The following is a 230686-nucleotide window of genomic DNA, read 5'->3' as shown; positions in this document are numbered from 1 at the left end:
GCCCGAGCCCGGCGATCGCGTACCCGACGCCCTGGACCATCCCCGAGAGCGCCACGGCGACCGCCGGCGTCGCCGACCGGAGGCCGATCAGCGCGAGCAGCACGGGGAACGTGCCGTTGCCGATGCCGAGCAGCACGCACCACAGCGCCGTGCCGTGCGCGGGCGCCACGAGCAGGCCGACGTAGCCCGCGGCCCACAGGGTCACGAAGCCGACCACGAGCGGGAACGGGTTCCGCATCCGGGCGGTCGCGACGGGCGCGAGCAGCGACGCCGGCAGACCGAGGATCGCGAACAGCGCCAGCCACCGTCCGCCCACCTCGTCGCCCAGCCCCGCGTCGCTCAGCACCTGCGGCAGCCACGCGAACAGCACGTACGTGCCGAGCGAGTTCATCGCGAACGTGATGGCGAGCGCCCACGCGGTCGGCGACCGCCACACGAGCCGGGCGACTCCCGGCGCGGGCGCGGTCGTCAGCTCCGACTGCCCGGCGCGGGGCGCCCGGCGCAGCAGCTCGCGCAGGTGCGCGCGGGCTGTCATCGACCGCGCGACGACCACGACCCACGGCACGGCGGCCGCGACGCCGACGAACGCCCACACACCGATCGCGACGCGCCACCCGTGGGCCTCGGCGAGCGGGTGCGCGAGCAGCGGGGGCACCGCGGTGCTGATCGAGAGCGCCACCGAGTACGACGCCGTGACGGGCCCGATCCGGTCCGGGAAGTAGCGCTTGACGAGCGGCGGCAGCAGCACGTTCCCCATGCCCATGCCCGCGAGCGCGATGACCGACCACGCGAGGAACGCGGGGGCGGTGTGCGCCGCGGCGCGCGCGAGCTCGCCGACGGCCGAGAGGAGGAGCGCGCCGATCATCGTCGGCTCGAGTCCGACCTTGCGGCCGATCGGCGGGGCGAGCGAGCCGAAGATCGCGAACGAGACGACGGGGATCGTGCCGAGCAGCCCGGTCTGGGCGGACGACAGCGCGACGTCCTCGCGCACGAGGTCGAGGATCGGCGAGACGGCGGCGACCGCGATGCGCAGGTTGAGGCCCACGAGGACGACGCCGGCCAGCACCACCAGGCGCCCGCGCCAGGGCGCCAGGACGGGGTCGGTCACTCGTTCGGTCTCCTCGTGGGGGCTCTCGGCCGGCGGCCGCGCCGCCGGAGCGTTCACACGATCCGGGGTCTGGCGGCGCCTCGACCCGCGGTGTTGACTGCTCCGCATGCCTGGAACGCGAGCCTAGATGACGCGTCGTACCGGTCTCATCGACAACGCGGTCGACGAGCTGCGCAGCCGCATCGCCTCGGGCGAGTGGCCCGTCGGCAGCCGCATCCCCCCCGAACCCGCCCTCGTCGACCTGCTCGGCGTCGGGCGGAACACCGTCCGCGAGGCGGTCCAGTCCCTCGTCCACGCCGGCCTCCTGGCACGGCGGCAGGGCTCGGGCACCTACGTGCTCTCGACGTCCGAGCTCGCGGTGACGATGGGCCGGCAGATCGCGGACGCGCGGCAGCGCGACGTCGTCGAGGTGCGCCGCGCGCTCGAGGTCGAGGCCGCCCGGCTCGCGGCCCGCCGCCGCACCGCGACCGACGCGTCCGCGCTGATCGACGTGCGCGACGAGCGCGCCGAGGCCTACGCGGCGGGCGACCTCGACCGCATGGTGGCGACCGACCTGGCGCTGCACCGCACGATCGTCCGCACCGCCGGCAACCCCGTGCTCGTGACGCTGTACGAGAACCTGATCGACGCCGTCGGCGAGAACATCCGGTTCAACTTCGTCACCGACACGCAGGCGCACGACACGCACGACGGGCTCGTCGAGGCGATCGTCGCGGGTGACGAGGACCGCGCCGTCGCGGAGACCGCCGACTACCTCGCGGGCGTGCTCCGCGAGTGAGCGCCCGGGCAGAGGTCCGGTCCGACCGGCCGCGTCATGGCTGGTAGTCTCGGGGACCGCGCCCGCGTAGCTCAGTGGATAGAGCGTCTGCCTCCGGAGCAGAAGGTCGAAGGTTCGAGTCCTTTCGCGGGCACCAGCAGGACCCCTCACGCGACCCCGTCCCACCCGGCGCGGCGATGGACGGACGCCGGGCCTCGGGCCAGAGTGTGAGCCATGACGATCCGTGGAGCTCTGCGCAAGGCCGTCGGTTCGCTGACCCGGCGTGGGCTCGTCCTCGACGACGAGGAGAGCCGCCGTCAGCGCGAGAAGCAGGCGCATGCCGCGCGGGCGGTCGCCGAGCAGGAGCGGCGCTCCGAAGGCGTGAAGAACGAGACCCGGATTCGCATGGGCATGCAGGGCGGCGGTCCCGGCGGTTTCCTGGGCTGACGAGCCGGCGCCGACGGACCCCGTCCGTCGGCTCGAGTACGTTCCGCTCGGCCTCTAGCGGCGGCTGACCCCCGCGCGCCGCACGTGCACCTGCCGGCGGCGCTCGGGCCGCACCTGCGCGGCACGGGCGAGCCGGGTGCGACGGTGCTCCAGCCGCGCCTCGAGCAGTCGCTCCTGCGAGCGGTAGACGGCGACGACGATGTCGGGGTCCATGGGGGGTCTCCTCATTGAGTCCGTGGTCGCGGCTCGTGGCCGCACCGGCGACTCTGCTCGCCGCCGACGACGCCCGGCAACGACCTTGGTCCCGGGTTCCCCCGTCCGGCCCTCAGGCCGTGAACGACAGGACGTAGAAGATGAGCCCGATCGCGGAGAACGCGAGGCCGATCAGCGCGCGCGTCATGCCCACGGCCTGCGGGTAGCCGCTGCGCTTGATCTCGTTGGCGCGCTTGATCGCGCGGACGCTGAGGAAGATGGCGAGCGCCGAGGCGATCGCGAAGCCGAACCACGCGAGGATGACGACGACCGCGATGCCGGCGACGAGCGCCCCCGTCGCAAGCCCGTTCTTCGGCTTCTCGCCCAGGAACGGCTGCGCTCCGGGAGCGTAGGCGCCGGGCTGCGGGTACGCGGGGTATTGGCCCGGCTGCGGGTACGCGGGGTACTGGCCCGGCTGCGGGTAGGCGGCGACCTCGCCCGGCTGCGCGTACCCGACCGGCGCCCCGGTCTGCGGGTAGCCCGCGTACGGCGCCGGTGCCGCGGAGAAGCCCTCGCCCGGCCCGGGCTGGCCCGGGTTGGCCGGGTAGCCGGGGGTCGCCGGGTACTCCGGCGCCGAGGGGGCCCCCGGGCCGGCCGCGGGCGGCCAGCCCGGGGTCGTCGCGGGCTGGTTCTGCTGGCCGTAGGCGTCGCTCATCGTTCGCTCCCTGTCACCGTGTGGTGCCGACTGCGCACCGGCGGGTGACCGGGCACCCGGATGGTAGTGGCTGCGCGGCTGCCCCGGGAGCGGTTCGCTCAGCTGCGGACGACCTGTGCGCTGAGCACCCGGTCGAGCGCCGCGGTGAAGGCCGGCAGGTCGCCGGGGTTGCGCGACGTGACCAGCGGGAACCCGCCGGCGTCGTCCGTCACGACCTCGGCGTCGCGCCACTCGGCGGCGCCGGCGTTGCGGATGTCGGTCTGGAGCGACGGGTACGACGTGAGCGTCACGCCGCCCAGCACGCCCGCCTCGACGAGCAGCCACGGCCCGTGGCAGATCGCGGCCACCGGCCGGCCCGCCGCGGCGAAGGCGCGCGCGATCGCGACGGCGTTCTCGTCGCGCCGCAGCGTGTCGGCGTTGATCGTGCCGCCGGGGACGAGCAGCGCGTCGAACTCGGCGGCTGCGACCTCGGCGAGGGTCCGGTCGGGCCGGACCGTGCGGCCCGGATCCTTGTCGCCGACGAGCGTCTGGACGGGCGCGGCCTCGACGGCCGCGATCGTCACGTCGACGCCCTCGTCGCGCAGGTGCTCGACCGGGACGACGAGCTCGTCCTGCTCGACGCCGTAGTTCGTCACGACCGCGAGAACGCGGCGACCGGTGAGGGGTGCGTCAGCCATGGTTGCCTCCGTGCGCGGCGACGGCCGCGCTCCGTCGGGTCGCGCCGGGTGCCTCAGCGCCCGACCACCGTAGGCACGACACCCGCGAGACCGCGCGGGCACCCGGTGTTGCGGCAGGTGCCCGCGGTCCTTACGTTGCGAGCGAGGCACCGCAGCGGTCGTACCGGGAGGCCCGTGCACCAGGTCGAGATCTTCGTGCTCGTGGCCGGCGCGGTACTCGTCGCGGCGGTCTGCCGGCAGCGCGGGTGGTCGTCGCCGCTCGTCGTCACGGGCGTGGCGCTCGCCGTCTCGTTCCTGCCGTTCGTGCCGCGCTACGAGATCGACTCCGAGCTGCTGCTCGAGCTCGTGCTGCCACCGCTGCTGTACTCGGCCGCGCTGCAGAGCTCCTACCGCGACTTCCGCGCGTCGCTGAACTCGATCACGCGGCTCGGCGTCGGGCTCGTGCTCGTCAGCGCCACCGCCGTCGCGCTCGTGTTCTGGTGGCTCGAGCCGAAGGCGCCGTTCGCGGTCGCGCTCGTGCTCGGCGCGGTCGTGGCCCCCCCGGACGCGGTCGCCGCGACCGCGGTGGGCCGTCGTCTGGGGCTGCCTCGCCGCGTGATGACCGTGCTCTCGGGCGAGAGCCTCATCAACGACGCGACATCGCTGACGCTGTACAAGGTCGCGCTCGCGGGCGCCGCGACGGGGGGCTGGGCGCTCGGCGAGGGGCTGACGACGTTCGGGCTCGCGGTGGTGGTCGGCGTCGCGGTCGGGCTCGTGCTCGGCTGGGTCGTGCACGCCGGGCGCATGCGGGTCGACGACCCGGTGGTCGCGTCGGCGATCGGGCTGCTGACGCCGTTCGCGGCGTACTGGGTCGCGGAGCACGTGCGCGGCTCCGGGGTGCTCGCGGTCGTCACGGCCGGGCTCTACCTCGGCCACACCGCGCCGCGCGCCGGCTACGCCACGCGGCTGTTCGAGGAGCCGATCTGGTCGACGCTCGACCTGCTGCTCGAGTCGTTCACGTTCGCGCTGATCGGCGTCCAGCTGCCGTGGGTCGTGCGCGACGTCATCGACTCGCACGAGGGGCTGCGGCACGGTGTCGAGCTGTCGCTCGTGGTGCTCCTCGTCGCGCTGCTGGTGCGCCCGCTCTACGTGTTCGGCACGAGCTGGTACGACAACCTGCGCCTGCGCGGCAGCCACCGGAGCGTCGCGGACCGGCTGTCGGCCCGCGAGCAGGCCGTCGTCTCGTGGGCGGGCATGCGCGGCGTCGTCACGCTCGCGGCGGCCGCGGCGATCCCGGCGACAGCGAACGGCGCACCGTTCCCGGAGCGCGCGACGCTGCAGCTCGTGGCGTACACGGTCGCGATCGGCACGCTGCTGCTGCAGGGGCTGTCGCTGCCGTGGGTCATCACGCGCCTCGGGGTCGGCTCGGGCCAGGAGGAGGCGGCCGACGCGGCGCAGGAGGCGGCGATGCGCGTCGCGACTGCCGACGCGGTGCAGCGCGTGCTCGAGAAGCAGCGCCCCGAGTGGACGCGGCTCATGGGCTCCGAACGCGCCGACTCGACCATCGAGCGGCTGTCCGCCATGTGGCGCGGCCGCGCCGCCGCGGCGGCCGTCATCCTCGCGCCCGAGCAGGCCGAGGACATCCTGCCGGACCACGTCGACGTCGCCGAGAGCCACCGCGGGCTCGGCGTCGAGGGCCGCCCGGCGACCGGCTCGCTCCCGACGGTCGAGGAGGGCCGGCGCCGGCTGCGGCTGCGCCGCGAGATCGTGGCCGCGCAGCGCGAGGTGCTCATGCAGCACCGCGACGCGGGCGACCTCGACGAGGCCGTGATGCGGCGCATGATGCGCGAGCTCGACCTCGAGGACGAGTCGCTCTCGTCGTCCTGGCTCCAGCGCGCCGCGGACTGACGCGAGGGGCCGAAGGTCCCTCGGCCGGAGCGCCGGAACGCGCCCGCGAGCGGTGTTCCCGCAAGTCAGGACCTTGGCCCCAATCATCCCAGGACCCGGCTCAATAGCGTCTTTCCCAGCGGACCGATGGCGCTCCAGCCGACCCGGTCCGTTCACCTCGCAACCCTGGGAGACACACGGTGACCACCACCGAGAGCACGCCCCGCAAGACCCGCAAGCCCGCCGCCGACGCCGCGGCCGCCGTCGCCGTCGCGCCCGCGAAGGCCCCCGCGCAGACCGAGGCCGAGATCGCCACCGCCGTCGACCAGCTCGTCGAGAACGCCTCGAAGGCGCTCGCCGAGTACCAGTCGATGACGCAGGAGGACGTCGACCGCTTCGTCAAGAAGGGCGCCGTCGCGGCGCTCGACCAGCACGGCGTGCTCGCCAAGCTGGCCGTCGAGGAGACCGGCCGCGGCGTCTTCGAGGACAAGGCCGTCAAGAACATCTTCGCGTGCGAGCACGTGACGAACTCGATGGCGGACCTCAAGACGGTCGGCGTCATCGGGGTCGACGAGATCCGCGGCATCACCGAGATCGCCGAGCCCGTCGGCGTCGTCGCGGGCATCACGCCGGTGACGAACCCGACGTCGACCGCGATCTTCAAGAGCCTCATCGCGCTCAAGACGCGCAACCCGATCGTCTTCGCGTTCCACCCGAACGCTCAGAAGTCGTCGGTCGCCGCGGCCAAGGTCGTGCGTGACGCGGCCGTCGCGGCGGGTGCGCCCGAGCACTGCATCCAGTGGATCGAGGTGCCCTCGATCGGCGCGACGAACGCGCTGATGAACCACCCGGGCGTCGCCACGATCCTCGCGACCGGCGGCAACGGCATGGTCCGCGCGGCCTACTCGTGCGGCAAGCCGGCGCTCGGCGTCGGTGCCGGCAACGTCCCGGCCTACATCGAGAAGAGCGCCAAGCTGAAGCGCGCAGTCAACGACGTCGTGCTCTCGAAGGCGTTCGACAACGGCATGATCTGCGCGTCGGAGCAGGCCGTCATCATCGACGACGTCATCTACGACGAGGCCCTCGCCGAGTTCACGCACCTGCACGCCTACCTCGCCTCGCCGGCGGAGAAGGCGATGCTCGAGCAGTTCATCTTCGGCGTCGACGCGCAGGGCTCGAACTGCGCCGACGCGAAGCTCAACCCGACCGTCGTCGGCCAGAGCCCGCAGTGGATCGCCGAGAAGGCCGGCTTCACGGTCCCGGCGGACACGTCGATCATCCTCGCCGAGGTGTCGGGCGTCGGCCCGCACGAGCCGCTGACGCGCGAGAAGCTCGCGCCGGTGCTCGCGGTGCTGCACGCCGCGACGACCGAGCAGGGCATCGCGCTCGCCGATCAGATGGTCGAGTTCGACGGCCTGGGCCACAGCGCCGCGATCCACACGCGCGACCACGCGCTGACCCAGGAGTTCGGCAGCCGCGTCAAGGCCGTCCGGATCATCGAGAACGCCCCGAGCTCGCTCGGCGGGATCGGCGACATCTACAACGCGTTCATCCCGTCGCTGACGCTCGGCTGCGGGTCGTACGGGCACAACTCGGTGTCCAACAACGTCTCGGCGGTGAACCTCATCAACGTCAAGCGCGTCGGTCGACGCAACAACAACCTGCAGTGGTTCAAGGTCCCGGCGAAGACGTACTTCGAGCCGAACGCGATCCGCTACCTGTCCGACATGGCGGACGTCGAGCGCGTCACGATCGTCACGGACGCGACCATGACGACCCTCGGCTTCGTCGACAAGGTCATCGACGTCCTGCGCCGCCGCTCGAACAACGTGGCGCTGCAGATCATCGACCAGGTCGAGCCCGAGCCGTCGGTCCGCACGGTCCAGGCCGGCGCCGCGCAGATGCGCCACTTCCGGCCCGACACGATCATCGCGCTCGGCGGTGGCTCGCCGATGGACGCCGCGAAGGTCATGTGGCTCCTGTACGAGCACCCCGAGATCAACTTCTCGGACCTCAAGCAGAAGTTCTTCGACGTGCGCAAGCGTGCGTTCAAGTTCCCGGTGCTCGGCGAGCTCGCGCAGCTCGTCTGCATCCCGACCACGTCGGGCACGGGCGCCGAGGTCACGCCGTTCGCCGTCATCAGCGACCCGGACGCGGGCAAGAAGTACCCGCTGGCCGACTACGCGCTGACCCCGAGCGTCGCGATCATCGACCCCGTCCTGACGTCCAAGATGCCGGCCTCGCTGGCCGCGGACTCGGGCTTCGACGCGCTGACGCACGCGACCGAGGCGTTCGTCTCGGTGTACGCCAACGACTTCACCGACGGCATGGCGCTGCAGGCGATCCGCCTGATCTTCGACAACCTCGCGCAGTCGGTGAACGGCGACCCGAACGACCCGGCGACCAAGGACGCGCGGGAGAAGATGCACAACGCCGGGACGATCGCGGGGATGAGCTTCGGCAACGCGTTCCTCGGCATCGTGCACGCGATGGCGCACGTCGTCGGCTCGACGTACCACCTGGTGCACGGCCGGACGAACGCCACGCTGCTCCCGCACGTGATCCGCTACAACGGCACCGTCCCGACCAAGCTCACGAGCTGGCCGAAGTACGAGCACTACGTCGCCCCCGAGCGGTTCCAGCAGATCGCGCAGATGCTCGGCCTGCCGGCCTCGACCCCGCAGGAGGGCGTCGAGTCGTACGCGCTCGCCGTCGAGGCGCTGCGCTCGAAGGTCGGCATCCCGTCGTCGTTCCAGGCGCAGGGCGTGTCGGAGCAGGAGTTCATCGCGCGCCTCGACGAGGTCGCGATGGGCGCCTACGAGGACCAGTGCGCGCCTGCGAACCCGCGCATGCCGATGATCGACGACATGAAGGACCTGATGACCGCGGCCTACTACGGCACGTCGCTGGAGGACGTCCGTTCCCGCCGCAGCGAGCAGCCGGAGGACTGACCGCCTCCTGAGGCGGTGCGGTCCGGGCCCTCCCCCACGAGGCCGCCGCCGCTGCTCGCAACCGACGCCCCGTCCTGGCCTGGTGCTCAGCCGGACGGGGCGTCGGCCTGTCCGGGCCCGGTCGCCGGGTCGCCCGGGTCCGCCTCGTCCGCGACGATGGGGGGCATGGTCCAGACGCGCGCCTCCTTCCGTCGCCCCTCCCGTCGCGTGCTCGCGCTCGGCGCCCTCGCGGTCGCCGGCGGCCTGGCGCTCACCGGCTGCTCGTCGTCCGACGTGCAGGACGCCAAGTCGAAGGCGAGCTCCGTGGCCGCGGCGGCGAGCTCGGCGGCGGCGAACGCCAAGGCCGCGCTCGACGAGGCGAAGGCGAAGCTCTCGGACGTCCAGAGCAAGGCGGACGACGCGCAGAACCAGCTCTCGTCGCTGTCCGCGAGCGCGCAGGCGAACGCGGCGCAGGCCGTGAGCGACGCGAAGGCCGCGGCGACGCAGGCGCAGTCCGCGCTGGACGAGGCGAAGTCGAACGCGCAGGGCGCGAAGGACGACCTGGCGGCAGCGCGCGCGAAGGTCGACACCGCCAAGCAGAAGGTCAGCGACGCGGCGACCACCGCGTCGGGTGCCGCGGCCTCAGCGCTCGACAAGCTCGCGCAGGGGCTGCAGCAGCTCAGCGACGACCTGCAGTCCGCGCAGTCCTGACGCGCGGGCCGTCCCGGCGGCCGTGCGGCACGGTTCGCCCGCAAGGGTGAATTCCCGGGTGTTCGGCGCGGCTCGTTGTCCGTGCGCCGTGCGCTGCCGATCTTCTAGGTATGGCCGATCGTCAGGCGAACCGCGAGCTGCGGCGCCACCACACCGAGTGGTGGGTCGTGTGCGCGTGGGCGTCGATCGCCGTCCTGGTGGCCGTCGGGCTGATGGCCGCCTCGGGCTTCGGCGCCTGACGCGCAGCGCCCCCGGGCGCGCGTCGGCGCGCGCCTATCCTCGCGGCATGACGGCCCGCCACCTGCCCGAGCACTCCCCCGCCGAGCCGCGCTGGCGCGAGGTCGCCGCGGCCACCGGGCTGCTGGCCGGCGACGGCACGGTGCGCGCCACCATCTTCGCGGAGATGTCCGCGCTCGCGACGCGGACCGGCGCCGTCAACCTCGGCCAGGGCTTCCCCGACGTCGACGGGCCGGCGTCGGTGCTCGCGGCCGCCGCCCACGCGCTCGCCTCGGGCGCCAACCAGTACCCGCCGGGGCCCGGGATCCCGGAGCTCCGCGCGGCGGTGGCGGCCCATCAGGCGCGCCACTACGGGCTCGACGTCGACGCCGACACCGAGGTGCTCGTCACCGCGGGAGCGACCGAGGCGATCGCGGCCGCGGTGCTCGCGCTGGCCGGCCCGGGCGACGAGGTGCTGACGCTCGAGCCGTTCTACGACTCGTACGCCGCGGTGATCGCCATGGCCGGCGCGCGGCACACGACCGCGCCGCTGGTCGCGACGTCCGACGGGTTCCGGCTGGACCTCGACGCGCTCGAGTCGGCGTTCACCGACCGGACGCGCGTCGTGCTCGTCAACACGCCGCACAACCCGACGGGCGCGGTGCTGACCCGCTCCGAGCTCGAGGCGATCGCGCGGCTCGCCGTCCGGCACGACGCCGTCGTCGTCACCGACGAGGTCTACGAGCACCTGACGCTCGCGCGCGCCGACGGGTCCCGACCGGAGCACGTGCCCGTCGCGACGCTCCCCGGGATGGCGGGGCGCACGCTGACGATCTCGTCGGCGGGCAAGACGTTCTCGTTCACGGGGTGGAAGGTCGGCTGGGTCACCGGTCCCGCGGAGCTCGTCGTCGCCGTGCGGACCGTCAAGCAGTTCCTCACGTACGTGTCGGCGGCGCCGCTGCAGCCCGCGGTCGCGTTCGCGCTGACCGACCCGGGCGTCGCGGCGTGGGTCGACGAGCTCGCGGCGTCCCTCGCCGAGCGGCGCGACCTGCTCTGCGCCGGGCTCGCGGACGCGGGGTTCGCCGTCGCGCGGCCCGACGGCACCTACTTCGTGCTCGCGGACGCCGCACCGCTCGGGTTCGCGGACGGGGCGGAGCTGTGCCACGCGCTGCCCGGGCTCGCGGGCGTCGTCGGGGTTCCCGTGTCGGCGTTCACGCGGCCGGGCTCGGACGTCGACGGCGCGCTGCGGTCGTGGGTGCGGTTCACGTTCGTCAAGCGCGAGGACGTGCTCGTCGAGGCCGTCGACCGGCTGCACGCCTGGGCCGCACGGCGCTGAGGCCCGGCGTCAGGCCGCGACCCAGGCCCCGCGGCGGCGGAACGCGGGCGTCGCGAGCGCCAGCACCAGCAGTGCCGCGACCTGCGCGCCCACCATGACGCCGGCCATCGCGACGGCGTCACCGCCGAGCAGGCTCGACAGCGGGCTGATCAGCGCCGAGACGCCGATCTGGATCGCACCGATGAGCGCCGCCGCGGTCCCGGCGATCTCGCCGTGGCGCGACAGCGCGAGCGCCGACGCGTTCGGCGGCACGAGGTTGACCATCGCGAGCACGAGCCACAGGCCGATCAGCAGCACCGGCAGCCCGCCCGCGCCGGTCAGCGCGATCGTGAGCAGGCCGAGGCACGCCGTGAGCGACAGCGGCAGCGCGACCCGCACGATGCGGATCGGCGCGAACCGGCGCACGAGCGCCGCGTTGACCTGGGCGCCGCCGACCAGGCCGATGCCGTTGAGCGCGAACAGCAGCGCGAACTGGTGCGCGCTGAGCCCGTAGCCCTCCTGCAGCACGAACGGCGAGCCGACGACGTAGCTCATCAGCACCGCGTTGCCGAGGCCCGGCAGCATCGCGAGCGCGACGAAGTGCCGGTCGGCGGCGAGGCGGCGGTAGCCCGACATCGCCGTGCGCAGCCCGCCCTCGCGGCGCCGACGGCGCGGCAGCGTCTCCGGGAGCTTGCGCCAGACGACCACCCAGAGGCCGACGCCGAACAGCGCGAGCGCGCCGAAGGTGCCGCGCCAGCCGACCTCGCCGGCGATCATCCCGCCGATGGACGGCGCGAACAGCGGCGCGACGCCGATGACGAGCATGAGCCGCGACATCAGCCGCGACGCGTCGCTCCCGACGAACCGGTCGCGGATCACCGCCATCGCCACGACGGACGCCGACGCGTTGAAGAACCCCTGCACGACGCGCAGCGCGATGAGCGCCGAGATGCCCGGCGTGAGCGCGCAGAGGATCGACGTCACCACGTGCAGCGCGACGCCGACCATCACGGGCCGCCGGCGACCGAACCGGTCGGACACGGGCCCGATGACGAGCTGGCCCGCCGCGCCGCCGACCATGAGCGCCGTCATCGTGAGCTGAGCCGCCGTCGCCGACGTCCCCAGGTCGCGCGCGACGTCCGGCAGCGACGGGAGGTAGATGTCGTTGCTGATGGCCGGCAGCGCGCACATCGAGCCGAGCAGCAGGACGTACTTGGCGTTGGGGCGGAACGTGCGGGCGGGCGCCGAGGCGGCGGCGTCGGCCGGGGCGCCGGTACCGGCGTCGGTCGCGCTGGCGTTCGCGCCTCCGGGGGCGGGAGCCGCGACGCCCGACGGAACGCTCGCGACGGCGTCGGCCGAGAGGGACGTCGACGGCAGCGTCTCGGTCGCCGCACCCGCCGACGCGGCGAGGTGGGCGGACCCGCGGGCGCCCGACCCGTAGCCGCCGGCGGGCGCGTGCGCGACGGTGCGGGCCTGCGGGATGGCGGAGGTGTGCGCGGGCATGCGCACGGGCTCGTGGCAGTTGGCCGGTGGGTCGGCTGTGGGAGCGGTCATCGCGTCCCATGGTGGCACCGGGACCGCCCGTCGCGCGAATCGATTCGACCGCCTTTGACCAGGGAGGGCGTCGCCCGACAAAGCCACAACGAAACCCCTGCCGAAACCCGGGCCTGCCGTTGCCGACGCTTGACGCTCGCGCTCGCGGGGCGCCGCGGCGGCATGTCGGCTCCGGCTGGCAGGCTGGCCCCATGTGCGGGAGGTATGCGTCGTTCCGGGAGGACCAGGCGCTCGCGGACGAGTTCGCCATCGCGACGGTCGCCGACGACGTCCGGCTGCTCGGGCCCTCGTGGAACGTCGCGCCCACGGACGGCGTCCGGATCGTCGTCGAGCGCGCCGACCGGGAGACCGGCGAGATCACGCGGCAGCTCCGCGTCGCGCGCTGGGGTCTCGTGCCGAGCTGGGCGAAGGACCCGTCGATCGGCAACCGCATGATCAACGCGCGCTCGGAGACGATCGGGACGTCGAGCGCGTACGCCAAGCCGTTCGCCGCCCGCCGTGCGCTGCTCCCGGCCGACGGCTACTACGAGTGGCAGAAGCTCGAGGCGCCGGGCACCAAGCGTCCCCGCAAGCAGCCGTTCTACATCCACCCCGAGGACGGCGCCGTGGTCGCCCTCGCGGGCCTGTACGAGTTCTGGCGCGACCGCACCAAGTCCGACGACGACCCCGACCGGTGGCTCGTCACGGCCACGGTGGTGACGACGCCGGCGAGCGACGAGCTGGCGCACATCCATGACCGCCAGCCGCTCATGCTCCGCCGCGCGGACTGGGAACGCTGGCTCGACCCCGCCGTCGGCGCCGACGGCGCTGCCGATCTGCTCGGCCACCAGCCACCGGCCCTGGTCGCGACGCCGGTCTCGACATCGGTCAACGCCGTCGCGAACAACGGCCCCGCCCTGATCGACCCGGTCGACGAGCCTCGCGCCGAAGCCACGTAGGGACGTCCCGCGGTTGCCGCCACTACGGCGGGCCGCGCTCACACCTGGGCGTCGGCGCCCCGGTGGCCGTCGACGAGCGCCTGGAACGTCGCGTCCACCGGCGACGGCCCGGCGACCATCTCGGCGAAGGCGCGCCGCCTGACCGCCTCGCGACGACGCGAGCGGGCGCGGTGCACCGACGATCCCGCCGACCGCCGACGAACCGCCTGAGGGCGGCGCGGCGAAGCGGCGCCGAACCCGTCGCTCCCCAGCACGCCGCCCGTGAAGGGCGCACCGGGGCTCGAGCCGTCGTCGGCACGCGGGCCGCTCGGTCGGCTCGGGTGCTCGAGCGGAGACGGTGGCGGCGGCGCCGTCGAGCGGTACGTGTGGCCGGTCGGCGTCGTCGTCAGCACCGTGTGCCGCCCGACGCCGTCACGCGTCGCCGGGTCGGGCCGTTGCCGCCAGCCCCGCGCCTGCTTGGCACGGTTGCAGGCGACGCAGAGACCCTGCGCGTTCTCGAGGTCGGTCGCGCCGCCGTCGGCCGCCGGCACCACATGGTCGAGCTCGCGTGCCGGCGCGTCGCAGTAGGGAGTGCGGCACAGCCCTTGGTCGCGGACGCGGAGCAGCGCCGCGAGGCCCGGCGCATGGAAGCGAGCGGACGAGGTGGTCGCCAGCAGATCGCCCGCGGGACCGGCGTACAGCCGCCGCAGCCATGCGGCTCCGGCGTCGAGACCGTGAGCCACGAGGTTGCGCGCCACCTGCGCCGGGACCGAGCCGTGACCGTCGACGACCGCGCCGTCGTGGGCCGCGCCGAGCAGCGCCGCGTCGGACATCACGAGGTTCACGGTGACCGGCACGGAATCGGCCGCCCGCTGGCCGGTCACCCGTTCGACGAGCGTGTCGGCCATCACTTGGCCACGGGAACGGGGGTCGCCCGCGGCACGGGCCGAGTCCGCGGCGCGACGGAGCGCGGCGAGCACGGCAACTCCCTGCGCCACGGGAAGCAGCGCGGTCAGGTACGTCATGGTGTCGGGCGCCGGCCGCAGCGTGACCGAGCGCTCGGTCTCGGCGCGCCGGGCACGGGCCGCGAGGGACGCCGGGTCGAGCCGCGCGGCATGCGACCGCGCCAGGGCGACGAGCCGCTTGGTGCCGATGCCGGCCAAGGCGCTGACGTCTCCGCAGACGAGTCGGTCGACCTCGGCTCGGACCTCCACGGGCAGGCATGCCGTCTCGCGGACCAGCAGGAGCGCCCGATGCTCCGAGAGGTGACCGGTCTCGAGCGCAGCGAACGTGTGCGGCATCTCGGTGAGCCATGCCTTGGACGCACCGACCAGGGCGCGTGCTCGGTGCGGCGACTCGGCCCGCGCGAGCCCGATCTCGACGGCGACACCGCGTCCCCGCCGATCGAGCGGAACGCCCTCGCGCGCCTCGGCGGCACGACGCTCGGCGTCAACTCGGACGGCAAGCCTCGCCTGCGCGGCGCATGCCGCCGCCTTCAGCTCTTCGAGTGCGGCGAGGAGCTCGACCGCGGCCGATCCGCCGTCGGCGCCTTCGATCAGTCCGCCCAGCTGGTCCCGCCACCCTCGCGCAACGTCCGCCGGGCGCGGAGCGGGGACCGAACGCGAGGGGTGCAGGGACACGGGTGCATCCGACCGCGCCGCCGGGTTGGTCCCAGCGGCGTTCGGCGCTCCAGGGAGCGGCGACGGCGCCTTGGCCGGGGCGTCAGACGGGGACGGGGACGCGGACGACAGCAGACTCGCGTCGGCGCAAGCAGCGCCCACGACACTCGAGCGCGCTGCCGGGTTCATGCGGCCAGTATATCGAACAAATGTTCGATGCGTCCGGCTTCGTCCACATCCCCAGCGACGCCCGGCCGGCTGCTCCCCGCACGACGCGTGGCTCCGCCGGCGAGCCCGCCAGGAGCCATGCCGCCCTGCGCTGAACCCCGCGTTCGCCGCCGCGCTGATCCCCGCGCCGGCTGCCGCACTGCCCCCCCGCGCCGATCCCCGGCGGCGGCTCCAGCGCCTGATCCCGGCGCCTACTCCACCGCGCCCTCGGCGGCCCGGAGCAGCACCGGCTCGATCGCCCCGATCCCCTGGAGCCGCCGCGGCGACCGCCGCTCGAGCACGAACCGCGTGTCGGACGCCAGCACGTCCGCGGTCGCGGGGTCGGTGAGCACCGTGCTCGGCTCGGCGATGTCCGTCAGCCGCGCGGCGAGGTTCACGTGCGGCCCGAACACGTCGCCGAACCGCGACAGGACGCGCCCCCACACGAACCCCACCCGCACGGGCGTGACGCCGCGAGCGCCCTCGGCGATGCCGCCGGCCCGCCGCGCGGAGTCGACGTCGAGCTCGTGCCCGAGGGCGTCCGCGAGGCCCAGCGCCACGAGCGCGCCGGTCGCCGCGTCGTCGGCGACGAACAGCACGGCGTCGCCGATCGTCTTCACGACGCGCCCGCCGGCGGCGGTGACCACGTCCCGCGCGGCCGTCTCGAACCGCTGCACGAACTGCGACAGGTCCGTCGAGCCCAGGCCCGCCGTCCGGCGCGTGAACGACACCATGTCGGCGAACCCGACCGCGCGCGCGAGCGGCAGCGCCATCCGGTCCGGACCGGGGTCGCGCAGCTCGCCGAACTCCGCCGCGTACCGCCCCGCGATCGCGGACAGCTGCCGCCGGTACGAGTGCACGAGCTGCGCCTCGAGCAGCGGGGCGAGGCCCTCGAGCCGGTCGAGCACGAGCAGGCGCGCCGTGGCGTCGTCGAGCTCGTACCGGTTGCCCATGTCCTCGACGAGCGCCTCGACCTGCCAGAGCGCGAGCCGGTCCGACGTGTGGCCGAGCGCGCGCGTCACGGTGACGACGGTCGCGAGGTCGAGCCCGTGGTCGCGGATCAGCGCCGCGGCGCGGTCAACGGCCTCCGCGTCGCGCTCGGTGTAGACGGCGTCGTCTGCGTCGGCGTGCGGCAGGCCCATGGTCCGCCAGAACACGCGGACCATCTCGAGGTCGATGCCGGCGCGCTGCGCGAGGTCGCGCGCCGTGAGCGTGCGGGGTCCGCCGAGGAGCTCCTCGTCGAGCGCCCCGATCGTCGACTCGACGACCTCCAGCTCGTCACGCGATCCGTCCTCGGGCACGCGACGAGGGTATGTCACCGACCCGTGCGGACGTGACGCACGTCACCGGCGAGCACGACGTGCGCCTGCCCCGCCTCGTCGACGACGACCAGCGACCCGTCGGTCCCGAGCCGCTCGGCGAGACCCTGCACCCGCGTCCCGCCGGGGAGCTCGACGCAGACCCGCGACCCGATCGTCGCGCACGCCGCCGCGACCTCCGCGGGCAGCGCCGACGCGAGCGGGTCGTTGCCCGCGGCCCGCCACTCGGCGAGCACGCTCGCGAGCCCGTCGACCAGCGCCGCCAGCACGTCCTCGCGCGCGATCTCGCGCCCCGTCGCCTCGAGCAGGGACGTCGCGCTCGGCACCGGCAGCTCGTCGGCCGTCTGGAGCACGTTGATGCCGATCCCGATCAGCACCGCGCTCCCGACCGGCGGCGGCGTGTCCGTCCCGCTCAGCCCGAAGCCGAGCCCGGCGCCGACCGACACGACCTCCGAGAGGATCCCCCCGACCTTGCGCCACGCGCCCCAGCCGTCGAGCTCGTCGTGCGCCGGCAGCAGCACGTCGTTGGGCCACTTCAGCGCCGCGGGCACGCCGGACACGGCGCGCAGCGCGCGCACCGCGCCGAGCCCCGCCAGCAGCGGGTACCACCCGAAGTGCACGGGCGTCTGCTGCGCGCGCATCGAGAACGTGCCCGTCACCGCGGTGCGCGCGGGCGTCGTCCAGGTGCGCCCCGCCCGGCCCCGGCCGCCCGTCTGGTGGTCCGCGACCAGCAGCGACACGTCCGGCCACGCGTCCGGGTCGGCGCGGACGAGCACGGCGAGGTCCTCGTTCGTCGACCCCGTCTCGTCGACCACGTCGAGCCGTGCGAGCGGTCCGGCGGGCGCGACGAGCCGCTCCTCGAGCTCGGTGGCACGCAGCCCACGTCGGGAGGTGGGCGGCAGCGGCGTGGCGGGAGCGGTCATGGGCACATCATGCGGGTCGCCGGTCGATCCGCGGGGGGTGCACCTACCCACGGGACGGCCGCGCGGCGCCGCGACGACTCCCACGACGGGCCGTCCGACTCCCGTCGACCGTCGACCGCGCGTCTTTGTGGGATCCCGACACGCGGGGCGCACGCTCGTCGTGATCGCCCTGCACGAACCTGGAGGGCTTCGACAACTAGCCTCGGACGGGTGACGCAGACCGACCAGACCGCGAACCCGGCTCCCGCGCCCGGCGCGCCTCGCACGACGGCGGGCCGGCTGGCCGAGCTCGACACCCGTCGCGAGCGCATCGAGGCCGCCGAGCAGGCCGCCGCCGAGAAGCAGCACGCGCGTAGCAAGAAGACCGCCCGCGAGCGCATCGACGCGCTGCTCGACCCGGGCTCGTTCACCGAGATCGACGCGCTCGTGCGCCACCGGTCGACGAACTTCGGCCTCGACCAGCGCCGCGTCGAGGGCGACGGCGTCGTCGTCGGACACGGCACCGTCGACGGCCGGCCGGTCGCCGTCTACTCGCAGGACTTCACGGTGTTCGGCGGCAGCCTCGGCGAGGTGCACGGCCAGAAGATCGCCAAGGTCATGGACCTCGCTCTCCGCACGGGCGTCCCGCTCGTGGGCATCAGCGACGGCGGCGGCGCGCGCATCCAGGAGGGCGTCGCGGGCCTGACGCAGTTCGCGGAGATCTTCCGCCGCAACGTCGCCGCGAGCGGCGTGGTCCCGCAGATCAGCCTCATCCTCGGGCCGAGCGCGGGCGGTGCGGTGTACTCCCCGGCGCTCACGGACTTCATCGTCATGGCCGACGGCACGTCCAACATGTTCATCACCGGCCCGGACGTCATCCGTGCGGTGACGGGCGAGGACGTCGGCTTCGAGGAGCTGGGCGGCGCGACGACGCACAACACGCGCTCGGGCGTCGCCCACTACCTCGCCTCCGACGAGGACGACGCGATCGACTACGCCCGGTCGCTGCTCGCCTACCTGCCGCAGAACAACCTCACCGACCCGCCGACCTACCCGCACGAGGCGGACCTCGAGCCGACGGCCGAGGATGAGGCGCTCGACTCGCTCGTGCCGGACAGCGACACGCAGCCGTACGACATGCGGACCGTGGTCGAGGCGGTGCTGGACGACGGCGTGCTGCTCGAGGTCCAGGCGCTCTACGCGGGCAACGTGATCGTCGGCTTCGGCCACGTCGAGGGCCACCCGGTCGGCGTCATCGCCAACCAGCCGCAGCAGATGGCGGGCACGCTCGACATCAACGCCGCCGAGAAGGCCGCGCGCTTCGTGCGCACGTGCGACGCGTTCAACCTCCCGGTGCTGACCTTCGTCGACGTGCCCGGCTTCCTGCCCGGCACCGACCAGGAGTGGAACGGCATCATCCGGCGCGGCGCGAAGCTGATCTACGCGTACGCCGAGGCGACCGTGCCGCTCGTCACCGTCATCACGCGCAAGGCGTACGGCGGCGCCTACATCGTCATGGGCAGCAAGCAGCTCGGCGCCGACGTCAACCTCGCGTGGCCGACCGCGCAGATCGCGGTGATGGGCGCGGGCGGAGCGGTGAACATCCTCCAGCGCGGCGCGCTCAAGAAGGTCGGCGACGAGGGCGGTGACGTCGAGGCCGAGCGCCGGCGGCTCACGGCCGAGTACGAGGACGCGATCGTCAACCCGTGGGATGCGGCGGACCGTGGTTACGTTGACGCCGTGATCGCCCCCTCGCAGACCCGCGCCGAGATCACCAAGGCGCTCCGCCTGCTGCGCACCAAGCGCGCGAGCCTGCCGCCCAAGAAGCACGGGAACATCCCGCTGTGAGGAAGCCCCTGTGAGCGAGTCCCACTTCCACGAGCACGACGACGACGCGCACGGCGCGCACAGCGCCGAGCCGCTCTCGGGCGTCGACCCCGGCCCGCTGCACGACGCGGTCGCGATGCTCGCCGCGGCGCTGCACACGTACGTCGACACGGCGGTGGGCGTGCGCGCCGAGTTCGGCTCCGAGGAGGCCGACGAGGACCCGCGGATCCTGGCGGTCGAAGGCGAGATCGGCGCGCTCAACGCGCGGCTCTACGACACGCTCCACGAGACGCTCGGCCTCCACGCCGACCTCACGGGCATGTCGTGGGACGACGGCGAGGAGGGCGACGCCGACGCGCCGCCGAGCGCGATCCAGGCGGACACGTTCCATCTCGGGTTCGTCGTCGGCCCGCCGACCGGCACGAGCGACCTGTCGCTCGACGGGGTCCTCGACCAGATCGACGCGAGCGGCGCCGAGATCGCCCAGCAGCTCGTCGACGCGGGCTACGAGGTCGCCGAGTGGGGCGTCTCGCGCGGCGGCCCGGTGCTCTTCGGCGACGAGGACGACGAGGACGACGAGCTCGGCGACGACACGGACGACGAGCCGGAGGGCGGACGATGAGCGACCCGGCGCACGTGCAGGTCGTCCGCGGCGAGCCCGACGACGTCGAGCTCGCGGCGCTCGTGGCGGGGCTCGTCGCGGCGTCGTCCGCGGCGGGTGACGAGTGGGTCGAGCGCCCCGCCGAGCGCTCCGCGTGGGTCGCGCGCCGCCACGGCGTCCGCCCCGCAGGCTGGCGCACCGGCCCCGACGCGTGGCGCTGGAGCCTGCGCGGCTGAGCCCGCGACCCCGCCACCGCTCAGCCCCCGGACCCCAGCGGGATCGTCACCGTGCCGATCTCCGACACGCTCCGCACCGTCCCGGCCGAGCCCCAGGGGTCCGCGTCGACGACGTCGAGAACGCGGTACGTCCCGGGTGGCACCACCGCGTCTGCGCAGCTGTGGGGGAAGACGGCGGTCGCGTAGGTCACCGGCTGCTCGCCGCGCACGACCCGCAGGCCCGGCACACCGGCCTGGACCGCGATCACCCGGCCTGACGCGTCCGTGAGCACGACCCGCGGCGACGCGGCGAACCCGTCCGGGAGCGCGGGCTCCGGCACGCCGAGCGTGCGCGTCAACGGGATCCCGTGCTGCGCCCACCGCATCGTCGAGCGCTCCTCCGTCGCGTTCACGGTGAGCGGGCCCGCGTCGCAGAGCGTCGCCGGACGGCCGCCCGTCACCGTCACGACCTCGCCTCCCGCGAGCACGGTCCGGACCGCGTCGCCGGCGCGCACGGGCTGGACCACGGCGAGGACGTAGTCCCCGTCCGGCAGCGCCGCGCCCGCGGCGCACGACACGACCGGCAGGTCGGCGCGGGCGAGGAACGACGGCGCGGTGGCGTCGCCGTCGCCCCCGGGCTCTTCCGGGGTCGTGGCGGCGCGCGCGACGACCGTCCCGCCCCGCAGCAGGACGGCCGTGCCGGGGCCCGCCGCGGTCGTCGCGTGCGACCCGCTCACGGAGGCGCCCGCGACGACGACATCGACGGTGGTGGCCCCCGGTGCGGCGACCCCGGCGACGGCGCCGACCGCCGCGTCGCCGGCCCGGCCCGTGAGCGCGTGCGCGTCCACGCGCGCACCGCACGCACCGTCCCCGGCCGGCGGCACGGATGGGGAGGGCGAGGACCCCGTCGGGGTCACCGGGTGCGTCGCGGTGCCCGGGCCCACCAGCGGGGGCCCGGATCGTGCGTGCGGCCCGAGGCCGACAGCGGTCCCCAGCACGCCCACGGCCGCGACCGCCACGGCGGCGGTCGTCGCCGACCGGACGCGCCGACCCCGGCGCACGCGCCGCTTGAGGTCCGACGTGTCCCACGTCGTGCGCGCCGCCGCACGGTCGGCGGCCCGCGCCAGGAGGTCGTGAAGCTCGTCGCTCATGGCTTGCTCACCTCGATCACCCATCGCGTGTCCCCGGGGTCCGCGTCCGTGCCGAGCTGCACGTGGAGCGCGCGCAGCCCGTCGCTCAGGTATCTCTTGACGGCACCCGGCGAGAGCCCGAGCCGTGCGGCGACCTCCGGCACGGTGAGGTCCTCGTAGAACCGCAGCACGACGCACGCGCGGACCCGGGGCGCGAGCGTCCGCAGCGCGGCCAGCACGTCCGCGCGGCCACCCGCGTGCTCCTCGATGCCCGGGTGCTCCTCGGGCCGAGCGAGCAGGTGGTGCAGGCCACGCCAGCGCCGGTCCCGCCGGTAGCCGTCGACGAACCGGGTGAGGATCACCCGCCGGACGTAGGCCTCGGCCGCCGCCGCGTCACGGACGGACGCGCGTCGGACGAACGTCGCGACGACCGCGTCCTGGACGAGGTCCTCGGCCGCCGCGACGTCGCCCGTCAGCAGGACGGCGTAGCGGAGGAGCGAGGCGCCGCGGTCGCGGACGAGCTCGTCCACGCGGCGTTCCCAGTCCTGCGCCATGCCCGTCCCTTCGCGTCGGTCTCCACGACGCCCCCTGCGCGCCCTGGACGATCGTCGTGGTGAAGACGCACGAGCGGGGCCGAAACGTTGGGGTCGTCCTGGTCAGGTGCGTGATTGCTACTGCCCGGTAAGGTCTCCCGGGTGACGACGACGCACGAGTCCTCCCCCGCTCCGCGCACCCCGACGGCGATCGACGCGATCGCCGAGGCCCACATCGACAGGTACGCGACCCTCGACCCCGTCTCCGCCACGGGCGTGGGCATCGCCGGCCACGACCACGAGATGACGGACTTCTCGCCGGCGGGGCACGCCGCCCGGGCCGACCTGTCCCGCGCGACGCTCCGGGAGCTCGACGGCGTCACCCCCGTCGACGACATCGACCGCGTCACGCTCGCCGCGATGCGCGAGCGCCTCGGCCTCGAGGTCGAGCTCGAGGAGGCCGGCGAGCCGCAGCGCGAGCTCAACAACATCGCGTCGGTGGTGCAGCTCCGCGACGTCTTCGACGTCATGCCGACGGGCACCCCCGAGCACTGGTCGAACATCGCCGCGCGGCTGAACGCGATGCCCGACGCGCTGGGCGGCTACGTCGAGTCGCTGCGCCACTCGGCGTCGCAGGGCCGCGTCGCCGCGATCCGCCAGGTCGAGGAGGCGATCCGCCAGGCCGACGAGCTCGCTGACCCGCAGACCTCGTTCTTCACGTCGTTCGTCGCGGGGCCGGAGGCCGACGCCGCGCTCGACGACTCGTCGTCGTGCTCGATCGTGCGTGCCGAGCTCGAGCGCGGCGCGACCGCCGCGCGCCAGGCGTACGCGAACCTCGCGAGCTACCTGCGCGACGAGCTCGCGCCCCAGGCGCCGGCCGCCGACGGCGTGGGCCGCGAGCGCTACGGCCTGCTGTCGCGGACGTTCCTCGGCGCGACCGTCGACCTCGACGAGACGTACCGGTGGGGGCTCGAGGAGCTCGCGCGCGTGGTCGCCGAGCAGGAGGCCGTCGCCGCGCAGATCGCAGGTCCGGGCGCGACCGTCGAGCAGGCGGTGGCCGTGCTCGACCAGGACCCCACCCGCCGCCTCGAGGGCACCGACGCGCTGCGCCGCTGGATGCAGGAGACGTCCGACGCGGCGATCGACGCGCTCGACGGCGTGCACTTCGCGATCGCCGAGCCGCTGCGCACGCTCGAGTGCCGCATCGCGCCGACGCAGAACGGCGGCATCTACTACACCGGTCCGAGCGACGACTTCAGCCGCCCGGGCCGCATGTGGTGGTCCGTGCCGCCCGAGGTGACGACGTTCAACACGTGGCGGGAGAAGACGACCGTCTACCACGAGGGCGTGCCGGGGCATCACCTGCAGATCGGCCAGGCCGTGTTCGAGCGCGCGACGCTCAACACCTGGCGGCGCCTCGCCTGCTGGATCTCGGGCCACGGCGAGGGCTGGGCGCTGTACGCCGAGCGCCTCATGGCGGACCTCGGCTTCCTCGACGACGCGGGCGACCGGCTCGGCATGCTCGACGGGCAGCGGATGCGCGCCGCGCGCGTCGTGTTCGACATCGGCGTGCACCTCGGCCTGCCGGCCCCCGCCGAGTACGGCGGCGGCACGTGGGACGCCGACAAGGGCTGGGAGCTGCTGCGCTCCAACATCAACATGCCGGAGGCGTTCATCCGCTTCGAGTGGAACCGCTACCTGGGCTGGCCCGGGCAGGCGCCGTCGTACAAGGTCGGCCAGCGGCTCTGGGAGGAGACGCGCGACGGTGCGGCCGCCGCGGCCCGCGCCCGCGGCGAGGAGTTCTCGCTGCGCGACTTCCACGCCCGCGCGCTCGCGCTGGGCGGCGTGCCGCTCGACGTGCTCAAGGGCACGTTCGTCGGCTGAGCAGTACCCGGCGCCGCAGACGACGAGGGCGCGCCCGCTCACCGGCGGGCGCGCCCTCGTGGCGTGAGCGGGTGCTCAGAAGAGCGAGTAGCCGTACTTGAACATCACCATCGCGGCGAGGACCACGATGAGCGCGATCGTCACGAACCAGTCGTTGCCGGCCGCGACGAACCGCCGCATGCCCGCGCCGCGCGGACCGGGGAAGAGGTTGCCGTCGCGCACGTTGATGCGCGTCAGGCCCGCCCACACGAGCGTCGTCGTCACGGTGATCAGCAGGCACCACGGGCACAGCGCGTGGATGCGGAAGAACGACTCGTAGAACAGCCACCATGCGAAGAGGAACCCGACCGTGTAGATGGCCTGCGCGGTCAGCATGAACCAGCGCGGGAAGACGACGCCGCCGATGATCGCGACCGCGACGGTGATGACGACGGCCTCGGCGGCGATGCCCAGGAAGGCGTTCGGGAAGTAGTCGCCCAGCAGGTGCGCGGCCCAGTCCTTGGCGACCGTCGCGCAGTTGATCTTGTCGTTGATGCTGCAGCTCAACGAGGCCTTGGGGTTCGCGGCGAGCTTGACGAAGTCGATCGACAGCACGAACGAGGCGATGAGCCCGATCGCGCCCGAGATCGCCATCTCGATCGCGGTCCTGCGGCGCCACTCGGGCGTCGCGGGGCGGTCGAGGTCCGGGTCGTCGTCGAGCTCGTCGAGCAGCTCGTCCGGGTCGACGTCGTCCGGGCCGACGTCGTCGACCTGCCGTGCGGACGCCTTCGTCATGTCGCTCACTCCTGCTCCTCCGCCTGGGGGACCCCGTCATTGTGCCGTGGCCGCGAGCGCGTGATGACGCCGAACGTCCTGTGAATCCTCGGGCCGGCCCGACGGGTCCGGCCGGATCTGCCGACGTAGGCTCGCGGCTCGTGACCCGCCTGCTGCTCGCCTCCGCCTCGCCCGCCCGCCGCGCCACGCTCCGCGCCGCGGGCATCGACCCGCTCGTGGCGGTCTCGTCGGTCGACGAGGACGCCGTGCTGGCCGCCGCCCGCGAGCGCTTCGGTGCGCTCGACCCCGCGGACGCCGTGCTCGTGCTCGCGCAGGCCAAGGCCGAGGACGTCGCCCGCGCGCTCGACGACGGCGCGCGCGAGCTCGTGGTGCGCGACGCGGACGGCGAGCCCGCGACGGACGACGACGACCTCGACGACGTGCTGCTGCTCGGCTGCGACTCGATGCTCGAGCTCGACGGCGAGGTGCTCGGCAAGCCGACGGACGCCGACGACGCGGTGCGCCGCTGGCGCGCGATGCGAGGTCGCACCGGCGTGCTGCACACGGGCCACTGGCTCGTCGACCTCCGCCCCACCGGCGCCGACGGCACCGGCACCGGCACGGGCGCGACGTTCGGTGCGACCGCGTCGACGACCGTCCACTTCGCCGACGTCTCCGACGCCGAGGTCGCCGCGTACGTCGCGACGGGCGAGCCGCTCCTCGTCGCGGGCGCGTTCACCGTCGACGGGCTCGGCGGGCCGTTCGTCGAGAGCATCGAGGGCGACCACCACAACGTCGTCGGCCTGTCGCTGCCCCTGCTGCGCGAGCTCCTCGGCGAGCTCGACGTGACGGTCACGGACCTCTGGCGGAGCTGACCGCGTTGGCGGATCGGGACAAGGCGGGACGCCGCGTACCGCCCGCGCCTCCCGCGTCGTCGTAGGGTCTCTACAAATCCACGTGCCGGGACGTTGGTCGGTCCTCCAATCTTGCGCGGCGCCTCCGCCCCGACACGGGCCGCTCGCGCCCCGGGCGTTACGGTGAGCCGTGCCCAGCTCCGCCGCCCAGGCCATCACCAAGGTCCTCATCGCCAACCGCGGCGAGATCGCCGTGCGCGTCGCGCGTGCGTGCCGCGACGCGCGGATCGCCTCGGTCGCCGTCTACGCGGACCAGGACCGCGAGGCGCTGCACGTGAAGGTCGCCGACGAGGCGTTCGCGCTCGACGGCGCGCGGGCCGCGGACACCTACCTCGACGTCACCAAGCTGCTCGACGTCGCGAAGCGCGCGGGCGCCGACGCCGTTCACCCCGGGTACGGGTTCCTGTCCGAGAACGCGGGCTTCGCGCAGGCCGTCATCGACGCGGGCCTCGTCTGGATCGGGCCGCCGCCCGCGGCGATCGAGTCGCTGGGCGACAAGGTGAGCGCCCGCCACATCGCGCAGCGCGCGGGCGCGCCGCTCGTCGCCGGCACGCCCGACCCGGTGTCGGGCGTCGACGAGATCCACGCGTTCGTCGCCGAGCACGGCCTGCCGGTCGCGATCAAGGCCGCCTTCGGCGGCGGCGGCCGCGGGCTCAAGGTCGTGCGCACGGCCGACGAGATCGACGAGCTCTACGAGTCCGCGGTGCGCGAGGCCGTCGCCGCGTTCGGCCGCGGCGAGTGCTTCGTCGAGCGGTACCTCGACAAGCCGCGCCACGTCGAGACGCAGTGCCTCGCGGACGGCCACGGCACCGTCGTCGTCGTCAGCACGCGCGACTGCTCGCTGCAGCGCCGCCACCAGAAGCTCGTCGAGGAGGCGCCGGCGCCGTTCCTCACCGAGGCGCAGCGCGCGCAGCTCGTCGAGTCGAGCAAGGCGATCCTCCGCGAGGCGGGCTACGTCGGTGCGGGCACGTGCGAGTTCCTCGTCGGGGTCGACGGCACCGTCAGCTTCCTCGAGGTCAACACCCGCCTCCAGGTCGAGCACCCGGTGACGGAGGAGATCAGCGGCATCGACCTCGTGCGCGAGCAGCTGCGGATCGCGGCGGGTGAGCCGCTCGGCTACGACGAGGTCGCGACGCGCGGCCACTCGCTCGAGTTCCGCATCAACGGCGAGGACCCCGCGGCCGGGTTCCTGCCCGCACCCGGCAAGATCTCGACGCTGCGCTTCCCGTCCGGTCCGGGCGTCCGCGTCGACTCCGGCGTGGTCGAGGGCGACACGGTCTCGGGCGCGTTCGACTCGATGATCGCCAAGCTGATCGTCACCGGCGCGACGCGCACGCAGGCGATCGAGCGGGCTCGTCGCGCGCTCGCCGAGCTCGAGGTCGTCGGCATCCCCACGGTCGTGCCGTTCCACCGCGCGGTGCTCGACGAGCCCGCGTTCGCGCCGGCCGACCCCGCGCAGCCGTTCTCGGTGCACACCCGCTGGATCGAGACGGAGTTCGCGGACAGGCTGCCGTCGCTCACCGGTCCGACCACCGCACCGGCCGACTCGGAGGACGACGAGGCCGGCGCGCTCGAGCGCGTCGTGGTCGAGGTCGGCGGCAAGCGGCTCGAGGTCGTGCTCCCCGCGGCTCTCGCCCTGGCCCGCCCGGGCGCGGGACGTCCGGGAGCGCCCGCCCGCCGGCCCGCGCGCCGCCCCGCGCAGCGCGCCGGCGGCGGCAACGGGACGACGCTCGCGTCGCCGATGCAGGGCACGATCGTCAAGGTCGCGGTCGAGGACGGCTCGACCGTCGCCGAGGGCGACCTCGTCGTCGTGCTCGAGGCGATGAAGATGGAGCAGCCGCTGGTCGCGCACCGCGCGGGCACCGTGAGCGGGCTGACGGCGTCCGTGGGCGCGAGCGTCACCGCGGGCGGCGCCATCTGCGACATCCTCGGCTGACGCGACCGGCTCGCCCGTGCGACCCGCGCAGCCACCGGACCTCCCGTCCGTCCCCGCCCCGCCGCAGCACCCGCACCACCGCCAGCCCGGCGACGGCTGGGTCGAGTGCGCGTGCGGGCGCCGGCACTGGGGCCTGTTCGGCGCCGCCGGGCTGCTGCTGGCCCGCTACCCGGACGGGAGGACGGGCGGCGCGCCCGACGCGATCGTGCTCCAGCACCGGGCGCCGTGGAGCGACCAGGGCGGCACCTGGGGCGTCCCGGGCGGCGCGCGCAACCCCGACGAGCCCGCCGTGGACGCGGCGCTGCGCGAGGCGGCCGAGGAGGCCGGCATCGACCCGGCCGACGTCGTCGTGCTCGGCACGTCCGTGCTGCACCACCCCGACTGGTCGTACACGACCGTGCTCGCCCGCGAGCGCGTGCCCGGCGCCGTGGAGCCCGCGGTCACCGACCCGGAGAGCGTCGAGATCCGGTGGGTGCGGGTCGGCGACGTGGAGGCGCTGCCGCTGCTGCCCGCGTTCGCGGAGGCCTGGCCGGACCTGCTCGGGCGGCTGACGGCGGGCGCCTGAGCCGCTCCGACCGCTCGCGCGGCGCCCGCGGTGTGCGTCGTCTCACATCCTCGGACCGGGGTTCAGCCGAGGGCGAAGTGAGGTTAGTCTTACCTTCGCTCGGGCGACGCTGCGATCAGCCGGCGCCCCGGTCCACACCCATCCACGAGGGAGACGTCGGTGCTCGCGACGCTGGTGATCGGCCTGCGCGAAGGCCTCGAGGCCGCGCTGATCGTCGGCATCCTCGCCGCCTTCCTCAAGCGCAACGGGTCGTCGCTGCGACCCATGTGGCTCGGCGTCGCCGCGGCCCTGCTGCTGAGCGTGACGATCGGCGTCGGCCTCGAGCTCGTCTCGATGAGCCTGCCGCAGCGTGCCCAGGAGGGCATGGAGACGGTCGTGGGCGCCGTCGCGCTCGTGTTCGTCACCGGCATGGTCGTGTGGATGAGCACGCACGCCCGCGGCCTGAAGAAGGACCTCGAGGCGCACGCGGGCGCGGCGCTCAAGGACGGCACGACGTGGGCGGTCGCCGGCATGGCGTTCCTCGCGATCGTCAAGGAAGGCTTCGAGACCTCGGTCTTCCTGCTCGCGACGTTCCAGAACTCGACGAGCGTCGGCGCCGCCGCGCTCGGTGCGGTGCTCGGCATCGGCATCTCCGTCGTCATCGGCATCGGCCTCTACCAGGGCGGGATCCGGTTCAACCTCGGCCGGTTCTTCCAGGTGACGAGCGTCTTCCTCGTGCTCGTCGCGGCCGGGCTCGTCATGGGCGTGCTGCGCACCGCGCACGAGTCCGGCTGGCTCACGATCGGCCAGACGAAGGTCGCCGACCTGTCGTGGCTCGCGCCCTACGGGAGCGTGCAGGCCGCCCTGATCACCGGCGTGCTCGGCATCCGCGCCGACCCGCGTGCCGTCGAGGTGCTCGGGTGGACGCTCTACCTCGTGCCGCTGCTGGCGTACGTGCTGTGGCCGCCGAAGCGTCGCGCGCAGGGCGCGCAGGTGCCGCGCCTGCAGCTGTCGCTCGCCGCGGGGCTCGCCGTCGTCGGCCTCGTGCTGGTGGTCGCCGTGCCGGCCGCCGCACCCGCGCGCGCGGGTGGGCCGGTCGACGTGGTCGCCGGCTCGGACCGCGTCGGCACCGCCGACGTCGAGCGCGGCGCCCTCGTGCTGACGACCGCCGACGGCAGCACGCGCACCGCGCTGTCGCACCCCGTCGCCGCCGTCCGCTCGGGTGTCGACGCGACGCGGTGGACGTGGACCGGCCAGGACGCAGCGGACCTCCCGGCCACGCTGACGCTCACCGAGCTGGTCGCCCTCGCGGGCGGCCGCCTGCCGGTCGGCGTCGACCCGCAGGCCGCCACCGGACCGTACGACGCGGCGTGGACCGTGACGACCACGGGCACCGCGTGGACCGCGCACGGCTCGCTGCTCGACGCGACGCAGACGGGCAAGGCCGTCGTCACGCTGTCGGGCGGCGGGCTGCAGATGCCGCGTGCGATGACCGTCGCGACGCTCCCCGGATCGGCCGGGCCCGCGCAGTGGCAGGTCGACCCGGCCACGGTCGCGGCGACCGCCGACCGCCTGGCCGACGCTCAGAGCGCCGCCGCGGACCGCACGCTGTGGAACCGCTGGCTGCCGCTCGTCCTGCTCGTCGCCGCCGCCGCGCTCGCCGCGGCCGGGCTGCGCCACCGCCGCGCTTTGCGCGCCGCGGTCCCCTCGACCCCCACGCCCGTGGCGGCCCCCGCGGCTGCCCTCCCCGTCGACGCCTGAGGAGCTCCTCACCGTGCAGAACCCGACCTCGTCGCGCCCGCGCACCGCAGCGGCCGCAGCCACGGTGGCCGCGCTGGCCGCGCTCGCCCTGGCCGCGTGCAGCTCCGGCGGCGGCGAGCCCGCCGCGCAGCCGTCCGGTTCCGCCACGTCCGGCGGCGCCGCCAAGGTCGCCGTCACCCTGACCAGCGCCGGTGGCGCCGACGCGTGCGAGGTCGACACGACGTCGGTCCCCGCGGGTCCCGTGACGTTCACGGTCACGAACAAGGACTCGGCCGTCATCTCCGAGATCGAGCTGCTCGCGGGCCAGCGCATCGTGGGCGAGAAGGAGAACCTCGCGCCCGGGCTCGCGCCCGTCAGCTTCACGGTCACGCTCGACGGCGGCTCGTACGCGGTCTACTGCCCCGGCGCCGCGACGGACACCGTGCCCTTCACCGTCACCGGCCAGGCGGCGACCCCGACCGGCGGCGCGTCGGCGATCCTCGAGGCCGGCACGACGACGTACGCGACCTACGTCGCCGGCGTGGTCGCGTCGATGGTGACGTCGGTCGACGCGCTCAAGGCCGCGGTCGACGCGGGCGACCTCCCCGCCGCCCAGAAGGCGTACGCCGCGGCGCGCCCGTTCTACGAGCGCATCGAGTCCGACGTCGCCGGCTTCGTCCTGCCGGGCGCCGATCCGACCGACAACAGCGGCAACCTCGACTACCTCGTCGACATGCGCGCGTCGAACCTCGACGACGCCGTCGGCTGGCACGGGTTCCACGCGGTCGAGAAGGACCTCTTCGAGGCGAAGACGATCACCGCCGGCACGAAGACGCTCGCCGCGGAGCTCGACGCCAACGTCCGCAAGCTCGCCGAGCTGTCCCGGTCGCTCACCTACAGGCCCGAGGACCTCGCCAACGGCGCGGCCGGCCTGCTCGAGGAGGTGCAGGCGAACAAGATCAAGGGCGAGGAGGAGCGGTACTCGCACATCGACCTCGTCGACTTCGCCGCCAACGTCGAGGGCGCCGAGCAGGCGTTCGCGAACCTCGAGCCCGGGCTCGAGCAGATCGACCCCGACCTCACGGCGACCGTCGAGCAGCGGTTCGACGACGTCAGGGCGCTGCTGAAGACCTACGAGGACCCGACCGCGCTCGGCGGCTACAGGCCGTACACCGCGGCGCTCAAGGCGAGCGACTCGGCCAAGCTCAGCCAGGCGATCCAGGCCCTGCAGGAGCCGCTCTCGTCGATCGCCGAGAAGGTGGCGACCGCCCGGTGAGCAGGCACGACGGGGGCGTCTCGCGGCGCGCCTTCCTGGGCGGCACCCTCGGCGGCATCGCCGCGGGCGCGCTCGTGGGCTTCGTCGGCGCCGACTCCGCGCAGGGCTCGGCACCGGTCGCGGGCGGCACCGACCCCACGCTGCAGTACCCCTTCTACGGGCAGGCGCACCCCGCCGGGGTCGCGACGCCGCCGCAGCGGCACTGCCTGTTCATGACGTTCGACCTGACGACCACCGACGCGTCCGCGCTCCAGTCGCTGCTCGCCCGGTGGTCCGCGGCGTTCGACGTGCTGATGGCCGGCCACGAGCTCGGCACCGCGGACCCGGACCGCCCGCACGCCGTGCCGACCGACACCGGCGAGGCGACCGACCTCGGACCGAACGGGCTGACGCTGACGCTCGGCCTGGGCCCGGGCGTGTTCGACGACCGGTTCGGCCTCGCGGCGCGCAAGCCGGCGAAGTTCGACCACCTGCCGGCGCTGCCGTCGGACCAGCTCCAGGACGCGCTGACCGGCGGCGACCTGTCGATCCAGGCGTGCGCCGACGACCCGCAGGTGGCGTTCCACGCGGTGCGCGACCTCTCGCGGCTCGCCCGCGGCGTCGCCGTCACGCGGTGGACCGTCATGGGCTTCGGGCGCGCGTCCGCCGGCCAGGGGCAGACCACGCCGCGCAACCTGCTCGGCTTCAAGGACGGCACGCGCAACATCCGCAGCGACGCGGACCTCGGCCAGTTCGTCTGGCACGACGGCCAGGACCAGGCGTGGATGAAGGGCGGCACCTACCAGGTCGCGCGCAAGATCCACATGCACGTCGAGAACTGGGACACCGACCGCATCGAGGACCAGGAGCGCGTCTTCGGCCGCGACAAGCGGTCCGGCGCTCCGCTCACCGGGACCGGCGAGTTCGACACGCCCGACTTCGCGAAGACCGACGCGAGCGGCGCGCGCGTGATCGACCCGCAGGCGCACGTCGCGCTCGCCGCGCACGAGAACAACGGCGGCCTCAAGATCCTGCGCCGCTCGTACAACTTCACCGACGGCATGGACGAGACGGGCCAGATCGACGCGGGGCTGCTGTTCCTCGCGTACATGAAGGACCCCGCGCAGTTCGTCACGCTGCAGACGCGCCTCGGCTCGTCCGACGCGCTCAACGAGTACATCTCGCACGTCGGCTCCGGGGTGTTCGCCGTGCCGCCCACGCCCGAGCGCGGTCACTTCATCGGCGAGGCGCTGTTCCAGTGACGCGCCGTGCGGCCCCGGCGACCATCGGGCCGGTCGTCCGCCCGGCAGGTGTCGGCCGGCGGGTGGCGCGAGTACCGTCGCGCGCGTGACGAGCGACGACGCGACCGAGCCGCCGCCGTCCCCGCGCCCGTCCGGGGCCCTCCCCGCGCCGTTCCCGCCGCCGGCCGGCCGGTCCGCCGCACGGCCCGATCCCGCCGCGCTCGCCGTCCCGCCCGACGCGGGAGTGCCCACGCGGGTCGCGCTCCTCGCCGTCCTGACCGCAGCGTGCCTCGAGCTCGTGCGCGCCTCCGGCCCGCTGCTCGACCGGTGGTTCACGGTCGGCACGGTCGACGCCGCGGTGGCCGCCGTGGTCACGTTCGCCGGCGCGGGCGTCGTGGCGGGGCTGCTGCTGCTCGTCACGGGCAGGGCCGACGGCGCGCCCGACGGACGGACCGTGCTCGTCGGCGCGGTGCTGCTCTCGGTGCTGCGCCTCGTGGTGCAGTGGCTGACGCCCACACCGGCCGACGGCACCGAGCACCTCGGGCTCGCGTTCGACGTGCTCGGGCTCGCGACCGTGACGACCGCCCTGGCCGTGCTGACGCTCGTGGTCGCCCACGTCGCGGCGACCCCGGGCACCGTCGTCAGCCGCCGGGAGACCGCGCAGACCGTCACCGTGCTCCGGGCGCTCGTGCCCGGGGGCTGGCCCGGCGGTGCTCGGCAGGCCGCGTTGGGGCTGCTGCTCGGGTGCAGCCTCGCGGTGTCCGTGCAGATGGTCCTCGCCACCTGGGACGCCGTGTGGCGCACCGGCTGGGTCGGCTGGGAGGTGACCGTCGTCCTCGTCGTCGTGCTGATGCTCGCGGCGCGCGGGCTCGTCGCCGGGCCGGCGGGCCCCGCCCTGCCCGTCGGGCGACCGCGCCGGCTCTGGGCCGTCGGCCCGTTCGTCGGCCTCGCGACGATCGTCGCGGCCAACCCCGCGTTCGCGGCCTCCCAGTCGGGGGTCGCGCTCGGCGTCGCGGGGTTCGTCCTCGTCGGAGCGCTGACCGCCGGCGCGTGGCTGCTGCTGCGACCGGACGCGTGGCACGGCTCGGTGCGCGTCGCGGCCGCGGTGCTGCTCGTGGGCGCGACCGTCGGCGCGATGTGGCTCGACGACTGGGGCGCGCTCGTCGCGCTCGCGGTGTTCGACGTCGCGGTGGGCATCGTCCTGACGGGCGCGCTGAGCTCGCGGCGCACGGCTCCTCCGGGCATCCCGCGGGCCACGGGCGCGGTCGCGGTCGCGGGCCTGGGTGCCGGCGCGCCGCTGCTGCTCTACTACCTCGACTACGACGTGCCGCTCCCGGTCGACAACGCGTGGGTCGTCGTCGCCGGGGCGGTCGTGCTCGCGCTCACCGGGCTGCGCCGGCGCACGCCGCGCGGCGCGAACGGCACCGGTCCGTCGGCGACGGCGGGTTCCGAGCCGCGCGAGCCGGTGCCGGCGCGCGTCAACGCCGTGCGCCTGCTGCTGCTGCCGCCGCTCGTGCTGGCGCTCGTCGGCCTCGCGCCGAGCGGCACGACGACCCACGGCGCCGACGTCCCCGCGCGATCGGCGTCCGACGAGCTGACGCTCGTCGACTGGAACCTGCACTACGAGGTGTCCCCGTTCACGGCGGTCGACCTCGAGGGGATCGCGGCCCGGATCGAGGCGGAGCACCCGGACGTCGTGACGCTGCAGGAGGTCGAGCGCGGCTGGGTGCTCGGCGGCGGCGTGGACGCCGCGACCTGGCTCGCGCACCGGCTCGGCATGACCGTCGAGTTCGCACCCGCCGCGGACCGCCAGTTCGGCAACGCGATCCTGGCGCGCTCCGCGCTCACCGACGTCGCCGTCCACCCGCTCCCCTACGGCGCCGGGCCGCAGCACCGCTCGGCCCTGTCGGCGACGCTGACGACCGCCGGCGGCACCCGCGTGCGCGTCACCTCCGTCCACCTCCAGCACCGGGACACGAACACCCCGACGCGGCTGGCCGAGGTCCGCGCGCTGCTCGCCGCCGAGCCACCGCGCGGCCCCGCGCTGCTCGCGGGTGACCTCAACGCGACGCCCGGCTCGCCCGAGGTCGCGCTGCTCGAGGGCGCCGGGTGGCGGTCCGCGGTGGACGCCGTCGGCGACGAGGGCGCGCTCACCTCGACCAGCACGGATCCGACCGAGCGGATCGACTGGGTGTTCGGTCACGGCGTCACGTTCGTCGCCGCCCAGGTGCCGACCGGGCCGCGCCAGTCGGACCACCTGCCGGTGGTGGTGCGCCTCAGGACGGGTGGCTAGCGCACGTCCTCGCTCGAGTCCGTGGGTTCCCGCCGCCCCTCGGACCACGAGACGGCGATCGTCGTCGCGGCGCAGCCGACCAGGATCACCGCGGCGCCGACGACGAACGCGACCCGGCTGCCCAGCGACCTGACCGACCACAGCACGAACGCGGCCGCGAGGCCGCCGTAGAGCGCGCGCACGGCGCTGCGGCGGTTCATGCCAGGTGCCAGAGGCCGACGACGTTGCCGAGCGCGAGCGAGACGGCCACGGGCAGCCCGTAGACGAGCCCGAGCGCCCCGCCCATCGTCACGTGCTCACCGACGGTCGGTGGCCCGAGCGTCGCATCGGGCGGCGCGACCGCGAGAGCCCAGCCCAGCCGCGCGAGCGACCCGACAGACGCGCACCCGCCGAGCACGCTCATGAGCAGCAGAGCCGCTTTGAGCACGGCGTCCACGACGTCCGTCGGCATGGCGCCGATGCTCGTCCGCGGATGTCGAGGCCGTCAAGACGCCCCGTCTGTGCCGGCTGGTCAGCCCTCGCGCAGGACCTCGGCGACGAAGCGCGCCGACCGCTCCTGCAATCCGGCGACCCGTCGCGCGACGACCTCGGCCCGCGCCTCCGCCGAGTCGCTGCCCGCCTCGATCCGGGTCGGGCGCCGGCGCACGTTCCGCGAGCAGCCGAACTCGGTGCAGATCAGCGTCCCGATCGTGTTGCCCTTGCGACCGGCGGCGCCGGCCCGCCGCGCGACGTACAGCGTGACGTCCTCGGTCTCGACCACGTCCTCGCACCACGCGCAGACCGCGCTGGTCCGGCGCTGCCCACGGTCCGACGACCGCAGCAGCACCCCGACCGGCGTGCCGTCCAGCGGGACGACCGCGTACGCCGACAGCGGCGCCTTGCGGTCGCGCCACCCGAGGTAGTCGAGCCGGTCCCAGTCGAGCTCGGCCAGCACGGGCAGCGTCGCGTCGGCCGCCTCGCGTCGCGAGGCGTTCACGAACGACGCGCGGATCTGCTTCTCGGTGAGGGGTTCCATCCGTCAGTCCCTGTTCTTGTGGTCGGCCTGCCGCTGCGCTTCGCTCCGGGCGAGTGCCGCGCTGCGCGCGAGCCGCACCCTGCGCTGGGAGGCGTCAGTCCCTGTTCTGGTGGTCGGACTGCCGCTCCGCTTCGCTCCGGGCGAGTGCCGCGCTGCGCGCGACCCTCACCCTGCGCTGCGCTCCGCGTCAGTCCTCCGGTGCGACGTGGAGCATGCGGGCCACCTCGCCGATCGTGCCCGACAGCGACGGGTACACCGTCGGGACGCTCGCGAGCTGGTCGACCGTCAGGCGCTGGGCGACCGCGATCGTCAGCGGGAAGATCAGCTCGCTGGCGCGCGGGCCGACCAGCACCGCCCCGAGCACCGTCCCGCTCCCGGCGTGCGCGAACAGCTTGACGAAGCCCTCCCGGATGCCCTGCATCTTGGCCCGCGGGTTGCGCGCGAGCGGCAGCATGCTCGTCCGGTACGTGACGCCCTGCTCGACGAGCCGCGCCTCGCTGAACCCGACCGTCGCGATCTCGGGCGCCGTGAAGATGTTCGCCGAGACGCCGCGCAGCGAGAGCGGGGCGACCGCGTCACCGAGCGCGTGCGACATCGCCGTGCGGCCCTGCGTCGCCGCGACCGACGCGAGCGGCAGGACGCCCGTCACGTCGCCGGCCGCGTAGACGCCGCGGACGTTGGTGCGCGACACCTTGTCGACCTCGATGTGGCCGCTGGGCCGCAGCCGCACGCCGGCCTCCTCGAGGCCGAGCCCGGCGGTCGTCGGGATCGAGCCGACCGCGAACAGCACGTGCGAGCCCTCGACGACGCGGCCGTCGGCGAGCGCCACCTCGACGCCGTCCCCGACCCGGCGCGCACCCGCCGCGCGCGACTGCGACAGCACGTTCATGCCGCGCGCCTTGAACACGTCCTCGAGCAGCTGGGCGGCGTCGGCGTCCTCGCCGGGGAGCACGCGGTCGCGCGACGAGACGAGCGTGACGTCCGCGCCCAGGGCCGTGTACGCGCCGGCGAACTCGGCGCCCGTGACGCCGGACCCGACGACCACGAGGTGCTCGGGCAGCGCCGTGAGGTCGTAGAGCTCGGTCCACGTGAGGATCCGCTCGCCGTCCGGCACGGCCTCGGGCAGCACGCGCGGCGTCGCGCCCGTCGCGACGAGCACGACGTCGGCGTCGAGCACCTCGTCGGTGCCTCCGGCGCCCGCATCGACGCGCACGCGCGACGCCCCCTCGAGGCGCCCGGTACCCGCGACGAGCCGGACGCCCTCGCGGTCGAGGCGAGTGCGGATGTCGGCGGACTGCGCGGCCGCGAGCGCCCGTACGCGCATGTTCACCGCGGCGAGGTCGATCGTGTGGCGCATCGCCGCCGACGCGCCCGCGGGAGACGACGCGTCGCGGATGCCGAGCTCGGGCGCGGTGTCGGCGAGCGTCATCCACTCGGCCGTCGCGATCAGCGTCTTCGACGGCACGACGTCCGTCAGCACCGCCGCGCCGCCGAGGCCCTGCCGCTCGACGACCGTGACGTCCGCGCCGAGGCGCCGCGCGACGAGCGCCGCCTCGTACCCGCCGGGACCGCCGCCGATGACGACGACGCGCTGACCGTGCTGCTCCGAGGTGCCCACGGGCGTCCATTGTGCCTGCCGCCGCGCTGGCCGTCGTGCCGCGGCCGAGCGGGTGCGGTGCGCGCGTGGCAGGGATCACGCCGCCGGGCCGCCCCGGCGTGGGCGCCGGATACGCTCGCCGGGTGAGCCTCGACCTGGACGACCCGACCACCGACCCGTTCGACGTCGCGCGCGAGGCCGCCGCGTTCCTCGCGAGCGCGACGGGCGTCGAGCGGCACGACGTCGCGCTCGTGCTCGGCTCGGGCTGGGGCGGCGCCGCCGACCTGCTCGGCGAGACCGTCGCGACCGTGCCGAGCTCGGACGTGCCCGGCTTCTCGGCGCCCGCCGTGGTCGGGCACGTCGGCACGATCCGCTCGGTCCGGATCGCGGGTGACGACGCCCGGCCGGACCGCCACGCGCTCGTGCTGGGCTCGCGGACGCACCTGTACGAGGGCCGCGGCGTGCGCCGGGTCGTGCACGGCGTCCGGACCGCGGCGGCGGCGGGCTGCGCCACCATCGTGCTGACCAACGGCTGCGGCGGTCTCAACCCCGCGTGGGGACCCGGCACCCCCGTGCTCATCCGGGACCACCTGAACCTCACGGCGACGTCGCCGCTCGAGGGCGCGACGTTCGTCGACCTGACCGATCTCTACTCGTCACGGCTGCGCGCCGTCGCGCGCGAGGTCGACCCGGGCCTCGACGAGGGCGTGTACGTGCAGTTCCGCGGACCGCACTACGAGACACCTGCGGAGGTCGCGATGGCGGGCCGGCTCGGCGGCGACCTGGTCGGCATGTCGACGACGCTCGAGGCGATCGCGGCTCGGCACGCGGGCCTCGAGGTGCTGGGTGTCTCGCTCGTGACGAACCTCGCCGCCGGGATCTCGCCGGTGCCGCTGTCGCACGAGGAGGTGCTCGAGGCGGGCATCGCCGCGGGGCCGCGGATCAGCGCGCTGCTCGCGAGCATCGTCCGCCTCGTCTGAATCGGGACCTCCGGCGAGCCGCCGTCCCTGGCCGCCGCTACCTTGGCCCCATGACCGGCACGAGGGCGTCCACGACCTTCGACCCGGCGGACGAGACCGCCTGGTCCGACCTCGAGACCGCCGTCCGGGACTGGGTCGCGGACGACCCGGACCCGCAGACGGCCGACGAGCTGCGCCGCCTGCTCGGCCTCGCCGACGGCGAGGTCCCGCGGCACCCGGGCGACCCGTCACCCGAGGAGCGGCAGCGCATCGACGCGCGGCGCGCGGCCCGCGAGGAGCTGGCCGACCGGTTCGGCGCGACGCTGCAGTTCGGCACGGCGGGCCTGCGTGGCGCGCTCGGCGGCGGCCCGAACCGGATGAACCGCGCGGTCGTGATCCGCGCGGCCGCCGGGCTCGCGGCGTACCTCGGGCGCGAGCTCGACGGGGTGTCACCCGCGCCCCGCGTCGTCATCGGGTACGACGCGCGGCACCGGTCGGTCGACTTCGCGCGCGACACCGCGGCCGTGCTCACCGCGGTCGGCATCGAGGCGCTCGTGCTCCCGGGCGCGCAGCCCACCCCGGTCCTCGCGTTCGCGCTGCGCCACCTCGACGCCGACGCGGCCGTGCAGGTCACGGCGTCGCACAACCCGGCCCGCGACAACGGCTACAAGGTCTACCTCGGCGGCCGCGTCGTCACCGACGCCGGTCGCGGGGCGCAGATCGTGCCGCCGTACGACGCGGCGATCGCGGCCGAGATCGCGCACGTGCGGTCCGTCGCGTCGGTGCCGCGCGCCACCGAGGGCTGGACCGTGCTCGGCCGCGAGGTCATCGACGCGTACGCCGCCGCGGTCGCGTCCGCACCGGCGCGCGTGGCGGGGCTGACCGTCGACCCGCTGCTCGCGCGCGAGGTCAAGATCGTGCTGACACCGCTGCACGGCGTCGGCGGCGACCTCGCCGCACGCGTGCTCAACGCGGCGGGCTTCACCGACGTGCTCGTCGTGCCGGAGCAGGCCGACCCGCACCCCGACTTCCCGTCGATCGCATTCCCCAACCCCGAGGAGGCGGGCGCGATCGACCTCGCGCTCGGCCTCGCGTGGGACGAGCGCGCGGACCTCGTGCTCGCGCTCGACCCCGACGCGGACCGGTGCGCGGTCGCGGTGCAGGACCCGCGGGCGCGCGGCCACCTCGGCCCCGACACGGCGCGCGCCGACGGCTGGCGCATGCTCCACGGAGACGAGACGGGTGCGCTGCTCGGTGCCACGATCGCCGACCACTGGCGTTCGACGCCCGACGGTCGCGTCCTCGCGAGCTCGATCGTGTCGTCGCGACTCCTCGAGCGGATCGCCGACGACGCGGGGCTGGGCTACGCACCGACGCTGACGGGCTTCAAGTGGCTGTCGCGCGTCGACGGGCTCGTCTTCGGCTACGAGGAGGCGCTCGGCTACTGCGTCGACCCGGACAACGTGCACGACAAGGACGGGATCTCGGCGGCGCTGCTCCTCGCCACGCTCGCGGCGCGGCTGCGCTCCGAGGGCCGCACGTTCGTCGACGCGCTCGACGACCTCGCCCGCCGGCACGGCCTCCACCTGTCCGGGCAGGTGTCGGGCCGGTTCGACGACGCCGCCCAGATCGTGGAGCGCGTCGAGCGGCTCCGCCAGCACCCGCCGGCGACGCTCGGCGGCTCGCGCGTCGAGATCGTCGTCGACCTCGCGACCGGCAGCGACGCGGACCGGCGCGGGCTGCCGCCCACCGAGGGCGTGCGCCTGACGGCGGCCGACGGGACGCGCGTGGTCGTTCGACCCAGCGGCACCGAGCCGAAGGTGAAGTGCTACCTCGAGGTCGTCGAGCCGGTGGCGCCAGAGGCCGACGTGCACGCGGTGGGCGCGGCCCGCCGCGCCGCGGCCGACCGGCTGCACGCGGTCGAGGCGGACGTCCGGGCGGCGCTCCACCTCTAGCGACCGCCGCGCGGCGGGTCACCGGCCGGGTGTGCAGGTGATCGACGGGACCCGTTTGCCGACGTCCTCGCTCGGCACGGTGCCCTGGAAGTTGAACACCACGTCCTGCCCCGGCCTGACCGTGCCGTTGTACGACTCGTTCTCGGCCGTGACCGCGCGGCCGACCGTGCCGAGCTGGGCGTTCCACACCGACGTGATCTGCTCGCCCTCGGGCATCGTCCAGGCGACCGACCAGCTCGTGACGCCCGCACCCGTCCCGGTGACGCGGACCTGCGCCTGGAACCAGTGCTCGCCCGAGCCGTCGGTCCACGTGGTGTTCGGCGTGTACGTCGCCTGGCACGGACCGGCCGCGACCGGGTCGGGCGGCGCGACCTTGGGCGGTGACGACGTGCCGCCCGTCGGTCCGGTGCCGCCGTGGGCGGGACCGCCGGGCCCACCCCCTCCGCCAGGTCCCGGGCCGGCGCCCGGGCCGGCGTGCGAGCCGCCACCGGTACCGCCGGCGGGGCCGCCGTTCGACCCGCCGGCCGAGCCGTTGCCGGTGCCGTTGCCGGTCCCGTTGCCGGTCCCGCCCGCGCCGGAACCGCCCCCGTGGCCGGCCGGGTGCGTCGCACCGTGCGAGGGCGACGCCGGAGCGGACGGCGTCGCGGGCGCGGTCGGCACGCGCTCGAACGCGAGGTCGGCCGCCGCGAACGGCGTCGCCGGCACGTTCACGTCGGGCAGGTCGTTCGCGCCGTCGCACGTGCGGACCGGCGCGTACCGGGTGTAGACGCCCGCGGCGCACGCGAACGCGACGGTCGCGTCCCCGCCGACGACGACCGAGCCTGCGAGCACGGCCGACGACCGGACCACGGCGACGTCACGGACCACGGCGTCGCCGCGCACCGTCGCGCCGGACTCGACCCACGCCCGGCCCTCGATGCGCGCGTGGTCGAGCACGCGCGCCGTGCCCCGGACCACGGCGTCAGGACCGACGTACGCCGTCCGGGCGACGGTCGCCACGTCGTCGACGAGGCCGCCGCCGTTGGGGTGGCGGTGCATGCCGGGCGGCACGACGTCGGCGCCGTCGTCGACAGTCGCGCCCGTGAGCCGGAACTCGAACGGGTACCGCTCCACGTCGCCCACGCCGTCGGCGGCGCGGTGCGTCGCCCTGGCGCCCGGCGTCCCGACGACCACGAGGTACACGGTCGACTCGCCGGCGTGGAGGGGGAACTGCACCTCGGAGTCGGCCCCGGTCGTCACCGGGCTGTACCGCGCGCTGCCGTCGTCGCGCACCGCGACGAACCCGAAGCTGACGCCGCCCGAGCCGGCCCCGACGTGGGCGCGCAGCCGCATGCGGATCGTCGCGTCCGGCGCGTCCGGTGCGAGCCGGACCAGGTCGTAGCCGTAGTCGGCGGGAGCGAACGCGTCGAGCACGCGGAAGTGGCCCGGGTCCTCGACGTCGGGGACGACCGGCGTCGACCGGTCCGCGAGCAGCGCGGGGTCCATCCGCGCGAGCACCTGGGCGAGGCCCGACGCATCCGAGAAGTCCCACGTCACCGTGCGCATCGCGTACTCGGTGACGTGCCGTGCGAGGTCGCCCTCGGTGAGGCCCGCGATCCGCTGGTAGGCCGACAGCGGGTCCTCCGTGGCGCGCGCCCCGCGCCAGAGCTGGCCCGCGAGCTGCTCGCCGTCCCGGTCGGCGAGGTACCGCAGCAGCAGCCAGCCGCCGTCCCCGAGCCGCGCGCTGCCCCAGTGCAGCTGCGGCGCGCGGATCAGGTCGGACAGGTCCCCGACGCGGCCGGGTGACGCGAGCGACGCGAGGTACGCCGCCGTGACGGGCCAGAACGTGGTCGCCGAGTCGGACGCGAACCCGGCACCCGGCCCGTCGAGCACCGAGAAGTGCTCGACCACCTCGGCGAACCCGCGCGCGAGCTCCCACGACGGGTCGAGGTCCGTGCCGACCGACGTGGTTCCCGCGGAGCCGCCCTCGCCGCGCAGCACCGACGCCTGCACGTGCAGCACCCCGACGCCGTCGCGGACGCCGCCGCGCGCCAGGCGGTCGTGCGCGGCCAGCCCGCCGGTGATCGGCTCGGGCGCGACCGTCGGCGGACCGTCGGACCGCCACGAGCCGTCCACCACGACGAGGACCTTGTGCTTGGCGACCGGGCCGTCGGGCCGCACGACGCGCAGGTCGCCGACGTCGAACGCGTACAGCGCGTCGAGCTGCGCGACCGCGCGCTGCGGGTCGAACCGGAGGTCGCTCGGCGCGTGCGTCGGGTCGATGGCGAGCGCGTCGCCCCACGCGAGCGCGACGTGCTCCCCCTCGAGTACGTGCGCGCGGGACCACGCGTCGCGCAGGGCGGCCGGGACCGACAGCGTCGGCCGCGCGTCGTCGCGGCTCGCGACCGCGAGCCCCGTACCGGCGCCCACGACGAGGACGAGCACGGCCGCGACCAGCGCAGCGAGGCCTCGCCGTCCCACCACGTGTCTCCTCCGACCGTTCGGACGCCGCGCCCGGTTCGCGGGCGACAGAAACTATCGTCACCGCCCCGGGAGGCGCGTCGCGACGTCTACGGGTGAGAAGGCGATGAGAACCGTCAGTAGCCGGCGGCTCCGGCGTCCGCGGGCGCGGGCGCGTCGGACGTCAGGCCGGCCAGCACCGACGCCGTCCCGGACAGCCCGAGGCGGGTCGCGCCGGCCTGGATCATCGCGAGCGCGTCGGCCGCCGTGCGGATGCCGCCCGACGCCTTCACGCCGAGCTGGCCGCCGACGGTGTCGGCCATGGCGCGGACCGCGTGGACGGTCGCGCCGCCCGCGGGGTGGAAGCCGGTCGACGTCTTGACGTAGTCGGCGCCCGCGTCGCGCGCGGCGCGGCACGCCTCGACGAGCTCGTGGTCGCTCAGCGCCGCGGACTCGACGATGACCTTGAGCACCGTCGGGTGCGGCGCGGCGGCGCGGACGGCGGCGATGTCGGCCCGCACCGCGTCGAACTGCCGCGCCTTGGCGGCACCGACGTCGATCACCATGTCGACCTCGTCGGCGCCGTTCGCGACCGCCTGCGCGGCCTCGGCCGCCTTGACCTCGCTGTGGTGCTTGCCGGACGGGAAGCCGCACACCGTGGCGATCTTGAGGGCCTCCGGGACGTCGAGCGGCAGGAACGACGGCGACACGCAGATCGAGTAGACGCCCAGGCGGGCGGCCTCCTCGACGAGCGCGGCCACGTCGGCGGCGGTCGCCTCGGGCTTCAGCAGCGTGTGGTCGACGAACCGCGCCAGCGCGGCCGCGTCGAAGGTGTGGTCGTCGTTCGTCATGCCCGGTGCCTTCCTCCCACGGCCGACGCGTAGGCCGGCCGGATCACGGTGTCGATGAGCGTGGCGCGCTCGTCGGCGTGCAGGAACGCGTTGCCGGCGGCGGTGACCGTCACGTCCCGCAGGTCCTCCAACGTCCAGCCGGCCTCGTCGACGAGCAGCGTGAGCTCGCGCGTCAGGCTCGTCCCGGACTGGAGGCGGTTGTCGGTGTTGATCGTCACGGCGAAGCCGAGCTGCTTGAGCCGGGTCGCCGGGTGCTCCGCCACGGACGGCGCGGCGCCCGTCTGCACGTTCGACGACGGGCACAGCTCGAGCGGCACCCGCCGGTCCCGCACCCAGTGCGCGAGCGGGCCGAGCCGCGTGCCGAGGTCGTCCTCGCCGACGTCGTCGGCGATCCGCACGCCGTGCCCGAGCCGGACGGCGTGCGCGACCTGGAGCGCCTCGGCGATCGACTCGATCCCCGCGCCCTCGCCCGCGTGCACGGTCGCGGGGACGAGCGCGCGGCCCAGCACGGTGAACGCGTCCGCGTGGCGCGAGGGCGGGAAGCCGTCCTCCGGCCCGGCGAGGTCGAAGCCCACGACGCCACGGTCCCGGTGCTCGATCGCGAGGCGGGCGACCTCGTCCCAGCGGTCGGCCTGGCGCATCGCGGTGAGCAGCGTGCCGACGCGGATCGAGCGCTCGTCCTCGGCGGCCGCCGCGACGCCCTGCGCGAGCCCCTCCTGCACGGCGAGCACCACCTCGTCGAGCGACAGGCCGCCCTCGACGTGCTGCTCGGGCGCGTACCGCAGCTCGGCGTAGACGACCCCGTCGGCCGCGAGGTCGAGCACCGCCTCCCGCGCCACCCGGCTCAGGTTCTCGGCCGTCTGCATCACGGCGACGGTGTGCGCGAACGTCTCGAGGTAGCGCTCGAGCGAGCCCGACGACGCCGCGTCGACGAACCAGCGGGCGAGCTCGTCGGGATCGGTCGCGGGGAGCTCGTGGCCCGCGGCGGCGGCGAGCTCGACGATCGTCGCGGGCCGCAGACCGCCGTCGAGGTGGTCGTGCAGGAGCACCTTCGGCAGCCGCGCGACGAGGTCGGGGTCGAGCCCGGACGCCGCGGCGTCGGCCGGCTCCTGCTCGTCGGCGTCAGGCACGTGCGTCGTCGCCGTCGTCCTCGGGCACCTCGGTGTCCTGCTCGACGACGTCGGCCTCGGCGGCCGCGCCGTCGCGGTCGGCGCGCGGGAAGCCCGGGGTGTACTCCTCGGGGTCGCGCGCCTCGTCGTCCTCGTCGTCCGTCAGTCGTGCCGGGGCGTCCGGCGGCGTGGGCTCGAGGCCCGCGTCCCGCCAGGCGTCGTGGCCCGGGACCGTGCTCATGGTTCCTCCTCCGGTGAGCCGGACGACGTGCTGCCGTCGCTGCTCATGCTGCCCCGCGGCGTGACGGGCTGCCAGCCCGCCGAGCACCGGTCGACGCGGCTCGGCCGTCAGGCGCTCACGCGTCCCAGGACGAGCGGGCGGTCGGTCCGTGCCGCGTCCGCGGCGCCGATCGTCACGGCGTCCGCGAGCGCCTCGCGGGCGCGCGCGAACCGGTCGGGGGTGTCGGTGTGCAGCGTCATCAGCGGCTGGCCCGCGCGTACCGCGTCGCCCGGCTTGGCGTGCAGCTCGACGCCCGCGCCCGCCTGGACGGGGTCCTCCTTGCGCGCGCGCCCGGCACCGAGCCGCCACGCCGCGATGCCCACCGCGTACGCATCGAGCTCGGTCAGCACGCCGTCGCTCCCGGCGGTGACGACCTCGGTGTGCCGCGCCACGGGCAGCGGCGCGTCCGCGTCGCCGCCCTGCGCCTCGATCATCGCGCGCCACGCGTCCATGGCCCGGCCGTCCGCGAGGGCGGCCGCAGGGTCGGCGTCGGGCCGGCCGGCGGCGTCGAGCATCTCGCGGGCGAGCGCGAGCGTGAGGTCGACGACGTCGCGCGGGCCGCCGCCCGCGAGCACCTCGATCGACTCGCGGACCTCCAGCGCGTTCCCGGCCGTCAGGCCCAGTGGGGTCGACATGTCGGTGAGCAGCGCGACCGTCGTCACGCCCGCGTCGGTGCCGAGGTCGACCATCGTGCGCGCGAGCTCGGTCGCGCGGTCGAGGTCCTTCATGAAGGCGCCCGAGCCGACCTTCACGTCGAGCACGAGCGCGCCCGTGCCCTCCGCGATCTTCTTGCTCATGATCGAGCTCGCGATCAGCGGGATCGCCTCGACCGTGCCGGTGACGTCGCGCAGCGCGTAGAGCTTGCGGTCGGCGGGCGCGAGGCCCGAGCCGGCCTGGCAGATCACGGCGCCGACGTCCGCGAGCTGCGTCATCAGCTCCTCGTTGCTGAGCGCGGCCCGCCAGCCCGGGATCGACTCGAGCTTGTCGAGCGTGCCGCCCGTGTGGCCCAGCCCGCGGCCCGACAGCTGCGGGACCGCGACGCCGAACACCGCGACGAGCGGCGCGAGCGGGAGCGTGATCTTGTCGCCGACGCCGCCGGTCGAGTGCTTGTCGGCGGTCGGCCGGCCGAGGTCCGCGAACGACATCCGCTCGCCGCTCGCGATCATCGCGGCCGTCCAGCGCGCGATCTCGGCGCGGTCCATGCCGTTGAGCAGGATCGCCATGGCGAGCGCCGACATCTGCTCGTCGGCCACCACGCCGCGCGTGTACGCGTCGAGCACCCAGTCGATCTGCGGGTCCGTCAGCCTGCGGCCGTCGCGCTTCGCGACGATGACGTCGACCGCGTCGAACGGCTCGGTCATGCGCGCGCCTCGCCCGCGCGCTCGACGAGGTCCTCGGGCCCGAACGCGTCCGGCAGCACGTCGGCCATCATCCGCACGCCGCGCACCGTCTCGACGAGCAGGTGCGACCCGCCGTGCTCGTGCAGCAGCTGGCGGCAGCGGCCGCACGGCATCAGCACGTTGCCGGCGCCGTCGACGCACGTGAAGGCGACCAGACGCCCTCCGCCGCCCACCACGAGAGCCGAGACGAGCGAGCACTCGGCGCACAGCGTCACGCCGTACGACGCGTTCTCGACGTTGCACCCGACGACCACGCGGCCGTCGTCGACCAGCGCCGCGGCGCCGACCGGGAACTTCGAGTACGGCACGTAGGCGCGTGCCATCACCTCGGTGGCCGCGGCGCGCAGGGCGTCCCAGTCGAGCTGCGGCGAACCGACGGACTCGTCCGACATGGCGTCACTCCTTGACGTACGGCTCCCCCGCCGCCGCCGGGCCGCGCACGCGGCCGACGAGCCCGGCGACCGCGACGATCGTCACGAGGTACGGGAGCATGAGCATGAGCTGGTTGGGCACGGGCACGTCGAGCACGCTGAGCACCAGCTGCAGCGCGTTCGCGAAGCCGAACAGGAGCGCCGCGCCCAGCGACCCGATCGGCGTCCACCGGCCGAGGATCATCGCGGCGAGCGCGATGTAGCCCTTGCCGGCTGTCATCTCCTGCGCGAACTTGCCGACCGAGCCGAGCGTGAAGAACGCCCCGCCGAGGCCGGCGACCATCGAGCCGAGCAGCACGTTGCGCCAGCGCGTCGCCTGCACGTTGATGCCGACGGTGTCGGCCGCGAGCGGGTGCTCGCCGACCGCGCGGACGCGCAGCCCCCAGCGCGTGCGGAACAGCGAGATCGTCAGCACGACGACCGCGACGTAGAGCAGGTACACGAGGATCGTCTGCCGGAACAGCACCGGGCCGACGACCGGGATGTTCGCGAGCACCGGGATGCTCACGGCCTGCAGCCGGGGCGGGCTGTTCAGCGTCGCCTCGTTCGGCTTGAGCACCGACGCGTACAGGAAGCTCGTCAGGCCGACCGCGAGCACGTTGAGCACGACGCCGACGATGATCTGGTTGACCCGGTACTTGACGGTGAACAGCGCGAGCAGCGACCCGATGAGCAGCCCCGCGACCGGCGCCGCGATCAGGCCCGCGTACACCGAGTGCGTCACGGACGCGACGAGCGCGGCACCGAACGCGCCCGTGAGCAGCTGGCCCTCGATCGCGATGTTGACGACGCCCGCGCGCTCGCCGAGCAGACCGCCCATGGCGCCGAACGCGAGCGGCACGGCCAGCACGAGCGAGCTCTGCAGCAGGCTGACGATCGACACCGACTTGCCGGCGACGGCCCACGTCAGGAACGCGAGCACCCACGCGACGCCGAACACCGCGCCGACCCACCGGCCGGGCTTGTGACCGTCGCGCACGCGCCACGCCGCGTACCCCGCGAGCGCGAGGCAGATCAGGCTGAGCACGATCGCGCCCGCCTTCGACGGGATCGTGAAGTCGGTCAGGTGGAACCACGTCCCGGACGCGCCGATCGCGAACGTCGTCTCCTTGCCGCCCGAGGGCAGCAGGCCGAACAGCACGAGCGCCGCGAGGCCGAGCACGCCGAACGTGATGGGCGCCTTCCACGACCGACGCGCGAGCGGCGAGGGGACCCGCGCGGCGGGCGCCGGCGCGGCGGGACGGGTGTCGACGGCGGCGCTCATGCCGACGCTCCCTTCACGACGGGCTCGGGTCGGACCTTCGCGCGGCGCGGCGCGGTCGGATCGGGCAGGTGGAAGATCGCGCGGACGAGCGGCGGGGCGGCGATGAAGAGCACGACGAGCGCCTGGATGACGAGCACGATGTCGATCGGGGTGCCGGTCGCCGCCTCCATGACGCGGCCGCCGACGTCGAGCCCGCCGTACAGCAGGCCCGCGAGGAAGATGCCGAGCGGCCGCGACCGGCCGAGCAGCGCGACCGTGATCGCGTCGAACCCGAGCGAGCCCGCGATGCCCGCGGAGAGCTGCTTCTCGGTGCCGAGGATCTGCACCGCGCCCGCGAGGCCGGCCAGCGCACCGGACGTGACCATGACGAGCACGATCGTCGTCGAGATGCTCACGCCCGCGGTGCGCGACGCGTGCGGGTTCGAGCCGACGGCCCGGAACCGGAAGCCGATGACGGACCGCGTCATGAGCCACCACACGAAGACCGCCGCGAGGATCGCGACGATGAAGCCCGCGTTGAGCCGCGACCAGTCGCCGAGCAGCAGCGGCAGCTGCGCAGACTCGTCGACGCCGGGGCTCGTCGGCTGGTTCGACCCCGGGATCGTGAACGCGTCGGTCGTCAGCAGGTACGAGAGCAGGTAGAGCGCGACGTAGTTGAGCATGATCGTGACGATCACCTCGTGCGCGCCCGTCCTGGCCCGCAGGAAGCCCGCGATGCCGGCCCAGATCGCGCCGCCGAGGATGCCGCCGACGAGCGCGACCAGCAGGTGGAGCCCGACCGGCAGGTGCCACGCGAACCCGACGTACCCGCCGAGCGTCGCACCGAGGATGACCTGCCCCTGGGCGCCGATGTTGAACAGGCCGGCCCGGAAGCCCACGGCGACGCCGAGCGCGGCGATGATCAGCGGCGTCGCGACCGTCATGGTCTCGGTGAGCGGCCGGATCGCCTGCTGGAACGTCGCGGCGTCGGGGTTGAACACGGCGCCCTTGAACATCGCCGAGTACGCCTGCGTGACCGAGTCCCAGGCCGCGGTGAGCAGGTCGCTCGGCCGGCTGAAGAAGTAGCCCGCGGCCTTCGTGACGTCGGGGTCGACGGCCGCGATGAGGATCCCGCCGATGACGAGCGCGAGCACGAACGCCAGCACGCTGACGCCGATCTCACCCGTCGCGATGCGGCGCAGCATCGAGGCCGCGCGGTCCTCGGACGTCGCCCCGCCGGCGGGCGCGCCGGGCGTCGGCGCCTCGGGCTGCGGCATCCCGATGGTGGGGCTGGTCGCCCCGGGGAGGATCTCGTCGCTCACGGCTGAACCTTCCTCGCCGTCACAGGCCGGCGGTCGGGTGCTCGGCGGCCTGCTGCTCCGCCTCGGACTGCGGGACGCCGGCCATCATCAGGCCGAGCACGTCGCGCGGCGTGTCCGCCGGGACGATGCCGACGATGCGTCCGCGGTACATCACCGCAATCCGGTCGGCGAGCTCGACGACCTCGTCGAGCTCGGTCGAGACGATGAGCACCGGCGTGCCGTTGTCGCGCTCCGCGACGATCCGGCGGTGCAGGAACTCGATCGAGCCGACGTCGACGCCGCGCGTCGGCTGGCTCGCGACGAAGAGCTTGAGCGGCCGGGACAGCTCGCGCGCGAGCACGACCTTCTGCTGGTTGCCGCCCGACAGCCGGCCCGCGGCCTGCGCCGGTCCCTGCGTGCGGATGTCGAACTCGTCGATGCGGTGCTCGGCGTTGCGCCGGATCGCGCCGAGGTTGAGCGCGCCGCCGCGCGAGTACGCGGGCGTGTGCACCAGGTCGAGCACGAGGTTCTCCTCGACCGTGAAGTCGCCGACGAGCCCGTCGACCGAGCGGTCCTCCGGCACGAAGCCGACGCCCGCGTCGAGCACCTCGCGCGGCGACAGGCCGACGAGGTCGCGACCCTCGAGCCGGACGGATCCCGCGATCGGCGGCGTCAGCCCGAGCAGCGCCTCCGCGAGCTCGGTCTGGCCGTTGCCCTGGACGCCCGCGACCGTGAGGATCTCGCCGCGCGCCAGGTCGAACGAGACGTCGTCGAGCACCACGCTCCCCGCGGCGTCGAGCACCGTCAGGTTGCGGACCTCGAAGGTCGTGTCACCCGGCTGCGCGGGCGCCTTGCCGAGCGACAGCGAGACCGCGCGCCCGACCATCATCGAGGCGAGCTCGGTCTCCGCCGCGTCGGGGGACGCCGAGCCGACGACGCGCCCGCGCCGGATCACCGTGATGACGTCGGCGACTGCGCGGACCTCGCGGAGCTTGTGGGTGATGAAGACGATCGACGTCCCCGCGTCGCGCAGCTGGCGCATGATGCCGATGAGCTCGTCGGTCTCCTGCGGCGTCAGCACGGCCGTCGGCTCGTCGAGGATCAGGACCTTCGCGTCACGCGCGAGCGCCTTGACGATCTCGACGCGCTGCTGGACGCCGACCGGCAGGTCCTCGACGACGGCGTCGGGGTCGAGCTCGAAGCCGAACCGGGCGGCGAGCTCGCGGACGCGCGTCCGCGCCGCCTCGAGGTCGAGCAGCCCGGCCGACTTCGTGGCCTCGTGGCCGAGCATGACGTTCTCGGCGACGGTGAAGACCGGGACGAGCATGAAGTGCTGGTGCACCATGCCGATGCCGGCCGCGAGCGCGTCGCCCGGACCCTCGAAGGTCCGTTCCTCGTCGTCGAGGAGGATCTCGCCCTCGTCGGCGGAGTAGAGGCCGAACAGGACGTTCATCAGCGTCGACTTGCCGGCGCCGTTCTCTCCGAGCAGCGCGTGGATCTGACCGGGCTCGACCACGAGGTCGATGTGGTCGTTCGCCACGAGCGGACCGAAGGACTTCGTGATGCCGCGGAGCTCGAGCTTCACGGGGGGCGCCTCCTTCGTGCGACCGGCACCAGCGACGATATCCGCACCCAGGTCAGGGCGCGTAGGGGAACGCGACGACGCCGGCCCGGTTCGACCGGGCCGGCGTCGTGCGTGGACTACTTGGGCGAGCTCGGGGACGTGACGGTGATCTTGCCGTCGATGATGTCCTGCTGGAGCTGCTTCACCTCGTCCTTGAGGTCCTGCGGGACCTTCGAGTCGAAGTTGTGGAACGGCGCGATGCCGACGCCCTCGTTCTTCAGCGTGCCGACGTACGGCTCGTTGCTGAAGTTGCCGCCGGACGAGGCCTTCACGACGTCCTGGACCGCCTGGCCGATCTGCTTCATGACCGAGGTCAGGATGATGTCGGCCGAGTCGGGGTTGGTCTCGACACCGTCGGAGTCGACCCAGATCACCGAGATCGCCTTGCCCGCCGTGTTGGCGTCGTGCGCCGCGGCGAGGGTGCCGCCGCCGACCGGGCCGGCCACCGGCAGGATGATGTCGGCACCCTGGTCGATGAACGTGTTGGTGAGCTGCTGGCCCTTGCTCTGGTCCTCGAAGTCACCCGTGAACGAGCCCTGCTTCGGCTTCGCCGGGTCCCAGCCGAGCACCTTGACGCTCTTCGAGTGGACCTCGTTGTACTTCTGGACGCCGTCGTAGAAGCCGTCCATGAAGATCGTGACCGTCGGGATGTTGATGCCACCGAAGGTCGCGACCGTGCCGGTCTTCGTCATGCCCGCGGCGACGTAGCCCGCGAGGTAGGCGGCCTGGACCGTGTCGAAGCTGATCGGCTTGACGTTGTCGAGCGCGATCGTGTTGCCCTTGGCGTCCTGCGCCGTCGAGTCGACGATCGCGAAGTCGACGTTCGGGTTCGCCTTCCCCGCGTCACCGGTGGCGGTCGCCAGCAGGAAGCCGACGGTGACCACCAGGTTGCAGTTCTGGCCGATCATGTTCTGGATGTTCGGAGCGAAGTCCGACGCCTGCTTGGACTCGGCCGTCGCGGTCTGGATGCCGAGGTCCTTCGACGCCTGCATCAGGCCGTTGTAGCCCGACTCGTTGAACGACTTGTCGTTGAAGCCGCCCGAGTCCGAGACCATGCAGGCCTTGAAGTTCGACGTCGTCGCCGTCGAGCCCGGGGTCGTGCCGGCCGTGCCGGTGGACTCCGAGGACGGGGCGCTGCCACAGGCCGCCAGAACCAGGGCGACCGCCCCGCTCAGTGCGGCCACACCGAGGATCTTCTTCACGCGAGGCTCTCCTGCTTCTCGTCTGGGAGCATCCGGCCCGGGCACAGCACTGTCCAGGGTCTCGGATGGCGATGCCTCGGACGTTAGCCCTCGGGCTGTGAACCGCATGTTACTGAGCCGTATCCCCGGAGGTTCCGTTATCGATTCGGAACATGTGCCCAGGTGACGGACCCGGGGTCTCACGATCCGGACCGGCGCGCGTCCGGGACCGGCGTGCCGGCGCTCTACACCCCGCCGGCCAGCCACGCCGCGCGCGCGAGGAGCAGCGCCCCTGCCTCGACCGCGCGCTCGTCGATCCGCAGGTCGCCCTGGTGGATGTCGAACGAGTGCCCGCCGGGCGTGCGGGTTCCGAGCCGCGCGAGCGCGCCGGGGACACGCGTCAGGTACCAGGCGAAGTCCTCGCCGCCCAGCGACTGCTCGGTCAGCTGCACGGAGTCGGGCCCGAGCACGTCCCGCGCCGCCGCCTCGAGCACGCCGGTCGCGCGCTCGTCGTTGTCGACCGGCGGCACGCCACGCTGGTGACGCACCTCGACCTCGACGCCGAGCGCCGTCGTCGCCTGGACGACCGCCTCGTGGAACACGGCCGACGCCTTCTCCCACGCCCGCACGTCGAGGCACCGCAGCGTGCCCTTGACGACGCCCGAGGTCGGCACCGCGTTGGGCGCCGTGCCCGCCGAGATCGCGCCCCACGTGAGGTTCACACCGCTCCGCGGGTCGAGCCGCCGGCCCAGGACGGCGGGCACCTGCGTCACGACCTGGCCGAGCGCGAACACGACGTCCGCCGTCAGGTGCGGCCGGGACGTGTGGCCGCCCGGTCCCGTGACGACCACGGTGACCTCGTCGCTGGCCGAGGTGATCGGGCCGATGCGCGTGCCGACCTTGCCGACGTCGACCTTCGGGTCCGTGTGCACGGCATAGATCTGGCCGACGCCGTCGAGCGCCCCCGCGGCGACGACGTCGAGCGCGCCGCCGGGCTGCACCTCCTCGGCGGGCTGGAAGATCAGGCGCACGCCGGTCCGGAGCTGCCCTGCGGTCGCGAGCTCGGCGAGCAGCAGCCCCGCGCCGAGCACCGCCGTGGTGTGCAGGTCGTGCCCGCAGGCGTGCGCGATCCCGCGGTTCCGCGACGCCCACGGCACGCCCGACGTGTCGGGCAGCGGCAGCGCGTCGAGGTCCGCGCGCACGCCGATCCGCTTCCGGCCGGTGACCGTCGGGCCCGGGCCGATGTCGCAGATGAGCCCGGCTCCCGGCAGCAGCACGGGCTCGAGCCCCGCGACGCGGAGCCGGTCGGCGACGACCTTGGTCGTGCGCTCCTCGGTCCGCGCGAGCTCCGGGTGGGCGTGCAGGTCGCGGCGGATCTCGACGAGCTCGTCCCGCAACGTCGCCACGGTCTCCGCCAGACGGCGTACCGCCGGCTCGGTCGGCGCGGGCCGCAGGTCCTCGAGCGGTCCGACGGCATGGTGGGAGGAGGTCGACACCCTGTCGAGCCTAGCCGTGGCAGGCGCCGACCCCGTGGGCCGTTCGCGCCCGGCATCGGCAGCGCGCGCCGACCCGCCGAGCCGTGCCGGCCGGCCCGCGGGATGCTCGAGCATCGGATCACGACGACGTGGGAGGCAGGTCATGGAGTTCCGCATCGAGCTGGTGTTCGTCCCGGTCAGCGACGTCGACCGCGCCAAGGCGTTCTACGCCCAGCAGGTGGGGTTCCACGTCGACCACGACCAGACCGTCAGCCCCGAGCTGCGGTTCGTGCAGCTCACACCTGACGGCTCGGCGTGCTCGATCGCGATCGGGACCGGCCTGGTCGACACGGCGCCCGGGTCGCTCAAAGGCGTCCAGATGGTCGTCGACGACGCCGACGCGGCGCGCGCGCACCTCGTCGGCAACGGGGTCGACGCGACGCCGGTGCAGGACCTGGCGTGGGGCCGGTTCACGACGTTCAAGGACCCCGACGGCAACGAGTGGACCCTCCAGGAGCTGCCGGAGCGGATGCGGCAGTGAGCCGGCGGCGGCGTCAGGTCGAGCCACCGTTCGCGCCCGCACCGTGACCGCTCGGGCTCGTGACCGCTCGGGCTGCCGCAGGTCGTTGAGCCCGGGCGTCCCTGCGCGAGCCGCCTCCGTCATTCCACCGCGTGCGGCTCGAACCGGTGCGGCGGGGTCGGTGGTCGCGCCGGGCGCCAGGCGCGAGCGGCGTCCAGCCACGCGGGTGGGCTGATCCACGGCAGACCGCCAGCCATCCGGACCCGCCACCCCGAGCGGTCGATCGTCCGGTGGTGGTGCCAGCACAGGAGCACCCCGTTGTCGGTGTGCGTGCCCTGAGGGTCGTCCGCGTGCGGCACGACGTGGTGCACCTCGCACCACGCCGGCGGCACGGAGCACCCCGGGATGACGCAGCCGCCGTCGCGGACGGCGATCGCGCGACGCTGCGCGCCCGTGAAGCACCGATCCGGCGACCACAGACCGACGATCCGCCCCGCGCCGTCCACGCTCACGCGCTGGATCGCGCCCGCGCAACCGAGGTGCCGCGCGACGTCGATGCGGACCGCCCCGCCGTCCTCGGAGTGCGCGACGCCCGAGCTCGACTGAAGGTCGTCTGCTCGGGCGACGACCACCAGCGTCGGAGCGTTTCCGGCGACGGAGGGCGCGTCGACGACGCGCGTCGCCACGGTGATCGCCGTGGCGAGGACGTCGTGGAGGATCTGGGCGCGGCTGCGCGTCTCGGCCGCGGCCGCCGGCTCGGCCACAGACGCCTCTTCGGCCCGAGGCGGAGGCGACCCCTTGCCCGCCGGCGATGACGCCGCGTCCTCCTGGGCAGCCAGCGACGACGCCTGGTCGCAGCCGCGCGCCCGCTCGCCTGCGCACGTGGTCGGGTCGGGGACCGGCGCGGTGCGCGGGCTCGTCCACGCTTCGGCGTACCGCCGCAGGGTCGCGGCGACCTCCGGCAGCAGCAGGCCGCTGACCGGCACGAGGCCGCGGCGCGCGGCGTGGAGGGTGAGGAACCGCCGTTCGTCGTCACGCTCGTCGGGTGCCGCGCCGTCGGGGTCCAGGTACTCCGCCCAGACCCTGGCCTGCAGACGGATCGCGTCAGCGTCGAGCACCGGGACGGTGCGCGTCAGTCGGGGACTCGTGCCGTCCGGGGCGTCGTCGCGCGGGTCGTCAGCCGTGTCGGTGTCGAGGACGGTGTCGAGGTCGGTCCCGGTGTCGGGCGCTCCCGTGGCGTCGCCCTCGGCTTCGCCTCCGCTCCCCCACCGCTCGACCGCCGAAGCGACGAGCTCGCGCTCCGCTGCGGCGACGTGCTCGGCGGGCGCGACCCGCAGCGTCGGCTCGAGGGCCGCGACGATCGCCCGAGCGCCGTCGACGCCGAGCGAGCCGGCACGGAGCGCGGCGCCCACCGCGTCGAACCGCGCCGGCAGGCGACCCCCGGTCAGTGCGCGGTCCTCCCGCGTCGCCAGTCCGAGCCTGATGCGCTGCCCCGCAGTAGCACCGGCGACGCCGGTGAGCCGTTGCACCGCCTCGCTCGCGGTCCGGCAGCCCAGCCGCGCCGACAACCGCTCGCCGCCGAGATCGCGTCGCGACCGGTGCGCCACCTCGGCCGCCACCCGCACCCGGGCAGTGTCCAGACGGCGGCCCGCGGCCTCGAGGTCGGCGACCGCGCGGACCAGCTCGGCATCGTCGAGCGACCCGGCACGCTCGGCGGCGCGGAGCGCCGCGTCGCCTGCGCTCGCACTCGCCGCCGATTCGTACATACGTGCGATTCTACGCGCCACTCATCGCGGAAACAAGCCCTGACCTGCGGAAATACATCCACAGGCTGGCACCTGTGGGCGGCTCGACGCGCGGCTCGCGGCGCTAGAGCAGGTCGTCGCGCCCGCGATCGCGCCAGGCGTCGACCGCCGCCTTCACGTCCTGCGCGTGCGCGCGCGTCGTCACGAGCACCGCATCCGGCGTGTCGACGACCACCGCGTCCGGGACTCCGACCACCGACACCGTGCGACCGTCGGCCGTCACCACGAACGCGCCCGGCGACCCGCTGCGGAGCACCGCGGCCGCGTCCCCCAGCGTGGGCCCGTCGCCGTCGCCGGCGTCCGATGCGAAGCCGGGGGGCACGAGCCCCGCGAGCGACGCGAAGTCGCCCACGTCGTCCCAGTCGAAGTCGCCCGGCACCACGGCCACGCCGCCCGCGGCCGCCACCGGCTCGGCGATCGCATGGTCGATCGCGATGCGCGTCAGGCCGGGCCAGACCCGGGCGAGCACCTCGTCACGCGCCGGCGCGTCCCACGCCGCAGCGATCTCGCGGAGCCCGTCGTGCAGCGCCGGGAGCTGGGCGCGCAGGTGGTCGAGCAGGACGGCAGCGCGCACGACGAACATGCCCGCGTTCCACCGGTACTCCCCCGTCGCGAGGTAGGCGGCGGCGGTCTCGGCGTCCGGCTTCTCCGTGAAGCCCGCCGCGAGCCGTACCGACGGGGCGTCCGCCAGGTCGAGCCCGGCGCCGGCGCGCACGTAGCCGAACGCCGTCGACGGCCCCGTCGCCGCGATCCCGATCGTCACGACGTACCCCGCGCGAGCGGCGACGACCGCCTCGCGGACCGCGCGCTGGAACGCCTCGGCCCCGGCGATCACGTGGTCGGCCGCGAACGAGCCGAGCACGACGTCGTCCCCGTGGCGCTCGAGCAGCACGGCAGCCGCCAGTCCGATCGCCGCCATCGAGTCCCGCGGCGACGGCTCGGCCAGCACGTTCGCGCCCCCGAGCCCGGGCAGCTGCTCGGCGACCGCCTCGGCGTGGCGCTCGCCGGTGACGACCAGCACGTTGCCGTCCCCCGTGAGCGGCGCGAGACGGTCGACCGTCGCCTGCAGCAGGGTCCGCCCGGAGCCCGTCAGGTCGAGGAGGAACTTCGGACGACCAGCGCGCGAGAGCGGCCACAGCCGCGTTCCCGCGCCGCCGGCCGGGATGACCGCGTGGAAACCGTCGATGGGGTCGGGCGTCGCGCCCGGCTCCGCCGTCGCCACGCTCGAGGACTCGTCAGGCTGGCTCGGCATGACGGAAAGGCTAGCCATCCGCGCAGCGCGTCCCACGATGTGGGATGGGTCACAACCCGGGACCTTGGGCCCGCGCGGGGCAGGCGTGACGGTTCGGTGTCATTACAGTGAGTGCGACAAGGACGCCGACGTCCGACGCAGTGACTTCCCGGGAGGCTCCCCCATGCCCACGGTGCCCGCGAAGGCGCCCGACAAAGCGCCCGCCGGAACGCTCTACCGAGGGCGCGAAGGCATGTGGTCGTGGGTCGCGCACCGCGTGACCGGCGTCGTCATCTTCTTCTTCCTGCTGGTGCACGTGCTGGACACGGCGCTCGTGCGGGTGTCACCGGGCGACTACAACGCCGTGATCGGCACGTACAAGAACCCGATCATGGGCCTCGGCGAGGCCGGCCTGGTCGCCGCCATCGTGTTCCACGCGTTCAACGGCATCCGCATCATCCTGGTCGACTTCTGGGCCAAGGGTCCGAAGCACCAGCGCCGGATGCTGTGGATCGTCGTCGCCCTCTGGGTCGTCACGATGGCCGGCTTCCTGCCCCGTCACCTCATGCACGTCTTCGGGGGCAACTGATGACGCTGATCGCCGATCCCAAGGCCCCGCGCCCGCCGAAGGCAGGCCCCGGTCGTCGCACCACCCGCGGCAACGTCGAGCTCTACGGCTGGGTGTTCATGCGCGTCTCGGGCGTGCTGCTCCTCGTGCTGATCTTCGGCCACCTGTTCGTCAACCTCGTCACGGGCGAGGGCGTCAAGGCGATCGACTTCGCGTTCGTCGCCGGCAAGTGGGCGTCGCCGTTCTGGCAGGTCTGGGACCTGCTGATGCTGTGGCTCGCCATGATCCACGGCACGAACGGCGTGCGGACGATCATCAACGACTACGCCGAGAAGGACACGACGCGCCTCGTCCTGAAGTCGCTCGTCGGGCTCGCGTTCCTCGTCGTGGTCGTGCTCGGGACGCTCGTGATCTTCACGTTCAACCCGTGCCCGCACGGCGTCGCCGCTGACCTGCTGCCCTCGTTCTGCACCGCCGGCTGATCGCTCGACCCCACGAGCCGCAGACCAGCCACCCCAGTCGCACCAGTAAGGAACCCCATGCAGACGCATCAGTACGACGTCGTGATCGTCGGCGCTGGCGGCGCGGGCATGCGTGCGGCGCTCGAGTCCTCGACCCGGGTGCGCACGGCCGTCATCTCCAAGCTCTACCCCACGCGTTCCCACACGGGCGCCGCGCAGGGCGGCATGTGCGCCGCGCTGGCGAACGTCGAGGAGGACAACTGGGAGTGGCACACGTTCGACACCGTCAAGGGCGGTGACTACCTGGTCGACCAGGACGCCGCCGAGGTGATGGCCAAAGAGGCCATCGACGCGGTGCTCGACCTGGAGAAGATGGGCCTGCCGTTCAACCGCACGCCCGAGGGCAAGATCGACCAGCGCCGGTTCGGCGGCCACACGCGCAACCACGGCGAGGCAGCCGTCCGCCGGTCCTGCTACGCCGCGGACCGCACGGGCCACATGATCCTGCAGACGCTGTACCAGCAGTGCGTCAAGAACGAGGTCGAGTTCTACAACGAGTTCTACGTGCTCGACCTCCTCGTCGACCACGACCTCGCGGCGGGCCACGTGCCCGAGGGCGAGGAGGTCAACGTCAGCGGCGTCGTGGCCTACGAGCTCGCCACGGGCGAGATCCACGTCTTCCAGGCCAAGTCCGTCGTCATCGCGACGGGTGGCGCCGGCAAGATCTTCAAGACGACCTCCAACGCGCACACCCTGACCGGTGACGGCATGGCGCTCGCCTACCGCCGCGGCATCCCGCTCGAGGACATGGAGTTCTTCCAGTTCCACCCGACGGGCCTCGCGGGGCTCGGCATCCTGCTCTCGGAGGCCGCGCGCGGCGAGGGCGGCATCCTCCGCAACGCCGACGGCGAGCGGTTCATGGAGCGGTACGCGCCGACCATCAAGGACCTGGCGCCGCGCGACATCGTCGCCCGCTCGATGGCGAACGAGGTCCGCGAGGGCCGCGGCGCGGGCCCGAACAAGGACTACGTCCTGCTCGACCTCACGCATCTCGAGCCCGCGCACATCGACGCGAAGCTGCCGGACATCACCGAGTTCGCGCGCACCTACCTCGGCATCGAGCCGTACACCGAGCCGGTGCCCGTCTACCCGACCGCGCACTACGCGATGGGCGGCATCCCGACGAACATCGAGGGCGAGGTCCTGCGCAACTCGAACGACGTGATCCGCGGCCTGTACGCCGCGGGCGAGGTCGCGTGCGTGTCCGTGCACGGCTCGAACCGTCTCGGCACCAACTCGCTGCTCGACATCAACGTGTTCGGCAAGCGCGCCGGCATCTCGGCGGCGCACTACGCCGTCGGTGCGTCGTTCGTCGACCTGCCCGAGAGCCCGGCGGTCGACGTCGTGGCGGAGCTCGAGCAGATCCGCGTGCGCCCCGACGGCGAGCGCGTGGCGGACCTCCGCAAGGCGCTGCAGGAGACGATGGACGCGAACGCGCAGGTGTTCCGCACCCGGGAGTCCCTGCAGCAGGCGCTCGCCGACATCAAGGCGCTGCACAAGCGGTTCCGCGCCGTCTCGGTGCAGGACAAGTCGAAGACGTTCAACACCGACCTCCTCGAGGCCGTCGAGCTGGGCTTCCTGCTCGACATCGCCGAGACCGTCGTGGTCGGCGCGCTCAACCGTGACGAGTCGCGCGGCGGGCACTTCCGCGAGGACTTCCCGAAGCGCGACGACGAGAACTACATGCGCCACACGATGGCCTACCGGCGCCCGCTGCCCGCCAAGGGCGGCCGCCAGTGGCAGTCGGGCGCCGACGGCGACCACGACGGCGCGTTCGCGTACACCGAGGTCTTCGACGACTACCAGCTCGTGCTGGGCTCCAAGCCCGTCACCGTGACCCGCTACCAGCCGATGGAGCGTAAGTACTGATGACCGCTGTTGCTGAGGCACCCTCGAAGATCGGCGAGGTTCCGTCGTTCACCGTCACCCTGCGCGTGCTGCGGCACCTGCCGGCTGACGACGGCGAGCTCGCCGAGCGCTGGGACGAGTTCCAGGTGCAGGCGCACGGCACCGACCGCGTGCTCGACGCGCTGCACCAGGTCAAGTGGGAGCAGGACGGCTCGCTGACGTTCCGCCGCTCGTGCGCGCACGGCGTGTGCGGGTCGGACGCGATGCGCATCAACGGCCGCAACCGGCTCGCGTGCAAGACGCTGCTCAAGGACCTCGACCCGAGCAAGCCGATCACCGTCGAGCCCATCAAGGGCCTGCCGGTGATCAAGGACCTCGTCGTCGACATGGAGCCGTTCTTCGCCAGCTACCGCGAGATCATGCCGTTCCTCATCACGACGGGGAACGAGCCGACGCGTGAGCGCCTGCAGTCGGCCGAGCAGCGCGAGCGGTTCGACGACACGACCAAGTGCATCCTCTGCGCCGCGTGCACCTCGAGCTGCCCGGTGTTCTGGACCGACGGCCAGTACTTCGGCCCCGCCGCGATCGTGAACGCGCACCGGTTCATCTTCGACTCGCGTGACGAGGGCGGCGCGCAGCGCCTGGAGATCCTCAACGACAAGGAGGGCGTGTGGCGCTGCCGCACGACCTTCAACTGCACCGAGGCGTGCCCGCGGGGGATCCAGGTGACGAAGGCGATCCAAGAAGTGAAGCGCGCGATGATCACGCGCGCGTTCTGACCCAGCCGCACGGAAGGCCGCGGAGAGGCGAGTGAAGCGGGCGATGATCACGCGCGCCTTCTGACCCAGCCGCGCGGAAGGCCGCGGAGAGGCGAGCGAAGCGCGCGATGATCACGCGCGCGTTCTGAGCCGTTCGGCCCTGGTCAGGCCGCGGCACCGGGTGTGGGCTGGGCGCATGACGCTGAACCGGGAGTGGCACGACGCGCACGAGCTCGGCCAGGGTGCACCGATGGACGCGCGCGTCGCGTGGCACCTCGAGCACGCGCAGGAGTGCGGGTGCCGCGAGATCCCGCGGACGGTGCGCGAGGAGCTCGCGCGGCGGGGGATCGACGAGCCAGAGCGACGCCGGGACTGACGCCGACCGGGCTGGACCGGGCCGGACCGGGCCGGCGCGGGCAAGACCGAGCCGGGTGTCGGTGGCCTCCCCTAGCCTGGCGCGCGTGATCGACCGAGCGACGCTGCCCCTGATCCTGTCGGGCTACGACGACGCGTGGACGCGCCTCGACGCGCGGCTCGACGGGCTGACCCAGGACGAGTACCTGTGGGAGCCCGTCGCGGGCATGTGGTCGGTGCGGCCGGTTCCCGGCGGCGGCTGGCGCGTCGACCACGTCCGCCCCGAGCCCGAGCCGCCGCCCGTGACGACGATCGCCTGGCGGCTCTGGCACCTCGCGTCGGACTGCCTCGCCGACTACCTGCGCGCGAGCGACGTTCCGCGCCCGATCCAGCCCTCCGGCGCTGCGTGGTACGGCGAGGTCGGACCTGCGCTGACCGATCTGCGCGCGTCCGCCGCGGCCTTCCGCTCGACGATGGAAGGCCTCGGCGAGGACGGCATCTGGGAGCAGATGGGACCGCGCTGGGGCCCGTTCGCGGAGTCGCCGTGGGCGGCGCTCGTGGTGCACGCGACCGACGAGCTCGCGCACCACGGCGCCGAGCTGGCGCTGCTGCGCGACCTGTACCGGTCGTGGGGAGCATGACGGACCCATCCGACGGACCGCTCGCACCGAACTCAGGGTGACAGCGCGACGGTGAGCCCACGGGCGCCGCCGCCTCACCCGAGGAATCGAGGTCCCGACATGGGTCAGTCCCCGAACCGCATCATCGGCACCGCCTTCGGCGCGGTCTACCTCCTGGTCGGCATCGCGGGCTTCTTCGTCACGCCCGGCGTCGACTTCGCCGCCACGAGCGGCAAGACGCTGATCGTGTTCGCGGTCAACCCGCTGCACAACGTGGTCCACCTGCTGATCGGCGCAGCACTGCTGGCCGCCGCCCTCGCCTCGGCGTCGGCCGCGCGCGCGGTGAACACGACCGTCGGCGCGGTGTACCTGCTGGTCGGCATCGTCGGCCTGTTCCTCGTCGGGTCGTCGGCGAACATCCTGGCGCTCAACGGCGCCGACAACGTGCTCCACTTCGCGAGCGCGGTGCTCCTGCTGGGCGTCGGACTCGCCGCCGACCGCGCGGCCACGTCGGAGCGCCTGGCTCGCGCGTGACGGAGGTCGCGATGCTGACCACCGGCCACCCGGGCGCCCACCGGGGCGGCTTCGCCGACGGCGAGCCGCTTGCCGCGTTCGTCCGACGCACCTGGCTCGGCTACGGCGTTCTCGCCGCGGCGCTGGTCCGGCTCGCCGTGGCATCCGAGCATCTCAGCGATCACGCGCTGATCGGCGTGACCGCCGCGGTGTGGGGCGCGGCCGAGCTGGGCTGGGCCGGTACCGCGCTCCGCGGACCGCTGCGCGCACGCCGGACGGCGTTCTTCGGGCTCGCCCTGGGCGCGGTCGGCTGGGTGCTCGTCCTGCCCACCGCGGGAGTGGTGGGTGTGGCAGACGCCGTGGTGGTCGGGCTCGAGCTCGTCTGCGCCCTGGTCCTCGCCGTGGACCTGCGGCTCGGGCCGCGCGCCCGGGCCCGGCCCGTGCGGGCGGGTGTCTGGGGCCGCCTCGGCCTCCTGGCGCTGGGCGCGCTGGTCGCGGCGCTCATCACCGTCCCGACGCTCGCGACGACCGAGGCGGGGGCGCACGCGACGATGCCCGGGATGGGCGGGATGCCGGGGATGAGCGGCACCGGCCACCACTGAGCCCGCCTCGTGTGGGCGTCGGGTCGGCACTCGGGCGCAACGGCGCCTGCGAGCGCGCGGGCGACGGGCTACGGTCGACGGTCGTGGACGCGGGTGAGGAGATCGTGCTGCCGGGCGGCAACGTGGGCGGCGCCGTCCGCGTGGGCGACACCGTGCGGCGTCCGACCGGCGCGTGGACGCCCGCGGTGCACGAGCTGCTGGACTTCCTCGCGGCGGCCGGACTCGACTGCATCCCGCGCGTGCTCGGCGTCGACGACCAGGGCCGCGAGGTCCTCACCTACCTCGACGGCCGGGTGGTCCCGATCGGGGTCGAGGAGCTGACCGACGCGCAGCTCGGTGCCGCTGCGCGCTGGCTCCGGCGGTTCCACGGCGCCGTCGCCGGCTTCCCGCGGGGCACGAGACGGTGGCGGTTCGTCGAGCGTGCGCTGGAGCCGGGCGAGATCGTCTGCCATCACGACAGCGCGATGTACAACATGGCGTTCGACGGCGACACGCTCGCGGGCGTCTTCGACTGGGACACGGCCGGGCCGGGTGTGCCGCTCGACGACCTCGCCATGCTCGCGTGGAACTCACCGCTGCTTCGACTCGGCGAGGACCCGGCCACGGCGGCCCGCGGCCTTCGCGTGATCGCAGACGCGTACCGTTCCGGAGCGAACGAGGGCGCCGCGTCGGACCCGCCGTCTGCAGCCGTGATCCTCGACCACGTCACCACGCGCGTGACGATGGCAACCGACCGGATCGAGGCGGGTCAGCGCGCGGGCGACCCGGGCATGCTCCGGCTCGGCGAGCGCGGCGAGCCCGCGAGCACCCGCGCGCGGCTCGCCGTCCTCGCGGGCCGGATCGACGCGGTGCGGGCGCTTCTCTAGCCCCGGATCCGCGAGCACGAACCGGCCGCGATCAGCTCAGCGCAGCGCGCGCGTCGCCCTCGCGCGACACGTCGCGTGCCTGCTCCTGCGGCGGCGCCGGAGGCTGCACGCGGAGCGGCGGGTTTGCCGTCCACGCCGAGGCGAGCAGCACGATCCGCGCGATCAGGTTGACCCAGACGAGCAGCGTGACGATCACGGCGAACGACGCGAGCGCCGGGTTGTGCTTCGCCGCCGAACCCGCGACGACCGACGTGCCGAGCCAGCGCACGACGCCGATCCCGAACGCCGCGATCCCCGCGCCCCACAGCTGGTCACGCCACGGCGGCCGCTGGCCAGCGAGGAACCGCACCACGAGCACGAACATGCCGGCGTCGACGGCGAACGCGACCAGAGCGCCGACCAGCCGCAGCGCGATCGTCGTGCCGCCGCTCCAGTCGAGCCGCCCGAGGACCCACTGCGTGACGCTGGCCATCGCGGTCGTCAGGATGGCCGAGAGCAGGATCGCGACCGCGAACGCGGCGAAGCCGCCGAGCTGGCGCACCTTCCCCATCGCCGCGTTGCCGCCGCCCTCGTCCGTGAACATCGCCCTGACCGCCGTCTGCAGCGCCGCGGTGGCCGAGATCGCGCTCAGCACGAGCACGACGAACGCCACGATGCCCGCGGCCGTCAGACCCCCGCTGAGGTGCAGCGAGCTCGGGTCGATGAGGCCCTGGGTGTCCCCCGCGGACGTCTTGATGATCCCCGGCAGCGCGTCCGAGATCGCGGTGATCACCGACTGGCGCAGGTGCTCGTTCTTGCCGAGCACCGCCATGAACACCGCGTAGCCGATGGTCAGGCCGGCGAACACCGAGAACAGCGTGGCGTAGGCGATGCCTCCCGTCAGGAGCCCGCCGCCCTTGGCCCCGAACCGGGCGTTGGCGCGGGCCGCCCGGGTGCGCTGGAGCCGGTCGAGCAGCGCCTTGGCCCGCTGGACGAGGCTCGGCCGGTCCGCGCCGGGGTCGGGTGCGGCAGCGGCCGCGGCGACGTGCGCGCGACCGGCGCCGGCGGGCGGCGCAGCGGCGTCACCGTCGTGCGCGGCACCGCGACGACGGTTCCGGATCACGGGTCGACGCTAGGCGGTCCGTCGCCGTCGCGCTCGGGAACCGCGGCGGCGGCTCAGGACGAGACGCTCGCCTCGCGCTCGTCGGCGTCGTCACGAGCCCCGCCGCCCAGCACGAAATCCCGCGCCGGACGCCAGACGCCGTCGTCGCCGTGCTCGTAGCCGTGGAAGTGGTCGACGACGAACGACGCGTCGAAGCCCGCCATGCCGTCGAACGCGGCGTCGAGCCGCTCGTCGTCGACCTCGTGCGCGATCGTCACGTGCGGGTGGTACGGGAACTGGAGCTCCTGCGCGAGCGGACCGGTACGCACGTCGCGCTCGAGCAGCTCGCAGCCGGAGATGCCCTCGACCACCTGGACGAACACGACCGGCGAGACCGGCCGGAACGTCGCGGTGCCACGCAGGCGGACGACGAACGGCTCGTGCCGCGCGGCGACGCCGTCGAGATACCTGCCGATCACTGGCAGCTCGTCGGGCTCGTGCACGGTCGGCGGCATGAGCGTGATGTGCGGTGGGATGAACTCGGCCCACGGGTCGCCGTACCGGGCGCGGGCGTCCTGGAGCTGCGTCGCGTACGGCTCGGGCACCGTGATGGCGATGCCGATCCGGACCTGGTCGCCGGATCGCTCCGGCAACCTCATGCGCGCGCCCCGGCGACGGCGGCCCGCGCCGGGAGGAGCCCCGACCGGTCGTACACGCGCGCGAGCACGGGCGCCGCGATCTCGCGGGCGCGCTCCGCGCCGTCGGCGAGCACGGCGTCGAGCTGCGCCGGGTCGTCGAGGAACTCGTGGAACCGCGCCTGGAACGGCTCGAGGAACGCGACGACGACGTCGGCGAGGTCCTTCTTGAGGTCGCCGTAGCCCTTGCCCTCGTACGACCCCTCGAGGTCCGTGATCGTGCGGCCGGACAGGGCCGAGTAGATCGACAGGAGGTTCGAGACGCCGGGCTTGGCCGCCGTGTCGAAGCGGATCTCGCGCTCGGTGTCCGTCACGGCCGAGCGGATCCGCTTCGCGACGACCTTCGGGTCGTCGAGCAGCTCGACGAGCCCGTTCGGGCTCGACGCCGTCTTGCTCATCTTCGCGGTCGGCTCCTGGAGGTCGTAGATCTTGGCCGTCGCCTTCACGATGTACGGCTCAGGGACCACCACGGTGTCGGCGCCGAAGCGGGCGTTCAGTCGCTGAGCGAGGTCGCGCGTCAGCTCGAGGTGCTGGCGCTGGTCCTCGCCGACCGGCACGAGCGCCGTGTCGTACAGCAGGATGTCCGCCGCCATGAGGATCGGGTACGTGAAGAGCCCGACGTTGGTGCCCTCGTTGCCGTGCTTCGCGGACTTGTCCTTGAACTGCGTCATGCGGCTCGCCTCGCCGTAGCCGGTGAGGCAGGAGAGGATCCACGTCAGCTGCGCGTGCTCCGGCACGTGCGACTGCACGAACAGCAGCGACCGCGACGGGTCGACACCCGCGGCGAGGTACTGGGCGGCGGTGCGGCGCGTCCGCTCGCGCAGCACCGCGGGCTCCGGGTTCACCGTCAGGGCGTGGAGGTCGACCACGCAGTAGATCGGGTCGTACCCGTCCTGCAGGGCGACCCACTGCGTCAGCGCACCGAGGTAGTTGCCGAGGTGGAGCGAGTCCGAGGTGGGCTGCATCCCGGAGAAGATGCGCTGCGGCGCCACGAGCATTCCGCCATTCTGTCAGGCCGCGCGGGCCGCCTGGCGGGCGGTCCACGAACGGTTCGGAGGGCAAGCGCCGGACGACCCCGGCCGTGCAGGTCGCCCGGCCGGACGGGGTCGGGTCAGGTCAGGTGGCCTCGTCGTCGAACGGCGTGCCGGGCGCACCGACGGGAGCGGGTGAGCGACGCCAGTCGCCGGTCGCGGGCGACGGGTCCCGCACCGCCGCTCCCGCGCCGGCCATCGCCGACACGGGCTTCGTCACGTCGTCGAGGAGCGCCTCGCGCACGATCCGGCGCGGGTCGTACTTGCGCGGGTCGAGCGACGCCCAGTCGACCGAGCGCGCCTCCTCGCCCAGCTCCTCGTCCACGCGCTGCTTGGTGTCCTGCACGAACTGGCGCGCGCGGCGCACCCACTGGCCGAGCTGCTCGGCGTACCCAGGAAGGCGTTCGGGGCCGATGACGACCGCGGCCACGACGAGGAGCACGAGGAGCTCTCCGCCGTTGATCCCGAACACCGGCTCAGGGTACCCCGCGGTCCTGAGCCGACCGGCAGCAGAACCGGTTCAGTCCGACTGCGACTCGTCGAGCTTCACGCGCACGTCGCGCGCGTCGGCGGTGCCGGTGCGGACGCGCAGGACGACCGTGTCGCCCGGCGTGCGCGCGCGGATCGCGACGATGAGCTCGTCGGGCTCCGTCACCGGCCGACCGTCGATCGCGAGGATCACGTCGCCCGTCTTGATGCCCGCCCGGTCGGCCGGTCCGCCCGCGGTGATGGGCGACTGGCCGTTCTGCGGCGCCGTCGCGACCCGCACGCCCTCGCCGGTGTAGCGCTGGTCGAGCAGCACGCCGATCACGGGGTACGTCGCGTGGCCCTTCTCGATGAGCTGCTCGGCGGTGCGCCGCGCCTGGTTCGACGGGATCGCGAAGCCGAGGCCGATGCTGCCGCCCGAGCCCTCGGACGTGCCCGGCGGCTGCGCGATCGCCGAGTTGATGCCGATGACCTGGCCGTGCGCGTCGACGAGCGGGCCGCCCGAGTTCCCGGGGTTGATCGCCGCGTCGGTCTGGATCGCGTTGATGAACGCCGTCCCGGTGCTCTGCGCGCCGCCCGCCGACACCGGCCGGTTCAGCGCGCTGACGATGCCCGTCGTCACCGTGCCGGCGAGGCCGAGCGGAGCGCCGACCGCGACGACCGGGTCGCCGACGACGACCTTGTCGGAGTCGCCGAGCGCGAGCGGCGTCAGCCCCTTGACGCCCACCTTGACGACCGCCAGGTCGTAGTCCGCCGTGCGCCCGACGACCCGTGCCTTCTTCTGGCTCCCGTCGGCGAACGTCACGACGATCGACGACGCCGTGCGGTCGCTGCCCTCCGTCACGACGTGGTTGTTCGTCAGGATGTAGCCGTCCTGGCGCAGCACGAAGCCCGAGCCCGTCGCCTGGCCCGCGCTGCCGCTGACCTGGATCGACACGACGCTCGGCAGCACCTCCGCGGCGATGCCCGCGACCGAGTCGGACGCCCGCGGCGTCGGCGCGGAGCCGACCGGGACCGCGGGCAGGCCGGCGTCCGCGAGCCTGTCGTCGCGGGTCAGGCTCGAGCCCAGCACGCCGCCGACGAGCCCGGCGACGAGCGCGAGGACGAGCAGCGGGACGACCCACACGACCGAGAGCGAGCGGCGGCGCCGCGGCTCGGGCTCGAGGTCCGGGTACGGCAGGCGCGGCGCGGGGCCGTACGGGGTCCGGTAGGGCGGGAACGCCGGCTGCCCCTGCGCCGCGTGCGACGTCGGGAAGCCGGGCCGGTCGTGGGCCGCCGCGGACGGCTGCGCGTAGCCCGCGGGGCCGTGGTGCGCCGAGGTCCCGGCGTAGGCGCGCGCCGACGCGGCGGCGGGCGGGGCGAAGCCTGCAGGGGCGGGCGCGGCGCTCGGGGACGCCTCGGGAGCTGCGGCAGCGACCGCAGGCGCGGGCGGCGTCGCCGGAGTCATCTGCGCGGGCGTCCCCGGACTTGCCTGCGCGGGCGGCGTCGCCGGACCCGCCTGCGCCGCCGCGGGCGCGCCGGACGACGACGGGTAGCCCGAGGCGTACGCGCGCGCCGCGGGCGCCGGGTGCGGGGGCACGGCGTCGGTGGTGGGCACGCGTCCGTCGTCGTGGCCGTCGGCGTCCGCGGCCGGCGCAGAGCCGGAGTCGCGGTCGCCCGCGTGGGCGGTCGGCGCAGAGCCGGAGTCGCGGCCGCCCGCGTCGGCGGTCGGCTGCGGCGGCTCGGAGGCCGGGACGACCGGGCCGGCGGCGTACGCCGAGCGCGGCGGGGCGAACGGGTCACGTGCGGGCTCGCGCGGCTCGGCACCCTCGGCGGGCGGGTTCGTCATGGCCGCTGCATCGCTCCCGTCACGGTGTCCCACCCGCGCACGATGCGCGCGGGGACGCCGTCGTCGTAGGCGCCGACGGGAAAGGCTGCCACAAGCGCCTCGACGTCGTCGCTCGGGGCCGACGCGACGACCTGCACGACGGTCCCGTTCGCCTGCCACACGACGTGCCACGGCTCGTTGGACAGCACCAGCACGTCGCGCCCGGCGACCTGCTCGCGATCGGCGTGCGCGACCGCTTCCGGGTCGAGCCGGCCCGGCTGCTCCGCGACGACGACCGACTCGCGCGGCCCGACGAGGTCGAGCTCGAGCAGGCGGCCGTGCGGCGCCGCGGAGCTCGCCTGCGCGGCGCCGGCGGACCAGTCGTCGCACCAGCGCACCGCGCCGACCGACCAGCCGGCGGGCAGCGCGGACGGGAACGCCCAGTGGTGCGCGCGCAGCCAGCCGGTCACGTCGCCGCGGGTGTCGACGGGCACGTCGCCGTCCGCGTCCGCGCTCAGCGCCGCGAGCCGCACCGAGTCCGCCGGACCCGTCGACGCCCCCAGCAGCCCGAGGTCCGTGCCCGGGTGGCTCACGGGCGCGACCTCGGGCCGGTCGCCGAGCGCGAAGAGCATCGCGGCGACGGCGCCGAGCCCGGCCACCGAGCCGGCCGCGATGCGCACGGGCGAGCGCCTCGGGCGCACCCGCCCCCGCAGCGGTGCGCCGCGCAGCGCCTCGAGGCGCCCGGAGGCGAGCCCGTAGGACGCGAAGGCGGCGGTCGCGGCCGGCGGCGCGAACGGGTCGACCGGCGGGACGGCACGCCTCGGCTCCCCGGGCGCGAGCGACAGCAGCCGGGCCGTCAGGTCGGGCGTCGGGTCCATGTCGGGCGCGGCCGCGAGCGCGCGCCTCGTCGCGCGGGCGGCCGCGAGCTCCTCGGCGCAGGCGCGGCACTGCGCGACGTGCGCGGTCGCGCGCTCGGCCTCCTCGGGCGACAGCTGGCCGTCGAGGTACGCGCTGATCCACGGACCGCGGTGGCTCACGGCACCACCTCGTCGACCGTGGGCGCGACGACCGGCGCCTCGGGCGCACCCGCCGACGCGCCGGCGCCGCCGTCCGCCGACCACCCGGTCGGAGCCCGGTGCTCGAGCGCGACGCGCAGCCGCGCGCGGGCCCGGTGGATGCGCGAGCGGACGGTGCCGAGCTTGATGCCGAGCGTCGCGGCGATCTCCTCGTACGAGAGGCCCTCGACGTCGCACAGCACGACGGCCGCGCGGTACTCGGGCGGCAGCTCGTCGAGCGCGCGCTGCACGTCGTGGTCGAGGTGCGCGTGCTCGAACGCGCGCTCGGGCCCCGCGAGCTCGTCGGCGGACTCGAACCGGTCGTCGTCGTCGCCCATCGCGTCCATCCGGATGCGCTGGCGGCGGCGGGCCTGGTCGAGGAACAGGTTGGTGGTGATGCGGTGCAGCCAGCCCTCGAACGTGCCGGGCGTGAACGTGTGCAGCGAGCGGAAGACGCGCACGAACGTCTCCTGCGTCAGGTCCTCGGCGTCGTGCTGGTTGCCCGTCAGGCGGTACGCGAGGCGGTAGACGCGGGCCGAGTGGTCGCGCACGATCTGCTCCCACGACGGCGGCTGCCACGGCGTCGTGGCGGTGCCGTTCGGTGCTGTCATGCGGCGCGGTCCTCTCGGGCGGTGCGCGGAGGTCCATCCTCCCAGGTGTCGCGGCAGGCGTCGCCCGCACGCCCCGACCTCCGACTGCAACGTCCACGACGTGCGAACAGTTCCGCCGCACGTCCGCCGCGTCCGCGCACGGTCTGCGTGCGCGCCCCGCGGGCCTCCCCGACCGGGCGGTCGCCCGCGGCTACGCTGGCCGCGTCACCACGCACCCCCTCGGAGGCGGTCATCTCCACCGACAAGGCCAACAGCTGGGTCTACGCCGAGGAGTTCCTCGGCGAGGACGAAGTGCTGCTCCGCGCGCGCGAGCGCGCCGCGCAGCTCGGCTGCGCACCCGTCCAGCCCGGCGAGGGCGCGGCGTTGTCCGTCCTCGCGGCGGCGGTCGGCGCCAAGGCCGCGGTCGAGATCGGCACCGGCACGGGCGTCTCGTCGCTGTACCTGCTGCGCGGCATGCCGGCCGACGGCGTGCTGACGACGATCGACCTCGAGGTCGAGCACCACCGCGCCGCCAAGGAGGCGTTCGCGGACGAGGGTGTCCGGCCCACCCGCACCCGCACCATCTCGGGCCGCGCGCTCGACGTGCTCCCCCGCCTGACGGACGGCGCGTACGACCTCGTGCTGGTCGACGCGGACAAGGAGAACGCCCCCGCCTATGTCGAGCAGGCCGTCCGCCTGCTCCGCGCCGGCGGCGTGCTCGCCGTGGCCGGGGCGCTCTGGCACGACCGCGTCGCCGACCCGGCGCGGCGCGACGAGACGACGACGACCGTGCGGGAGATCGGCCGCAAGGTCCGCGACGACGACCGGCTGCTGCCGGCCCTGCTCCCGGCCGGCGACGGCCTGCTGGTGGCCGTCAAGCGCTGACGGGCTCGCGCCGGCCCGGTCCACCCGCGTCGGCCAGGTTCGGTCAGACCAGGCCGACCAAGTTCGGTCAGACCAGGCCGACCAGGTTCGAGTCAGACCAGGTCGACCAGGTACCGCAGCAGCAGGCGCGCGCCGAACCCCGTCGCGCCTTCGGTGACCTCGTGCTTGTCCGCGCCCGCGCGGGCCGGCCCGGCGATGTCGAGGTGCGCCCACGGCCGACTGCCCGCGAAGTGCCGCAGGAAGAGCGCGGCGACGATCGAGCCGGCACCGAGGGAGCCGTCCTGCGCGACGTGGCGGAGGTCGGCGACGTCGGACCGCACCCCCTCCTCGTACTCGTCGACGAGCGGCATCGGCCAGACGAGCTCCCCGCTGGCGTCGCCCGCTGCGGCGAGCGCCGCCACGAGCGCGTCGTCGGTGCCGTACAGGGCGCCGATCTGCGGGCCGAGCGCGACCTTCGCCGCGCCCGTCAGCGTCGCGACGTCGATGACGACGTCCGGGTCGAGCTCCGCGTCGGCGTACGCGAGCGCGTCGGCGAGCAGCAGCCGGCCCTCGGCGTCCGTGTTCGCGATCTCGACGGTCGTGCCGCCGTAGATGGTCAGCACGTCGCCCGGCCGGTAGGACGCGCCACCGACGTGGTTCTCGGCGAGCGGCAGCACCGCGGTGACGCGGTGCGCGACGCCCTCGTTCGCCGCAGCCAGGACGGTGGCCAGCGCGACCGCGGCACCCGTCATGTCGGTCTTCATGGGCACCATCGCCTCGCGCGGCTTGATGCTGAGGCCGCCGGTGTCGTACGTCACGCCCTTGCCGACGAGGACCACGTGGCGCGCGTCGGCGCCGCTCGGCGTGGCCGGCGTGTACGAGACGGTGACGAGCCGGGGCGTGGACGCCGAGCCCGCGCCCACCGCGAGGATGCCGCCGAAGCCCTGCGTCGCGAGCTCCCGCGGGCCGAGCACGCGCACCGCGAGCCCCTGGCGGCCACCGAGGCGCCGGGCCCGGTCCGCGATCCACGCCGGGTCCTTCTTGTTCGACGGGGTGGTCGCGAGGTCGCGGACCAGCCACGTCGCCGACGCCGCGACGCGCGCCGACTCGAGCGCCGCGGCGACCCGCGTGCCGTCCCGCTCGAGGAGCACGAGGTCGGGCGCGCCCTCGGCCGGCTTGGCGGCCGCCGACGGCGGGTTGTACGCCGCGAGCAGGTAGCCCTCGGCGATGGCGCGTGCCGCGTCGGCGGACCAGGACGCGCTGCGTCCGCGGTCGACGCCGATGGTCGTGGCGACCGTGGTCAGGCCGCGCGTCGCTCGGGCGAGCGCAGCACCGGCCCGGCGGAGCTCCGCCGGGCTCGCGTCGCCGACGCCCACGAGCACCACACGCGGCGGGAGCTGGCTCCACGGCAGCTCGACCGCCGAGCCGACGGAGCGCGGCAACTGGAGCACGTACGCCTCGCCGGCGGCGCCCGTCAGGGCGACGCGCTCGCCGATCTCGGCGAGGTCGATGCCGTACCGCGCCGCCGCCTGCGCGGCGCCGGGGCGCGGCTGCAGCCCGTGGTCGTCACCCGGCACCCCGGGCGCGACCGGCACGGCGACCGCGTCGAGAGAGCCCGCCGCGATCAGCGGGCTCGTGATGAGGTCGTCGCCCGACGCGCTGACCGTCGGGAGCGTGCGGGGTGCGCGGTCCGGCGCCATACGGTCGACGGGTCAGCTGACGACGGACGTCAGCGCCTCGCCCAGCTCCGCGGCCTCGGTCGCGTTGAGCTCGACCACGAGCCGACCACCGCCCTCGAGCGGGACGCGCATGACGATGCCGCGACCCTCCTTCGTCACCTCGAGCGGGCCGTCGCCGGTCCTCGGCTTCATCGCGGCCATGCGGGCCTCTCCTTCGCCTCGTTCGTCCCGACGGGACCTCCCACCCGCGTGCGTGCACGTCGGGAGGGGGCCGAGCTGCCGGATGTCCGTCGGACAGTCTAGTTCACCGCGGCGCCGCGACCTCGACCGATGCGCACGACCCACCCGTCCGGCGGACGACGGGCGCACCGGGCGCGCGCACCCGCCCCCGGGGAGCGCGCGCACGCGCGGGCCCGTCACGGCGGCCAGCTGGTCGGCGGGTCGAACCGCCAGATGTTCCAGATCCAGACGAGCTGCAGCGCGAGCATGAGCACGACGACGCCTGCCAGCCACCAGCGGCGCGCGCTCGCCGGGCGCGTCACCACCCCGGCCGTCACGGCGCCGAGCGGGAACGCGAGCAGCAGGAAGCGGGCGAGGCTCGAGCCGGGCTCGACCGCCGCCGCGATGTAGAGCAGGTACGCCGCGGCCCAGGTGTGGAGCTCGTTGCCCAGCCGCCACGCCGCGGGGACCACGAGGACGGCGATGACGAGCGCAAAGCTCGCGACCAGCACGAGCGACGCGCGGTCGCCGAACCAGAACCGCGAGACGTAGCCCCAGCCCTCGAACGGCGCCGTCGACCGGACCCCGCGCCACGCCTGCTGCGTCAGCAGGTACGCGTCCGACCGCCCCGTCGCCCAGCCCGCGACGAGCGGCCATGCGACGCCCGAGACGACGGCGGCCGCCGCGAGTCCGGCGATGCCGGCGACGTCGTGCGCGACCAGCCGGTCCGTGCCGCGCCGGGCGTCGCGCCACCGCACGAGCGCGTGCACCACGACGACGGCGGCCATGGGCAGCGCGACCGCGCGCGAGAACCCGAGCAGCACGATGACGAGCGCCGCGTACCCGTACCGTCGCTGCACGACCATCAGGAGCGCGATCGCGATCAGCATCAGCGCGAGCGCCTCCGTGTACCCCACCTGCAGCACGACCGAGGTCGGGAACACGCTGACGAGCGCGACCGTCGCGAGCGGCAGACCCGGCCGGGCCGCGACCGCCTGCGGAGCGCCGTGCACCACGAGCCGGTGGATGACGAGCATCGCGACCGCGCCGAGCAGCACCGCGACGCACGGCGCCGCGACGTCCCACGGCAGCCCCGTGACCGTCATGACGCCGCGAGTGAAGAAGGGGAACAGCGGGAAGAACGCCCAGGCGTTCTGCTGCACGAGCCCGTCCGCGCCCACGGGCAGCTGCGCCGGGTACCCGTTCTCGGCGATCTGCCGGTACCAGTCCGCGTCCCAGAACAGACCGGTGAACTGCCAGAACGAGCCGGGCGCCGTCGGCATCCAGTAGTTCGGCACGACCTGGCCGCGCAGCGTGACGAGCAGCGCCACCGTCGTGAACGCGCGCGCCGCCGCGTAGACCGCGAGCACCTGGACCCACCAGCGCCAGCCGCGCGGGTCCCACCACGTGCGCGCCGCGTCGGCGGTGGCCGCGCCTGCGTGGTCCTCGGGGAGCGTCGCCGTGCCCGTCATGCCAGCCCCCGCACGGCGCGGGCCGGCGCGCGGTCGCCGCGGATCGTCGCGACCATGTCGAGCGTGCGGCGTGTCGCGGCGACGTCGTGCGCCCGGAACACGCGGGCGCCCAGCCACGCCGCGACAGCCGTGGCCGCGAGCGTGCCCTCGAGCCGGTCCGCGGCGGGCAGGTCGAGCGACTCCCCCACGAAGTCCTTGCGCGAGAACGCCATCAGCACGGGATGGCCGAGCACCACGAGCGCCTGCGTGCGCCGCACGAGGTGGAGCGAGTGCCACGTGTTCTTGCCGAAGTCGTGCGTCGGGTCGACGAGCACGCTCGCCGGGTCGACGCCGAGGTCGACCGCGCGGCGCGCCGCGGCCCGCACCGTCGCGACCACGTCGCGGAGCACGGCGTCGAGCGGGTCACGGGACGCCACGGCGAGCGGGTCGACGTCGGCGCCGTCGGCGCCGTCCGGATCGGCGGGCTCGTCGCCGACGCCGTACGCCACTCGGAAGGGGTCCGTGCGGGGCAGCGCGCCCCCGGTGTGCGAGCACACGACGCCGAGCCCGCGTTCCGCCGCGACCTCGACGAGCTGCGGGTCGTGCCCGGCCCACGTGTCGTTGACGAGGTCGACCCCCTCGTCCGCGACGACGCGCGCGACGTCCGCACGCCACGTGTCGACGCTGACGAGAAGGTCGGGGTGCCGCGTCCGGACGCGGCGCAGCAGCGGGACGATCCGGTCGAGCTCCTCCTGGACCGACACGCGCGGGCCGCGGCCGGCGCGCACGCCGCCGATGTCGAGGATGTCGGCGCCCTCCTCCTCGGCGCGGGCCACCGCGGCGTCGGCCGACGCGTCGTCGAAGCGCGCGGGCGCGTAGAACGAGTCGGGCGTCCGGTTGACGACGGCCATCACGACGGTGCGCTCGGGCCCGAGCTCGCGGCCGCGCAGGCGCAGGACGGCGCCGGGCGCGGGGACGCCCGGCAGCGGCGGGAGCGTCACCGGCGGCTCACCGGCTGGAGTCCTCGGCGGCCGCGCGGTCCGCGGCCGCGGCGCGGACCGCCGCCTCCTCCTCCGCGCGGAGCTCGGCGCCGCGCTCGCGCACGATCTGGACGGCCTCCTCGGCCGTGTCGACGATCTGCAGGAGCTCGACGTCCGCCGCCGAGATCATGCCGCGCGACAGCACCGGCCCCGAGATCCAGTCGACGAGGCCCTGCCAGTAGTCGCGGCCGACGAGCACGATCGGGAACTCGATGACCTTGTGCGTCTGGACGAGGGTGAGCGCCTCGAACAGCTCGTCGAGGGTGCCGAAGCCGCCCGGCAGCACGACGAAGCCCTCGGAGTACTTGACGAACATCGTCTTGCGGGCGAAGAAGTACCGGAAGTTGACGCCGAGGTCGACGTACTCGTTCATGCCCTGCTCGAACGGCAGCTCGATGCCGAGGCCGACCGACAGCCCGCCCGCCTTCTTGGCACCGCGGTTCGCCGCCTCCATGATCCCGGGCCCGCCGCCGGTGATGACGCCGTACCCCGCCTCGACCAGCAGGCGGCCGACCTCGACCGCGACCTCGTAGACGGGGTCGTCGGCGGGCGTGCGCGCCGAGCCGAAGACGCTGACCGCCGGCCCGATCTCCGCGAGCGCGCCGAACCCCTCGACGAACTCGCTCTGGATGCGCATGACGCGCCACGGGTCGTCGTGCAGCCAGCTCGACGGGTCCGTGCGGCTCAGCAGCCGCTGGTCGGAGGTCGTCGCGGGGATCTGCTCGCCGCGCAGGAGCACGGGCCCCTTGCGGTAGCCGTGGCCCGGTGCGGGCTGGCCGTCGTCACTCATGTGTCGACTCTAGGCGCGCGGGTCGGGCGGAACCGGTTCGTTCGCACGACGGGTCGCCGAACAGTTCGGGCGCGGTTCGGCCTCGGTTCGGGTGCGGTTCGCACGCGGTTCGTCAGGCGAGCCACGCGCGCAACGCGTCACGGCACAGCCGCAGCTGGTCGACCGGGCACCGCTCGTCGACCTTGTGCGCCAGCAGCGGGTCGCCCGGCCCGAAGTTGACCGCGGGGACGCCGAGCGACGAGAACCGCGCGACGTCCGTCCAGCCGTACTTGGCCGACGGCGCGCCGCCCGTGACGGCGAGCACCGCGGCGGCGAACTCCTGCGCGATCGGGTCGTCGAGCCCGGGCCGCGCGCCGTCGGCGCCGTCGGTGCGGTTCACCTCGAAGCCGTCGAGCAGCGCGCGCACGTGCGCCTCTGCCTCGTCGAGCGACTTGTCGGGCGCGAAGCGGTAGTTGACGGTGACGACGCAGCGGTCGGGGATGACGTTCGGCGCCGTGCCGCCGCTGATGAGCGTCGCGTTGAGGCTCTCCCGGTACGCGAGCCCGTCGACCTCGACCGTCGCGGGCTCGTACGCCTCCAGCCGGCGGAGCACCTCGCCGGCCGCGTGCACGGCGTTCTTCCCGGCCCACGCGCGCGCCGAGTGCGCCGCGACGCCGTGCAGCACGACGTCGACGCGCAGCGTGCCGTTGCAGCCGCCCTCGAGCCCGCCGGCCGTCGGCTCGCACAGCACCGCGAAGTCGCCGCGGACCCAGTCGGGGTGCGTACGGACGAGCCGGCCGAGACCGTTCAGGTCGGCGGCGACCTCCTCGTGGTCGTAGAAGACCCACGTCAGGTCGTGCGCGGGCGAGGTCAGCTCGGCCGCGAGCGCGAGCTGCACGGCGACGCCGCCCTTCATGTCGACCGTGCCGCGGCCCCACAGCACGCCGTCCTCGAGCCGCGTCGGCAGGTTGTCCGCGATCGGCACGGTGTCGAGGTGGCCCGCGACCACCACGCGGCGCGCGCGGCCGAGGTTGGTCCGGGCGACGACGGCGTCCCCGTCGCGGTCGACGCGCAGGTGCCGCAGGCCCCGCAGCGCGTCCTCGACGAGGTCGGCGAGCGCGCGCTCGTCGCCGCTCTCGGACGGCACGTCGCACAGGGCACGGGCCAGGTCGACGACGTCGGCGTGGAGGTCGAGGGCGCGGTCCATGCGGACACCGTAACGACGGACGAGGCTGCCGGTGGCCGGTCGGCCCGCGCTCCGGCCCGGGTCGGCGCGCGGGCCCGCGCCGGTGCCCTGACGCGGCCGCCGGGAGCAGCCCGTCCGGGCGAAACGGTTACTGGTCGGTAACCCTTTCTGACCCCGGAACGGCCCTGCTCGTGACCTAGGGTTGGCGCCATGACTCGGACAGCCTGGGGTTTCGGACTGGCCACCGTGACCGACGCCGGAGCGCCCCTCGACACGTGGTACCCCGCCCCCGCGCTCGGCGAACCCACGTCTGACGCGCCGCCCGCCGACCTCGTCGACGCCGAGCGGACCGACGAGGCGCGCCGGGTCAGCGTCCGTGTCGTGCGCACCGTCATCGACCTCGACGAGGCGCCCAGCGGCGCGTCGGACGCGTACCTGCGGCTGCACCTGCTCTCGCACCGCCTCGTCGCGCCGAGATCCATCAACCTCGACGGCATCTTCGCGGCGCTCCCCAACGTCGTCTGGACGGACCGCGGTCCGTGCGCGGTCGAGGGCTTCGAGCTCACGCGCGCCCGGCTGCGCGCCGCGACCGGCGTCGCGCCCACGGTGCTCGGCGTCGACAAGTTCCCGCGCATGGTCGACTACGTGCTGCCCTCGGGGGTGCGGATCGCCGACGCCGACCGCGTGCGCCTCGGGGCGCACCTCGCGCCCGGGACGACCGTGATGCACGAGGGCTTCGTCAACTACAACGCCGGCACGTTCGGCACGTCGATGGTCGAGGGGCGGATCTCGGCCGGCGTCGTCGTCGGCGACGGCTCGGACATCGGCGGCGGCGCCTCGATCATGGGCACGCTGTCCGGAGGCGGCCGCGAGGTCGTGTCGATCGGTCGCCGCACGCTGCTCGGCGCCAACGCCGGGCTCGGCATCTCGCTCGGCGACGACTGCGTCGTCGAGGCCGGCCTGTACGTCACCGCCGGCACCAAGGTCACGGTCGTCGGCCTCGCCGGCGGCGAGACGCGCGTGGTCAAGGCGCGGGACCTCTCGGGCGCCGACGGCATCCTGTTCCGCCGGAACTCGCTGACGGGCGGGGTCGAGGCCGTGGCGCGCGGCGAGCGCGCGGGCGTCGAGCTCAACGCCGCGCTGCACGCGCACCAGTGATCCGCACGGCCGGCCCGACGAGCGCGGCGGGATGAGCGCTCGTCGGCGTCCGCGGCGCTCCCGCGGCGCGCGCGCCGGCCGGTTCGGCTGTGCCGTGGCGGGGCTCGCGGTGCTGCTGGTGCTCGCGACGGCCGGCGTCATCGCGTGGCTCGACCACACGCACCACGGTCCGCCGCCGCCCGAGGCCTGCTACGCCACGAGCGACGGCTCGCGGTGGCAGCTCGACCCCGGCCAGGCCGACAACGCGGCCCTCGTCGCCGCCGTCGCGCTCCGTCGCGGGCTGCCGGCGCGCGCCGTGACGATCGCGCTCGCGACCTCGATCCAGGAGTCCAAGCTGCGCAACCTGCCCGAGGGCGACCGCGACTCGCTCGGCCTGTTCCAGCAGCGGCCGTCGCAGGGCTGGGGCACCGAGGAGCAGATCCTCGACCCCGTGTACTCGACGGGACGGTTCTACTCGGCGCTCGTGAAGGTCAAGGGCTACGCGACGATGCCGATCACCGAGGCCGCGCAGGCCGTGCAGCGGTCCGGCTTCCCCGACGCCTACGCGCAGCACGAGGCGGCCGCACGCGCCTACGCCTCGGCGCTGACCGGCAACTCCGCCGCGGCGCTCACGTGCACGCTGCACCCGGTCGACGACGATGCCGACGCCGGCTCGGGCCCGTCGAGCACCGTGCCCGCCACGGTCGTCGACCGCGTGCACCGCGACCTCGGCCCGCTCGCGACGAGCGTCGCGCCCGCGGCGAAGGGCGCGGGGCCGGCGGTCGTCGTCGACACGGCCCGCCTGGGCGACGACGCCGCGCGGCTCGCCTGGGCCGTCGGGCAGTGGGGCGTCGCGACGGCGCGGCCGCTCGGGCTCGTCGGGGTCCAGGTCGGGGACCAGCGGTGGGACCGCGACGCCGGCGCCTGGGGACCGGCGAAGGGGCCGGCCGTCCCCGCCGGTCAGGTGCGCCTCGAGCTCCCGCCCGACTGACGTCGGGGGTTGTCGGTGGTCGCCCCTAGGGTCGCGCCATGACGCTCACCTTCCGCGGCGCCCTCGCTCCGGACGAGGTCCTGCTCGCCGCTCTCGACACCATCCCGGGGCTCGTCGGCTCGGCGCGCGTCGCCGAGCGGTGGGCCGACGAGTCCGCGCTCCCCGGCATGACGGTCGGCGGGCTCACCCGACACCTCGTCAGCCAGGCGGAGACGGCCGTCGAGTTCCTCGGTTTCGGCGGCGTCCCACCCCACGCCGTCCAGGTGGACCTGACGGGCCTCTACGCACGCACCGACTGGCTGCTCGCCGGCCGCGACGCGCCCGAGAACACGTCGATCCGCGACGAGTTCAACGCGATGGCCGCGATCGGCCCGGACGCGTGCCGCGAGGTGCTCGCCCAGACCCGCGCCGCGCTCCCGAGCCTGCTCGCCGGCGCGGGGCCGGCGGTGTACGTGCCGTGGCAGGACTGCGTCCTCGCGACCGCGGACTTCGCCGTCTGCCGGGCGCTCGAGGTCGTCGTGCACGCCGACGACCTCGCGGCCAGCGTCGACCTCCCGGCCCTGGAGTTCCCGACCGTCGTCGTGGACCCGGTGGTCGCCACGCTCGCCGTGCTCGGGGCGCGGCGACACGGGACGACCGGGATGCTCCGCGCGCTCGCCCGCAGCGAGCGGGCGCTGGCGACGGACGGGCTGTCGGCGTTCGGCTGAGCCCGGGCCGGGCCGGGCCGGGCCGGGGTCAGGGTCAGCGGCGGTCGGCCGGGACGTACTCGCGCTCGACCTCGCCCGTGTAGATCTGCCGCGGGCGACCGATCTTGGTCTGCGGGTCGTTCATCATCTCGCGCCACTGCGCGATCCAGCCGGGCATGCGGCCGAGCGCGAACAGCGGCGTGAACATCGACGGGTGGAAGCCCATCGCCTTGTAGATGAGCCCCGTGTAGAAGTCGACGTTCGGGTACAGCTTGCGGCTGACGAAGTAGTCGTCCGACAGCGCGATCTCCTCGAGCCCCAGCGCGAGGTCCAGCAGCTCGTCGTCCTTGCCGAGCGCCTGGAGCACCGCGTGCGCGCTCTTCTTCACGATCGCGGCGCGCGGGTCGTAGTTCTTGTAGACCCGGTGGCCGAAGCCCATGAGCCGGACGCCCTGTTCCTTGTTCTTGACCCGGCGCATGAACTCCGACGCGTCGCCGCCGTTCGCCTGGATCTCGTCGAGCATGGTGAGCACGGCCTCGTTCGCACCGCCGTGCAGCGGCCCGGACAGCGCGTTCACACCGGCCGCGACCGACGCGTACAGGTTGGCGTGGCTCGACCCGACGATGCGGACGGTCGACGTCGAGCAGTTCTGCTCGTGGTCGGCGTGCAGGATCAGCAGCTTGTCGAGCGCCTCGACGACCACCGGGTCGGCGGTGTACTGCTCGTACGGCACGGCGAACGTCATGCGCAGGAAGTCCTCGACGTACCCGCGGCTGTAGTCCGGGTAGAGCAGCGGCTCGCCGCGGCTCGTCCGATGGACGTACGACGTGATGGTGCGCGTCTTGGCGAGGAGCAGCACCGTCGCGAGCTCGACCGTCTCGGGGTCGAACGGGTCGAGCGACTCGGGGTAGAACGTCGACAGTGCGTTGATCGCCGACGACATGACGGCCATCGGGTGCGCGCCGCGCGGGAACGTCCCCATGAACGTCCGGAAGTCCTCGTGGACCAGCGTGTGCCGGTTGACGCGGTCCTCGAACGCCGACAGCTCGTCCGCCGACGGCAGCTCGCCGTGGATCAGCAGGTACGCGACCTCGAGGAACGAGGACGACTCCGCGAGCTGGTCGATCGGGTAGCCGCGGTAGCGCAGGATGCCGGCGTCGCCGTCGATGTAGGTGATCCTCGACTCGCACGACGCGGTGTTCATGAAGCCCGGGTCGACGGTGACCAGGCCGGTGTCGCGCAGCAGGGACGAGACGACGATGCCGTCGTTGCCCTCGGTCGCCGTGACGATCGGCAGGTCCCGGCTCTCGCCGTGGGCGACCAGCTGGACCGGAGCCTGGGGGATCGAGGTGATGACCTCGGACATGTGTGGTTCCTTCCTGCGACGTGCGGCGCGGGGTTGACCCGGGCGTCCGGCGCGGGCGACGGCGGCCTTCTCGGCCTGCGCTCGTGGCCGTCGTTGGCCACCTTGACGGTACCTGCGGCTAGCGTGCCCTGACGAATCGTCCGCGGGACCGTCGTCCCGTTGTGATGGGTGTCACATCCAGTCCCGGAGGTGTCGGTCCCACTCCTCCCGGAACGCCGCGTCGAACGCGACGAAGAAGTCGCGCACGATCGCCCGCTCCCGCTCGCGCCGCTCGGGCGTCACGTCACCCGAGACGAAGGCCTCGTGCTGGTCGGCCCAGCTGATGAGGTACGACACCACGTCGCCGACGTCGACGCCGGGCCACGGCGACCGCACGAGCACCACCTCGTCGGAGTCGGCGTACCGAAGGTGGTCCTCGCGCGTCTCCGGAACGCGCCGCACGTGCTCGGCCGGCCACGCGTTCGCGAGGTCGAGCCAGCCGGTCAGCTCGCCGAGCTCGACGAAGCCGTCGGGCACCGCAGCGACGACGCCGGGCGGCAGCCAGTCGGCGACGGCGACTGCCGACACGAAGGCGGCGCACAGCGCGGCGGCCGCGGGCGTGCGGTCGCCGTCGTCGCCGTCGCGCGCGGCGAGGCGCGCCACGACCGCCTCGACGTCACCTGCTTCGACCAGCGCGCGGCACTCGTCGCACAGGTCGACCCGCGTGCCCCACGACCGGCGGTCGCCAGGGACGCCGAACCAGCTCCGGTCCGCGTCGAGGTGCGCGAGCCACGCCGTGGGCGCAGCGCCGCAGACGGAGCACCGGCGCCGCGTCAGCAGCTGGGGCGGGGCCACCGTGTCACGCGCCGCGCAGGCGCGCGGCAGCCTCGGCGATGCGCTCGTCGGACGCCGTCAGCGCGATGCGCACGTGGACCGGGTCGCCGTAGAAGGCGCCGGGCGCTGCGAGGATGCCGAGACCCGCCAGGTCCGCGACGGTGGTCCACGAGTCCTGACCGCCCGCTTCGGGGCGCGTCCAGAGGTACAGGCCCGCGTACGAGCGGTCGACCACGTAGCCCGCGTCCTCGAGCGCACCGCGCAGCAGCGCGCGCCGCCGGCGGTAGCGCTCGCGCTGCTCGGCGACGTGCGCGTCGTCCGCGAGCGCCGCGGCGGTCGCCGCCTGCACCGGGCCGGGCACGATCATGCCCGCGTGCTTGCGCACCTCGAGCAGCGGCCGGATCAGCGCGGGGTCGCCCGCCACGAACGCCGCGCGGTAGCCCGCGAGGTTCGACTGCTTCGAGAGCGAGTACACCGCGAGGAGCCCGTCGTGCGAGCCGCCCGTGACGCGCGGGTCGAGCACCGAGGGCACGCCCTCGGTCGCCCACGGCGCGTCCCACGCGAGCTCGGCGTAGCACTCGTCCGACGCGACCACGACAGGGCGCCCGTCGCGCGCGGCCGCGGCCCGCGCCGCCTCGACCACGGCCCGGAGCTCGTCGACCGCAAGCACGCGCCCGTCCGGGTTGCCCGGCGAGTTGAGCCAGACGAGCCGCACGTCGCCGCTGCCCTCGGAGAGCCGTGCGGCGGGGTCGTCGCACCGCTCCGGAGTCGCACCCGCGAGGCGCGCGCCCACGTCGTACGTCGGGTAGGCCGCCGCGGGGTGGAGCACGACGTCGCCCGCGCCGAGGCCGAGCATCGACGGCAGGAACGCGACGAGCTCCTTCGACCCGACGGTCGGCAGCACGGCCGCCGGGTCCAGCCCAGGAACACCCCGCCGGCGCGCGAACCATGCGACGACGGCCTCCCGCAGCTCGCGCGTGCCGTGCGTCGTCGGGTAGCCCGGCGAGTCCGCGGCGGCAGCGAGAGCGTCACGCACCACGGCCGGCGTCGGGTCGACCGGCGTACCGACCGAGAGGTCCACGATCCCCCGCGGGTGCGCGCGCGCCTTCTCCGCGTACGGGACGAGTGTGTCCCAGGGGAAGTCGGGCAGCGACCCGCCGAGCAGGCCCATCAGTCCTCGTGGATGCGCAGCGGGAGGGTCGCGATGATCGGGTGGTCCTTCTCGATGAGACCCATCTTCGCGGCGCCGCCCGGCGAACCGAGGTCGTCGAAGAACTCGACGTTCGCCTTGTAGTACTCGCTCCACTGCTCGGGGACGTCGTCCTCGTAGTAGATCGCCTCGACCGGGCAGACCGGCTCGCAGGCGCCGCAGTCCACGCACTCGTCGGGGTGGATGTAGAGCGAGCGCTTGCCCTCGTAGATGCAGTCGACCGGACACTCCTCGATGCACGCCTTGTCCTTGACGTCCACGCAGGGTTCGGCGATCACATACGTCACGGTGGTGTCCTCCAGGGGACCGCGATGGTCGGAAGCGCACCTAGTATCCCCCACATGCTCCGACGTCCGACGACGCGTCCACGCCTCGTGCGCGGACGAGGCGGCGGCGTCCGATGACGAGCGGTGCGGTGCGATGACGACCGACGCGTGGCGCGCATGGACGCCCGGCGTGCGCGTGGTCGTCCGGCGCGTGCGTGACGACTCGCCCGAGCCGGGCGAGCCCCCTTACACCGACGTGCTCGGTGAGGTGCTCGACGTCGACGACGACGGGCTGACGGTCCGGACGCGCCGCGGCGACGTGCGCGTGCCGGCCACCGACGTCGTGCTCGCGAAGACCGTGCCGCCGCCACCCACGCCGCGCGCGCGGCGCGACCGGGGCTGACAGGTCCTCGCGGACTCCGTCGCGCGCCGTCAGCCCGCGGAGCTCTTCGCGGACGTCGGCGCCTTGCCGCACACGACCTTGTCCTGCGGCTTGTACCGCGTCGTGTAGCTGCTCGTGTCCTTGAGCTGGCCGCCGAGGGACGTCCGGCGCGTCACCGTCACGGTGAACCCGGGGTTCCCGGCTGCGGCGGGCTCGCACGTCTTGCTCTGGCTGTAGCGCGTGGTCGGCTGCACGACGCCGCTGCGCGGGCCGGTCGTCGACTGCACGGTCCAGTACTTGGTGCCCCAGATCCGCACGTAGGTGCGGTTGTTCGCGACCCAGGCCTGCACGAGGGCGCCGGTCGGGGTGTTGTTCTTCCAGCGCATGTCCATCGACGGCAGGAAGAGCGTCGACTCGCGGCCCTCGGGGTAGCGCGCGAACCACTCGGAGTGGGGGTGGTGCTCGAGGATCTGGAAGCCCGCGAAGTACGCCGCGTTGTAGGTCGTCGTCGAGAGCTGTGACAGGCCACCGCCCATGGCGTCGGTGTGCTCGCCGTCGACGATCGCGCCCGCGTCGACGAAGCCGTGCGCGGCGTCGACCTCGCCGAGCGCCTTGCCGAGGCTGAACGTCTCGCCCGGCTTGATGAGCGTGCCGGTGATGTTCTTGGCGCCCTGCTTGATGTTGATGTCACGGATCTTCTCCGCCGTCAGCGGCGTCGAGAACTCCGAGACGATCTCCGTGATGCCGAGCTTCTGCAGCGCGTCGGTCGAGTCCTCGGGCTGGGTCGGCGTCAGCGCGACGTCGACCGTGCGGTTGTCGGCCACCGCAGCACCCGCCACGGCGGTCGCGAGCGTCGCGGGGTCGAGCTGTGTGCCGGCCTTGCCCGGCACGAGCACCGGCTTGTCGTCCTTGAACGCGAACGACGCGTCGGCGGGCTGCGTCAGGAGGTCCGGGAGCTGCGTGAGGACCGCGGCCCGGAGCTTGGCGCCGTCCATCGTCAGCTGCAGCGAGCCGTCCTTCGGGGCGATCGTCGCGGCGGCCGCGAGCTGCAGCGGCTGGAGCACCGCCAGCTTGCCGTCGACCTGCACCGACACGGGCGCCCCCGTGAGCGGCTCGGCGATCTCCGACATCGCGCGGTCCGTCTCGTCGCCCGTGACGGTGGGCGCGACCGTCTTCGACGGCAGGTCGAGCGGACGCGCGCCCGAGAGCCAGGACGTGCGGACGACGTCCCGCGCCGCGTCCTCGTCGAGCGCCCAGCCGTCCTTCGCCGCGGTCTCGTGCGCCGAGCCGTCGACGAACACGATGGAGCCGTCCACCGCCTTCTTGCCGGTCGACCTGCCGAGCGCCTGGACCGCGGCGCTCAGCTTCGCCTCGTCGACCGCCGCGACCGCCGGCTGGTCGCCGACGCCCACGAGGTGGTCCCAGAGGCGGATCGGGGCGGAGAGGTCCACGCCGGTCAGGCGTGCGACGGTGGCGTCGGCGTCGAACGTGAGGCCGGCCTTCGCGGGGTCGAGGCTCGACGACGTGCCGTGCACCGTCACCGGGATCGCCTTGCCCGTCGCACCGTCGAGCTGCGCGTCGAGCGCCGCCACGGCCTGCGCCGACGAGAGGCCGCCGATCTCGACGCCCGCGACCGTCGCGCCGCGCGGCACCTTGTCGCCGAGCGCGTAGCTCGCGCCGACGTACGCGCCGCCGAGCACCACGAGCACGCCTGCGGCGACGCCGAGGCGGCGTGGCCAGCGGCGCTCGTGCCGCTGCGGCTCGAACACGTCGAGCGGGGACGACGGGCGCTCGGCCTGCGGGACGTGCTCGAACGTGCGCGCGCCGGGCAGCGCCGGGCCGGCCGAGGTGGGCGGGAGCGTCGCCGTGGCGGCCGCCGCGTGCGCAGCCTCGGCTCGGGGCGCCGCGCTCTGGGCCGTCGGGGTGGCCGACGACGCGGCTGCGGCGGTCGCGGCGGTCGCGCCGAGCCCGGCCGCGGGTGCCGCCGCGGCGTCGCGACCGCCGAACGCGGACGTCCGGACCGGCGCCGCGGCGGGCGCCTTGTCCGGCGCCTGGGCGGCGATCGAGCCGTACGGGGTCATGACCTCGGTACGCGGGCCGGTCGAGCCGGTCGTTCCGGTCGGTCCGGTCGGCTCGGGCGCGTGCGGCGGGGACACCACGGTCGGGGCGTCGCCGAGAGGGGGCATGACGACCGTCGCGGCGGCCGCGCGGGCCGGCGGGTCGTCCGGCTCCGCGTCGGACTGGGTGTCGTCGGGGGCTGCCGGGTGCGACTCGTCCGTCGGTTCCGCGAGCTCGCCCCCGTCAGCGGTGCCGCCGGGTCCGGGCGACTCGGCGACGGGCGCGCCAGAGACGACCGGCTCGACGACCGGCTCGACGGCCGGCGCGGGCGACTCCGCGGTGGGCTCGTCGGTCTCGCTCGCCTCCGCTGTCGGGGCGTCGGCCGGCTCGGCGAGCGGTTCGGCCGAGCCCTCCTGATGCGTGGCCCGGTCCCCCGACTCGGTCGGCGCTGCAGCCGCCTCGTGGGTCTCGCTCGGCTCGTCGGAGTCAGTTGGCTCGACGGGGCCTCCGGCGGACTCCGACGACCCGCCGACGTCCTCGCCGGGCTCCGCCGGCCCGCCGACGTCCCCGTCGGACCCCGCCGACACCGCGGCCGGGTCGTCGGCCTCGGCCGGGTCGTCGTCGCCCTCGGTCGGCCCGGCTTCAGCCGTCGCGTCGGCCGGGTCGTCGTCGCCCTCGGTCGGCCCGGCTTCGGCCGTCGCGTCGGCCGGGTCGTCGCCCTCGGTCGGCCCGGCGTCAGCCGTCGCGTCGGCCGGGTCGTCGCGCTCGGTCGGCTCGGCTTCGGCCGTCGCGTCGGCGGGGTCGTCGTCGCCCTCGGCAGGCTCGGCTTCAGCCGTCGCGTCGCGCGCGTCGTCGCCGCGCTCGTCGGTCGTCACGTCGGCGGCGTCCTCGCCGTCCGGCTCGCCGGCCCCGTCATCGCTCGCCTGGGGCTCGGGCTCGTCCGCGGCAGCCACGTCGACACCCGCGCCGGGCTCCTCGGCCTCGACGGCGGGATCGGCCTCGGCGCCGTCCGCCGAGCCGGCGTCGGCCTCGGCGTCCGCGCGTGTCTCGGCGGGAGGCTCCGCGGTCTCGGCCGCGGGCTCGTCGATCGCCGTCGGCTCGGCCTCGGGCGCGGGGCGCTCAGGGGTCGAGTCGTCGCGATCGATGCCGTCGGCCATGCTGCTCCCCCGCCGTTCCCGCGCGGCTGCCGCGCCCGGCGAAGTCTACGTGGCGGATCTGCGCCGACCGGTGTATGGCGCGTCGGCGACGAGGGGTTTCACGCCCGTTCCACAGGATCCGCGCCACCCCGCACGACGGGCCGTCACCGCACCGGGCGCGTGCGGCTCCGCAGGTGCACGAGCCCGCCGGCGGTCGACCGCCCCTGCTCGACGGCGAGCACCGTCCCGACGACGACGTCGTGATCCCCGGCGCTGTGGATCGACGCGGTGCGGCAGTCGAACCAGGCGGCTGCGCCGTCGACCCACGCGGCGCCGGACACGGGCGCCGACCGGTGCGGCACGCGCGCGAGCTGGTCGACCGCCGGCCGGCCGGGCGAAGCCAGCCAGTCGGCGACGTGCGCCTGGTCGTCGGCGAGCACCGAGACGGCCCAACCGTCGGTCTCGTCGAGCGCCTCGCGGAACCGTGCGTCCGCGTGCACGCAGAACAGGAGGAGCGGCGGTGCGAGCGAGACCGACGCGACCGCGCTCGCCGTCATGGCGTGGTCGAGCCCGCGCAGCCGCAGCGTGACCACGGCGACGCCCGCGGGCAGCCGGCCGACCGCCGACCGGAACGCGTCCTCGTCGACCAGCGCGTCGGTCACGCCGACGGTCCCCCGGCCGACGGTCCCCCGGCCGACGGACCGGCGCCCGGTTCCGCCGTCCCGCTCGGACGCGTCGGCGGCCAGCCCGGGTCGACCGGTCGCTGCTGCGACCAGGCCCCGTCCGACGACGCCGGCCGCGAGCCTCCCGGCTCGGCGGACGCCGGGTGGGGCCAGCCCGACGTCGGCTGCGGCCAACCCGGCTCCGTCGCCGTCGGCTGCGGCCAGCCCGCCGACGGGAGCGGCCCGCCGGGCCCGACCGCGCCACCCGACGCGCCGCCGCGCACGGGCCGGAGCCGGTCGTCGAACACCGCCGCGGGCAGCAGCGCGACTATCACGGCGACGACCGGCGCACCGATCATCCAGACCCACCCGATGTTCTGGCCCGACGGCACGAGCACGTCCCCACCGGGCCCCTCGGTCGAGAGCACCCACACCGTCGCCGTCAGCGCGGCGGCGTACCCGGTCCACGCCCGCCGCCCGCCCCACGCGCGGACCGCGACCGCGGAGGTCAGCACGAGCACCAGGCAGATGACGAGACCCCACGGCCGCATCGACCGGTGCATCACGGTGCCGACCGCGCCGACGACGATGCCGAGCGCGAACGCGCCGAGGAAGCTGCCCCAGGACGCCGGCGGCGGCGTCGGGCGCGAGTCGAGCTGCACGCGGCCAGGCTACCTGCGGGACCTCGGGGCGATCGGCCGGCGGGTCGCATCGACCCCGGCGGCGCGGCTCAGCGCGCCCGCGCCACCAGCGGCCAGCCCTCGAGCGCGGCGAGCGCCGCGCGGTCGGCGGGTCGGGCGAGCCGGTAGCCCTCGGACGGCAGGAGCGGCTGCAGCTCGAGGTTGCTGAGCGCGAAGCACCCGACGAGCGCCGCCTCGCCGTCGACCGCTCGGACTGCCTGGACCTGCGTCGCGTGCGCCCGCAGCGCCTCGAGCACGGCGGCGCGCACGGGCGTCACGTCGACCTCGGCGTCGACGCGCACGCCGTCGACCGCGACGGACGGCAGCGGCGCGTCTGCGGGAGGCACGGTGAGCGGGCCCGCGCGGTGGCCGGTCCGCGGCTCGTCCCCGAGCGTCAGCGCGGCGCGACCCGCCCGCAGCGCGGCCGCGTCCTGCGCGGCCCACAGCAGCACGGGCACCGTGTACCCCCGGCGCTGATCGTCACCGGCCCGGGCCGCGAGCTGCACCGCGCGCGTGGTCACGAGGTGCGCGCGGACGTGGTCGGGGTGCCCGTACCCGCCGTCCGGCTCGTACGTGACGACGACCGCCGGTCGCCGGTCGCGCAGCACGCGCGCGAGCCGCGCGGCCGCCTCGTCCAGCGGCGCGGCCACGAACGCCCCGGGCGGGAGCTCCTCCGCGGCGCCCGCCCGGCCGTCCGCGAGCCACGCCATGCCGGAGTCCTCGTAGCGCTCGCCCGCGGGCGGCACCTGGTCCAGGAAGACGTGGTCCGTGACGCCGAGGGCGGCGAGCGCCGCCGCGAGCTCGCGCTCCCGGCGGGCGGCCAGCGCCGGGCCGTCGCCCTCGAGCTCCGCGAGCTCGTCGCCGATCACCTCGCCGCGCTCACCGCGCGTGCAGGTCACCACCGTCACCGGAAGGTCGGCGGCGGCGCACGCCGCGAGGAGTGCGCCGCTCGCCAGGGTCTCGTCGTCGGGGTGCGCGTGGACGGCGACGACGCCGCCCACTCCCCGGTCGCGTGCCCCCACGGAGCTCCGGTCTAGGCCTTCTTGGTGCGGGCCCAGATGCGGGCGCGCTCCGACTGGTCGAGCACCACCTTGCGGATGCGGACGATCTCGGGCGTCACCTCGACGCACTCGTCCTCGCGGGCGAACTCCAGCGACTCCTCGAGCGTCAGCTTGCGCGGCGGCACGAGGTTCTCGAAGTTGTCCGCGGTCGACGACCGCATGTTGGTGAGCTTCTTCTCCTTGGTGATGTTGACGTCCATGTCGTCCGCGCGGGAGTTCTCGCCGACGATCATGCCCTCGTAGACCTCCTGCGTCGGGTCGACGAAGAACGTCCCCCGCTCCTGCAGGTTGATCATCGCGAACGGCGTCACGACACCCGCGCGGTCCGCGACGAGAGAGCCGTTGAGGCGCGTCTCGATCGGGCCCGCCCACGGCTCGTAGCCCTCGGCGATCGACGACGCGATGCCGGTGCCGCGCGTGTCGGTGAGGAAGCGCGTGCGGAAGCCGATCAGGCCGCGCGCCGGCACGAGGAACTCCATGCGGACCCAGCCGGTGCCGTGGTTCGACATCGTCTCCATGCGGCCCTTGCGCTGCGCGAGCAGCTGCGTCACCGCGCCGAGGTACTCCTCGGGGACGTCGATCGTCATGCGCTCGACCGGCTCGTGGACGTGGCCGTCGACCTTCTTCGTGACGACCTGCGGCTTGCCGACGGTCAGCTCGAAGCCCTCGCGGCGCATCTGCTCGACGAGGATCGCGAGCGCGAGCTCGCCGCGGCCCTGGACCTCCCACGCGTCGGGGCGGTCGGTCGGCACGACCCGGAGCGAGACGTTGCCGACGAGCTCCTTGTCGAGGCGGTCCTTGACCTGGCGCGCGGTGACCTTGTGGCCCTTGCCGCCCTTGCCGGCGATCGGGCTCGTGTTGATGCCGATCGTCATCGAGATCGCCGGGTCGTCGACCGTGATGAGCGGCAGCGGGCGCGGGTCGTCGGGGTCGGTGAGCGTCTCGCCGATGGTGATGTCGGCGATGCCGGCGACGGCGACGATGTCGCCCGGACCGGCCTGCTCGGTGGGGACGCGCTCGAGCGCCTTCGTCTCCAGCAGCTCGGTGATGCGCACGTTCTGCAGCGAGCCGTCGTGCCGCGCCCACGCGACGGTCTGGCCCTTGGTGAGCGTGCCGTTGAAGATGCGGAGCAGCGCCAGGCGGCCGAGGAACGGCGACGCGTCGAGGTTCGTGACGTGGGCCTGCAGCGGAGCGCCCTCGTCGTACGTCGGCGCCGGGATCTTCTCGAGGATCGTCGCGAACAGCGGCTCGAGGCTCGTCTCCTCCGGCAGGCCGCCGTCGGCGGGCTGCGTCAGCGACGCGCGGCCGGCCTTCGCGGCGGCGTACACGACCGGGACGTCCAGGATCGCGTCGAGGTCGAGGTCCGGCACGTCCTCGTGCAGGTCGGACGCGAGCCCGAGCAGCAGGTCGGTCGCCTCGTGCACGACCTCGGTGATGCGCGCGTCGGGCCGGTCCACCTTGTTGACCACGAGGATCACGGGCAGCTTCGCCGCGAGCGCCTTGCGGAGCACGAAGCGCGTCTGCGGCAGCGGACCCTCGGACGCGTCGACCAGCAGCACGACGCCGTCGACCATCGACAGACCGCGCTCGACCTCGCCGCCGAAGTCGGCGTGGCCCGGGGTGTCGATCACGTTGATCGTGATGCCGCCGGGCTGCCCCACCGCAGCCGCCGCGGGCCCGGCGTACCGGACCGCGGTGTTCTTCGCGAGGATCGTGATGCCCTTCTCGCGCTCGAGGTCGCCCGAGTCCATCGCGCGCTCGTCGACGTGCGCGTGCTCGCCGAAGGCGCCGGACTGCCACAGCATCGCGTCGACGAGGGTCGTCTTGCCGTGGTCGACGTGCGCCACGATCGCGACGTTCCGCAGGTCGGGGCGCGTGGCCGTGCTCGCGGGGGCGGACGAGGGCATGCGAACTCTTCTCGAGTGAAGGGTGAGGGGGCCGCGCCGACAGCGGCGCACGACGATCTTACCTGCTCGACGAAGCCCGCCCTGCCCGCGGGTCGGTGGCGTACGACGCATCCGGCGCCGCCCGCGGGCGCCGCGCGTGCGAGCATGGCGCGTGCCCAGCCACCGGTTCCGCCCCCGCACCGCCGCCGTCGCCCTCGTGATCTGGGGCGTCGTCTGCGTCGGCTGGCTGTGGCTCGCGCTGCGCGACGGTGGTGGCGAGGCCGGCGTGCGGGCGGTGCCGCAGATGCTGTTCGTCACAGCGCTCGTGTGGGCGATCCTCGTGCGCCCGGCGGTCGACGTCGACGGCGACGGCGTCCGGCTGCTGAACGTCGTGCACGACGTCGAGGTGCCGTGGACGCGGCTCGAGGCCGTCGAGACGCGCTTCGCGCTGACGCTCGTCGCGGACGACGGCCGCCGGTTCGCCGCCTGGGCGGCACCCGCCTCGGGTCGCTACGCCGACATCCGCATGTCGCGGCGCGAGGCCTCGACGCTCTCGATGGGCGAGGACCCGCAGCCGACGGCCAGCGCCGCATGGGGGTCGCACTCGGGCGCAGCGGCGGCGTGGGTCCGCCGCGAGTGGTCGCGCTCGACCACGCACGAGCTCGCCGACGGTCCGGTCGTCGTCCGCCTGGCCACGCCGGTGCTCGCGGTCGTGGGCGGCGCGTTCGTGCTGCTCGTCGTGAGCCTGCTGGTCTGAGCGCCGGGTCCGCGCGCCTCGTGGGGCGCGCGGACCCGGCCGCGTCAGGCCTCGGGGCCGGCGCCGGCGGCGAGCAGCCGCGAGCGCTCCTCGCGCCGCGAGCCCTGCTCGTCCGGGTCCGGCACGGGCGCGGCCGCGATGAGCCGCTTGGTGTACGGGTCCTGCGGGTTGAGCAGCACGTCCTCGCGCGAGCCGATCTCGACGAGCCGCCCGTTGCGCATCACGGCGATGCGGCTCGACAGGATCTCGACGACGGCGAGGTCGTGGCTGATGAACAGGCACGCGAACCCCTGCTCGCGCTGGAGCTCCTGGAACAGCTCGAGCACGTGCGCCTGCACCGAGACGTCGAGCGCCGACGTGGGCTCGTCGGCCACCAGCAGCTGCGGCTTGAGCGAGAGCGCCCGGGCGATGCCGACGCGCTGGCGCTGGCCGCCGGAGAGCTCGTGCGGGTACCGGTTGCGGTAGGCGTGCGGCAGCTTGACCTGGTCGAGCAGCTCCTCGACCTTGCGGTCGAGCGCCGACTTGCGCAGCTTCTCGTGCAGGAAGAGCGGCTCGCCGATGGACTCGCCGATGGTCATGCGCGGGTTGAGCGACGAGCCCGGGTCCTGGAAGACGATCGCCGATCGGCGGCGCAGCGGGAGCAGCTCCTTGCGCGAGAGCCCCGCGATGTCGGTGCCGCCGACGCGCACGTGCCCCTCGACGACCGGCAGCAGCGACACGACCGCGCGACCCACCGTCGTCTTGCCCGAGCCCGACTCGCCGACGAGGCCGACGACCTCGCCGGGCGCGATCGACAGGGACACGCCCTCGACGGCCCGGAACGCGGGCGTGCGGCCGCGGCCCGGGTACTCGATCGCGACGTCCTCGAGCTCGAGCGCGGGCACGGCCTCGGTCTCGACCTCGACCGCGGGCTCCTTGATCGACAGCTTGCCGGACGCGATCTCCGCGCCGAGGTGCGGCACCGACGCGAGCAGGTCGCGCGTGTAGTCCGCCTTCGGCGCCGCGAACAGCTGCCGGATCGGCCCGGACTCGACGACGTGCCCGTTGCGCATGACGACGACGTCGTCCGCGAGGTCCGCGACCACGCCCATGTCGTGCGTGATCAGCAGGATCGCCGAGTCGAGGCGCGTGTGCAGGTCGCGCAGCAGGTCGAGGATCTCGGCCTGGACGGTGACGTCGAGCGCCGTCGTCGGCTCGTCCGCGATCAGCAGGACCGGGTCGCACGCGATCGCCATGGCGATCATGACGCGCTGCCGCTGACCGCCCGAGAGCTGGTGCGGGTACGCGTCGAACTTCGCCTCGGGAGTCGGCAGGTCGACGAGCCGGAACAGCTCGATCGTCCGCTCGCGGGCCTCGTGCGGCGTCACGTTCTGGTGGCTGAGGATGATCTCGGACACCTGGAACCCGACGGTCAGCACCGGGTTCAGGGCCGTCATCGGCTCCTGGAAGATCAGGCCGATGTCGTTGCCGCGGGCGGCGCGCAGCTGCGGCGCGGAAGCGCCGATCAGCTCCTTGCCGAGCAGCCGCGCGGACCCCTTCACGCGGGCGTTCTTCGGGAGAAGACCCAGGATCGCCATCGACGAGACCGACTTGCCCGAGCCGGACTCGCCGACCAGGGCGAGCACCTCGCCGGGACGGATGCGCAGGTCGACGCCCTCGGACGCCATGACCCACTGGCCCTCGACCTGGAAGTCCACGCCGAGTCCCTCGACCTCGAGGATCGGCTCCACGTACTTGTCCTGCCAGCCCTCGACGGGCCCGGTGGTCGCGCTGTTCATGGGTTCCTCTCAGGCCTTCTGCCGGTTCTGGCGCGGGTCGAACGCGTCCCGCAGGCCGTCACCGATGAAGTTGATCGCGAGCGCGATCGCGACGATGAACAGACCGGGCCACCAGAACAGCCACGGGCGCGGACCCATCGCGGCGCGGTACGACTCGATCAGCTGGCCGAGCGACGTGTTGGGCGGCTGCACGCCGAACCCGAGGAACGACAGCGCGGACTCGAGCAGGATCGCGGCGGACATCGCGAGCGTCGCCGAGACGATGATGACGCCGACCGTGTTCGGCAGGATGTGCCGGAAGATGATGCGCCCGCTGGGCACGCCGATCGACCGCGCGGCGTCCACGAACTCCTTCTCGCGCAGCGACAGGAACTCACCGCGGACGATGCGCGCGAGGCCCGTCCACGTGACGAGCCCGATGAACAGGCCGAGCGCCCACACCCCGCCCCAGTCCTGGGCGATCTTCGCGACCACCGCGGCGATCGCGACGAGCGGGATCGTGATCACGACGTCGGTGAGGCGCATGAGCACGGACTCGGTCCAGCCGCGGAAGTATCCCGCGACCGCCCCGATGATCGTGCCGATCGCCGAGCCGACGAAGCCGACGAGGAACGCGATGATGATCGACTGCTGCGCGCCGGTCATCACGAGCGCGAAGTAGTCGCGGCCGATGTCGTCCTGCCCGAACGGGTGCTTGCCCAGGCTGAACGGCCAGAGCTGGAGCGTCGGGTGCCCGCCGTTGTAGAGCGGCTGCGGGACGCGGTAGTCCTGGTGCCACCAGCCGGGGATCGGGCCGATGCCCACCGAGCTGAACACGAGGATCACGATGAAGGCGAGGACGATCAGGCCGCCCATGGCCGCCTTGTGGCGGAAGAAACGCATCATGACCGTCCGGGCGGACGACCGGGCCGCGACGGGGATGTCCGCCGAGGCCGTCTCGACGCCGAGGACGTCGGTGTCGGCGGAGATGAGGCGGTGCATCTGCGCCTCGATGCGCTCCGACTCCACCGGGAGAGGGGTCTCTTCGCTCACTGATTCACTCCGCAGGCCGTCGTCGGTGCTCATGACAGCCTGATCCGGGGGTCGAGGTAGGCGTACGCGATGTCCGCCAGGAGGTTGAACACGACGGTCGCGATCGCCGTGACGAGGAAGAACGCCATCACCGGGTTCGGGTCGACGTTCTTGAGGCCCGTCTGGAAGAGCAGGCCCATACCGCTCCAGCCGAAGACGGTCTCCGTCACGACCGCGCCTCCGAGGACGCCGGCGAAGTCGAACGCGACGAGCGTGGCGAGCGGGATCAGGGCGTTGCGGAACGAGTGCCGGACGAGGACGGTCCGCTCGTTGAGGCCCTTCGCCCGCGCCGTGCGCACGTAGTCCTGGTTGAGGACGTCGAGCATGCTTGCCCGGGTGTACCGCGTGTAGCTCGCGAACGAGATCAGCATGATCGCGAGGGTCGGCAGCACGAGGTGCAGCGCGACGTCGGTGTTCGTCTGCCAGAAGTTGCCGTCGAGGTTCGGCGTCGACGCCCCGGTCGTGGGGATCGGACGGCCGCCGGTCTGCTGGTACACGAACGGGTACGCGGCGAGCATCTGGTCGATGGCCATCAGGACCGTCATCGTCACGCCGGTGACGGCGCCGACCTGCGCGGCCAGGCGCTTCACGTAGCCGCCGCCGACGAGGCCGGTCGCGACACCGATGCCGATCAGCACCAGGGCCACGAGGAAGAACGTCAGCCAGTTCATGCCGTCCATCAGAGGCTGCGCCAGCACGATCGCGATCGTGCCGAGGACCGCGGCAGCGATGCTCGTCCAGAGCACGCGGCGCGTGCGCGGGCGCAGGCCGGCGAAGAGCGCGGCCCACAGGAACGCCATGACGACGCCGATCACCAGGATGCCGACGACGCCGATCGAGGGCGACGTGAACCAGTCGGTCGTCAGGAGCACGAAGAGCGTCGTGAACGTGGCGAGCGCGGCGACGCCGAAGACGATCCAGCGCGTGCGCCACTGACCGCCGATGACGACCGCCCAGAGCACGCCGGCTATCAGCGCTATCGCGAACAGGGCTGCGTAGCTCATCGTCGGATTCGCGAGCCAGTTGTTCAGGTCGATCGCGATGTACTGCTTGAGCAGCGTCGAGACCCAGAACACCGGGAGCGAGAAGCAGAGGAACGCCACGAACGTGATGCCGTAGTCGAACGTCGAGTACTGGCGCAGCGCGGTGACGATGCCGGTGACGATGCCGATCAGGAGCGCGAGCACGGTCGCGGCGACGACCAGGCGCAGCGTCGAGCCGATGGCCGTCTGCAGCTGAGGGAGCACGGGGCGCGACGAGCGGTCGAGACCCAGGGTGCAGTCGTGCCCGCCCGGGACGACGCACCGGCCGACGTCCTGCAACCAGAGCACGTAGCGGCCCGGGATCGGCACGTCGAGGTGGAGCGCACGCGTGCGCGCGGCGATGCGGTCGGCACGACCCGGCCCGTTGTACTCAAGGAGGTCCTTGAGCGGGTTGTCCGACACTGCGACCAGCACGTACATCAGTGCCGTCGATGCCAGGACGATGAAGAACGAGACGATCAGGCGTCTCGTCACGAACACGGTCATCGGTGGATCTTCCTACTCGTGGAACCGCACGGCCCCCCGCCGCGCATCATGTCCCAGTTCGGGACCGTCAGCGCGACGGGGGGACGTGTTTCGGTCAGCGGACGTGCGTCAGAGCGACTTCGTCCACGTGGCGGCGTTCCACGTGCTGCCGTACTGCGTCGGGTTGTAGACCGGGCCCGTCAGCTTGGAGCTGTAGGCCGTGACACCCGGGTTGGCGTACAGCGTGATGTTGTAGAGGTCGCTCCAGAGCTGCTCCTCCATCTGCGCCTTCAGCGGCACCGCGTCGTCCGGGTTCGTGACCTGGACGATCTGGTCCCACAGCTGGTCGACCTTCGTGTTCGAGTAGCGCCCGTAGTTCTGCGCACCCTTGGTCACGTAGATCGACTGGCCCGAGGCGATGAGGCCCGAGCCCGACCAGCCGAAGACGGCCGCGTCCCACTTGCCGGGCTGCGTCAGCGTCGTGAACACGTCGTCGTCAGGCGCGGACACGATGTTGAAGCCGGCCTGGTCGCACGAGGCCTTGATCAGCGCGACCTGGTTGGCACGCAGCTGCGACTGGCCCGCGAACTTGAACGTGACCTTGTACGGCGTCTTGACGCCGGCCTGCTGCAGGAGCTGCTTCGCACCGGCGATGTCGACCGTGTCGTAGAGCTTGGCCGACGGGACCTGGGCGAGAACCGTCTCGTAGTCCTTCTGCGACGGCAGGTACTCGTGCAGGCGCAGGATCTGCGCACCGTCGAAGATCGGCTTCGCGAACTTGTCGACGAGGTCCTGACGCGGGATGCACTTGGCGAAGGCCTGGCGCACGCGCTGGTCCTCGAACTTGCCGCCCTTGCCCGTGTCGATGTCGACGTGGCTGAAGCTGAGCGACTCGCCCTTCTCGACCTTCACCGAGGCACCGAGGGCCGAGAGCTGCGAGACCATGTCGCTCGTCGGGTTCGACGGGTCGAACTGGTCGATCTCGCCGTTCTGGAGGGCCTGGACCATCTCGTCCGCGTTGACCGTCTTGAAGACGATCTTCTGCGTCTTGCCCGCCGTGCCCCAGTACTTGTCGTTCTTGACGAGCGTCAGCGTGCCGTTCGACGCGTTGTCGTACTTGTACGGGCCGGCGGCCGGGAGCAGCGCGACGTCGGGGAGCGACGGCAGGTTGGCCTGGTACTTCCAGCCGGAGTTCCAGAAGTCCGCGACCTTCTTGAGCGTCGCGGTGTCGTTGTTCTGGATGGCCGTGACCAGGGCCTCGTCGTTGTTGTCCGTCGAGAGACCGGCCTGCTTCGCGGCGATGTGCGCCGGGACGAAGCCACCGCTCAGGAGGCTCTCCCAGTCGGCGTAGGGCTTGGTGTAGACGAGGGTGAACGACTTGTCGCCGGCCTTGCCCTCGGGCATCTTGATCTGGTTCCAGCCGTTGGTGCTCGCGGCGTTGAACAGATCGGCCTCGGAGCCGTCCTCGGCCTTCTGGCCCGACGGGTGCGTGCCCGAGTAGGCCGCCCACGCGAGGAGCGCGTCGTCGAAGTCGATCGGCGTGCCGTCCGACCAGACCGCCTTGTCGGAGAAGGTGTACTTCACCGTCAGCGGGTTGTCGGACACCTTCTCGTACGTGCCGTAGTCGGTGTTCGCCTTGATCGAGCCGTCGGGCTGGATCTTGACGAAGCCGTTCTGCGTCAGGTTGTCGACGTAGGCGTTGTAGACGCTGTTGGCGTCCGCCGTGTTCGAGTTGTACGTGTCGGGCGTCTGCTCGATGCCGATGTTGATCGTGTCGGCGAAGTTGTTGCTAGGCGACGCGCTGGAATTCGTCTTGCCCCCTGCGGTGCCGCAGCCAGCGAGCACGAGCGCGCCCGCCGCGAGCGCGGCCACCGTGAGGCCCTTACGCCTGATGGTCACTCTGCCTCCAGTAACACTCAACCGCCGGCCGACGGCCGGCGGGAACCGATCGTGCTGACGCGCGGAGCCACCAGCACGAACGAATGGATGCATGGACGGTAGTCCGACATCTGGGACCCGCCGAATCGGACGGCCCCCTTTGCCACACATCGTTATGCGAACGGTACCCACCAGTAGCAAGCAGGCGCCCGATACGTCGGATTGTGGCCGGTTTGGACCGGTCGCGCAGGTCGGAGCTCGTCCCGGCCGGTCTCCTGGGCGCTCGAGGGCCGGGGCGCTCGCGCCAAGCTGCGCCGCGCCGGCCGCCGCCCAGAGGTCCTGTCGCCGTGCGGCATGATGCGCCGATGGGCTTCGAGACGGCGGTGCGCCGCCTGGGCAGGACGCGCTGGTTCGCGCGCGTCGGTCGCGCCGCGTCGGGCCTCGACCGGCGCCTGCAGCAGCGCACCCGCGGGCGCTGGAGCGTGCTCGGACGGCCGACGCTGCCGCAGCTGATCCTGACGACGACCGGCCGGGTGTCCGGCGAGCCGCGCGCCGCGACGCTGCTGTACGTCCGTGACGGCGAGCGGTTCGTCGTGCTCGGCTCGAACTGGGGCCAGGAGCACCACCCGGCGTGGTCGGGCAACCTCCTCGCCGAGCCGCAGGCCACGGTGACGCTGGCCGGCACGACGACCCCCGTCGTGGCGACGATCGCGTCGGACGAGGACCGCGCCCGGCTGATGCCCGCGTTGCTGGAGGTCTGGCCCGGGTACGCGGCCTACGCCGAGCGGTCGGGGCGCGAGCTGCGGATGTTCGTGCTCTCCCCCGCCGGCTGAGCACGCCCGCAGGGCGTCTCGTCTCTGTTCGCCCGGCGTCTGTTCGTCCGGCGCCAGTTCGCCCGGTGTCAGCGGGCGCGCAGCCAGCGGCGCCGCGGCGACGACGGGCCGAGCGTCGAGAGCATCCGCTCGCCGTCGGCGATCGCGTCGTGGTCGCCGGCCGGCCCGTGCGTCGACCCGAGCACGGTGAACCGGCCGTGGCAGAGGACGGCCGCGACCCAGTCCTCGGCCGCCGCGGTGAACCACGCGAACGCGCGCGCACCGTCCTCGTCCTGGGGCGTGACGACCGTGACGTCGCCGCTCGCTCCCTTGAGCCGGGCGAACGCCAGGACCGTGGCGCGCGCGTCGTCCGGTGGGCCGTCGGTGCGGCGCAACGAGACGTCGACCTCGCGCTCGTCGTCGCTGACCTTGTAGCGCGAACCCGGGATGCCCGTCAGCGTCCAGCCCGGGGCGACCCGCATCCGGAACACGCCCTCGAGCTCGAGCAGGCCGTCGGCGGGGATGGCGTCGTTCGGCACGGCGACAGCGTAGGCGGCGCGCCGCAGACTGGCCCCGCCCGGCCGCGCCGGGAGACTGGTCAGGATCTGAGAAGCCCTCGCGACCTGCGGATTCCTAGCATCGAGGCATGAGCACCGACCGAGGAGACGACACCATGAACGCACCGCAGCAGGGTTCCGACGAGGGCTTCACCGCCGCAGAGCGCGCCGCGATGAAGGAGCGCGCCAAGGAGGTGCGCGCCGCCCGCACGCGCAAGGGCGCCGTCAGCCCGCAGGAGGCGGCGGCGGAGGTCGAGGCGAAGATCGCGGAACTGACGGGCACCGACCGCGCGATCGCCGACCGGCTGCACGAGCTCGTCGCCGAGCACGCGCCGGTGCTCGCACCGAAGACGTACTACGGCATGCCCGCGTACGCGAAGGACGGCAAGGTCGTCTGCTTCTTCCAGCCCGCCGCCAAGTTCAAGTCCCGCTACGCCATGCTCGGGTTCGGCGACGCCGCGGCGCTCGACGACGGCGCCATGTGGCCGACGTACTACGCGATCACCGAGCTCACGGCCGAGGTCGAGAAGCGGATCGCGGAGCTCGTCACGCGCGCGGCGGGCTGACGCGGCTACGCACGGGGGGCCGCCCTGGCGGCGCCCCCTGTAACGCGGGCGGCGCGCTCGGGCTGCAGCCGGACGGTGACGACGTCACCCGGCTCGATGCCCTCGGCGCGCCGCACCGCGACCCGCAGCGGCACCAGGTACCGCCCGTCCTTCGGGAAGAGGGCGGTCGCGAACTCGGTGCGTCCGATCCGGACGCGCACCGGGACCTGGCCCCAGTAGATGAGCTCGCGCGCCTCCTCCTTGAGCTCCGCGCTGGCCGGCTCGGGCATCTCGACGAAGACGTACGGCGTCGGGCCGCGCCACACCACGACCTCGCCGTCGAACCTCCACTCCACGGGCGTCAGTACTCGCCCTTGACGACGAAGAACGACCCGCGGATCGTCCCGGCCAGCTTCGACTTCTGGCGCGCGAACTTGAACCGGTCCGCGAGCTCGGCCGGGACCTCCATGCCGTCCGAGAGCTTGAACCCGACCGCGCGCTTGCCGGCGTCGGCGAGCGTGTAGAGCACGTTGACCGACAGGCCCGACTCGTAGAACACGTACGTCCAGCGGATGCCGTCGACCTCGAGCTGCGTCACCTCGAGCGGCGTCGAGGCGATGGCGAGATCCTTCTCCGCGCGCAGGATGCGGTCGACGTACGCGACGAGGTCCGGCTGCTCCGACGCCGGCTCGACCGTGAACACGTGGTCGTACTTGTTCCTGAAGTACCGCGCCTCGTTCGCGCGCAGGCCGGCGAGCGCCTGCGCGACGGGCGACGACTCCAGCCCGGTGGTGGAGACGTTCTCGAAATCGACGACGTACGACACGTGCGCTCCCTCTTCCACGGCGTCAGGACTCGTCGCAACTCCACCACGTCAGCGGTCGGGACGACAGCTCGCGTGCGGTGCGGACGCCAGCGGTGTGCGCGACGGCGCACGCGCTCCGGCTCAGCAGAGATGGGGCTTCGCGCCGTCCGCGTCCACGCACAGGTCGACGCCCGGCCCGCCGTCGAGGTGGTCCACCCCGGGGCCGCCGAGCAGCAGGTCCTTGCCCGCGCCGCCGTCCAGCTGGTCGTTCCCCGGGCCACCGACCAGCAGGTCCGCGCCGTCCCCGCCGATGAGGTGGTCGTTGCCGCGCCCGCCGATGAGCACGTCGGCACCGCCCAGGCCGCAGAGCACGTCGTCACCCGGGCCGCCGATCAGCACGTCCTTGCCGGGGGTTCCCGTCTGGGTGCAGACCACGGCGACCGGTTCCGCGATCTCGACGGAGCCCGCCTCGCAGTTGGTCCCGGCCGGCCGGGTCACCCCGCGCTGGTCGACCGTGAAGACGGTGCACGAGGCGGCGGGCACAGCGCCTGCGGCGGGGCTCGTGCCGAGCGGCAGCCTCGTCGGGGTCGGGCCGCCGTTGTCGGCCAGCGGCCCGAGCTGCGGGTCTCCGACGTTCGTCTTGTCGCCGGGGCCGCCGACGAAGGCGCACGAGGTGTCGCCGCCGACGTTGAACCCGGACGAGATCGTGGTGCCCGCGATCGCGCAGTCGGTGCCACCGCCCGCCGCGGAGGCGACGATCGAGCCGAAGCTCTCGAGGTCTTCTCCCGTGCCGACGTTCGCGCCGGTCGGTGCGCTGTTCCCCACCACGGTCGCGTGCCGCAGGAACACGTCGCCCGTGGCGGTGTCGACGCCTCCACCCGTCACCGCGGCGGTGTTGCCCGAGAACGTCGCGTTGTCGACGTGCACCTCGCCCGTGGCAGCGAAGAGGCCGCCGCCACGCCCGTCGACGCCTGTCGCCGAGTTGCCGCTGAAGGTCGAGCGGACGACGTCGATCTGTGCCGGAGGCGGTCCGTCGGTGAGCTCGATGATGGAGACGACCATCCCGCCGCCCGGGCCGTTGCGGGTGTTGCCGGCGATGGTCGAGTCCGTGATCGTGGCGGTCCGCGCGTCCGTCGGCGAGTCCTGGTCGACGCTCCACTGGATGCCACCGCCCACGGTCGCGCCGGACGGGACGTTCCCGGTGATCGTCGACGCCGTGACGACCAGGTCGCCGCACGCCGAGCAGACGACGCCCGGTCCCCCGTTGTCGACGGCCGAGGAATTGACGAAGCTGAGCTCCCCGTCGCCCTGGCCGGTCGTCGAGACGCCACCCTGGCCGTTGTCGCTGATCGTCGAGTCGACGACGCCGAGCGCGCCGTCGATCGCACCGATCCCGCGGCCGGTGTTCTGCGTGATGGTCGACCCGTCGACCGAGATGCTGCCGAACGACACCCGGACGCCGGTCCCGGTGTTCGGCCCCACCGTCGAGTCGACGAGCCCGATGCTCGACGTGTGGGACTCGCCGCTGTTCAGGACGGGCCCGGTCGCGGCGTCGTTGCCCGACACGGTCACGCCCGTCAGCACGATGTCGCCGTTGAACCGCACCGCGGCACCGTCCGTGCTGTCGCCGCCGGTGATCGTCAACGCGCCGAGTGCGACCTGCGCGGTTCCGTCGAGCTGGTCGAGCACGCGTTCGTCCGGACACGTCTGGTCGATCGTGGCGCCGTGCCCGTTGATCGTGAGCCCCAGCAGACCCGTGTAGTCGAGGTCCCCCGTGACGTTGGCGTCCTCGTCGCCGCCGCACGACGTCAAGGTGTAGGTGCTCGACGCGGCGAGCTCGATGACCGTCGGATCGGCGGCCGCGTTCGCAGAGTCCACCGCCTCGCGCAGCGAGATGAGCCCGTCGCCGCCGTCGACGACGTCCGTCGTGGTGGTCACGGTGACCGTCGCGGCCGCCGCGGGGGTCGCGATGATCGCGACCGACGCCGATGCCGCGACCAGGGCGGAGATGCTGACGAGTGCGATGCGCTTGACCATGAGCGGTCCCCCCGAGCCGGTCGCGCCGGCACCTTCGCCGGGGCTCGTCCGATCACGGCTCCTGGCGACGAGGGTCCTCTCCTGGCGCCGTGTGCGCCATACCCGTCAGTCGTCGAATGGGACATCTCGGGTGCTGACGGACGCCACGCGAGGCCTCTGCTGACGCCGCCGCTCGCGCCCCGGCGCGGCACGTGACCGGGGATCACAGCGTCTGGGCGCCCTCGATGTGCTGCGCCACCTGGTCGCACGCCACCAGCGACGCCTCGTTCTCCGTCGCGGCGACGACCATGACGTGGATCTGGTTGCCGTCGCCGATCGGCATCGCCTGCGCCAGCACGAGACCCCCGTCGATCTCGCCGAGCACCCAGCCCTCGCCCTCGGCGAGAACCCGGTGTCCGAAGACCGCGAGCGCCTGCTTGGCCCCACCCGCGCCCAGGCTCTGGTTGAAGTGGTCCTTGAACTGCCAATGGTGTCGCATCCACATGGCTCGGCTCCTCCCTCGCGGGGCGCGTTTCACGCCCTCATCGCAAGGAGCCGCACGCGGCGCGGCGCGTACGTCGAGCCGACTAGCCCTCGCCGAGCTCGACGCGGCGGCCGACGCCGAGCTCGGGCGCCACGGTGTCGGTGACAACCGCGTACACCCCCACGGGGACGTCGGGCAGCAACGCGACGCGCCTCGCCAGCTCCAGGAGCGCCGCCTCGGGAGCGCCGGCGACGAAGAAGAGGTACTCGTCCCCGTACTCCTCGCCGTCGTCGTACTCCGCTCCGTCGCTGCCGTCGAGGCCCGCGAGATAGTCCTCGACGGTGTCGATCCACGGGAACGGGTAAGCGCCTGGCGTGGCGTCCGGGTCGGGCGCGAGAGGGACGTGGATCTCCACGACGAGCTCGGCCGTCGAGGTGCTCGCGGGATTCGTCGGCGCCGTAGCGACCGCCGACCCGTCGGCGTGGGGCTCGGTCTTGGCACACGATGCGATCGGGATCATGACGGCGATCGCCAGGGCGACCGTGATCGCAGTGCGGCGCCGACGCTCGCGGCTGGTTCGTGGCACGGGGGCATCCTCGCGCAGGTCTACGCCCAGCCCGCGCGATCCGCGGGCATGTCCGACGCTCGGTCGCCGACGTCACACGCTGCAAGATCCCGGGAACCCTCCCCGACGCCGAAGCCGTCGGCTCGACCAGCGACGAGTGGCCGATCACGCTCGAAGCGCTGGCGAGGTCCGGCGGGACATGGCCGCGGGAACGCCATCGACATCGGCGGTCCGTCCTGCGCCCACAGGTGCGTGACCTTCTTCGCCAACCGGGGCTATGTGGCGTTCGCCTTCGACCTTCGCGAGCTCGTCGACCAGGCTTCGCTCGACGCGGCGTGCTCGGTGATCGGATCGTCGGCCACGCACCGCGGCCCCCTCCGACTCGACGACGTGGGGCTCAGCCCAGCGCGTGGCCCGGCAAAGGTGCTCCGTTCAGGAACTCCTCGTATGCCTCGCGAGCATCGTCATCGACGACCGTCGTCCGAGGGCCGTACCGCGTATCGGTCCGATCTCGCTTCGGACCCGAGAGCCAGAACCACTCGTCGGATTCGACGTCGTAGAAGTTGGCATCCGGGCCCGGGGAGTGAGAGCGCCGGAGCTCCCGACCGTGAAACCTCGCGGTCTTCCACGACTTGTTGAACTCGACCCACCCGATCCACGACGGTCCGCGGTCGACGTCGAAACCCGTCTTCAGCTGGACGAACATGAGCCTTCGCGGCACGGCGCACCCCCGTCGTCACACGTTGAAGCGGAACTCCACGACGTCGCCGTCGGCCATCACGTAGTCCTTGCCCTCGATGCGGGCCTTGCCGGCGGCGCGGGCCGCGGCGACGGAGCCGGCGTCGACGAGGTCGGCGAACGAGATGACCTCGGCCTTGATGAAGCCCTTCTGGAAGTCCGTGTGGATGACGCCGGCCGCCTGCGGGGCGGTCCAGCCGCGGTGGATCGTCCAGGCGCGGGCCTCCTTCGGGCCGGCCGTCAGGTACGTCTGCAGGCCGAGCGTGTGGAAGCCGACCCGCGCGAGCTGGTCGAGGCCGGCCTCCGTCTGGCCGTTGGCCTCGAGCATCTCGCGGGCCTCGTCGGGCTCGAGCTCGACGAGCTCCGACTCGAACTTCGCGTCGAGGAAGATCGCGTCCGCCGGGGCCACGATCGCGCGGAGCTGCTCCTGCATCGTGGTGTCCGCCAGGCCTGCGTCGTCGGTGTTGAAGACGTAGATGAAGGGCTTGCTCGTCATCAGCTGGAGTGCGCGGACGTGCTCGTCGTCGGCGAGCCCGGCGGCGAACAGCGTGCGGCCGGTCTCGAGCACGGCCTTGGCGCGCTGCGCCGCGTCGAGCACCTCGGGTGCCGTCTTCTTGCCCTTGACCTCCTTCTCGAGGCGCGGGATCGCGTTCTCGAGGGTCTGGAGGTCGGCGAGGATCAGCTCGGTCGAGATGATCTCGATGTCGCCGATCGGGTCGACCTTGCCCGAGACGTGCACGACGTCGGGGTCGGCGAAGATGCGCGTGACCTGGCAGATCGCGTCGGCCTCGCGGATGTTCGCGAGGAACTTGTTGCCGAGGCCCTCACCCTCGCTCGCGCCCTTGACGATGCCCGCGATGTCGACGAACGAGACCGTCGCCGGGAGGATCCGCTCGCTGTGGAACAGGTCCGCGAGCACCTGCAGCCGCGGGTCGGGGAGCGGCACGACGCCGACGTTGGGCTCGATCGTCGCGAACGGGTAGTTCGCCGCGAGCACCTGGGCGCGGGTCAGTGCGTTGAAGAGGGTGGACTTGCCGACGTTGGGCAGGCCGACGATGCCGATGGTGAGAGCCACGGGCGGCAAGTCTACGGGCGGCCTCGGACCCGCCCGCGGCCGAGGCTCCGGGCGACTACTCGTACGACAGCAGCTTGACGAACAGCGCGGGCCCGCGAGCGTCGAGCACGCGCCCGCCGAGGCGGACGCCGAACGCGAGCGCCGCCCCGCCGATGCCGAGCGCGACGACCACCAGCGCCGCCAGCAGCCACCCCGATCGATGCTGCACGGTCAGCCAGGCGAGCACGAGCGTCGGCAGCGAGACCACGACGACCGCGGACCAGCCGAGGAACTGCGAGGTGATCGCCGCGAGCGAGGCGCCCTGCCGGCTCTGGAACGGGTTCTCGCCCGGCTGCTGCACGGGGTAGACCACGAGCGCGGACGCGATGCTGGCGCCGCCGTAGGCGACGAGCAGCAGCCCGAGCGTCGCCGCGCCCACCGCCGCGATGTCCTCCGGGCGCCCCGCGAGCAGCGCACCCGCGACGGTCACGAAGGCCAGGAGCGGCACCGCGACGCACGCGGCGGCGATCACGCGGCCGAGCCGGTCGGTCAGCCCGCGCAGCGGTGCCGCGAGGTGCGTCCAGTGCGCGGTCCCGTCGTACGCGACCTCCGCGGAGATGCCCCAGCCGGTGAGCAGCGCCGCGGCGGGGCCGGATACCAGTGCGAGCGCTCCACCGCGCCCGATGAACCACAGGAGCAGCGGCAGGACGGGGACGATGACCAGCGCGAGCGCGTAGCGCGGGTCGCGCGCCCAGTAGGTCAGGCACCGCGCCACCACGGCGCCGAGCTGCGATGCGGGCACGCGGCCGAACCAGCCCAGGCCACGCGACCGTCCGGCGCTCTCGTGGCGGGGTGCCTCGACCGTCCGCGAGATCGCCGCGCTCCACACGGCGACGGAGACGACGACCGTCGCCACCGCGATGGCGAGGTGCGCGAGCGCCGTCAGCCAGTCGTGCCGCGCGACGTCCGCCGCGACGGCCCACGGCGCCCCGAACGGAGTCCAGCCCACGACGCGAGCCAGTCCCTCGAAGGTGTGCCGGTCGACGTGCACCGCGATCGACGACGCGCGGCTCGCTCCGAACACGACCCCGAGCGACACGACCACGATCAGCACCGCGATCAGCTCGCGGCCGCGGCGGCCCGCCAGCGCGCGCGACGCCGCCGTGACCAGCGCCCGTCCGCCCACCACCGCCACCGCGAGCCCGAGCACGCTGCCCACGAGCCCGGCGGCGAGCGCGACGGGGTCCTTCCACCACGTCGCGCCGAGCGACAGCGCCGCGAGCGCGGACAGCACGCCAGGAACCCCGACCAGCGCCGCGAGCGTCAGACCCACGAGCAGGTCGCGGCGCCCGATCGTCGACGTCGCGAACCGCACCGGGTCGAGCGTCGCGTCCGCGCCGAACGCGACCAGCGGCACGAACCACCAGCCGAGGACGAGCGCCGCGCCGAGGATCGTCGCGACCTGCGCGCGGATCTCGAGGTCCTGGGTGCTCACGCCGATCGCCGCGCCCACCACGGCCCACGCGATGCCGAGGCCGTACAGCGTCGCGACGAGCAGCCCGACGACCTGCCACGGGCTGCGCCGGAGGCTGTTGGCGAGGATGGTCAGCTTGAGGCGGACGACGTGCGCAACCACGCGAGCCCCTCCCCCGTCGCCCGCCCGCCGACCAGGTCGACGAACACGTCCTCGAGGTCGCGGCCGCCGCGGACCTCGTCGAGCGTGCCCGCCGCGAGGACGTGGCCGGCAGCGACGATCGCGACGTGGTCGCACATGCGCTGCACCAGGTCCATGACGTGCGACGACACGATGACGGTGCCTCCGGAGCGGACGTAGTCCGCGAGCAGCGCGCGGATGTTCGCTGCGGACACCGGGTCGACCGCCTCGAACGGCTCGTCGAGCACGAGCAGCCGCGGCGCGTGGACCAGCGCGCACGCGAGCGCGATCTTCTTCGTCATGCCCGCCGAGTAGTCGACGACGAGGGTGCGCGCGTCGGCGACGAGGTCGAGCGCCGCGAGCAGGTCGTGCGCGCGCGCGACCACGGTGTCGCGGTCGAGGCCGTGCAGGAGGCCCGCGTAGACGATGAGCTGCTCGCCGGTCAGCCGATCGAACAGCTTCGGCCCGTCGGGCAGCACGCCCAGCATCGCCTTGGCGACGAGCGGCTGCGCCCAGAGGTCGACGCCGTGCACGAGCACCTGTCCCGCGTCGGGGCGCAGCAGGCCGGTTGCCATCGACAGAGTCGTCGTCTTGCCTGCTCCGTTGGGTCCGACGAGCCCGTAGAACGAGCCGGCCGGCACGGTGAGGTCGACGCCTGCGACCGCGATCTTCGTGTCGAACCGGCGCCACAGGCCGCGCAGCGCGAGCGCGGGCACCGACGGCGCGGAGGGCGGCGCTCCGGGGCGGTCGCCGTGCTGGTCGCCGGCGTCGTCGTGCTGGCGGCCGGGCGCGACGTCGCGCGGGTCGACCGGGGCCTCGGCGGGAGCGCCGACGGGCCCTTCCGTCGGCTGCCGCGCGGAGGGGTCCTCGGGGAGCATCGCGCCAGCATAGGAGTGTCGTCCGACATCACGGCACCGCCCGCGTCGGGCGCGTTCCGTCCAGGTCACGGCCGTGTCAGTGCGTTCTGCGACAGTGCGGGCATGGACGCAGGACAGGTGCTGGCCGCGGTGGTGACGGGGCTGCTCGGGCTCGTGGCGGGCGTCGCCACGGGCTTCGCGTGGGCCGCGCGGCGCGCCGACGAGCGCGTCCGGCGCGCCGAGCTCGCGGCCGCCCGCGCGGGCGCGCTGCTCGAGGCGGAGCGCGCCAGGGCGGCTGCCGGCGACGGGCTCGGCGACCGGTTCCGCACGCTGGCCGCGGACGCGCTGGCGGCGAGCACCGACCAGTTCCTCGCACTCGCGTCTCAGCGGTTCGCCGCCGACCGCCAGGCCCAGGTGGGCGAGCTCGCGCAGCGCGAGCAGGCGGTGCGGGAGCTGGTCGAGCCGCTCGGCCGGACGCTCGCGGACGTACGGGCCCAGCTCGCGACGGCCGAGCGCGAGCGGAACGAGGCGCAGGTCGCGCTGCGCGAGCAGGTGGGCGCGATGCGCGTCGCGTCCGAGCAGGTGCGCTCCGAGACGGCGCAGCTCGTCACGGCGCTGCGCGCGTCCCAGGTGCGCGGCCGGTGGGGCGAGATCCAGCTGCGTCGCGTCGTCGAGGCCGCCGGCATGCTCGCGCACGTCGACTTCGTCGAGCAGGACCAGGTGCGCACCGACGACGGCCTGCAGCGCCCGGACCTGGTCGTGCGGCTGGCCGGCGGCAAGCACGTGGTCGTCGACGCCAAGGTCGCGTTCCTGGGCTTCCTCGAGGCGGCGCAAGCGTCCGACGAGCACGTCCGCGCCGACCGGCTCTCGGCACACGCGCGCCACGTGCGCACGCACGTCGACGCGCTCGCCGCGAAGCGGTACTGGGAGCAGTTCACGCCCGCGCCCGAGTTCGTCGTCATGTTCGTGCCGGCGGAGTCGTTCCTCAGTGCGGCGCTCGAGCAGGACGGCGCGCTCCTCGAGTACGCCGCCGAGCGGAACGTCATCGTCGCGACGCCGACCACGCTCCTCGCCCTGCTGCGCACCGTCGCCTACGCGTGGCGGCAGGACGCGCTGGCGGGCAACGCGCAGGCGGTGCTGGACCTCGGCAAGGAGCTCCACGGGCGGCTCGCGACGCTCGGCGGCCACCTCACCCGGCTGGGTCGCGCGCTCGACGGAGCGGCCGGCGCGTACAACGCGACGGTCTCGTCGCTGGAGACCCGGGTCCTCGTGAGCGCCCGGCGGTTCGCCGACCTGCACGTGGTGGACGAGCGACTGGAGACGCCGCCGGCCGCCAACCCGCGGCTCTCGGCGGTCAGCGCCCCGGAGCTCGTGGCGTCGGCGGAGGACCAGCTGGTGGCGTTCGACGGCGTCGCGGCACGCGACGCGCGGGCGCTCGACCCGGAGCGAGCCGGAGGTGATCGCACGGGCGAGAGCACGCCGGGAGGCGGAGTGGCGGCAGGCTGAGCGGCACCGCCCCTCGACCCCGCGCTGATCGTCAGGCTCTGTCGGGTCGGTGACCCGGCGAGACCGGCGGGCTCAGACGGGCCGGACGTCGAGTGCGGCGCGACCCTCGCGGCGCGGCCGCGGCGCGGGCGTGCCGGCGGCCTTCAGGTCGGCGCGCAGCTCGCGCGGCAGCGAGAACATCAGGTCCTCGGTCGCGGTCCGCACCTCTTCGACGTCCCCGAAGCCGTGGGCCGCGAGCACGTCGAGCACGTCGCGGACGAGGATCTCGGGCACCGACGCGCCCGACGTGACACCGACCGTCGCGGCTCCCTCGAGCCACGCCGGGTCGATCTCGGCGGCGTGGTCGATCCGGTACGAGGCACGCGCACCGGCGTCGAGCGCGACCTCCACGAGCCGCACCGAGTTGGACGAGTTCGCCGAGCCGACCGTGATCACGACGTCGCAGTGCGGCGCGAGCTTCTTGACCGCGACCTGGCGGTTCTGCGTGGCGTAGCAGATGTCGTCGCTCGGGGGGTCCTGCAGGTTGGGGAACCGCTCGCGCAGGCGGCGGACGGTCTCCATCGTCTCGTCCACGGACAGCGTCGTCTGCGAGATCCACACGACCCGATCAGGGTCGCGCACCACGACGTTCGCCACGTCGGCGGGCGAGTTGACGACCTGGATGTGCTCCGGCGCCTCGCCCTGCGTGCCCTCGACCTCCTCGTGGCCCGCATGGCCGATGAGCAGGATGTCGAAGTCGTCGTCGGCGAACCGGACGGCCTCCTTGTGCACCTTCGTGACGAGCGGGCACGTCGCATCGATCGTCTGGAGCGACCGCGCCTCGGCCGCCGCGCGCACGGCCGGGGAGACGCCGTGCGCGGAGAACACGACCCGCGCGCCTTCCGGGACGGCGTCGGTCTCGTCGACGAACACCGCGCCGCGCGCCGAGAGGGTCTCGACCACGTACTTGTTGTGGACGATCTCCTTGCGCACGTAGACCGGGGCGCCGTAGTGCTCGAGCGCCTTCTCGACGGCGACGACCGCGCGGTCGACGCCCGCGCAGTACCCGCGCGGAGCTGCGAGGAGGACGCGCTTGCGGGCCGGCGCGTCGGGCCCCTCGGTCGTGGCGGCAGGAACGGCCGCGATCCCGGCGGCCTCCGCCGAGGCAGCGTCCACGGCGCTCGCGGGCGCAGCGGACGAGGGGAACGGGGAGGTCACGCCTCGAGTCTAGGTGGCGCCGGGCGGAGACCGGCGGCCCGCGGGGCGGCCCGGGGCCGCGTCCACGCGACCTCCACGGGACGGGCACCGACCGGCGGCGCGACGTGCGCGTCGGCGTCCGTGTCGGACCGGTGCGGCAGGCTGGTCCTCGTGAGCACCGCACACGAGGACGCGTCCCTGACCGACCCCTCGACCGCCACGCCGGCGCGGGGGCCGCTGCCGCTCAAGGCGGGCGAGACGTCGCCGGACCGGCCCTGGCCCGTCCGGCACCTGGCGCCCAAGATCGCCGACTACATCGCGCGCATGCCCCCGGTGTGGATCGAAGGTCAGGTGCTCAACCTCAAGCGGTGGAACCAGCGCTTCTTCCTCACCCTGCGCGACACCGACGTCGACATGTCCCTCTCCGTCTCCGTCCCGGCCTCGACGCTCGCGGGCGTCGCCGACCGGCTCACCGACGGGTCGCACCTCGTGGTGCACGCGCGGCCGGAGTACTGGGCCAAGCGCGGGTCGCTCAGCTTCGCGGCCGACGACGTCCGTCTGGTCGGCCTCGGCGAGCTGCTCGCGCGGATCGAGCACCTCAAGGGCGTCCTCGGCGCGGAGGGCCTGTTCGACGAGGCCCGCAAGCAGCCGCTGCCGTTCCTGCCGCAGCGCGTCGGGCTCGTCTGCGCCCAGCAGGGCGACGCCGAGCACGACGTCGTGTCCAACGCGCGCACGCGGTGGCCGGCGGTCGAGTTCGAGATCCGTCGCGTCACGGTCCAGGGCCCGCGCGCGGTGCCCGAGGTGCGCGCCGCGATCGCGGAGCTCGACGCCGACCCGCGCGTCGACGTGATCGTGGTCGCGCGCGGCGGCGGTTCCTTCGAGGACCTGCTGCCGTTCAGCAACGAGGCGCTCGTGCGAGCCGCCGCGGCGTGCCGTACCCCGCTCGTCAGCGCCATCGGGCACCACCTGGACACCCCGCTGCTCGACCTCGTCGCAGACCTCCGCGCCTCGACCCCGACCGACGCCGCGAAGCGGATCGTGCCGGACGTCACCGAGGAGCGCGCGCGGCTGACGCAGGCACGACTGCGCGCCCGAGCGGCGCTCCACCATCGGCTGACGCACGAGCAGACGGCGCTCGACCACCTGCGCACGCGCCCGGCGCTGGCGCGGCCGGAGTCGCTCGTCGAGCAGCACGAGGCGCGGGTCGCGACGCTGCTCGGGGCGGCGCGGCGGGCGCTGCACCACGCGCTGGCGCACGGCTCCGCCGAGATCGCCGGGCTCGCGGCGCAGGTTCGGGCCCTGTCCCCGGCGGCGACGCTCGAGCGCGGCTACGCGGTCGTGCAGCGCGCGGACGGGCTGGTGGTCCGGGCGCCCGCGGACGTCGTGGACGGTGACGCGCTGCGCATCCGCGTCGCCGAGGGTGAGGTCGCGGCTACCGTCACGGGCTGACCGACGCGCAAGGCGGCGGACCAGCGCCGGGTGATCGCGCCCGTGGCCGGCAGGTCGCGCTCGTCGTTCGCGGCCTGGCCGCCCGGTGACCGGGTGGCGCGTGGCGGTCGCCTCCGAGCGCCTCGGACGTCCGGCCGTGCAGCGGGACCGTGTGGGCGGCGGCTGGTTGACTGTGGCCGTGCCGAAGCAGCCCTCGCCCGCGACCCCGCCCACCGCCGGAGGCGCAGCCCCGTCAGCCGCCGACTCGGGCGTCGCCGCGCTGACCTACGAGCAGGCGCGCGACGAGCTCGTCTCGGTCGTCGGGCGCCTCGAGAGCGGCGCCGCGACGCTTGAGGAGTCGCTGGCGCTCTGGGAGCGTGGTGAGGCCCTCGCCGCGCGGTGCCAGCAGTGGCTCGACGGTGCTCGCGACCGGCTCGCGGCGGCCCGTGGCGCCTCGGGCGACGCGGCCGGCGCCGGGCCGTCCGGTGACGTGGTCGCCTCGAGGGGCGACGCCGGCGACGAGCCGGACGGGTTCGACGGGCAGGACGACCGGTGACGAGCGACGCCGACGTCCGCGGCACGGGATCCCCCCGGAGCAGCACGACGCCCGGCGGCACGAGCACGACCGCGGCCACCGCCAGCGGCCCGCGGCGCACCGGCGGCACGGCGCTCGTCGTGGGCGAGGCCCTGATCGACGTCGTCGAGCGCGCCGACGGCCTGCGCGAGGCGCACCCGGGCGGCAGCCCCGCCAACGTGGCCCTCGGCCTCGGACGGCTCGGCCGCTCGGTCGCGCTGGCGACGTGGCTGGCCGACGACGCCGACGGCGAGATCGTGCGCCGGCACCTCGCGGAGTCCGGGGTGCGCGTGCTCGACGGCAACCGCGGGGCCGTCACCACCCCGATCGCCACGGCGCACCTCGACGCACAGGGCACCGCGACGTACGAGTTCGACCTCGAGTGGGACCTCGCGGACTCGTGGACGGACGAGCCTGCCGACCCGCTCGTCGTGCACACCGGGTCGATCGCGGCGGTGCTCGAGCCCGGCGCACCGAAGGTCCGCCACCTCGTGCGGCGCCACCGCGACCGCGCCACGGTCACGTACGACCCCAACCTGCGGCCCGCTCTGATGGGCTCCCGCGAGCTGGCGCGTCCGCACGTCGACGCGATCGTGCGACTCGCGGACGTCGTGAAGGTGTCGGACGAGGACCTCGCCTGGCTCGAACCCGGGGTCGCCCCGGCGGAGATCGCCGAGGAGTGGTGCCGCGTCGGCCCGGCGGCCGTCGTCGTCACGCACGGCGGTGAGGGCGCGTTCGCGGCGACCTCCGCCGGCGCGCGGCTCCACGTCGCCGCACCCGCGGTCCCGGTCGCCGACACGGTGGGCGCCGGCGACTCGTTCATGGGCGGCCTGATCGACGGACTGTGGTCCGCCGGCCTCCTCGGTGGCGACCGGCGCGCCGCGCTGCACGACGCGGACCAGAGCGTGCTCGAGGCGGTGCTGGCGCGGTGCGTGCGGATCGCCGCGATCACGGTGTCGCGCGCAGGCGCGAACCCGCCGTGGAGTCGCGAGCTCGACTGACCCGTCAGGCCGGCTGACCCGGCAGCGACTGGCCCGTCAGGACGACTGACCCGCTAGGGCGACTGACGCGTCACCGGCTGCCCGCGGCCGCCTTCTCCCGCGCGTGCGCACGCTCGAGCGACGCACGGCGATCGGCCTCGTTCTGCTCGTCGATCGACTTCGCCGCCTCGGGGTCGAACATCAGGTTGTCCTGCGTCTCGGGGTCGAAGACGAGCATCCGCGCGGGGTCGAACCACAGGGTCGCGGTGTCGCCGTCGCGGATGCGGGACTCGTCGTCGAGCGCCACGACGAGCTGGGTCCGCATGCCCTCGCCGTCGAGGTCGCGGTCCAGCTCGGCGAGCGTGCCGGCGACCTCGGCGCTCGTCTCGAACGGGATGTACGCGTACAGGTCGGCGCCGAGCCACTCGGTGACGTCCACCTCGGTGTCGAACGAGACGCCCTCGGAGCGCTTGGAGTCCTCGAGCAGCCCGGCATCCGAGAAGTGCTCGGGCCGGATGCCGACGATCACGATCTTCCGGTCGCCGATCCGCTCGCGCAGCCGCGCGTCGATCGGCACGTCGACGAATGGCAGCCGGAGCACGTCGCCCTCGATCTCGCCGGGCATGAAGTTCATGGGCGGCGACCCGATGAAGCCCGCGACGAACAGGTTGACCGGCTGCTCGTAGAGGCCGCGCGGCGACGCGACCTGCTGGAGCTCGCCCTTGCTCAGCACCGCGACGCGGTCACCGAGCGTCATGGCCTCGGTCTGGTCGTGCGTCACGTAGACGGTGGTGGTGCCGAGCCGGCGCTGCATGCGCGCGATCTCGGTGCGCATCTGGCCGCGGAGCTTCGCGTCGAGGTTCGACAGCGGCTCGTCGAAGAGGAACGCGTTGGCGTCGCGGACGATGGCGCGGCCCATCGCGACGCGCTGCCGCTGGCCACCGGACAGGTTCGCGGGCTTGCGCTGGAGGTGGTCCTGGAGCTCGAGGGTCTTGGCGGCCCGCTCGACCTTCGCCGTGATCTCGTCCTCGCTGAACTGACCGCGCTGCAGCCGGAGTGGGAACGCGATGTTCTCGAAGACGGTCAGGTGCGGGTACAGCGCGTAGTTCTGGAACACCATCGCGAGGTGCCGGTCGCGCGGCGCCTTGTCGTTGACGACCGCGTCGCCGATGCGCAGCTCGCCGTCGCTGATGTCCTCGAGCCCGACGATCATGCGGAGCAGCGTCGACTTCCCGCAGCCGGACGGCCCGACGAGGATCACGAACTCCCCGTCCCGGATGTCCAGGCTCACGCCCTTCACGGCGAGGAAGCCGTCGGGGTACCGCTTGACGATGTCCTTGAGGTTGATGGCAGCCATCGCAGTCTCCTTGGTCAGCCCTTGACGGCGCCTTGAGTCAGGCCGGACACGATCTGGCGCTGGAACAGCAGCACCAGGATGACGACGGGGACGGTGACGACCACCGCGGCGGCGGAGATCGCACCGGTCGGCTCCTCGAACTGCGAGGCGCCGGTGAAGAACGCGAGCGCCGCGGGCACCGGGCGTGCGCGGCTCGTCGAGGTGAGCGAGATGCCGTAGACGAAGTCGTTCCACGCGATGAAGAAGGCGATCAGCGCGGTCGTGAACACGCCGGGCGCGGCGAGCGGGACGATCGCCTTGCGGAACGCCTGCCACGTCGTGGCGCCGTCGACCTGCGCGGCCTGCTCGAGCTCCCACGGGATCTGCCGGAAGAACGCGGCGAGCGTCCAGATCGAGATCGGCAGCGTGAGCGACAGGTACGGGATGATCAGGCCGAGCCAGGTGTCGTACAGGCCGATGTTGCGCCACAGGTTGAACAGCGGCGTGACCAGCGAGATCACCGGGAAGATCGAGACCCCGAGCGCGGTCGTCAGGATCAGCCGCTTGCCCGGGAAGTCGAGCCGCGCGATCGCGTAGGCGGCGAAGGTCGCCAGCACGACCGCGATCGCCGTCGCGATCAGCGAGATGCCGATCGAGTTCCTCAGCGCAGGCAGGAAGAGGTCCTTCGCGGAGCCCGCGAAGATCTGCTCGTAGTTGGTCGTCGACCACGTCTTGGGCCAGAAGCTGCCGAGGTTGAGCTGGCTCGGCAGCTTGAACGACGTCGCGAAGATCGACAGGACGGGCAGCAGCGACCACACGAGCACGAGGATCGTGATGACGATCCACCAGACCTTCATCTTGGTCGACAGCGCTTTCATCACCGCTCCCCTCTCGCGGCGGCGAGATCGACCTTGAACAGCTTGATCGCGATGAAGCAGATCCCGATGACGCACAGGAACAGCAGCACCGAGATCGCGGAACCGAGGCCGATCTCGAGCCGACCGATCGAGGTGCGGTACGCGAGGAGCGACAGGACCGTCGTGCCGTTCGCGCCGTTCGTCATGATGAAGACGTTGTCGAAGATGCGGAACGCGTCGAGGGCCCGGAAGAGGACGGCGACCATGATCGCGGCCTTCATGTTCGGCAGCACGACGCGCTGCATGCGCTGCCACCACGTCGCGCCGTCGACCTGGGCGGCCTCCTCGAGGTCACCCGGCACCTGGGCGAGGCCCGCGAGCAGGAGCAACGAGATGAACGGCGTGGTCTTCCAGATCTCCGACGCCATGATCACGAAGAGGCTCGTGCCCTGGTGCGCGAACCAGTTGAGGCTCGGGCTGATGCCCGGCACCCAGTCGAACCAGTGGTTGATGTACCCGGAGTTGATGTCGAACGCGTAGAACCACGCGAACGCCGAGACCACGGTGATGATCCCGTAGGGCACGAGGATCACGGTGCGCAGGATGCCCCGGAACGACTTGATCGCCCGGTGCATGACGAGCGCGAGGGCGAAACCGAGGATCACCTCGACGAGCACCGTCACGAGCGTGATGAAGGTCGTCACGCCGAACGCCTTCCACCACACCGAGTCCGTCAGCACGACCTGGTAGTTGTGCAGCCCGACGAAGTGCTTGTCGGCCGGCGCGGTGAGCCGGTACGAGTACAGCGAGTCGAAGAACGCCTGGATGATCGGGTACACCGTCACGGCGACCATCACCAGGAACGCGGGCCCCGCGAGCAGCCAGCCGAGGCGGACCTCGGAACGTGCGCGGTCGGACCGCCGCACCTTCGCCGGCTTCTCGTCGACCACCTGGTGCGACACGTCCGCAGTCGCAGATGTCACAGCAGCGCCTCCCCTCGCAGGACCGCGGTGATGAAGTCCGTCGACCGCTTCGGCGTGGTGTCGGGGTTGACCGACGACGGCGGGTGCCAGGTCTCCTGGAGACCGGTGGACACCTCGTTGTAGTACGGCGTCTGCGGCCGGGGAGCCGCCTGCTCGAGCGACTGGCGGATGACGTCCGCCATCGGGAACGCCTTCTTCACGGCCGGGTCGTCGTAGGCCTTGGTCGACGCGGGCGGGTTGCCGTTGGTCGCGAAGTAGTACGCCTGGTTCTCGGGTGTGACGATGCACTGCGCCGCGTCGAGCGCGAGGTCGACGTGGTTGCTGAAGGCGCCGATGCCGAGGTTGATGCCGCCGTAGGGAGGCCGCGTCTTCTGGCCCTGGTCGACCTGCGGGTAGAGCGCCCAGCCGATGTCGTCGAGCAGCGACTTCGGCAGCGTGCCGTCGGACACCGCGGCCTGCGTCGCCGACCAGACGAACGGCCAGTTGACCATGAACGAGCCCTTGTCGCCCTGGAACACGGTCAGCGTCGCGTTCTCGTCGGCGGTCGGCAGACCCGGACCGCCGAGGCCCTCGCGCCCGATCCGGCCCATGATGCTCGCCGCGGCTCGTCCGGCGTCGCTCTCGAGGCCGAGCTGGAGGTCGTCGGCCGACGCCTCCGGGTTCTTGATGATCTGGCCGCCGGCCGACTCGATCAGCGCGTTGATCCACACCGTCAGCGACTCGGCCTTGGCCCCCTGGACGCCCAGGTACTTGTTCTCCTTCTTGGCCGCGTCCATGAGCTGCTGCCAGGTGACGGGGTCCTTCGACGGGTCCAGCCCCGCCTGCTGCGCGACCGACTTGCGGTACCAGAGCAGCTGCGTGTTCGCCCAGAACGGGATGGTGACCAGCTTGTTCTTCCAGGTGGCACCGTCGATCGCGCCTTGCACGACGTCCGTCGTGACCTTCGTGGCGACGTCGTCGGGGATCGGCGCCAGGAAGCCGGGTTCGGCCAGCTCCGGGATGAACGGCGGGTCGAGGCTCATGATGTCGATCGACGAGTCCTTCGCCGCGAGCCGGCGGGCGAGCTGCTCCCGCTGCGACGCCGCATCACGCGGCAGGACCTCGGTCGCGATCGTGTACTTGCCGTTCGCCGCCTCGGTGCACCGTTTCGCGATCTCGACCTGACCGCCGTTGTCCGGGTTGATGTACCACGTGAGCTTCGGCGGCCCCGACGCGCTCGCGCAGGCGGCGAGCGGGAGAGCCACCGCGACCGCGGTGGTGACCGCGAGAAGCCTGGTGCGTCGTCGCACGTCGTCCCCCGTCCGGTTCATGGCGATCCGTCCTGGGACCTGAGTACACCGGTCGGGGTCGCGCCGCACCCCGAAAGGGCCGTCCGACGTGCGAACCCGCTCGAGCCGCACGCGGGTTCGTGCTGCACCATGGGGGCGTGACGACGCCCCTCACCCCCGCACAGGCCTGGACGTCCCTCAAGTCCGGCAACGACCGCTTCGTCCGAGGCGAGATGCAGCACCCGTCGCAGAGCATCGAGCGGCGCGCCGAGCTCTCCGCCGAGCAGCACCCGTTCGCCGTGCTGCTCGGCTGCTCCGACTCGCGCGTCGCGGCGGAGATCATCTTCGACCAGGGGCTCGGCGACCTGTTCGTGGTCCGGACGGCGGGCCATGTGCTGGACACGACGGTGATCGGCTCGATCGAGTACGGCGTCGAGGTGCTCGGTGCGCCGCTCGTCGTGGTGCTCGGCCACGACTCGTGCGGCGCGGTGGCGGCCGCGACGGCGGCGCTCAACGACGGCGTGGTGCAGCGTGGGTTCGTGCGTGCGGTCGTCGACCGCGTCATCCCGAGCATCATCGGGCTCGGCGACGCCGACGGGCCGACCGATGCGGCGACGCTCGGCCACGAGCACGTGCGGAACACCGTGCAGATGCTGCAGGCGTACTCCGTCTCGCTCGCCGAGGCGATCGAGGCCGGGCGGTGCGCGATCGTCGGGCTCGAGTACACGCTCGCGGACGGGACGGTGCACGTCGTGGAGACCGCCGGAGAGGTCTGAGCACCGGCGCGGTCGGACGCCCGCCGCGTTCCGGCCGCCGCTCGCCGCCCCTCGGCCGCCGCGAGCTGCCCGCGCCGTGGGGCAGGATTGACGGCATGACTTCCGCACCCTCGGGCGCCGCCGACGCCGCACCGCAGCCCCCGGTCGAGTACCGCATCGAGCACGACACGATGGGCGAGGTCCGCGTGCCCGCCGCCGCGCTCTACCGCGCCCAGACGCAGCGCGCCGTCGAGAACTTCCCGATCTCCGGCACGCGGCTCGAGCGCGGCCACATCGAGGCGCTCGCGCGGATCAAGAAGGCGGCGGCCCGCGCCAACGCCGAGCTCGGCGTGCTGCCGCAGGACGTTGCCGACGCGATCGTGGCCGCGGCGGACGCGGTGGCCTCGGGGGCGCACGACGCGGACTTCCCGATCGACGTCTACCAGACGGGCTCGGGCACGAGCTCGAACATGAACACCAACGAGGTGGTCGCGACCCTCGCGACGCGCGCGCTCGGCGCGGCCGTGCACCCCAACGACCACGTCAACGCGTCGCAGTCCTCGAACGACGTGTTCCCGACGTCGGTGCACGTCGCCGCGACGGCCGGCGTGGTCCGCGACCTCGTGCCCGCCCTCGAGCACCTCGCGGGCGCCCTCGAGGAGAAGGCCGCGGCGTGGGCCGGCGTCGTGAAGTCGGGTCGCACGCACCTGATGGACGCGACGCCCGTGACCCTGGGCCAGGAGTTCGGCGGGTACGCCGCGGCGATCCGGTACGGCGTCGAGCGCCTGCAGGCCGCGCTCCCCCGCGCCGCCGAGGTTCCGCTCGGTGGGACCGCCGTCGGCACGGGCATCAACACCCCGGCGGGTTTCCCGCAGCGCGTCATCGCCCTGCTCGTCGAGGACACGGGCCTGCCCCTGACCGAGGCGCGCGACCACTTCGAGGCGCAGGGCGCGCGCGACGGCCTCGTCGAGCTCTCGGGCGCGCTGCGGACCATCGCCGTGAGCCTGACGAAGATCTGCAACGACCTGCGGTGGATGGGGTCGGGCCCGAACACCGGGCTGTCCGAGATCGCGATCCCGGACCTGCAGCCGGGCTCGTCGATCATGCCGGGCAAGGTGAACCCGGTGATCCCCGAGGCGGTGCTGATGGTCGCCGCGCGGGTCGTCGGCAACGACGCCACCGTCGCGTGGGCCGGCGCGTCCGGGTCCTTCGAGCTCAACGTGCAGATCCCCGTGATCGCGTCGGCCGTGCTCGAGTCGATCCGGCTGCTCGCCAACGCGAGCCGCCTGCTGGCGGACAAGACCGTGGCCGGGCTCGTCGCCGACGAGGAGCGCGCGCGGGCGTACGCCGAGTCGTCGCCGTCGATCGTGACGCCGCTCAACCGCGTGATCGGCTACGAGGCCGCGGCGAAGATCGCCAAGCATGCCGTGAAGAACGGGCTGACGATCCGCCAGGCGGTCGTGGACCTGGGCTACGTCGAGCGGGGCGAGGTCACCGACGAGCAGCTCGACGCGGCGCTCGACGTGCTGAGCATGACGCGACCGCCGCAGGCCTGAGCGCGCCGGCACCACGGACGACGGCCCGGCCCCCGCGAGGGGTGCCGGGCCGTCGTGCGTCCGAGGTGTGTCCGGTCGCGGCCGTCAGGCGGGCGCCTGCACCTTGGCGGCCTCGGCCTCGGCCGGCGGGGCCGTCGGCTCGTGGTGGTGCGGCACGAACGCCTTCATGGCCAGCGCCGAGACGAGCCCGAGCGCGAGGACGGCGACCGTCAGCAGCAGCGTCTCGGACACCGACTTCGAGAGCCCGGTGTCGATGGCCTTGAGCGCCGCGGCCTGGATCTGCGCCGCGACGTCGTCCGGCACCGAGCTGGGCAGCGAGAACCCCTTGACGCCGCCTGCGGCGAACGCCGTGAAGTCGAGGTTCTGGAACGCGTGGAGGAACGGCTCGCGCGCCTGCTCGGGGAGGGTGGCCGCCTGCTGCTGCGCCGCGGCCGGGATCTGCACGCCCAGCCGCGAGGTCAGCGTCGCGATGACCGCCGCCGAGCCGATGACGCCGCCGATCTGGCGGTTCGTGTTGAACGCGCCCGCGCCGGCGCCGGCGTTGCGGCGGTCGAGCCCCGACGTCGCGACGTTGGCAAGGGGCGAGAACAGGAAGCCGGTGCCGATGCCGAAGAACGCCATCGGGACGACGAGGTGCCAGACCGGCGTGTCCGGGCCGATCACCGCGGACAGCCAGAACACGACGCCCGTGAGGATCGCGAACCCCGTCGCGACGATCCACTTCGCCGGCACGCGGTCCGACAGGCGGCCCGCGAACGGCGCGACGATGCCCGACAGCAGCGAGCCGGGCAGGCCGACCAAGGCCGCGTGCAGCGGCGACATGCCGAGCGCGACCTGCAGGAAGATCGTGAACGGGAAGAAGATCCCGGTCATCGCGAAGGTCACGGCCGCGCCGGAGAAGTTGGCGAGCGAGAAGTTGCGCGTGTGGAACAGGTTCAGCGGCATGAGCGCGTCGTCGCCCAGGTGGCGCTGCCAGAGCACGAACGCGACCAGCACGACGACGCCCACCCCGATGAGCTCCCAGACGGTGACGGCGCCCCAGATCTGACCCCAGTGGTACTTCGAGCCCTCCTGCAGGCCGAACACGACCAGGAACATGCCGACGACCGACAGCGCGACGCCGATCCCGTCGAACGTGCGGGCGTGGGTCGGCAGCGACGGCAGCGTGCGCAGCGCGAGCACGAGCGCGACGACGCCGATCGGCACGTTGACGTAGAAGATCCAGCCCCAGCCGAGCGGCACGAGCAGGCCGCCGAGCACCGGGCCGGTGATGGTGGCGACGCCCGCGACCGCGCCCCAGATGCCCATGGCCGCGCCCCGCTTGGCCGGCGGGAACACGCGCGTGATCACCGACATCGTCTGCGGCGTCATGAGCGCCGAGCCGACGCCCTGCACGGCTCGCGCCGCGATCAGGAGGCCGACCGTGCCCGACAGGCCGCACGCGAGCGACGCGAGCGTGAAGATGACCAGGCCGACGAGGAACACCGGGCGCGGGCCGAACCGGTCGCCGAGGCGCCCGGTGACGAGCAGCAGCACGGCGAACGTCAGCAGGTACGCGCTGTTCACCCAGCCGACCGACGCGACGTCGGCGCCCAGCTCCTTGATCAGCGTGGGCACGGCGATGTTCACGATCGTGGTGTCGAGCATGATCATGAAGAAGCCGAGGCAGAGCGGCGGCAGCACGCTCCAGGGGCTGCGGCCGTGCAGGTCGACGAGCGACGCCGTACGCGGCGCGCCCTGGGGCTGGGGGGTGCTCATGGCGTTCCTCCGGGAACGGTCGTGCGGGGATGGTCCGAGGGACGGCTCGAGGGTTGGTCCGAGGGCTGGTCCGAGGAGCGGGTCCGAGGAACGGTCCGAGCGATGGGTTCGACGCTAACGCCGGGGTCCGACACGTGCTCAGCGGGTCCCGGCGGTGGTGGGGGCGCCCGCGGTGCGGAGCGCCTGACGGGCGTGGACGAAGTCGGCGGGGACGGGCTCGCCCCAGTCGAGGTGGTGGCCGCGCAGCTCGCCGATCGTCCGCTCGAGCCACTCGACCTCGTGGCGCAGCCGCGCCTCGTCGTACTCGACGTCGAGCAGGAACCGGCGGGGAAGGCCGAGCTCGCGCAGCTGCTCGTACGCGGCCGCGAGGTGCTCGAGGCGACCCCGCTCACGCGCGAGCCGCCGCTCGAGCTGGTCGGCCACGGCCCCGGCGGGCAGCTCGTTCGCCTCGGCGAGGCCGACGGTGAAGAGCGGGTAGGCGGGGTGGTCGTCGCCGAGCAGGCTCGTGAGCCGCCGGGCGAAGGCCTCGCGGCCCGCGTCCGTCAGCCGGTACGTCGTGCGCTCGGGGCGCCTGCCCGCGCGATCGGTGCCGACGGCCTCGACCAGCCCGTCCCGCTCGAGCCGCTCGACGCCGTGGTAGACGGAGCCCGCGTTGATGCGGACGAGCCGCGCGTCGCCCCGCTCGAGCAGCGTCTGGTGGAGCTGGTACGGGTGCATCGGCTGCTCGTGCAGCAGCGCGAGCAGCAGGACGGCCACGGCCGAGAGCTCCGCGGGCATCGCCGCCACCTCCTCCGGATCAATTGTTCCGCGTGGAATATATCTCCCGGAGCAGGTGAGGGCAAGGCCGCGTCGCGGCGCGGGTTCGATAACGTTGTCCAGTGGGCAAAACGATCCGTCCCACCTGCGACGACGCGCGCTAGCATCGCCAAGCCGTTGCCCCGCGCACCCGTTCACCGGGCCGGGCGACGCACCCCGACGACGAGGTGAGAGAGCGAGACGCGTGGGCTGGACGTGGCAGGTGCTCTGGCGGCGGTCGGGCGCGCAGCGCGGGCTGCTGTTCCCTGTGCTGGCCGTCGCGGTCGTGGGTGCCGCGCTGCTCGGGACCTTCCAGCTGCTGCTCGTCACCAGCGAGAACCGCGCGGTCGACGTCGCGCTCGAGCGCGAGCCGGCGCAGACCCGCGAGGTCGACTCGCGGATCGCGCTCGTCGACCCCACGCTCGGACGGCAGGCCATCGCGCACGCGTCCGCCGCGTTCGACCAGACGATCGGCTCGGTGCCCGCGGACCGCTCGACCTGGTACGCGTCCGCGATGTACACCGTCGACGGCACGTCGGACCCGATCGCCCCGTACGTGTACGCCGCGTCGTACCCGCCGCTCGCCGCCAACAGCCGGGTCGTGACCGGCGCGTTCCCCACGACGGCCGAGGACTCGCACGGCCGGATCCAGGTCGCCGTCCCGACGGCCGCGGCGAAGGCCTACGGCTGGCGCGTCGGGTCGGTGCTGCACGTCGCGCAGGCGAGCACGAACCGCGACCGGTTGTTCGTCGTCACCGGCACGTACGACCTCCGGGGTGCGAAGCAGCTGTGGACGCGCGACGTGCTCGGCGGCGCGACGCACACGAGCGGCTACCCGGTGATCGGCTCGGGCGGGCGGCTGATGACGCAGGCGTGGGGGCCTCTCGTCGTGGCGCCCGCGGCGTTCACGGCGGGCCAGGTGACGCTCAACGAGGCGCACTTCGTCGCGCAGCCGCACGTCGGCGGCCTGACACCCGGCGAGCTCTCGGCCTTCCGCGCGCGGCTGGGTGACGCGTCCGGCGTCCTCGCGGCCGCGACGAAGGACGACCTGCTCGGCGGGTTCGTCCGCAGCGACCTGCCCGCCGCGATCGACTCCGCCGCCGCCGACCTCCAGGTGACGCGCGTCGGGCTCGTGATCGTCGAGCTGATGCTCGTCGCGGTCGCCGTCACGGTGCTCCTGCTCGCGGCGCGGCTGCTGGCCGAGCGGCGCGCCGCCGAGCAGACGCTGATGGCGTCGCGCGGCGCGTCCGGGCGGCAGATCCTCGGGCTCGCGGTGCTCGAGTCGTTCGTCGTCGCGGCGCTGACGACGCTCGCCGCACCCTTCCTCGCGTCGTGGGCGTACCGGGCGATCACGTCGAGCGGGCCGATGACGGCCGCGGGCCTGCACGACGACCCCGGCCTGCCGCTGTCGCTGTGGCTCGCGTGCGGCGTCGCGGCGCTCGTCCTGGCCGCGGTGCTGCTCGGGCCCGTGCTGCGCCGGCGCGGCAGCGTCGTGGACGCCGAGCAGCAGCTCATCCGGCAGGACTCCCGTGGCGGCGTCGCGCGGACCGGTGCGGACCTCGCGCTCGTCGTGCTCGCGGCCGTCGCGCTGCGGCAGCTGCAGCAGTACCGCTCTCCCGTGCTCTCGGGCGTCGGCGGGTTCGGCTCGGTCGACCCCGTGCTCGTGCTCGCGCCCGCGCTCGTGCTGCTCGCCGGCGCGGTGATCGCGCTGCGCGTCATGCCCCTGCTCGCCCGCGTCGGCGAGCGCGTCGCCGCCCGCAGCCGCGCCCTGGTGGGCTCGCTCGCCGCGTGGGAGGTCGGCCGGCGACCCGGACCCGCCGCCGGCGCCGTGCTGCTGCTGACGCTCGTGGTGGGCGTCGGGTCGTTCGCGCAGACGTTCCTCGCAACATGGCGCGCGTCGCAGCAGGACCAGGCGGACCTCGCCGTCGGCACGGACCTCCGGGTGGTGTCCGAGCTCGACACGCCGCTCGAGGCCGGGGACGTGCTCCAGGACCTCAGCCGCGTCCGGCTCGCGTCGCCGGTCGTCGACCGGACCGTCACGGTCGGCTCGTCGTCCGAGTCGCAGGTGGCGAGCACCACGCTGCTCGGCGTCGACACGACGCACGCGGACGACCTGCTGCGCGGCCGCGTCGGCGGCGGCTGGGGCGCCCGGACGGCCGCGCTGCACCCGACCGCCCACCTCCAGGGCGCCCCCGTCCCGGGCGCACCGACGGCGCTCGCCCTCGACCTGCGCTCGGACGTCACACCGAAGCTCGCCGGCGTCCTGTACTCGTCGCTCGTGGTGCAGGACCGGCTGGGTGCCCGCACGACGTTCGACCTGCCGGCGGTCCCCGCGGACGGCGGCCAGCGCGACGTCGTCGTCCGGCTGCCCGTGGCGGTGCGCGGGCTGCAGATCGTCGGCCTGCGGGCGTACATCGCTCCCGCAGCGGAGGACACCGACGTGCTCGAAGCGACCGCGGGGAACGTGGCGCTCAACGTCTCGCTCGGCAACGTGCGGGCCATCACGGCGGACGCCGCCGACCTCGCAGGCCACGACGGCTCGTCGCTCGCCGACGTCGACCCGGCCGACATCACGCCCGTGCCGCTCACCGACGTCCGCTGGACCGCGCTCGGCCACGAGACCGAGGGCAGCGCGCCGTCGCTCGTGTCGCTCGAGACGCAGGACGGCGCGATCCGGGTCAACGACCAGATCGAGCCGTTCCAGGTCGCGGCCGGCGGTCAGGGCTTCGTCGCGGTCGCCGCGACCGACACCCCGAGCGGGTTCCACGGCGTCCCCGCGCTCGCGACGCCCGGCGTCCTGACCGACCTCGGCGCGGCCGTCGACGACGAGCTGACGGTCGATCTCGGCGGCGCGCCGGTCCGGCTGACGATCGTCGGCACCGTGCCCTACCTGCCCGGCGACCCGCACTCGAACGGGCTCCTCGTCGACTCGACGTCGCTGGCCCGCCAGGCGCTCATCGGCTCGTCGGTCGACCCGCTCGTCGACGAGTGGTGGCTCCAGGTGCCCGACGCCGACGCGGCGCGCGCCGCCACCGCCATCAAGGACCACCACGTGGGCCGGGTGAGCTCGCGCGCCGAGACGCGCGCGGACGCCACCGACGGGCCGCTGCACACCGGCATCCAGGCAGCGCTCTGGATCGTGACTCTCGCTGCGCTCGCGCTCGCCGTCGCGGGCTTCGCGATGAGCACGACGGTCGCGGTGCGCACCCGGCGGCTGGAGCTCGCGCGGCTGCAGGCCGTCGGCGTGCCCCGCGGCGGGCTCGTGCGTTCCGTGCTCCTCGAGTACGCGATGCTCGGCGTCCTCGGGCTCGTCGCCGGCCTGGTGCTCGGCACCTTCCTCGGTGCGCGCGTCGCGCCGCTCGTCACCGTGTCGTCCGCGGGCAGGCCGCCCGTGCCCGGCGTGGTCATCCACTGGGCATTGCCCGCGCAGGCCACGCTCCTCGGGCTGCTGGTGGTGCTGGTCGCCGTGGTGATCGCGGTGACGACGAACGCGGCGCTGCGCCGGGCGTCCGGTGAGCTCCTGCGACTGGGGGACGAACGATGACCGCGACCCGGCCCGACACCCGACCCGGCCTCCGCCGGCGCCTGGCGACCGGGAGCCGCGCGGCGACGGCGGACGCATGGCTCGTCTCGCGCCGTCGCAGCGGGGCCGACCTCGGTCTGCTCGCGCTCTCGGCGGCGCTGCTCGCCGTGACGGTCTTCCTCGCGCTGCTCGTGCCGCGGCTCGTGCTGCGGTCGGCGGACCACGCGGTGCACGAGGCCGTCCGGAGCGCCGGCATCGGCGCGGACGTGCTCGTCCAGGTGCCCGGCCAGACGTCGATCTCGACGACGCGCGACCCGAACATCGCGTCCGAGGCGGCGGGCAACGCCGAGGAGATGTCGACGAACCTGCCGCCGACGCTGCGCTCGGTGCTCGGTGCGCCGCTGACCAGCATCGTGACGCGCCCCAGCGTCGCGAGCGGCCGCGACAAGGACGGCACGAGCCACGCCGTGTCCACCCGCCTGGTCTACGTGCCGGGTCAGGAGTCGCAGGTCCGCTGGGTCCAGGGCGTCGCGCCGGCCTCTCCCCCGCCGCCTGCTGACGACGCGGCCACCGACGGCGACGGCGTCAGCCTCGACGACCCGACCGTGGAGGGCAGCGCCGTCGACGCGCCGGACCACGTCATCGAGGTCGGCGTCGAGCAGCGCGCCGCCGCACACCTCGGGCTGAAGCCCGGCACCGAGCTGTGGCTGCAGCTGCCCTCGCGCGGCCAGGTGGACGTCCGGATCACGGGCCTGTACACCGCGGTCGACCCATCGGCGCCCGCGTGGAGCGACCTGTCCGACCTGCTCGCGGCGGGCCCCGCACCCGACAAGGGGCTGCAGGGCCGGATCGCGATGCTGCTGACGGACGAGTCGCTGCCCGACATGGAGCTCTGGATCGACGGGCGCTCGTTCACCGAGCAGCAGCGGTTCCCCGTCGTCGCCGATGCGATCGACTCGTCGGAGACGCACGCCGTCGAGCACGACGTCCGGCGCGTCGTCGCGGCGCCCGCCCTGGTGCTGCCCGGGCAGGTGTCCCCGCCGTTGGTGTCCACGTCGCTGGGCGACGTGCTCGCGGCGCAGGACGTGCGGCAGGCCGCGGCGAACGCGCAGCAGTCCGTGCTCGAGGTGGGCCTGGCAGCCGCGGGTGCGCTCGCGCTCGTGCTCGCGGCACGCCTGCTCGTGACGCGCCGGCAGACGTACCTGCTCGCGGAGCGGGCGCGCGGCGCGTCGACGGTCTCGGTCGCGGTGCGCGCGCTCGTCGAGAGCGTGCCGCTCGTGGTCGTCGCCGCCGGCGTCGGTGCGGGGGCCGCGTGGCTCGTGCTTCCGGACGCGCGGGGCTCGTGGTCGATCGCGGCACTCGTCGCCGTGGTGGCGGTGCTCGCGCCGGCCGTCCTCGCCGTGCTCCAGGTCCGCACCGCGTGGTCGGGCCGACGGCTGCCGGCGAACCGTGCGGACCGGCAGCGCGTGCTCGGGCGTCAACGGGCCCGGCGCATCACCGCCGAGGCCACGCTCGTCCTCCTCGCGCTCGGCGCGCTCGTCTCGGTGCAGCGCCGCGGCCTGCTCGAGGCCCAGACGAACGGTGTCGACCTGCTGCTCGCGGCGACGCCGGTGCTGCTCGCGGGCGCCGCGACGGTCGTCGTGCTCCACGTGATGCCGCCCGTGCTCCGCACGCTCTCGCGCTGGGCCGCCGGCGCGCGCGGCGTGGTCCCGGTCGTCTCGACCGCGCGGGCCAGCCGCGCCGCGGGCACCGCGGTCCCGATCATGACGCTGACCGTCGCCGTCGCGCTCATGGTGTTCTGCGGCACCACGGTCGTCAGCGTGCGGCACGGCCAGGAGGTCGCGTCGCAGGCGGTCGTGGTCGCGGACGTCCGCGTCGACGGCACGATCGACCCCACGGCCGTCGAGCGGCTCCGGGCGCAGCCCGACGTCACGATCGCCGCCGCGGGGCGCCTGTGGGCCCGCTCGCTGGGCAGCGGCTCGGCACTCACGGCCGACGTGGACGCGGTCGACGCGGCGCCGCTCGCCGCGATCCTGCGCGCGCACGGGCGACCGGTCGACGCGCGCCTCGAGTCGCTCGCACGCCCCGCCGCCGGCAACCACGTGCCGACGCTCATCTCCCCGTCGCTCGCGACGTCCGCGGCGCGCGTCGCGCCCGAGCTCTCGAGCGGGGGCGGGACCGTGCACCTCGACGTGCTCGGCACCACGCGTGCGTTCCCTCGCCTCGACTCCGTGCGCCCGGTCGGCGGCGCGCAGCCGGCGAACGGTGAGGTGCTGGTCGACCGCGCCACGATCGACCGCGCGTCCGCGAACCCGGCGGACCGGTCGAAGTGGGTCGCCGACACGCCGCCGAGCGCCACGACGATCACCACGGTCTGGGTCGACGGCCCGGGCGCGGCGGCCGCCGTGCACGCCGCCGGCCTGGACCACGCGGAGGGTGTCACCGTGACGACGCGCACCACCTGGCTCGCCGCCGTCCGCGACCAGCCCCTGTCGGCCGCGCTCGTCTGGCTGCTGCTCGGCACGGCGCTGGTGCTCGCCGCCTACGCCGCGATGGCGCTGGTGCTGACGGTCGTCGCGACCTCCGGCGAGCGCGGCCGGACGCTGTCGGCGCTGCGCACGCTCGGGCTGGACGCCCGCACCGCGCGGGCGATGACGTTCGGCGAGCTCGCGCCGCTCGCCGTCGCTGCGCTGGTCGCCGGCTCGGTGATCGGCATCGGCGTGCCGTGGCAGCTGACGCGCTCGCTGGGCCTCGACGTCGCCACCGGCCTGGCGGGGACGACGACGTTCACGGTGACGTGGCTGCCGATCGCCGCCGCCGTGGTCGTCGTGCTCGTCTCGCTGGCCGTGGCCGTCGCCGTCGAGTCGGCGGTGCGCCGGCGCGACCGGCTCGGCGAGGTGCTGCGGGTGGGCGAACGATGACGGCGGAACGACGCACGGGACGGAAGATCAGGCTGACGAGGGAGACGAGGCCATGACGGCGACGGTCGACGAGCCGACGCTCACGACGCTCGAGGAGCGCGCGCGAGCCGGGACCGGCACCTTCGGCGAGGACCACCTCATCGTGTGCGACTCGCTCGTGCGCATCTACCAGTCCGAGGGCGTCGAGGTGCAGGCGCTCCAGGGCCTCGACCTGCTCGTCGAGCAGGGCGAGCTCGTCGCGATCGTCGGCGCCTCGGGCTCCGGCAAGTCGACGCTGCTGTCGGTGCTCTCGGGCCTCGACGTGCCGACGGCGGGCCGCGTGCGCGTCGGCGACTGGGACCTGATGGCGATGTCGGCGCGGCAGCGCGTCGACTACCGCCGCTCGATGGTCGGCTTCGTCTGGCAGCAGACCGCGCGCAACCTCGTGCCGTACCTGACGTCGACCGAGAACGTCGCGTTCCCGCTCGCGCTCGCCGGCATCCGTCGGCGCGACCGCGCGCGCCGCGCGGCCGAGCTCCTCGACGTGCTCGGCGTCGGCTACTGCGCCGACCGCCGCCCCGGCCAGATGTCCGGCGGCGAGCAGCAACGGGTCGCGATCGCGGTCGGGCTCGCGAACGCGCCGCAGGTGCTGTTCGCCGACGAGCCGACGGGCGAGCTCGACACCGCGACGTCGCACGACGTGCTCGAGGGACTGCGGACCGTGAACCGCGAGCTCGGCACCACGGTCGTCGTCGTGACGCACGACCCCGGCGTCTCCGAGCACGTGCAGCGCACGGTCGCGATCCGCGACGGGCGCACGTCGTCGGAGGTCGTGCGCCGGACGCAGACGCACGACGACGGCACCGAGCACGTGGTCGCCGAGGAGTTCGCGGTGCTCGACCGCGCGGGCCGCGTGCAGCTGCCGCAGGAGTACCGCGAGACGCTCGAGCTGGCCGGCCGCGTGCGGCTCGCGCTCGAGGAGTCGCACGTGTCGGTGTGGCCGGACCGGCCGCGGCCGGCGGCCGCCCCGGCACCGGCCGCCCCTGCACCGACCGCCCCGGCGGCCGTTGCCCCAGCCGAGGACCCCGGCGCGGCGCCCACGCCGGCCGCCCCGCGCGCCCCTCGGCAGGCGGCCCCCACCGCCGGCCCCGACGACGCCGAGGAGACCCGATGACGACCACCGCCGCCGTGCCGGCCCAGGCCGCGACGACCGACGCGATGGTCCGCGTCGAGGGCGTCTCGCGCACCTACGGCTCGGGCGAGAACGCCGTCCACGCGCTGCGCGACGTGTCGTTCACGATCGCGCCGGGCGAGCTCGTCGCGCTCGTCGGCCGGTCCGGCTCGGGCAAGACGACGCTGCTCAACTGCGTCGGCGGGCTCGACCGGCCCGACGCGGGCCGCGTGGTCGTCGACGGGCGCGAGGTCTCGTCGCTCGGCGAGAGCGGCCTGGTCGAGCTCCGCCGCGACGTCGTCTCGTACGTGTTCCAGACGTTCGGGCTCGTGCCGGTCCTCTCGGCGGCGGAGAACGTCGGCGTCCCGCTGCGGCTGCGCAAGCTGCCCGCGCCGGTCCGCGAGGAGCGCGTGCGGCTGCTGCTCGACCTCGTCGGCCTGGGCGACCACACCAACCAGCGCCCGGGCGAGATGTCCGGCGGGCAGCAGCAGCGCGTCGCGATCGCGCGCGCGCTCGCCAACTCGCCGCGGCTGCTCATCGCGGACGAGCCGACGGGCCAGCTCGACACCGCGACCGGCCAGGCCGTCATGGCGCTGCTCCGCGCGGTCGTCGAGGCCGAGGGGATGACCGCGATCATCTCGACGCACGACCCGCTGATGATGTCGCTCTCCGACCGCGTCCTGCACCTCGCGGACGGCCGGCTCGTCGACGCCTGACGAGGCCCGGGGGCGCCGGTGGGACCCCGGGCAACGCGCAAGGGCCGGTGCGGACACCGCACCGGCCCTTCGTCACGCCCGGGTCACTGCCACTTGAGCGGCAGGCCCTCCTTGTCCTTGAAGACGCCGCACACCAGCAGGATGAAGTCGACGAGCGTCCAGATCCCGAACGCGCCGAGGGTCACGATCATGAGGATGGCGGTCCCGATCTTCCCGGTGTAGAACCGGTGCGCCCCGAGGGTGCCGAGGAAGAAGGCGAGCAAGGTCGCGACGAGCAGGTTCTTCGGGCTCGCCTGCGTGGCGACGGGCGCCGGGGCGTACGTCTCGGACATGGATCCTCCGCGGGGACGGTCGGCGCGACACTGCGTCGGCCTGGGTGGCGCCGAAGGTAGCGGCTGCCGAGCGTCCCCGCGGATGGGTTCGGGGGTGAAGTCGTCAGACCTCGATACCCTCCAGCAGCTCGGTGACCAGTGCCGCGACGGGCGACCGCTCCGACCGGGTCAGCGTCACGTGCGCGAACAGCGGGTGGCCCTTGAGCGCCTCGATCACGGCCGCGACGCCGTCGTGCCGCCCGACCCGGAGGTTGTCGCGCTGCGCCACGTCGTGCGTGAGCACCACGCGCGACGACTGGCCGATCCGCGAGAGCACCGTCAGCAGCACGTTCCGCTCGAGCGACTGCGCCTCGTCGACGATCACGAACGCGTCGTGCAGCGACCGGCCGCGGATGTGCGTCAGCGGGAGCACCTCGAGGATGTCCCGGTCGAGCACCTCCTCGACGACCTCCTTGCTCACGAGCGCGCCGAGCGTGTCGAACACCGCCTGCGCCCACGGGTTCATCTTCTCGGCCTCGGATCCCGGCAGGTAGCCGAGGTCCTGGCCGCCGACCGCGTACAGCGGCCGGAACACCATCACCTTGCGGTGCTGGCGCCGCTCGAGGACGGCCTCGAGGCCCGCGCACAGCGCGAGCGCCGACTTGCCGGTCCCGGCGCGGCCGCCGAGCGAGACGATGCCGACCTCCTCGTCGAGGAGCAGGTCGATCGCGATGCGCTGCTCGGCGCTGCGGCCGTGCACGCCGAACACGTCCTGGTCGCCGCGCACGAGCTGGATGTGCTTGTCCGCCGTGACGCGGCCGAGCGCCGAGCCGCGCGGGCTGTGCAGCACGAGTCCCGTGTGGCACGGCAGGTCGCGCGCCGACGCATTCCCGTCGATGCCCGGCCCCGCCGACGTCTCGGCGACGTCCGCGAGCGCGACCGACTCGTGCTCCCACAGGTCGCTCATCTGCTGCTCGGTGAGGTCGAGCGCGTCCATGCCCGTCCAGCCCGAGTCGACCGCCAGCTCGTGCCGGTACTCCTCGGCGCGGAGCCCGACGGCGCTGGCCTTGACGCGCATCGGCAGGTCCTTGCTGACGACCGTGACGTCGTGGCCCTCGGCCGCGAGGTTGGCCGCGACCGCGAGGATCCGGGTGTCGTTGTCGCCGAGCCGGAAGCCCGCCGGCAAGACCTCGGGGTTCGTGTGGTTGAGCTCGACGCGCAGCGTGCCGCCGTCGCCGCCCAGCGGGATCGGCGCGTCGAGGCGTCCGTGCTTGATGCGCAGGTCGTCGAGCAGCCGGAGCGCGGCCCGGGCGAAGTAGCCCAGCTCGGCGTGGTGGCGCTTGCCCTCGAGCTCCGTGATCACCACGACGGGGATCACCACGTCGTGCTCGGCGAACCGGTGGATCGCTCTCGGGTCGGACAGCAGGACGGAGGTGTCGAGCACGTGCGTGCGCCGACCCTCGGGCTCGGACGTGGCGTCGAGGTCCGGGGCGGGCTGAGCGGGCTTGCTGACCACGGCAGGCTCCCTCCGGCGCTGTCTAGCGCCGCTGCTGGCGCCTCACGACGACCCCCGCGAGCGCGGGCTGCCGACGATCGGCGACGGGTGGGGGCGGCCGGCCGTGGAGCGCCGGGACCGGCCCTCCTCCCGGAGCGGATGCTCCATGGGCTGGCCTCCCGGGACGGCGGTCGCCGTCCTCTACGCGGGAAGGTAAACCCGCCCACCGACAGCCGCGGGCACGGACACGCAGGACGTCATCGACCGTTCACACGGGTGCCGGACGACCCTGGCGGAGGCCCAGGTCAGCGCCGCGCGCCCGGGGGCGAGAACACCGGGTGAACGTGCGTCGCGGCGTGTCGCGCGGCGGCCGGCGCGTGCGGAAGGTGCGGCCGAACGGGCGACGCTCGGCGCGTCGCGGGAGTCCCGGGGCGCGACGAGGCGTTCGGCCGCACCTTCGGTCCACGCCCCGGTTCGACCGGCCCCGGGGCCGGCGTCAGCGGCCGAGCCGGCGCTCGCGCGCCCCGTACGCGCGCACGGCGCGCAGGAAGTCGACCCGCCGGAAGTCCGGCCAGTACGCCTCGCAGAAGTAGAACTCCGAGTGCGCGCTCTGCCAGAGCAGGAACCCGCCGAGCCGCTGCTCGCCCGACGTGCGGATCACCAGGTCGGGGTCGGGCTGCCCCTTGGTGTAGAGGCGCTCGGCGATGTGCTCCATGTCGAACGCCTCCGCGAGCTCGTCGAGGCTCGAGCCGGCCTCGGCGTTCTCGCGCAGGAAGGCCCGCACCGCGTCCGCGATCTCGCGCCGGCCGCCGTACCCGACCGCGACGTTGACGTGCAGCCCCACCACGTCGGCCGTCGCCTTCTCGGCGGCGCGCAGCGCGTCGGACGTCCGGACCGGCAGCAGCTCGAGCGAGCCCACCGCCTGGAGCCGCCACCGACGCGTCTCGGCGAGCTCGGTCACGGCGTCCTCGATGATCCGCAGCAGGGGCTCGAGCTCGTCCGCCGACCGCGACAGGTTGTCGGTCGAGAGCATCCACAGCGTCACGACCTCGACGCCGACGTCCTCGCTCCACCCGAGCAGGTCCGCGATCTTGTCGGCCCCCGCGCGGTGCCCGGTCGCGGCCGACTCCCCCACCGCCCGCGCCCAGCGGCGGTTGCCGTCGAGGATCACGCCCACGTGCCGCGGCATCCGGTCCGCGGGCAGCGACGCGGCCAGCCGGCGCTCGTACAGCCCGTAGAGCGGATGGGGCAGGCGCACGCGCACTCCTTCGGGCGGTGAGGCCGTTCGGGCGGGCGCCGGGGCGGCGGCGCGGACCCGATCAGCGGCGGGACGTCTCACCGTACCGGTCGCCGGCGGCCCCGAGGGCGGTGCGCCCGTGCGCGCGCTGCGTGCATCCTGTGAGTTCCGGACGGCGGTCGACACCCCTACCTACGGTCGCGTAACCTACGGCAACGTAGGTTTCCTGACGAGAGACGAGCGCCACCCGTGACCGCGAGCCCCACCCACGCAGCCGGAGCCCACGAGCACATGGCCGACCAGCCCGAGACACCCGCCACCGACGACGCCTCGACAGGCCCGCTCGCGCGCGCGGCCGACACCGTCGGGCAGACCGTCAAGCCCCTGCTGCGCGGCTGGATCCACGCCGGCATCTCGCCGTTCGTGCTCGCCGCGTCGATCGTCCTCGTCGTGCTCTCGCCCACGCCCGCCGCGAAGTGGTCGACCGCCGTGTTCGGCCTGTCCGCCGTGATGCTGTTCGGGACGAGCGCCGTCTACCACCGCGGCCGCTGGTCGCCGCGCGTCTTCGGCGTCCTGCGCCGCCTCGACCACACGAACATCTTCCTGATCATCGCCGGCACCTACACGCCGCTCGCCGTGATCCTGCTGCCGACGCACACCGCGAAGCTCCTGCTGACGATCGTCTGGTCGGGCGCGATCGTGGGGCTGCTCGCGCGCGTGTTCTGGCTCGGCGCGCCGCGCTGGGTCTACGTGCCGGTGTACGTGGCGCTCGGTTGGGTCGCGCTCGCCTTCCTGCCGCAGTTCTGGCACTACGGCAGCCCGACGATCGTGTGGCTCGTCGCGGCGGGCGGCCTCTGCTACACGCTCGGCGCGGTGGTCTACGGCACCAAGAGGCCGAACCCCAGCCCGCGGTACTTCGGGTTCCACGAGATCTTCCACGCGCTGACGGTGGGCGGCTTCGTGTGCCACTACGTCGCCGTGTCGATCGCGTCGTACACGATCGCCTGACGCCCCGGGCGCGGCCCGCTCGCGACGTCAGACGCGCGGCACCACGCGGTAGCGCCGGTTGGCGAGCGACGGGTTCGTCTCGCGCACGCGCGCGATCGCGGCGGGCAGCAGGTCCACCGAGTCGATGGCGGGCTGCTCGTCGAGCTCGAGCAGCACCACGCCGTCGGCGCCCACGACGACCGAGTGCCCCGTGACGCCCGGCCCGGCCTGCCCGACGGCGACCACCGCGGCGGTGCTCTCGACGGCCCGTGCGACAGCGAGCGCGCGCCAGTGCATCGCCTTGAGCGGCCCGGCGGCCCACGCCGCCGGCACGACGAGCACGTCGGCGTCCGCGTCGACGAGCCGCCGCGCGGACTCGGGGAACCGCAGGTCGTAGCACGTCAGCACGCCGAACCGCAGGTCGCCGACCTGGAGCACGAGCGGCGGCGCGTCGGCCGGGCCGGGCTCGAGCCGGTCGGACTCGCGGTGGCCGAACGCGTCGTACAGGTGGACCTTGCGGTAGACGCCCGCCAGGTCGCCGTCGCCGTCGACCGCCACGACCGCGTTGACCGCGAGGTCCCGCTCACCCGGCAGCGTCGTGCCGGCGATCACCGCGACGCCCGACTCGGTGGCGCGCTCGCACAGCAGGGCGACGAACGGGCCGTCGAGCGGCTCGGCGTGCTCGCGGCCGACGCCGTGCGGGTCGAAGCCCGACGCGTACTCGGGCAGCACCAGCAGGTCCGCGCCCGCGCGGGACGCGACGTCGAACGCGTGCCAGACCGCGTCGCGCGCCGCGCCGTGGTCCGCGCCGACGCGCAGCTGGGCGAGCGTCACGCGCACCGGCGGGTGCGCGCCCGGCGCGCTCGTCATCCCCGCGGCCCGTCGCCGTCCGCCGGCTCGCGTCCAGCGCCGCCCGTCGGTCCGGTGCCGTCGTCGGGCGCGGCGTCCTCGCCCTCGAGCTGCTCGGCCCGCCGCGACACCTTGCGCAGGTGGCGCGTCAGCGACAGGAACAGCAGCACCGCGGCGACCGCGAGCAGGAACGTGAACACGAACCCGAGGAACCCCGGCGAGCCGTTCCCGACGGCCTGCGCGGTGGGCGACGGGCTCGGCGTCGGCGTCGCCGCGAGCAGCCAGGCGGCGCTCATCGGGCCAGCTCCGTGCCGCGCACGCCGGCGAACAGGTCGTCCTCGGGAAGCGTCGTCGGCACGCGCGACTCGGCGAGCTCGTACTCCTCGGTCCGCCAGACCTCGAGCTCGACGTCGCGCGGCACCGCGAAGAAGAAGCCGTCGGGGTCGATCTGCGTCGCGTGGGCGCGGAGCGCGTCGTCGCGCGCGGCGAAGAACTCGGAGCACGGGATACGCGTCGTCACGGGTCGCTCGGGGATCTCCATCGCACCGCGCGAGTCGATCCAGTCGCCGAACGGCGACTCGCCGTGCGCCGCCACGATCGCGTCGTGCAGCGTGCGGAACCGCGCGAGCGAGAAGGAGTGGTTGTAGTAGAGCTTGAGCGGCGCCCACGGCTCGCCGCGCCCGACGTACCGGTCGGGGTCGCCCGCGGCGGCGAACGCCTCGAACGCGACGCGGTGGCACATCACGTGGTCCGGGTGCGGGTAGCCGCCCGTCGGGTCGTACGTCGTGACGACGTGCGGCCGGAACTCGCGCATCAGCTCGACGAGCGGCGCCGACGCCTCCTCGAGGGGCACGAGCGCGAAGCACCCCTCGGGCAGCGGCGGCAGCGGGTCGCCCTCCGGCAACCCCGAGTCGACGAAGCCGAGCCAGTGCTGCCGGATGCCCAGCGCGGCGGCCGCGGCCGCCATCTCCTCGCGGCGGACGGCACGCATGCCCTCGACACCGCCGGCGACCTCGCCGTACTTCGTGTTGAGCACGTCGCCGCGCTCGCCGCCGGTGCACGTGACGACCAGCACGTCGACGCCCTGCGCGGCGTACATCGCCGTGGTCGCGGCGCCCTTGCTCGACTCGTCGTCGGGATGGGCGTGCACCGCCATCAGGCGCAGCCGCTCTGCGGACACCTCGGACCTCCTGGGGCTGGGGACGAGAGACAATGATCGCGCACGTCCGGCGCCACGATGCGCGCCGGGCCGAGCGCCCGCCCCACCGTCCCACGCCCGCCGGAGCCCCGTTGTCCCAGCCCACCGCGACCACGCCACCCGCCGGTCGGTACGAGCCCCTGCCCGACGCGCGCCGCACCACGCGGCGCCGGGTGTGGATCGCCGTCGGCGTCGTCGTCGCGCTCGGTCTGCTCGCGTTCGTCACGCGCGGCGTGCTCGCGAACCCGGTGCACTGGCAGGACTACGGCTACAAGGTGGTCGACGACGGCCACGTCACCGTCACGTTCGACGTCACGAAGCCCCGCTCGTCGACCGTGCGGTGCACCGTGCAGGCGCTCTCGGAGTCGTTCGCGCAGGTCGGCGTCCGCACCGTGACGGTCGGGCCGGCGCACACCTCGACGGTGCGCATGACCGTCGACGTCCAGACCGCCGAGACCGCCGTGTCGGGCCTCGTCAAGACCTGCGCCAAGGTCGGCTGACCAGGCCTGTCGCGCGCCGCCCACCTGCGTCGCCCGTTCGGAGGACCGGCGTCGGGCGGCGCCGGTTGCTAGTCTTGACGTTTCGACGCCGCCCCGGTCGGGCGTGACGAGCGTCCGGCGCGACCGCGAGAGCGGCACACCCCCGTCTCGTTGCGCGGACGATCGTTCGCGGCTGCTGGAGGGCGGGATCCCCCGGTCCCGCCCGGCACGACGACTGCATGGAAGGAGCGATCGTGACCGACACGACTGCGGCCACGTGGCTGACCCAGGAGGCCTACGACCGCCTCACCGCCGAGCTCGAGCACCTCAAGGGCGCCCACCGCGACGAGATCACGGCCCGCATCGCCGCGGCTCGAGACGAGGGCGACCTCAAGGAGAACGGCGGCTACCACGCCGCCCGCGAGGAGCAGGCGAAGAACGAGGCCCGCATCCGGGAGCTCGAGGCCAAGCTGCGCAACGTCCAGATCGGCACGCCCAAGGACGACGGCGTCGTCGAGCCGGGCATGGTCGTCACGGCCGACGTGGCGGGCGACGAGATGGTCTTCCTGCTGGGCTCGCGCGAGATCGCCGGCAGCGAGGACATCGAGGTGTTCTCGCCGACGTCGCCGCTCGGCGCCGCGATCAACGGCCGCACGGTCGGCGACAAGGTGTCGTACACCGCGCCGAACGGCCGCGAGATCCCGGTGGCGATCAAGGCCGCCAAGCCCTTCGCGGGCTGACCCCCCGCACGACGCGGCGCCGGTCCCGTCGGGGGCCGGCGCCGTTCGTCATGCGGTACGCGTCGTGCTGGTGACGCGGTAGCCGCATGCGCGGAGCGTCTCGTGCACCGCGGCGCAGTGCTCGAGGCCCTTGGTCTCGACCTGCACGTCGATCGCGACCTCGTCGACCCCGAGGTCGACGCCGGTGCGTGCGTGCGAGATGTCGAGGACGTTCGCGCCCGTCCCGGCGACGTCGCGCAGCAGCTCGGCGAGCGTGCCGGGCGAGTCCGAGAGTCGCACGTGCAGCTGGAGGAAGCGTCCCGCCGACGCGAGGCCGTGCCGCACGACACGCATTAGGACGAGCGGGTCGATGTTGCCGCCCGACAGCACCGCGACCACCGGACCGGTGGTGAACAGCTCGGGTTCGGCCATCAGCGCGGCGACCGCGGCCGCGCCGGCCGGCTCGACCAGCAGCTTGGCGCGCTCCGCGACGAGCAGGAGCGCGCGCGAGAGGTCCTCCTCGGAGACCGTGACGATCTCGGTGCCGTGCGCCGCGAGGATCTCGAACGGCACGCTGCCCGGCAGGCCGACCGCGATCCCGTCGGCCATCGTGCGCATGTCGCGCGCCGCGACCGGGCGGCCCGCGCGCAGCGAGGCCGGGTACGCCGCGGCCGACGCCGCCTGCACGCCGACCACGCGCACCGACGGGCGGGCCTCGGCGAGCGCGGCCACGATCCCCGCCGCGAGCCCGCCGCCGCCCACGGGCACGACGACGGTCGCGAGGTCGGGCACCTGGTCGAGCAGCTCGAGGCCGAGCGTCCCCTGGCCCGCGACGACGTCCGGGTGGTCGAACGGGTGGATCAGCTCCGCGCCGGCGCGCTCGGCGTACGCCAGTGCGTGCGTCAGCGCCTCGTCGACCGACGTCCCGGCGAGCTCGACCTGGGCGCCGTAGTCGCGCGTCGCGGCGATCTTGGGCAGCGCGGCGTCGACCGGCATGAAGACCTTGGCGGCGATGCCGAGCTCGCGCGCGGCGAGCGCGACGCCCTGCGCGTGGTTGCCCGCGCTCGCCGCGACGACGCCACGGGCGCGCTGCTCGGGGGTCAGGCCGGAGAGCCGGGTGTACGCGCCGCGGATCTTGAACGAGCCGGCGCGCTGGAGGTTCTCGCACTTGAGGTGGACGGCCGTGCCGACCAGCTCCGAGAGCGCGCGCGAGTGCTCGACGGGCGTGTGCTCGATGACGCCGTCGAGCAGTGCCGCCGCCGCGCGGACGTCGGCGAGCGTCGTGGGCGTCACGCACGCTCCTCGGGCGAGGGGCCGACCGCGGGGTCCGGGGTGTTCGCGAACTGCTCGATCGACCGGTCGAGAATCGGGTGCCCGCGTTCGCGGATCGTCACGTGGTCCGCGTGGCCGAGCTGCGGGAACTTGTCGTGCCCGTGCAGGTACAGGATCACCGTGTTCAGCACGGCGCACAGAGGCACGGCGAACAGCGCGCCGACGATGCCCGCGACGAACGAGCCCGCGGCGACGGCGAGCAGGACCGCGACGGGGTGCAGCGACACCGCGTGCCCCATCAGGAACGGCTGCAGCAGGTGCCCCTCGATCTGCTGCACGAGCAGGACGACCGCCAGCATGAACAGCGCGGCCCACGGCCCCTGGGCCACGAGCGCGACGAGCACCGCGACCGCGCCCGTCACGACCGCACCCACGACGGGGATGAACGAGCCGACGAACACCAGCGTCGCGAGCGGCAGCGCGAGCGGCACGTGCAGGATCAGCGCGCCGAGCCCGATGCCGACCGCGTCGACCGCCGCCACCAGGATCTGCGTGCGCGTGTAGGCGCCGAGCGTGACGAGGCCGCGGCGCCCGGCCTGGTGCACGCGCTCGCGCGAGCCGCGCGGCAGCAGACCGACGACCCAGGCCCAGATGCCGCGGCCGTCGAGCAGGAAGAAGAACGTGCAGAAGAGCGTGATCAGCGTGCCGGCACCCACGTGCGCGACCGTCGTGCCCGCGTGCAGGACCCCGGTGACCAGCGACGACGAGCCGCCGCTGCCGGAGAACAGGTCCTTGATCCGGTCGGCCCAGCTCTGCACGTCCTGGTCCGAGAGGTGCAGCGGTCCGGTCGCGAGCCAGTCGCGCACCTTCTCGACGCCCTGCGCGGCCTGCGACCACAGGTCGCCGATGCCGTGCACGAGCGACGTCCCGGCCAGGGTCAGCAGCCCGACCACGAGCGCGACGAGGCCGATCACGGTGAGCGCGACGGCCGCCGCCCGGGGCAGGCGCGCCCGCCGGTGCAGGAACGTGACGACCGGCCCGAGCAGCACCGCGAGCAGGAGCGCGATGGCGACCGGGATCACGACGACCTTGACCTGCACCACGAGCCAGGCGAGCACCGCGAGCGCGAGTCCGATCAGCAGCACCCGCCAGGACCAGTCGGCCGCCGCGCGCACCGACGCGGGCACCGGCCCGGCACTCGTCGACGCGACCGGCGCCGCGGTCACGGAGGGGGTCGCGGCGGGGCCCGTCTCGGCGCGTCTGCCGGGGGTCGCGGTGCCGTCGAGGTCGTCGCTCGTCACCAGGCCCAGGCTAGGTGACGGTCCGCACACGCGCGGGAACAGGCTCGCCCGTCACCCGGTTGCACGTGCCGGGAGACCCGCGACCCGGGAACCCCGACCAATCTTGAGAGGACGAACCCATGAGCTGGCTGTTCGGATCCGCCCTGCGCTCGACGATGGTCGAGCCCGACCGCGCCCTGGCCGGCCGCGACGACTACGCCTACACGATCCCCGAGACGCACACCGTGCTCGGCACCCCGCTGCAGGGCCCCTGGCCCACCGGCACCGCGGTGCTGTACCTCGCGATGGGCTGTTTCTGGGGCGCCGAGAAGGAGATGTGGCAGACGCCCGGCGTCGTCACGACCGCCGCGGGCTACCAGGGCGGCTTCACGCCGTTCCCGACGTACGACGAGGTGTGCACCGGCCTGACCGGCCACACCGAGACCGTGCTCGTCGCGTACGACCCGGAGAAGCTGCCGCACGACGAGCTGCTGCGCCGGTTCTGGGAGCTGCACGACCCGACCCAGGGCTACCGCCAGGGCAACGACGTGGGCACCCAGTACCGCTCGGCGATCTTCACGACCACCGACGAGCAGGCCGAGGCCGCCGTCGCGACGCGCGACATGTTCCAGCCGCGCCTCGCTCGCTCCGGCTTCGGCACCATCACGACCGAGATCCGGCCGGCGACGGAGGCCGGACGGTTCTACTACGCCGAGGGCTACCACCAGCAGTACCTGCAGAAGAACCCGAACGGGTACTGCCCGGTGCACTCCACCGGCGTCGCGTGCCCGCTGCCGTCGGGCGCCTGACACACCGGCCGGGCGCGACCCGGCGCGACACGACGAGGGCTCGTCACGCACGGCGTGGCGGGCCCTCGCCCGTCCCCGCGGTCAGGTGCGCCAGGTCGTGGTGCGGGCCGTGAGGTCCGCGTCGCCGATGCGGCCGAGCGGCGACAGCGTGACGACGCGGTTGGCGCTCGGGCGCAGGCGTGCGTCCGTCGCCCAGCGCGCGTCGAGCTCGGCGTCGGCCGCGGCGTCACCCGCGTCGGCCGCGACGAGCAGCGTGGCGATCTCGTCGGCGAGCGCGGGTGCGTCGTCGTGCGGCATCGGGTCCGGTGACGCCCCGGCAGGCAGCGCGAACGGCGGGATGCCCGGCCCCCACACGTCCCACAGCAGGATCTCGTCCAGCTCGCGGTGCGCGAGCTCGAGGAAGACCTCGCCCAGCAGGAACGGCATGCCGGTGAGCTCGGGCATCGTGGGGTCGACGCCGTACCGCGCGGGGTCGACCTTGCCGGCGCGCGCCGCGAGCCAGACCTCGGCGGCCGTCTCGAACGGCGCGCCGAACCCGGCCGGGAGGTCGTGCACGTCGAAGTCGAACCCCTCCTGCGCCAGCTCCGAGTCCGAGCGGACCCACCGGTCGCCGTCCCAGCGCTCGACGACCGCGTGGTCCACGTGGAAGTCGGGCCGGAAGTACCGCGCGAACCCGATGCGGCAGCGCGCGGGGACGCCGTGCTCGCGCAGGATCGCGACCGACAGGAGCGTGTGGTCGCGGCAGCAGCCTGCGAGGCACTGCGCGTCGGTGCGCGGCGCGCCGAGCGGCACCGGGTTGCGGGCCTGCGCGGTGTCGAGCTGGGCGGAGACCCAGCGGAGGTCCACGTCCGGCAGCTGCTCGGGCGTCACGCGGTCCGCCTCGCCGCGGTAGTGCAGCAGCGTGCCCGTCGCGGCGCGGTGGAGGTCCTCCGGGCCGGTCCCGGCAGCCGCGAGCAGCGGCGCGTGCCGGCCCGGGTCGGTGAACGGCGTGTGGGTCGCGTACTGCTCGAGGGTGGGCACCGGTCGACCGTGCCGACGACCCGCGAGCGCTGTCAAGGGCGACCGCGCCCCGGGTCGTACGGTGGTCCTCCACCTGCACGAGGAGCGATGCGATGACCACCACGTGGTCCGGCAGCCACACGTTCGGCGCGGCGACGGTCCACCGGCCGCGCACGCTCGAGGAGCTCCAAGAGCTCGTCGCCGTGTCCCGGCGGGTGCGCGCGCTCGGCTCGCGACACTCGTTCAACGACCTCGCGGACTCGCCCGGCGACCTCGTCGTGCTCGACGCGCTCGCCGCGACCGACGGCGTCGCCGTCGACCCGGTGGCCCGGACGGCGACCGCACCCGCCGGCATGCGGTACGGCGAGCTGGCGCGCGAGCTGCACGCGCGCGGCTGGGCGCTGCACGCGATGGCGTCGCTGCCGCACATCGGGCTCGCGGGCGCGGTCGCGACCGCCACGCACGGCTCGGGCGACCACGCGCGGAACCTCGCGGCGGGCGTCGCAGGGCTCGAGCTCGTCGGCGCCGACGGCACGCTGCGCGTCCTCGACCGCGGGGACGACGAGCTCGCGGGCTCGGTCGTGGCGCTCGGCGCGCTCGGCGTCGTCACCCGCGTCACGTTCGACGTCGAGCCGACGTACGACGTCGCGCAGACCGTGGACCTCGACCTGCCGTGGGACGCGGCGCTCGAGCACTTCGACGAGATCACCGCGAGCGCCGACTCCGTCAGCCTGTTCACCGACTGGTCCGGGCCCGCCGTGCAGCAGGTGTGGCGCAAGGCGCGGGTGCGCGCCGGCGACGAGCGCGCGGAGGTCGAGCGCTACGGAGCGCGTCCCGCGACCGCCAAGAAGCACCCGATCGCCGGGATCGACCCGGTCGCGTGCACACCTCAGCTCGGCGAGCCGGGACCGTGGCACGAGCGCCTGCCGCACTTCCGCCTGGACTTCACCCCGAGCAGCGGCGACGAGCTGCAGTCGGAGTACCTGCTCCCCCGGCGGCACGCGGCCGCGGCGCTGGCCGCCGTGCGGGCGCTGAGCTCCGTCGTCACGCCGCTGCTGCTGGTCAGCGAGGTGCGGACCGTCGCGGCCGACGACCTCTGGCTGTCGACGGCACACGGGGTGGACACGGTCGCGCTGCACTTCACGTGGAAGCAGGTGCCCGAGGTCGCGCACGTGCTGCCCACGATCGAGGACGCGCTCGCGCCGTTCGACGCGCGGCCGCACTGGGGCAAGCTCTTCGCGGACCGCGAGCGCGACCTGGCGCGGCTCTACCCGCGGTGGGACGACTTCCGCGCGCTCGTCGCCCGGCGCGATCCCGGTGGCGTCTTCACGAACGACTTCCTGGCGCGGCACGTGCTCTGACCGCTGCGCCGTGCCGGCCCGGAGCGGCACGCCGACGGCCCGCGCGACGCCTGCGCGAGCCGTCGGGCGGTCCGACAGGGCTCCGGCGTCAGCGGCCGGTGCCCACGATGTCGACGACGAACACCAGCGTGTCGCCGCCGCGGATACCGGCCTGCGGCACCCCGCGGTCGCCGTACCCGAGGTGAGACGGGATCGACAGCAGCACGCGCGAGCCGACCTGCTGGCCCACGAGGCCCTCGTCCCAGCCGGCGATCACGGCGCCGACGCCGATCGGGAAGCTGATCGACGAGCCGCGGTCGTACGAGTTGTCGAAGACGTTGCCGCCCCACGACTGGCCCAGGTAGTGGACCTCGAGGTCGTCGCCGGCCTCGACGAGCGGGCCGTCGCCGCGGCTGAGCACCGTGACCTGCAGGTCGTCGGGCGCGCCGGACGCGGGGAACGTGAGGACCGGCTTCTCGCCGAACGAACCCGAGGCCTGCGGCAGGGCTGCGGACATGAGTGCTCCTTCGATGGATGACTGTGCCCGTCCATCGTGCCGCACGTCGCCGACACCGGCCTCGACGAGCACGCCGCCCCTCTTGCGGAGTTTGGCTAATGCCATTAGCTTTCTTGTCATGACCCAGTACCTGCAGCGTCCCGAGGGGCGCATCGCGTACGACCTGACCGGACCCGCCGACGCCCCGCTCGTCGTGCTCGTCCCCGGCATGGGCGACCTGCGCGGCACCTGGCGCGACATCGCCGAGCCGCTCGCGGCCGCCGGCCATCGCGTCGCGGCCATGGACCTGCGCGGCCACGGCGACTCGGACACGACGTTCACGACGCACGGCGACGTCGTCACCGGGCAGGACGTGCTCGCGCTCGTCGACGAGCTCGGCGGCCCGGCGGTGCTGGTCGGCAGCTCGATGGGCGCGGGCTCGGTCGCCTGGGCCGCCGCCGAGCGGCCGTCGGCCGTCGCCGGCCTCGTGCTGACCGGCCCGTTCCTGCGCAACCCGCCGACGGGCGGCCTGACCGTCGCGCTCACGAAGCTGCTGTACCGCGCGCTGTTCGCGCGACCGTGGGGCGCCGGCGCATGGACCGGGTACTACCGCAAGACCCTCAGCCGCGGGGCGAAGGCGCCGTGGTTCGACGAGCACGTCGCGGCGGTCCACGCCTCGATGTCACGGCCCGCGAACCTGCGCTCGTTCCGGCACCTCTGCGTCCAGCTGACGCACGCGCCGGTCGAGAAGCGGCTCGGGGAGGTGCAGGCGCCGGCGATCGCGTTCCTGGGCGAGCGCGACCCCGACTTCGCGGACCCGGCAGCCGAGGGTGCGTGGATCGGGAGGCGGCTGGGCGCCGAGGTCGTCATGCTGTCGGACGTGGCGCACTACCCGCAGCACCAGGCAGGCGAGCAGGTCGCCGAGCGGACGCTCGCGTTCCTCGCGGCCCTCCCCCGCGACGCACGCGGGTTCGCCGTCGCCGAGCGCCGGGGCCCCTCGGTGGCCGGTGCCTAGGGCAGGGCTCGACCGGCCGACGGTCGGCGCGCTCGCGCTCGAGGTGGTGGACGAGGGGGGCCCTACGGGGTTCACCGACCTGACGCTGTCGGCCGTCGCGGCGCGCGCCGGAGTGGCCGTCCCGAGCCTCTACAAGCACGTCGGCGGCCTGCACGAGCTGCGGCTCGACGTCGCGGCGACCTGCGTCGCGGACTTCGCGCACGCTCTGGCCGCGGCGCGCGACACCGCCGCCCGGAACGGCACCGACCCGGCGCACGCGCTGCGCGCGATGGCGCACGCCACGCGGTCCTACGCGCTCACCCGCCCTGGGCGGTACCAGGCGGTGCAGGGCGCCGGCTGGCCCTCGGACCCCGGCGCGCAGGCCGTGCGGGACGCCGCGCTGCGAGCGGTCGACGCGCTGGCCGGCGCCGTCGCAGCCGTCGGGGTGCCGCCCGAGCGGCAGATCGACGCGGTCCGCGCGTTCCGCGCGGGGCTGCACGGCTTCGTGGCGCTCGAGCTGGGCGGCGGCTTCGGCATGCCGCAGGACGTCGACGCGAGCTTCCACTACCTCGTCGACCTGCTCATCGCGGGCCTCACCGCCCAGCGTTGAGGCGGCCCGAGCCGCACCAACGTGCGCCACGCGCGCGCGAGCCGGCCCGCGTGCGCTCCCCGCCCGCGGCTCCCGACTCAGAGCCCCAGGCGGGCGTTCAGCCAGCGGTGCTGCCGGTCCGTCTGGTAGGCCGAACCCGCCTCGTGCATGTTGAACTCGTACACCGCCATCTCGCGCTCGGGGTCGCCGCCGAGCGAGCCGTAGTGGTTGTACGCGGCGTACACGGTGGACGGCGGGCAGATGTCGTCGCGCAGCGCGACCGAGAACAGCGCGGGCGCGCTCGCTCGGCGGCCGAGGTGCACGCCGTCGAAGTACGAGAGCGTGTGGAACACCTGCTCGGCGCGGCCGCGGTGCACCGCGAGGAAGCGCACGATCTCGTGGTACGGGTCGGTGTCGACCAGCGCGACCGCGCGGCGGAAGTGGCAGAGGAACGGCACGTCCGACATCACGCCGACGAGCCCGTCCGACAGGCCTGCCGCCGCGAGCGCGAGGCCTCCACCCTGGCTGCCGCCGGCCACCGCGACGCGCGCCGGGTCGACGCCGGGCAGCGCGCGGGCCGCGTCGACCGCGCGCACGGCGTCCGTCATCGTGCGCCGGTAGTAGTACTCCGCGGGGTCGAGGATGCCGCGCGTCATCACGCCGGGGATCGCCGGACCCGAGCCGACGGGGTCGGGCGTCGCGCCGCCTGCGCTCCAGATCGACCCCTGGCCGCGGGTGTCCATCAGCACGTGGACGTACCCGGCGGCGGCCCAGTGCAGGTTCTCGTGGGGCAGCCCGCGACCGCCGCCGTAGCCGAGGAACTCGACGACCGCGGGCAGCGCCTCGCCGCGCGTCCCCGCCGGGCGCGTCACCCACGCGCGGATCGGCTGGCCGTCGAACCCGGCGAACGTCAGGTCCTCGACGTCCACGAGCCTCAGCCCGGCGTCGACCGGCCGCAGGTCGACCAGCACGTCGTGACGGCGCGCGTCCGCGATCGTCGACGCCCAGAAGTCGTCGAGGTCCGCAGGCTCGTCGAGCTCGGGCCGGTACGCGCGCAGCTCGGCGAGGGGGAGGTCGTACAGCGCCATCTCGCTCCTTGGTGCGATGGGGCCCGCGTCGTCGCGACCCCCGAAGGACGAATCGATCCGACCCGGACCCTACCGCCGTCGGACGCCCGTCCCGTCCCCCGGAGCACGCCCTCGACCCCGAGGGGCCACGGGGGGCACCCTGACTACAAATGGGGGGCGCACCTGAGGGACAGCCTCCCGACCGGCCCCCTAGGGTCGGGGCTGGCCGGCATTCACAGGGGGCGGCCGGTGACACCCGAGACGAGGACAGGACCGATGATCGAGGCGCAAGCACTCACGAAGAGATACGGCGACAAGACCGCCGTCGACGGCATCACGTTCACCGTGCAGCCGGGCAAGGTGACGGGCTTCCTGGGCCCCAACGGCGCCGGCAAGTCGACGACGATGCGCATGATCATGGGCCTCGACCGGCCCACCCAGGGCTCGGTGACCGTCAACGGTCGCCCGTACGACAAGTTTGCCTCCCCGCTGACCGAGGTCGGCGCGCTGCTCGAGGCGAAGGCGGTCCACACCGGTCGCAGCGCACGGAACCACCTGCGCGCCCTGGCCGCGACGCACGGCATCCCCGACAAGCGGGTCAACGAGGTCATCGAGATGACCGGCCTGCAGCAGGTCGCCAAGCGCCGCGTCGGCGGGTTCTCGCTCGGCATGGGCCAGCGGCTGGGCATCGCGGTCGCGCTGCTCGGCGACCCGCGCACGCTGATCCTCGACGAGCCCGTCAACGGCCTCGACCCCGAGGGCGTGCTCTGGGTGCGCAACCTGGTCAAGTACCTCGCCGGCGAGGGGCGCACGATCTTCCTGTCGTCGCACCTGATGAGCGAGATGGCGCTGACGGCCGACCACCTCATCGTCATCGGCAAGGGCCGCATCATCACGGACGGCCCGGTCGACGAGGTCATCGCGCAGGCGACGACCACCACCGTGCTGGTCCGCTCGCCGCAGGCTGGGCGGATCGCCGAGCTCGTGGCCGGCCCCGGCGTGACGGTCAGCTCGCCCGAGCCCGGCGTGCTCCAGCTCCACGGCGTGGACGCGCCGTCGGTCGGCGAGGCCGCGGCCCGCGAGGGCCTCGTCCTGCACGAGCTCACCCCCGTGCGCGGCTCGCTCGAGGACGCGTACATGAGCCTGACGAGCGACGCGGTCGAGTACCACTCCGCAGCGCTTCCCGACGCCACGACGCACGACCCCGAGGTGACCCGATGACCACGCTCACCACGACCGACGCCGCACCGGCCGGCGTCACGACCCAGCGCACGGAGCGGGTGACGGTCGGCGGCCTCCTGCGGTCCGAGTGGATCAAGTTCTGGACCGTGAAGTCGACGATCTGGACGCTGTCGGTGTCCTCGGTCGTGATCATCGGCCTCGCGCTGCTCGCGAGCCTCGCGATCGTCAACTCGGACGACACGAACCCCAACCCGCTCGACGCCTTCGGTGGCACGGCGTTCCTCGGACCGCTGGCCGTCGCCGTGCTGGGCGCGCTCAGCATCACCGCCGAGTACTCGACGGGCATGATCCGCTCGAGCTTCGCCGCCGAGCCGCGCCGGCTGCCGGTCATCTGGGCGAAGGCGGCGATCCTCGCGCTCGTCGTGCTCGTCGCGACGGCGCTCGCGGTCGCGATCGCCGCGGTGCTGCAGTGGGCGATCTTCCACGGCAAGGACTTCTACGTCGACGCGACCGACCCGCAGGTGATCCGGGCGCTGTTCGGCCAGGCGCTCTACGTGACGGCGATCGCGCTGTTCGCGTTCGCGCTCGGCACGCTGATGCGTCAGTCTGCCGCCGCGATCGCGACGGTCCTCGGTGTGCTGCTGGTGCTACCGATCCTGTTCCAGATCATCCCGTGGAGCGTCCTGCACGACCTCATGCCGTTCCTGCCGAACGTCGCCGGCTCGCAGATCACGCAGACCGACGCGCAGATCCAGTCCCAGGCCGACCCGAGCTACACGACCCTGAGCGCGTGGCAGGGCTTCGGCGTGCTGCTGGCCTACGTCGTCGTGGTGATGATCCCCGGCGCGTGGCGCGTGAAGACCCGCGACGCCTGATCCCGCCCGGCACGACGAAGGCCCCGGCCTCCCTCGCGGAGACCGGGGCCTTCGTGCCGGCATGGCCGACCGGCTCAGAGCAGCTCGAGCGCCTCCTCGGGCGTGCCCTCGACCGCCTGCGCGTCGGCGTTCCAGCGCGACCACAGCACGCGCTCGCCGATCGACCGGGCCATGAAGTGCCCGGTCGCGAAGAACACCAGGACGCCGACGCCGATCACGGCGACGCCGACCCAGAACGGCGCGTCGACGCCCACGTGCTCGGCGAGCAGCCCGGCGACCACCGGCGCGGGGGCCGCGAAGCCCCACCGGACGAGGTTGAACGCGCCGGTCGTGACACGACGGTCGGGCGAGCCCATCGCGAGCGCGAGGTCGGTGAGGTTCGCGTTCGCGATGCCCATCGCGATGCCGGCGACCACGAGCGTGACGACCTTGGCCCACGTCGGGTCGAGCACCGCGAGGCCGACGAGGGTCAGCATCACGACGATCACCGCGAAGCCCACGGCCTGCACGCCACCGAACTTGTGCGCGAGCTTGTGGCCGACCACCAGGATGCCGAACGCGAGGCCGACGCCCCAGGCGGTGAACACGAGGCCGAGCGGCACGACGTCGAGGCCGAGCGCGACCGGGGTGTAGCCCAGCACGATGAAGAACACGAAGTTGTACGTCGCGGTCAGCACGGACAGCGCGACGAAGGCGGGCTTGCGGAACGGCGTGAACACCTCGCCGAGCCGGAGCGGCGCGGGTGCGACCTCGGGGTCCTTGAGCCGCGTGAGCGCGATGATCAGCGCACCGATCATGAAGATGCCGCAGACGAAGAACGGCACGCGCCACGAGATCTTGCCGAGCAGGCCGCCGATGAGCGGGCCGACCGCGAAGCCCAGGCCGACGCACGTCTCGAAGAGCCCGACGACCCACTCGCGGTCGTTGGCGAGCGAGACGAGCAGCACCATCGCGGTCGCGAAGAACATCGCGTTGCCGAGGCCCCAGAGGCCGCGGAACGCGGCGAGCCCGCCGATGCCGTTGCTGAAGGACGCGCAGATCGCGGCGACCGCCACGACCGAGACGCCCGCGGCGAGGATCTTCTTGTAGCCGAACCTCCCGGTCGCCATGACGGCGGGGATCATGCCGATCGCCATGACCGCGATGTAGGCGGTGAACAGCAGCTCGATCTGCCACGTCGTGGCGCCCAGGTCCTGGCCGATGATGGGCAGGATGGGGTCGACGATCGCGATGCCGGCGATGGCGAAGAACGCCGTGAGGGCGGTCGAGTAGATCGCCGTCTTGTGGGGTTCGTTCCTGGCGGGTGCCACTGACGCTCCTGATATATCTGTAGGTGGCAGGTAATTACCTGTATGCTACACCCAGACGGACGGAGGATGGATCGTGGACCCTGACGTGCGCACCATCGAGGAGCAGGTGGCACTGCTGCTGCGCCTGGCGGACCGGAACCGCCGCCGAGCGACGCGGCTCGACGGCACGCTCGAGCGGTCGGCCTACCTGGCGCTCGGCCGGCTCGCGGCGGACGGACCGCTGGGCATCAACGAGATCGCCGACCACCTGCGACTCGACGCGTCGACCGTGACGCGGCAGGTGCTCGCCATGGAGACCGCGGGCCACGTGACCCGCGAGCGCGACGAGAACGACGGCCGGCGCGCCGTGATCAGCATGACGCCCGCCGGCGCCGAGGCGCTCGCCGCGACCCGCTCCGCACGGCACGACGTCTACCGCGACGTCCTCGCGGGCTGGGAGCAGGACGACCGCCACCAGCTCGCCGCGCTGCTGACCCGCCTCAACGCCGAGCTCGACGCGGGCACCGGCCTCCGGTGACCATCGCGGGCCGCCGTCGCGGCGTTCGCGGGTTCGCCACCTAGGCTGTCCGGGCTCGCCCCGGACGCGCCCGGCGAGCCCACCCCAGCCGGAGGTCCCGTGCCCGACGCCGCCCCTCGCCGCCGCCCCGCGCCGCACGTCGGCGTCGTCGTCCGCACCGAACGGCTCTCGCCGTCGTTCGTGCGCGTCCTCGTCGGCGGCCTCGCGACGTTCGAGCCGTCGCCGCACGCCGACTCGTACGTCAAGCTCGTCATGCTGCCGAGCGGCGCCCCCCGGCCGATCGACCCCGAGGGTCGGCTCGACCTCGACGCGGTGCGCACCGCGCTCCCCGCCGACGACCAGCCCCGCCAGCGCGCGTACACCGTGCGCGCGTACGACGCCGCCCGCCGCGAGCTCGCGCTGGACGTCGTGGTGCACGGCGACCAGGGGGTCGCGGCGCCGTGGGCGGCGAAGGCGCAGCCGGGTGACCCGGTCGCGCTCACCGGTCCGGGCGGCGCGTGGTCCCCCGACCGCGACGCCGCGTCGCACCTGCTGATCGGCGATGCGAGCGCGCTGCCCGCCGTCGCGGTCGCGCTCGAGCGCCTGCCCGCCAGCGCGGTCGGCCACGCGCTGCTCGAGGTGCCGCACGCCGACGACGAGCTGCCGCTCGCCGCGCCGCCGGGCGTCGAGCTCCGGTACGTGCACACCGACGAGCGCGCCCCCGGCGCCGCCCTGGTCGAGGCTGCGCTCGCCCTCCCGTCGCTGCCCCCGCCGACGAGCGCGTTCCTGCACGGCGAGGCGGGCATGGTCCGTGAGCTGCGTCGCCACCTGCGCGCCGACCGCGGCATCGCGAACACGCAGCTGTCCGTCTCGGGGTACTGGCGCCTGGGCGTCACGGACGAGGGCTGGCGGGCCGGCAAGCGTGCGTGGCTCGCCGACATCGAGAGCGCCGAGGCCGCCGCGGGGCTGCGCTGACGCGCACGACGCGTCCGTCGTCGGACTCCGCGCCGTAGCGCCGTCAGCGCACCGCCGGCAGCGACTGCAGGTGCGCCAGCTCCTTCGGGTCCTGCGCCTGCATCCAGGCGACGACGTCGGAGTAGGTGGCGCAGACGGTACCCGGGTCGTCGCAGACCTCGAGCATGAAGTCCTTCACCGCCGGGTTGAACGCGTTGCCGCTCCAGCCGTTGAAGTGGTTGCCGATCACCAGGGGCGCCCGGTTGCCGAGCCGCGCCACGTCGTACATGTGCTCGTAGGTGGCGAGGACCTTCGCGCGGATGGCGGGCGCGGCCGCCGGGTCGTTCTTCGCGCCGTTGAACTTGAACCAGAAGTTGTAGTCCATCGCCGTCACGTTCCCGAACGCCGGTGACGCGACGTACTGCATCGGGAACTCCCAGATGCCGTGCACCTTCCGGGGCCACGCGATCGAGCCCGACCCCGACGTGTCGTACGTCATGTGGTGCGCACGCCACGCCGGCAGCACGGCCGAGAACCGACCCTCGAGGCACGGCAGCCGCCCGCCCACGATGGAGTCGGACGGGACCTGCAGGTCGGGCGCGCCGGGCAGGTCGTCGATCGACTTCCAGCTCTGGACGACGGTGAAGTACTGGTCGAGCTCGCTGCGCCACTGCGCCGCGGTCCACTGCCCACCGCCGGGGCGCGCCTCGTCGCAGAAGTGGCCGTTGTAGTGCGTGCCGATCTCGTCGCCCGCCGCGTACGCCTGGTTGAGGTCGCGGACCTCTTGCTCGACCTGCGCGGCGCTGCCACCGAACCCGACCTCCGAGACGCCGCGTGCGTGCCCCGGACCCCGGTAGGCGTCGCGGTGCGCGTCGGTGAGCAGGTAGGTGCCCGAGAGGAATCCGGTGAAGCGCGCGTCGACCCGGTCGGCGGCCGCCAGGAACTCCTGCCAGCGCTCGTGCCACCCCGCGCCGTCGAACGAGAACAGCACGAACTGCGGCGGCGTCTCTCCGGGCCGCAGCGGACGCACGTCGACGTTGGAGGCGGCGCGGTGCGCCACCTCGGCCGGGGTCGGGCCCGGGTTCGGGGGCGAGGTCGAGGGCGGCGCAGCGATGGGCACGGCCGGCGCCGGTGGCGGCTCCGTCGAGGCCGGGGTCGACGAGTGCGCACCAGGACCCGACGGGCTCGACTCCGTGCCGGCGTGCTCGTCCGGCGTCCCGACCGTGCACGCCGCCGCCGACAGCCCGACGGCGGCGACCAGCGCGGCGGTGCGCCATCGCGACGTCCTCGTCCGCATCACCGCCGCCTCTCGCCCGCGCGTCGTCCTACTGTCACACCGACCGCCGCGGGGACCGCGTCGACGCACCGCCACGGTCGGGTGGCGCGGCGGACGCGCTGCCGAGGGAGACGTCGGAGACGACCGGCGGGCGCGCGTCGGGGCGACGGGTGAAGCCGCCGGCCCGGCGGGTGAACTCCCGTGCCGCCGCGCTGCCATCCGACCGACACCTGCGTGCCCCCGCCCGGGCTCGAACCGGGACTGGGCCGGGTTTAAGCCGGCTGCCTCTGCCGATTGGGCTACGGGGGCGCGGTCGTCATCCTGCCAGGCCCGCCGCGCGCAGCCACGGCGTGCTGCGTCCGGGGAAGCGACGAGCCCCGGCCGGCGGACCGGTCGGGGCTCGGCGGCAGGAGCGTGTCAGCTCGCCGTCTTCGACGCCTTCTCGGCGGGCGAGCCCGCCTCGGCCTTGATCGAGGGCAGCGAGGCCGCCTTCTGCTCGGCCTCGACGACGCGCGGCTTCGCCGGCACGGACGCCGCGCGGAACTCCGCCCGCGGGTCGTGCAGCGCACCGAGCGAGACGACCTCGCGGCGCAGCAGCACCGAGCCCGTCCAGCCCGCCATGATGCGCAGCTTGCGGTTGACGGTCGGCATCGCGAACACGTGGTAGGTCCGGTGCAGCACCCACGCGAGGAAGCCGCGCACCTTGATCTTGCCGAACATCTGCGCGACGCCCTTGTACATGCCGAGCGAGGCGACCGCACCGATGTTCTTGTGCTTGTAGTCGGTGAGCTCCGCGCTGCGCAGCACGCGCGCGAGGTTGTCGCCGAGGTGGTTGCCCTCGCGGAGCGCGTGCTGGGCGTTCGGCGGGCAGAACTTGCCGGGGTTGTAGAGGTCCGGCACCGCGGCGCAGTCGCCCGCGGCGTACGCGTCCGGCACGACGTGACCCTCGGCGTCGACCACCTGGAGCTTGGCGTTGACCGTGACGCGACCGAGCTGGTCGAGCGGCAGGTCCGACTTCTGCAGCACCGGGTTCGCCTTGACGCCCGCCGTCCACACGATCGTCTCGGCGTCGAACTCCATCTTGTTCGACAGCACGACGTGACCGTCGACGCACGAGTTGAGGAACGTCGAGAGGTGGATCTCGATGTTGCGCTTGCGCAGCTGCTCGAGCGTGTAGCCGCCGAGCTCCTCGCTGACCTCGGGGAGGATGCGCGGGCTGCCCTCGACGAGCACGAAACGGAGCTCGCTCTGCTCGATCTGCTTGTAGTGGCGGACCGTGTAGCGCGCGATGTCCTCGATCTCCGCGAGCGCCTCGATGCCGGCGAAGCCGCCGCCGACGAAGACGAACGTCAGCATGCGCTGGCGCAGCTCGGGGTCCCACGTCGACGACGCGACGTCGATCCGGTTGAGGATGTGGTTGCGGACCGCGATGGCCTCTTCGACCGTCTTGAAGCCGATGCCCTGCTCCGCGAGGCCGGGGATGGGCAGCGTGCGGGCGACCGAGCCGAGGCCGACCACCAGGTGGTCGTACGTGACCCAGTACGGCTCGCCCTCCTCGGGCGTGATCTGCACGGTGCGCTCGCTGTGGTTGATCTGCGAGACCTTGCCCTGCAGCACGTCGACGCCCTTGAGCGCGCGGCGGTGCGGCGCCACGACGTTGCGCGCGTCGATCGAGCCGGCGGCCGCCTCGGGAAGGAACGGCGCGTACGTCATGTACGGGTTCGGGTCCACGACGACGATCGCGGCCTCGCGGCGCCCCAGGCGCTTGCGCAGCCGGCGCGCGGTGTACAGGCCCACCGTCCCGCCGCCGAGGATGACGATGCGCGGCACCTTGCGCGACTTGCCGGCCCTCGCCGATGCGGGGGCAGCGTCAACCGGGGTCGAGACAGACTGAGGCATACCTTTACGGTATCCGCCCGGCACCTCTCAGTCCCGTCGAGAGACCCGTGATACTGCGCACACGCGCGCGCAACACGGCCCAAGGTCCCCTCACCCGGGTGAGACCGCGTTGGCCCGGATGACGCCCGAGTACCACTGCGCGCTGCTCTTCGGCGTGCGCCGCTGCGTGTCGAAGTCGACGCGGACGATGCCCCAGCGCTGGGTGTACCCCTGCGCCCACTCGAAGTTGTCGAGCAGCGACCAGACGTAGTACTGCCGCAGGTCGACGCCCTCGCCGATGGCGCGCGCCGCCTGCTGGAGGTGCCGGCGCAGGAAGTCGAGGCGCTGGCCGTCGTCCGTCGTGCCCTGCGCGTCCGGGTCGGGGATGCCGTTCTCGGTGATGACCAGCGGCGGCGCGTCCGGGTAGTCCGCCGTGATGCGCGTCAGGAGGTCGTACAGGCCCTCGGGGCGGACCTGCTGCCACGAGGCGAGCGACGTCGGCGCGACCTGCTGGTACTGGCCCGACGCGTCGACGCCCGAGACGCCGTAGTACTGGACCGCGAGCACGTCGATCGGCGCAGAGATCGTCGCGAGGTCCCCGTCGTGCACGAGCGCGTCGAACGCCGGGCGCGACGCCGGGATCTGCCCCGCGAGGTCGCCGATCGCGTCGTCCGGGTACGTGCCGCGCAGGACCGGGTCGAGGTACAGCCGGTTCTCGACGCCGTCGACCCGGCGCGTGGCGGCGGCCGCGTCGTCCGTCGTCGGGTAGACCGGCATGAGGTTGAGCGCGATGCCGATGTCGCCGGTCGCCCCCGACGCGCGGAACGCCTGGACGGCGAGGCCGTGCGCGAGCAGCTGGTGGTGAACGGCGGCGGCGTACTGCTCGACGTCGTCCGCGCCCGGCGCGTGCGCCGACGTGCCGTAGCCGACCGACGCGGTGGTCTTCGGCTCGTTGATCGTCAGCCACCTGGCGCCCGAGTCGTGCAGCGCGTCGAAGACGATCGACGCGTAGTCGGCGAACCGCTGCGCCGTCGCGCGCACCGGCCAGCCGCCCGCGTCCTGCAGCGGCTGCGGGAGGTCCCAGTGGTAGAGCGTGATCGCGGGGTGGATGCCGCGCGAGACGAGCCCGTCGACGAGTCGCCTGTAGAAGTCGACTCCCTTCGGGTTCGCCTTGCCGCTCCCGGTGGGCTGGACGCGCGGCCACGCGACCGAGAACCGGTAGGCGCCCAGGCCGAGCGCCTTCATGAGGTCGAGGTCGGCGGCCCAGCGCCGGTAGTGGTCGGCCGCGGGGTCGCCCGTCGAGCCGTCGGCGATGCGGCCGGGCTGGGCCGCGAAGGTGTCCCAGATCGACGGGCCGCGCCCGTCGGCCTTCGTGGAGCCCTCGACCTGGTACGCCGACGTCGCCGCGCCCCAGACGAAGCCGTCGGGGAACGCCATCGGGTCCGCGGGCGGCTCCCACGGGCCGGAGGCCGTCGGGCGCGGCGACGCCGTGGTGGTAGGAGCGCTCCCATCGGTGCACGCAGCGAGGGTGCCGAGCGCGACGAGGCCCCCGCCGAGGCGCAGCACGGTGCGCCGGTCGAGGGCCAGGTCGAGCGGCGCGGGACCGTCGGGGCGCGGCGCCGTGGTGCGTGCGGTCATCGGGGCTCCTCGTCGAGCGGTCGTCCCGGCCGACGCTAGGGGACCGCGGCCCCGCGCGACCAGGCGTTTCGTCGCGCGGGGTGCGCCGGCCGCTCGGCGACGCACCCCGCGCGGCGTCCGCGCTACCGCGTGGGAGCCGGGCTCGCCGCCGGCGTGGGAGCCGGCGTCGGAGCCGGCGCGGGACCGCCCTCGGCCGGGGCGACCGCGGGCGCCTTCTCGAACGGCAGCGGCGCGACCTGCAGCGAGTGACCCGGCGTGAGCGAGAGCTGACCCTCGCCGTCGTACTCCCACCACGGCGCGGGCGCGCCGAGGAGCGGGTACACGTTCCACATCGTCCGGCCGTCGGCGGCGGTGCGCGGCGCGTAGGTCCACGGCTCGCCGGACTGGCTGTCGACGGTCGAGCCGTCGCCGCTCGTGCGGACCGGCCGCCCGCGGTCGTCGAACACCTGCACGTCGTGCAGCGGGTTGCCCTGCGCGTCGTAGACGAACAGGTTCCCGGCCTGGATGCCGTCCACGACGACCCCGTCCTGCGCGGGCGCCGCGACACCCGAGCTCGCGGCGTCGGCCTGCCACGCCTGGTCCCGGCTGACCGCCGGTGCGACGACAAGCAGGCCGAGGGCGAGCGCGACGTTCAGCGCGAGAACGAGCCGCCGACCGCGCCGGACCCGCGACTGACCGAGCCAGATGCTCGCGATCATCAGCGCCACGAGAGCGAGCCGGCCCGTGCCGCCGCTCGGGAACCACTGCGAGCCCCCCGCGCCGAACCAGCGGTCCAGCAGCATGAACGCGACCCAGCCGCGCACGACCCACCACAGCGGGCGGGCGGCGGTGCCGAGCCGGGCGACTCCCGGCCACCACGGCTGCGTGCGCAGGCCGGCGCGCTGCTCACGCAGCAGGCCGCCGAGCCGCCGCCACGGGCCGCCCGCGTGCGCCCCGGCTGCGCTGCCGAGCCCGGCCGCCGCGCGCAGCTCGGCCGCGTAGTCGTCGGGACTGCCGAACTGGGCGACGAGGTCTCCCCCGTGGCGCGCGTGGTCGGCGTCGGCGAGCGCGTCCGCGAGGTCGGCCTCGAGGCCGTCCGTCAGGTCGTCCGCCTGCTCCCTGCCCAGGTCGGCGAGGCTGCGGCGCACTGCGGCCGCGTACCCGGTGACGTCGAGGACGTCCGGGGTGGACTCGAGCGTGCTCATCGGACGACCTCCGCCTTGTCGTTCAGCAGGCCGGACATCACTCCGGCGAACTCGTGCCAGTCCTTGCGCTGCGCCTCGAGCGTCGAGCGGCCCTGCGCATTGATCCCGTAGTACTTGCGGTGCGGACCCTCGTCGCTCGGCACCACGTACGAGGTCAGCGCGCCCGACGAGTACAGCCGGCGGAGCGTGCCGTACACGGACGCGTCACCGACCTCCTCGAGGCCCGCGGCGCGCAGGCGGCGCACCACGTCGTAGCCGTACCCGTCCTCGTCCGCGACGACGGCGAGCACCGCCAGGTCCAGCACGCCCTTGAGGAGCTGCGTCGTGTCCATCCGGCCTCCCTGTGTCGCGCCGCCACCGGCGCCCGTTCGATCGCGTCGAGCACCGGTCCGGCGGACCGTCGTGGTGCGGCACCGCCCTCCCGGTGCCGCACGGCCGAGAGTATTACGCGATGCGCACTAGTGTCCAGCGTGAGACACCGGGCGTGTCGCTTCGGGGGCGTCAGGGGCCGAGGGGGCCGGAGGGTCGGGGTCCAGGTGCGGCGATGACCCGGAGCGCCCCGACCGGCGTCACACGCGCTCGGCGACGCTCCAGGCGATGCCGTCCAGGATGTCGTGCTCCGACGTCACGACCTCGGTGAGCGCGCGACCCGCGGCGGCCACCTCGTCGCGCACGCGCGTCACGACGTCGTGCCACACCAGGGCGCCCGCGCCGATCACGTCCACGCGGCCGGGGTGCATGAAGCCGAGCGCCGCGCGCTCGTCGCGCGAGCGCAGCATCAGGTCGTCGCACGCGGCGAGGACCTCGTCGACGGCCAGCACCGAGCCGTCGATGGCCGTCGGGTCGTAGGCCGGCAGGCGCAGCGCGTGCGCGGTGACGGTCGTGACCGTGCCGGCGAGCCCGACGAGCGTCACGGTCCTGCCGAGCGGCACGACGGCGGCGGCCGCGTCGAGCGCCGCGGCGACGTCGGCGTGCGCCGCGACCAGCTCCGCCGGCGCGGGCGGGTCGCCGAGCAGGTGGCGCTCCGTCATGCGGACGCAGCCGACGTCCATCGAGTAGGCCGCCTCGGGCGCCGTCGTGCCGAGCACGAGCTCGGTCGAGCCGCCACCGAGGTCGACGACGAGGAACGGGCCCTCGTGCCGGCCGGCGAGCACACCGGTCGCGCCGCGGAACGACAGGCGCGCCTCCTCCTGGCCGTCGACGACCTCCGGCTCGACGCCGAGCGCGTCGAGCACGCCGTCGACGAAGTCCTGGCGGTTCTCGGCGTCGCGCGACGCGCTCGTCGCGACGAACCGGGTGGCCTCGACGCCGAGCTCGCGGCTCTCGTCGGCGTAGCGGCGCGCGGCGTCGAGCGTGCGCGCAAGGGCCTCGGGCGCGAGGCGACCGGTGCGATCGACGCCCTGCCCGAGCCGGACGACCTCCATGCGGCGCGTCACGTCGACGAGCGTGCCCGCCTCGAGGTCCACGTCGGCGACGAGGAGTCGGATCGAGTTGGTCCCGCAGTCGATGGCAGCCACGCGCGTCACGCGCGCCATCCTCGCATCCGACGGACGCCCGTCCGACGCCGGCGTCCGGCCACCGAACGGCCTCGCCGTCAGCAGGTGCAGCGGTCGGGACGCCAGGTGTCGCGCATGAGCCCGAGGACCTCGTCGCCGATCGGGTTCACGCCGGGGCCGGCCGCGAGCGCGTGGCCGACGTGCACGTGCAGGCACTTGACGCGGGTGGGCATGCCGCCGGCCGAGACGCCGGCGATCTCCTCGACGTGCCCGAGCTCGTCGCGGTCCGCGAGGTACGCCTCGTGCGCGCGCCGGTAGGCCGCGGCGAGCTCCTCGTCGTGCTCGAGCCGCGCGGTCAGGTCCTTCATGAGGCCGGTCGCCTCCAGCGTGCTCACCGCCGCGACCGCCGGCGGGCACGTCAGGTAGTACGTCGTGGGGAAGGGCGTGCCGTCGTCGAGGCGCGGGGCCGTGCGGACGACGAGCGGGCGGCCGCACACGCAGCGGGCGGCGACGCCGACGACGCCGCGCGGCGGGCGGCCGAGCTGCTCGCGCAGCACGTCGAGGTCGCGCTCGGTGACGGCGGAGGACATGACGGATCCGTTCGTGGGGCGGCGGGGTGCGTCCATTGTCGCCCGTCCGACGACGTGCGACGGGTCACCGCCCAGGCGACCTGGGCCGGCGCCGCGTCAGGGTGCCGTGGTCGCCGGCGGTGTGGCGGGGTCCGTGGTCGCGTCCGACGGCGTGTCCGACGCGTCCGTCTGTCCGGCCGGCGGGACGGGCTGGGCGCCCGCGGCCTCGACCGACGACCAGACCGCCTGGTACCAGGGGCCGGTGCCCGTGTCGTCCAGCGCCGACGACGGGCCGGACTTCTCCGCGGGCTCGACGTCCGGCACGGTCTGCGGGTCGGCCACGCGGAACGCCTTCTCCCCCGGCATGACGAATGACAGCCGCTGGCGCGCCTGCGCCTGCACGTACGCCGGGTCGTCCCACCGCGAGAGGTCCGACTGCAGATCGTCGTTGCGCGCCTGCGCCGCAGCGACCTGCGAGCGCAGCTGGGCGAGCTGCTGACGCTGCTGCACGTACGAGTGCAGCGTGGGCGAGACGAGGATGAACGCGAGCAGCACCACGCAGCCGAACACCATGACGCGGACCGTGAAGAGTCGGGGCAGCCGCGTCTGCACGTGCTGCGACGGTGCGGCCGCCCGCGGGTTCGAGCGGGCCGACGGGCGCGGCGCGGGCCGGGACGAGCCGGGTCGCGAGGCGGCCGAGGGTGGCGGCGCGCCGACCCGCGGCACGGCGCCGGTCGCAGGGATCGGGGAGCCGGACGTGGTGGCGCGCGGCGACGCCGCGCCGTCGGCGCGGGCGGTGCTCGTCCCGGTCGCCCCGCTCCCGCCGGAGCCGCGGGCGGCGGCCGCCCCGGAGCCGCGCGCCGCACCCGAGGACGCGGGCCGGCCGGCTGTCGAGCCCCCGGGGGTCGAGCCGTGCCGCGCGCCCGGACGCGCCGCGGCCCGGCCGGGCGCGGCCGGCGAGGCGGGACGGCGGGGGGCAGGCACGACGCCCATCCTGCCTCGCGACCCGCGCCGCCTCCGGGACCCTCGGCCGGGCGGGCGCGCCGCCCCGCTCGCGGCGGCGATTGACCGCGTCGGGCGAGGCGGGCCGGACCGCGTGGGTGTGTCCCTACGCCCGCGGGAACGGCGGGCAGCACAGCGACGGGGGCGCCCTCCCGTCGGCAGCGCCGCTCGTCCCTCGCCGGACCGAGGCCTCGTCGCGCGGGAACGCCGGAGGGCCGGCACCCCACGACGGGGATGCCGGCCCTCCGGTGCGCGCTGTGTCAGCCCTGCTTGAAGCGCGGGAAGGCGGAGCGGCCGGCGTAGCGACCGGCGTCGTCCAGCTCCTCCTCGATGCGCAGCAGCTGGTTGTACTTGTTGATGCGCTCGCCGCGGGCGGGCGCACCCGTCTTGATCTGGCCGGCGTTCGTCGCGACCGACAGGTCGGCGATCGTCGTGTCCTCGGTCTCGCCCGAGCGGTGCGAGGTCATCGTCGTGAAGCCGTTGCGCTGGGCGAGCGTCACCGCGTCGAGCGTCTCGGTGAGCGTGCCGATCTGGTTGAGCTTCACCAGCAGCGAGTTCGCCGCCTTGGTCTCGATGCCGCGGGCGAGGCGCGTCGGGTTCGTGACGAACAGGTCGTCGCCGACGATCTGCACGCGGTCGCCGACCTCCGAGACGAGCTGGCTCCACGAGTCCCACTCGTCCTCCGACAGCGGGTCCTCGATCGAGACCAGCGGGTAGTCGCGGATGAGCTGCTCGTAGTACGAGATCATGAACTCGGGCGTCTGAGCCTTGCCCTCGAACTGGTAGGCCCCGTCCTTGAAGAACTCCGTCGACGCGACGTCGAGCGCAAGACCCAGGTCCGTGCCCGGCACGAAGCCGGCCTTCTCGATCGCCTCGAGGATGAGGTCGAGCGCGGCGCGGTTGCTCTCGAGGTTCGGCGCGAAGCCGCCCTCGTCGCCGAGGCCCGTCGCGAGGCCCTTGGCCTTCAGCACCGACTTCAGCGAGTGGTAGACCTCGGCACCCGTGCGGAGCGCCTCGCGGAACGTCGTCGCACCGATCGGCGCGACCATGAACTCCTGGATGTCCACGTTCGAGTCGGCGTGCGAGCCGCCGTTGAGGATGTTCATCATCGGGACCGGCAGCACGTGCGCGTTGGGGCCGCCGATGTAGCGGAACAGCGGCAGGTCGGCCGAGTCGGCCGCGGCCTTCGCCACAGCGAGCGAGACGCCGAGGATCGCGTTCGCGCCGAGCTTGCCCTTGTTGGGCGTGCCGTCCAGGTCGATGAGCGCCTGGTCGACGAGGCGCTGCTCGGTCGCCTCGAAGCCGATCAGCTCGGGCGCGATGTCGTCGATGACCGCGTTGACGGCCTGCTCGACGCCCTTGCCCAGGTAGCGGCCCTTGTCGCCGTCGCGGCGCTCGACGGCCTCGAACGCACCGGTCGACGCGCCCGACGGGACGGCGGCGCGGGCGATGGTGCCGTCGTCGAGTGCCACCTCGACCTCGACGGTGGGGTTGCCGCGGGAGTCAAGGATCTCGCGGGCGCCGACGGCCTCGATGCTGGCCATGGGGTGTCCTTCCGGCGTGCGGGTGGGTTTGCGATCTCACCCTAGTGCGGGCATGGAGATTCGGTGACGGGACCTTTGCCAGGCGGACACCGCCACCCGCGGTGGCAGGATGTCCGCCCCGGCCGGGCTCAGCCCGCCGCACGCGCTGGCGCGGGGGCGACGTGCGTGAGGATCGCCTCGACCTGCTCCTTGGCGTCGCCGAACAGCATCGCGGTGTTCTCGCGGAAGAACAGCGGGTTCTGCACACCCGCGTAGCCGGTGGCCATCGAGCGCTTGAAGACCACGACCTGCCGCGCGTGCCACACCTCGAGCACCGGCATGCCCGCGATCGGCGAGCCCGGGTCCTCGAGCGCCGCAGGGTTGACCGTGTCGTTCGCGCCGATCACCAGCACGACGTCGGTGTCCGCGAGGTCCGGGTTGATCTCGTCCATCTCGAGCACGATGTCGTACGGCACGCGCGCCTCCGCGAGCAGCACGTTCATGTGGCCCGGCAGGCGGCCGGCCACGGGGTGCACGCCGAACCGGACCTGCACGCCGTGCGCGCGCAGGCGTTCGACGAGCTCGGCGACGGGGTACTGCGCCTTGGCGACGGCCATGCCGTACCCGGGCGTGACGACGACCGACCGCGCGCCCGTCAGGAGGTCGGCGACGTCCGAGGCCGAGACCTCGCGATGCTCGCCCTGCTCCCCCGCGGCGCTCGCGACCGTGCCCTCGGCCGTGCCGAACCCGCCGAGGATCACGCTGACGAACGACCGGTTCATCGCACGGCACATGAGGTAGGACAGGATCGCGCCGGACGAGCCGACCAGGGCGCCCGTGACGATGAGCAGGTCGTTGTCGAGCATGAAGCCGGCGGCCGCGGCGGCCCAGCCGGAGTACGAGTTCAGCATCGACACGACGACGGGCATGTCGCCGCCGCCGATGCTCGCCACCAGGTGCCAGCCCAGCGCCAGCGCGACCACCGTCATGAGCGCGAGCGGCACGACCGAGCCCGAGCCGAGGAACCACGCCATCAGTCCGGCGGACGCCACGAGCGCACCGAGGTTGAGCCAGTTGCGCCCCGGCAGCGTCAGCGGCGCCGACGACACGCGCGCGGAGAGCTTGAGGTACGCGACGACCGAGCCCGTGAACGTCACCGCGCCGATCAGCACGCCGAGGAAGACCTCCACCCTGTGCACCGCGTCGGCGTGCGGCTCGGTGAGGAACGAGTTGTACCCGACGAGCACCGCCGCGGCCCCCACGAAGCTGTGCAGCATCGCGATGAGCTCGGGCATCTGCGTCATCTCGACGCGGCGCGCCTGCCACGTGCCGATGACGGCGCCGACGAGCAGCACGAGCGCGATGAGGCCCGCGGTCGCGGCTCGCGGACGCGCGGACTGGTCGATCGCGAGCGCGATCGTCGCCGCCAGGGCGAGCACCATGCCCGCCATGCCGAGCGCGTTGCCGCGCCTGGCCGACTCCTGGTGCGACAGCCCGGCGAGCGACAGGACGAACAGCACGGCGGCCAGCAGGTACGTCGCCTGCGCGAGCGAGGTGAGCGTCATCGGGCGTCCTCCCGCCGGAACATGCGGATCATCCTGTTGGCGACGAGGAACCCGCCGAAGATGTTGATGCTCGCGATCGCGGCGGCGACGCAGGCCAGCAGGCTGACGCGCCAGTCGTCCGAGCCGATCTGGAGCAGCGCGCCGACCAGGATGATCCCGGAGATCGCGTTCGTCTGGGCCATCAGCGGCGTGTGCAGCGCGTGCGTCACGTTCGAGATGACGTAGTACCCGACGAAGACCGCGAGCACGAACACCGTGACGTGGCCGAGGAACGCCGCGGGCGCGAAGGAGATGGCGAGCGTCAGCAGGACGGCGCCGAGCGCGGCGCCGATCGTCAGTCGCTGGCGGCGCCGGGCGCGCGCCTCCGCGAGCTCCTCGGCGGTCGGGGCGGGCGCCGCGACGGCCTGGACGGGCGGCGGCGGCGCGGCAGACACGGTGACCGGCGGTGGCGGCCACAGGACCTCGCCGCCCTTCGTCACGGTCATTCCGCGCTGCACCGGGTCGTCGAGGTCGAGCACGAGCGTGCCGTCGTCCTTGCCGGGCGTCAGCAGGCGCAGGAGGTTGACGACGTTGGTGCCGAACAGCTGCGACGTGTGCCGCGGGAGGCGGGCCGCGAGGTCCGTCCAGCCGAGCACCACGACGCCGTTGTCGGTGACGACGCGCTCCCCCGGCACGGTGGCCTCGCAGTTGCCGCCGCCGGACGCGGCGAGATCGACGACCACGGAGCCGGGGCGCATCGCCGCGACGGCCGCCGCGGTGATCGTGGTCGGAGCCTGCCCACGGACGAGCGCGGTCGTGACGACGACGTCGGCGCGCGCGCACTCGGCCGCGTAGAGGTCGAGCGCCGCGGCGAGCTGCTCGGGCGTCAGCGGGCTCGCGTAGCCGTCGGCGCTCACCTGCTGCTGCGCGGCGGGCTCGCGGACGAAGGTCGCGCCCATCGACTCGATCTGCTCGCCCACCTCTGGGCGGACGTCGAACGCCCGGACCTGGGCACCCAGGCTGGCGGCAGCACCGATCGCCGCGAGGCCGGCCACGCCGGCGCCGATGACGAACACCGTGGCGGGCGGCGTCTTGCCCGCGGCCGTCACCTGGCCGCCGAACATGCCGCCGTACTCGGCAGCCGCCTCCACGACCGCGCGGTAGCCCGCGACGTTCGACAGCGTGCTCAGCACGTCGAGGCTCTGCGCGCGCGAGATGCGCGGGACCGCGTCGAGCGCGAGGGCCGTGACGCCGCGCGCCGCGAGCGCGTCGACCAGGTCGGGCCGCGCGGCGGGTGTCAGCATCGAGGCGAGCACCGCACCGGGCCGCAACGCCGCCACGTGCTCGGCGTCGGGTGCGTCGACCGTCACGACGACGTCGGAGCCCCAGGCGGTCGCCGCGTCGACCACGCGGGCGCCCGCGGCCGCGTACTCCTCGTCGGAGGCGAGCGAGCCCGTGCCTGCGCCGCTCTCGACCGCGACCCCGTACCCGAGCGCGACGAGGCGCTGGACCGTCGCGGGCGTCGCCGCCACGAGCGGCTGGCCGTCGTGCTCGCGCGGCACACCGATGGTCGTCGTCACGTCGCCGCCCACACGCACACCTCCGCCGGATGTCCACCGCCGGGTGCGGCGCCTCGGTCCGAGGCTAGCCAGGGGGTCCGACGCGTGACGGGACCTTGGCCTCGGCGACCGGCGCAGCCGGTGTGCCGTGCCCGTTGCGCGAGCCGGGACGTCTCAGTGCGCGGACGCCTCGCGATCGCGCAGCTCGCGTTCCCACGCCGCCGACGCGCGGCGCAGCTCGCCCTCCGCGTCGAGACCCGCCTGCTGCGCCTCGCGCACGGTCGCCAGCAGGCGCGCCCCGAGGTCCGTCGCGTCGGTCGCGTCCGCCGGCGGAGCACCCGCGAGCCCGGCGCGACCCGCGCGGCCCGCGACCTTCTGCGCCCGCGCGAGCGCCCCGAGCGTCGCGGGGATCCCGTCGAACACCGACTCCCGCGCCTTCTCGGCCTTCTTGATCCGGTCCCACGCCGCGTGCTGGCCCGCCTCGTCGCCGGGCGCGGCGGCGTCGGCGAACACGTGGGGGTGGCGCCGCACGAGCTTGGCCACGAGGTCGCGCGCGACGTCGTCCACGTCGAACGGGTCGTCGACGTCCTCCGCCGCGACGCGCGCGTGGAACACGACCTGCAGCAGCACGTCGCCGAGCTCCTCGCGCAGCCCGGCCCGGTCGCCGGCCTCGATCGCCTCGACGAGCTCGTGCGCCTCCTCGAGGGCGTACGGCGCGAGGCTCTCGTGCGTCTGCACCGCGTCCCACGGGCACCCGCCGGGCGAGCGCAGCCGGTCCATGACCGCGACGAGCTCGCGCAGCGGGTCGCGTCCGGCGGCGTCGGTCATCGCGTCAGGGCGTCGACGTCGGCGCCGGCGTCACGGAGTCGTCGGTCGGCGCGGGGCTCGGCGCAGGCGAGGACCCCGCCGGGCGGCTCGAGACGAACCACGGGCGGGCGAGCGCGGGCTCGATCGCGTTGCCCTTGCCGAGCGAGCCGAACCTCGGGTTGACCGTCACGTCCTGCGCGGCGATGCGCTTGGTCAGCTCGGCCATCGCGGCGTCGGAGTCGGACAGGTTCTGCAGGTTGCTCAGCGACGCGGACGCGCGCGCGACCTCGACGCTCGCGGGCGAGAACGTCGGCGTCCCGGGCGTCCCCGCCTGCTTCGCGACCTGGTCCAGCAGCTTCTGCGCGTCCTCGTCGGACGCGCCTACGCCCTTCTCGGCCGCGAGGTCGATCATCGGCCGCTCCTCGACCATCGCCTCGAGGACGCCGTTCGTCGAGCCGTCCTGGAAGTACGGGCCGAGCTCCGTGATGACCGTGTGCAGCTCCGAGGTCGAGATCGTCCGGCCGTCGACCACGGCGGCCGCGCCGGGGCGGCCCGAGCACGCGCCGAGCGCACCGAGCGCCACGACGCCCACCAGACCGGCACCGACGACCCGCGTCGTCGAACGCCCACGCCACTGCACCGCCACCACGGACCTCCTGCGTCGTCGCACCAGAGAGCGGGGCCATCGTAGGGCCACCACCCGTGGACGCCGTCCAGGTCGGCCGCGGCAGCCTCCGGGTCAGGCGTGGGTCCCCACCGTCGCGGCCGCCGAGACGTCGCCGACCACCACCGCGTCGATGAGCTGCCGCGCCCACGCGAGCAGCTCCGAGCCGTGCAACGGCCGGCCGCCGATGCGCGCGGTCGTCGGGAACGGCACGAGCACCGTACGCACGGCGGGCTTGAGCACGGCCCCCGGGTACAGCCTCTTGAGCCGCAGCTGCGCGGACTCCGGCAGCTCGAGCGGTGCGAACCGCACGAACTTGCCCTGCGCGGTGACGTCGGTGAGGCCGGCGGCGCGGACGTGCTGACGGAACTCCGCGACCTCGAACAGGTTGTCCACCGCGGGCGGCACGGGCCCGTACCGGTCGACGAGCTCGGCCCGCACGTCGCCGAGCGCCGCCTTGTCGCCGGCCGCGGCGATCTTGCGGTACGCCTCGAGGCGCAGGCGCTCGTGCGCGATGTAGTCGTGCGGCAGGTGCGCGTCGACCGGCAGCTCGATCGTGACGTCGGGCAGCTCCTCGGGCACGTCGCCGCGGAAGCTCGCGACGGCCTCGCCGACCATGCGCACGTAGAGGTCGAAGCCGACGCCCTCGATGTGCCCCGACTGCTCGCCGCCGAGCAGGTTGCCGGCGCCGCGGATCTCGAGGTCCTTCATCGCGACCGCCATGCCGGCGCCGAGGTCGGTGTTCGCGGCGATCGTCTGCAGCCGGTCGTGCGCCGTCTCGGTCAGCGGCTTCTCGGGCGGGTACAGGAAGTACGCGTACGCGCGCTCACGCCCGCGGCCCACGCGGCCGCGCAGCTGGTGGAGCTGCGAGAGGCCCAGCAGGTCCGCCCGCTCGAGGATCAGCGTGTTGGCGTTGGAGATGTCCAGGCCCGTCTCGACGATCGTCGTGCAGACCAGCACGTCGAACCGCTTCTCCCAGAAGTCGACGATGACGCGCTCGAGCTGGTGCTCGTTCATCTTGCCGTGCGCCACCGCGATGCGGGCCTCGGGCACGAGCTCGCTGAGCCGCGCCGCCGTCCGCTCGATCGAGTCGACCTTGTTGTGGACGTAGAACACCTGGCCCTCGCGCAGCAGCTCGCGCCGGATCGCCGCCGAGATCTGCTTCTCCTCGTACGCGCCGACGAACGTCAGCACCGGGTGGCGCTCCTCGGGCGGGGTCGCGAGGGTCGACATCTCGCGGATGCCGGTGACGGCCATCTCGAGCGTGCGCGGGATCGGTGTCGCGCTCATCGCGAGCACGTCGACGTTGGTGCGCAGCGCCTTGAGCATCTCCTTGTGCTCGACGCCGAACCGCTGCTCCTCGTCGATCACGACGAGACCGAGCTCCTTGAACCGCACCTGACCCGTGATGAGCCGGTGCGTGCCGATCACGACGTCGACCGAGCCGTCCGCGAGCCCGTCGACGACCTCCTTCGCCTCCTTGTCGGTCTGGAACCGCGACAGCGCCTTCACGGTGACCGGGAACGCCGAGTACCGCTCGGCGAACGTGTCGAGGTGCTGCTGGACGAGGAGCGTCGTCGGCACGAGCACGGCCACCTGCTTGCCGTCCTGCACCGCCTTGAACGCCGCGCGGACCGCGATCTCCGTCTTGCCGTAGCCGACGTCTCCGCAGACGAGGCGGTCCATCGGCACGGACTTCTCCATGTCGGCCTTGACCTCGTCGATCGTGGCGAGCTGGTCGGGCGTCTCGACATAGGCGAACGCGTCCTCGAGCTCGCGCTGCCACGGGGTGTCGGGCGCGAACGCGTGCCCCGGCGTCGCCATGCGGGCGCTGTACAGGCGGATGAGCTCAGCGGCGATCTCCTTGACCGCCTTGCGCGCCTTGCCCTTGGTCTTGGCCCAGTCCGAGCCACCCATCCTGTTGAGCGACGGCGCCTCGCCGCCCACGTACTTCGTCACCTGGTCGAGCTGGTCGCTCGGCACGAAGAGCCGGTCGCCCGGCTGGCCGCGCTTGCTGCTCGCGTACTCGATGACGAGGTACTCGCGCGTCGCGGCGTTCGCGCCCGTGCCGATGGTCCGCTGGACGAGCTCGACGAACCGGCCGACGCCGTGCTGCTCGTGCACCACGAAGTCGCCGGGCCGCAGCGCGAGCGGGTCGACGACGTTGCGGCGCCGGCTGGGCATGCGCCGCATGTCGCGCGTCGACGTGCCTCCCCGGCCCGTCAGGTCGGACTCGGAGAACACCGCGAGGCGCAGCGGCTCGGCGACGAACCCCGGCCCGACCGGTGCGGGGACCACGAGCACGACGCCGCCCTCGGGCTCGTCGGGCAGCGCCGGGACGAGCCGCGCCGGCACGTCGGACGCCTTGAGCTGCTCGACCATGCGCTGCGCGGGGCCGTGACCCTCGGTCGCGAGCACCAGCCGCCAGCCCGACTGCTGCAGCGTCCGCACGTCGGCCACGGCCCGCGCGACCTCGCCGCGGTAGCGCTCGACGTCGCGCGCGCCGACGAGCAGGGTCGTGACGTCCCCGTCGTGACCGAGCCCCTCGGCCACGTCGTGGGCCGCGTCGACCGCGTCGGCGTCGAGCGTGAAGCCGGAGAGCGTCCACCAGCCGAGCCCGCGCACGGCCGCGAGCGCGCGGACCTCGGCGAAGCTCGCGAACGACGCGGCGGACAGGTCGAGCGGCGTCGCGGCACCCGCCGCGGCGCTCGTCCACGCGGCCGCGAGGAACTCCTCGGTCGTGGCCACGAGGTCGTGCGCGCGGCGCCGCACGCGCTCGGGGTCGACCACGACGAGCAGCGCGTCGTCGGGCACGAGATCGAGCACCGGGACCATGCGGTCGACGAGGACGGGAGCGAGCGACTCCATGCCCTCGACCGCGATGCCCGCGGCGAGCTTGTCGAGCATGTCGACCGCCCCCGGCAGGCGCTCGACGAGAGCGGAAGCGCGCTCGCGCACCTCGTCCGTCAGCAGGATCTCGCGGCACGGCGGCGCCCAGACCCCGTGGTCCGCGATCTCGAGGCTGCGCTGGTCGGCGACCGAGAACCAACGGATCTCCTCGACGTCCTCGCCCCACAGCTCGACGCGCAGCGGGTGGTCCTCCGTCGGCGGGAACACGTCGAGGATCCCGCCGCGCACCGCGAACTCGCCGCGTTTCTCGACCATGTCGACGCGGCTGTACGCCGCGTTCACCAGCCGGGTCGCGACGTCGTCGAGGTCCACGCGGTCGCCCGTCGCGATCGAGACCGGCTCGAGCTCGCCGAGCCCTTCGACGACCGGCTGCAGCAGCGCTCGCACCGGGACGACGAGGACGCGCACCGCGCCGGTCGGGCCGCCCGCGGGCTCCGGGTGCGCGAGGCGGCGGAACACCGCAAGACGCCGCGCGACGGTGTCGGCCCGCGGGCTCAGGCGCTCGTGCGGCAACGTCTCCCAGCTCGGGAGGACCGCGACGTCGTCGTCCGGCAGGTAGCAGCGCAGCGCGGCGGCCAGCTCGTCGCCGTCGCGGCCCGTCGCGGTGACGACGACGAGGGGACGGCCCGGCTCGCGGGTGCCGGTGCGGTCCGCCGACGACGTCGCGCCGGCGAGCGCCGCCAGCAGCGGCGGCCGGACGCCCGCGGGGCCGACGACGTCGAGCTCGCCGCGCGCGCGGACCTGGCCCAGCGCGCTCGCGACGGCCGGGTCGGACAGCAGCGCAGGCAGAAGTCCGGTGAGGTCCATGGGTGATCTGCTCCTCGTCCGGGCACGACAAGAACTCCCGATCCGCGGAGCGGGGGGATGCTCCCAGTCTACGAAGCGCGTCCGACAGGCACGCTCGAGCGCCGGCCACCGACGCGTCGGCGCACGCTCTGGACCGGCGCGCGCCGTGGACGCGCCCCGCGCTCCGGACTCCCGCCGGGCGGCTCGCCCGCTCTACTGCGCGGCGACGACCGCCGCGCCGGTGCCGCCCGTCAGCACGTCGAGCGCGTGCCGCAGCTGGGTGCTCGACGTGTGCAGCGTGTACGGGAAGTAGACGACCTCGACGCCGACGTCGGCGAACCGGCGCTCGAGGTCGAGGCCCTTGGGCGTCCCGCGCCAGTCGTCACCCTTGAAGAACAGGTCGAAGCCGACGTCGCGCCACGTGTCGAGCTTGTCGAGGTGGATCTCGGCGTGCACGCGGTCGACGAACGATATGTGGCTGACGATCTCCATGCGCTCCGCCAGCGGCACGACCGGCCGCCGGCCCTTGGTGATCTCGAGGACCTCGTCGGCGACGACCCCCGCGATGAGGACGTCGCAGTGCTGGCGTGCCTGCCGGAGGATGTTGAGGTGCCCGACGTGGAACAGGTCGAACGCCCCCGCGGCGTAACCGATGCGCTGTGCCATCTGCCTTGCTCCTTCGATGCGTGACGACGCCGGCACCGATGACGACGGGGACACCGACGAGGTTAGGTCGTGCCGGACATATCGGACAGCAGGCGAACGGATGAAATGCGCAAAGAACACCAATGGGGTACGGGTGATAACGCGCGCAGAACGTGTCGAACCGGTCGGAGCGCGGCCTAGCATCCGGGAGTGACGTCCACCACAGCACGCGTGTCGGCCGACCCGGAGGGTGGACCGGGACCGAGCCAACGCGCCACCATCGGCGGCTCGTTCGACGCCCGGCACAACGGGCTGAACCTGCTGCGGCTGGTCCTCGCGGTGGGCGTCATCGGGTGGCACTCGTTCCCGCTGACCGGCTCGACGCTCGGCTGGCGGCCCGCGAGCCAGCTCCTCGGGAACGTCTTCGTCGACGGCTTCTTCGCGATCTCCGGCTTCCTGATCGTGCGCTCGTGGATCAGCCGTCCGCACCTCTGGCCGTTCCTGAAGGCGCGCTTCCTGCGCCTGCTCCCCGGCCTGTGGGTGTGCCTGGCGGTGACGGCGTTCGTGATCGCGCCGGTCGCGGCCGCCGTGTCGGGCGCGCACGTCTCGGTCGGCGGCATGGCGCACTACGTCGTCGTGAACGCCGGGGTGAAGGTCCGCGAGTGGGGCATCGACGGCACGCCGAGCGCGGTCCCCTACCCCGGCGTGTGGGACGGCTCGCTCTGGACGCTGATCTGGGAGCTGTACTGCTACCTCGGCGTCGCCGCGCTCGGGGTCGCGGGCGCGTTGCGGTACCCCCGCCAGACGGTCACGGCGCTCTTCGTCGGCTCGCTCGCGGCTGCGGCCGCGGTGGACGCGCACGTCGTCCACAACGGCTACGTGGTGCAGGGCGCCCGGTTCGCCCTCATGTTCTCGGCGGGCGCCCTCGTGCTCGTCTGGCAGGACCGCGTCCGGCTGACGCGCGCGCTGCTCGCGCTGGCCGCAGGCGTGCTCGTCGCGGCGACGCTGCTGCCGGACTACCGCCTGCTCGCCGCGCCCGCGCTCGCCTACCTCGCGATCGGCACGGGGACGCTCCTGCGCGCGCCTCGGTGGAACCTCCGGCACGACCTGTCGTACGGCACGTACGTCTACGCGTTCCCCGCCCAGCAGCTCCTCGCGACGCTCGGGCTCGCGGCCCTGCCCGTCCCGGTCTTCGCGGTGGCGTCCGTCGTGGCGACCGCGCCGCTCGCCGCCGCGTCCTGGTTCGGCGTCGAGCGGCAGGCGCTGCGGCTGAAGGGGACGCGACGCATGGCCGCTCCGGCCGCAGCCGCACCCGTGGCGGCAGCTCCCGCCGCCGTCGAGGCGACGCCCGCCGCCTGACGACCGCCCGGGCACGGCCCGCGCTGCACCGTGCCGTCCGGCGCCCGCTGCACCGCGCCCTCCATCGCACCGTGCCGTCCGGCGCCCGCTCCACCACGGCCACCGGGTCAGCGCTGCACAGGCGCCGCAGGGTCCGCGCCGGCGAGCTCCGTCGCGGCCGGACGGACCGCGTCCGCGTCGGCCGGCCGGGGGGCGTCGGTCCGATCCGGTGCGGGCTCGACCGTCCCGCCACTGCCCGGAGCCCCGTCCCGCTGGCCGGACACCAGGTCGGCCGCTCCGGACGCGGTGGGCACGCCGTCACGTCGGTCGGAAGGAGGTCCGGCGGGTCCGGCGGGTCCGGCGGCGTCGGAGCGGTCCGTCGACTCGGCGGCCGACGCCGGGGCGGCGACCCGCGCAGGCGTGCCGTGCGGGTCGACCGGCGCCGAGACCGCAGACGGCAGCCGGACCGGCGCGTCCGGCGACGGCGCGCCGCTGCTCACGACCTCGCGACCCCCGACGGCCGGAGCCGCGTCCGCCGCGTCGCGCGCCTCCGCGGGACGCTCGGCGGGCACCGCCGCGGCAGCGCGCGGTTCGCCTGTGGCGCCCTCGTCGCGGCGGGCCGCCACGGGAGCCGCGGCGGCCGGCTCCGACGACGCCTTCGCCGCGACCTCGGGCGCGGCGAGCGCAGCGGGCCAGAGCGGGGCGACGGACTCGGGCGCCCCGACCGGGACGTCGGGCGCCTCCTTCTTGCGCCGCGACCGCGACGTGGGCGGCTGCGGGGACGGCCCCGGGACCACGTGACCGCGGGCACGGCTCCGCCGGCGACGACGTCGCTTGTCGTCGTGCACGTAGGCGTAGCTCTCCTCGGAGCCGCCCTTGACCTTGTTCAGCACCACGCCCGAGACGCGGCCGCCGCCGACGCGCACGGACTCGACCGCACGACGGACCTGGGCGCGCCGGGTGCGCGAGGCGTCGACGACCAGGATGAGGCCTGTCGTGAGCCGCGAGATCAGCACGCCGTCCGACACGGGCAGCAGCGGCGGCGCGTCGATCACGACGGTGTCGTAGTCGGCCCGCACGGCCTCGAGCAGGTCCTCGAACTCGCGCGACGACAGCAGCTCGCTCGCGTTCGGCGGGATCGCGCCCGACGCGAGCACCGTGAGCCGGTCGCCGAGCGGCTGGACGACCTCGGCCAGCGACGACCGCCCGACGAGGCACTCCGTGAGCCCGACGCTCCCCTCGAGCCCGAGCTCGTCGGCGACCGCCGGGCGCCGCAGGTCGGCGTCGATCAGCAGGGTGCGGTCTCCCGCCGCGGCGAACGCGGCGGCCACGCGCACCGAGACGTGGGTCTTGCCCTCGGCCGCGATGGCGGACGAGATGACGAACGACTTGAACCGGCCGACCTTGCCGATCATCTGCAGGTTCGTCCGCACCCGGCGGAAGTCCTCGGACTGCCCACCCCCGGGCGCCATCGCGAGCGGGGACGCGTCCTGGACGCGGCGGAGCGAGCGGACGGACCCGACGATCGGCACGTCGATCGCCGCTGCCACGTCCTCCGGGCGGCGGACCCGGGTGTCGAGCGCCTCGCGCAGGAACGCGAGCAGCAGCCCGAGCACGAGGCCGGCGAACACCGCGCCGATCACGTTGCGCTTCGTGTTGGGCGCGATCGGGTAGCTCGGGGGGGTCGCCTCGTCGACGACCGTCGCCTGGATGGTGCTGCGCCCGTCGGTGCCGGTGGGCGCGAGGCTCTCGACGACCTTCACGAGCTGCGCCGCGACGGCGTTGGCGCCCGCCGCGGCACGCTGCGGGTCCGCGCTCGTCACCGAGACCGAGAGGATCGACGTGCCCTGCGGCGTCGCGGCCGAGACCGAGTGCGCGAACTGCTTGGGCGGCACCGACAGGCCCAGCTTCTCGACCACGGGGCCGGTCACGATGGGCAGCGTCGCGAGGCGGGCGAACGACGTCATCTGGCTCTGCGTGAAGGTCGAGCCCTGGTTGAGGTCGGACGCGGTGTTGCCCGCGCTGAGCGCGACGTACATGCTCGCCGTCGCCCGGTAGACCGGCGTCGCGCGCATCGAGAGCGCGGTGACGAGGCCGCCGAGCACCAGGACCGGGACGAGCACCCAGACCCAGCGCTTGCGCAGCACCGTCAGGAAGTCGTGGAGCGACACACCTCATCCTCTCGCCGTCCAGCGATTGAACCACCGGGCACCACCGCGGCGACCGGGTCGGGGCGGGCGAACTCCGCCCGGTCCGGCTCACGGGCGGGCGGCGACAGCGCCGCCGCGGCCGACGGCCGGGCGATCACGACGAGCGCCGTCTGGGACACGGCGACTCCGACGACGAACCAGAACCACGTCGTGAACTGGGTGATGAACGCGACGCTCGTGAGGCCCGGGAGCACCGCCACGACGGCGACGAGCGCCGGGCTGCGGTGGCCGCGCACCAGCGCGACCGCCCCGAGCGCCGCCGAGACGGCGAGGATCAGGAGCACCGCGAGCCCGTAGTTGAGCCCGACCAGGATCGGCGTGCTGTCGATCGACCCGAACGCGCCGAACGTGCGCGTCCCCGCCGAGTCCTGGGCGGCCGAGGACGACTGGCCGAGCCACGCCATCGTCGGCAGGAGCGACACGAGGAGCCCCCGGTAGTCCGCGCTGTCCGTCGCCTCGGCGCCCGCCGCGTCGAAGACGCCCGTCGCGAGCGGCACGGCGACCAGCGTCCCCACGATCACGAGCGTCACGGTCGCGATCCGGAACGCCCGCGAGACCCCGTCGCGGAGCAGGATGACGCACAGCGCGACGGCGAGCGCGGTGCACCCGATGCCGATGCGGCTGAACGTCAGCACGGCGGCGGTCGCGACCAGCACGATCGTCACCGCCTTGAGCCACGAGCGCAGCGCGCTCGACCACACGAACGGCATCGCCATGGCGAGCGAGCCGCCGAGCGCGATCGAGTGGCCGAAGGCGCCCTCCTGGCGCGGGACGCCACCGCGGACCTGCTGGGTGCCCCAGCGCTGGTACGCGGACGCGCTGCCCATGTGCAGGTCGAGGAACGGGTTGTGCCGCGTCACGAACTCGACGACGACGAGCACCGACACGATGCCGAAAGCCACGGCGATCGCGGTGGACAGACGCTTCTCGGGCACGCCGGTGCCCGCGACACGGCCGGCGACGTAGGCGATCCCCCACCCGACGACCGCGCCGTACGCCTGCTCGAGCGGCACCCACCCGAGGACGAACGACAGCGCGATGATCCCGAGGACCAGCACCATCACGAGGTCGAACGGCTGCATCCGCGCCCGCCGGGTGCGCCACAGCGCGATCGCCACGACGAGGCACGCCACCGTCAGCGGCGTCACGAAGATCTTGAGGTTCACGCCGATCCACGGCGGCACGAAGCACAGCATCACGAGCAGCGCGGCGATCGCCAGCATGGGACGACGCCGTGACACCACCGCCCACAGCGCGACGAGCGTCGCCGCCACCAGGAGTGCCGTCAACCGGTCGACGGAGGCGCCCGACGACATCGCGTGCTCCCCCCGCTCCCTCGAGTTGGCCCAGTGTGACGTGGGCCGCCACGGGTGTCGAGGACCCGTGGCGGCCCACGCCGCTCGCTCGGTGCTGCTGGTCAGGCGGACGACTTGACCGCGAAGTCGTCCCAGCTGGCCGTGACGGCGCCCGTCGTGGAGCTCGGCGAGTACGCGCTGAGCGCGACGCCGCCGGCCGCCTGGAGCGAGGCCGCGCTGTCCGTGGCGGTGATCTGCCACGTGGTCGGTTCCGTCGCCGCGGTCCACACCCGGCCGCGCAGTGCGGTCGAGCCGTTGCCCTGGGCCTGGAACCGGATGTTGAGCGTCTGCCCCGCGGCGTACGTGACGCCCGGGACGTTGGCCGTCGCGACGGCCGTCTCGACGCCCGCGACGTGCGTCAGGAGCTGCAGCGAGATCGCTCCGGTCGTCGCCACGCGGACGGACAGCGTGTAGTCGTTCGTCGTGCCGTTCGTCCTGGCGGCGACCAGGGCGCGCAGCGTGCCGCTCGACAGGGCCGAGAACGCGACGTCCGTCGTGATGTCGACGTCCCGTGCGCTGACGCCGTCGAGCCGTGCCTTGGGCGTCGAGCCGGGGTTGACGGTCATCTTGCCGACGCCGCCGTTGACGCTGAACAGGCTCGCCGAGCCGCTCAGCGTGTACGCGCCGCCCGTGTCGGCCGTGCCCCAGCCGGAGGCCGTGGTCCGACCGAACGCGTCGGCCGCGTACGTCTGCGGGCCGGTCGGTGCGGTGAGCGTGACGGTCTTGGTGACCGGCGCGCTCGTCGCGCCCTGGTTGTCCGTCACCACGAGCGTGACGGTGTGGTCGCCCGCGGTGTCGAACGTGTGCGTCGCCGTGGCGGCCGAGCCGCCGCCCACCGTGCCGTCGAACGACCACTGGTAGGACGCGACGTTCCCGTCGGGGTCGTTCGACCCGCTGCCGTCGACGTCGACCTTGAGGTCCGTCTTCGACACCGTGAACGAGGCCGTGGGGGCCTGGTTCGGCGGCGGCGCGGTGACGCTCACCTGCTTGCTGACGACGCTGCTGGTCGCCCCCTGGTCGTCGGTCACCTGGAGCGTGACGGTGTACGTGCCCGTGTCGGGGAACGTGTAGCTCGCGGTCGAGCCCGTCGAGGCCGAGACGTTGCCGTCGAACGTCCAGCGGTAGGACGCGACGTTCCCGTCGGGGTCGCTCGATCCGCTGCCGTCGACCGTGACCTTGAGCTGGTCCTTGCTCACCGTGAAGTCGGCGGTCGGGGCCTGGTTCGGCGCCGTGACCGTCACGGTGTGCGAGACCGGGTTGCTCGTCGCGCCGTCGTCGTCCGTGACCACGAGGGTCACGGTGTGGTCGCCGGCCGCGGCGAACGTGTGGTCAGGGTTCTGCAGGGTCGACGACGTGCCGTCGTCGAACGTCCACAGGTAGCTCGCGACCGTGCCGTCGCCGTCCGTCGAGGTCGACGTCAGGTGGGCCGTGAGGTCGGTCGTCGTGCTCGTGAAGGACGCGACGGGCGGCTGGTTCGGGACGCCGCCGGTGCCGATCGCCCAGTGCGCGGCGACCTGGTTGGCCGTGAGGGCCACCGGGTAGATCGCGAACTCGTCGATCGAGCCCCTGAACCACGGCTGCGGACCCCAGGTGGTGTCGCCGCCGATGCGCCAGTAGCCGGTGTAGGCCTGCGCCTGCGTCTGCGGGTTGGTGCCCTGCAGGGCGCCGTCCACGTAGAGCTTCATGCCGTCGGCCGACTGCGTGGCGACGAGGTAGTGCCACTTGTTGTCGTTGTAGGCGGTCGACGTCGTGATCGTGTTGGCCTGGCCGGTCCACACGCCGAACGTCAGCTGGCCGCCGGTCTCCATGTAGACGTGGCGGTCGTAGCTGCCCGACGTGCCCGTCTGGGCGTCACCGAAGCCGACGAGCTTGCCGCCCGTGGTCGTGCTGGTGCGGAACCACAGCTCCTCGCTGTAGGTCGACGGGTTGGTGAACGAGTTGACGCTGCTCACCAGGTTGTTGGAGTTGCCGTTGAAGGACACGCCCTTGTTGCCGGTCGGCACGAGCTCGCCGCTCGTGACGTTGCGCGTGACGTTGCCCTTGTACGAGCCGTTGTTGCTCGACGGGCCGGAGTCGGCAGCCGTCGTGCCCGAGGTCTCGCCGAGGCGCCAGTACAGGTCGGGGCCGGCGTTGTACACGGCGGCGCCGTACGCGTCGGCCGGGGCCGGCGGGATGGTCGACGTGTTGCCCGCAGCGACCCAGTGCGCGTCGACCTGGGCCCGCGTCAGGGGCGTCGGGTAGATCGACACGTCGTCGATGTCGCCGTTGAAGAACGCGGCGCCGGACCACGGCGAGTCGCCGCCGATCCGCCAGTACCCGGAGTAGGCCTGCGCCGACGTCACGTCGGCACGGGACGCGATCCGCGCGCCGTCGACGAACAGCTGCATGCCGTTCGGGCCGAGGCTCGCGGCGACCTGGTGCCACTTGCCGTCGTTGTACGCCTTGGACGTCTGCAGCGTCTGCGACGACCCCGGGTACACCCCGAAGTAGACCTTGCCGCTCGTGTCCATGTAGATGTGGCGGTCGTAGTTGTTCGACGTGCCGGTGTTGGCGTTGCCGAAGCCGACGATCTTGCCGCCCGCGGTCGTGGTCGTGCGGAACCACGCCTCGATCGAGAACGTGTTCGGCCCGGGGATCGGCGTCTGCGTGGCCGCGAAGCCGTTGCTCGTGCCGTCGAAGTGCGACGCCGTGTTGGAGTCACCGCCGACCGCGCCCGTGATGCCGCGCGTCACGCCGCTGTTGGCGACCATCGGCAGCGCACCGGCCCAGTCGTCGACGCCCGAGCCGGACGGCTCACCGAGCCGCCACCAGTCGGACGCTCCGTCGTTGTAGACCGCGGAGCCGTACGAGCTGAGCGTGTCGGTCGAGTTGACGGTCACCGTGACGGCGGGTGCCGTCGCCTTGTTGCCGAACGGGTCGGTCGCCGTGACGAAGTACGTCTGGCTGCTCCCCAACGGCAGGTTGTTGTCGACGACCACCTGGGTCTGCGGCAACCAGAACTTCGCCGTGACCGTCTTGGTGGCGATCGGCGCGGTGTTGGTCGAGCCGCGGTACACGTTGTAGGTCAGCGTCTCGTTGTCCTGGTCCCACGTGGTCGGGAACGAGACCCGGACCTGGCCCTGGATGTGCGAGCTCGCGGAGACGTTCCACGGGTTGCCGTACATGTCGTTGAGCTGCGGGCCGCGCTTGTTCGGCGCGAGGCTCGAGACGGCGAACCGCACGAGGCCCTGCTGCGCCTTGCCGTTGACACCCGGGAACTCACCGCCGAAGACGACGTACTTGTCGTTGCCCGTGACGCTCCAGCCGGCCTGGTTCTGACCGGTGTACGAGCCCGAGTAGAAGCTCGGGTACCAGGTGAGCAGCGACGGCGCCGGCTGGCCGACGTGGTCCGGGTAGCCGTAGATGTCGGCCTTGTTCGTGCCCGTCGGCACGTACGTGAACGCGGTGGCGTAGTGGAACACCCACGGGTCGGGCTGCGGGAAGCCGCCGATGTTGCCGCAGTAGTGCTGGTGCGTCGCGAGGTACACGACGCCACCCGTCATGAACGACGAGTACCCGTCACCGTGGCAGTCCGCGTCCCACACGAGGTTGCCGCTCGCGGCGTCGATGCGGAACACGCCCTCGGTGTTGCCGCCGGTGCCGAAGTGGTAGCCGGTGCCGAACACGTCGGGCCCCTGCGCCGTGAGGCTGAGGATGGCCGACTGCGAGCCCGCGTCGCGGATGTACGTGTTCGCCTGCAGCGGGATGCCGGCGCCGGTCGCGGGGTCGACCGTGGCCAGCCCGTAGAACGACGAGACGGTGCCGTTGCTCGTCAGCTGCGTGAACCGCCCGCCGACGAACACCTTGTCCGCCGCCGGCGAGTACGCGAGCGACGTGACGGGCGCGTCGGCGTCGGCCGAGAACGACGTGACCGCTCCGGTGTTGGCGTCGAGCGCGGCGAGGTACGTGTGCGGGATCAGCGTGCCGCCCGTGGTGCTCGCCACGGACTTGAAGTTGCCGCCGACGTACACCGTGGTGTTCGACGCGGCGACCGCCAGGCCGGCCGACCCGAGCGTCGACTTGAAGCCGGGGACGATGGTGTTCGTCGCCGTGTCGAACGCGGCGACGCGCACGTGGTAGACGCCGTCGACGTGGCTGAAGTCGCCCGTGACGTAGATCCGCTTGCCGTCCGGCGAGGCGGTGATGGCGCGGGCCTGGCCGTCGAGCACGGGCGCGAAGTTCGTGATGAGTGCGCCGGTGTTGATGTTGAACGCCAGGAGGTTGGCCCGCGCGACGGTGTTGACGCCGGCGGCCGAGCCGGCCGGGCGGGCCGTCGAGAAGCTGCCCGCGGCGTAGACGGTGTCGCCCACGGTCACCTGCGACCAGATGACGCCGTCGATCTGCACGGTGGGCAGACCGTCGGCCGCCACGGTGGCGGGGCTCGTGGGGTCCGACGGGTCTGCGGGCTGCGTGTCGGCGAACGACGGCGCCGCGAACCCGATGGTCAGCAGCGCCGCCGCGGCGACGGCCGCGACCAGGCGGCGCGGCCTGATCATGTTGGTGGACACAGGGGTCCTCACCCTCTCGCCGGGGACGCGGCGGCTCTGGTTCCGAAGCGGTTCGGAAATGACCAAATCGGACGTTATACGCGTTTCGGGCCATCGCTTCCCCGCCTGCCGGGACTTCACCCGCGGGCCGAGGGTGATTCACCTAGGTGGGTGCAGGCGCGCGCAGCGGGGGTCCGGACCGCGTCACGCGACCGCGTCGACGGTGCCCCGGACAACCGTCCAGCCCAGCGCGGCGGACCTCCCGCGCGGGGGGCTCAGCTCAGGCGCAGGCCCTGGAAGACGATCGGCGCCGCGTCGGGCGCGAGGTCGACGAAGACGGCGAAGACCGCGTTCGGGTCGGTCACCCGGAAGACGTACGTGCCGGACCGGGTGGCCCCCTTCGGCACGTCCGCCACCGGCGCGTTCGCGGGGTCGCTGTCGACGGTGGCGAGGGGGGTGCCCGCGGCACCGGCGTACACGGAGACGGTCACGGCGGACGCGTCGAACGTCGTCGAGCCGTCGTTGCGCAGCTCGATCGTCACCGCGACGCCCGGGCCGGACAGCTCGCCGGGTCCCGTGCCCTTGGTCGTGACGGACGCGAAGCGCGTGACGCGCACGGTCACTCCCGCCGAGGTCGCGGACGCGTGCGCGGGCGCCTGCGTCGGCTTGCGGTTGTCGATGGGCGGCACGGGGACGGACACCGACGGCTCGGGCGAGGGCGCGACCTTCGACGGGCTGGGCGTCGGGCCCTGGGTGGCCCCGGGCGTCGCGGCCGGGCCCGACGAGGGGCTCGTCGACGCGGCCGGCGCGGACGCCGACGTGCTCCCCGACGCGGAGGGCGTGCCGCCCCCGGACGCGGCGTCCGACGCGCCGCCGTGCAGCACGAGCCAGAGCACGACCGCCGCGACGACGACGGCCGCGGCCGCGGCCCACCACCAGGCCCGGCGCGAGCGCGGCGCCGGCGCGGACGTCTGCGAAGCGCTCATGCGATCCCCCTGGGCTGCCGTCGGCGGGCCCGACGGGCCACCGGTCCGCGCCAGTATGGACGTCGCGGCACGAATCGGACCCACGCGCGGCCAGAGATCACCCGGCCGCGCTCCGGGTGCTCCGAACGGGGCGCGTCCGGGTGATCTCTCGTCCCGAATGTCCCGAATCGCCCGGGCGCGCTCCTAGACTCCGAGTCTCCCGTCGAGCCGTGCGCGCAGCCGTGCCCGGACCCTCGGCGGACGTCGCGGACGCCTGGGGAGGAGCGGCATGCGGGTTCTGGTGCTGTGGGCCGACGACCACTCGTCGAACCTGGGCGTGCGCGCGCTCGCGCAGGGCACGCACGCGCTCGTGGAGCAGGCCTTCCCCGGTGCCGAGGTCGCGCACCTCCAGTACGGCAAGGGCCCGGCGCCGATGCCCGTCGGAGACACGCGGCGCCTGCTGCGCGCCCGGTTCGGCCGGTCGGCGATGCGCGAGTGGCTCGGCGGCTTCGACCTCGCGGTGGACACGCGCGCCGGGGACAGCTTCGCCGACGTGTACGGCCTCGGGCGGCTCACCAACCAGAGCACGCTGGCGGAGCTGACCGTCTCGGCGGGGACGCCGGTGGTGCTCGGCCCGCAGACCATCGGCCCGTTCGCCACGCGACGCGGGCGCGCTCTCGCGCGCCGGTCGCTGCGCCGCGCGTCGGTCGTCATGGCGCGCGACTCCGTGAGCGCCGGGTGCGCGCGGGACCTGGGCCGGCCCGTCGACGTGCTCGCCACCGACGTGGTGTTCGCCCTGCCCGTGCCCGCGGTCGCGCGGACGCGGGACGTGGTGCTCAACGTCTCGGGGTTGCTGTGGCAGCCGAACCCGCACGTCGACCACGTGGCCTACCGCGAGACCGTCGAGGAGCTGTGCCGGGAGCTGCTGGCGTCGGGCCGGCGCGTCGCGCTGCTCGCGCACGTGCTCGAGGGCGTCGGCCGCGACGACGACGTGCCCGCGGTCCGCGAGGTCGCCCGGCTCGTCGGCGAGGACGCGGTCGAGGTGGTCGTGCCGACCTCGCTCGAGGACGTCCGCGAGGTCACGGCGTCGGCACGGCTCGTGGTCGGCTCGCGCATGCACGCGTGCCTCAACGCGCTCTCGACCGGCACTCCCGCCGTGCCCCTCGCGTACTCGCGCAAGTTCGAGCCCCTGCTGCGCGACCTGGGCTGGCGGCACGTGGTCGACCTGCGCTCGTCGGGTGCGCCGGTGCACGATGTGACGACGCTCGCCAAGGCTGACCTCGAGGGCGACGTGGCCGCGGTCCGCGAGCGCACCGCCGCGCTCCTCGCGCCGGCCGTCGACGCGCTGCGGGCGGCACGGTGACGCGCACGCTCGACGAGCTCGTCGCGTCGGTGGTCGACGCGGGGCTCTGCAGCGGTTGCGGCGCGTGCACCCGGCTCGACGACGGGCTCGAGATGGCGATCGACGGCCGCGGGTACCTGCGCCCGCGCCGCACCGCCGCCGGTGGGGGCGCGGCGGCCGGATCGGCGACGGTCGGCTCCGCGACGGTCGGCTCCGCGCCGGTCGCGACGCCCGACGCGGCCGCGACGTTCCGCACCGTCTGCCCCGGCTGGACGGTGACCGCGCAGCGGCACTCCGGCGTCCCGTACCACCCGACCCTCGGCCCGGTGCTCGGCGCCTGGCGCGCCGCGGCGGCCGACCCCGAGATCCGCCGGCGCGGCAGCAGCGGCGGGGTGCTGACGGCGCTCGCCGCGTGGCTCGTCGAGCGCGGCGAGGTCACGCAGGTGGTCGGCGCGCGCGCCGGTGACGAGCCGCGCCGCACCGTGCCCGTCGTCATCCGGTCGCGCGCGGAGGCACTCGCGTCGGCGGGGTCGCGCTACGCGCCGGTCGCGGTGGGCTCCCACCCGGACGCCCTCGACCCGCGCGGCGCGACGATCGGCAAGCCGTGCGAGGCCGTCGCGCTGCGCGCGCTCGCGCGCACCAGGGGCGAGCCCGCGCCGCTCCTCCTCTCTTTCTTCTGCGCGGGCACCCCGGCGCAGACGGCGACCGACGACCTCGTCACGGAGCTCGGGCTCGAGCCCGGGACGCCCCTGGACGACCTCTGGTACCGCGGGCGCGGCTGGCCCGGCCGGTTCACAGCCCGCGCGGCGGACGGCCGCGAGGTCTCGGCGAGCTACGACGAGTCCTGGGGCGGAGCGCTCGGGCCGACCGTGCAGTGGCGGTGCAAGCTCTGCCCCGACGGCACGGGCGAGAGCGCGGACGTCAGCGCGGGCGACCTGTGGCACGCGGACGAGCGCGGGTACCCGGTGTTCGACGACGCGGACGGCTGGAGCGCGCTCGTGGCACGCACGCCGCGCGGCCTCGACGTCGTCGAGCGGGCGATCACGGCCGGCGTGCTGGTCGCGACGCCGGTCACGGCGGCCGACGTCGTGGCGGTCCAGCCGCTGCAGCGGTCGCGCCGGCGCACGCTGCTCGGCCGGCTCACGGGGACGCGTCTCGCGGGCGCCCGCGTGCCGCGGTACCGCGGCTTCGGCCTGCTCCGGCTCGCTGGGCGCAACGCGCGCGAGAACGTGCGGACCGCGCGGGGCACGTTCCGCCGCGTCCGGTCGCGATCGGCGGCCCGCTCGTGAGCCGCGGCGCCGCGCCGGAGCGCGACACGAGCAACCTCGCCAGCCACGCGGCCCGCGGCGCGCTCTCGACGGGGCTCGGGCTCTCGGCACGCCTGGTCATCCAGACGCTCTCGGTCGTGGTGCTCGCGCGCGTGCTCGAGCCGCGCGACTACGGGCTCGTCGCGATGGTGCTCGCGATCGTCGGGATCGGCGACACCCTGCGCGACTTCGGCCTCAGCTCCGCCGCGATCCAGGCGCCCGACCTCTCGCGCGCGCAGCGGTCGAACCTGTTCTGGACCAACACGGCCATCGGCCTCGCGCTCGGGCTCGCGGTCCTCGCGATCGCCGAGCCGGTCGCGGCCTTCTACCACCAGAGCGAGCTCGTGCCGATCACACGGGCGCTCGCGGTGACGTTCCTGCTCAACGGCATGATGACGCAGCTGCGCGCCGACCTCGTGCGGTCGATGCGGTTCCAGGTCGTCGCGACGATCGACGTCGTCGCGCCCGGCAGCGCTCTCGTGCTCGCGGTGGTGCTGGCCAGCCTCGGGGCCGGGTACTGGGCCCTCGTCGCGCAGCAGCTCGTCGTCGCGGTCGTCGCCCTCATCGGCTGCGCGCTCGCCGCGCGGTGGCTGCCGTCGCGCTACGACCGGACCGTGCCGATGCGGCACCTCTACCGGTTCGGCGGCAACCTGCTCGGCTCGCAGCTCGTCGGCTATCTCGCCAACAACGTCGACGCGCTGACCATCGGCCACCGGTTCGGGGCGACGCCGCTCGGCATCTACAACCGCGCGTTCCAGCTGCTGATGAACCCGCTCAACCAGGTGCGCGCCCCCAGCACGACCGTCGCGCTGCCCGTGCTCGCCCGCGCCGGGTACTCGAAGGAGTACGACAAGATCGTCCGCACGGGCCAGCTGATGCTCGCCTACCCCGTGACGCTCGGGCTCTCGGTGCTGGCCGGTGTCGCGGTCCCGACCGTGGACATCCTGCTGGGCGACGCGTGGTCGCAGGTGCCGCCGATCCTGCGGTTCCTCGCCGTCGCCGGCATCTTCCAGACGCTCGCGTACGTCGGGTACTGGGTGTACCTGTCACGGGGCCTGACGAAGCAGCTGCTGCACTACACGCTCGTGTCGTCGGCGATCCGGATCGTCTGCGTCGTCGGCGGCTCGATCTGGGGCGTCGTCGGCGTCGCCGCCGGATACGCACTCGCGCCGATGCTCGCGTGGCCGCTGTCGCTGTGGTGGCTGAACCGCGTGACGCGGCTGCCCGTACGGTCGCTGTACGGCGGCGCGGCGCGTGTGCTCGTCGTGGGTCTCGCGGCGGGCCTCGGCTCGGGTGGCACGGCGTGGGCGCTGCGGTCGGCCCCGAGCATCGTGGAGCTCGTCGCCGGGGTCGCCGCGGGGCTCGCCGTCGCGGCGCTCGTGATCCTCGCGGTCCCCGCGCTGCGGCGTGACGTGCCGACCGTCCGCAGCGCCGTCCGGGCGGCGCTTCGCCGACCGCGTCGTGGCGCGTCGGGTCACGCCGGGTCCTCGGACGCCACCGCGGCGGCTCCTGCGGTCGAGGCGGCGGTCGAGGCGGTGGTCGACGCGCTCGTCGCGGAGCCCGCGACGGTCGACCTGCCCGACGCGCTACCCGCGGCCGTACTCGACGACGACGTGGCCGAGCGCGCCGCCGACCATGCCGAGCCCGCGGTTCGCGTGCCGGCGCCCGACGAGCACCGTCACGTCTGACCGCGTCAGTCGCCCCTGCACGACCCGCACCGCGCCGCCCGCCACGCGCGCCCCGCCACGGGCGAGGTAGCGCGCGCGCACCCGCGCCCGGGACCATGCACCGCGCGCGAGGGCGAGCTCGGCGCGGCTCGCGGAGTTGCCGCTGCGCCGCGCACGGCGCAGCACCCACTCGGGCGTCATCCGGTCGGCCGGGACGCGGTCGACGACCACCGCCTCGTCGCACCAGACCATGCGCGCGCCGCGTGCGTGCAGCGTTCGCGTGAACAGCGTGTCGCTGCCGCCCGAGAGCCCGAACCGCTCGTCGAACCCGACGCCGAGCCGCCGCACGGTCGCCAGGTCGAGCAGCAGGTTGTTCGTCGCGGCGACGTCGACGCGCGTGCCGGTGGCCAGCCGCCGCCGGTCGAAGAACCGACCCTGCGTGACCCACCGCGGCGGGTCGAGCTCGTACTCGGACACGACGGCGCCGACCACGACGTCGGCGCCCGTCGCGGCGTACGTCGCGAGCAGCGCGTCGAACCAGCCCGGCTCGGGCCGCTCGTCGTCGTCGACGAAGACGAGCACGTCGTCGCCCGCCGCCTCGAGCAGCGCTCGGTTGCGTGCGGCGGCGATGCCGGGGCGCGGCTCGTGGACGTACGCGACGTCCGGGCCGGCGGAGTCGACGAACGCACGCGCGGATCCCTCCGGGTCGTTGTCCACCACGAGCAGCCGCGCGCCGAGCGGGCGGAGCTGCGCGAGGAACGCCGGCACCGCGACCTCGAGGTCGGCGGGGCGCCGGAACGTCAGCATCGCGACGACGACCTTCACGACGCCGCCGCCCGCGCCGGGACCCGCGACCCGCGGGCGACGGCGAGCGCCGCGCGGTACGCGGCGAGGTGGCCCTCCGCGACGACCGGCCACGCGCGGGCCGCCAGGTCGGGGGCGCCGTGCGGCGGGGCCGCGCGCAGGGCGTCGAGCGCGTCGCTCAGCACGCTCGTGTCCAGGTCCCCGTCGTACCGGAGCACCCACCTCGCGCCGACCTCCGCGGCGAGGTCGTCGGTGACGGCGTTGCGGGGCACGAGCACCGGGCGGCCGAGCGAGAGCGCGAGCAGCGCCGCACCCGAGTTGTGCATCGCGCGGTAGGGCAGCACCACGAGCTCGGCCGACGTGACCCACCGGACGAGCGCGGCGTCCTCGACGTACCGCAGGTCGAGCAGCACGCGCGGGTCGGCGCCCGCGCGGGCGCGCAGGTCCGCCTCGAGCGCCGGCGTCGTCGGGCGGCCGGCGACGACGAGCTCGGCGTCGCCGGGCACGTCGCGGAACGCGTCGAGGAGGTCCTCGACGCCCTTGTACGGCCGCACCAGGCCCGCGTACACCAACCGACCGGGCACGGCGGCCTCGCGGTCGTACCGCGCGAACCACGCGGCGTAGTCACCGTGCGGCACCGTGCTCGCCCGCCGCGTGTCCGGCACCGGCGTGCGGTCGTTGAGCCGGATCCACCACGTCGTGCGCGCGTCGCACCAGCGCGTCACCGCGGCCGTCGCGCGGTCCTGCCGCTCGTGCGGCTCGACGTTGTGCACCGTGCGCACGAGCGCGCGGCCCCCGCTCGAGGCGCGCCAGGCGACCGCGGCGAACGCGGCGCACGCCGCCCAGTGCCGCAGCCGCGACCCGCGCTCGACGACGACCTCCGGCCAGTGCACGTGCAGCACGTCGTAGCGTCCGCGGAGCCCGGAGCCCCAGCCGAACGTCGCGACCTCGGCTCGCTCGGCGAGCGAGTCGCGCAGCTGCACGAGGTAGGGGTTGGTCGTCGGACGTGGCGCGCGGAACGACTGGAGCACCCTCAGCAGCGGCTCCGCCACGTTCCCTCCCCGCTGCTGGACGACCTCGCGACGCCCGGTTCACCCCGTCCGTCCGGGTCCGAACGCTAGCCGCTGGGCTAGCATCCGGGCAGGTCCGCGGGACGATTTCGCCCGGTACGCGACGAGTCTGGGGCGGGGGTGCGGATGGCAGCGCGCGGTGCGGTCGTCGTCGTCAACCACGGCGCCTCCGACCTGCTCGAGGCGCACCTCGCCCGCACGGCCGCCGGCCTCGACGCGCTCGTGGTGGTGGTCGACAACTCGCCGTCCGAGGCGGCCCGCGCGCGTGCCCGCGAGCTCGCGGGCGAGCACGGCTGGGTGCTGGTCGAGACGGCGAACGACGGCTTCGGTGCGGGCGTCAACGCCGGCGCCGAGGAGGCGCTCGAACGGGGCGCGCGGGCGCTCCTCGTCGTCAACCCGGACCTCGACGTCGCCGCGGCGGACGCGGCCGCACTGCTGGACCAGGTCCTCGACGAGCCGGGCGTCCTCGTCGCGCCGGTCGTGCAGCGCGAGGACGGCTCGACGTGGTTCTCCGGAGGGTCGCTGGACCCCGCGACGGGCCGCACCCGGTCGACCCAGCCCGACCCGGCCGTCGCGGTCGACTGGCTGTCCGGCGCGTGCCTCGCGGTCTCGGCCGAGGCCTGGAGGGCGCTCGGCGGCTTCGACCCGCGGTTCTTCCTCTACTGGGAGGACGTCGACCTGAGCTGGCGCGCCCGGGCCGCGGGACTGCGGCTGGCGGTGCGGCGCGACGTCGTGGCCACGCACGCCGTCGGCGGCACGCAGGAGCACGCCGGGTCGCGCCGCAAGTCCGACCTCTACTACGCGCAGAACTGCCGCAACCGGCTGCTGTTCGCGGCCCTGCACCTCGACGCCCGCACCCGGCGCCGCTGGGCTCTCCGTGCGCCCGGGTACGCGCGCGCCGTGCTGCTGCGCGGCGGGCGACGGCAGCTGCTCGAAGGGCCCGGCCCCGTGCTCGCGGTGACGCGCGGGACGTTCGCGGGCCTGCGCGCGATCGCGCGGCCGCCCGCCCGGCACGGGGGGCCGTGACCGTGCCGCACGTCGTCGTCGCGCATCCGTCGACCGAGCTGTACGGGGCCGACCTGCAGGTGCTCGAGTCGGTCACGGCCCTGATCGAGGCCGGCTGGCGCGTGACGTTCGCGCTGCCCGAGGACGGCCCGCTCGCGGCGCGCGCGGACGCGCTCGGTGCGCACGTGGTGCGCGCGCCGTTCCCCGTGCTCCGCAAGGCGCTGCTGACGCCGCGTGGGCTCCTCGGGCTCGCCGGCCGGGCGTCGTCCGCGACCCTGCGCGGCGCGCGCTGGCTCCGCGCGGAACGTCCCGACGCGGTCTACGTGAACACGGTGACGATCCCGACGTGGCTGGCCGCCGCCCGGCTCGCGCGCGTCCCCGCGCTCGTGCACGTGCACGAGGCCGAGGAGGACCAGGCACGCGCCGTCACCGCCGCGCTCACCGCGCCGCTCCTGCTCGCGTCCGCCGTCGTGACGAACAGCGAGAGCGCGCGTCGGTCGGTGGGGCGCGTGTTCGGCGGGCTGAGCAGGGGCGCGCGCGTCGTGCCGAACGGCGTGCCGGGACCACCGGCGCCCCCGGCGTCACCGAAGCCGAGCGCACCGCACGACGGGCCGCTCGCCGTCGCGCTCGTCGGCCGCCTGTCGCCGCGCAAGGGCACCGACGTCGCGGTCGACGCGGTCGACCTGCTCCGCGCCGACGGCGTCGACGTCACGCTCCGCGTCGCGGGCACCACGTTCACCGGCTACGAGTGGTTCGAGGACGAGCTCCGCGCGCGGGTGGACGCCGCCGGGCTGGCCGACCGCGTGACGTTCCTCGGGTTCGTGCGCCCGACCTGGCCCGAGCTCGACCGGGCGGATGTCGTCGTGGTGCCGTCGCGCGTCGAGCCGTTCGGCAACACCGCGGTCGAGGGCATGCTCGCGGGCCGGCCCGTGGTGGCGTCGCGCACCCAGGGGCTCGCCGAGATCCTCCGCGACGGCGAGACCGGCCTGCTGGTGGAGCCCGGCGACCCCGCCGACCTCGCGCGCGCCCTCGCGCGGCTCGCGCGGGACCCGGAGCTGCGCGGACGGCTGGCCGCCGCGGGCCGGGCCGACGCGCTCGAGCGGTTCGGCACGGCGCGCTACGGCGCCGAGATCGTCGCGGCGGTCGAGGGGGTCAGGACCGCGGGGTGATCGCGATCGGCGTGGTGTCCGACCAGACGTCGGCGAGCATGTCGAGCAGCCCGATCGACGTCGTGTCGACGATCATCGCGCAGTTCTTCGAGGCCTGGGTCCGCTGGAACACGTTGCTGTGGAACACGAAGCCGGCGAGCGGGCCGCGCGACTTCTCGGCCAGGTTCACCGAGCACGAGCCGTTGCCGAACGAGTTGCCCTGCACGTTCACCGAGCCGATCGTTCCGGCGTCCTGCGCGACCATGAGCGCCGCGTTGTGGCTGCCCTCGAACGTGTTGTGCACCAGCGTGATGTTCTTGCCGACCGAGATCTGCACGTTGTCGTCGTGGCTCGGGCCGCCGTTGAAGTTCGGGTCGCTGTCCCAGTGCAGGTTGTTGTGGAACCACGAGTCGCGGATGGTCACGTTGTTGCCGTTGATCATCGCCTGGTCGGTGACGTCGTGGATGTTCACGCGCTCGAGCGTGAAGTTCTGCCCGATGACGCCGCGGATGTTCGGCGACGGGTCCTTCGCGTAGAGCTCGGAGTCCTGGATCGTCACGCTGTACGACGGGCTCGTGACCATGACGAGCGCGAGGCTCGAGGTGACCGGCCGGCCGACGATCTTCGACCGCTTGATCACCACGTCGGGCGCCTGGACGTAGACGATGCCGCGGACCTCGGTCGCGTCGAGCACCGTTCCGGCCTTGGTGATCGTGAGGTCGCCGTCGTGCACGGTCAGCGCCGTCCCTGCGGGCACGCCGGTCGTCGCCGCGGACGGGAAGCCCGCGGGCGTCGGCGCGCTGCCACCGGACGACCCGGCGCTCGGCGCGCTGGGCGTCGGCGAGGGGGTCGGCGCCGGGGCCGGCGTGGTGGTCGGCTTCGGCGTCGCGGTGGGGGTCGCCGTGGGCTTCGGCGTCGCGGTGGGGGTCGCCGTGGGCTTCGGCGTCGCGGTCGGCGTCGCCGTGGGCTTGGCGGTCGCGGTCGCGGTGGCGGACGGCGTCGCCGTCGGCTTCGCGGCCGACGGCGTGGCCGTGGCGGTCGGCGTCGGCGTCGTGGCGGCGGGAACCGTGTAGCTCTCGAGCCGGATGGTCACGCTCACGCTCGCGGCCGACGAGTAGACGGCCACCATCTTCTTGGCCTTGGTCAGGTCGAGCGTGACGTTCGCGTACTTGACGCTCTTGACCGGCGTCGTCATGGCGGGCTTGGCCTTGCAGGTCGCCGTCACGACGGCGCCCGGGCACAGGACGACCTGCGTCGGCCGCCAGGCGAGCTGGGCGGCGACCACGAGCTTGGCGCTCGTCGCGGCGTCGGGCACGGGCAGCGGGACGACGACCGTCGCGCCCGGCGCGACCACGCGGTTGACGAGCACCCGCGCATTCACGGTGACGGTCCCGCTCGTCGCCTCGGCCAGGGGCGCGGCGATCGCGAACGCACCGGCGAGGAGACCCGCCACGAAGCCGGCGACGGCGACGACGCGAGCGCGCCGTGCACGCAGCGGCTGCAGAACCATGGCGGGTGTCCCCTCGTCCTTCACGACAAGGACGGCGCGTCTGCACCGTCCGAAGTTGCTGGGAGCCTAGGGGGGCCCTTCGGAGCGGTGGAACATCCCGATGCGCGGGGCAACCTACGCTCGGCGACACCTGCACCTACCCGGACGGATCGGGACGGGTGCGCTCATCTGCGCATTCACGCGAAAGCGGACGGGTCACCCCTCGGTGTGTGACCTTCGTCACATCTCGGACGCCTGTCCGGTTTGTGGGAACTCGGCCGTTGCTCCGATCGGGTGGTGACGGCGCCCGGGCCGCGCGCCGACCGCTACAGCGAGCGCAGCTCGCGGTACCACTTCGCCGCCGCGGCGACGACGAAGAGCGCGGTGCAGACGACCAGCGCCGTGTAGACGGTCATGAAGACGGTCGGCGCACCGAGGAGCAGGAAGGCGAGGCACAGCACCCCGTAGTCCGTCGGCACGACCAACGCCGAGCGCAGCCACGGCAGGCGTCCGCCCGTCGCCGCGACGCTCGCCCGTCCGGCCGCGCGCCGCATCTGCTCGGTGAGGATCATCCCGAAGAAGAGGACCGAGCCTGCGACCGCGTGCAGCAGCGGGACCAGCAGCCACCCGCGCGACACCGTGTCGAACCGGTAGAACCCCACCGCGAGCGCGAGCGGCATCGTGGCGATCTTGGTGGCGTCGACCATGTGGTCGAGCCACTCCCCCGCCGGGCTCCCGGTGCCGGTCAGCCGGGCGACCTGCCCGTCGGCCGAGTCGAGCGCGTACCCGAGCACGAGGCAGGCGGTGACCGCGACGCCGAGCCCGACGCTCGCGGGGAACAGCACCAGCAGCGCGATGCCGGCGAACGTCGCGACCGCGCTCAGGCCGGTCACCTGGTTCGGCGTCAGGCCGAGCCGGTACGCGCCCGCCGCGAGCAGCCGCCCGAGCCGGCGGTTGACGAACCGCGAGTAGGCCGGCGCGCTCCGGGCCGCGGCCTTCTGCGCGCTCGCGAGGCGCGCGAGCGTGGTGCGGTACGGCTCGCGTCTGCGCGGGTTCCCGGTGGCGTCCGCCGTCGCGCCCTCCCGAGCGTCGGGCGCCGACTCCTCCGGCGCCGCGTCGTGCAGGTCGGTCACCGTGCCTCCACCACCTCGGAGCGAGCCGGCGCCGTGGTCGCCCAGCGGCGCCGGGGTCCGGGCACGCGGCGCGCCACCAGGTCGCGCGCGAGCCGCTCGTAGCCGTCGGCCACGCGGTCCCAGTCGTAGTCGCGAGCCCGCTCGCGCAGCGCGGCCGCGTCGCGCGCGACCGCCGCGGTGTCGGCCTCGGCGCGCTCCACCTCGCGCGCGACGTCCGCCGGGCCCCGGAAGTAGCGGCCGGCGCCGCCGAGCACGTCCCGGTTGAAGTCGACGTCGAACGCGACCGTCGCGGTGCCCGCACCGATCGCGCGCAGCAGGGACGGGTTGGTGCCGCCGACGCTGTGGCCGTGCACGTACGTGAGCGCGTGGGCGTAGAGCTGGTCGAGGAGCTCCGCGTCCCACACGCCACCGAGCAGACGGACGCGCGGGTCGTCGCCCGCGGCCGCACGCACGCGCGCCGTGTACTCGTCGGCGTAGGGCGCGGACCCGACGACGACGAGCGGGAGCGCGGCGTCGCTCGCGACGTAGCCCGCGACGGCGACCTCCACATGGTTCTCCGGCTCGAAGCGCGCGACGACGAGGTGGTACCCGCCGGGCTCGAGCCCGAGCTCGCCGAGCCGGTCGGAGGCGATCCCGTCGAGCGACGGAGCGCCGTACGCCAGCTCGGTGGTCGGTGCGCCGAACTTCCGCGCGTAGTACCGGGCGATGCCCGGCGCGTCGGCGACGAGCGCGTCCGACCAGCGCACCGCGAGCGACTCCGCCCGCTGGTAGTAGCGCCGCCCCGTGCCGCTCCACTTGGCGCGCCGCCACTCGAGGCCGTCGACGTGGGTGGCGACCGGCACCCGCAGCGCCCTGACCACGGGCAGGAGCGGCGCGTTGGCCGCGTTGAAGACGAACGCCGCGTCGGTCCGGTGCGCCGCGAGGTGCCCGACCGAGAGCGCGGTGTGGCTGAGCGTCTCGAGCGAGCGGCGGCGCAGCGCGGGCAGCGTCACGCACCGCATGCCCAGGTGCTCGGCGGGCGACGGCGTGCCGTCGACGCTGCGGCAGTAGACGACGACGTCGTGGCCACGGGCGGCGAGCCGACGGCCGATCTCCTCGACCGCCGTCTCGAAGCCGCCATACCGCGCCGGGACACCGCGGGTGCCGATCATCGCGATCGACAGCGGGCGGGCGTCGTCCATCGTCAGCTCCTCCGTCTGCAGCCCAGGGCTGCCCCTCGAGCCTAGGTGTCCGATTCCTCCCGCCGGGCGTCCGGCGACCGAGTTCACCCGGGCGATCCCGGGGCACCGACGAGCGCCTCTCCGGCGCGCGTGGTCAGTACGCGCCCGAGCTCGACACGACCGCCCGGAACGTCTTCCACAGGATCATCGCGTCCATCGCCACGGACCAGTTGTCGACGTAGCGGAGGTCGAGGCGCACGGCCTCGTCCCAGTCGAGGTCGGAGCGACCGCTGACCTGCCACAGCCCCGTCAGGCCGGGCCGCACCCGCAGGCGGCGGCGCACCTCGTCCGGGTAGGCCGCCACCTCGGACTCGAGCGGAGGCCGGGGTCCGACGAGCGACATGTCGCCGCGCACGACGTTCCAGAGCTGGGGCAGCTCGTCGAGCGAGAAGCGTCGCAGGAACCGTCCGACCGGCGTGACGCGCGGGTCGTCCTTCATCTTGAACAGCAGGCCGGCGCCCTCGTTGCGGTCCTCGAGCTCGGCACGCCGCGCGTCGGCGTCGACGTACATCGAGCGCAGCTTCCAGATCGTGAACGTCGAGCCGTCGACGCCCACGCGCGTCTGGCGGAAGAAGGCGGGGCCGGGGGACGTCAGCCGCACGAGGAGCGCGAGCCCCATCACGACCGGCAGCAGGACGATGCCGACGAGCGCGGTCAGCGTGACGTCGATGACCGACTTCGCCACGAAGCGCCGGATCGGGGCGTCCACCTCGACCTCGAGCAGCGACAGTCCCGCCGTCGGACGGACCGACAGCCGGGGGCCCGAGACCTCCACGAGGTCCGGCACCACGACGAGGTCCGCGCCCACGCGGCCGAGCGCCCACGAGAGCCGTCGCATCGCCTCGCCGCTCAGGCACGAGCCCGAGACGATGACGACCTCCGCCGCGCGGTCCGCGACCACCTGGACGACGTCCGCGACGCCGCCGACCACCGGGACGCCCTCGACGTCGAGCGGCCCCGCGTCGGGGATGCACAGGCCGTCGATGCGGTACCCGTGGTGCGGCTCGGCAGACAGGTCGCGGACCACGCGCGCGGCCGAGGCCGGGTCGCCGACGACGATCGTGCCGCGCATGGCCGCGCCCTCACGTCGGGCCGCGTGCAGCCGCCGCCGGCGCGCGTACCGCAGCAGGCACGAGGCGGCCGCGACGAGCGGGACGCCGACGAGCACCGCGGGACGCGGCACCTCCGTGCGGAAGACGAACGCCCACGCGACGAGGAGGGCGGCGAGCGCACCGCTCGCCCGCGCCACGGCCTGGAACTCGGCCGGGCCGTCGCCGAGCTCGTGCTGGCGGTAGCCGCCGAACGCGGCGACGAGCGCCACGAACAGCAGGACGGACGCCGCACCCGCGGCGACCGCGACGCCGGCCGCGTCGGGCACGGCAAGGATCGCGACGACCGACCCCACGACGGCGGCGCACATCGCGTCGAGGCTCGCCGCGGCGGCCGCGTACCGGGTGCCGGCGCTGCGCCACGCGTTCGCCCGCCGCTCGCCGTCGGCGTTGACGGTCGTCGCGCGGCGCACGAACGGCTCCGGCGACGCCCAGGACCGACGGGGTTCCCGAGAGGCGGCACGGCGGTCGACGCCCTCACCGAAGCTGAAGAGGCCCCGGTCGGCGGTCAGCGTCATGTCCACCCCCCCGGGCAGCGAGATGTTCGCGAACACCGGGGACGCTAGTCGACCGTCTTGTACCGGTCAGCACCTTCTGTCCGATTTCACCCGCTTTGCGCGACGCGCCGGAATCGGCCGCGTGACGGGTCCGTGACGGCTCGGCGAACGGCCGGCGACACGCGGCGCCACCTGCGCGCGCACCCGGACGCGCGGTCGATGAGCAGCGGAAATACATCGCTGTCACAGCCGGCACATTCTGCGCACTCGATAAATGTGAGCCACGTAACAGACCTGGACGAGCGTCCAGTACGTGAGACAGCGGCGCTCAAAATCGCCCGCATTCAGACATCTCGCAGTGCTTCTCAGCGGTCTCCCAGCACAAATGTGAGTGGCCTCACGCTCCTGGACGCTTGTGCAGATCAGCAGTTCACAGGGTTGCCAAGCACAGGCCAATTACCCCGAGTAAGGACCTATGTCCGATTTACCCACCCCTGGGCGCATGTCAAAGTTGGGTCATCGAAATCGCCCAAACTCCAGCATGGGCGCCTTTTCGGACCACCATTCCCACTTCACAGGAGCACAGGCATGTCCACGCCCAAGAGCGTCCAGGTCTGCACGCGGAGCCTCTTCGCCGCCGCGGTGACCGCCGGCCTCGTCGTCACGCTGACGCCCGGTGCCGCGCACGCCGCGACCACCACGGCGACCGTGAACGCGACCACCGCCCAGCGCGAGACGTACCCGACCATCGCCACCGACTCGTTCACCCGGACGAGTGGCTCCGGCTGGGGCTCCGCCGAGACCGGTGGCTCGTGGGTCCAGAACGGTGCGGCGTCGCAGTACACCGTCGACGGCAAGGTCGGCTCGCTGTCCGTCGCCCGCGCCGGCTCGACCATCAGCTCCTACCTGTCCGGTGTCTCCGCGACCGACACGGACACCACCATCACGTTCTCGGCCGACAAGGCGCAGACGGGCTCGGGCACGCACCTGCTGGTGTCGGGCCGCCACATCGGCTCGCTCGACTACGCCGCCAAGATCCGCCTGAACGCCGACGGCACCGCGACGCTCGCGCTCGTCGACGGCACGACGACGCTCGCCGCCGTCAACCTGCCCGGCACCTACGCCGCGAACGACCAGATCACCGTCCGCCTCCAGGTGTTCGGCACGTCGCCGACGACCGTCCGCGCCAAGGCGTGGCGCACCGGCTCGACCGAGCCGACGAGCTGGCAGGTCAGCACCACGAGCTCGACCTCGGGTCTCCAGGCCAAGGGCACGGTCGGCGTCTCGGCGTACCTGTCGGGCAACGTGACGAACGCACCGATCGCGTACCGCTTCGACGACCTCAAGGTCACCACCGCCCAGCCCGTGCTGGTGCCGAACGCCGTCCCCACCGCGAAGGTCGCGTCCAAGGTCAGCGACCTGGCGGCGCACCTCGACGGCTCGGCGTCGACCGACTCCGACGGCACCATCGCGTCGTACACGTGGAACTTCGGCGACGGCACCACGGGCACCGGCGCGGTCGTCGACCACGCCTACGCCAAGGCCGGCACGTACACCGCGTCGCTGACGGTCACCGACAACGACGGCGACTCGGCCAGCGCGTCGACGCAGGTCGTCGCGGTCGCACCGAACCAGGCGCCGGTGGCGTCGTTCACCGCGAAGACGACCGACCTCACCGCGGCCGTCGACGGCTCGGGCTCGTCCGACCCGGACGGCAAGGTCGCCTCCTACGCGTGGGACTTCGGCGACGGCAGCACCGGCACGGGGGCGGCGGCGACGCACGCCTACGCGAAGGCCGGCACGTACACCGTCAAGCTCACCGTGACCGACGACCGTGGGGCGACCGCCTCGACGACGAACACGGTCACGGCGGTCGCGCCGAACCAGGCGCCCGTCTCCTCCTTCACCGCCTCGACGAAGGACCTGACCGCGACGCTCGACGGCACCGGGTCCTCGGACCCCGACGGCAAGGTCGCCTCGTACGCGTGGAGCTTCGGTGACGGCTCGACCGGCACCGGCAGCACGGCCACGCACACCTACGCGAAGGCCGGCACCTACACCGTGACGCTCGCGGTGACCGACGACCGCGGCGCGACCACGAGCAGCTCGAAGACGGTCACGGCCGTCGAGCCCAACAAGGCGCCCCTCGCGTCGTTCACGGCGTCGGCGCAGGACCTCACCGCGTCGGTCGACGCGTCCGGCTCGTCGGACCCCGACGGATCGATCGCCTCGTACGCCTGGGACTTCGGTGACGGCGCGACCGGCACGGGCAGCAAGGCGACGCACGCCTACGCCAAGGCCGGCACGTACACCGTGACGCTCACCGTCACGGACGACGCCGGTGCGAAGACGAGCTCCACGAGCTCGGTCACGGTGACGGCTCCGGTCGCGTCCAGCACGCTCGCGAAGGACGACTTCTCGACCGCGCGCAGCAACGGCTGGGGCGACGCCCAGACCGGTGGCACGTGGACGCTCGCCGGCGCCGCGTCGAACTACTCGGTCTCCGGCAGCTCCGGCCGCCAGGTCATCACGACGGCCGGCTCGACCCGCACCGCGTCGCTGACGTCGGTCTCCTCGACCGACACCAACACGACCGTCACGATCGCGGCCGACAAGGCCACCGCCGGCGGCGCGTCGCAGATGACCGTGATCGGCCGCCAGGTCGGCACCGACAGCTACGCCGCGCGCATCAAGTGGAACGCCGACGGCACGACGCAGCTCTCCGCGATGGAGAACGGCACCGCGCTCAGCACGGCCTCGCTCGCGGCGTACAAGGCGGGCGACCAGCTCAACGTGCGCCTCGAGGTCACGGGCACCAGCCCGACGACCGTCCGCGCCAAGGTCTGGGCGGCCGGCTCGGCCGAGCCCACCGCGTGGCAGGTGTCCGGCACCGGCTCGCTCGCGAGCCTGCAGAAGGCCGGCTACGTCGGGCTCTCGTCGTACATGTCGAGCTCGGCCTCGGTCGCCCCGCTCACGGTCTCCTACCGCGACCTCAAGGTCACCGGCACCAGCGACCAGAACCTCGGCGGCGGCACCGAGAAGCCCGAGGTCAAGCCCGGCTACGGCGTGCCCGAGGGCACGACGATCCAGAAGACGGTCGACGGCAACCTCACCATCACCGACGACAACACGGTGATCGACGGCTGGGACATCCGCGGCTACGTGACGATCAAGGCGAAGAACGTCCTGATCAAGAACAGCTACATCCGTGGCACCGCGGTCCCGCAGGTCAACGACCTCCTCCGGGTCCAGGGCGACGCCTACTCGGTCACGGTCGAGAACTCCACGCTCGCGGCGCAGACCGAGAGCGCGAACCAGGACGGCGTCAAGGGCTGGAACTTCACGCTGCGCGGGGTCGACATCAGCCACGTCATCGACCCGATCCACATCCACGGCCCGAACGTGCTGATCGAGAACTCGTGGCTGCACGACAACTCGCACTACGAGCAGGACCCGAACTGGAACAACACGCCGAGCCACGACGACTCGATCCAGATCCAGCAGGGCTCGAACATCACGATCCGCAACAACACGATCCAGGGCTCGCACAACGCGGCCGTCATGCTCACGCAGGACGCCGGCGCGGTCAGCAACCTGACGATCAGCGGCAACTCGATCGACAACGGCGCCTGCTCGATCAACATCAAGGACGCGTCGATCGGCGCTCCGAAGAACGTCTCGATCACCGACAACACGTTCGGCCGCGGCCAGGTCTACAAGAACTGCGCGGTCCGCGTGCCCACGGCGTACGCCCTCACGATGACGAACAACGTGTGGGTCGACGGCGGCATCGTCGCTCGGACGAACATCTGACGCACGCCTGACGAGGGCCCGTCCGCTCACCGCGGGCGGGCCCTCGCGCGTGCTCGGCGGCCGACGCTAGGGTCGGCTCGCCCCCGGGAGGTGAGCATGCGCCCGCTGACGTTCGTGACGCCCGTGTTCGAGGCCGAGCTCCCGCTGCTCGAGCTGCAGGCGCGGTCGCTCGCGCGGCGCCTGCCCGCTGACGAGGGCCACGAGCTCCTGGTGCTCGACAACACCGCGCGCGGGCTGGGCCGGGCGGCACGCGCGCGGCTCGAGGCCGCGTACGGCGAGCACCTCCCCCACGTGCGGGTGCTGCGCCCGTCCGACGTGTGCCCCATGCCGCCGACGTCCGGCTGGCGCGGCCAGCAGGTGCTCAAGCTCGCGGTCGCCCGGCTCGTGCGCACGCCGCGGTACGTCGCGCTCGACGCGAAGAACCACCTGGTCGGCTCGCTCGACGACGCGTTCGTCGAGGGCCCCGACGGCCGGACGCGGGTGCGCGCGCACGGCTTCGCCGACCACCCCCTGCGGCCCGCGCTCGAGCACGTGCTCGGCTACCTCGGGGTCGACCCGGCCGGCGCGGTCGAGCGCTTCCCCGCGACCGTGACGCCGTACGTGCTGGACACCGCCACCGTGCGCGACGTGGTGGCCGACGTGGAGAGCCGGTCGGGACGGCCGTTCGGCGACGAGTTCGTCGCGCACGAGCTCACCGAGTTCTTCCTCTACGCCGGCTGGATCCTCCGCGCCGACGGGACGCTCGAGAGGCGGCTCGAGCTGACGTCCGACCCCAACCCGACGGTGTGGCCGCGCGGCGCGGCGGACGTGGCCACCACCGTGGAGGAGGTGCGCCGCACGGGCGCGCCCTTCCTGGGAGTGCACCGCAACGCTGTGCCGCGCCTCGACGACGAGGGCCGGCGCCTGCTCGCCGAGCTGTGGGCGGAGCGCGGCCTGCTGGCGTCACCGGCCGACGGTGTCGACCTGCTCGCGGGCATGGCGCGCGACCACGAGCACCAGCGACGTCAGCAGCGGGTGCGGGACGTGCGCGCGCGGCTGCTCGGCCCCGTGCGCCGCCTCACTGGAACGGCAGGTGGAAGTCGAGCTCGTACGTGAGGTCGCGCGTCCGCTTGCCGATCACCCGCGCGGGCACGCCGCCGACGATCGTGTAGGGCTCGACGTCCTTCGTCACGACGGCACCCGCCGCGACGACCGCGCCCTCGCCGATCGTCACACCGGGCAGCACGGTCGAGCGGCTGGCCACGTAGGCGCGGTCCTCGATCGTCACCGGTCCCCCGACCGCCGCGAACCGCGCGTCCTGCGGGTCGTGCTCCATGGTGAACACGTGCACATGGCCGCCGATGTTGACGTTGCGGCCGATCGTCAGGCCGCGGCGCCCGTCGAGGAAGCAGTCGTTGCCGATGATCGAGTGGTCCGCCACGCGCACGCCCTCGATGCCGAAGAACGCGCAGCGCCAGTGCACCGACGTGTGCTCGCCGATCCGCATGCCGAGCCGCCGGTAGACCGCGAGCCGCAGCGCGTGGTTCGGCACCCGTCCGACGAGGAAGGCGGCGTACAGCTTCGCCCCTCGGCGGTACTGGTTCAGCGATGTCATGGCAGCCCTCGCGCTCGACGTGCGGAGCGACCATCCTGCCGGTCCGCGCCACGCCGGGTCATCACCCGGGCGCCGCTCAGCCCTTCGTGTGGAACCGCTGCTGCGCCGCCTCGAGCCCCAGGGTCACCACGGCCTCGACCGCGTCGGCCGCGGAGTCGAGCAGGAACGGCAGCTCCTTCTTCTCGACCGTCGAGAAGTCGCGCAGCACGAAGTCGGCGGGGTCCATGCGGCCCGGCGGTCGGCCGATGCCGACGCGCACCCGCACGTAGTCCTTGGTGCCGAGCGCCTTGGTGGTGTCGCGCAGCCCGTTGTGGCCGCCCTCGCCGCCGCCGCGCTTGAGACGGACGTCAGCGAACGGGATGTCGAGCTCGTCGTGCACCATGACGACGCGCTCCGGCTCGACGCCGTAGTACTTCGCGAGCGCCGAGACCGGGCCGCCCGAGACGTTCATGTAGGTCGTCGGCTTCGCGAGCACCACGCGCGGTCCGGGCGCCCCCCCGGGCAGGACCCCGAGGCGCGCCTCCGCGACCGCCGCCTGCGGGCGCTTCGACAGCAGGCCGCCCGAGCGGCCGCCGAACGTCGCACCCGTGCGGCGCGCGAGCTCGTCGAGCACCATGTGGCCGACGTTGTGCCGGTTGCCCGCGTACTGCGGCCCCGGGTTGCCGAGGCCGACGACGAGCCACGGTCCGTCGGTCATCGGTCCTCCTGGGTGGATGGGGGCGGTGCGGGCCGAGACGCCGACGCCCGGCACCGCAGGAACGGTACCGGGCGTCGGACAGGTCGGTTCGGGGGCGCGTCGGCGCCCCTCGTCACTCCGACATCTTGTCTGTCGGAGTGCCGCTGCGCTGAGCTCCGGGCGAGTGCCGCGCTGCGGCGACCCTCACCCTCCGCTCAGCTCCGCGTCACTCCTCCGTGGCGTCGGCGGCGTGCGACGCGGCCGACTGCTCGGCCGCCAGCTCCGCGGCGGCCTCGTCGGCGGCCAGGTCGTCGGCCGAGACGTGCGGCACGGAGACGGTCACGACGATCGTCTCGGCGTCCGTCACGAGCGCGGCGCCCTGCGGGAGCGTGATGTCGCCGGCGGTGATGATCGTGCCGCCCTCGGCGCCCTCGATGTTCACCTCGACCGCGGCCGGCAGGTGCGTGGCCTCGGCCTCGAGCTGCAGCGACTGGGTGTCGACCAGGTGGATCGTGCCGGGGGCCGACTCGCCGACGACGACGACGGGGACCTCGACGGAGACCTTCTCGCCCTTCTTCACGATCAGCAGGTCGACGTGCTCGATGACGTTCTTGACCGGCTCGCGCTGGACGTCCTTGGCGATCGCGAGCGTGGGCTTGCCGTCGAGCTCGATGGTGAAGAGCGCGTTCGCGTGCTTGAGCGCGAGCATCGTGTCGTGGCCCGGCAGGGAGACGTGCAGCGGGTCCGAGCCGTGCCCGTAGAGGACGGCGGGGATCTGGTGCGCGCGGCGCAGGCGGCGGGCGGCGCCCTTGCCGAACTCGGTGCGGGCGGTGGCGACGAGCTTGACCTCGGACACGGTGACTCCTGGAAGCGTTGGGCGGTGATGGACCGCGCGTGACGGGGTGGCGGCGTCCACGGACGCTGCGATGGGACGAGAGGCGGTGGCCTCGACGCGGGACGGCTGACGGGCACGCGGAGGCGGACCGCCCAGTCGATCACGGACCGGTGCGGACCTTCCCGGAGCCCGTCCGGGGGATCGCGGGGCGATCACCGGGGGCTGCTGGGCGGACCGTCCGTCGTCCCTCGCCGAGGCAACCCCCAGATCCTACCCGGTGGCCGGACGACGGCCCAACCGCGATGGTCCCGGGTCGGCGTGACGAACGACTCGTCGGCGCGCGACCGACGCGCGAACGTGGCTCGCCGTCAGGCGTTGCCGTCGAACAGCGACGTCACCGACCCGTCGTCGAACACCTCGCGGATCGCGCGCGCGATCAGCGGTGCGATCGACAGCACGGTGAGCTGCGGGAAGCGGCGCTCCTCCGGGATCGGCAGCGTGTCGGTGACGATGACCTCGCGTGCGCCGCACTGCTGGAGGCGCTCGATCGCGGGGTCGGACAGCACGCCGTGCGTCGCGGCGACGATGACGTCCTTCGCGCCCGCCTCGAGCACCACGCGGACCGCGCCCGAGATGGTGCCCGCGGTGTCGATGAGGTCGTCGGTGATGACGACCGAACGGCCCTCGACGTCGCCGACCACCCGGTTCGCCACGGCCTGGTTGGGCCGGCGGATGTCGCGCGTCTTGTGCACGAACGCCAGCGGCGCACCGCCCAGCTTCGCGGCCCACTGCTCGGCCACGCGGATGCGGCCCGCGTCCGGCGAGACGACGGCGACCTGCGACAGGTCGACGCGCGTGCGGACGTACTCCGTGAGGATCGGCATCGCCCACAGGTGGTCGACCGGCCCGTCGAAGAAGCCCTGGATCTGCGCCGAGTGCAGGTCGACGCTCATGATGCGGTCGGCGCCGGCGGTCTTGAACAGGTCCGCCATGAGCCGGGCCGAGATCGGCTCGCGGCCGCGGTGCTTCTTGTCCTGGCGGGCGTAGCCGAAGAACGGCGCGACCACGGTGATCGTCTTCGCCGACGCCCGCTTGAGCGCGTCGACCATGAGCAGCTGCTCCATGATCCACTGGTTGATGGGCGACGCGTGCGCCTGGAGCACGAACGCGTCGGCGCCGCGCACGGACTCGCCGAACCGGGTGTAGATCTCGCCGTTCGCGAACTCGTAGGCCGTGGTCGGCAGCAGCTCGATGCCGAGGTGCTTCGCCACGTCGGCGGCGAGCTCGGTGTGCGCCCGGCCGGAGGCGAGGACGAGGCGCTTCTCGCCGTCGGTGGAGACGATCCCGGTCATCGCGTGGCGTCCTCGTCGGTCGGGCCGGTGCTCGGCCGGTCGGTGCTGGCAGCGGGTGCGTCCTCGACGAACCGCGCGGGCTGGTCGGGCAGGTCGGGCGGTGGGGTGCGCCGCGTCGTGGCGGCGGCAGCGGCGGCCCGCTCGCGCTCGGCGCGCGCCTGCGGGGACAGGCCGTCCGAGTCGTCGGCCGGACGCGCGCGGCGGGCCGCGTCGGCGGCGGCGGTGCCGGCGCGCGAGCGCTCGACCCAGCCCTCGATGTTGCGCTGCGCCCCCGCGCTGACGCCCAGCGCGCCGGCCGGGACGTCGCGGCGGACCACCGTGCCGGCGCCGGTGTAGGCACCGTCACCCACCGTCACAGGCGCGACGAACATGTTGTCGGCGCCGGTGCGGGCGTGCGAGCCGATCACGGTGCGGTGCTTGTTCACGCCGTCGTAGTTGACGGTCACGGACGCCGCGCCGATGTTGGTGTGCTCGCCGATCGTCGCGTCACCGACGTACGAGAGGTGCGGCACCTTCGAGCCCGTGCCGATCTGCGCGTTCTTCGTCTCGACGAACGTGCCGATCTTGCCCTTCTCGCCGAGCTCGGTGCCGGGCCGCAGGTAGGCGAACGGGCCCACGCTCGCGCCCGCGCCGATCACCGCGAGGCTGCCGTGCGTACGGGTCACGGTGGCGCCCGGGCCGACCTCGACGTCGGTGAGCGTGGTGTCCGGGCCGACCGTCGCGCCCTCGCGGACCACGGTCGCGCCGTGCAGCTGCGTGCCGGGCAGCAGCGTGACGTCGCGCTCGAGCTCGACATCGACGTCGACCCACGTGGTCGCCGGGTCGACGACCGTGACGCCCGCGCGCATCCAGTCCTCGACGATGCGGCGGTTGAGCTCGGCGCCGAGCGCCGCGAGCTGCACGCGGTCGTTCACGCCCTCGACGCTCCACGGGTCGTCGGTAGCGAGCGCCCGGACGTGGCCGCCGTCGCCGCGCGCGATCGCCAGCACGTCGGTCAGGTAGACCTCGCCCTGCGCGTTGTCGCGACCCAGGCGGCCGAGCGCGCTGCGGAGGACCGCCGCGTCGAACACGTACGTCGACGTGTTGATCTCGGTGATGGCGCGCTGCTCGTCGCTGGCGTCCTTCTCCTCGACGATGCCCAGCACGTCGCCCGTGCCCTGCTCGCGCAGGATGCGGCCGTAACCCGTCGCGTCGGCCACGACGGTGGTGAGGACCGTGACCGCGTTGCCGTCCTCGTGGTGCGCCGCGAGCAGCTGCTCGAGCGTGCCCGCGTCGAGCAGCGGGACGTCGCCCGCCATGACGACGATCGCGCCCGCCGTCAGCGCGTCGGTCGCGGAGCCGATGACCCCCGGTCCGTCGTGCGCGCCGGCGGCGTCGGCCTGCGCGCCGGCGTCGAGCGCCGTCATCGCGACCTGGACCGCGCGGCCCGTGCCCGGGATCGCGTCCTGGTCGGCCAGGAGGACGCTCGCGTCGAGCTCGCGCACGTGTGCGGCGACGCGCTCGCGCTCGTGCCGGACGACCACGACGACCCGGGCGGGGTCGAGACCGCGCGCGGCCGCGAGCGCGTGGCCGACCATCGTGCGGCCACCGACGGTGTGCAGGACCTTGGGGATCGCCGAGCGCATCCGCGTGCCTTCACCTGCGGCGAGGACGATGACGGCGGCTGGGCGGGGAATCGTCACCGGTGGGTGCTCCTCGCGGGGTCTGCCCGGGTACGGGCGTCGGTCTCGGGCGCTGTCGCACTCTACCGCCGCGAGCAGGCTCGACTGGCCCGACGGCCGTGGCCTCGGCCACTGCTCGCGCCCGCTGACGCCGGGGTCGGGCGCGATTCGTCGGCGCGGGCGTACCGCGGAGCGACGTCGAGCGCGTCGCCGAGGTGAGGCGCGGTGCGGGTGCACGTGCCCGCCCACGATCGTCCGCGGGTGCGCTATGCGCGCACCGCCGCCGGTGACGCCGGCGCTCAGGCGGCGGCCGCGTTCTCCGCGCGGCTCCGCCCCCAGGATTCGAACCTGGACTGCAAGGCTCCAAAGGCCTGCGTGCTGCCGTTACACCAGGGCGGACCGGCGGTCCGGGCCGCCGTCGGCGGACCAGTCTGCCAGCCGGACGGCGGGGTCCGGTCCTGCGCACGGCGGCGGCGCGAGGCCGACAGGAGACCGTCGGTGCGGAGCGTGTCGCACCGGGACGCCCGCGCGAGCGTGAGCCGCGCGTCGCGCGGACCGCGCTCCGCACGGACGGTCGGAGGCCCGACCTCGCCGTCCCGGTGCACGTCGCACGGCATGATGGGCGCGTGGCGACCGAGAAGCGAGCACCGCGCTCCCGCATGACGGGCGTGCAGCGGCGTGCCCAGCTGCTCGACGTGAGCCGCCGCCTGTTCGCCGAGAAGGGCTTCGAGGGCACGAGCATCGAGGAGATCGCGGCGCGCGCCGAGGTCTCCAAGCCGGTCGTGTACGAGCACTTCGGCGGCAAGGAGGGCATCTACGCCGTCGTCGTCGACCGCGAGATCCAGGCCCTGACCGGGGCGCTGTCGGGCGCGCTCGAGGGCGGCGGCCACCCGAAGGTGCTCGTCGAGCGGACCGCGCTCGCGCTGCTGTCGTACATCGAGGCGTCCGAGGACGGGTTCCGCATCCTGGTGCGCGACTCCCCCGTCGCGCAGGCCACCGGCACGTTCTCGAGCCTGATCGGCGACGTCGCGACGCAGGTCGAGCACCTGCTCGCGGACCAGTTCACGTCGCAGGGCCTCAACCCGCGCACCGCGCCGATGTACGCGCAGATGCTGGTCGGCATGGTCGCGCTGACCGGCCAGTGGTGGCTCGACGCCCGGCGCCCGGCGAAGAGCGAGGTCGCCGCGCACCTCGTGAACCTCGCGTGGAACGGGCTGTCGTCGCTCGAGCGGCGGCCGACGCTGACGAAGCACGCGGTCGAGGAGTCCCGCGCGAAGCGTGCCTGACGGCCGCTCGGCTGCCTTGCGCGCGACGTGGGTGAGGGCCGCTCGTCGGCCGCGCGTCCCCCTCAGGTCTGTCGACGTCGAGTAACCTGCGCGGCATGTCGGCGAGCGAGTCCCGGGCGACGCAGGCCGGGCAGGACGAGGTCGACCGCATCGTGGCCGCGTGGCTGCGCGAGCGGCCGGACCTCGACGTGTCCCCGCTCGCGGTGCTCTCGCGCGTCACACGCCTGGCGCGGCACCTCGACCTCCAGCGGCGCAGCGCGTTCGCCCGCCACGACCTCGAGACGTGGGAGTTCGACGTGCTCTCGGCGCTGCGGCGCGCGGGCGCTCCGTACCGGCTGTCTCCGGGCGCGCTGCTCACGCAGACGCTCGTGACGAGCGGCACGATGACCAACCGGATCGACCGGCTCGTGGAGCACGGGCTCGTCGAGCGCCTGCCCTCGCCCGACGACCGGCGCGGCGTGCTCGTGCAGCTCACCGACGCGGGACGGGCGCGCGTCGACGCCGCGTTCTCGGATCTGCTCGACGTCGAGCGCGGGCTGCTCGAGGGCCTGCCCGCCGCCGAGCGCGAGCAGCTCGCCGCGCTGCTCCGGGCACTCGTCGCACCCTTCGACGCGAGCTGACGCCGCGGGGCGGACGCCCGCGTGGGGCCCGGCGTCAGCCGGCGGTCTCGGCCGCCTCGAGCCAGGCCGCCTCGAGCTCGTCCTTCTCCGCAGCGAGGGCGCGCAGGTCGGAGTCGAGCGCCAGGACCTGCTCGTGGTCGGTCGCGTTCGCGGCCATCCGGTCGTGCAACCCCGCCTCGAGCTCGGCGATGCGCGACAGGCGGCGCTCGATCCGCGCGACCTCCTTGCGCGCGGCGCGCACGTCGGCCGGGCTCGGGGTCGAGCCCTCCGGTGCCGCGGTCGACGGCGCGTCCGACGCGCGCGGAGCCGTCTCGGCGGCCGCGCTCGCGCGCGGGACGGCGCCGCGGCGGAGCTCGAGGTACTGCTCGACGCCGCCCGGCAGGTCGCGCAGCCGGCCGTCGCCGAGCAGCGCGTACTGCCGGTCGCAGACGCGCTCCAGCAGGTAGCGGTCGTGAGAGATGACGACCAGCGTGCCGGGCCAGCCGTCGAGCAGGTCCTCGAGCGCCGCCAGCGTGTCGGTGTCGAGGTCGTTGGTCGGCTCGTCGAGCAGCAGCACGTTGGGCTCGCCGACCAGCAGCCGCAGCAGCTGGAGCCTCCGGCGCTCGCCGCCCGACAGGTCGCGGACCGGCGTGCGCGCCCGCTCGCGCGTGAACCCGAGGCGCTCGACGAGCTGGGACGCGGTGAGCTCCTTGCCGCCGACGACGACCGACCGCTTCTCTCGCTCGACGACCTCGACCACGCGCAGGTCGGCGAGCTCGTCGAGGTCCTCGACGTCCTGGCGCAGCTCGGCGACCTGGATCGTCTTGCCGCGCTTGACGCGGCCCCTCGTCGGCTGGACGCGGTCGGCGAGCAGACCCATCAGCGACGTCTTGCCGGCGCCGTTGACGCCCACGAGCCCGAACCGGTCGCCCGGCCCGATGCGCCACGTGACGTCGTCGAGCAGCACCTTCTCGCCGTACGCGAGCGTGACGTCCTCGACGTCGAGGACGTCCTTGCCGAGGCGCGCGGTCGCCATGCGCGTGAGCGCGAGCTGGTCGCGCGGCGGCGGCTCGTCGGCGATGAGCGCGTTCGCGGCGTCGATGCGGAACTTCGGCTTGGACGTGCGCGCGGGCGCGCCGCGGCGCAGCCACGCGAGCTCCTTGCGCAGCACGTTCTGCCGGCGCTCCTCGCTGGCCGCCGCCTGCCGGTTGCGCTCGGCGCGGGCCAGCACGTACGCCGCGTAGCCGCCGTCGTACTGGTCGACCGTGCCGTCGTGGACCTCCCAGGTGCGCGTGCACACCGCGTCGAGGAACCACCGGTCGTGTGTCACGACCACCAGCGCGCCCTGGCCGCGGGAGTACCGCGCGACGAGGTGCTCGGCCAGCCACGCGACGCCCTCGACGTCGAGGTGGTTCGTCGGCTCGTCGAGCACGAGGACCTCGTCGTCGCGCACGAGCAGCGCGGCCAGCGCGACGCGGCGACGCTGGCCGCCCGAGAGGGACGACACGTCGGCGTCGAGCGCGACGTCGGCGAGCAGCCCCGAGTGCACCGCGCGGATGCGCGCGTCGGACGCCCACAGGTGCGGGTCCGCCGAGCCGTGGACGACGTCGAGCACCGTGCCGACCGCGAGCTCGTCACGCTGGTCGAGCACCGCCACGCGCGTCGAGCCGGAGCGTGTGACCCGGCCGGCGTCCGGCGCCTGCGCGCCCGAGAGCACCCGCAGGAGCGTCGACTTCCCGGCTCCGTTGGGGCCGACGACGCCGACGCGCGCGCCGTCGTCGAGCCCGAGGCTGACCTCGTCGAGCAGGGTGCGCGTGCCGAGCGTGAGCGTGACGCGGTCCGCGCCGAGCAGGTGAGCCATGAGGCCGCCAGGCTACCCGCGCGGCGCCCGTGCCCACCGCCGACGTCGAGGTGCGAACCTCCCGCCGAGCCGTGTAGCTGGGAGTGCGCGGTCCGGCGGTAGTGCGCACCTGGGCGACGCCCGGGTCAGGACTCGTCGAGGTAGCGGCCGAGGGTGTCGAGGATGCCGTTCGTGCCGGCCTCGCGCCGGCTGCCGTCGTCGGAGCCGTCGAGGTAGACGCCCTGCTCGACGAACGTGAGTCTCGTGCCGCCGTCGACCGGCTCGAACGTGGTGGTGGTGAGCGACGTCGAGATGTGCGTCTCGTCGACCCACATGTCGTACGTCGTGACGATTCGCTCGGCCTCGACGATGTCGGTGTACGTGCTCGTGAAGCGCGTGCGCGGGCCACCGTGCCAGGAGCCGTCCGTGACCGTGCGGCCGCCCACGCGGAAGTCGTCCGTCTGCTGCGTGGCCGTGTAGGTGGGCTCGACGTCGAACCAGGCGAAGTGCGCGTCGGCGGCGGCGAACGCGTGCCAGACCTTCGCGACCGGGTGCGGGTACGTGCGCTCGATGCTGAACGTGTGGTGCGCGGCGGACCGCGCGGGCGTCTCGGCCAACGGTGCTCCTCGGGTTCGGTCGGTGGCAGGCGTGCGCCCGACACGTGTGGGGGGTGCGGGGTCGTCGGGTCAGCCGTCGGCGTCGAGGTGGGCCCCGAGCCGGTCGAGACGCCGCTCGGCCGGCAGGCGCTGGCCCCCGATCCAGCCGCCCGCGGGCTCGAGCGCACCCGGCACCAGCTGGAACGTGCGGACGCGCCCGACCTTCTGCGACTCGACGATGCCGGCGCTCTCGAGGACCGCGAGGTGCTGGACGACCGCCGACAGCGTCATCGCGTGCGGCTCGGCGAGCGTGCTGACGGACGCGGGCCCGCGCACCAGGCGCTCGACCATCGCCCGACGGCTCGCGTCGGACAGGGCGTGGAACACCCGGTCGAGGTCCTCAGACTTAAGCATCTGCTCAAGCATCGGCCCGTCGGGCCGACCGCACAAGCGCGACGCGCTACTCGGCGCTGACGATCCGCGCGCCTGCGACCGGCGCGGAGGCCGTGAGCACCCGCTCGGCGACGCCGGCCGCCGTGAACGCCGCGGCGATGACGAGCGCGTGCTGGCGGCTGCGCGCGAGCGCCGCCACGGTCGGGCCGGACCCGGAGACGACCGCGCCGAGCGACCCCGCGTCCTGCGCGACCGCAAGCACCTCGGCCAGGCCCGGGGCGAGCGACAGCGCGGCGTCCTCGAGGTCGTTGCGCAGCGCGGCGCCCAGCGCGTGCGGGTCGCCGGCGCGGAGCGCCTGCATCAGCGCGACGTCCTCGTCGGGGTCGAGCACGTCGGTGTCCTCGTCCGCCGCGGGCAGCCGGTGGGCGGCCCCGCGAGCCTCGACGAGCCGATCGCGCTCGGCGTACACCGCGCCGGCCGCCAGGCCGCCGTCCTGCACCGCGAAGGCCCAGTGGAACTCGCCGCGGCACAGCGCGGGCGTCAGCAGGTGCCCTCGGCCCGACCCGACCGCGGTGTGGCCCGCGAGCGCGAACGGCACGTCCGAGCCGAGCTCCGCGGCGAGCGCGACGAGCTCGTCGCGCGAGAGGCCGGTGTGCCACAGCGCGTCGCACGCGAGCAGCGCGGCGGCGCCGTCGGCCGAGCCGCCGGCCATCCCGCCCGCCACCGGGACGCCCTTGGAGATGTGCAGGTGCACACCCTCGTCGACGCCGGTGCGCTCGGCGATCAGCTCGACGGCGCGCAGCGCGAGGTTCGACCCGTCCGTCGGCACGAGCTCGCTCTGCGGTCCGTCGACCGAGACCGTGCGGCCCGACGACGGCGTCGCGACGACCTCCTCGAACACCGAGACCGCCTGGAACACGGTGACGATCGGGTGGTAGCCGTCCTCGGCGACCGGGCCGACGCGCAGCGAGAGGTTCACCTTGCCGGGCGCGCGTACCCGCACCTCTCGTTCGGGCAGCGGGTCGACCGGCAGCAACGTCACGGGGCCACCCTGCCAGGCGTGCCGTCGCCTGGCGCCTCGACGGCCGCGGCCAGCGCCCCGGCGATCCGTGCGAACCCGTCGACGTCCACCCGCTCCCCGCGCGCCTGGGGATCGACCCCCGCCGCCGCGAGCGCACGCTCGGCCGCGTCGGCCGAGCCGGCGAGCGGCGCGAGCGCCGACCGCAGCATCTTGCGTCGCTGCGCGAACGCGGCGTCGACCACCGCGAAGACGTCCTCGCGCGAGACGGACGCGACGGGCACCGGGCGACGGTCCATGCGCACGAGCGCCGAGTCGACGTTCGGCACCGGCCAGAACACCGACCGGCCCACGGTCGCGGTGCGCCGTGCCGACGCGTACCACGCCGCCTTGACGGACGGCACGCCGTACGTGCGGCTGCCGGGTGGCGCGGCGAGCCGGTCGGCGACCTCGGCCTGGACCATCACGAGCACGCGCTCGAGCGAGTCGAACCGCTCGAGGAACGTCAGCAGCACGGGTACCGAGACGTTGTAGGGCAGGTTGGCGACGAGCGCCTCGGGCGAGCGCCCGGGCAGCGCCCGGACGTCGAGCGCGTCGCTCGTCACGACCGTGAGCCGGTCGCGGCCGTCGCCGTCGCGCAGGACGACCACGGGCTCCCCGGCCACGGACTCCTCGCGCGACGCCGTCAGCCCGGGCACGTGCCGCGCCACGGTCTCGGGCAGGAGCCGCGCGAGCACCGGGTCGATCTCGACGGCGACGACGTCGGCGCCCGCCTCGAGCAGTCCCAGCGTCAGCGAGCCCAGCCCGGGCCCGACCTCGACGACGCGGTCGCCGGGCTCCACGTCGGCCTGCCGCACGATCTTGCGGACCGTCCCGGCGTCGAGCACGAAGTTCTGCCCGAGCGTCTTGGTGGGCCGCACCCCGGCGCGCTCGGCCAGCGCGCGGATCTCGGCCGGTCCGAGCAGGGCGACGGTCTGCACGCGACGAGACTACGGGGCCGGGCGGACCGACGATGCGGCCGCCCGACCCCGTGGTCGGTGCGTCAGCTGTGGTGCTGCGGCGACCTCAGCTGAAGAGGTACTTGCCGCAGACCGGCCACTGGCCGGCGCCCGAGCGGTTGTAGAGCTCCTGGGCACGCGCGGTCTGCTCGGAGGCCGACGCCTGCGACGGCAGCCCCGAGCCGCCGACCGCGCGCCACGTGCCGACCGAGAACTGGTACAGGCCGTAGTAGAGGCCGTTCGACGACACCGCGTTGACGCGGCCGCCCGACTCGCACCTGGCGAGCGCGGACCAGTTGAGGCCGGACGCCTTGCCGCCGCTCTTCGCGGGACGCGACGAGCCCGACGACGAGGTGGTCGAGTGGTGCGTCACCGTCGGCTGCGCCACCGGGCGCTCCTTGGTGCCGACCGCGAGGACCCGGTCGACCGGCTTCCTCGTCACGGCGGTCGAGACCTGGTGGCGCGCGGTGACCTTGCCGTCGACCGTCGTCACCTGCGTGACGGTCGTGCGCTCGCCCTTCGCGCCCTTCGCCACGACGGTCGTGATGCCGGTGTAGTGCGCGGGGTCCTTGCGCTTCGTCGTGTCGAACGCGATCGCCTTGTGCGTCGTCACCTGGTCGATGCTCACCCGGTTGACGATCACCTGGAGCGTGCCGTCGGCGGTGCGCTGCACGCTCACGCGGTCGAGCGGGCCGAGCGTGACGCCCTGCTCCGTGAGGACCTGCGAGACGCTCGCGTCAGCGTCGACCACGTCGACCGTGCGGCCGTCGACGACGATCTGCGCCGGGCCGTGCACGGTGAGGTCGAGCGCGAGCTCGGGGCGCCCGTTGGTCTGCGAGCGCGAGGCGACGAGCCGCACGTCCGCGTCGCGCGCGGCGAGCGTCTCGAGCGCGTCGTCGGCGGAGAGCGCCGTCGTCCAGACGGTGCGCTCCTGGCCGTCGAGCAGGACGGTCACCTGGTGGCCGTGCCGCACGACGACCTCGCTGCCGTCGCGCAGGCCGTCCGACGCGGTGACGGCGTCGTGCTCCCCGACGGTCACGTGGCGGTCGGCCAGGAGGCCGTGGACCGACCCGGCGAAGGTGTGCACGTGGCGCACGGTGCCGTCGACGTCGAGCGTGACGGACTTGTCGGCGTGCGCGTAGGCGGCGGTGCCGCCCGCGGCGACCAGCACGGCGGCGGTGGCGGCGACGGGCACGACCCGACGACCGGACCAGCGGTCCCGTCGCGTCGTGGTGGCGTGCGCCGCCCCGGTGGTGGGGGCGTCCTCGGCGTCGTTGCGGCGCGTGAAGGGACCGGTGAGTCGGGTCGTGAAGGGCACGAGGCTCCAGCCGTCGCAGGGCCCGGGCACGGGGTGCGGGGTGCGCTCGCGGCGTGCGGCGCCCGACGTCGCTCACGTGTGAGCCCAGGACGCCGGAGGGGGCGTCCCCGTCGGTTCCCGGATCCCGATCCGGCCGTCAGGGGCGGTCCGCTGTTCGAACCGTGCGTCCCCCGCTCGGCAGGTGCCCGTCACCGGGGGACGAGCGACCGTAACCGTTCCGTGATCTGACTGTCGAGCCGCGCACCCGCCGTCAGCCGCCCGCGGCGGCGCCCGTCGGGGCCCGATCAGGACGCCGGTCCAGGTCACGGCAGACGAATGACAAGTTCGTCACCCGATCGGGTGAATCGGGTCACATTGGGTGGTCCGGCCGGTCAGTACCAGCCCTGCGAGCGCTGCCTCGCGTCGGCCTGGCAGGGGGTGCCGTAGCGGTTCGCGATGTAGTTCAGGCCCCACGTGATCTGGGTCGCCGGGTTCGTGCGCCAGTCGGCGCCGGCCGACGCCATCTTCGAGCCGGGGAGCGCCTGCGGGATGCCGTACGCGCCCGAGGACTTGTTGCCGGCGTTGACGCGCCAGCCGCTCTCGCGGTTCCACAGCTCGACGAGGCACGCGAACTGCTGGTCGCCCCAACCGCGGGCCGCGGCGAGCTCCTTGCCGATCGCCTGGGCCGAGCCGGGGTCCACCTTGATGCTCGAGGGGTCGGGCATGACCATCGTGCCGACGTGCACCACCTGGTCGACGGGCGGCGTCGTGACGATCGACGCGAGCGCCGTGCGACCGACGACCACGCCGCCGACCACGTCGAGCTGGTACGTCGTGGTCCGCACACCCACCTTGCCGGGCGTGACGACGACCTTCTCGCCCTTGGCGATCCCCGGGTCGTCGATCTTGTCCGTGCCGAACGGCACGGCCTCCTTGACGGTGGTGCCGTCGGTCTTCGCGCGCGTCACCAGGACGACGAGCCCGTCGACGGCCGTCGCGTCGAGCGGGACCGACAGCTGGTCGCCCTCTTCGAGCACCAGGCCGATGTCGCGCAGCGCGTCGCGCACGCTCTCGCCGCTCGAGACGCCGTCGATCACCTGGCCGTCGACCACGAGGTGGATCGTCTTCTGGGTCGAGACGCGCAGCATGTCGCGCCCCAGCGGCGCCGAGCGCGAGGCCGAGAGACGCGCGTCGCGCTGCCGGATGCCGAGGTCGTCGACCGCCTCGCCGACCGTGAGCGCGGTGGTCCAGATCTTCTTCTGCGTGCCGTCGACCTGGACCTCGATGCTGCGCCCGTGCCGCACCACGATCTCGCCGTGGTTGGCGACCGCGTCCTCGACGTCGGGCGCGACGAGGTCGCGGTCCCCCACGTGCACGCCCGCACCGGCGAGCACGTCGCCGACCGTGCGCCCGAACGCCTCGACGTGCTGCGTGTGCCCGTCGACGTCGACCGTGACGTCCTTGTGCAGGACCGCGAACGCGCTGGTGGCGCCGGCGACGACCGCGAGGACGGCGGCCTGGGCGGTCAGGCGGACGACCCGGCGCCGCGAAGCCCGCACGGGGCTGGCGGTCGCGTCGGTCGTCACGGGCAGCGTCCTTCCACCAGGGAGTACCAGGTCGATTCGGCCGCGCGCGGCCCGGTCTTGAGCGGTGTCGACGAGCCCACCCTCTCGGACGACCGTCCGACCGTAACCGATCCGTGATGATCCGTCATAGCCGAACGTCCCTCGTCCGGGCGCTCCCTCACCAGTCGCCGTACACCGCGCGTGACGTCGCGTCGATCGCCGCGCACACCTCGTCGAGCGCGCGTCCCTGCACGTCGGCGACGGTGCGGACGGTGCCGGGCAGCAGGTACGGCGCGTTCGGGCGGCCGCGGAACGGGTGGACCGTGAGGTACGGCGCGTCCGTCTCGACCAGCAGCAGCGAGGGCGGCACCTCGCGGAGCGCGGCGCGCACCTCGTCGTTCGCGCGGAACGAGACCGGCCCGGCGAACGAGAGGTACCAGCCGTGCTCGACTGCCAGCCGGGCGAGCTCCGCGTCACCCGAGAAGCAGTGGAACACGGTGCGGTCGGGCGCGCCGTCGGCCAGCAGGACGTCGACGACCTCGCCGTGCGCGTCGCGGTCGTGGATCTGCAGCGCGAGGCCGAGCTCCTTGGCGAGCGCGACGTGGGACCGGAACGCGTCGCGCTGGACCTCGCGGCCGCGCGGACCGGCCCGGAAGTGGTCGAGACCCGTCTCGCCGATCGCGCGGATGCGCGGGTTCGCCCGGGCGGTCGCGGCGACGCGGGCGAGCGCCTCGTCGAGCGGGACGTCGTGGCGCGGCTGCGGGTCGGGGTCGAGGCCGTCGGGCGCGACCTCGCGGACGCCGGCGTGCAGCACGGCCTCGTTGGGGTGGATCGCGACCGCGCCGAGCAGCCGCGCGTCCTCGCGCACCACGGCGTCGGTCCACGCGACCGCGTCGAGGTCGCACCCCACCTGGACCATCCGCGGGACGCCGACGGCCGCGGCGCGCTCGAGCTGCTCGGTGAGGCCGACGAGGCGGGGCTCTGCGGGGGGCTCGGCGGGGGTCTCAGCGGGGGGCTCGGCCGCGCCCGCGCCTGCGCCTGCCGGTGGCCCGTCCCAGCCGTCCGCGAGCCAGTCGACGACCGTGTCGAGGTGCGTGTGGTTGTCCACCACCGGGAGCGGCAGCGCCTCCGGCGGCGGCGGCCAGCCCGTCTCGCGGCGCTTGCCCATCAGCGGAGGCCGCCCATCAGCGGTGCCCGCCCATCAGCGGAGCCCGTCAGCGCGGACGCCGTCCGCCCGCCGGACGCGCCGGATGTCCGTCATGCGCGTCAGAGCCCCGCGTAACGGGCCAGCTCCTCCTCGACGATCGAGTCGTCGAGCTTCGTGAACACGGGCGTCGGCTTCGCGACCGGCGTGCCCGGCTTGACCGGGACGGGCGTCCACGCGGGCACGGCGGAGTAGTCGCCGGTGATCACCGGGTACGAGCGCGACGCATCGTCGAGGTCGGTGACCTCCTCGATGCGCGGCTGGGGTGCGAACGTGCCCGTGCCGCCCAGCACCTCGTGGACCTTCTGCGCCGAGTGCGGCAGGAACGGCGCGAGCAGGGTGTTCGCGTCCGACACGGCCTGCGCCGCGGTGTTGAGCACGGTCGCGAGCCGGTCGCGGTCGCTCGTCAGCTTCCACGGCTCCGTCTCGGAGATGTAGCGGTTCGCCTCCTGGACGACCCGCATCGCCTCGCCGATCGCCGCCTTGTGGCGGTGCGTGCCGACGAGCTCCCCGACGCGGCCGAACGCGGTCGTCGTCTCCGCCAGGAGCGCCTCGTCGACGCGCAGCCGCTGGGTCGCCGCCGGGATCTCGCCGAAGTTCTTGTGGATCATCGACGCCGTGCGGTTGACGAGGTTGCCCCAGCCCGCGACGAGCTCGTCGTTGGTGCGGCGCAGGAAGTCCGCCCACGTGAAGTCGGCGTCCTGGTTCTCGGGGCCGGCGACCGAGATGAAGTACCGCAGCGCGTCCGGCTGGTACCGGGCGAGCATGTCGCGGACGTAGATGACGATGCCGCGGCTCGACGCGAACTTGCGGCCCTCCATCGTCAGGAACTCGCTGCTGACGACCTCCGTCGGCAGCTGCAGGTCGCCGTACGGGCCGGGCGCGCCGCCCTTGGTGCCCTTGCCGTCGTAGCCCAGCAGCTCGGCGGGCCAGATCTGGCTGTGGAACGTGATGTTGTCCTTGCCCATGAAGTAGTACGACAGCGCGTCCTTGTCGTTCCACCACAGGCGCCACGCGTCGGGGTCGCCGCTGCGGCGCGCCCACTCGATCGACGCGGACAGGTAGCCGATCACCGCGTCGAACCAGACGTAGAGCCGCTTGTTCGGGTTCTCCTCCCAGCCGGCGAGCGGCACCGGGATGCCCCAGTCGATGTCGCGCGTCATGGCGCGCGGCCGCAGGTCGTCGAGCAGGTTCAGGCTGAAGTTGAGGACGTTCGGGCGCCAGTCGGTGCGCGTGCGCAGCCAGGCGTCGAGCGCGTCGACGAACGCGGGCAGGTCGAGGAAGAAGTGGGTGCTCTCGACGAACTTCGGCGTCTCGCCGTTGATGCGGCTGTGCGGGTTGATCAGGTCGATCGCGTCGAGCTGGTTGCCGCAGTTGTCGCACTGGTCGCCGCGCGCGCCGTCGTAGCCGCAGATCGGGCACGTGCCCTCGACGTAGCGGTCCGGCAGCGTGCGTCCCGTGCTCGGGCTGATCGCGCCCATGGTCGACTGCTCGACCATGTAGCCGTTCTTGTGCACCGTGCGGAACATCTCCTGGACGACGGCGTAGTGGTTGCGCGTCGTCGTCCTGGTGAACAGGTCGTACGAGAGTCCGAGCTGCGTCAGGTCCTCGACGATCACGCGGTTGTAGCGGTCCGCGAGCGCCTGCGGCGTCACGCCCTCCTTCTCCGCCTGCACGAGGATCGGCGTCCCGTGCTCGTCCGTGCCCGACACCATGAGCACGTCGTGGCCCGCCATGCGCATGTAGCGGGAGAAGACGTCCGACGGGACGCCGAAGCCGGCGACGTGACCGATGTGGCGGGGGCCGTTCGCGTAGGGCCAGGCGACGGCGGACAGGATGCGGGACATGCGCCGATCCTAGGTGGCGGGCACGGGCGGCCGGGGCGGCGTCGGTCGGGGCCGGACGCGGGGCCGGCGGGGGCGGGGCCGGCGGGGGCCGGCAGGTCGGCGGGGGCCGGCGGGGGCCGAGCATCGCGCCGGGCGTCAGCCGAACGTCAGCCGCACGATGCGGTCGTCGCCGGGCTTCGGCCGGCCGCGGCCGTCCGTGTTGTTCGTCAGGACCCAGAGCTCGCCGGACGGCGAGACCGCGACCGCGCGCAGGCGGCCGTACGTGCCGGTGAAGAACGCCTGTGGCGTGCCGACGCCCGTCGCCGTCAGCGGGACCCGCCACAGCCGCGCGCCGTGCAGCGCCGCGAGGTACACCGCGTCCGGCGTCACCGCGATGCCGCTCGGGCTCGCCTCGTCGGTGTGCCACTGCACGAGCGGGTCGTGGAACCGGCCGTCGTGCGCGATGCCCTCGACCGTCGGCCAGCCGTAGTTCGCGCCCTTGACGATGAGGTTCAGCTCGTCCCACGTGTCCTGGCCGAACTCCGAGGCGAACATGCGGCCGTCCGCGCTCCAGCCGATGCCCTGCACGTTGCGGTGCCCGTACGACCACACGGGCGATCCCGGGAAGGGGTTGTCGGGCGCGGGGTCGCCGTCGGGCGTGATGCGCAGGATCTTGCCGTTGAGGGTCGAGCGGTCCTGCGCGGTCGGGCGGTCGGTGGCGTCCCCCGTCGTGACGTAGAGGTAGCCGTCGGGGCCCACCGCGAGCCGGCCGCCGTCGTGGTTCGACGCCTTGTGGATGCCCGTGAGGATCGGCGTGAGCGCGCCGAGCGAGTGGCCGGTGAGCGTGCCGCGCAGCACGCGGTTGTCGCTGTCCGTCGTCGCGTACACCGCGATCTCGGCCTGGTCGCCGGTCGCGGGCGTCAGCACGGCGATGCCGAGCAGGCCGCCCTCGCCCTGGTGGACGACGGTACGGCGGAGCTGGTCGGCCCCCGCACCGGTGATCGGGGTCGTCGTGCCGTCGGGCGCGACGTCGATGATCCGGGCGTCGTCACGCAGCGTGACGAGCGCGTCGCCCTGCGGCAGGAACGCGATCCCCCAGGGGACGGAGAGCCCGGTGACGACGTCCTGCGCGCCCGTGGGGGTGCCGGTCGGGCCGGAGCTCGGGGTCGCCGGGGTGGTCGGCGCGGACGTGGCGGGGGTCGTCGTCGCGGGGGCGGCCGGCGTGGTGGCGGGCGGCGCGGTGGCGGGCGTGGTCGTCGCGGACGACGAACCGCCGCTGGTGCAGCCAGCCACCGCCAGCGCCACCGCCGCGAGGGCGACGGCGGCCTGCGCGGCCGTGGTGGTCGGTCCGAGGTGGCGCGTTCTGCGGCGCATGCCCCAGCGGACCACGCTCCGGTGCGCGGCGCCACCACGGCGTGCGACGCTGACGTCATGGCACGCGCCCTGCTCGTCGTCGACGTCCAGCCCACGTTCTGCGAGGGGGGCGCGCTCGCGGTCGAGGGCGGCAACGCCGTGGCCGAGGCGATCGCGCGGTACGCGGCGGCAAACCGCGGCGCGTACGACCTGGTGGTCACGACGCAGGACTGGCACGTCGACCCCGGCGCGCACTTCTCGGACCACCCGGACTTCGTCGACACCTGGCCGCCGCACGGCGTCGCCGGCACCGCCGAGGCCGAGCTGCACCCCGCGCTCGCCGACCTCGCGCCGGACGCGAGCGTCAAGAAGGGCGCCTACGCCGCCGCGTACTCGGGCTTCGAGGGCGTCGACCCCGCGGGCCGCGACCTCGAGGAGATCCTGCGGTCCGCCGACGTCACCGACGTCGACGTCGTCGGCATCGCCGAGTCGCACTGCGTGCGGGCCACGGCGCTCGACGCGCACGCCGCAGGGCTGCGCACGCGGGTCCTCACCGACCTCACGGTCCCGGTCACCCCGGGGCTGGGCGCCGCGGCCCGCCAGGAGCTCGCCGCCGCGGGCGTCGAGCTCCTGCCGTCGACCGCCGCCTGACGGCAGCCGGCCGGCTGGCCGGCGTGCACCGGGGCCGGGCCGCGCGCACCGAGGCCCGACGCCGGCCAGTGAGGCTCGAGACCCGCCTGGTGCAGAGCCCCTCCGCCCGTGCTCCACCGAGCGCGGTGCGAGATGTGCGGTCGAGCGCCGACCCGCAGCGCGTCGAGGGTCGAGCACGCTCATGCCCGGCGGTCACCCGCACCATTCGCACGCGACGCGCGGCGCACGTCCGCCGCACCCGAGGTCGCGGCGACCAATCGCGTCACCTCGTCCACCAGGTGCTCGACCCCGTGCACCGCGTCCTCGAAGGCGTAGCGCAGTACCGGGTGGCCGGCGAGCTCGAGCCGCCGATCACGCCGGCGGTCCTCCCGGAACGCGACCCGGTCCCCGTGGTACGCGAACCCGTCTGCCTCGACCACGATGTGCCGGTCGACGAGCAGATCGACCCGGCCGACGCCCGGGATCCGGACCTGTGGCTCCACGTCGAGGCCCGCCTCCACCAGGGCGACCCGCACGATCGACTCCTGGAACGACCCGCTACGCGCGTCCGCGAGCGCGAGCGCACGGCGGAACAGCGCAGCTCCGGCGCGCGGGCTCTGCGCGGCGAGGTCGACGCGACGCACCAGGCCGCGTGCAAGGGCGGCGTCGACCGCTGCGACGAGGTCGGGGAGCTGCAGGCATCGGGCCGCGTGGCCCAATGCGACAGCCGGCGGCACCACGAGACCGTCGGCGTGGGCCTGAGCGGTCCAGTGCAGCCGGACGGTCGACGGCAGCAGTCCTCGCCGAGGCGCGCCGCGATGGGTGTCGATGGCGACGTGGTGCTGACCGGGTGGCGACCGAAGCGGGAGCCCGTACCGCAGCAGGGCCGAGACGCAGGTGACGGCGCCACGCGCTCGCACGGCAGCGACGAGCTCCGGTGGGGCGCCAAGGATCGCAACGCAGCCGTGGCCGACCGCCGCGACGGCTCCCCGTTCGCGCGCTCTGCTCAACGCGCGCCGGGCGACTCCCCGCCGCAGCAGGTCGCCGGTCCGCGCCACACCGCCGAGGTCGCGGAGGTGACTGACGACGTCGTACGCATCCATCCGCCGAGCCTCGGGCCCAGCCGTGAGGCGCTGCGGCCGCGGGGCCGTGCTGTGGACGCGCACCCGGCCGGGCGCGCCTGTGGGCGGTCGGCGGGTGCGCGTGCGCACGGTGCGGTCGAGCCCGTTCGGTCGGGCCGGAAGGTCCCCGACACGCCGCGCCCGACCCGTTCGCCCGCACCTGTCGCACGCCGTGGGTCCAGCCGACTGGCCGTCCACGAGGTCAGCCGCCGACCGGGACGCCCGGGCCCGCCGACAGGCGGGTCAGCTCGGCGTACGCGCCGTCGGCGGCCAGCAGGTCGGCGTGCGTGCCGAGCTCCACAAGCCGGCCGTGCCGGAGCACCGCGATGCGGTCAGCGCCGCGGATGGTCGACAGCCGGTGCGCCACGACGAACGTGGTGCGGCCGCGCATCAGCCGGGCGAGCGCCTCCTGCACCAGCCGCTCGGACGCCGTGTCGAGCGCCGAGGTCGCCTCGTCGAGGACCAGCACGCGCGGGTCGCGGATCAGCGCCCGCGCGATCGCGAGCCGCTGCCGCTGCCCGCCCGACAGCCGCGCCCCGCGCTCGCCGATCAGCGCGTCGAGGCCGCCCATCTCCTCGACGAACTCGAGCGCGTTGGCGTCGCGCAGCGCCGCCAGCACCGCCGCGTCGGAGTGGTCGCGCGACCCGTAGGTGACGTTGTCGCGCACCGTGCCCTCGAACAGCAGCGACTCCTGCGGCACCACGGCGAGGAACCGGCGGTACGTGCGCAGGTCCAGCTCGACGAGGTCGCGGCCGTCGAGCACGATGCGGCCGGCGGTCGGCGTCAGGAAGCCGATCACCAGGTTGAGCACGGTCGACTTGCCGGAGCCCGACGGGCCCACGAGCGCGATCGTCTCGCCGGCCCGCACGTGCAGGTCGAGGCCGTCGACCGCGGACTCGTCGGGGGCGTCGGCGTAGGCGAACGAGACCGCCTCGAAGTCGAGCTGCCCCTCGACCGCCCCGACCTCGGCCTTGCCCGCGTTGCGCTCGAGGTCCGGCGACGTCAGCACCTCGCCCATCGACCGCACCGACTCGAGGCCCTTCGTGACGATCGGCGCCATGCTCATCAGTGCGGTCACGGCGCCGGTCAGCGCCACGAAGTACGACGACAGCATCGTGACGTCGCCCGCGGTCATGCCGAACCGGCCGCTCCACGCGACCCACGCCGCACCGATGAGGCACCCGACCGACAGCAGCTGCATCAGGATCCACGACAGCGCGCCGAACCAGCCGTTCGTCACGTCGAGCCGGAACCCGGCCTGACGCACGCCGACCAGCGTCGCGTCCATGCGCGAGAGCTCGTCGCGCTCGAGCGCGTGCGCGCGCGTGATCGGGATCAGGTGCGTCATCTCGGAGACGCGGGCGGACATGTGCTCGACCTCGGTGCGGTACGCCGCGTTGCGCGCCGACATGCGCCGCCGCATCGACACGACGAGCGCCGCGGCGGCCGGCACCGCGAGCGCGTACACCGGCAGGAACTCCGGGACGCGGAAGGCGGTGATGACGACCGCGCCGACCAGCGTGGTGGCGGCCGCCATCCCGGTGTCGAACGCCTGCCGGCAGCTCTCGACGACGTTCTCGACGTCGCGCACGATCTTCGTCTGGAGCATGCCCGCCGAGGTGCGGCGGTGGTAGCCGATCGACAACTCCTGCAGCCGGCGCGCGAGCGCCATGCGGAGGTTCGTCTCGACGGTGCGCACCGCGCGCGACAGCGAGCGGACGTAGAGCTGGTGCAGAGGCAGGTTCTGGACGATGAACAGCGCCATCAGCACCGCGGTGACCCACAGCTCGCGCAGCGGCCGGTGGTCGACGACGACGTCGATGACGTTCGCCGTGAGCAACGGGATCACCCAGACCGGCGAGTGCTTGACGACGAACGCCGCCGTCGCGACGCCGACGTTGCGGCGCTGGCCGCGGAACAGCCCGGTGAGCGTGCGGACCGGGTGCGCGCCGTCGTACGTGTCCTCGAGGAGCGGGGCCGTCGTCACGCGGTGATCGTAACGATTCGACGATGCCGCGTCAGCGCTGCCGCGCGGCGAGCGCCGCCGCGTACAGCTCCCGCTTCGAGACCCCTGCGGCCTCCGCGACGTCACCCACGACGTCCTTGAGGCGCTCCCCCGCGTCGGCCCGCGCGAGCACCTCCGTCACGACGTCGCCCACGGTCGCCGCAGCCCGTGCCGCACCGCCCACCACCACGACGATCTCGCCGCGCACCTCGCCGTCCGAGGCCCAGCCGACGAGCTCGCCGAGGGCGCCGCGCCGCACCTCCTCGTAGGTCTTGGTGAGCTCGCGGCACACCGCGGCGGGGCGGTCCGCGCCGAACGCGTCGGACATCGCGCCCAACAGCTCCGCGAGCCGGTGCGGCGCCTCGAAGAACACCATCGTGCGGCGCTCGTCCGCGAGCGCCGCGAGGGCGCGCGCCCGCTCGCCCGGCCGGCGCGGCGGGAAGCCCTCGAAGCAGAACCGGTCGGTGGGCAGGCCGGACAGCGCGAGCGCGGTCAGCACGGCGCTCGGCCCGGGGGCCGCCGTGACCGTGAGCCCTGCCTCGACGGCGGCCGTCACCACGCGGAAACCCGGGTCGGAGACGGCGGGCATGCCCGCGTCCGTGACGACCACGACGGTGCCCCCGCTCGCGACGACCTCGAGCAGCTCGGCGGAGCGCGCGGCCTCGTTGTGCTCGTGGTGGCTGACGACGCGTCCGCCGATCGTGACGCCCAGCCGCGCCGCGAGGGCGCGCAGGCGCCGGGTGTCCTCGGCCGCGACGACGTCCGACTCCTCGAGCAGGCGGCGCAGGCGGGGCGAGGCGTCCTCGGCGTTGCCGATCGGCGTCGCGGCGAGCACGAGCCGCCCGGCGGGCTGGGGGTTCGACATGCGGCAAGCGTCCCACCTGGCCGCGAACGGTCGAGCCGCCGGCACCCGACCGCCGGCCGACCCCGCAGGGCGGGTGCCGCCGCGGCTCGAGCCACCCACAGCCCCGATCGATAACCGCGGTCTCCGTAACGTTCGGATGCCCCTCCCCGGCACAGCGCTCGCCCCTACCATGACCGGGTGCCGCCCACGCCCGACGACGTCGCGTCGAACCCGCCCTCGGGCCCCGTGCCCGGGGCTCCGGTCGCCACCGGCGACCGGGACCGTCCCGTCTTCGCACCGACGAGCGCCGGGCCCGACCCGGCCGCGCTCCAGCCCGAGCGGCCCGAGCCAGCGCCCGACGACCGTCCGACGCGCGCGCGGCGCGGCCGCTCCCCCGCCCCCGAACCGGGCGAGGACCCGGCCGAGCCGACCGCCACCCGCCTCCTGCGCCGCCTGCTCGGCGAGGCGACGCTCGCGCTCGACGCGACGCGCCGCGCGCGCGTGCTCGGGTGGCTCCTGCCGCTGGCCGTGACGGTGCTCGGCGGCGTGCTGCGGTTCTGGAACCTCGGCAACCCGCACCACCTCGTGTTCGACGAGACGTACTACGTCAAGGACGCGTACTCGCTGCTGCACCAGGGCTACGAGGCCAACTGGGAGAACGACCCGAACGCCAAGTTCGAGGCCGGCACCATGTCGGGCATCCTCACGACCGGCGAGTACGTGGTCCACCCGCAGGTCGGCAAGTGGATGATCGCGCTCGGCATGTGGCTCGGCGGCGGGCCGACGAGCTCGACCGCGTGGCGGCTCTCGGCCGCGGTGGTCGGCACCCTGTCCGTGCTGATGGTGGCGCGGATCGGCCGGCGCCTGTTCGCCTCGACGGCGCTGGGCACGGTGGCCGGCCTGCTGCTCGCGGTCGACGGCGAGGCGATCGTCCAGTCGCGCGTCAGCCTGCTGGACCCGTTCCTCATGTTCTTCGTGCTCGCCGCGTTCGGCGCGCTGCTGATCGACCGCGACCGCTCCCGGCGGCGGCTCGCGGACCGCGCAGCGGCCGTGCTCGACGCCGGCGGAGACCTCGCGGCCGGTCTCGGCCCGCGGCTCGGCTGGCGGTGGTGGCGGCTCGCGGCGGCCGTGCTGCTCGGCCTCGCGATCGGCACCAAGTGGTCCGGCATCTACTTCCTCGCCGTGTTCGGCGTGCTCAGCGTGCTGGGCGACATGCAGGCGCGACGCACCATCGGCGTGCGCCGGTGGTTCGAGGCCGGGGTCTTCCGCGACGGCATCGTCGCGGGCGTCAGCATGGTCGGCGTCGCCGCGCTCGTGTACCTCGGCTCGTGGTTCTCGTGGTTCACGCACCCCGACGCGTACCTGCGTCAGTGGGCCGAGCAGAACCCCGGCCAGGGCGTCCAGTGGCTGCCCCGGTCGCTGCGGTCGCTGCTGCACTACCACGAGCAGATGTGGCAGTTCCACAACGGCCTCGACTCGCCGCACCCGTATGCCGCGCACCCGCTCGGCTGGATCGTCCAGTGGCGCCCGACGTCGATGTGGTACCCGACCAGCATCTCGAGCCTGTTCGGCGACCAGGCGCAGGCGGCGTGCGGCTCGGACAAGTGCTCGCAGGCGATCACCGCGATCGGCAACCCGCTCGTGTGGTGGGGCGCGACGGCGGCGATCGTCATCGCGGTGGTCTGGTTCCTGCGGACGCGGGACTGGCGTGCGGTCGCGGTCCTGTCGGGGATCGTCGCCGGGTGGCTGCCGTGGTTCGGCTACGCGCACCGCACGATCTTCACGTTCTACTCGGTCGCCTTCGTCCCGTGGGTCGTGCTGACGCTCACGTACGTGCTCGGGCTGGTGGTGGGTCCCCGCGACGGCGACCCACGGGCGAGGCGCATCGCCCTGACGTGCGTGTCGGTGTTCGTCGCGGCGGCCGTGGCGGTCGGCCTGTACTTCTACCCGATCTGGTCCGCGTGGACCGTGCCGTGGTCGTTCTGGCACTCGCACATGTGGTTCGAGAGCTGGGTCTAGGCCGCGAGGCGGCGGACGGCGCGGCGGGTCAGCGCTGCCAGTCCACCTGCGGGCTCGCGTACCAGCCGAGACCGAGCCGCTCCCAGAGCCGCGCGTGCGAGGCCACCCGCTCGCGGAAGTCGTCGAACGACCGGTCCGCCGCACCGGTCCACGCGACCTCGGCGACGGCCGCCAGGCGCGGCAGCAGCATGGTCGTCAGCGCGCGCAGGTCGCGCAGCGTCTCGGTCCAGATCGCGGCCTCGACACCCACCACCGCCTCCGCGGGCAGGCCGTCGATCAACGCGGTCGGCTCCCAGTCGTAGGCGTCGCGCAGCTCGATGTGTCCCGCCCACTCGAGCCCCAGCGCGGTGCTCGCGTCGTACTTCATGTCGAGGTACGCGTGCGACCCGGGCGACATGATGAAGCGCGCACCGGCGCGCGCCGCCGCGACGAACGCCGCCGGGTCGGCGCGCGGGTCCCAGAACTGCACGAGCGTGCCCGGCTCGACCGCCGCGTGCGCGATCTCCTGCCAGCCGATCACCTTCTTGCCGGCGGCACGCACCGCGGCTGCCGCCATGCCGACGAGCCGCGCGTACTCGTCGTGGTCCATCGTCAGCACCTCGTCGCCGCCGATGTGCACGTACTCGCCGGGCGTCATGGCCGCGACGTCGGCGAACACCGCGTCGAGGAACGGGCGCGTGGCCGGCAGGTCCGCGTGCAGCCGGCTGAAGCCGACCTCGATGCCCGTGTACTCGTCCGTCGGCCGGCCGTCCGGGTTGAGTTCGCCGTAGGCGTGCGTCGCGGCGTTGACGTGGCCGGGCACGTCGATCTCGGGCACGACGCGCACGCCGCGCGCCGCCGCGTACGCCACGAGGTCCGCGTAGTCGTCGGCCGAGTAGAACCCGCCGCGGTCGCCGCCGACCGCCGAGGCGGACGAGCGGCGTGTGAGCTCGGGGCGCGAGCGCACGTGGAGCCGCCAGCCCTGGTCGTCCGTGAGGTGCAGGTGCAGCACGTTCAGCTTGTAGTGCGACATCAGCGCGATCACGGTCTTGAGGTCGGGCACCGTGACGAAGTGCCGCGCGACGTCGATCGACAGGCCACGCCACGCGAACCGCGGCCGGTCGGCGACGCGCACCGCGGGCACGGCGCCGTCGTCGTCCATGAGCTGGCGCAGCGTGACCAGGCCGCGCACCAGGCCGGACGGGCGCGCCGCCTCGATCTGCACGCGGCGCGCGCGGACGGTCAGCCGGTACGCCTCGTCGTCGAGGTCGTCGGCGATCGTCAGCCGCACCGCACCCGGCTCGTCCCGGCCGGCGTGCCGCACGGGGATCGGGCTTCCGGTGACGCGACCGATCAGGTCGGCGGCGAGCACCGCCACCTGGACCAGGTCGGGCCGGCCGTCGACGTCGACGGTCGTGTCCGGGCCCACCCGGTACGGCTCGCCCCCGAGCTCCTCGAGGCTGGCGGGGCGGGGGACGACAGCGTGCAACGGTGCTCCTCGGGCGACGGCTTCACCAGGTGGACGAACGGTGACGAACGCCCGGGAGCACGCTACTCGACGGTCCGGGCGAGACGGCGCGCCAGGACCGCGCACGTCGCGAGCTGCAGCTGGTGGAACGCGATCACGGGCAGCGCGACGCTCGCGGCGACGGCCGGCGCGAACAGCACGGAGGCCATCGGCAGACCCGTGGCCAGGCTCTTCTTCGACCCGCACATCAGCAGCGCGATCCGCTGCGGCCTGCCCAGCCCGAGCCGCCCGCCGCCGGTCCAGGTCAGCGCCAGCATGGCCACGAGCATCACCGCGCAGACGACGAGCAGCGTCAGCACCACGACCAGCGTGACGTCGTCCCACGCGCCCGACGTCGAGGCCTCGCTCACCGACGCGTACGCGACCAGCAGGATCGTCGTCCGGTCCGTGATCCGCGTCAGGTGCGCGTGCCCCCGCACCCAGCCACCGATCCACGGCTGGACGACCTGGCCCACCGCGAACGGGAGCAGCAGCTGCAGCAGGATCTGCGGCACCGAGCCCGCGAGCGAGCTGCCGCCCGTCCCACCGATCAGCAGCCCCGCGAGCAGCGGCGTCAGCAGGACGCCCGTGACGTTGGAGACGGTCGCGCCGGTGATGGCCGCCGCGACGTCCCCGTGCGCGATCGACGTGAACACCACGGACGACTGCACCGTCGACGGCAGCACGGAGAGGAACAGCAGGCCGGTGCGCAGGTCGGGTGCGAGCACCGAGTCCGGCAGCAGCTGCACGAGCAGGCCGAGGACCGGGAACGCGACGTAGGTCGCGGCGAGCATCGACCCCTGCACGCGCCAGCTGCGCAGCCCGTCCCACACCTCGCGCGTCGGCATGCGCGCGCCGTAGAGGAAGAACAGCAGGACGATCGCGGCCGTCTCGAGGCCGTGCACCACGGTCGCCGCGCCGCCGGACGCAGGGAGCACGAGGCCCAGCACGAGGACCGTCAGGATCATGACGACGAGCGGGTCGATCCACGCGCGGACCGCGGCCCAGCGCGAGCCCGCGGCAGCCGTGCCGGGGTCGTCGCTCAGGTCGGCGCCTGGGCTCAGGTCGTCGGGGCGCAGGTCGTCGGGCACGCGGCCATCCTCGCAGCGGCCGCGCGCTGCACCCGTCGCGACGCGGCTGGGCAACGCGGCCGCACGCTGCACCCGTCGCGACGCGGCTGGGCGACGCGGCCGGGGCGCGGCCGCCCGGCGGCTCGCTACGCGCCCCGGTGCCGGCGCACCAGCTTGTCGAGCTCGACGACGATCGGCACCACCGCCGCCAGCGCGATCGCGGCGAGCCACTGCGGCCCGGTGAGCGACGTCGTCATCAGCAGCCGCTGCAGCCCGGCCACCTGCACCGAGACGACGGTCAGCAGCAGCGGGATCGACAGCCACTTCACGGCGTTGACGATGGGCGCCTCGAGCCCGGAGCCCGGGTCGCGCCGCATCGCGAGCCCGCCGAACAGGGACGCGAGCGCCGCGACCACGAACGCCATCGTCATCGGCACGTTCGCGTGGTCCTGGCTCATCGGCCCGGGCGCGAGCAGCAGCGCGAGCAGCGTCACGCCGAACATCACGAAGCCGTACACGAGCCACTGCGTCACGGCACGACGGTTCGAGATCGTCACCTTCGGGTCGCGCGGCGGGCGCTGCATCAGGTCGTCCGGGGAGGGGTCGAGCAGGATCACGACGACCGGGAAGATCGTGATGAAGAAGTTCAGGAACAGCACCATGATCGGCGTCAGCGGCACGCCGCCGTTGATGTTCGCGAGGCTCGCCACGAGGAACAGCAGGACGAGCATGAACAGCGACGCCATCTGGTAGCGGACGTAGCTCACGATCTTGTCGTAGATGCCGCGGCCGAGGCGGATCGCGGTGACAAGGGTGCCGAAGTTGTCGTCGGTCAGGATCATCTTCCCGGCCTGCTTCGTGACCTCCGAGCCCGAGCCCATCGCGACGCCGATGTCGGCCTGCTTGAGCGCCGCGGCGTCGTTGACCGCGTCGCCCGTCATCGCGACGATCGCGCCCCCGGCCTGCATG

General features: G+C 74.0%; 201 protein-coding genes, 3 tRNA genes and 1 pseudogene (2 of these 205 running past the window's edge). 73 read left to right on the top strand and 132 right to left on the bottom strand.

What is annotated here, in order from left to right; translation table 11 throughout:
• On the bottom strand, positions 1 to 1108 hold the 5' portion of the coding sequence (locus tag QRT04_RS12460) for an MFS transporter (RefSeq protein ID WP_289455606.1). It extends 146 nt beyond the left edge of the window; 1108 of the gene's 1254 nt are visible here — the first part of the coding sequence; it begins with the start codon at positions 1106 to 1108; its stop codon lies off the left edge, out of view.
• 127 nt (positions 1109 to 1235) lie between these two features.
• Between QRT04_RS12460 and QRT04_RS12455 the strand changes: the two genes are divergently transcribed.
• The 3 genes from QRT04_RS12455 to QRT04_RS12445 all read left to right on the top strand — a co-directional run bounded on the left by QRT04_RS12455 (position 1236) and on the right by QRT04_RS12445 (position 2312).
• Complete coding sequence (locus QRT04_RS12455) at positions 1236 to 1886, top strand: FadR/GntR family transcriptional regulator (RefSeq protein ID WP_289455605.1); 651 nt, start codon at positions 1236 to 1238, stop codon at positions 1884 to 1886.
• Positions 1887 to 1946: 60 nt separating this feature from the next.
• A tRNA-Arg gene (locus tag QRT04_RS12450) sits at positions 1947 to 2022 on the top strand.
• 77 nt (positions 2023 to 2099) lie between these two features.
• Entirely contained in the window at positions 2100 to 2312 is a 213-nt protein-coding gene (locus QRT04_RS12445; RefSeq protein ID WP_289455604.1) for a hypothetical protein, read from the top strand.
• A gap of 54 nt (positions 2313 to 2366) precedes the next feature.
• Here the strand turns inward: QRT04_RS12445 and QRT04_RS12440 are convergent, their stop codons facing one another.
• From QRT04_RS12440 to QRT04_RS12430, 3 genes are all read right to left on the bottom strand, one after another.
• Complete coding sequence (locus QRT04_RS12440) at positions 2367 to 2525, bottom strand: hypothetical protein (protein ID WP_289455602.1); 159 nt, start codon at positions 2523 to 2525, stop codon at positions 2367 to 2369.
• Positions 2526 to 2637: 112 nt separating this feature from the next.
• On the bottom strand, positions 2638 to 3219 hold the full coding sequence (locus QRT04_RS12435; RefSeq protein ID WP_289455601.1) for a hypothetical protein: 582 nt from the start codon (positions 3217 to 3219) through the stop codon (positions 2638 to 2640).
• 98 nt (positions 3220 to 3317) lie between these two features.
• Positions 3318 to 3896: a DJ-1/PfpI/YhbO family deglycase/protease gene (locus QRT04_RS12430; protein WP_289455599.1), complete on the bottom strand. Its 579-nt coding sequence runs from the start codon at positions 3894 to 3896 to the stop codon at positions 3318 to 3320.
• Between the two features lie 174 nt (positions 3897 to 4070).
• Between QRT04_RS12430 and QRT04_RS12425 the strand changes: the two genes are divergently transcribed.
• From QRT04_RS12425 to QRT04_RS12405, 5 genes are all read left to right on the top strand, one after another.
• The gene (locus QRT04_RS12425) at positions 4071 to 5783 is read left to right on the top strand and encodes a cation:proton antiporter (protein ID WP_289455597.1); all 1713 of its coding nucleotides are present in this window, start codon (positions 4071 to 4073) and stop codon (positions 5781 to 5783) included.
• 179 nt (positions 5784 to 5962) lie between these two features.
• Positions 5963 to 8713, top strand: a complete 2751-nt coding sequence (gene adhE / locus QRT04_RS12420; RefSeq protein WP_289455596.1) for a bifunctional acetaldehyde-CoA/alcohol dehydrogenase — start codon at positions 5963 to 5965, stop codon at positions 8711 to 8713.
• 165 nt (positions 8714 to 8878) lie between these two features.
• Positions 8879 to 9403 (top strand): hypothetical protein, encoded by a 525-nt coding sequence (locus QRT04_RS12415; RefSeq protein WP_289455595.1) that lies wholly within the window; start codon positions 8879 to 8881, stop codon positions 9401 to 9403.
• A 110-nt stretch (positions 9404 to 9513) separates the two neighbouring features.
• Positions 9514 to 9642 carry a molybdopterin oxidoreductase gene (locus tag QRT04_RS12410; RefSeq protein ID WP_289455594.1) on the top strand — a complete coding sequence of 43 codons (129 nt, stop codon included), beginning with the start codon at positions 9514 to 9516 and terminating at the stop codon, positions 9640 to 9642.
• Between the two features lie 47 nt (positions 9643 to 9689).
• On the top strand, positions 9690 to 10955 hold the full coding sequence (locus QRT04_RS12405) for a pyridoxal phosphate-dependent aminotransferase (protein ID WP_289455593.1): 1266 nt from the start codon (positions 9690 to 9692) through the stop codon (positions 10953 to 10955).
• Positions 10956 to 10964: 9 nt separating this feature from the next.
• Here QRT04_RS12405 and QRT04_RS12400 read toward each other — a convergent pair whose 3' ends face one another.
• Positions 10965 to 12488, bottom strand: coding sequence for a multidrug effflux MFS transporter (locus QRT04_RS12400; RefSeq protein WP_326522467.1), 1524 nt, complete (start codon positions 12486 to 12488; stop codon positions 10965 to 10967).
• A 191-nt stretch (positions 12489 to 12679) separates the two neighbouring features.
• Between QRT04_RS12400 and QRT04_RS12395 the strand changes: the two genes are divergently transcribed.
• Positions 12680 to 13426 carry an SOS response-associated peptidase gene (locus tag QRT04_RS12395; RefSeq protein ID WP_289455592.1) on the top strand — a complete coding sequence of 249 codons (747 nt, stop codon included), beginning with the start codon at positions 12680 to 12682 and terminating at the stop codon, positions 13424 to 13426.
• A 38-nt stretch (positions 13427 to 13464) separates the two neighbouring features.
• Here QRT04_RS12395 and QRT04_RS12390 read toward each other — a convergent pair whose 3' ends face one another.
• From QRT04_RS12390 to QRT04_RS12380, 3 genes are all read right to left on the bottom strand, one after another.
• The gene (locus QRT04_RS12390; protein ID WP_289455591.1) at positions 13465 to 14706 is read right to left on the bottom strand and encodes an HNH endonuclease; all 1242 of its coding nucleotides are present in this window, start codon (positions 14704 to 14706) and stop codon (positions 13465 to 13467) included.
• 737 nt (positions 14707 to 15443) lie between these two features.
• A complete protein-coding gene (locus QRT04_RS12385; RefSeq protein WP_289455590.1) occupies positions 15444 to 16532 on the bottom strand; it encodes an adenylate/guanylate cyclase domain-containing protein in 1089 nt (362 codons plus the stop codon).
• Between the two features lie 14 nt (positions 16533 to 16546).
• Entirely contained in the window at positions 16547 to 17473 is a 927-nt protein-coding gene (locus QRT04_RS12380; RefSeq protein ID WP_289455589.1) for a biotin--[acetyl-CoA-carboxylase] ligase, read from the bottom strand.
• Between the two features lie 210 nt (positions 17474 to 17683).
• On the opposite strand from QRT04_RS12380, the gene QRT04_RS12375 reads away from it, so the two are divergent.
• From QRT04_RS12375 to QRT04_RS12365, 3 genes are read left to right on the top strand one after another with little or no spacing between them, the layout of a single operon-like run.
• A complete protein-coding gene (locus QRT04_RS12375) occupies positions 17684 to 19300 on the top strand; it encodes an acyl-CoA carboxylase subunit beta (RefSeq protein ID WP_289455587.1) in 1617 nt (538 codons plus the stop codon).
• Positions 19301 to 19310: 10 nt separating this feature from the next.
• Entirely contained in the window at positions 19311 to 19901 is a 591-nt protein-coding gene (locus tag QRT04_RS12370; RefSeq protein WP_289455586.1) for a hypothetical protein, read from the top strand.
• Positions 19898 to 20116, top strand: coding sequence for an acyl-CoA carboxylase epsilon subunit (locus QRT04_RS12365; protein ID WP_289455584.1), 219 nt, complete (start codon positions 19898 to 19900; stop codon positions 20114 to 20116). Before QRT04_RS12370 ends, QRT04_RS12365 begins: the two co-directional genes overlap by 4 nt.
• Positions 20117 to 20136: 20 nt before the next feature.
• Here QRT04_RS12365 and QRT04_RS12360 read toward each other — a convergent pair whose 3' ends face one another.
• Positions 20137 to 21246, bottom strand: a complete 1110-nt coding sequence (locus QRT04_RS12360) for a hypothetical protein (protein ID WP_289455583.1) — start codon at positions 21244 to 21246, stop codon at positions 20137 to 20139.
• On the bottom strand, positions 21243 to 21779 hold the full coding sequence (locus QRT04_RS12355; RefSeq protein ID WP_289455582.1) for a SigE family RNA polymerase sigma factor: 537 nt from the start codon (positions 21777 to 21779) through the stop codon (positions 21243 to 21245). Before QRT04_RS12355 ends, QRT04_RS12360 begins: the two co-directional genes overlap by 4 nt.
• A 141-nt stretch (positions 21780 to 21920) precedes the next feature.
• On the opposite strand from QRT04_RS12355, the gene QRT04_RS12350 reads away from it, so the two are divergent.
• Positions 21921 to 23642: a DUF885 domain-containing protein gene (locus QRT04_RS12350; RefSeq protein WP_289455581.1), complete on the top strand. Its 1722-nt coding sequence runs from the start codon at positions 21921 to 21923 to the stop codon at positions 23640 to 23642.
• 75 nt (positions 23643 to 23717) lie between these two features.
• Here QRT04_RS12350 and QRT04_RS12345 read toward each other — a convergent pair whose 3' ends face one another.
• A complete protein-coding gene (locus tag QRT04_RS12345; protein WP_289455789.1) occupies positions 23718 to 24416 on the bottom strand; it encodes a vitamin K epoxide reductase family protein in 699 nt (232 codons plus the stop codon).
• Positions 24417 to 24556: 140 nt separating this feature from the next.
• Here QRT04_RS12345 and QRT04_RS12340 point away from each other — a divergent pair, with 140 nt between their 5' ends.
• The 7 genes from QRT04_RS12340 (at position 24557) to QRT04_RS12310 (ending at position 34318) form a co-directional block, all read left to right on the top strand.
• Positions 24557 to 25270: a Maf family protein gene (locus QRT04_RS12340; RefSeq protein ID WP_289455580.1), complete on the top strand. Its 714-nt coding sequence runs from the start codon at positions 24557 to 24559 to the stop codon at positions 25268 to 25270.
• A gap of 169 nt (positions 25271 to 25439) precedes the next feature.
• A complete protein-coding gene (locus QRT04_RS12335) occupies positions 25440 to 27245 on the top strand; it encodes an acetyl/propionyl/methylcrotonyl-CoA carboxylase subunit alpha (RefSeq protein ID WP_289455579.1) in 1806 nt (601 codons plus the stop codon).
• A 16-nt stretch (positions 27246 to 27261) separates the two neighbouring features.
• The gene (locus QRT04_RS12330) at positions 27262 to 27810 is read left to right on the top strand and encodes an NUDIX domain-containing protein (protein WP_289455578.1); all 549 of its coding nucleotides are present in this window, start codon (positions 27262 to 27264) and stop codon (positions 27808 to 27810) included.
• A gap of 159 nt (positions 27811 to 27969) precedes the next feature.
• Positions 27970 to 29550, top strand: a complete 1581-nt coding sequence (gene efeU / locus QRT04_RS12325; RefSeq protein ID WP_289455577.1) for an iron uptake transporter permease EfeU — start codon at positions 27970 to 27972, stop codon at positions 29548 to 29550.
• Positions 29551 to 29563: 13 nt separating this feature from the next.
• A complete protein-coding gene (gene efeO / locus QRT04_RS12320; protein ID WP_289455576.1) occupies positions 29564 to 30805 on the top strand; it encodes an iron uptake system protein EfeO in 1242 nt (413 codons plus the stop codon).
• Positions 30802 to 32046 (top strand): iron uptake transporter deferrochelatase/peroxidase subunit, encoded by a 1245-nt coding sequence (gene efeB / locus QRT04_RS12315; RefSeq protein WP_289455575.1) that lies wholly within the window; start codon positions 30802 to 30804, stop codon positions 32044 to 32046. Before efeO ends, efeB begins: the two co-directional genes overlap by 4 nt.
• Positions 32047 to 32131: 85 nt before the next feature.
• Positions 32132 to 34318 (top strand): endonuclease/exonuclease/phosphatase family protein, encoded by a 2187-nt coding sequence (locus QRT04_RS12310; RefSeq protein ID WP_289455574.1) that lies wholly within the window; start codon positions 32132 to 32134, stop codon positions 34316 to 34318.
• On the opposite strand, the gene QRT04_RS12305 is transcribed toward QRT04_RS12310, so the two are convergent.
• The 4 genes from QRT04_RS12305 to QRT04_RS12290 form a co-directional block, all read right to left on the bottom strand.
• The gene (locus QRT04_RS12305; protein WP_289455573.1) at positions 34315 to 34518 is read right to left on the bottom strand and encodes a hypothetical protein; all 204 of its coding nucleotides are present in this window, start codon (positions 34516 to 34518) and stop codon (positions 34315 to 34317) included. The genes QRT04_RS12310 and QRT04_RS12305 overlap by 4 nt on opposite strands.
• Positions 34515 to 34769, bottom strand: a complete 255-nt coding sequence (locus tag QRT04_RS12300) for a hypothetical protein (protein WP_289455571.1) — start codon at positions 34767 to 34769, stop codon at positions 34515 to 34517. Before QRT04_RS12300 ends, QRT04_RS12305 begins: the two co-directional genes overlap by 4 nt.
• A gap of 60 nt (positions 34770 to 34829) precedes the next feature.
• A complete protein-coding gene (locus QRT04_RS12295) occupies positions 34830 to 35333 on the bottom strand; it encodes an FBP domain-containing protein (protein ID WP_289455570.1) in 504 nt (167 codons plus the stop codon).
• A 187-nt stretch (positions 35334 to 35520) separates the two neighbouring features.
• Positions 35521 to 37023, bottom strand: coding sequence for an NAD(P)H-quinone dehydrogenase (locus QRT04_RS12290; protein ID WP_289455788.1), 1503 nt, complete (start codon positions 37021 to 37023; stop codon positions 35521 to 35523).
• Between the two features lie 50 nt (positions 37024 to 37073).
• On the opposite strand from QRT04_RS12290, the gene QRT04_RS12285 reads away from it, so the two are divergent.
• The gene (locus QRT04_RS12285; protein WP_289455569.1) at positions 37074 to 37910 is read left to right on the top strand and encodes a purine-nucleoside phosphorylase; all 837 of its coding nucleotides are present in this window, start codon (positions 37074 to 37076) and stop codon (positions 37908 to 37910) included.
• A gap of 50 nt (positions 37911 to 37960) precedes the next feature.
• A complete protein-coding gene (locus QRT04_RS12280; RefSeq protein WP_289455568.1) occupies positions 37961 to 39844 on the top strand; it encodes a phospho-sugar mutase in 1884 nt (627 codons plus the stop codon).
• 18 nt (positions 39845 to 39862) lie between these two features.
• Here QRT04_RS12280 and QRT04_RS12275 read toward each other — a convergent pair whose 3' ends face one another.
• From QRT04_RS12275 to QRT04_RS12225, 11 genes are all read right to left on the bottom strand, one after another.
• Positions 39863 to 42307: a DUF6055 domain-containing protein gene (locus tag QRT04_RS12275; RefSeq protein ID WP_289455567.1), complete on the bottom strand. Its 2445-nt coding sequence runs from the start codon at positions 42305 to 42307 to the stop codon at positions 39863 to 39865.
• Positions 42308 to 42420: 113 nt separating this feature from the next.
• The gene (gene deoC, locus QRT04_RS12270; protein ID WP_289455566.1) at positions 42421 to 43134 is read right to left on the bottom strand and encodes a deoxyribose-phosphate aldolase; all 714 of its coding nucleotides are present in this window, start codon (positions 43132 to 43134) and stop codon (positions 42421 to 42423) included.
• On the bottom strand, positions 43131 to 44264 hold the full coding sequence (locus QRT04_RS12265; RefSeq protein WP_289455565.1) for an adenosine deaminase: 1134 nt from the start codon (positions 44262 to 44264) through the stop codon (positions 43131 to 43133). The genes deoC and QRT04_RS12265 overlap by 4 nt, the downstream gene beginning before the upstream one ends.
• Positions 44257 to 44484 carry a hypothetical protein gene (locus tag QRT04_RS12260; protein WP_289455563.1) on the bottom strand — a complete coding sequence of 76 codons (228 nt, stop codon included), beginning with the start codon at positions 44482 to 44484 and terminating at the stop codon, positions 44257 to 44259. The genes QRT04_RS12265 and QRT04_RS12260 overlap by 8 nt, the downstream gene beginning before the upstream one ends.
• Before the next feature lie 107 nt (positions 44485 to 44591).
• Positions 44592 to 45884, bottom strand: a complete 1293-nt coding sequence (locus tag QRT04_RS12255) for a thymidine phosphorylase (RefSeq protein ID WP_289455562.1) — start codon at positions 45882 to 45884, stop codon at positions 44592 to 44594.
• On the bottom strand, positions 45881 to 46315 hold the full coding sequence (locus QRT04_RS12250; protein WP_289455561.1) for a cytidine deaminase: 435 nt from the start codon (positions 46313 to 46315) through the stop codon (positions 45881 to 45883). The genes QRT04_RS12255 and QRT04_RS12250 overlap by 4 nt, the downstream gene beginning before the upstream one ends.
• Positions 46316 to 46319: 4 nt before the next feature.
• Positions 46320 to 47618, bottom strand: coding sequence for an ABC transporter permease (locus QRT04_RS12245; RefSeq protein ID WP_289455559.1), 1299 nt, complete (start codon positions 47616 to 47618; stop codon positions 46320 to 46322).
• A complete protein-coding gene (locus QRT04_RS12240) occupies positions 47615 to 48874 on the bottom strand; it encodes an ABC transporter permease (RefSeq protein ID WP_407653617.1) in 1260 nt (419 codons plus the stop codon). The genes QRT04_RS12245 and QRT04_RS12240 overlap by 4 nt, the downstream gene beginning before the upstream one ends.
• A 64-nt stretch (positions 48875 to 48938) precedes the next feature.
• Positions 48939 to 50483, bottom strand: a complete 1545-nt coding sequence (locus QRT04_RS12235) for an ABC transporter ATP-binding protein (protein ID WP_289455557.1) — start codon at positions 50481 to 50483, stop codon at positions 48939 to 48941.
• 116 nt (positions 50484 to 50599) lie between these two features.
• The gene (locus QRT04_RS12230) at positions 50600 to 51724 is read right to left on the bottom strand and encodes a BMP family lipoprotein (RefSeq protein WP_289455556.1); all 1125 of its coding nucleotides are present in this window, start codon (positions 51722 to 51724) and stop codon (positions 50600 to 50602) included.
• A gap of 224 nt (positions 51725 to 51948) precedes the next feature.
• A complete protein-coding gene (locus tag QRT04_RS12225; RefSeq protein ID WP_407653597.1) occupies positions 51949 to 53199 on the bottom strand; it encodes an amidohydrolase in 1251 nt (416 codons plus the stop codon).
• Between the two features lie 142 nt (positions 53200 to 53341).
• Here QRT04_RS12225 and QRT04_RS12220 point away from each other — a divergent pair, with 142 nt between their 5' ends.
• On the top strand, positions 53342 to 53719 hold the full coding sequence (locus QRT04_RS12220; protein ID WP_289455555.1) for a VOC family protein: 378 nt from the start codon (positions 53342 to 53344) through the stop codon (positions 53717 to 53719).
• 119 nt (positions 53720 to 53838) lie between these two features.
• On the opposite strand, the gene QRT04_RS12215 is transcribed toward QRT04_RS12220, so the two are convergent.
• Positions 53839 to 55464 (bottom strand): HNH endonuclease signature motif containing protein, encoded by a 1626-nt coding sequence (locus QRT04_RS12215; protein ID WP_289455554.1) that lies wholly within the window; start codon positions 55462 to 55464, stop codon positions 53839 to 53841.
• Between the two features lie 103 nt (positions 55465 to 55567).
• The gene (locus tag QRT04_RS12210) at positions 55568 to 56755 is read right to left on the bottom strand and encodes a mannose-1-phosphate guanylyltransferase (protein ID WP_289455552.1); all 1188 of its coding nucleotides are present in this window, start codon (positions 56753 to 56755) and stop codon (positions 55568 to 55570) included.
• A 163-nt stretch (positions 56756 to 56918) separates the two neighbouring features.
• Here QRT04_RS12210 and sdhC point away from each other — a divergent pair, with 163 nt between their 5' ends.
• From sdhC to QRT04_RS12165, 9 genes are all read left to right on the top strand, one after another.
• Positions 56919 to 57323 carry a succinate dehydrogenase, cytochrome b556 subunit gene (gene sdhC, locus QRT04_RS12205; RefSeq protein WP_289455551.1) on the top strand — a complete coding sequence of 135 codons (405 nt, stop codon included), beginning with the start codon at positions 56919 to 56921 and terminating at the stop codon, positions 57321 to 57323.
• Entirely contained in the window at positions 57323 to 57784 is a 462-nt protein-coding gene (gene sdhD, locus QRT04_RS12200; protein ID WP_289455550.1) for a succinate dehydrogenase, hydrophobic membrane anchor protein, read from the top strand. The genes sdhC and sdhD overlap by 1 nt, the downstream gene beginning before the upstream one ends.
• Positions 57785 to 57841: 57 nt before the next feature.
• A complete protein-coding gene (sdhA, locus tag QRT04_RS12195; RefSeq protein WP_289455549.1) occupies positions 57842 to 59692 on the top strand; it encodes a succinate dehydrogenase flavoprotein subunit in 1851 nt (616 codons plus the stop codon).
• Complete coding sequence (locus QRT04_RS12190) at positions 59692 to 60450, top strand: succinate dehydrogenase iron-sulfur subunit (RefSeq protein WP_289455548.1); 759 nt, start codon at positions 59692 to 59694, stop codon at positions 60448 to 60450. The genes sdhA and QRT04_RS12190 overlap by 1 nt, the downstream gene beginning before the upstream one ends.
• 175 nt (positions 60451 to 60625) lie before the next feature.
• Positions 60626 to 60805 carry a hypothetical protein gene (locus QRT04_RS12185; RefSeq protein WP_289455547.1) on the top strand — a complete coding sequence of 60 codons (180 nt, stop codon included), beginning with the start codon at positions 60626 to 60628 and terminating at the stop codon, positions 60803 to 60805.
• An 85-nt stretch (positions 60806 to 60890) separates the two neighbouring features.
• The gene (locus QRT04_RS12180; protein WP_289455546.1) at positions 60891 to 61424 is read left to right on the top strand and encodes a DinB family protein; all 534 of its coding nucleotides are present in this window, start codon (positions 60891 to 60893) and stop codon (positions 61422 to 61424) included.
• Between the two features lie 99 nt (positions 61425 to 61523).
• A complete protein-coding gene (locus QRT04_RS12175; RefSeq protein ID WP_289455545.1) occupies positions 61524 to 61937 on the top strand; it encodes a DUF4383 domain-containing protein in 414 nt (137 codons plus the stop codon).
• A gap of 11 nt (positions 61938 to 61948) precedes the next feature.
• Positions 61949 to 62518, top strand: a complete 570-nt coding sequence (locus tag QRT04_RS12170) for a hypothetical protein (protein WP_289455543.1) — start codon at positions 61949 to 61951, stop codon at positions 62516 to 62518.
• Positions 62519 to 62601: 83 nt separating this feature from the next.
• Positions 62602 to 63384 (top strand): phosphotransferase enzyme family protein, encoded by a 783-nt coding sequence (locus tag QRT04_RS12165; RefSeq protein ID WP_289455542.1) that lies wholly within the window; start codon positions 62602 to 62604, stop codon positions 63382 to 63384.
• Positions 63385 to 63415: 31 nt separating this feature from the next.
• Here the strand turns inward: QRT04_RS12165 and QRT04_RS12160 are convergent, their stop codons facing one another.
• From QRT04_RS12160 to sigE, 7 genes are all read right to left on the bottom strand, one after another.
• The gene (locus tag QRT04_RS12160) at positions 63416 to 64486 is read right to left on the bottom strand and encodes a YihY/virulence factor BrkB family protein (RefSeq protein WP_289455541.1); all 1071 of its coding nucleotides are present in this window, start codon (positions 64484 to 64486) and stop codon (positions 63416 to 63418) included.
• A gap of 53 nt (positions 64487 to 64539) precedes the next feature.
• A complete protein-coding gene (locus tag QRT04_RS12155; RefSeq protein ID WP_289455540.1) occupies positions 64540 to 65124 on the bottom strand; it encodes a 2'-5' RNA ligase family protein in 585 nt (194 codons plus the stop codon).
• Positions 65121 to 66158, bottom strand: coding sequence for a tryptophan--tRNA ligase (trpS, locus tag QRT04_RS12150; protein WP_289455539.1), 1038 nt, complete (start codon positions 66156 to 66158; stop codon positions 65121 to 65123). The genes QRT04_RS12155 and trpS overlap by 4 nt, the downstream gene beginning before the upstream one ends.
• 118 nt (positions 66159 to 66276) lie before the next feature.
• A complete protein-coding gene (locus QRT04_RS12145) occupies positions 66277 to 66663 on the bottom strand; it encodes a twin-arginine translocase TatA/TatE family subunit (RefSeq protein ID WP_289455538.1) in 387 nt (128 codons plus the stop codon).
• 48 nt (positions 66664 to 66711) lie between these two features.
• Positions 66712 to 68505 (bottom strand): S1C family serine protease, encoded by a 1794-nt coding sequence (locus tag QRT04_RS12140; RefSeq protein WP_289455536.1) that lies wholly within the window; start codon positions 68503 to 68505, stop codon positions 66712 to 66714.
• Positions 68502 to 69521, bottom strand: coding sequence for a zf-HC2 domain-containing protein (locus QRT04_RS12135; RefSeq protein WP_289455535.1), 1020 nt, complete (start codon positions 69519 to 69521; stop codon positions 68502 to 68504). Before QRT04_RS12135 ends, QRT04_RS12140 begins: the two co-directional genes overlap by 4 nt.
• Complete coding sequence (gene sigE / locus QRT04_RS12130) at positions 69518 to 70150, bottom strand: RNA polymerase sigma factor SigE (protein ID WP_289455534.1); 633 nt, start codon at positions 70148 to 70150, stop codon at positions 69518 to 69520. The genes QRT04_RS12135 and sigE overlap by 4 nt, the downstream gene beginning before the upstream one ends.
• Positions 70151 to 70381: 231 nt before the next feature.
• On the opposite strand from sigE, the gene QRT04_RS12125 reads away from it, so the two are divergent.
• Positions 70382 to 71014: an O-methyltransferase gene (locus QRT04_RS12125; RefSeq protein WP_289455786.1), complete on the top strand. Its 633-nt coding sequence runs from the start codon at positions 70382 to 70384 to the stop codon at positions 71012 to 71014.
• A 92-nt stretch (positions 71015 to 71106) separates the two neighbouring features.
• On the opposite strand, the gene QRT04_RS12120 is transcribed toward QRT04_RS12125, so the two are convergent.
• The 6 genes from QRT04_RS12120 to dapE all read right to left on the bottom strand — a co-directional run bounded on the left by QRT04_RS12120 (position 71107) and on the right by dapE (position 77358).
• Complete coding sequence (locus QRT04_RS12120; protein ID WP_289455533.1) at positions 71107 to 72693, bottom strand: leucyl aminopeptidase family protein; 1587 nt, start codon at positions 72691 to 72693, stop codon at positions 71107 to 71109.
• 12 nt (positions 72694 to 72705) lie between these two features.
• A complete protein-coding gene (locus QRT04_RS12115) occupies positions 72706 to 72873 on the bottom strand; it encodes a DUF3117 domain-containing protein (RefSeq protein ID WP_013772033.1) in 168 nt (55 codons plus the stop codon).
• Between the two features lie 215 nt (positions 72874 to 73088).
• Positions 73089 to 74363, bottom strand: coding sequence for a hypothetical protein (locus QRT04_RS12110; protein WP_289455532.1), 1275 nt, complete (start codon positions 74361 to 74363; stop codon positions 73089 to 73091).
• Complete coding sequence (locus QRT04_RS12105) at positions 74360 to 75343, bottom strand: dihydropteroate synthase (protein WP_289455531.1); 984 nt, start codon at positions 75341 to 75343, stop codon at positions 74360 to 74362. The genes QRT04_RS12110 and QRT04_RS12105 overlap by 4 nt, the downstream gene beginning before the upstream one ends.
• 7 nt (positions 75344 to 75350) lie before the next feature.
• Positions 75351 to 76172 (bottom strand): LOG family protein, encoded by an 822-nt coding sequence (locus QRT04_RS12100; RefSeq protein WP_289455530.1) that lies wholly within the window; start codon positions 76170 to 76172, stop codon positions 75351 to 75353.
• A 112-nt stretch (positions 76173 to 76284) separates the two neighbouring features.
• The gene (gene dapE / locus QRT04_RS12095; RefSeq protein WP_289455529.1) at positions 76285 to 77358 is read right to left on the bottom strand and encodes a succinyl-diaminopimelate desuccinylase; all 1074 of its coding nucleotides are present in this window, start codon (positions 77356 to 77358) and stop codon (positions 76285 to 76287) included.
• Between the two features lie 189 nt (positions 77359 to 77547).
• Between dapE and dapD the strand changes: the two genes are divergently transcribed.
• The 3 genes from dapD to QRT04_RS12080 are packed head-to-tail and all read left to right on the top strand — an operon-like array spanning position 77548 to position 80172.
• On the top strand, positions 77548 to 78495 hold the full coding sequence (dapD, locus tag QRT04_RS12090) for a 2,3,4,5-tetrahydropyridine-2,6-dicarboxylate N-succinyltransferase (RefSeq protein WP_289455528.1): 948 nt from the start codon (positions 77548 to 77550) through the stop codon (positions 78493 to 78495).
• A gap of 31 nt (positions 78496 to 78526) precedes the next feature.
• On the top strand, positions 78527 to 79465 hold the full coding sequence (locus tag QRT04_RS12085) for a hypothetical protein (RefSeq protein WP_289455527.1): 939 nt from the start codon (positions 78527 to 78529) through the stop codon (positions 79463 to 79465).
• Positions 79466 to 79503: 38 nt separating this feature from the next.
• Positions 79504 to 80172 carry a maleylpyruvate isomerase N-terminal domain-containing protein gene (locus QRT04_RS12080; protein ID WP_289455526.1) on the top strand — a complete coding sequence of 223 codons (669 nt, stop codon included), beginning with the start codon at positions 79504 to 79506 and terminating at the stop codon, positions 80170 to 80172.
• Positions 80173 to 80206: 34 nt separating this feature from the next.
• On the opposite strand, the gene QRT04_RS12075 is transcribed toward QRT04_RS12080, so the two are convergent.
• The 4 genes from QRT04_RS12075 to fdxA form a co-directional block, all read right to left on the bottom strand.
• The gene (locus QRT04_RS12075; RefSeq protein ID WP_289455525.1) at positions 80207 to 81517 is read right to left on the bottom strand and encodes a citrate synthase; all 1311 of its coding nucleotides are present in this window, start codon (positions 81515 to 81517) and stop codon (positions 80207 to 80209) included.
• 171 nt (positions 81518 to 81688) lie between these two features.
• Positions 81689 to 82351 (bottom strand): hypothetical protein, encoded by a 663-nt coding sequence (locus QRT04_RS12070; RefSeq protein ID WP_289455524.1) that lies wholly within the window; start codon positions 82349 to 82351, stop codon positions 81689 to 81691.
• A gap of 4 nt (positions 82352 to 82355) precedes the next feature.
• Positions 82356 to 83501, bottom strand: coding sequence for a succinyldiaminopimelate transaminase (dapC, locus tag QRT04_RS12065; RefSeq protein ID WP_289455523.1), 1146 nt, complete (start codon positions 83499 to 83501; stop codon positions 82356 to 82358).
• Positions 83501 to 83827: a ferredoxin gene (gene fdxA / locus QRT04_RS12060; RefSeq protein ID WP_289455522.1), complete on the bottom strand. Its 327-nt coding sequence runs from the start codon at positions 83825 to 83827 to the stop codon at positions 83501 to 83503. Before fdxA ends, dapC begins: the two co-directional genes overlap by 1 nt.
• Before the next feature lie 133 nt (positions 83828 to 83960).
• Between fdxA and QRT04_RS12055 the strand changes: the two genes are divergently transcribed.
• Positions 83961 to 84209: a putative acetyltransferase gene (locus QRT04_RS12055; RefSeq protein WP_289455521.1), complete on the top strand. Its 249-nt coding sequence runs from the start codon at positions 83961 to 83963 to the stop codon at positions 84207 to 84209.
• A 29-nt stretch (positions 84210 to 84238) separates the two neighbouring features.
• Here the strand turns inward: QRT04_RS12055 and QRT04_RS12050 are convergent, their stop codons facing one another.
• The 5 genes from QRT04_RS12050 to typA form a co-directional block, all read right to left on the bottom strand.
• Complete coding sequence (locus tag QRT04_RS12050) at positions 84239 to 87403, bottom strand: VanW family protein (RefSeq protein ID WP_289455520.1); 3165 nt, start codon at positions 87401 to 87403, stop codon at positions 84239 to 84241.
• 143 nt (positions 87404 to 87546) lie between these two features.
• Positions 87547 to 88044 carry a flavin reductase family protein gene (locus QRT04_RS12045; protein ID WP_289455519.1) on the bottom strand — a complete coding sequence of 166 codons (498 nt, stop codon included), beginning with the start codon at positions 88042 to 88044 and terminating at the stop codon, positions 87547 to 87549.
• Positions 88041 to 88706: a DUF6113 family protein gene (locus QRT04_RS12040; RefSeq protein ID WP_289455517.1), complete on the bottom strand. Its 666-nt coding sequence runs from the start codon at positions 88704 to 88706 to the stop codon at positions 88041 to 88043. Before QRT04_RS12040 ends, QRT04_RS12045 begins: the two co-directional genes overlap by 4 nt.
• A 68-nt stretch (positions 88707 to 88774) precedes the next feature.
• The gene (locus QRT04_RS12035) at positions 88775 to 89746 is read right to left on the bottom strand and encodes a PIG-L family deacetylase (protein WP_289455516.1); all 972 of its coding nucleotides are present in this window, start codon (positions 89744 to 89746) and stop codon (positions 88775 to 88777) included.
• Positions 89747 to 89757: 11 nt separating this feature from the next.
• Positions 89758 to 91692, bottom strand: coding sequence for a translational GTPase TypA (gene typA, locus QRT04_RS12030; RefSeq protein ID WP_289455515.1), 1935 nt, complete (start codon positions 91690 to 91692; stop codon positions 89758 to 89760).
• 151 nt (positions 91693 to 91843) lie between these two features.
• On the opposite strand from typA, the gene QRT04_RS12025 reads away from it, so the two are divergent.
• Positions 91844 to 92428 carry a hypothetical protein gene (locus tag QRT04_RS12025; RefSeq protein WP_289455514.1) on the top strand — a complete coding sequence of 195 codons (585 nt, stop codon included), beginning with the start codon at positions 91844 to 91846 and terminating at the stop codon, positions 92426 to 92428.
• Between the two features lie 44 nt (positions 92429 to 92472).
• On the opposite strand, the gene QRT04_RS12020 is transcribed toward QRT04_RS12025, so the two are convergent.
• The 4 genes from QRT04_RS12020 to QRT04_RS12005 form a co-directional block, all read right to left on the bottom strand.
• Entirely contained in the window at positions 92473 to 94206 is a 1734-nt protein-coding gene (locus QRT04_RS12020) for an ABC transporter ATP-binding protein (protein WP_289455513.1), read from the bottom strand.
• Between the two features lie 9 nt (positions 94207 to 94215).
• The gene (locus QRT04_RS12015) at positions 94216 to 95271 is read right to left on the bottom strand and encodes an ABC transporter permease (RefSeq protein ID WP_289455512.1); all 1056 of its coding nucleotides are present in this window, start codon (positions 95269 to 95271) and stop codon (positions 94216 to 94218) included.
• Complete coding sequence (locus tag QRT04_RS12010) at positions 95268 to 96806, bottom strand: ABC transporter permease (RefSeq protein ID WP_289455511.1); 1539 nt, start codon at positions 96804 to 96806, stop codon at positions 95268 to 95270. The genes QRT04_RS12015 and QRT04_RS12010 overlap by 4 nt, the downstream gene beginning before the upstream one ends.
• A 108-nt stretch (positions 96807 to 96914) precedes the next feature.
• A complete protein-coding gene (locus QRT04_RS12005; RefSeq protein ID WP_289455510.1) occupies positions 96915 to 98684 on the bottom strand; it encodes an ABC transporter family substrate-binding protein in 1770 nt (589 codons plus the stop codon).
• A 344-nt stretch (positions 98685 to 99028) separates the two neighbouring features.
• On the opposite strand from QRT04_RS12005, the gene QRT04_RS12000 reads away from it, so the two are divergent.
• A complete protein-coding gene (locus tag QRT04_RS12000; protein ID WP_289455509.1) occupies positions 99029 to 99496 on the top strand; it encodes a nitroreductase family deazaflavin-dependent oxidoreductase in 468 nt (155 codons plus the stop codon).
• A 68-nt stretch (positions 99497 to 99564) separates the two neighbouring features.
• Here the strand turns inward: QRT04_RS12000 and QRT04_RS11995 are convergent, their stop codons facing one another.
• Positions 99565 to 100014: a hypothetical protein gene (locus tag QRT04_RS11995; RefSeq protein WP_289455508.1), complete on the bottom strand. Its 450-nt coding sequence runs from the start codon at positions 100012 to 100014 to the stop codon at positions 99565 to 99567.
• A gap of 107 nt (positions 100015 to 100121) precedes the next feature.
• Between QRT04_RS11995 and QRT04_RS11990 the strand changes: the two genes are divergently transcribed.
• Positions 100122 to 100598, top strand: coding sequence for an iron chaperone (locus tag QRT04_RS11990; RefSeq protein WP_289455507.1), 477 nt, complete (start codon positions 100122 to 100124; stop codon positions 100596 to 100598).
• Positions 100599 to 100603: 5 nt separating this feature from the next.
• Here the strand turns inward: QRT04_RS11990 and QRT04_RS11985 are convergent, their stop codons facing one another.
• The 9 genes from QRT04_RS11985 to QRT04_RS11945 form a co-directional block, all read right to left on the bottom strand.
• The gene (locus tag QRT04_RS11985) at positions 100604 to 100933 is read right to left on the bottom strand and encodes a DUF1905 domain-containing protein (protein ID WP_289455506.1); all 330 of its coding nucleotides are present in this window, start codon (positions 100931 to 100933) and stop codon (positions 100604 to 100606) included.
• Positions 100934 to 100938: 5 nt separating this feature from the next.
• The gene (locus QRT04_RS11980) at positions 100939 to 101403 is read right to left on the bottom strand and encodes a phage tail protein (protein ID WP_289455505.1); all 465 of its coding nucleotides are present in this window, start codon (positions 101401 to 101403) and stop codon (positions 100939 to 100941) included.
• Between the two features lie 120 nt (positions 101404 to 101523).
• Entirely contained in the window at positions 101524 to 103419 is a 1896-nt protein-coding gene (locus tag QRT04_RS11975; RefSeq protein WP_289455504.1) for a choice-of-anchor Q domain-containing protein, read from the bottom strand.
• Positions 103420 to 103621: 202 nt separating this feature from the next.
• Entirely contained in the window at positions 103622 to 103903 is a 282-nt protein-coding gene (locus QRT04_RS11970; RefSeq protein WP_289455503.1) for a hypothetical protein, read from the bottom strand.
• Between the two features lie 82 nt (positions 103904 to 103985).
• Positions 103986 to 104468 carry a hypothetical protein gene (locus tag QRT04_RS11965; RefSeq protein ID WP_289455502.1) on the bottom strand — a complete coding sequence of 161 codons (483 nt, stop codon included), beginning with the start codon at positions 104466 to 104468 and terminating at the stop codon, positions 103986 to 103988.
• Between the two features lie 376 nt (positions 104469 to 104844).
• Positions 104845 to 105153: a hypothetical protein gene (locus QRT04_RS11960; protein ID WP_289455501.1), complete on the bottom strand. Its 309-nt coding sequence runs from the start codon at positions 105151 to 105153 to the stop codon at positions 104845 to 104847.
• A gap of 30 nt (positions 105154 to 105183) precedes the next feature.
• Complete coding sequence (ychF, locus tag QRT04_RS11955; RefSeq protein ID WP_289455500.1) at positions 105184 to 106260, bottom strand: redox-regulated ATPase YchF; 1077 nt, start codon at positions 106258 to 106260, stop codon at positions 105184 to 105186.
• A gap of 55 nt (positions 106261 to 106315) precedes the next feature.
• Complete coding sequence (locus QRT04_RS11950; protein WP_289455499.1) at positions 106316 to 107875, bottom strand: hypothetical protein; 1560 nt, start codon at positions 107873 to 107875, stop codon at positions 106316 to 106318.
• The gene (locus QRT04_RS11945; RefSeq protein ID WP_289455498.1) at positions 107845 to 108771 is read right to left on the bottom strand and encodes an ABC transporter ATP-binding protein; all 927 of its coding nucleotides are present in this window, start codon (positions 108769 to 108771) and stop codon (positions 107845 to 107847) included. The genes QRT04_RS11950 and QRT04_RS11945 overlap by 31 nt, the downstream gene beginning before the upstream one ends.
• 102 nt (positions 108772 to 108873) lie before the next feature.
• On the opposite strand from QRT04_RS11945, the gene QRT04_RS11940 reads away from it, so the two are divergent.
• Positions 108874 to 110256 (top strand): DNA recombination protein RmuC, encoded by a 1383-nt coding sequence (locus QRT04_RS11940; RefSeq protein ID WP_289455497.1) that lies wholly within the window; start codon positions 108874 to 108876, stop codon positions 110254 to 110256.
• 72 nt (positions 110257 to 110328) lie between these two features.
• On the opposite strand, the gene QRT04_RS11935 is transcribed toward QRT04_RS11940, so the two are convergent.
• Entirely contained in the window at positions 110329 to 111381 is a 1053-nt protein-coding gene (locus QRT04_RS11935; protein ID WP_289455785.1) for a 4-hydroxy-3-methylbut-2-enyl diphosphate reductase, read from the bottom strand.
• A 222-nt stretch (positions 111382 to 111603) separates the two neighbouring features.
• On the opposite strand from QRT04_RS11935, the gene xseA reads away from it, so the two are divergent.
• The 3 genes from xseA (at position 111604) to QRT04_RS11920 (ending at position 114435) form a co-directional block, all read left to right on the top strand.
• Positions 111604 to 112881, top strand: a complete 1278-nt coding sequence (xseA, locus tag QRT04_RS11930) for an exodeoxyribonuclease VII large subunit (protein WP_289455496.1) — start codon at positions 111604 to 111606, stop codon at positions 112879 to 112881.
• Between the two features lie 178 nt (positions 112882 to 113059).
• Positions 113060 to 113416, top strand: a complete 357-nt coding sequence (locus QRT04_RS11925; RefSeq protein WP_289455495.1) for an exodeoxyribonuclease VII small subunit — start codon at positions 113060 to 113062, stop codon at positions 113414 to 113416.
• A gap of 119 nt (positions 113417 to 113535) precedes the next feature.
• On the top strand, positions 113536 to 114435 hold the full coding sequence (locus QRT04_RS11920) for a carbohydrate kinase family protein (protein WP_289455784.1): 900 nt from the start codon (positions 113536 to 113538) through the stop codon (positions 114433 to 114435).
• A gap of 70 nt (positions 114436 to 114505) precedes the next feature.
• On the opposite strand, the gene QRT04_RS11915 is transcribed toward QRT04_RS11920, so the two are convergent.
• Genes QRT04_RS11915 through QRT04_RS11900 form a run of 4 tightly spaced genes read right to left on the bottom strand, consistent with a single transcriptional unit; the run spans position 114506 to position 118900 of the window.
• Entirely contained in the window at positions 114506 to 115771 is a 1266-nt protein-coding gene (locus QRT04_RS11915) for an ABC transporter ATP-binding protein (RefSeq protein ID WP_289455494.1), read from the bottom strand.
• Positions 115772 to 115785: 14 nt separating this feature from the next.
• A complete protein-coding gene (locus QRT04_RS11910) occupies positions 115786 to 116628 on the bottom strand; it encodes a carbohydrate ABC transporter permease (protein ID WP_289455493.1) in 843 nt (280 codons plus the stop codon).
• Positions 116628 to 117569 carry a carbohydrate ABC transporter permease gene (locus QRT04_RS11905; RefSeq protein WP_289455783.1) on the bottom strand — a complete coding sequence of 314 codons (942 nt, stop codon included), beginning with the start codon at positions 117567 to 117569 and terminating at the stop codon, positions 116628 to 116630. Before QRT04_RS11905 ends, QRT04_RS11910 begins: the two co-directional genes overlap by 1 nt.
• Positions 117570 to 117586: 17 nt before the next feature.
• Positions 117587 to 118900 carry an extracellular solute-binding protein gene (locus tag QRT04_RS11900; RefSeq protein WP_407653596.1) on the bottom strand — a complete coding sequence of 438 codons (1314 nt, stop codon included), beginning with the start codon at positions 118898 to 118900 and terminating at the stop codon, positions 117587 to 117589.
• 116 nt (positions 118901 to 119016) lie between these two features.
• Here QRT04_RS11900 and QRT04_RS11895 point away from each other — a divergent pair, with 116 nt between their 5' ends.
• Together QRT04_RS11895 and QRT04_RS11890 are read left to right on the top strand one after the other, a co-directional pair.
• A complete protein-coding gene (locus QRT04_RS11895) occupies positions 119017 to 119634 on the top strand; it encodes a carbonic anhydrase (RefSeq protein ID WP_289455492.1) in 618 nt (205 codons plus the stop codon).
• Positions 119635 to 119729: 95 nt separating this feature from the next.
• Positions 119730 to 121169, top strand: a complete 1440-nt coding sequence (locus tag QRT04_RS11890) for a class II fumarate hydratase (RefSeq protein ID WP_289455491.1) — start codon at positions 119730 to 119732, stop codon at positions 121167 to 121169.
• An 84-nt stretch (positions 121170 to 121253) separates the two neighbouring features.
• Here the strand turns inward: QRT04_RS11890 and QRT04_RS11885 are convergent, their stop codons facing one another.
• Both QRT04_RS11885 and QRT04_RS11880 read right to left on the bottom strand, forming a co-directional pair.
• On the bottom strand, positions 121254 to 122927 hold the full coding sequence (locus QRT04_RS11885; protein ID WP_289455490.1) for an MDR family MFS transporter: 1674 nt from the start codon (positions 122925 to 122927) through the stop codon (positions 121254 to 121256).
• A gap of 138 nt (positions 122928 to 123065) precedes the next feature.
• Complete coding sequence (locus tag QRT04_RS11880) at positions 123066 to 123704, bottom strand: PadR family transcriptional regulator (protein ID WP_289455489.1); 639 nt, start codon at positions 123702 to 123704, stop codon at positions 123066 to 123068.
• Between the two features lie 223 nt (positions 123705 to 123927).
• On the opposite strand from QRT04_RS11880, the gene QRT04_RS11875 reads away from it, so the two are divergent.
• The 4 genes from QRT04_RS11875 to QRT04_RS11860 are packed head-to-tail and all read left to right on the top strand — an operon-like array spanning position 123928 to position 132032.
• Entirely contained in the window at positions 123928 to 127266 is a 3339-nt protein-coding gene (locus QRT04_RS11875; protein ID WP_289455488.1) for an ABC transporter permease, read from the top strand.
• Positions 127263 to 130166, top strand: coding sequence for an FtsX-like permease family protein (locus QRT04_RS11870; protein ID WP_289455487.1), 2904 nt, complete (start codon positions 127263 to 127265; stop codon positions 130164 to 130166). The genes QRT04_RS11875 and QRT04_RS11870 overlap by 4 nt, the downstream gene beginning before the upstream one ends.
• A gap of 52 nt (positions 130167 to 130218) precedes the next feature.
• A complete protein-coding gene (locus QRT04_RS11865) occupies positions 130219 to 131319 on the top strand; it encodes an ABC transporter ATP-binding protein (RefSeq protein ID WP_289455485.1) in 1101 nt (366 codons plus the stop codon).
• Positions 131316 to 132032, top strand: coding sequence for an ABC transporter ATP-binding protein (locus QRT04_RS11860; RefSeq protein WP_289455483.1), 717 nt, complete (start codon positions 131316 to 131318; stop codon positions 132030 to 132032). The genes QRT04_RS11865 and QRT04_RS11860 overlap by 4 nt, the downstream gene beginning before the upstream one ends.
• Positions 132033 to 132115: 83 nt before the next feature.
• Here the strand turns inward: QRT04_RS11860 and QRT04_RS11855 are convergent, their stop codons facing one another.
• From QRT04_RS11855 to QRT04_RS11845, 3 genes are all read right to left on the bottom strand, one after another.
• Positions 132116 to 132364 carry a TM2 domain-containing protein gene (locus QRT04_RS11855; protein ID WP_289455481.1) on the bottom strand — a complete coding sequence of 83 codons (249 nt, stop codon included), beginning with the start codon at positions 132362 to 132364 and terminating at the stop codon, positions 132116 to 132118.
• A 103-nt stretch (positions 132365 to 132467) separates the two neighbouring features.
• Positions 132468 to 133859, bottom strand: a complete 1392-nt coding sequence (locus tag QRT04_RS11850; RefSeq protein WP_289455480.1) for a PhoH family protein — start codon at positions 133857 to 133859, stop codon at positions 132468 to 132470.
• A gap of 475 nt (positions 133860 to 134334) precedes the next feature.
• On the bottom strand, positions 134335 to 135096 hold the full coding sequence (locus QRT04_RS11845; RefSeq protein ID WP_289455479.1) for an isoprenyl transferase: 762 nt from the start codon (positions 135094 to 135096) through the stop codon (positions 134335 to 134337).
• A 270-nt stretch (positions 135097 to 135366) separates the two neighbouring features.
• Between QRT04_RS11845 and trhA the strand changes: the two genes are divergently transcribed.
• Positions 135367 to 136083 (top strand): PAQR family membrane homeostasis protein TrhA, encoded by a 717-nt coding sequence (gene trhA, locus QRT04_RS11840; protein WP_289455477.1) that lies wholly within the window; start codon positions 135367 to 135369, stop codon positions 136081 to 136083.
• Positions 136084 to 136110: 27 nt separating this feature from the next.
• Here trhA and QRT04_RS11835 read toward each other — a convergent pair whose 3' ends face one another.
• The 3 genes from QRT04_RS11835 to mca are packed head-to-tail and all read right to left on the bottom strand — an operon-like array spanning position 136111 to position 138067.
• Positions 136111 to 136932, bottom strand: a complete 822-nt coding sequence (locus QRT04_RS11835) for a carbon-nitrogen hydrolase family protein (protein ID WP_289455476.1) — start codon at positions 136930 to 136932, stop codon at positions 136111 to 136113.
• On the bottom strand, positions 136929 to 137207 hold the full coding sequence (locus QRT04_RS11830) for a hypothetical protein (protein WP_289455475.1): 279 nt from the start codon (positions 137205 to 137207) through the stop codon (positions 136929 to 136931). The genes QRT04_RS11835 and QRT04_RS11830 overlap by 4 nt, the downstream gene beginning before the upstream one ends.
• Complete coding sequence (gene mca, locus QRT04_RS11825; RefSeq protein WP_407653615.1) at positions 137204 to 138067, bottom strand: mycothiol conjugate amidase Mca; 864 nt, start codon at positions 138065 to 138067, stop codon at positions 137204 to 137206. The genes QRT04_RS11830 and mca overlap by 4 nt, the downstream gene beginning before the upstream one ends.
• Positions 138068 to 138201: 134 nt before the next feature.
• Between mca and QRT04_RS11820 the strand changes: the two genes are divergently transcribed.
• Positions 138202 to 138609: a DUF4307 domain-containing protein gene (locus QRT04_RS11820; RefSeq protein WP_289455472.1), complete on the top strand. Its 408-nt coding sequence runs from the start codon at positions 138202 to 138204 to the stop codon at positions 138607 to 138609.
• Between the two features lie 233 nt (positions 138610 to 138842).
• A complete protein-coding gene (gene greA / locus QRT04_RS11815; protein WP_289455471.1) occupies positions 138843 to 139328 on the top strand; it encodes a transcription elongation factor GreA in 486 nt (161 codons plus the stop codon).
• Positions 139329 to 139376: 48 nt separating this feature from the next.
• Here the strand turns inward: greA and ilvA are convergent, their stop codons facing one another.
• Positions 139377 to 140600: a threonine ammonia-lyase gene (ilvA, locus tag QRT04_RS11810; protein WP_289455470.1), complete on the bottom strand. Its 1224-nt coding sequence runs from the start codon at positions 140598 to 140600 to the stop codon at positions 139377 to 139379.
• The gene (locus QRT04_RS11805; RefSeq protein ID WP_289455781.1) at positions 140597 to 141805 is read right to left on the bottom strand and encodes an AI-2E family transporter; all 1209 of its coding nucleotides are present in this window, start codon (positions 141803 to 141805) and stop codon (positions 140597 to 140599) included. The genes ilvA and QRT04_RS11805 overlap by 4 nt, the downstream gene beginning before the upstream one ends.
• Before the next feature lie 194 nt (positions 141806 to 141999).
• On the opposite strand from QRT04_RS11805, the gene msrA reads away from it, so the two are divergent.
• Positions 142000 to 142668 carry a peptide-methionine (S)-S-oxide reductase MsrA gene (gene msrA, locus QRT04_RS11800; protein ID WP_289455469.1) on the top strand — a complete coding sequence of 223 codons (669 nt, stop codon included), beginning with the start codon at positions 142000 to 142002 and terminating at the stop codon, positions 142666 to 142668.
• A gap of 81 nt (positions 142669 to 142749) precedes the next feature.
• Here the strand turns inward: msrA and QRT04_RS11795 are convergent, their stop codons facing one another.
• Positions 142750 to 143688 carry a transglutaminase-like domain-containing protein gene (locus QRT04_RS11795; protein ID WP_289455468.1) on the bottom strand — a complete coding sequence of 313 codons (939 nt, stop codon included), beginning with the start codon at positions 143686 to 143688 and terminating at the stop codon, positions 142750 to 142752.
• A 92-nt stretch (positions 143689 to 143780) separates the two neighbouring features.
• On the opposite strand from QRT04_RS11795, the gene QRT04_RS11790 reads away from it, so the two are divergent.
• Positions 143781 to 145028: a D-arabinono-1,4-lactone oxidase gene (locus tag QRT04_RS11790; RefSeq protein ID WP_289455467.1), complete on the top strand. Its 1248-nt coding sequence runs from the start codon at positions 143781 to 143783 to the stop codon at positions 145026 to 145028.
• An 88-nt stretch (positions 145029 to 145116) separates the two neighbouring features.
• On the opposite strand, the gene QRT04_RS11785 is transcribed toward QRT04_RS11790, so the two are convergent.
• On the bottom strand, positions 145117 to 145524 hold the full coding sequence (locus QRT04_RS11785) for an FKBP-type peptidyl-prolyl cis-trans isomerase (RefSeq protein ID WP_289455466.1): 408 nt from the start codon (positions 145522 to 145524) through the stop codon (positions 145117 to 145119).
• A 118-nt stretch (positions 145525 to 145642) separates the two neighbouring features.
• Here QRT04_RS11785 and QRT04_RS11780 point away from each other — a divergent pair, with 118 nt between their 5' ends.
• Both QRT04_RS11780 and QRT04_RS11775 read left to right on the top strand, forming a co-directional pair.
• Entirely contained in the window at positions 145643 to 146518 is an 876-nt protein-coding gene (locus tag QRT04_RS11780) for an alpha/beta fold hydrolase (protein WP_289455465.1), read from the top strand.
• The gene (locus QRT04_RS11775) at positions 146511 to 147107 is read left to right on the top strand and encodes a TetR-like C-terminal domain-containing protein (RefSeq protein WP_289455464.1); all 597 of its coding nucleotides are present in this window, start codon (positions 146511 to 146513) and stop codon (positions 147105 to 147107) included. Before QRT04_RS11780 ends, QRT04_RS11775 begins: the two co-directional genes overlap by 8 nt.
• Positions 147108 to 147184: 77 nt before the next feature.
• Here the strand turns inward: QRT04_RS11775 and QRT04_RS11770 are convergent, their stop codons facing one another.
• The gene (locus QRT04_RS11770; protein WP_289455463.1) at positions 147185 to 148174 is read right to left on the bottom strand and encodes an acetylxylan esterase; all 990 of its coding nucleotides are present in this window, start codon (positions 148172 to 148174) and stop codon (positions 147185 to 147187) included.
• Between the two features lie 255 nt (positions 148175 to 148429).
• Here QRT04_RS11770 and QRT04_RS11765 point away from each other — a divergent pair, with 255 nt between their 5' ends.
• The gene (locus QRT04_RS11765; RefSeq protein WP_289455461.1) at positions 148430 to 149374 is read left to right on the top strand and encodes an ABC transporter ATP-binding protein; all 945 of its coding nucleotides are present in this window, start codon (positions 148430 to 148432) and stop codon (positions 149372 to 149374) included.
• Positions 149371 to 150210 carry an ABC transporter permease subunit gene (locus tag QRT04_RS11760; protein WP_289455460.1) on the top strand — a complete coding sequence of 280 codons (840 nt, stop codon included), beginning with the start codon at positions 149371 to 149373 and terminating at the stop codon, positions 150208 to 150210. The genes QRT04_RS11765 and QRT04_RS11760 overlap by 4 nt, the downstream gene beginning before the upstream one ends.
• Before the next feature lie 74 nt (positions 150211 to 150284).
• On the opposite strand, the gene QRT04_RS11755 is transcribed toward QRT04_RS11760, so the two are convergent.
• The gene (locus QRT04_RS11755) at positions 150285 to 151520 is read right to left on the bottom strand and encodes an MFS transporter (RefSeq protein WP_289455459.1); all 1236 of its coding nucleotides are present in this window, start codon (positions 151518 to 151520) and stop codon (positions 150285 to 150287) included.
• Between the two features lie 73 nt (positions 151521 to 151593).
• On the opposite strand from QRT04_RS11755, the gene QRT04_RS11750 reads away from it, so the two are divergent.
• Together QRT04_RS11750 and QRT04_RS11745 are read left to right on the top strand one after the other, a co-directional pair.
• The gene (locus QRT04_RS11750; protein WP_289455458.1) at positions 151594 to 152037 is read left to right on the top strand and encodes a MarR family winged helix-turn-helix transcriptional regulator; all 444 of its coding nucleotides are present in this window, start codon (positions 151594 to 151596) and stop codon (positions 152035 to 152037) included.
• A gap of 99 nt (positions 152038 to 152136) precedes the next feature.
• Positions 152137 to 152991 carry a siderophore-interacting protein gene (locus tag QRT04_RS11745; RefSeq protein ID WP_289455457.1) on the top strand — a complete coding sequence of 285 codons (855 nt, stop codon included), beginning with the start codon at positions 152137 to 152139 and terminating at the stop codon, positions 152989 to 152991.
• A 43-nt stretch (positions 152992 to 153034) separates the two neighbouring features.
• Here the strand turns inward: QRT04_RS11745 and QRT04_RS11740 are convergent, their stop codons facing one another.
• The 16 genes from QRT04_RS11740 to QRT04_RS11665 form a co-directional block, all read right to left on the bottom strand.
• The gene (locus QRT04_RS11740) at positions 153035 to 154267 is read right to left on the bottom strand and encodes a polysaccharide deacetylase family protein (RefSeq protein ID WP_289455456.1); all 1233 of its coding nucleotides are present in this window, start codon (positions 154265 to 154267) and stop codon (positions 153035 to 153037) included.
• Positions 154268 to 154481: 214 nt separating this feature from the next.
• Positions 154482 to 154555 (bottom strand) — tRNA-Leu (locus QRT04_RS11735).
• A 108-nt stretch (positions 154556 to 154663) separates the two neighbouring features.
• Positions 154664 to 156145 (bottom strand): NAD(P)/FAD-dependent oxidoreductase, encoded by a 1482-nt coding sequence (locus tag QRT04_RS11730; protein WP_289455455.1) that lies wholly within the window; start codon positions 156143 to 156145, stop codon positions 154664 to 154666.
• Between the two features lie 90 nt (positions 156146 to 156235).
• Positions 156236 to 157762 (bottom strand): GH1 family beta-glucosidase, encoded by a 1527-nt coding sequence (locus tag QRT04_RS11725; protein ID WP_289455454.1) that lies wholly within the window; start codon positions 157760 to 157762, stop codon positions 156236 to 156238.
• 122 nt (positions 157763 to 157884) lie between these two features.
• Positions 157885 to 158946, bottom strand: a complete 1062-nt coding sequence (locus tag QRT04_RS11720) for an HAAS signaling domain-containing protein (protein ID WP_289455453.1) — start codon at positions 158944 to 158946, stop codon at positions 157885 to 157887.
• Entirely contained in the window at positions 158943 to 159278 is a 336-nt protein-coding gene (locus QRT04_RS11715; RefSeq protein WP_289455452.1) for a PadR family transcriptional regulator, read from the bottom strand. The genes QRT04_RS11720 and QRT04_RS11715 overlap by 4 nt, the downstream gene beginning before the upstream one ends.
• A 237-nt stretch (positions 159279 to 159515) precedes the next feature.
• Positions 159516 to 160472 carry a Ppx/GppA phosphatase family protein gene (locus tag QRT04_RS11710; protein ID WP_289455450.1) on the bottom strand — a complete coding sequence of 319 codons (957 nt, stop codon included), beginning with the start codon at positions 160470 to 160472 and terminating at the stop codon, positions 159516 to 159518.
• A gap of 68 nt (positions 160473 to 160540) precedes the next feature.
• A complete protein-coding gene (locus tag QRT04_RS11705; RefSeq protein ID WP_289455449.1) occupies positions 160541 to 161032 on the bottom strand; it encodes a DUF501 domain-containing protein in 492 nt (163 codons plus the stop codon).
• Positions 161033 to 161128: 96 nt separating this feature from the next.
• Positions 161129 to 161623: an FtsB family cell division protein gene (locus tag QRT04_RS11700; RefSeq protein WP_289455447.1), complete on the bottom strand. Its 495-nt coding sequence runs from the start codon at positions 161621 to 161623 to the stop codon at positions 161129 to 161131.
• A gap of 650 nt (positions 161624 to 162273) precedes the next feature.
• Positions 162274 to 163557 (bottom strand): phosphopyruvate hydratase, encoded by a 1284-nt coding sequence (eno, locus tag QRT04_RS11695; RefSeq protein WP_289455444.1) that lies wholly within the window; start codon positions 163555 to 163557, stop codon positions 162274 to 162276.
• Between the two features lie 128 nt (positions 163558 to 163685).
• A complete protein-coding gene (gene pntB, locus QRT04_RS11690; RefSeq protein WP_289455442.1) occupies positions 163686 to 165101 on the bottom strand; it encodes a Re/Si-specific NAD(P)(+) transhydrogenase subunit beta in 1416 nt (471 codons plus the stop codon).
• Positions 165098 to 166672 (bottom strand): Re/Si-specific NAD(P)(+) transhydrogenase subunit alpha, encoded by a 1575-nt coding sequence (locus QRT04_RS11685; protein ID WP_289455440.1) that lies wholly within the window; start codon positions 166670 to 166672, stop codon positions 165098 to 165100. The genes pntB and QRT04_RS11685 overlap by 4 nt, the downstream gene beginning before the upstream one ends.
• 141 nt (positions 166673 to 166813) lie before the next feature.
• Positions 166814 to 167467 (bottom strand): MazG family protein, encoded by a 654-nt coding sequence (locus tag QRT04_RS11680; RefSeq protein WP_289455438.1) that lies wholly within the window; start codon positions 167465 to 167467, stop codon positions 166814 to 166816.
• Between the two features lie 4 nt (positions 167468 to 167471).
• Positions 167472 to 168092 carry a SurA N-terminal domain-containing protein gene (locus QRT04_RS11675; RefSeq protein WP_289455435.1) on the bottom strand — a complete coding sequence of 207 codons (621 nt, stop codon included), beginning with the start codon at positions 168090 to 168092 and terminating at the stop codon, positions 167472 to 167474.
• A gap of 93 nt (positions 168093 to 168185) precedes the next feature.
• A complete protein-coding gene (gene mfd, locus QRT04_RS11670; protein WP_289455433.1) occupies positions 168186 to 171827 on the bottom strand; it encodes a transcription-repair coupling factor in 3642 nt (1213 codons plus the stop codon).
• Between the two features lie 192 nt (positions 171828 to 172019).
• Positions 172020 to 172472 carry an adenylyltransferase/cytidyltransferase family protein gene (locus QRT04_RS11665; protein ID WP_289455431.1) on the bottom strand — a complete coding sequence of 151 codons (453 nt, stop codon included), beginning with the start codon at positions 172470 to 172472 and terminating at the stop codon, positions 172020 to 172022.
• Positions 172473 to 172661: 189 nt separating this feature from the next.
• On the opposite strand from QRT04_RS11665, the gene QRT04_RS11660 reads away from it, so the two are divergent.
• Positions 172662 to 173810, top strand: a complete 1149-nt coding sequence (locus QRT04_RS11660) for an acyltransferase family protein (RefSeq protein ID WP_289455429.1) — start codon at positions 172662 to 172664, stop codon at positions 173808 to 173810.
• 107 nt (positions 173811 to 173917) lie between these two features.
• On the opposite strand, the gene QRT04_RS11655 is transcribed toward QRT04_RS11660, so the two are convergent.
• The 4 genes from QRT04_RS11655 to QRT04_RS11640 form a co-directional block, all read right to left on the bottom strand.
• Positions 173918 to 175960 (bottom strand): polysaccharide biosynthesis tyrosine autokinase, encoded by a 2043-nt coding sequence (locus QRT04_RS11655; RefSeq protein WP_289455427.1) that lies wholly within the window; start codon positions 175958 to 175960, stop codon positions 173918 to 173920.
• A complete protein-coding gene (locus QRT04_RS11650; protein WP_289455425.1) occupies positions 175939 to 177315 on the bottom strand; it encodes a hypothetical protein in 1377 nt (458 codons plus the stop codon). The genes QRT04_RS11655 and QRT04_RS11650 overlap by 22 nt, the downstream gene beginning before the upstream one ends.
• Positions 177316 to 177416: 101 nt before the next feature.
• Positions 177417 to 181901, bottom strand: a complete 4485-nt coding sequence (locus QRT04_RS11645) for a PKD domain-containing protein (protein WP_289455423.1) — start codon at positions 181899 to 181901, stop codon at positions 177417 to 177419.
• A 254-nt stretch (positions 181902 to 182155) separates the two neighbouring features.
• The gene (locus QRT04_RS11640) at positions 182156 to 182866 is read right to left on the bottom strand and encodes a hypothetical protein (RefSeq protein WP_289455421.1); all 711 of its coding nucleotides are present in this window, start codon (positions 182864 to 182866) and stop codon (positions 182156 to 182158) included.
• Positions 182867 to 183134: 268 nt separating this feature from the next.
• Here QRT04_RS11640 and QRT04_RS11635 point away from each other — a divergent pair, with 268 nt between their 5' ends.
• Genes QRT04_RS11635 through QRT04_RS11625 form a run of 3 tightly spaced genes read left to right on the top strand, consistent with a single transcriptional unit; the run spans position 183135 to position 187182 of the window.
• Positions 183135 to 184208 (top strand): polysaccharide pyruvyl transferase family protein, encoded by a 1074-nt coding sequence (locus tag QRT04_RS11635; RefSeq protein WP_289455420.1) that lies wholly within the window; start codon positions 183135 to 183137, stop codon positions 184206 to 184208.
• Complete coding sequence (locus QRT04_RS11630) at positions 184205 to 185476, top strand: Coenzyme F420 hydrogenase/dehydrogenase, beta subunit C-terminal domain (protein WP_289455418.1); 1272 nt, start codon at positions 184205 to 184207, stop codon at positions 185474 to 185476. The genes QRT04_RS11635 and QRT04_RS11630 overlap by 4 nt, the downstream gene beginning before the upstream one ends.
• Positions 185473 to 187182: a lipopolysaccharide biosynthesis protein gene (locus QRT04_RS11625; protein ID WP_289455416.1), complete on the top strand. Its 1710-nt coding sequence runs from the start codon at positions 185473 to 185475 to the stop codon at positions 187180 to 187182. Before QRT04_RS11630 ends, QRT04_RS11625 begins: the two co-directional genes overlap by 4 nt.
• Here QRT04_RS11625 and QRT04_RS11620 read toward each other — a convergent pair.
• Both QRT04_RS11620 and QRT04_RS11615 read right to left on the bottom strand, forming a co-directional pair.
• Positions 187081 to 187986 (bottom strand): glycosyltransferase family 2 protein, encoded by a 906-nt coding sequence (locus QRT04_RS11620; RefSeq protein ID WP_289455415.1) that lies wholly within the window; start codon positions 187984 to 187986, stop codon positions 187081 to 187083. The two genes, QRT04_RS11625 and QRT04_RS11620, sit on opposite strands and share 102 nt — an antisense overlap.
• Entirely contained in the window at positions 187983 to 189017 is a 1035-nt protein-coding gene (locus QRT04_RS11615; protein ID WP_289455414.1) for a glycosyltransferase, read from the bottom strand. The genes QRT04_RS11620 and QRT04_RS11615 overlap by 4 nt, the downstream gene beginning before the upstream one ends.
• Positions 189018 to 189161: 144 nt before the next feature.
• Between QRT04_RS11615 and QRT04_RS11610 the strand changes: the two genes are divergently transcribed.
• Both QRT04_RS11610 and QRT04_RS11605 read left to right on the top strand, forming a co-directional pair.
• Positions 189162 to 190061: a glycosyltransferase family 2 protein gene (locus tag QRT04_RS11610; RefSeq protein ID WP_289455413.1), complete on the top strand. Its 900-nt coding sequence runs from the start codon at positions 189162 to 189164 to the stop codon at positions 190059 to 190061.
• The gene (locus tag QRT04_RS11605) at positions 190058 to 191209 is read left to right on the top strand and encodes a glycosyltransferase (protein ID WP_289455412.1); all 1152 of its coding nucleotides are present in this window, start codon (positions 190058 to 190060) and stop codon (positions 191207 to 191209) included. Before QRT04_RS11610 ends, QRT04_RS11605 begins: the two co-directional genes overlap by 4 nt.
• On the opposite strand, the gene QRT04_RS11600 is transcribed toward QRT04_RS11605, so the two are convergent.
• The 4 genes from QRT04_RS11600 to QRT04_RS11585 all read right to left on the bottom strand — a co-directional run bounded on the left by QRT04_RS11600 (position 191193) and on the right by QRT04_RS11585 (position 196693).
• Complete coding sequence (locus QRT04_RS11600) at positions 191193 to 192698, bottom strand: right-handed parallel beta-helix repeat-containing protein (RefSeq protein ID WP_289455411.1); 1506 nt, start codon at positions 192696 to 192698, stop codon at positions 191193 to 191195. The genes QRT04_RS11605 and QRT04_RS11600 overlap by 17 nt on opposite strands.
• A gap of 305 nt (positions 192699 to 193003) precedes the next feature.
• A complete protein-coding gene (locus QRT04_RS11595) occupies positions 193004 to 193810 on the bottom strand; it encodes a CDP-alcohol phosphatidyltransferase family protein (protein WP_289455410.1) in 807 nt (268 codons plus the stop codon).
• Positions 193807 to 194991 carry a DUF1972 domain-containing protein gene (locus QRT04_RS11590; RefSeq protein ID WP_289455409.1) on the bottom strand — a complete coding sequence of 395 codons (1185 nt, stop codon included), beginning with the start codon at positions 194989 to 194991 and terminating at the stop codon, positions 193807 to 193809. Before QRT04_RS11590 ends, QRT04_RS11595 begins: the two co-directional genes overlap by 4 nt.
• Before the next feature lie 133 nt (positions 194992 to 195124).
• Positions 195125 to 196693 carry a sugar transferase gene (locus QRT04_RS11585; protein ID WP_289455408.1) on the bottom strand — a complete coding sequence of 523 codons (1569 nt, stop codon included), beginning with the start codon at positions 196691 to 196693 and terminating at the stop codon, positions 195125 to 195127.
• Between the two features lie 531 nt (positions 196694 to 197224).
• Here QRT04_RS11585 and QRT04_RS11580 point away from each other — a divergent pair.
• Positions 197225 to 200449: a PKD domain-containing protein gene (locus QRT04_RS11580; protein ID WP_289455407.1), complete on the top strand. Its 3225-nt coding sequence runs from the start codon at positions 197225 to 197227 to the stop codon at positions 200447 to 200449.
• Between the two features lie 96 nt (positions 200450 to 200545).
• On the top strand, positions 200546 to 201544 hold the full coding sequence (locus tag QRT04_RS11575; RefSeq protein WP_289455406.1) for a DUF6492 family protein: 999 nt from the start codon (positions 200546 to 200548) through the stop codon (positions 201542 to 201544).
• On the opposite strand, the gene QRT04_RS17220 is transcribed toward QRT04_RS11575, so the two are convergent.
• The 6 genes from QRT04_RS17220 to QRT04_RS11545 all read right to left on the bottom strand — a co-directional run bounded on the left by QRT04_RS17220 (position 201507) and on the right by QRT04_RS11545 (position 206966).
• On the bottom strand, positions 201507 to 201764 hold the full coding sequence (locus QRT04_RS17220; RefSeq protein ID WP_407653614.1) for an acyltransferase: 258 nt from the start codon (positions 201762 to 201764) through the stop codon (positions 201507 to 201509). The genes QRT04_RS11575 and QRT04_RS17220 overlap by 38 nt on opposite strands.
• Positions 201765 to 202119: 355 nt before the next feature.
• Positions 202120 to 202740: an aminoacyl-tRNA hydrolase gene (gene pth / locus QRT04_RS11565; RefSeq protein ID WP_289455404.1), complete on the bottom strand. Its 621-nt coding sequence runs from the start codon at positions 202738 to 202740 to the stop codon at positions 202120 to 202122.
• Positions 202741 to 202945: 205 nt separating this feature from the next.
• Positions 202946 to 203575, bottom strand: coding sequence for a 50S ribosomal protein L25/general stress protein Ctc (locus QRT04_RS11560; RefSeq protein ID WP_289455403.1), 630 nt, complete (start codon positions 203573 to 203575; stop codon positions 202946 to 202948).
• 347 nt (positions 203576 to 203922) lie between these two features.
• Positions 203923 to 204906, bottom strand: a complete 984-nt coding sequence (locus QRT04_RS11555; protein ID WP_289455402.1) for a ribose-phosphate diphosphokinase — start codon at positions 204904 to 204906, stop codon at positions 203923 to 203925.
• On the bottom strand, positions 204903 to 206588 hold the full coding sequence (gene glmU, locus QRT04_RS11550) for a bifunctional UDP-N-acetylglucosamine diphosphorylase/glucosamine-1-phosphate N-acetyltransferase GlmU (protein ID WP_289455401.1): 1686 nt from the start codon (positions 206586 to 206588) through the stop codon (positions 204903 to 204905). Before glmU ends, QRT04_RS11555 begins: the two co-directional genes overlap by 4 nt.
• A gap of 306 nt (positions 206589 to 206894) precedes the next feature.
• Positions 206895 to 206966 (bottom strand) — tRNA-Gln (locus QRT04_RS11545).
• 260 nt (positions 206967 to 207226) lie between these two features.
• Between QRT04_RS11545 and QRT04_RS11540 the strand changes: the two genes are divergently transcribed.
• Together QRT04_RS11540 and QRT04_RS11535 are read left to right on the top strand one after the other, a co-directional pair.
• Positions 207227 to 207853, top strand: a complete 627-nt coding sequence (locus tag QRT04_RS11540) for a TetR/AcrR family transcriptional regulator (RefSeq protein WP_289455780.1) — start codon at positions 207227 to 207229, stop codon at positions 207851 to 207853.
• Between the two features lie 95 nt (positions 207854 to 207948).
• Positions 207949 to 208473, top strand: a complete 525-nt coding sequence (locus QRT04_RS11535; protein WP_289455400.1) for a MarR family winged helix-turn-helix transcriptional regulator — start codon at positions 207949 to 207951, stop codon at positions 208471 to 208473.
• A gap of 34 nt (positions 208474 to 208507) precedes the next feature.
• On the opposite strand, the gene QRT04_RS11530 is transcribed toward QRT04_RS11535, so the two are convergent.
• From QRT04_RS11530 to QRT04_RS11485, 10 genes are all read right to left on the bottom strand, one after another.
• Positions 208508 to 210313 carry an ABC-F family ATP-binding cassette domain-containing protein gene (locus QRT04_RS11530; RefSeq protein WP_289455399.1) on the bottom strand — a complete coding sequence of 602 codons (1806 nt, stop codon included), beginning with the start codon at positions 210311 to 210313 and terminating at the stop codon, positions 208508 to 208510.
• A gap of 125 nt (positions 210314 to 210438) precedes the next feature.
• The gene (locus QRT04_RS11525; protein WP_289455397.1) at positions 210439 to 210909 is read right to left on the bottom strand and encodes an SRPBCC domain-containing protein; all 471 of its coding nucleotides are present in this window, start codon (positions 210907 to 210909) and stop codon (positions 210439 to 210441) included.
• Between the two features lie 69 nt (positions 210910 to 210978).
• Entirely contained in the window at positions 210979 to 211302 is a 324-nt protein-coding gene (locus tag QRT04_RS11520) for an ArsR/SmtB family transcription factor (RefSeq protein WP_289455395.1), read from the bottom strand.
• Between the two features lie 46 nt (positions 211303 to 211348).
• Complete coding sequence (locus tag QRT04_RS11515; protein WP_289455394.1) at positions 211349 to 212323, bottom strand: 4-(cytidine 5'-diphospho)-2-C-methyl-D-erythritol kinase; 975 nt, start codon at positions 212321 to 212323, stop codon at positions 211349 to 211351.
• Entirely contained in the window at positions 212320 to 213279 is a 960-nt protein-coding gene (gene rsmA / locus QRT04_RS11510) for a 16S rRNA (adenine(1518)-N(6)/adenine(1519)-N(6))-dimethyltransferase RsmA (protein ID WP_289455393.1), read from the bottom strand. Before rsmA ends, QRT04_RS11515 begins: the two co-directional genes overlap by 4 nt.
• A gap of 85 nt (positions 213280 to 213364) precedes the next feature.
• Positions 213365 to 214615 (bottom strand): resuscitation-promoting factor, encoded by a 1251-nt coding sequence (locus tag QRT04_RS11505; RefSeq protein ID WP_289455392.1) that lies wholly within the window; start codon positions 214613 to 214615, stop codon positions 213365 to 213367.
• Between the two features lie 371 nt (positions 214616 to 214986).
• Positions 214987 to 216180 carry an aggregation-promoting factor C-terminal-like domain-containing protein gene (locus tag QRT04_RS11500; RefSeq protein WP_289455391.1) on the bottom strand — a complete coding sequence of 398 codons (1194 nt, stop codon included), beginning with the start codon at positions 216178 to 216180 and terminating at the stop codon, positions 214987 to 214989.
• A gap of 157 nt (positions 216181 to 216337) precedes the next feature.
• Entirely contained in the window at positions 216338 to 217327 is a 990-nt protein-coding gene (locus QRT04_RS11495; protein WP_289455390.1) for a TatD family hydrolase, read from the bottom strand.
• A 98-nt stretch (positions 217328 to 217425) separates the two neighbouring features.
• Positions 217426 to 219210, bottom strand: a complete 1785-nt coding sequence (gene metG, locus QRT04_RS11490; RefSeq protein WP_289455389.1) for a methionine--tRNA ligase — start codon at positions 219208 to 219210, stop codon at positions 217426 to 217428.
• A gap of 135 nt (positions 219211 to 219345) precedes the next feature.
• Entirely contained in the window at positions 219346 to 220563 is a 1218-nt protein-coding gene (locus QRT04_RS11485) for a PQQ-dependent sugar dehydrogenase (protein WP_289455388.1), read from the bottom strand.
• Positions 220564 to 220620: 57 nt separating this feature from the next.
• Here QRT04_RS11485 and QRT04_RS11480 point away from each other — a divergent pair, with 57 nt between their 5' ends.
• A complete protein-coding gene (locus QRT04_RS11480; RefSeq protein WP_289455387.1) occupies positions 220621 to 221193 on the top strand; it encodes an isochorismatase family protein in 573 nt (190 codons plus the stop codon).
• A 179-nt stretch (positions 221194 to 221372) separates the two neighbouring features.
• On the opposite strand, the gene QRT04_RS11475 is transcribed toward QRT04_RS11480, so the two are convergent.
• From QRT04_RS11475 to rsmI, 4 genes and pseudogenes are all read right to left on the bottom strand, one after another.
• Complete coding sequence (locus tag QRT04_RS11475; protein WP_289455385.1) at positions 221373 to 221909, bottom strand: DUF559 domain-containing protein; 537 nt, start codon at positions 221907 to 221909, stop codon at positions 221373 to 221375.
• A gap of 231 nt (positions 221910 to 222140) precedes the next feature.
• A pseudogene (locus QRT04_RS17215) lies at positions 222141 to 222275 on the bottom strand (type IV toxin-antitoxin system AbiEi family antitoxin domain-containing protein); the annotation flags it as partial.
• Positions 222276 to 222495: 220 nt separating this feature from the next.
• Entirely contained in the window at positions 222496 to 224280 is a 1785-nt protein-coding gene (locus QRT04_RS11470; protein WP_289455383.1) for an ABC transporter ATP-binding protein, read from the bottom strand.
• A 31-nt stretch (positions 224281 to 224311) separates the two neighbouring features.
• Complete coding sequence (gene rsmI, locus QRT04_RS11465; protein WP_289455382.1) at positions 224312 to 225163, bottom strand: 16S rRNA (cytidine(1402)-2'-O)-methyltransferase; 852 nt, start codon at positions 225161 to 225163, stop codon at positions 224312 to 224314.
• Between the two features lie 177 nt (positions 225164 to 225340).
• On the opposite strand from rsmI, the gene QRT04_RS11460 reads away from it, so the two are divergent.
• Positions 225341 to 227161, top strand: a complete 1821-nt coding sequence (locus QRT04_RS11460; RefSeq protein ID WP_289455380.1) for a dolichyl-phosphate-mannose--protein mannosyltransferase — start codon at positions 225341 to 225343, stop codon at positions 227159 to 227161.
• Between the two features lie 28 nt (positions 227162 to 227189).
• Here QRT04_RS11460 and QRT04_RS11455 read toward each other — a convergent pair whose 3' ends face one another.
• The 3 genes from QRT04_RS11455 to QRT04_RS11445 all read right to left on the bottom strand — a co-directional run.
• The gene (locus tag QRT04_RS11455; RefSeq protein WP_289455379.1) at positions 227190 to 228629 is read right to left on the bottom strand and encodes a family 20 glycosylhydrolase; all 1440 of its coding nucleotides are present in this window, start codon (positions 228627 to 228629) and stop codon (positions 227190 to 227192) included.
• Positions 228630 to 228691: 62 nt separating this feature from the next.
• Complete coding sequence (locus QRT04_RS11450; protein WP_326522465.1) at positions 228692 to 229738, bottom strand: bile acid:sodium symporter family protein; 1047 nt, start codon at positions 229736 to 229738, stop codon at positions 228692 to 228694.
• A 125-nt stretch (positions 229739 to 229863) separates the two neighbouring features.
• A protein-coding gene (locus tag QRT04_RS11445) for a cation-translocating P-type ATPase (protein WP_289455377.1) crosses the window boundary here: on the bottom strand, positions 229864 to 230686 show its 3' portion. Its footprint extends 1892 nt past the window's final position; 823 of the gene's 2715 nt are visible here — the last part of the coding sequence; the start codon falls outside the window, past its right edge; it ends in the stop codon at positions 229864 to 229866.

The sequence above is a fragment of the Cellulomonas alba genome (assembly GCF_030362835.1).
Lineage (GTDB): Bacteria > Actinomycetota > Actinomycetes > Actinomycetales > Cellulomonadaceae > Cellulomonas > Cellulomonas alba.
The sequence above is the reverse complement of the archived record's forward strand: the minus strand, read 5'-3'. Positions and strand labels throughout refer to the sequence as shown.

What these genes read in the sequence shown, in the direction of transcription:
- QRT04_RS12390 (WP_289455591.1), bottom strand. Translation starts at nt 14,706, where the DNA reads ATGCCGCACACGTTCGCTGCGCTCGAGACCGGTCACCTCTCGGAGCAT.
- sdhA (WP_289455549.1), top strand. Translation starts at nt 57,842, where the DNA reads ATGCAGACGCATCAGTACGACGTCGTGATCGTCGGCGCTGGCGGCGCG.
- dapD (WP_289455528.1), top strand. Translation starts at nt 77,548, where the DNA reads ATGACTCGGACAGCCTGGGGTTTCGGACTGGCCACCGTGACCGACGCC.
- QRT04_RS12185 (WP_289455547.1), top strand. Translation starts at nt 60,626, where the DNA reads ATGACGCTGAACCGGGAGTGGCACGACGCGCACGAGCTCGGCCAGGGT.
- QRT04_RS11890 (WP_289455491.1), top strand. Translation starts at nt 119,730, where the DNA reads ATGACTTCCGCACCCTCGGGCGCCGCCGACGCCGCACCGCAGCCCCCG.
- pntB (WP_289455442.1), bottom strand. Translation starts at nt 165,101, where the DNA reads ATGACGCTCACCTCGCTCGCGCAGGCGACGTACCTGCTGGCCGCCGTG.
- QRT04_RS11580 (WP_289455407.1), top strand. Translation starts at nt 197,225, where the DNA reads ATGTCCACGCCCAAGAGCGTCCAGGTCTGCACGCGGAGCCTCTTCGCC.
- QRT04_RS12120 (WP_289455533.1), bottom strand. Translation starts at nt 72,693, where the DNA reads ATGGCGCCGGACCGCGCACCCCGCACGCTCCCGACGGTCAGCGCGTCG.
- QRT04_RS11725 (WP_289455454.1), bottom strand. Translation starts at nt 157,762, where the DNA reads ATGACCGCACGCACCACGGCGCCGCGCCCCGACGGTCCCGCGCCGCTC.
- QRT04_RS11680 (WP_289455438.1), bottom strand. Translation starts at nt 167,467, where the DNA reads ATGACCGACGCCGCCGGACGCGACCCGCTGCGCGAGCTCGTCGCGGTC.
- QRT04_RS12075 (WP_289455525.1), bottom strand. Translation starts at nt 81,517, where the DNA reads ATGTCCGAGGTCATCACCTCGATCCCCCAGGCTCCGGTCCAGCTGGTC.
- QRT04_RS12175 (WP_289455545.1), top strand. Translation starts at nt 61,524, where the DNA reads ATGGGTCAGTCCCCGAACCGCATCATCGGCACCGCCTTCGGCGCGGTC.
- QRT04_RS12445 (WP_289455604.1), top strand. Translation starts at nt 2,100, where the DNA reads ATGACGATCCGTGGAGCTCTGCGCAAGGCCGTCGGTTCGCTGACCCGG.
- QRT04_RS11915 (WP_289455494.1), bottom strand. Translation starts at nt 115,771, where the DNA reads ATGGCTGCCATCAACCTCAAGGACATCGTCAAGCGGTACCCCGACGGC.
- QRT04_RS11830 (WP_289455475.1), bottom strand. Translation starts at nt 137,207, where the DNA reads ATGAGCGCCGCCTGGCTGCTCGCGGCGACGCCGACGCCGAGCCCGTCG.
- QRT04_RS12395 (WP_289455592.1), top strand. Translation starts at nt 12,680, where the DNA reads ATGTGCGGGAGGTATGCGTCGTTCCGGGAGGACCAGGCGCTCGCGGAC.
- QRT04_RS12360 (WP_289455583.1), bottom strand. Translation starts at nt 21,246, where the DNA reads ATGAGCGACGAGCTTCACGACCTCCTGGCGCGGGCCGCCGACCGTGCG.
- QRT04_RS11900 (WP_407653596.1), bottom strand. Translation starts at nt 118,900, where the DNA reads ATGAACCGGACGGGGGACGACGTGCGACGACGCACCAGGCTTCTCGCG.
- QRT04_RS11770 (WP_289455463.1), bottom strand. Translation starts at nt 148,174, where the DNA reads ATGGCGCTGTACGACCTCCCCCTCGCCGAGCTGCGCGCGTACCGGCCC.
- QRT04_RS11535 (WP_289455400.1), top strand. Translation starts at nt 207,949, where the DNA reads ATGTCGGCGAGCGAGTCCCGGGCGACGCAGGCCGGGCAGGACGAGGTC.
- QRT04_RS11715 (WP_289455452.1), bottom strand. Translation starts at nt 159,278, where the DNA reads ATGGACACGACGCAGCTCCTCAAGGGCGTGCTGGACCTGGCGGTGCTC.
- QRT04_RS11485 (WP_289455388.1), bottom strand. Translation starts at nt 220,563, where the DNA reads ATGCGCCGCAGAACGCGCCACCTCGGACCGACCACCACGGCCGCGCAG.
- QRT04_RS12220 (WP_289455555.1), top strand. Translation starts at nt 53,342, where the DNA reads ATGGAGTTCCGCATCGAGCTGGTGTTCGTCCCGGTCAGCGACGTCGAC.
- QRT04_RS11760 (WP_289455460.1), top strand. Translation starts at nt 149,371, where the DNA reads ATGACCACGCTCACCACGACCGACGCCGCACCGGCCGGCGTCACGACC.
- metG (WP_289455389.1), bottom strand. Translation starts at nt 219,210, where the DNA reads ATGTCCCGCATCCTGTCCGCCGTCGCCTGGCCCTACGCGAACGGCCCC.
- QRT04_RS12250 (WP_289455561.1), bottom strand. Translation starts at nt 46,315, where the DNA reads ATGTCGGACGAGTCCGTCGGTTCGCCGCAGCTCGACTGGGACGCCCTG.
- QRT04_RS11705 (WP_289455449.1), bottom strand. Translation starts at nt 161,032, where the DNA reads ATGTCCTCCGCCGTCACCGAGCGCGACCTCGACGTGCTGCGCGAGCAG.
- QRT04_RS12055 (WP_289455521.1), top strand. Translation starts at nt 83,961, where the DNA reads ATGACGACCGACGCGTGGCGCGCATGGACGCCCGGCGTGCGCGTGGTC.
- QRT04_RS12355 (WP_289455582.1), bottom strand. Translation starts at nt 21,779, where the DNA reads ATGGCGCAGGACTGGGAACGCCGCGTGGACGAGCTCGTCCGCGACCGC.
- QRT04_RS12405 (WP_289455593.1), top strand. Translation starts at nt 9,690, where the DNA reads ATGACGGCCCGCCACCTGCCCGAGCACTCCCCCGCCGAGCCGCGCTGG.
- dapE (WP_289455529.1), bottom strand. Translation starts at nt 77,358, where the DNA reads ATGGACCGCGCCCTCGACCTCCACGCCGACGTCGTCGACCTGGCCCGT.
- QRT04_RS12295 (WP_289455570.1), bottom strand. Translation starts at nt 35,333, where the DNA reads ATGGAACCCCTCACCGAGAAGCAGATCCGCGCGTCGTTCGTGAACGCC.
- QRT04_RS11780 (WP_289455465.1), top strand. Translation starts at nt 145,643, where the DNA reads ATGACCCAGTACCTGCAGCGTCCCGAGGGGCGCATCGCGTACGACCTG.
- QRT04_RS12415 (WP_289455595.1), top strand. Translation starts at nt 8,879, where the DNA reads ATGGTCCAGACGCGCGCCTCCTTCCGTCGCCCCTCCCGTCGCGTGCTC.
- QRT04_RS11555 (WP_289455402.1), bottom strand. Translation starts at nt 204,906, where the DNA reads ATGACCGGGATCGTCTCCACCGACGGCGAGAAGCGCCTCGTCCTCGCC.
- QRT04_RS12410 (WP_289455594.1), top strand. Translation starts at nt 9,514, where the DNA reads ATGGCCGATCGTCAGGCGAACCGCGAGCTGCGGCGCCACCACACCGAG.
- QRT04_RS12080 (WP_289455526.1), top strand. Translation starts at nt 79,504, where the DNA reads ATGACGCTCACCTTCCGCGGCGCCCTCGCTCCGGACGAGGTCCTGCTC.
- trhA (WP_289455477.1), top strand. Translation starts at nt 135,367, where the DNA reads ATGGCCGACCAGCCCGAGACACCCGCCACCGACGACGCCTCGACAGGC.
- QRT04_RS11600 (WP_289455411.1), bottom strand. Translation starts at nt 192,698, where the DNA reads ATGGTTCTGCAGCCGCTGCGTGCACGGCGCGCTCGCGTCGTCGCCGTC.
- QRT04_RS11640 (WP_289455421.1), bottom strand. Translation starts at nt 182,866, where the DNA reads ATGAGCGCTTCGCAGACGTCCGCGCCGGCGCCGCGCTCGCGCCGGGCC.
- QRT04_RS17220 (WP_407653614.1), bottom strand. Translation starts at nt 201,764, where the DNA reads ATGGAGCACGACCCGCAGGACGCGCGGTTCGCGGCGGTCGGGGGACCG.
- sdhD (WP_289455550.1), top strand. Translation starts at nt 57,323, where the DNA reads ATGACGCTGATCGCCGATCCCAAGGCCCCGCGCCCGCCGAAGGCAGGC.
- QRT04_RS11665 (WP_289455431.1), bottom strand. Translation starts at nt 172,472, where the DNA reads ATGGCACAGCGCATCGGTTACGCCGCGGGGGCGTTCGACCTGTTCCAC.
- QRT04_RS12050 (WP_289455520.1), bottom strand. Translation starts at nt 87,403, where the DNA reads ATGGCCGACGGCATCGATCGCGACGACTCGACCCCTGAGCGCCCCGCG.
- QRT04_RS12245 (WP_289455559.1), bottom strand. Translation starts at nt 47,618, where the DNA reads ATGAGCGCCGCCGTCGACACCCGTCCCGCCGCGCCGGCGCCCGCCGCG.
- QRT04_RS12140 (WP_289455536.1), bottom strand. Translation starts at nt 68,505, where the DNA reads ATGACGAACCCGCCCGCCGAGGGTGCCGAGCCGCGCGAGCCCGCACGT.
- QRT04_RS11790 (WP_289455467.1), top strand. Translation starts at nt 143,781, where the DNA reads ATGACCACCACGTGGTCCGGCAGCCACACGTTCGGCGCGGCGACGGTC.
- QRT04_RS12010 (WP_289455511.1), bottom strand. Translation starts at nt 96,806, where the DNA reads ATGACCGTGTTCGTGACGAGACGCCTGATCGTCTCGTTCTTCATCGTC.
- QRT04_RS11520 (WP_289455395.1), bottom strand. Translation starts at nt 211,302, where the DNA reads ATGCTTAAGTCTGAGGACCTCGACCGGGTGTTCCACGCCCTGTCCGAC.
- QRT04_RS12280 (WP_289455568.1), top strand. Translation starts at nt 37,961, where the DNA reads ATGACCGGCACGAGGGCGTCCACGACCTTCGACCCGGCGGACGAGACC.
- QRT04_RS11720 (WP_289455453.1), bottom strand. Translation starts at nt 158,946, where the DNA reads ATGAGCACGCTCGAGTCCACCCCGGACGTCCTCGACGTCACCGGGTAC.
- dapC (WP_289455523.1), bottom strand. Translation starts at nt 83,501, where the DNA reads ATGGGCCTGCTCGGCGGGTCGCTGCCCGACTTCCCCTGGGACACACTC.
- QRT04_RS11885 (WP_289455490.1), bottom strand. Translation starts at nt 122,927, where the DNA reads ATGAGCACCCCCCAGCCCCAGGGCGCGCCGCGTACGGCGTCGCTCGTC.
- QRT04_RS12300 (WP_289455571.1), bottom strand. Translation starts at nt 34,769, where the DNA reads ATGCCGACGGACGTCGTGGACGCCGTGCTCAAAGCGGCTCTGCTGCTC.
- pth (WP_289455404.1), bottom strand. Translation starts at nt 202,740, where the DNA reads ATGACCGACGGACCGTGGCTCGTCGTCGGCCTCGGCAACCCGGGGCCG.
- QRT04_RS12400 (WP_326522467.1), bottom strand. Translation starts at nt 12,488, where the DNA reads ATGACCGCTCCCACAGCCGACCCACCGGCCAACTGCCACGAGCCCGTG.
- QRT04_RS12100 (WP_289455530.1), bottom strand. Translation starts at nt 76,172, where the DNA reads ATGAGTGACGACGGCCAGCCCGCACCGGGCCACGGCTACCGCAAGGGG.
- QRT04_RS11855 (WP_289455481.1), bottom strand. Translation starts at nt 132,364, where the DNA reads ATGTCCGAGACGTACGCCCCGGCGCCCGTCGCCACGCAGGCGAGCCCG.
- QRT04_RS11860 (WP_289455483.1), top strand. Translation starts at nt 131,316, where the DNA reads ATGACGACCACCGCCGCCGTGCCGGCCCAGGCCGCGACGACCGACGCG.
- QRT04_RS12345 (WP_289455789.1), bottom strand. Translation starts at nt 24,416, where the DNA reads ATGACGAAGGCGTCCGCACGGCAGGTCGACGACGTCGGCCCGGACGAC.
- QRT04_RS11765 (WP_289455461.1), top strand. Translation starts at nt 148,430, where the DNA reads ATGATCGAGGCGCAAGCACTCACGAAGAGATACGGCGACAAGACCGCC.
- QRT04_RS11610 (WP_289455413.1), top strand. Translation starts at nt 189,162, where the DNA reads ATGGCAGCGCGCGGTGCGGTCGTCGTCGTCAACCACGGCGCCTCCGAC.
- mfd (WP_289455433.1), bottom strand. Translation starts at nt 171,827, where the DNA reads ATGGACCTCACCGGACTTCTGCCTGCGCTGCTGTCCGACCCGGCCGTC.
- QRT04_RS12255 (WP_289455562.1), bottom strand. Translation starts at nt 45,884, where the DNA reads ATGACCGAGCCGTTCGACGCGGTCGACGTCATCGTCGCGAAGCGCGAC.
- QRT04_RS12240 (WP_407653617.1), bottom strand. Translation starts at nt 48,874, where the DNA reads ATGCCGCAGCCCGAGGCGCCGACGCCCGGCGCGCCCGCCGGCGGGGCG.
- QRT04_RS11785 (WP_289455466.1), bottom strand. Translation starts at nt 145,524, where the DNA reads ATGTCCGCAGCCCTGCCGCAGGCCTCGGGTTCGTTCGGCGAGAAGCCG.
- QRT04_RS12020 (WP_289455513.1), bottom strand. Translation starts at nt 94,206, where the DNA reads ATGAACAGCGCGACCACCGGGCCCGTCGAGGGCTGGCAGGACAAGTAC.
- msrA (WP_289455469.1), top strand. Translation starts at nt 142,000, where the DNA reads ATGAGCTGGCTGTTCGGATCCGCCCTGCGCTCGACGATGGTCGAGCCC.
- QRT04_RS11635 (WP_289455420.1), top strand. Translation starts at nt 183,135, where the DNA reads ATGCGGGTTCTGGTGCTGTGGGCCGACGACCACTCGTCGAACCTGGGC.
- QRT04_RS12260 (WP_289455563.1), bottom strand. Translation starts at nt 44,484, where the DNA reads ATGAGCACGGTCCCGGGCCACGACGCCTGGCGGGACGCGGGCCTCGAG.
- QRT04_RS11910 (WP_289455493.1), bottom strand. Translation starts at nt 116,628, where the DNA reads ATGAAAGCGCTGTCGACCAAGATGAAGGTCTGGTGGATCGTCATCACG.
- QRT04_RS12215 (WP_289455554.1), bottom strand. Translation starts at nt 55,464, where the DNA reads ATGTACGAATCGGCGGCGAGTGCGAGCGCAGGCGACGCGGCGCTCCGC.
- QRT04_RS12170 (WP_289455543.1), top strand. Translation starts at nt 61,949, where the DNA reads ATGCTGACCACCGGCCACCCGGGCGCCCACCGGGGCGGCTTCGCCGAC.
- QRT04_RS12115 (WP_013772033.1), bottom strand. Translation starts at nt 72,873, where the DNA reads ATGGCCGCGATGAAGCCGAGGACCGGCGACGGCCCGCTCGAGGTGACG.
- QRT04_RS12440 (WP_289455602.1), bottom strand. Translation starts at nt 2,525, where the DNA reads ATGGACCCCGACATCGTCGTCGCCGTCTACCGCTCGCAGGAGCGACTG.
- QRT04_RS11940 (WP_289455497.1), top strand. Translation starts at nt 108,874, where the DNA reads ATGGACGCAGGACAGGTGCTGGCCGCGGTGGTGACGGGGCTGCTCGGG.
- QRT04_RS11870 (WP_289455487.1), top strand. Translation starts at nt 127,263, where the DNA reads ATGACCGCGACCCGGCCCGACACCCGACCCGGCCTCCGCCGGCGCCTG.
- typA (WP_289455515.1), bottom strand. Translation starts at nt 91,692, where the DNA reads ATGCCCTCGTCCGCCCCCGCGAGCACGGCCACGCGCCCCGACCTGCGG.
- QRT04_RS12190 (WP_289455548.1), top strand. Translation starts at nt 59,692, where the DNA reads ATGACCGCTGTTGCTGAGGCACCCTCGAAGATCGGCGAGGTTCCGTCG.
- deoC (WP_289455566.1), bottom strand. Translation starts at nt 43,134, where the DNA reads ATGACGAACGACGACCACACCTTCGACGCGGCCGCGCTGGCGCGGTTC.
- QRT04_RS11730 (WP_289455455.1), bottom strand. Translation starts at nt 156,145, where the DNA reads ATGCCTCAGTCTGTCTCGACCCCGGTTGACGCTGCCCCCGCATCGGCG.
- QRT04_RS12455 (WP_289455605.1), top strand. Translation starts at nt 1,236, where the DNA reads ATGACGCGTCGTACCGGTCTCATCGACAACGCGGTCGACGAGCTGCGC.
- QRT04_RS11960 (WP_289455501.1), bottom strand. Translation starts at nt 105,153, where the DNA reads ATGTTCGTCCAGCTGAAGACGGGTTTCGACGTCGACCGCGGACCGTCG.
- rsmI (WP_289455382.1), bottom strand. Translation starts at nt 225,163, where the DNA reads ATGTCGAACCCCCAGCCCGCCGGGCGGCTCGTGCTCGCCGCGACGCCG.
- QRT04_RS11495 (WP_289455390.1), bottom strand. Translation starts at nt 217,327, where the DNA reads ATGGGCAAGCGCCGCGAGACGGGCTGGCCGCCGCCGCCGGAGGCGCTG.
- QRT04_RS11540 (WP_289455780.1), top strand. Translation starts at nt 207,227, where the DNA reads ATGACGGGCGTGCAGCGGCGTGCCCAGCTGCTCGACGTGAGCCGCCGC.
- QRT04_RS12430 (WP_289455599.1), bottom strand. Translation starts at nt 3,896, where the DNA reads ATGGCTGACGCACCCCTCACCGGTCGCCGCGTTCTCGCGGTCGTGACG.
- QRT04_RS12435 (WP_289455601.1), bottom strand. Translation starts at nt 3,219, where the DNA reads ATGAGCGACGCCTACGGCCAGCAGAACCAGCCCGCGACGACCCCGGGC.
- QRT04_RS11990 (WP_289455507.1), top strand. Translation starts at nt 100,122, where the DNA reads ATGAGCACCGACCGAGGAGACGACACCATGAACGCACCGCAGCAGGGT.
- QRT04_RS12015 (WP_289455512.1), bottom strand. Translation starts at nt 95,271, where the DNA reads ATGAGCACCGACGACGGCCTGCGGAGTGAATCAGTGAGCGAAGAGACC.
- QRT04_RS11945 (WP_289455498.1), bottom strand. Translation starts at nt 108,771, where the DNA reads ATGCTCCCCGAGGACCCCTCCGCGCGGCAGCCGACGGAAGGGCCCGTC.
- QRT04_RS12155 (WP_289455540.1), bottom strand. Translation starts at nt 65,124, where the DNA reads ATGAGGTTGCCGGAGCGATCCGGCGACCAGGTCCGGATCGGCATCGCC.
- QRT04_RS11970 (WP_289455503.1), bottom strand. Translation starts at nt 103,903, where the DNA reads ATGTGGATGCGACACCATTGGCAGTTCAAGGACCACTTCAACCAGAGC.
- QRT04_RS12000 (WP_289455509.1), top strand. Translation starts at nt 99,029, where the DNA reads ATGGGCTTCGAGACGGCGGTGCGCCGCCTGGGCAGGACGCGCTGGTTC.
- QRT04_RS11975 (WP_289455504.1), bottom strand. Translation starts at nt 103,419, where the DNA reads ATGGTCAAGCGCATCGCACTCGTCAGCATCTCCGCCCTGGTCGCGGCA.
- QRT04_RS11530 (WP_289455399.1), bottom strand. Translation starts at nt 210,313, where the DNA reads ATGGCTCACCTGCTCGGCGCGGACCGCGTCACGCTCACGCTCGGCACG.
- sigE (WP_289455534.1), bottom strand. Translation starts at nt 70,150, where the DNA reads ATGACAGCACCGAACGGCACCGCCACGACGCCGTGGCAGCCGCCGTCG.
- QRT04_RS11740 (WP_289455456.1), bottom strand. Translation starts at nt 154,267, where the DNA reads ATGCGGACGAGGACGTCGCGATGGCGCACCGCCGCGCTGGTCGCCGCC.
- QRT04_RS11575 (WP_289455406.1), top strand. Translation starts at nt 200,546, where the DNA reads ATGCGCCCGCTGACGTTCGTGACGCCCGTGTTCGAGGCCGAGCTCCCG.
- QRT04_RS12210 (WP_289455552.1), bottom strand. Translation starts at nt 56,755, where the DNA reads ATGCCGAGCCAGCCTGACGAGTCCTCGAGCGTGGCGACGGCGGAGCCG.
- QRT04_RS12365 (WP_289455584.1), top strand. Translation starts at nt 19,898, where the DNA reads ATGAGCGACCCGGCGCACGTGCAGGTCGTCCGCGGCGAGCCCGACGAC.
- sdhC (WP_289455551.1), top strand. Translation starts at nt 56,919, where the DNA reads ATGCCCACGGTGCCCGCGAAGGCGCCCGACAAAGCGCCCGCCGGAACG.
- QRT04_RS11880 (WP_289455489.1), bottom strand. Translation starts at nt 123,704, where the DNA reads ATGCCCGCGGAGCTCTCGGCCGTGGCCGTCCTGCTGCTCGCGCTGCTG.
- QRT04_RS11865 (WP_289455485.1), top strand. Translation starts at nt 130,219, where the DNA reads ATGACGGCGACGGTCGACGAGCCGACGCTCACGACGCTCGAGGAGCGC.
- QRT04_RS11835 (WP_289455476.1), bottom strand. Translation starts at nt 136,932, where the DNA reads ATGACGAGCGCGCCGGGCGCGCACCCGCCGGTGCGCGTGACGCTCGCC.
- QRT04_RS12085 (WP_289455527.1), top strand. Translation starts at nt 78,527, where the DNA reads ATGAGCGCTCGTCGGCGTCCGCGGCGCTCCCGCGGCGCGCGCGCCGGC.
- trpS (WP_289455539.1), bottom strand. Translation starts at nt 66,158, where the DNA reads ATGCTCGTGGCGCCGCAGCGCATCTTCTCCGGGATGCAGCCCACCTCG.
- eno (WP_289455444.1), bottom strand. Translation starts at nt 163,557, where the DNA reads ATGGCCAGCATCGAGGCCGTCGGCGCCCGCGAGATCCTTGACTCCCGC.
- QRT04_RS11650 (WP_289455425.1), bottom strand. Translation starts at nt 177,315, where the DNA reads ATGTCGTCGGGCGCCTCCGTCGACCGGTTGACGGCACTCCTGGTGGCG.
- QRT04_RS12305 (WP_289455573.1), bottom strand. Translation starts at nt 34,518, where the DNA reads ATGAACCGCCGCAGCGCCGTGCGCGCGCTCTACGGCGGCCTCGCGGCC.
- QRT04_RS12380 (WP_289455589.1), bottom strand. Translation starts at nt 17,473, where the DNA reads ATGACCGCTCCCGCCACGCCGCTGCCGCCCACCTCCCGACGTGGGCTG.
- QRT04_RS11590 (WP_289455409.1), bottom strand. Translation starts at nt 194,991, where the DNA reads ATGGACGACGCCCGCCCGCTGTCGATCGCGATGATCGGCACCCGCGGT.
- QRT04_RS11480 (WP_289455387.1), top strand. Translation starts at nt 220,621, where the DNA reads ATGGCACGCGCCCTGCTCGTCGTCGACGTCCAGCCCACGTTCTGCGAG.
- mca (WP_407653615.1), bottom strand. Translation starts at nt 138,067, where the DNA reads ATGGCGGTGCACGCCCATCCCGACGACGAGTCGAGCAAGGGCGCCGCG.
- QRT04_RS12110 (WP_289455532.1), bottom strand. Translation starts at nt 74,363, where the DNA reads ATGACGGGCACGGCGACGCTCCCCGAGGACCACGCAGGCGCGGCCACC.